The organism is Pseudonocardia thermophila (genome assembly GCF_900142365.1).
Lineage (GTDB): Bacteria > Actinomycetota > Actinomycetes > Mycobacteriales > Pseudonocardiaceae > Pseudonocardia > Pseudonocardia thermophila.
In genome coordinates, this window is sequence record NZ_FRAP01000010.1 from 1 (window position 1) to 208,403 (window position 208,403).

Here is a 208,403-nt window from a genome sequence, read left to right on the forward strand (position 1 = left end):
ACCCCGGCGTGCTCCTCGCCCTCGCGGGCGTGCCGGCGCAGCACGTCGATGACCTGGCCGGGGTGCCGGTCGGGGCCGCCGCCGACCTCGCGGACGGCCTGCTGGAGCCGGATGCGGGTGGCCGGTAGGCGGGTGATGTCGTGCGGGAGCAGGCCGAGCAGGACCTGCGTGACGAGCTGGCGGCGGGTCGCGGCGGTGGCGCGGCGCTCGTCGCGCCACTGCTGCTCGGCGGTGGCGGAGACGGTGTCGGTGAAGCGCACCAGCACCGGCTCGGCCACGACGCGGTAGGGGTTGAGGACGCCGGGCGCGGCGCGCCCGAGGTCGATGTGGCGGGCGAACGGGGCGATCTCGGGCAGGCGGGTGAGGGCGGCGAGCGGTCCGGACGGGTCGAGGACGGTCCAGCGGGCACCGGCGAGCAGGGTCTTGTGCACGATCGTGCCGACGAGGGTGCTCTTGCCGCTGCCCGGTCCGCCGACGATCGCGGTGAGCCCGGAGCGCTGGTGGTGTTCCTGGGCCAGCCAGGGATCCCACGCGACCGGGCGGCGGGTGGCGGTGGTGGTGCGGCCGAGCAGCACTCCGTGGTCGTCGCCGACGCGGGCGGTGGCGGTGGGCACGGCGGCGGCGACCCAGGTGACCGAGCCGCGGCGGCGGTGCCCGGTGGACGCGATCGGTTCGCCGGGCACGAACTCGCGGGCGAGCCGGAACTGGCCGCGGGGTCGGTCGAGGGCGACCTGGGGCCGGTAGAGCTCGATCACCTGCTGGACGCGGGCGGCGGTCTCGGCCTCGTCGGTGCCGGTGACGGCGATGCGCCACCAGCCGGCGACGCGGGTGTGCATGCGGGTCAGGCCGGCGGCGAGCTGGTCCTCGATGGCGAGCACCTGGTCGGCGGCGCGGGCCAGCGAGTCCGGGGGTTGTTCTCCGTGGTCGAGCACGTAGTGGCGCATCTGTGAACGGACCTTGCCCAGCTGGCGGCGCAGTTCCCCGGTCACGTCCTCGGCGCGGCGCACCGTGAACCGGGCCGACCACTCCACGGGGAACGGCAGCCGATCGGTGCGCTGCATCCACGGGTCGTCGATCTCGGGGATGTGCAGCGGCTGCATCGGGCCGACCGTCAGCACCGCCAGCCGGCGACGGTGCAGCACCCCGTCCCCGTCCTGACCGAGCACGGTCAACGTGGCCGCACCCGGCTCCGCGCACACCGCCACCCGCCCGGTCAGCGTCAGCAGCTCCCGCTCTCCGATCTGGGCATCCGCCGGCAGCCCCGGCACCGGCATCGCCGGCAGCCCGAGCCCGAGCGAGCGCGCCACCAACCACACCAGTTCGCCGGCCGTGGCCGGGTGCGCCGCCAGGCCGGGGCCGCTGAGCAGCTCGGTCAGTTCTGCGAGGGACAGCGCGCGACCCCGGCGGCGCAGCCGCGACCGGGTGGGCAGGTCGACGCCGAGGAAGACCTGTTTCTCCACCGGTTCGGTCGCGGCGAGGTGCTGCTGCTCGCCTTCCAGGAACCGCGGCCACGACAACGCACCCGGCGGGGCGGCGGGCCGGTCGACGGCGTTCGCGTGGGTGGTCTCGGCCCAGCCGCGGACCGGGTAGGGGCGGCTGGTCACGCGCAGCCGCAGGCGCCGCCCGGCGAGCGCGCCGAGCTGGCAGGCGACCAGCTCGATCAGCCGCTCCCGCTCGGCGTCCCCGCGGAAGCTCCACGGATGCAGCCCCAGCCGGAACCACGCGGTCGTGCACCGGTCGGTGCGGGTGAGGTTGCCCGAGACGCCGCGCAGCGCCGGCCGCGGCTGCGTGGGCAGGGCCGTCATCGCCGGCCCCGTGGCGTGCGGACATCGGCCCACCAGGAGACCACCAGGTGGACCAGTGGCCGCTCGTCGTCGACGTGCCGGCCGACCAGCCGCACCACGACGACCGTGACGAGCAGAGCCCACAGCGTCGAGAGGACCCCGAACGGGATGCCGAGCTGCCGCTGCACGGCCATGACCAGCACCAGCACCGCGAGCGCCAGCGCGTAGGAGACGTAGCGGGCTCGCCACGGGAACGTCAGCTTCGGCGGGCCGAGCCACACGGCGTCGACCCGGTACACGTCGTCGTCGGTCCGGACCTGCATCTACCGGCCCTCCCGGGGACGGCGGCGCGGGCCCGGCTCCGGGAACGCGGCGGTGACCGCAGCGGCCAGCTCCTCGAACGCCTCGATCGTGGCCGGCTGGCACGCTGCGACGTCGATGCGGCCGCCGGTGCCGAGATGTGGATCGGCCGGGACGTCGACGACGGCCGCGCAGCGGGGTCCGAAGTGCTCGCGGATCACGCGCTCGTCGATCTCGGCGCAGCCGCGGTCCTGGCTCATCACGACGATCGCATCCGCAGCGAGCTGCGGATAGCCGCTGCCGGCCAGCCAGTCGAGGGTCATCGAGGCGCGGCTGGCGGCGTCGACGGTCGGTTCCCCGACGATCACCACGCCGTGGGTGGTGGCGAGGACACCGGCCAGCGCAGCGTGCGACAGGCCGGTGCCGGTGTCGATGACCAGCACGGTGTAGCAGCTGGACAGCGCCTCGATCGCCTCCTCGTACTCGTCGGGGGTGAACGCCGAGCCGTGGCCGGGTTCCTGGCTGCCGGCCAGCACGTGCAGGCGTTCGGTGGTGCTCATGAACGATTCGATGTCGCCGATCGAGAACGCGGGCCGGTCGGACAGGAAGTCGAGCAGGTGCTGCATACCGACCTCGGTGTCACCGGTGAGCCGGTCGGCCAGGGTGCCCAGGTCCGGGTTCGCGTCGATCGCGAGGACGCGGTCGCCGCGCAGCTGCGCGAACGTCAGCCCGAGCATCGCGGTCACCGTCGTCTTGCCGACCCCGCCCTTCACCGACAGCACCGCGATCCGGTGGCAGTCGCGCAGCGGGCGCCGGATCTGCCGCAGCCGCTCGGACCGGGCCGCCGCGATCGCGCCGGGGCCGGGGTTCCAGCGGCCGCCGGTCAGGTCGAACACCACGCGGCGCCAACCGGGTCCGGGCCGGGCCGGGCGCCGCCGCACCACCGCGTCCGACGTGAGGCCCGGGGCGACCGGCCGGCCGCGCCAGTCGACGGCGGGCCGTGGGGCGCGTTCCCTTCTCTGGGGTCGGGTGGGCAGCATCCGGGGGCGCGGCTTCGGCTCCTGATCGGGCCGTACCGGGCGGGACGGCCAGGCCGGCAGCGGGCCCGGGAGCCAGAGCGCCGGTTCCGGATCCTCGTCCTCGCCGCCGCCCTCGTCGTCATCGTCATCGGGATCAGGGCCGGTCGCCCGGCCGAACGCCCAGCCGATGGGGCGCGGGGAGTCGTCCGCGGGGCGGACCCCTGCGGGGAGGAACAGGCTGCCGGACGGCGTGGGACGGACGGTCGGCAGCGGGCGCTCCTGCGGCGTCTGTGGCGGCGGATCGTCGGCGGGGACGAAGAAGTCGCCGCCGCGGTACGGGGCGGTCATCGTGCGGTCCCGCTGGTCAGCGGTACGACGGCGACGACGAGCCCGCACAGGTCGGCGGTGCCGGTCGGGGTCCGGGGAACCGCGGCCGGTCGGGTCTCGGCCTCCGCTTGCTGGGGCGCGAACCCGTGCTCGGCGAGATCGGCGGCGAGCGCCACCGCCTGAGGGTCGGTGTTGCCGGTGAGTGCGGTCGCCAGTGCCTGGGCGATCGGGCGCCAGACCGCGGGCGGCACCACCGCGGCCGCCTGCTGGTTCGACGCGCAGCCGGGCCTCGTGCCGGGGAGCTCGGTGTGCGGCGCGGGGTTGATCGGCTCATCGACGGGCACCGTGGTGCGGGGCGTGGGCATCCTGGTCGAGCTCGGGGTGGGCTCGGCGGTCCGCGCCGGGGCGCGGGTGCTGCTCGGCGGCCGCGTGGTGGGAACGGCCGATCGCGTGCCGGGTGTGGCTGCCCGCTCCCTGGTAACGGTGCCGTCCTCGTCGGTGGTGGTGCACGCGACGCTCGCACGCCCGCCGGTTCCAGCGCGCGCCGAGGCAGACGATCGAGCCGAGGCGGACGGCCGGGCCGAGGCCTCGTCCTCGTCCTCCTCGTCCTCCGCCATGGGCGCGACCGCCGCCACCGGCGGCCGGATCTGCAGCGCGTCGAGGGACCTGGCCAGGGCGCGCGCCTGCGGGTCGGTGGCGCCGCGCAGCGCGTCGAGGAGCTCGGCGAGCAGCGATCGCCACGCATCGGCGGCGGCCGGGGCGACCTCCGGCTCGTCCCCCGCGGGCCCGAACCCGGCACGTTCCAGCTCCGCGCGCAGAGCAGCGACCTCGGCGTCGTCCACGTCGGCGAGCAACCGGGCGAGGTCGCGGGCGTCCTGCTCCCACGACGTGCTCGACCCGGTGCTCGTCGAGCACGCGACTGGCGCGGCGGGCGCCACCGCGAGCGGCGCCGCGCCCAGCACCGCGGCGAGGAGGAGGCCGATCAGGTCGGTCGGTCCGGGCATCACTGGTCCTCCTCGTCGCCGGATCCCGCGCTGCGGCGGCCGGACGTGCTGTCACCGCTGTCGCCGGTGATGGACGCGATCCCGCCGGGGATCGGGCCGGTGGTGTTGCCGCTGATCCCGACACCGTCCGGGCCGCCCTCAGGTGGGCTGTCGCCGTCGCCGAAGACGTTGTCGATGATCGTGATGCCGGAGAAGTCGCCTTCCCAGAGCGTGATGCCGCCGCCGGCGTTGCCCCACACGACGTTGTCGCGGACGGTGATGTCGGAGATGTTCCCGTCGGACCACTGCGACTCGGCGGCGAGCATGATCCCGGGCTTGCTGCTCTCGGTGGTGGCCCACGCCCAGTTGTGGTGGACGTCGACGGCCGAGGCGCCGTCGAGGTAGATGTTGGGGCCGCGGTTGCCCCAGGCGGCGTTGTGGTGCACCGCGCCGTTGGTGCTGCCGTACTTGACGTCGATGCCCTCTTCGCCGTTGTCGTGGACGCGGTTGTTGAGCACCTCGAAGGTGTCGACCTGCTCCAGGGAGAGGGCCTCGCTGTCGGCGGAGGTGCCTTTGGCGTTGGTGCCGTGCACGTCGCAGCCCTCGACGTGGATGTAGCGGGAGCCGTAGATGCGCATGCCGCCGTCCTGGGAGCCGTCGATCTCGCAGTCGGTGATCGCGATGTGGTCGGAGTCGGTGATCTGGATGGCGAAGCGGCCGGCGTCGCGCACCGTCAGCCCGTCGAGGTGGACCCAGGAGGCGCCCTGCAGGTCGAGGATGCCGTCGCCGCCGCCGGTGATGACGACCTCGGCGCCGGGAGCGGCGCGGTAGGTGACGTAGGCGCCGTCGGCCCCGCTGGTCGGGGTGAAGGCGGCGTAGGTACCGGCGGCGATCTCCACGACGTCCCCGGGCTCTGGGTTCGCCGCGCCGATCGACTCACCGGGGCCGACGGTGATCACCTCGCCGGTGCCGGGGCCGGCGAAGATGCCGCGCTCGGGTACGCCCTGCAGCGGATCTTCCCCACCTCGGGTGGTGGTGCAGCGGGCCGGCGGGGACCCGTCCGCGCCGAAGCCGAGCTCCAGCAGCCGGGTCCGGATGCCCGCCCCGGCCTGCGGGTCACCGGCCTGCCGCAGCTTCGTGAGCAGCCGCGACGCCGTCTCGGCCCACGAGCAGTCGGCGGGCTCGGCGTGGGCGGTGCCCGACCAGGCCGTGACGGCCAGAGCCACGGCGGTGCAGACGGCGAGGCGGCGCATCACTCGGCCCCCGCGCACTCGCCGCCGCCGGTGGTGCCGTCCCAGGCGGCGAGAACGCGCAGCCGGTCCCACGGGATGCCGTCGAGCGGCGCGAACCCGCCGACCAGGCCGGCGTCCCGGTAGACCGGGTCGTGCGGGCCGTACTCGAACAGGAACGCGATCCGGGCACCGCCGTTGTCGCCGACGTAAGCGCCGTAGGTCTGCAGGGCGCGGGCGATCACCTCGGCGGCGGGCGAGGCGTCGAGGGCGTCGACGTCGACGGCGGGATCGAGCTGGATGCGGGAGCCCTCGGGGATCGGGTGGTCGACCCCGGCCATGTTGCTGCCGTCGGTCTTGGCGGCGGGGTAGCGGCACTCGCCCTCCGCGGCCATGTCGGTGGAGAAGAACAGCGCGTGCGGGATGACGCCCTGCGCGATCTCGCTGATCCGCACGACGGCGGCGAACCGGGCGATGTTGGAGCCGGTGGAGGTGCCGCCGCTGGTCTCACGGCCGTCCCCGGTGAGATCGGTGGCCGCGCCGCCTGCGGCCGTCCAGCCGTCGCCGTCCGGGCGGGCGATCCAGAAGTTGAAGACCGTGCCGGTGACCGGATCAGCGACGGCGAGGTGGCCGTCGGAGCCCGGGGCGATCTCGGTGCCCTCGGGGATCGGGACGTCGCGCAGGGTGGGCCCGTACTGGCTCGGGTCGACGGTGAAGCGCGGCGTGCGGTCGGTGATCCGTTCCGGGCCGACGAGGGTGACGCCGAAGTCGCCGATGTTCGCGATGTACTCGTCGCCGGACGCGAGATCGGCGACCATGCCCGCGGAGTCGGGATCGAGCACCGGATCGGTGACGATCGGCTCCCACAACCAGTCGGCCCGCTGGAAGTACGGGCGCGGGGCGGGGCAGCGGGCCAGCGCCGTCCGCAGGGCGGGGACGAGCCGGTCCCGGCGGGGATCCGCGCTGGTCAGCAGTCCGTCCAGGACGCGCTGGGCGCGCGGCGACCACGTGCAGTCGGGCGGGGCCGCCGCTGCGGCGGGTGCCCCGCTGACGCTGCCGCCCAGCGCGAGCGCGGTGACCGCCCCGGCGCAGAACGCGCGCCGCGCCCGCCGAGCGGGACGCGATCGGGGAGTGGTCGGGCTGCGCACGAGCCGGGACGCTAGCCCGGGGACCCACTCGTTCGTGGGCGTTCCGGAGAACTCGTCCCGATCACTCGTCCGGCGGCTGCGGGCCCAGCTCGTAGACGTTGTCCGGGGTGACCAGGCGCGTCACGACGTAGGCGATCTGGCCGGCCGAGTGCGGTTCGGGTACGTCGGAGTTGACGAACACGACCAGGGTCGCGTCCTTCTCCGGGAGGTGGACCGCGACCGTCGCGTAGCCCGGGATGTCGCCGTTGTGGCCGAGCCAGCCCTGCGCGTCGAAGATCGCGAATGCGTAGTCGACCCCGGCCACGACCTCCAGCCCGTCCCTGATCCGCGCAGCCTGCGTCTCCGGCTCCAGCAGCGCCCCGGTGCCCAGCGCCCGCGTCCACGTGCGGACGTCGTCGATCGTCGAGACGATCTTGCCGGCGGCGTCGGCCCACGACGGGTTCCAGAACGTCGTGTCGACCACCGTGCCGCCCGGTGCTTCGTTGAAGCCGTGCGCGAACGGCTCGGGCAGCCGACCGTCGCTCGGATAGCTGGTGTCCGTGAGCCCGAGCGGGGCGAACACCTCGGTCTGCAGGAACTGCCCCATCGACGTGCCGGAGACGCGCTCCACCACCATCGCGAGCAGCACGGTGTTGGTGTTGGAGTACTCGTAGCGGCTGCCCGGCGGGAAGTTCAGCGGCAGGGCGAACGCGATGTCGAGCATCTCCCGGTGCGTCATCGGGAACGCGTCGGGTCCCTGCGGCGACTCGCGGTACAGCCGTTCGAGGAACTGCGGGGCCTGGGTGTAGTCGGCCAGCCCGCTGCGCATCCGGCCCAGCATGTCGAGCGTGATCTGGTCGCCGGACGGGACGCCGTCGACGTAGCGGGAGATCGGGTCACTCAGCGCGATCCGGCCCTGGTCGACCAGCCGCAGGACCGCTGTGCCGGTGAAGGTCTTCGTGACGCTCCCGATCCGGTGGTGATCGGCTACCTCCATCGGCGCACCGGTCGCGGGATCAGCCGTGCCGAACGCCTTCACGTAGTCGATCTCACCGGGGATCGACAGGCTCACGATCGCCCCCGGCGCGCCCATCTGCGTCAGGCGCTTCTCGATCACCCGGTCCAGCTCGGCCGCCAGATCGGGCTGCGCGGCGGCGGTCGGGGCCGCCGCGCACGCGGACGTCAGGACCAGGACCGCTGCCAACATCCCTACCGCACGCATGGGCGTCACCTCGGTCGTCGAGAGCACGCCGCCGGCGCGCAGTCGTCGGGCGAGCATAGCGGCGGATCCGCGGGAACCGGACCCTCCCCAGCAGCGGATCGGTGAGCTAGGTCCGTCACCGAGGTGACACGGTGCTGCTCCGTCCGGGTGTAATCGCGGACTGGTTTTCGCCTACGGAGCGCGATATCCTCCGATCGGGGCGCGTGTGGGCCCCGACGTGCCGATTCATCTGGTACGTCGAGTTCTCCGGAACGGCTGACATCCGATGTGGATGGTCGGTATGGTCCCGCGTTCGGATGAAGATTGTGCGCCTGGCGGGGGAGCGCAGCGCGATCCGGTCGACGGGGGACGTCGATCGCCGATGAGCGGAGATCCACGGCGAGGGGGGATCGGGTGGACGAGTCTCTGTGCGCGCTGCCGGGATGCGAAGCGGCGCTCCCGCCGACCACCCCGGGCCGGCCGGCCCGGCGGTACTGCTCCCCGGAGCACCGTGCGAAAGCGCGCACGATCAACCGGCGGCGGCGCCGCGAGCAAGGGCTGCCACCCGTGGCGGCGGCGAGCGTGCTCGCGCCGCTGATGGTCAACGGCCGTGCCGAGATCGTTCCTCCCCCGGTGCGGACGGACCCGCAGCGGGCGCCGCTCGCGCTGCCGCCCGGGATCCGCGAGCAGCCGGCCGAGCCTGCCGAGCGGCGCTCCGTCGCCGACTCGCTGCGGGAACGGCTCGGTCGGGCCGCCCGGCGGCGCAGGCAGCTCGTCGCGATCGTCGGGGTCACCGGGATCGTCGCGTCCGCGGCGGGCTGGATCGGCGTGACCGGCTCGTTCCCGCCGCCGCGACCGGTGGAGGAGCCGTTGGCCTCCAACGTGCAGTGGGTCTCCGAGGCCGAGGTGCGGCTGGCTGCGATCGGCCGCGCGCTGGACGCGATCGCACAGGCGGAGGCCACGTACGAGACGCGGCTGGCGCCCCGGTACGCCGGGCGGACGCCGCCCGAGCCGGTCGTCCGGCTGAAGCAGCGCAAGAAGCTGCTGCTGCAGCAGCAGGCGGTGCTGAAGTCGCAGGTCACGACCGTCACGCAGGTCGACGCGGCGGCGTCCGAGCTCGCCGAGGCCGAGCGTCAGCTCGACGATCTCGACGAGGTCCTGGAGGAGTCCTCGACACCGACCCGGACCCAGGACCAGGCCGAGGCCCTCGCCACGCTGCACCGGCAGCGCGCGCTGCTGGAGCGGCACCGCGACGCCAAGAAGGAGGATCTCGAACGGCTCGAGGAGGGTGCCCGGTCGGCGAAGAGCAGCCCGCTGCCGGAGCCCGACGAGCGCTCCCAGGAACTCGCTGCCGCCGTCCTCCGCCTGGTGGAGGACCCGGAGGCGGACGGCGAGGAGGACCAGTCCGAGGAGGACCGCCCGTTCACGCCGCCGTCGGTGCTCGCGTCGGCCCGGGAGTCCACCGATCGCCGCGGGCCCTCCCACACGACGGGTGCGCCGGGTGACGATCCCGAGTCGCGCCTGCTGCCTCTCGAGCCGCCCGACGAGCCGGCTCCCGGTGGGGTGCTCGAGGAGGCGGCCGACGGCTTGGAGAAGGCGGCCGGCCGGCTCGGGGAGGCGGTGGACACGGTCACCGACGGGCTCGGTCGGGTGCTGACCGGGGAGCCGGCGCCCCCTGCTCCGGCGCAGCCGTCGACCGCGCCGAAGACACCCGGTCCGGGGCCGGTGGGCGATGTGGTGGAGCGGACCGTCGACGTCTTCGTCGACGTCCTCGACGGTCCCGAACCGGAGGAACCCGAACCTGCGGCGGCTGCCGCGTCGTCGCGTCCTCGGGGGAAGGCAGCCCGCATCGCCGAACGGACCGCCGGGGCGGTCCAGGCCGGCCCGGCGCTGCAACCGGTCGCGGGCGCCGCGTCGGCGATCGTCAGCCCGAGCGACGTGGACGACGAGCCCGGGGAGTCGGGGTCGGACGAGCCCGAGGTGTTCGAACCGGAGTCACGGAGCGAGCGCGTCCAGCCGGAGCCGAGCCGGGACCGCGTCACCGGCCCGCGGGCCCTTCAGCCGGCGCCGTCGAACGTGCAGGAGGCGCACCGCGAGGAGTCGAGCCGGGGCTCCGACGACGTGCTGGTCGATCGCGCCGTCGCGGTGATGAAGCACTGGGCCGCGAAGAACCCCGATCTCGCCGGCTCCGTCGGGCTGCGCGAGCACATGGACGACGAGCGGTGGGAAGCGGCCGCGCGGACCGCGCTGGAGAAGTACGCCGGGTACACCGGTGGTGAGCCGCGCGAGCTCGGCTCCGAGGAGAGCCGCGGGAGCGATCACGGTGGCGGGAAGCGCTCCGGTGGTGAGGACCGCTGGGGCGAGCGCGGCCGCGGTGGAGACGGCCACGGCAGCGGCTCCCGCGGTGGCTGGACCGGCGACGGCGGCGAGGACCACCACGACCGCAGCTGGGACCACCACGGCGACGCCGGCCACGACCGCTGGACCGGCGGCGATGACGACGACGGCGACCGCTGGGACCACCACGGCGACGAGGACGACCACGACGGCGGGGACGAGGGCGGCTGGAACCACGGGGGCGGCTGGAACCACGCGGGCGGGGGCGACCGGGCGGGTGGCCGCGACAGCCACGACGGCGACCGGAACGCCAGCCACGACGCGGACGACGGCGGCTGGACCGACGGCGATGACGACCGGGAAGGCGATGACCGCCACTGGGCCGGCGGCGATGGCGACCACGGGCGGGCCGGCGACAGCGACGAAGACGACGGCGGGGACTGGGACGAGCGCGGGGACTGGGACGAGGGCGGGGATTGGGACGAGGGCGGGGACTGGGACGACGACTGAACGGCGGTGCTCGAGGGAGACCGGGTGGTGGCTCCGACGGCGAGTCCCGCGACTCGCCGGGCCGCACGCGCGGCTCGCTGCCGCGTCAGGCCGCGCACTCCCCGGTGTCGATCTTCGCCGGTGAGCTGCCCAGGTTCAGCGCGTACTGCACCGCCGGCAGGACCTGCTCGACGCTGAGGACGAAGCCGGTCTCCGGGTCGTCGACCGCGGCGCCGAAGACCACGCCGGTGACCTTCCCGCTCGGGGCGATCATCGGGCCGCCGGAGTTGCCGCTCTGCACCTTCGCCCGAATGGTGAGCACATCGCGGACGACCTCGCCGGTCTCGTAGATGTCCGGGCCCTTCAGCTTGATCGCCTGCCGCACCCGGGCCGGGGTGACCGTGAACTCGCCGTCGAGCGGGTAGCCGAGGACGATCGCGTCGTCGCCGGCTTTGACCGGGGTCGGCTCGAACTCCAGCGGGTCGGCGCCCAGCGCGCGACCCACCCGCAGTACGGCGAGATCGATCTGCGGGTCGTAGTAGACGACGTCCGCGGCGAGATCGCGCCCGCCGGTCGCCTCGACCAGCGCGGACGACGAGCCCGCGACGACGTGCGCGTTGGTCATGACCAGTCGCGGGCCGATGATGAACCCGGTGCCCTCCATCTGCCGCTGGCACGAGGGCGCCTTCGCCCGCACCTTCATCACGCTCGCGCGCACCTCCCGCACCGCGGAGCTCTTCGCGAGCGCCGGGTTGGGTGGTCCGATCTCGGTGACCGGGGTCTGCGCGAACGGGCTGAGGACGTCCGGGAACCCGGAGTTGTCGAGGAGCCTGCGCAGCTCGTCCGGCAGCTGTTTGGCGCCTTCCGGCATCATCCCGTCGACCGCGCGCAGCACCTGCGAGCCGCGCACCCCCGCGGCGAGCGCGGGGAAGCTGGCCGACGCCAGCGGCAGCGCGACCAGCCACGCCGCCAGCACGACCGTGATGGCCTGCAGGATCGACCCCAGCGAGGAGTCGACGGTCAGGACGTGCTCGCCGGTGATCCGGTCGCGGATGCGCCGGCCGAGGAACACCCCCGTGGTCTCCCCCAGCGCGACGAGCAGCACGACGACGGCGATGCTGACGATGACCCGCATCGTCTCGTTCTCGACGCCGGACGCCAGGACGGGGGCGAGCCGGACCCCGATGATCGCGCCGCCGAGCACACCGATGAACGACAGCGCGGCCACGGCGAGGCCGTGGCGCCACCCGGAGACCGCGGCGATCACCGCCAGGCCGATCACCACCAGGTCGACCCAACTCACCTGCCGTCGACCTCCTGATGCACCCGTCTCGCCCAGGACCACGCTTCGTCGAGCGGGCGGACGACCGCGGCGTCCCACGGGCGCGCCCACCCTCCCAGATCCAACAGGGCGGAGAGCAAACCCCCCGTGAAGCCCCACACGAGCAGCCCGGACACGGCGAACGCGGGTCCGGTGTAGCCGGACGGGTGCGCGACCGAGAACCGGTTCGCCGGGTCGGCGAGCTCCTCCACCGGCACGCGCACCACCGAGGCGGTCTCGCCCGGGTCGACGGCGCGCACCGCGACCGGCCGCGCCCAGTGCCCGACCACCGGTGACACGACGAACCGCGACCGCGGGATGTACAGATCCGGCAGCTGAACCAGCGGCACCACGCCGCTCGGGTCGAGGCCGGTCTCCTCCTCCGCCTCCCGCAGCGCGGTCGCCACCGCGTCGGCGTCCTGCGGGTCGGCGCTGCCGCCGGGGAACGCGACCTGCCCGGCGTGGTCGCGCAGGGTGGCGGCGCGCTCGACGAGCAGCAGGTCCGGGCCGTGCTGCCCCTCCCCGAACGCGATCAGGACGGCGGCTCGCCGGCCGCCCGAGACCGGCGGCGGAATCCGCTGCGTGCCGATCTGCCCGGGGCGCAGCGTGCGCGTGCCGGCCAGCAGCGGGCGCAGCCAGTCGGGCGCCAGGTCGGGTCGCAGCGCGGGGGACGGGCGGCTGTCACGGGCGGTGCTCATGACAGCCTCGCCACGGCAGCGGCCACCTCGTCGGCGCTGGTGAACGGGATCGGCGGGTCCACGAGCGCGGCACTGCCGTCGGGACGGACCAGGTAGGTCAACGGCAGGCCGGGCGGGGAGCGCAGCGCGGCCGGCACCGCGCCGTCGGGATCGGTCACCGCCGGCAGCCGCACCCCGAGATCGGTGAGCAGCTGCAGGGCGGGCTCGTCGGCGTCGCGCACGTCGACCAGGAGCACGGGCACCGCGTCGGGGCGGGCCGCGTACTCGGCGAGCGCGGGCAGCTCCGCGCGGCACGGCCCGCACCACGACGCCCACAGGTTCACCAGCGTCGTCCGGCCGGCCAGCGCGGACCCGAGATCGACGCTGCCGCCGTCACCCAGGCAGGTGGCGGTGACGCCGGCCAGCGGCCCGGCCGGGGTCGCGGTCCCGGCCGGGCACGCCGGGAGATCGGCTGCGGCCCGCAGCGCGGTGACGTCGGGCCCGGGCGCCGGGTCGGCCGAGCGGGGTGGGGAGCTGCGCGGCCACAGCGCGAACACCCCGATCGCGACGAGCACGACGACGACCACGGTGGCGACGATCTCGGACCGGCGCGGACCGGTCCGGGTCTCCGGGTCGGTCACGGCGCATCGGCACCCGGTTCGGCGTCGGTGATCCCGACCATCGCGAGCAGGTGCGGGCGCGAGGGGCCCTTCACGAGCGCGGCCGCCGGCTCCAGCTCGATCGGGCCGAGCCCGAACGACGGGCAGTCCGCGGCCAGCGTGCACGCCCCGCAGGCCGGCTTCTTGGCGTGGCACACCCGGCGGCCGTGGAAGATCACCTGGTGGGACACGATCGTCCAGTCCCGCTTGGGCACGAGCGCGCCCACCGCGTGCTCGACCTTCACCGGGTCCTCCAGATCGGTCCAGCCCCAGCGGCGCACGAGCCGGCCGAAGTGGGTGTCGACGGTGATGCCGGGGACGCCGAACGCGTTGCCCAGGATCACGTTCGCGGTCTTGCGCCCGATGCCGGGCAGCGCGACGAGCTCGTCGAGGGTCGAGGGCACCTCACCGCCGTGCTTGTCCACGAGGGCGGCGCCGAGCCCGATGAGTGCGGCCGCCTTGTTCCGGAAGAAGCCGGTGGAGTGGATCATCTCCTCCAGCTCGACCCGGTCGGCCTGGGCGTAGTCCAGCGCGGTGCGGTAGCGCCGGAACAGCGCCGGCGTGACCTGGTTGACGAGCTTGTCGGTGCTCTGCGCCGACAGGATCGTGGCAACGGCCAGCTCGAGCGGCGTGGTGAAGTCGAGCTCGCAGTGCGCGTCGGGGTGGGTGGCGGCGAGGGTGCGCAGCATCCGGCGGACGCGGCGGGCCTTGCCCAACGGGGACTCGCCCGCGGCGACGCGCCTGGCCAGGCGCGCGGTGGCGCGCGGCAGCCCGTCGCGCACGCTGGTGGTCACCTGTCCAATGTACGGGGCCGGGGTGGCCGACCGGCGCGCCGGGACGGGTGCGTCGGAACGCTCACGGTTCGTGATGCGCCGCAGGTCCGGGTCACGAATCGGCAACGGCTCGCGCCGACCCGGCCCCCCGCTGCAGCACGCGGGGAGCGGGTGCGAGAGCATTCCTCTTGACATGACTGCCTGGTTGTCCGTCCTCGTGCCGCTGCTGGTGATGTTCTTCGCGCTAGGCATGGAGCGCGTGGAGTCCAAGCTGCGGGAGTCGACCGTGCGCCCGGAGGAGCTGGAGGAGCTCCTCGACCGGCCGCGGCCCGACGAGGTCCGTGCGCTGTTCAGGCAGGGCACCGGGCGGGCGTTGGAGCTGTTCCGGCTCCGCAACCGGGCACCACGCGGACGCCGCGCGCCCCGGCGGAACAAGGCCGCCTGACCTGGGCTGACGCGGGCGTACTAGTCTTTGTTGCAAGTATCCCCCGGGTAACCCTTTCCGGGGCGCCGTCGGCGAGTGATGCGTCACAGTTCTAGGTCAACCCCTAGACTGCCGCCGGTGATCCGCCGCGGGGCAGCGGCAGGAACGAGGAGCGAGCAGTGGACGAGGTTCTGATCCGGGCCGGGATCTTCCAGGGTGTCGAGCCGCACGCGGCCGAGGCGCTGGCACAGACTCTCGAGCCGGCGGAGTTCACGCGGGGTCAGGTCATCTTCTCCGAGGGTGAGCCGGGCGACCGCCTCTACATCGTCGCCTCCGGGAAGGTGAAGATCGGCCGCAAGTCCGCCGACGGGCGCGAGAACCTGCTCATGGTCGCCGGCCCCTCCGACATGTTCGGCGAGCTGTCGATCTTCGACCCGGGTCCGCGCACGTCGTCGGCCACGGCCGTCACCGACGTCCGGGCCTACACCATGGACCGGCCCGCCCTGCGCGAGTGGATCGCCAAGCGCCCGGAGATCGCCGAGCAGCTGCTGCGCGTGCTCGCGCGTCGACTGCGCCGCACCAACAACGCGCTGGCCGACCTCATCTTCACCGACGTCCCGGGTCGGGTCGCGAAGGCGCTGCTGCAGCTGGCGCGGCAGTTCGGCTCGCAGGAGTCGGGCCTGCTGCGGGTCACCCACGACCTCACGCAGGAGGAGATCGCCCAGCTCGTCGGCGCTTCCCGCGAGACGGTGAACAAGGCGCTGGCCGACTTCGCGCACCGCGGCTGGCTGCGGCTGGAGGGCAAGAGCGTGCTCATCCTGGAGCCCGAGCGCCTGGCCCGCCGCGCCCGCTGAGCCCGGCGTTCCGCAGCGAAGCCTTCAGCAACGACGCCTTCAGCAACGAACGGCACTCTCGTCCACTCGAGGTGGACGAGAGTGCCGTTCGTTGCGTTCCGGCCTGTGTGACCCGAAACTGACTGGTACGCCCGTACCAGAATGTGCGAGGGTGGACGTCGTGGCCGCCTCGACCTCCGCACTCGCCGACTACCGCGCCGTCCTCACCACGCGCGGGGTGCTGGTGCCGGTCGTCGCCTCCGCGATCGGGCGCCTGCCGATCGCGATGTTCTCCATGGCGACGCTGCTGTACGTGCAGCGCACGACCGGCTCGTTCGCCGCGGCCGGGTTCGTCTCGGCGGGGACGCTGGCCGGGGTGTCGCTCGGCGCGGTGGTCCAGGGCCGGATCCTCGACCGGCTCGGTCCCACGCGCCCGCTGGTCGTCGCCTCGCTCGTGTTCACCGCGGCCGCGGCCGGGCTCATCGCCGCGATCGAGGCGCACCACGCGGTGGTGGTGCTCGCCGGCTTCGCCTTCCTCGTCGGGCTCACCCAGCCGGCGATCCCCGGGGCCTCCCGCGCGCTGTGGACCGCGGTCGTCCCGCCGGGCCCGCGCCGCGACGCCGCCTTCGCCTACGAGGCCATCAGCCTGGAGGTGTTCTTCATCCTCGGGCCGGCGCTGGCCGCGTTCCTCGTGGCCGCCCCGTGGCCGGGCACCGGTCTGGTGGTGGCCGCGCTGTGCCTCGCCCTCGGCACCACCGCGTTCGCGCTGAGCCCGCTCGTGCGGCAGCAGCGCAGCGTCGCCGCGTCCGCGCCTGCTGGGCTGCTCGGCGTCATCGCCCGCCCCGGTGTGCGGACGGTGGCGCTGGCGTCGCTGGGCTTCGGGCTGGTCGTCGGCTCGGTCGAGGTCGGGGTGCCGGCGGTGACGACCGCGGCCGGCAACGTCACGCTGGGTGGCATCCTGCTCTCGGCGTGGTCGGTCGCGTCGGTCGTCGCCGGGCTCGCCTACTCGATGCGGCCGTGGCCGGAGCCGCTGCACCTGCGCCTGCCCGCCCTCATGGCCGGGTTCGCCGTGATGGGTCTGGTGATGGCGGTCGCGGCGCCCGCGGCGTCGCTGTGGCCGCTGGTCGTGGCCATGCTGCTCGCCGGCGCGCTGATCACCCCGCAGGTGACGGCGCACTCGATCGCCGTCGAGATCGTCACCCCGGCCGGCACGACGACGGAGGGCTTCGGCTGGGTGGTCACCGCGGCCACGCTCGGCATCGCGGCCGGCTCGTCCCTCGCGGGGATCGCGGTCGAGCAGGCCGGACCGCCCGCGGCGTTCCTCGCAGGCGGTGCGGCCGGTGCGGTCGTGGCGGTGGTCCTGTGGCTGCGCCGCTCGTCCCTGAGGCACGAGCCGGCGCCGGTCACCGATCAGCTCTCGCGCAGGTAGGCCAGCTGAGCGCGCACCGACATCTCGGCCGCGCCCCACAGCGACCGGTCCACGTCGGCGTAGACGTGCTCGACGACCTGCCGCGGCGTCGCGTCGGCGCCCAGCACGGCGAGCGCCCCGCGCACCTGGTCGAGCCGCTCCTCGCGGTGCGCGAGGTAGGCCCGCGCGGCCTCCACGACGTCCGGCCGCTCCGGCCCGTGCCCGGGCAGCGCCACCGTCCCGGCGGGGAGCTCGGCCAGTCGCCGCAGCGACGTCAGGTACGGGCCGAGCGCCCCGTCGGGATGGGCGATGACCGTGGTGCCCCGCCCGAGCACCGTGTCGCCGGTCAGCACGGCTGGGGGTGCGTCCGGGCCGTCGACCAGCACCGACACCGAGTCCGACGTGTGCCCTGGCGTGGCCATGACCCGCAGGCGGACACCGGCGGCCTCGATCTCCTCGCCGTCGGCGAGCGGATCGGCGTCGATGGTCAGCGCCGGGTCGAGCGCCCGCACCGGCGCCCCGGCGCGCCGCGCCAGCCACGGCGCGCCGCCGACGTGGTCGTGGTGCCGGTGCGTGATCAGCACGAGCGCCACCTCGCCGGCGGCGGCGAGCACCCGCTCCAGGTGCGGCTCGTCCTCCTCACCCGGATCCACCACGACGCACCCGTCCGCCCCCGGGGCCCGCAGCAGCCACGTGTTGGTGCCGTCCAAGGTCATGTGCCCGGGGTTGTCCTCCAGCAGCACCGACGCCAGCGGGGTGACGGGCCGCAGCTCCCCGTACGCGGGATGGGTCGACGACGTCATCGTGGTCACCTCCGTCATCCTGCCTTCCCGCGCACCCGCATCTCGGTGGGTGTGATCGGGACGATGTCGCGCTCGTCGGCCGTGGCGAGCACGGCCGCGGTGTCCGGCAGCTCAGCGAGGTCCAGCAGGGTCCGCTCCGTCGGCGGCATCAGCGCGAGCTCGCCGCGGTCGGCCGCGGCCAGCGCCTCCGCCGGGCTCCACCAGCTCGCCTCCACCGCCTCCGTCGTGCGCGCGTCGGCCTCCTGACCGGGCGGTACGGCCGTCACGAAGAACGCCGTGTCGTAGCGCTTCGGGGACACCTCCGGCGTGATCCAGCGGGCCCACGGGTGCAGCAGCTCGACGTTCAGCACGTGCCCCGCCGCGGCGAGCACCTCGTCGAGGGTGCGCCGTCGGGTCACCAGTGCCTCCCGCTCGTGCGCGGGCACCGGGGCGGTGCCGCCGAGGAGCACGCCGCACTCCTCGAACGTCTCCCGGACCGCGGCTCGGACGAACGCCGTCGCGAGCGCCTCGTCGCAGCACAGCCGCTCGGCGTACCAGGACGCCGGCCGCCCCACCCAGTCGGCAGGTGCGCGGTCCTCCGGCGCCACCCCGCCGCCGGGGAACACGGTCATGCCGCCGGCGAAGGCCATGCCCGCCACGCGGCGCTGCAGGAAGACCTCGAGGTGCGGGGCGTCGCGGACGAGGATCACGGTCGCCGCGGGTTTCGGGACAACGGGCACCCGAGTCACCCTAAGCGCCGCCGGGCAGGATGACGGTGTGACGCGATCGGCACCACTGCGCATCGGGCTGGTCGGCGGCGGGCACTGGGCCCGCGCCGTGCACGCCCCCGCGATCGCCGCGCACGCCGACACCGAGCTGGCCGCGGTCTGGACCCGCCGCCCCGAGGTGGCCGCGGAGATCGCCGCACCGCACGCGGCGGCCGTCGCCGGCTCGTTCTCCGAGCTCGTGGCCGCCGTCGACGCGGTGGCGTTCGCCGTGCCCCCCGCCGTGCAGGCCGGTCTCGCGATCGAGGCCGCCGCGGCCGGGCGGCACCTGATCTGCGAGAAACCGCTGGCCGAGGACGTCGCCGGAGCACGGCGGGTGGTGGACGCGGTCGCCGCGGCCGGAGTGGTGTCGTCGGTGGTGCTGACCCTGCGGCACGACGCCGGGGTGCGGAAGTGGCTCGCCGGGTTCGACGATGAGCCGGCCGGATCCGACACGGTCGGCACGGCGCGATGGTTGTCCGGTTCGCTGCTCGGCGGCCCCTACGCGGCGTCGGGTTGGCGCGCCGAGCCGCGCAACGGCGCCGTGCTCGATCTCGGCCCGCACGTCGTGGACCTGCTGGAGAGCGCGCTCGGCCCGGTCGTGGCCGTCGAGTGGGCGCGCCACGACGAGCGCGATCTGTGGCGCTTCGGCCTGCGCCACGCCGGCGGGGCCCGGTCGACGAGCATGATGTCGCTGCGGCTGCCGATCGATCCTTCGGAGATCGAGATCGCGGCGTTCGGCGGCGTCGGTGCGCAGGTCTTCCGCGGCCGCGTCGCGGACGCCACCGCCTGCTACGCGGCGCTGCTGGACGAGTTCGTGGCCGCGGTGCGCGGCAGCGGCTCGCCGCCGGTCGCGGATGCGGCCCGCGGGCTGCGGCTGCAGGAGATCATCGACGAGGTGCGCCGGGTCGCGGTGTGACTACCGCGCCTCGGGCGGCCGCTCGGGACGGTTCGGTCCGCGCCCGTTCGCCCCGGGCCGTCCGGTGGCCGGGGCGCCGGGGCGGCGCGGCTTGCGGCCCTGCACCAGTTCGGCCTGCAGGCGGGCCAGCAGCTCGCGGTCCGCGTCGCTGAGCCGCGTCGGCTCGCCGCGGCGCGGGGCGGGCGGTTCGGGGCGCGACGCCGGGGGCGGCACCTGGGTGCGCGCCTGCCGGGGCTCCGGCGGAGGAGCGGGCGGGGGAACCTCCTGGGTGAAGCCGTGGCGCTGCGGCTGCGGCGGGGTGACCTGCTCGGTGAGCCCGGGGCGCGAGGGGTCCGCAGGGGGTTCACGATCCGGTTCGGGGCGCAGCTCGTCCAGCGGCATCGCCCACGCGCCGGACTCCCACTCCGCGGCCCAGCTGTCCTCGATCAGGACGTTCTCGGCGGTCTCGACGGGACCGGCGCCCGTCGCCGGGGCCGACTCGGCCGCGGGCTGCTCCGCCGGTGCTTCGTCGGCGGCTGGGCTGCGGCTCACGAGGTGGTCGACGCCCAGCGGATCGTCCTCGCGGATGGTGGGGTCGAGCAGCGGGGCCAGCAGCGGTTCGGAGAGCGGGTCCGACAGGGGGTCGGGTTCGGGGATCGGGTCGGAGAGCGCCGAGAGGGCGGCGCCGGCGGCCGGGGGGCGCGGCGGCGGGGGTGGGAGCGGGACGTCGGCGAAGGGATGCGGCTCCCCGGGATCGAGGATCGGCTCCGGCTCCACCGCCGGTTCGGCAGCCGACGGTTCGCCGGGCGCGGGCTCCGTGGACTCCTCGGTGGGTTCGTCGGGGGCGGCCACCTCGCCCAACGGCTCGGCGGCGGCCACCTCGCCCAACGGCTCGGCGGCGGGCTCCTCGGCGGGCTCGGGCTCGTCGAACGGCCGCACGATCCGCACCGGCTCGGTGACGGCCCCGGGCTCGACCCTCGGACCGCCCGCGCCGGGCCCGTTCGCGCCGTGCAGTACGGGGACGGCCGCCGCCAGCGCCGCCTCGTGGTAGGCGGGAAGCGGCTGACCGGCGGTGATGACCTCGACCGACGCGTGCACGCCGCTGCGCGTCAGCCCGGAGGCCATCAGGTAGGACAGCATCTCCCCGGAGTGCCGGGCCGGGTCGATCTCGACGATCACGACGGGGTGCGGCAGCGGACCGGGTGCGGTGCCGGCCGGGGTGAGCCGCCAGGTGAGGTGCACCGTGGTTCCCTGCAGCTGCCGCGGGGGCAGCGCGCGCACGGCCGACGCGACGTCGGGCGCGCCGGGGACGGAGGCGGTGAACCGGTGGGCGACCGGCAGCTCCGCGGCCGGGGCGAGCTCGGCGGGATCGATCCCGACGCGGGCGGCGTGCCCGGCCTCGATCAGGGCCGCGCGCACCGGTCCGGGCAGCGGGATGCGTCCGGCCGCGATCCCCGCGGTCGCCAGGGAGACGGCACGGGCCTCCTCCCCGACGGCAGCGAGCTCGCGCACCCAGGCCAGCAGGTCGTCGTCGATGTGCCCGGCCAGTCCGAGCAGCAGCTGATGGGTCGACTCGTACGTGGGCCCACCGCTCACGCCGACCCCCTCCGATCTCGCCACGTCACGCGCTCGTCCGCTCTGCAGCGGTGCTGCGCCAGAGCGCCGTGCTACCGATGATGGCTGCCTCGTGGTACGGCGTGGGCTCCCCGTTCGGCGGAAGCACCTCTACGCACGGTGTGCGGTCGCCGTGCGCCCGGAGGATACGTTGCGCCGTTGCGGTGATCTCCCAGGGGTGGTCGCCGCCCCGGATGATGACGACGCGTTGCCGGCCGTGCGGGCCGACCCGCCACGCCTGGCGCAGCTCGGTGACGCCGGGACGGTCGCGGACGATGGCGAGCACGCTCAGCAGCGCCGGGTCGGGCGGCACGTCCTCGCCCGGCTCGAACACCGGGACCGCGGGGACGCCGACGGCAGGCAGGATCGCGTCCAGCAGCCGCGGCGCGGCCCCCCACGCGCCCGCGCAGGCGCCGAGCAGCTCCATCTCGTCGTCCGTCAGCCCGATGCGGTTGCGCAGGAGCTCCTTGGGCAGGGTGCTCGCCAGGGCCGCCCGGCCGCCCGCTGCGAGCCAGTCGCGCAAGCGCCACAGCAGCTCGTCGGGCAACCGGTCGGCCAGGCGGAGCAGGAGCTCGTGACAGGCCGCCTCGGGCGTGGCCGTCATCCCGGAGCTACCTCGACGATCAGCTCCACCTCGACCGGCACGCCGAGCGGCAGCTCCGCGACCCCGACGGCGGACCGGGCGTGCTTGCCCGCCTCGCCGAACACCTCGGCCAGCAGGTCAGACGCGCCGTTGATCACGCCGGGCTGGCCGGTGAAGCCCTCGGCCGAGGCCACGAACCCGACCACCTTGATCACGCCGGTGACCGCGTCGATGCCGACCAGGTCGTCGATCGCGGCGAGGGCGTTCAGCGCGCAGATGCGGGCCAGCCCGTTGGCCTCCTCGGCGGAGACGGTGTCACCGACCTTGCCGGTGGCCGCTGGCTTGCCGTCGACGATCGGGACCTGACCGGCCGTGTAGACCAGGTTGCCGGTGCGGCGGGCGGGCACGTACGACCCGGCGGGCGCCGGCACCTTCGGCAGCGTGATGCCGAGCTCGGCCAGCCGCTCGCTGGGGGTGCTCATGACTGCACCGGCCGCTTGAACCAGGCGACGAGCTGCTCTCCGGTGGCCCCGGTGGTGATCGTCACCAGCTCCCAGCCGTCGCGTCCGAAGTTGTTGAGGATCGCCTGCGTGTTGTGGATCAGCACCGGTGCCGTGAGGTACTCCCACTTCGTCACCGCGGGTCCTGGAGAGCTCATGTCCCGCAACTGTAGTGCGCCTCTCATCACCGAAGGCCAGGCGGTCGAGCCGGGACGCCTAACCTGAACTGGTGACCGATTGGGCGACCGGTGCTGGTTGGACCAGCGAGCTGTCCGCCGCACGTCTGCACGTCGTGTCCGGCAAGGGCGGTACCGGTAAGACGACGGTCGCCGCGGCCCTGGCGCTCGCGCTCGCCGCGGGCGGCCGGCGGACCCTGCTGGTGGAGGTCGAGGGCCGCCAGGGCATCGCGCAGCTGTTCGACACCGCACCGCTGCCCTACGAGGAGCGCAAGATCGCCGTCGCCCCCGGTGGCGGGGAGGTGCGGGCCCTCGCGGTCGACGTCGAGGCCGCGCTGCTGGAGTACTTCGAGCTGTTCTACAAGCTCGGGATGGCCGGGCGGACCCTGCGGCGCATGGGCGCCATCGAGTTCGCCACCACGCTCGCGCCGGGCCTGCGGGACGTCCTGCTCACCGGCAAGGTCAAGGAGTGCGTCACCCGCACCGGCCCGGACGGGCGCCCCGTCTACGACGCCGTCGTGCTCGACGCGCCGCCGACCGGGCGCGTGGTGAAGTTCCTCGACGTCACCACGGCGATGGCGGACCTGGCCCGCAGCGGCCCGATCCACAAGCAGGCCGAGGGCGTGGTCGCGCTGCTGCACTCACCGCAGACCGTCGTGCACCTGGTCACGCTGCTGGAGGAGCTGCCGGTCACCGAGACCCTGGAGACCGTCGAGGAGCTCGCCGCCGCGGGGCTGCGCGCGGGCGCGGTGATCGCCAACCAGGTGCGCCCGCAGTGGCTACCGGACCGGTCGGTCGCGGCCGCGGCCGGGGGCCGGGTCGACGCAGGGCGCATCCGCCAAGCGCTGGCCGGGGCCGGCCTCGACCTGCCCGACGACGTCATCGACGGGCTGGTCGCCGAGACCATCGAGCACGCCCGGCGCGTCGAGTCCGAGGCCGCCGCGCAGCAACGGCTCGACGCGGCCACCGGCGTGGCCCGGCTGCAGCTGCCGCAAGTGCTCGGCGGCATCGACCTGGGGACGCTGTACGACCTGGCAGAGTGCTTGATCGAGCAGGGCGTGGGCGTCGGGAAGGTGAGCGCGTGAGCCCGCAGACGACGATCGAGCCGCTCGACATCGACGCGCTGCTCGACGACCCCACCACCAAGGTGGTCGTCTGCTGCGGGTCCGGCGGTGTCGGCAAGACCACTACGTCAGCCGCGCTCGCCGTGCGCGCCGCCGAACGCGGCCGCCGGGCCGTGGTGCTCACCATCGACCCGGCCAGGCGGCTCGCGCAGGCGCTCGGGCTGGCGCGGCTGGCCAACGAGCCCCGCCGCGTCGAGGGCGTCGGGCCGGGCGAGCTGTGGGCGATGATGCTGGACATGCGCCGCACCTTCGACGAGATGGTGCAGGCCCACGCCACGCCCGAGCGAGCCGCGGCGATCATGGCGAACCCCTTCTACCAGACGATCTCCACGTCGTTCTCCGGCACGCAGGAGTACATGGCGATGGAGAAGCTGGGCCAGCTCGTCGCCGGCGGCGAGTGGGACCTCATCGTCGTCGACACCCCGCCGTCGCGCTCCGCGCTGGACTTCCTCGACGCCCCGCAGCGCATGTCGACCTTTCTCGACGGGCGGATGATCCGGCTGCTCTCCGCGCCCGGCCGCGGGATCATGAAGGTCGTCGGCGTCGGGTTCTCGCTGTTCGCCAAGGCCGTCTCGACGATCATCGGCGGCCAGATGCTCACCGACGCCTCGGCGTTCGTGCAGGCCTTCGAGAGCGTGTTCGGCGGGTTCCGCGAGCGCGCCGAGGCCACCTACCGGCTGCTGCGCTCGCCGGGCACCGCCTTCCTCGTGGTCGCCGCGCCGGAACCGGACGCGCTGCGTGAGGCCGCGTACTTCGTCGATCGCCTCTCCGCGGACGGCATGCCGCTGGCCGGGCTCGTGCTCAACCGCACCCACCCGGTGCTGGCCGACCTCTCCGCCGCGAAGGCGCGGGCGGTGGCCGACGAGCTGCGCGGTTCCCCGCTCGCCGCGGCGGTGCTGCGGCTGCACGCTGACCGGGTCGACCTGGCCGCCCGCGAGGAGCGGCTGCTGGCCCGGTTCACCCACGCCCACCCCGGGGTCGCCGTCGCGCGGGTGCCGGTCGTGGAGGGCGACATCGCGGACCTCGACGGGCTGCGCGAGATCGGGGAGCGCATCGCCGGGCAGGTACCGCACCTCGTCCCGCACGCGAGCAGTCCATGACCCGCGCTACCTGCCGCACGTCGTCGGAACGGGCCTGCGCGGCCAGCGGTCCGACCGCGGCCGGATCACCGGCCGTTCCTCGCCCGTCTCGGCGTAGTGCCGGTCGCGGGCGCTGAACAGCAGGTCCGTCCACGACTCGACGTCGGGCCGGGCGCGCAGCAGCGCGCGCCGCTCCCGCTCGGTCATGCCGCCCCACACCCCGAACTCGACGCGGTGGTCCAGGGCGTGCGCCAGGCACTCCGTGCGGACCGGGCACGGCCGGCAGAACTGCCGGGCCTCACGCTGCGCCGCGCCCGTGACGAACAGCTCCTCCGCGTGCGCGGTGCGGCACCGCGCCGCGCTCCGCCAATGCGCGCCCACCATCCGGTGCTCCCTCCCCCACAGTCCCGCCCAGCAGGGCCCTCACAGCCGGCTCTGACGGATTCTGTGAGCCACCGGTTCCCGCAACCACCGAGTAGAAGTACTCAACTTCGCTCTGTGCACCCCGGCCCGGCGACGTCAACGGGGATCGCACGGCTCGCCGCGTAACCTGACTCCCCGTGAGTGGAGAGCGCCGCATCGCCCGTTCGATCGGACTGCTGGCCGCGTCGGCCCTCGCGTCCGGCACGCTCCTCGCTGGGGTCTCCTTCCCCGTGGTCGGCGGCCTCGGGCTGCTCTCGCAGCGCGCGGGCGACAGCGTCACCAGCACCACCACCGACGTCGCCGACGGCCCGCTGCCGCTCACCACCACCGTCACCGACAACCAGGGCAACCCGATCGCGCGGTTCGCCGAGCCCAACCAGAACCGCACCGAGCTCACCGCCGACGAGATCTCCCCGGCGATGAAGGCCGCGATCGTCGCGATCGAGGACCGGCGCTTCTACCAGCACGAGGGCGTCGACTGGCAGGGCACGATCCGCGCCCTGATCGCCAACACCAGCTCCGGCGACGTCGTGCAGGGTGCGTCCACGCTCACCCAGCAGTACGTCAAGAACTACTTCCTCTACGTCACGGCCCAGACCGAGACCGAGCGGCTCAAGGCAACCGAGCAGACCGCAGCCCGCAAGCTGAAGGAGGCGCAGATCGCGCTGCGCCTGGAGCGGCAGCTGTCCAAGGAGGAGATCCTCACCCGTTACCTCAACATCGTCTCCTTCGGCAACGGAGCGGCCGGGATCGCGTCGGCGGCGCGGACGTACTTCAACACCACGGCCGACAAGCTGACCGTCCCGCAGGCCGCGCTCTTGGCGGGCATGGTGCGCAGCACCAGCCAGTTCGACCCGGTCCAGCACCCGGAGGCGGCGCTGGAGCGGCGCAACGTCGTCATCCAGCAGATGCACGAGCAGGGGATGATCGACGAGAACCAGGCGCGGGAGGCCATGGCCGCGCCGCTGGGCATCGTGGACCCCCTGGTCACCCAGCCGATCGGCTGCATCGGCGCCGGCACGGCCGGCTTCTTCTGCAAGTACGTGGTCGAGTACCTGACGAACGCGGGCTTCACGATGGAGCAGATCAACCGCGGCGGGTACACGGTCAAGACCACGCTCGACCCGAACGTGCTGGAGAAGATGAAGGCCGCCCTCGACAAGGAGGTGCCGCCGACCCAGCCGAACGTGGCCAACGTGATGGCGGTCGTCGAGCCCGGCAAGGACAAGCACCGGGTGCTCGGCATGGCCTCCAGCCGTGTGTTCGGCCTCAACGCCGAGAAGATGGAGACCAGCTACGGCCTGCCGTACGAGCCGGTCAACCTCGGCGCGGGTTCGGTCTACAAGATCTTCACGGCGGCGACGGCGATGGCCAAGGGCATGGGCATCAACCACGTGCTCACCGTGCCGCCGAGCGGGTACACCTCCCCGATCTACGTCGACGGCGGCGGCCGCCCCATACCGGTGCGCAACTCCGGCGACTACGCCGGCCGGATGAGCCTCACCCAGGCGCTGGCCACCTCGCCGAACACGGCGTTCATCAAGCTCGAGGAGTTCACCGGCGTCCCCGACGTCGTCGACATGGCGGTGAAGCTGGGCATGCGCTCGCTCGCCACCACCAAGTTCGTCGACCCGCGGACCGGGCGGCCCACCGACCGCTCCATCGCCGAGGTCACCAAGGCGCAGAAGCAGGCCTCGTTCACCCTCGGCGTCAGCCCGACCAGCGTCCTGGAGCTGGCCAACGTCGGCGCCACGCTCGCGAGCGAGGGCACGTGGTGCCCGCCCAGCCCGATCGAGTCGATCACCGACCGCAACGGCAACCCCGTCCCGCTCACCGAGGCGCCCTGTGAGCAGGTCGTCGAGACCGGTCTGGCCAACGCGCTGCTGAACGCCCTGGGTGAGGACCACACCATCGGCACCGCGGCGAGCGCAGCCCGCCAGGCCGGGTGGAACCGGCCGATGGCCGGCAAGACCGGAACCACCCAGCAGCACAAGTCCGCGGCGTTCCTCGGGGTGGTGCCGCAGATGTCCGGCGCGGTGATCACCTTCGACAACACGAACCGGCCCCGGCCGCTCTGCGACGGTGCCGGTGCCCCCTTCCCGTGCGGCAGCGGCAACATCTTCGGTGGTAAGACCCCCGCCCAGACCTGGTTCGGCGCCGTGAAGCCGCTGCTCGAGGGCCAGCCCGTGATCCCGCTGCCGCCGGTCGACGACCGCTACCTCAACGGCAGCGCCGAGACCCGGGTGCCCGACGTCGTCGGCCGCGGCCAGAACGAGGCCCGCAGCATCCTCGAACGCGCGGGCTGGCAGGTCACCACGCTCACCGTCGACAGCGCGGCCCCGCGCGGCACGGTCGTCAACCAGTCGCCGCGCGGTAACGCCCTGCCCGGCGAGCAGATCCTCCTGTCGATCTCCAGCGGCACCCCTCCGGCGCCGCCCCCCGCCCCCGCCGGCGGCGGTGACGACGGCGACGGAGACGACGGCGGCGGTGGCGGTGGAGACGGGGACGGCGGCGACTGATCCGTGACCCGGACGGGTGTCGCGTTCGGACCGGCTCCGAGCCGCTGACCGGCATACCATCGCGGCATGCCCGGGTCGGACGATGCGCTGCGCACGCCGTGGCCGACGGGTCGGCGACGGCCGGCGCGCACCCGCGCCTCCGCCGACGCCACCGCGGCGCGGATCGTGCTGCGCATCCCGCGCCGGCCGCCCCCGCCGCCGCAGCCGGTCGACCTGACCAAGCCGCGGCCCCCGGTTCGCGACGACGGATCGCTGCTCGGGTTCTCCCGCTTCACGTGGAGCAAGTTCGGTGGGCGCGTCTACCGCGCGGCGATCATCGCTCTGTACTCGTTGATCTTCGTGGAGATGCTGGCGGCCATGCTGGACGGCATCTCGCGGTAGCTCCCGTGCGTCCGTCCGTCCGGGCAGGTGAGTTGCGCCTCCGGGCTCCCCGCGGGACGCGGGTGCGGGCCCCTCGCGGACTACCCTGAATCCGCAGCGGTTCCGACGCGGAGGAGGTGGCAGCGATCGAACACCCGTCGGTGCCGTCGCTGTCGGCGTCCACCGCCCATCGCGTGCGCAGCGTGCTGGCCATCCCGGCGTTTCGCCGCCTGTGGCTGGTCACGTCGGTGGCCGGGGCGTGCGACTGGCTCTCGCTGCTCGCGCTGTCCGCGCTGGCCACCCAGCTGACGGACGGCTACGCGGCGCAGAGCTTCGCCCTCGGCGGCGTGGTGGCCACCAAGCTCCTGCCGTCGCTGGTGCTCGGGCCGCTGGCCGGGGCGCTGGCCGACCGGTTCGATCGGCGCCGGGTGATGGTCGTCTGCGACGTCAGCCGGTTCGTGCTGTACCTGTCCATCCCGATCATCGGCTCGCTGACCTGGCTGTTCGTCGCGACGTTCCTGATCGAGATCTGCGCGATGTTCTGGATCCCGGCCAAGGACGCGTCGGTGCCGAACCTGCTGCGCCGCCCCGACCAGGTGGAGACGGCGAACCAGCTCAACCTCGTCATGACGTACGGGGTCGGGGTGATCAGCGCGGCGGGCGCGTTCACGCTGCTGTCCAGCGCCGAGCAGGTGTTCGGTTGGTCGCGGTTCGACACCGTGCAGATCGCGCTCAGCGGATCCGGCTTGGCGTACCTGACGATCGCGCTGACCGTGCTGCTGGGCATCCCGGAGATCTCCGGGCGGGCCGGGCAGCAGCGCGAGACGGCGCCCGGCGTGCTGCGCATGATCCGCGACGGCGCCGAGTTCGTCACCCGCACCCCGCTCGTGCGCGGCCTGGTCATCGGCATCGTCGGCGCGTTCACCGCGGGCGGCGCCGTCATCGGCACGGCCACGCTGTACGCCAAGAGCCTCGGCGGCGGCAACGCCGCCTACGGGCTGCTGTTCACCTCGCTGTTCGTTGGGCTGGCGTTCGGCATGGGGGTGACCCCGCGGACGGCCGCCAAGATCCCGCACAACCGGCTGTTCGGGGCCGCCATCGTCGCGGCGGGCGGCATGCTCGTCGTGGTCGCGCTGGCCCCGCACCTGTACGTCGCGCTGGTGTCGGTGCTGGTGGTCGGCAGCTGCGCCGGGATCGCGTTCCTCACCGGGCTCACGATCATCGGCGCCCAGGTCGCCGACGCCGTGCGCGGGCGGGTGGTCGCGTTCGTCCAGTCGATCGTGCGGATCACGCTGCTCGGGGCGATGGCGCTGGTCCCGGTGGGCGTCGGCCTGGTCAGCCAGCACCGCATCGACGTGTTCGGCGCGACCTTCGTCATCGACGGCACCCGCGTCGTGCTGCTGGCCGGCGGGTTGGTGGCCGTCGTCGTCGGGGTGATCGCCCATCGGCAGATGGCCGACCGGCCCACCGAGGCGATGCTCTCCGACCTGCTCACGGTGCTGCGCCGCGGCGAACCCCGGGAGGGCACGGGTGTGCTGATCGCGGTCGAGGGCGCGACCACCGGCTCGCACGCGGCCGAGCTGGCGGCCCGGCTGCGCGCCCAGGGGTACCCCGTCGTCGAGCCCGACGACGGCGAGACCGACCGCGCCCGCTGGGCCGCCGCCACCCGCGAGGCGGCGCTCGCCGGGCGGCGGGCGAAGGCGCTGGCCGCCGCCGCGGTGCGGGCCGACCAGGTGGAACGGATGATCCGGCCCGCGCTGGCGGCCGGGGCCGTCGTCGTGGTCGACCGGTTCCTCACCGGCCCGCTCATGCAGGTCCTGGAGGAGCAGTCCGGTGCGCGCCTGTGCCCCGCCGAGCTGGAGCACCTGGCCGACTGGGCGACCGGGCGACTGCGCCCGGACGTGTCGGTGGTCCTGGACTCGCCGCCCGCGCACGGGGCGGCCACGAGTCCCATCGAGCACGCCCGCCTGCAGCGGCTGCTCACCGGCGTCGCCGCTGCTGAGCCGCATCGCTACGTGGTCGTCGACGCCGACGCCGAGGACGCGCTCGACCGCATGCTCGACGGCCTGCGGCCTGCGCTGCCGCCGGCCACGGCCACCGAGACGGAGGTGCCCGCCGAATGAGCGTCTGGGACGAGGTCGTCGGCCAGCCCGCGGCAGTCGCCGAGCTGCGGGCCGCCGCGGAGAACCCGGCCGCGATGACCCACGCGTGGCTGTTCACCGGGCCGCCCGGATCGGGCCGCTCGACCGCCGCGCGGGCGTTCGCCGCCGCGCTGCAGTGCCCCCGACACGGGTGCGGGGAGTGCACCTCGTGCCACACGGTGATGACAGGAACCCACTCCGACGTCCGCGAGATCGTGCCGGAGGGGCTGTCGATCTCGGTGAAGTCGGTGCGCACGCTCGTGCAGCAGGCGGCGCGCAAGCCGGCGACGGGCCGCTACCAGGTCCTGATGATCACCGATGCGGACCGGCTCACCGAGAGCGCGGCGAACGCCCTGCTGAAGTTCGTCGAGGAGCCGCCGGAGCAGACGATCTTCCTGTTGTGCGCACCGTCGGACCATCCCGAGGACGTGCGCATCACCATCCGCTCGCGCTGCCGGGTCATCCCGCTGCGCATCCCGGCCCCGGAGGCGATCGCCGACGTGCTCGTCCGCCGCGACGGCATCGATCCCGAGCAGGCCCGCTGGGCGGCGTCGGTGTGCGGCGGGCACGTCGGCCGGGCCCGCCGGCTCGCCCGCGACGGGGAGGCCCGCAAGCACCGCGAGGCCGTGCTCGGTCTTCCGCTGCGCATCCGCGGCCTCGGCGACGCGTTCGCGTTCGCCGGCGACCTGGTGCGCGAGGCGAAGGCCGAGGCCACCGAGTTGTCGGAGGCCCGGGACGCGGCCGAGCGCGAGGAGCTCGCGATCGCGATGGGTGCGGGCGGCACCGGCAAGGGCGTGGCCGCGGCCGCGCGCGGGGCGAAGGCGGCGGAGAAGGAGCTGGAGCGCCAGCAGAAGTCCCGCCACACCCGCACCCAGCGCGACGCGATCGACCGCGCCCTCACCGATCTCGCCGGTTTCTACCGCGACGCGCTCGTCGCCGGTGCCGGGGCGGATGTACCGCTCACCCACCCGGACCGCGAGGCCGACATCCGCACGGCGGCCGCGCAGTGGTCGCCGGAGTCGATCCTGCGCCGGCTCGAGGCCGTGCTCGCCTGCCGCACCGCGCTCGACGTCAACGTCAAGCCGGAGGTCGCGGTCGAGGCGATGATGGTCGCGCTGCACCGCGGCTGACCTGGGCGCATCCGGTCGGGAGGGTCGCTCGGCGGGCGTCGACAGGCGGTAGATACACTGCTGGTGCCACGCCGCCTTAGCTCAGTCGGTAGAGCAACGCACTCGTAATGCGTAGGTCGTCGGTTCGATTCCGACAGGCGGCTCCACCTCGGATCTGCAGCTCTTTCCCCGGCTGCTCGTCTCCTCGTCTCCTCGTCTCCTCGTTGCGGTTCTGGCAGTCGCTGCCCGTCACCCCTCTCGGCGAAAGGGTTGCCTAACCTAATCTGAGCTCCTAGGGTTCAGCGCAGACCCCTCCGCCAACAGGGAATGCGCGCTGATGACGACGAGTGCCCACTCGCCCCTTCCGCTGGCCGACCGGCCCGACGCCGACCTGCCCGGCCACTGGCTGCTCGCCCGGCTCGGCAAGCGGGTGCTGCGCCCGGGCGGCGTGGAGCTGACCCGGCGGTTGCTCGCGGCCGCCGAGGTGGGCGGCGCCGACGTCGTCGAGCTCGGGCCGGGCCTGGGCCGCACCGCCAGCGACATCGTCGCGGCGAAGCCGCGGTCCTACGTCGGTGTCGACGACACCGCGGCGGCCACCGAGGCGGTGCGTGCGATCGTCGAGCCGGTCGCCGGGAAGGTGGTCGTGGCCGACGCCGCCGAGACCGGGCTGCCCGACGGCAGCGCCGACGTGGTGATCGGCGAAGCGATGCTGACCATGCAGGGCGACCGGAACAAGCGGGCGATCGTCGCCGAGGCGTTCCGGGTGCTGCGGCCCGGCGGACGCTACGCCATCCACGAGCTCGGCCTGCAGCCGGACACGCTGCCGCAGGAGGCGAAGGACCAGATCCGCAAGGACATGGCGCGGGCGATCAAGGTCAACGCGCGGCCGCTGACCACCTCGGAGTGGGTCGAGCTGCTCACCGACGCCGGATTCGAGGTGGTCTCGGTCGACCACGCCGAGATGGCGCTGCTGGATCCGCGCCGGATGATCGCCGACGAGGGCCTGCGCGGCGTGCTGCGGATCGTCGGCAACCTGCTGCGCCGCCCGGCCGCGCGCAAGCGCGTCCTCACCATGCGCAGGACGTTCAACCTGTACCGGGACGCGCTCACCGCCATCGCCGTGGTCGGCGTCGTCCCGCAGGAGTGACGTCCGCGCCGCCACCGGACCGCGCGGCGGGCCAGCAGCGGCAGAAGGTGCTCGAGATCGTCAAGCGCACCGCCGAGCCCGTCGACGCCAGCGGGTGGCCGCGGAGCTTCGGATCCACGTCACGACGGGACCCGGTTCCACCTGGCCACGTCGGCGGACCAGGGCGCGATCCGGCGGGGTCGGCGCCGGCCGGTGGCCGGTGCCGACCCCGGGTCACCTACGAGCCGACGCCCCGGCTCGACGACGCCGACACCGTGGCGCTGTTCGCGGCCCGTCCGGGCGGCACCGCCGAGGAACGCGAGCGGCGGCGCCCGCGCCGGAGCCGATCTGGCCCACCGGCTCCCGGTGGCCCGCCGCCGCACCGAGGACACCACGGTCGCCGACCTGGTCGTCGAGATGTCGGGAGGTGGTCCGCGGCATCCAGCAGGGCCTCATCCGGGAGGTGCTCGAATCCCGACGTCGACGTCGTCGGCCCCAACCGGGTCGCGGCGGCCCCGGGAGCCGAGCAGCTCCTGCGGGATCGGCCTGCTCCTGCGGCCCGGCGACTGATCCATCCGAGAGAGAGGTGCTCCGTGCAACCCGTTTCGCTCACCGGCCTGAGCGACCAGCAGATCACCGAGGCCCGCGCGGCGAGCGCCGGGCGCACCGCGGCCACCCTGCACGGTGGCCGCGACCACCGGCGGAAGCAGGTGCTGCTCACGCTGGCCGCCGGCCGGGAGCTGGCCGATCACGACAACCCCGGAGAGGCGACGCTGCTCGTGCTGCGCGGCCGGGTCCAGCTGGGCACGGCCGGGGGTTCCGCCGAGATCGCGGAGGGGGAGTACCTGGTGATCCCGGCGGAACGCCACCACCTCGTCGCGCTCGAGGACGCGACGGTCCTGCTGACCGTCGTCGCCCGCTGATCTCCGGCCCGGGTCAGGTCTCCCGGGCGCCCGCGGCGAACCGCGTCTCGACGAACGTCGCCGGGTCCATGGGCTCGGAGTACTCCAGCAGCCCGGCATCGAGGTAGGTCTGCTGCATCGCCGACATGTCCTCGGGCGACGGGGCGAGATCGGGCAGCCACTCGTAGAGCGGCAGCGACCGCACCGTCTCGACGTCCTGCTGGGTCGCGGCGGCGAGGATCCGCAGGTTCTCCTCGGACTTCGCCTGGTCGCCCTGCAGATCGCGGGCCCCGCGGGCGAGCGCGGAGAAGAACCGCTGCGCTCGGTCGTCGGTCACGAAGTGCGCGCCGAAGATGACCCCGGTCGACTTGTTCCCGGCGGGCGGCACCGCGAGCGGCACGCCGGTGCCGGCCCGCTCCATGTGGACGTTGAACGGCGCGCTCGTCGTCGCGGCGTCCACCGCACCGCTCTCCACCGCCGCCGGCATGTCCGGGTTGGCCAGGTTGACCGGCTGGATGTCGCGCAGCGTCAGGCCGCCGGTGCGGAGCATGCGGTCGGTGAGGTAGCCGCCCGAGCTGCCCGGCCCGCCGGCGATGGCGATCCTGCGGCCGCGCAGGTCGGCGACCGAGCGGACCTGCCCGCTGTCGACCAGCGCCTTCGAGACCACGAGCGCGGACGGCGGGTCGTCCATCTTGCCGTCGCTGACGGCCATGCTGCCGACCACCTTGATCTGCAGGCCGCTCTGGATCGCGTTGAACAGCCCCGCCGAGAAGCCCGCGACCACGACGTCGAGCTGCCGGTTGGCGGCCAGCGGCACGGCGTCCTGCCCGGACTTCACCGGCTGCAGCTGGATCCGGATACCGGCGTCGGCGAAGTAGCCCTTCGCCTCGGCGATGTACAGCGGAGAGAACAGCGTCGAGACGACGTGGGCGACCCGCACCGGCTCGGTGCTGCCATCACCACTGCCGCCGCTGCTCCCGCCCGTGCCGCACCCAGCGAGCACGAGCGTGGCCGCGGCCAGCAGCGCCGCGACGATCCTGCGTGCGCTCATCGGACTCCCTTCCGCATCCGTCGGCGGCCCGGTGTGCTGCGCCGCCAGGGCAGGAGCAGGCGCTCCAGCCCGAGCAGCAGGCCCGTCAAGGCGGCACCCAGCGCCGACACCACGATCAGCCCGACGTACATGCGTTCGGGCTGGAACAGCTGCCACGAGTTCCAGATCAGGTAGCCGAGCCCGCTCTCCGAGGCGACGAACTCGACGGCCGTGACGACGACGACGGACATGCCCGCGGAGACCCGCAGGCCGGTGAACACCGCGGGCATCGCGGCGGGCAGTACGACGTAGCGGAAGCCCTTCCAGCCGGTCGCGCCGTAGGCCCGCGCGGCCTCCAGCACCCGCGGGTCGATCTGCTTGTAACCCGCCAACGTGTTGATCTGCAGCACGAAGAACACCGCGATCGCCACGGCGAGCACCTTCGGCGTCTCGGTGATGCCGAAGATCAGCAGCAGCAGCGGCAGGATCGCGATCTTCGGCAGGGCGTAGAGCGCGGTGAACGTGAGGTCCAGCGCCGCCCGCACCGGCCGGATCGCGCTCATCAGCAGCCCGACCGCGATGCCGGCCACCGCACCGGCGACGAACCCGACCACGAGCCGGGCCACCGTCGCCAGCAGGTGCAGGATCAGCTCACCGCTGAGCGTCAGCTCGACACCGCGGGCCAGGATCGCCGACGGCGGGGAGAACAGCAGCGGATCGATCGCGCCCGTGCGCGCCCCGATCTCCCACAGCGCCAGCAGCGCCATCGGAGTCGCCGCGGCGAGCACGACGTCCCGGCGCCTGCGGCGCAGCTCGGCGCGCAGCTCGGCGTCGATCGCGACCCCGACCTCGTCCGGGACGACCGGCGCGGCCGCCGGCACCGCGGTCACGGCGCCACCGCCGCCGCGCTGACCTCGTCGCGCAGCGACGCCCAGATCCGCCCGCGCATCTCAGCGAACGCGGCGGTCGCCTCGATCTGCGACGACCGCGGCCGCGGGAACGGGACCTCGATGTCCTCCTTGAGGTGGCCGGGTCGCGCCGTCATGATCAGCACCCGGTCGCCGAGCAGCAGTGCCTCCTCGATCGCGTGCGTCACGAGCACGACGGTCTTGCGCTCGGCCTCCCACAGCGTCAGCAGCAGCTCCTGCATGAGCATCCGGGTCTGGGCGTCGAGCGCGCCGAGCGGCTCGTCCATCAGCAGGGCGGGCCAGCCGGTGGCGAACGCCCGCGCGATCGCGACGCGCTGGCGCATGCCGCCGGAGAGCTGGTGCGGGTAGGCCTGCGCGAAGTCGGCCAGCCCGACCTGGGCGAGCCAGTGGCGGGCCAGCTCACGGCGCTCCGCCCGGCCCATGCCCTCCATGCGGGCGCCGAACGCGACGTTCTCCTCCACCGTGAACCACGGGAAGACCCCGTGCTCCTGGAAGACGAACGCGGCCCCGCCCGCGGCGGTGCGCACGCTCCCCGTCGTCGGGGTCTCCAGGCCGCCGAGGATGCGCAGCAGCGTCGACTTGCCGCAGCCGGACGGCCCGACGATGCAGGTGAACGACCCGGCCGGGACGGTGAAGCTGGTCTCCGCCAGGGCCGTGACCACCTGGTTGTCGGCCAGGAACGTCTTGGTGACCCGCCGGACGTCGAACGCGACGCCCGGCGGCGCCGGTGATGATGTGCTCACGGGTGTTCTCCTCTCGATCTACGGCCCCGGTTCACAGCAGCGCTCCCTGTTCCCGCAGCGTCCGTTGGACGGCCGCGACGTCGACCGCGCCGGTGCGGGCGTGCAGCGCGGCGGCGACCCCGGCGGCGTGGCCGGTGGCGAAGGCGGTGCCCATGACCCGCGTCGACGCGTAGGCCCGCCGGTCGGTGCTGACCAGTCGGCCCGCCGCCCAGACGTTGCGCATCGACGCCGCGGTGACGGCGCCCAGCGGGATGTCGAACCAGCCGCCGTCGCGGACGTCGTCGTGGCGGACGCGGCCCGGCTCGGAGTGGTCCTCGATCGGCCAGCCGCCCCGGGCGACGACCACGTCCGGCCGCTTGCGCCCGGCCAGCACGTCCTCGGCGGTGACGACGTCGCGCCCGCGCAGCCGGCGGGTCTCGCGGACCCCGAGCTCGGGCCCGGTCGCGGCGAGGTAGCTGGTCTCCCAGCCGCGCGCCCCGGCGCGCAGCGCCGCGAAGTAGTGCTGGGCCTGCGCGCGGGACTCGACGGCGGCCCGGGTGGCGTCGGCGACGTCGAGCATGTCCCGGTGCTGGTCGACGACCAGCACCATGACCTCGCCCGAGACGGGGAGGCGCACGAGGTTTCCGTGGTCGCGGGGCAGCGGGACGCCGCGGGCTGCGCGGTAGGCGCGCACGGCGCGCGCCATCCCGGCGGGCGTGAGGTCCGCGTCCGCGGCGACCCCGCCCACGCGCATCACCAGGGTGCTCGCCTGCCGCTCCTCGACCGGCAGCACCACCGTCTCCACGCCGGCGGCGGCGAGCAGCGCGCCGTCGCCGCTGCAGTCGATGAAGGCGGATCCGGACACGGTCAGCGCGCCGCCGGGATGCACCAGCCGCACCGCCGTGATGCGGTCGCCGTCGGTGTCGGCGGCGTGGACGATCGAACGCAGCAGCACCGTCACCCCGGAGTCGAGCAGCAGCGAGTCGAGAACGCGCTTGGTCGTCTCCAGGTCGAGCAGGACGACCTTGTTGCCCGACGCCTGCGAGACGTGCGTGCGGTAGAGGTCCAGCTCGGCGAGCCGGTCGAGGAACAGCTGCCCGACCCCGGCGACCACCTGCCGGTGCGCGCGGTCGAAGAAGCCGCAGTAGGTGAGCACCGAGCTGGCCACCGCCGCGCCGCCCAGGTAGCCGTGCTGCTCGACCAGGCAGGTGCGGGCCCCGGTCACTGCGGCCCCGACGGCCGCGGCGACCCCCGCCGCGCCGCCCCCGACCACGACGACGTCGAACGCCAGGACTTCGTCATCCACTGCGATCCGGGTCCCCTCGTGCACGGTGCGGCGGCAGCGCCGTCGCCGGACGCCGTCATGGTCGCCGGGCACGAGCTCTTCAAACAGATCCGAGTTGGGCTTGGCTGCCATGCCCTGTGGGCATAACCTGCGGGCGTGGTGGAACTGCGGCACCTCGTCTACTTCCGCACGGTCGCGCAGCTCGGGTCGATCGCGAAGGCGGCTGCGGCGCTGCACATGACCCAGCCGACGCTGAGCCGGCAGATCGCCCGGCTCGAACGCACCCTCGGTCACCGGCTGCTGCAGCGCACCAGCCGCGGGACCACCCTGACCCCGGCCGGTGAGGGGCTGCGCCGCCACGTCGAGGCGATCCTGGAGCTGACCGACCGCATCCCGGACGTGCTGCGCGACGCCGAGGCGGGCGGCCGCACCATCCACATCGGCATCCCGCCCGGCCTGCCGCACGACTGGTTCGCCGCCTTCACCGAGGCGCTGCGCGGGATCGCGCCCACCGTGCACGTCGCGGTGCGGGAAGCGACCAGCGAGGCGCAGCGCGGCCTGCTGCACGGCGGCGTGATCGACATCGGGCTGCTGCACACCGAACCGCGGGAGCTGCGGTCGGTCGAGGTGCTCACCCAGCGGTTCGGCTGCGCGGTGCGCGACCCCGACCGGTTCGCCGGCCGCACCTCACTGACCCTCGAGGACCTCGCCGGCCTGCGCGTGCTCGCCCACTCCGACCAGGACAGCCCCGGCCAGGAGGCGCGGCTGCGCGCCACCGCGCAGGCGCTCGACGCGCCGATCGAGTGGGTGTTCCGCCGCTTCTCCGAGCACGGTCAGCTGATCGCGAGCACCGCAGGCGTCGACGTCGCGCTGCTCGCGGCCTCGTCGTCGCGGCGGCACTTCCCGCAGTGGCGCTGGATCCCGCTCGATCTGTCCGACGAGGTCAACTCCGTGGTCCGGACCTGGGCGGCGTGGGCCGACCCGGACCTGCCGGACCTGCAGCCGTGCCTAGCGGCGATGCGCACGGCGTCGGAGCGGACGGCAGCGGCGGACCGGCTACCGGCGTGAGACCCGCGGTCACACCGGTCACGGCAGTTCGCTCAGGACCGCCCGAAGTCCTCGGCGAGCAGGTCCTGGTGGTTCCGGCCGAGATCGGTGCGCCCGCTGGCGACGGGACCGAACCAGGCCGGTCGCCGCTCGGCTACCGGACGTGGTCCGACCGGGGCTGGCGGCGGCCCTCGGCGAGCACGGCGGGTTCGCGGTCGTCGGGTAGTTCCTCGACGAGCCGCGTCGGCTCGTCGCGCTCGGCGCTCACGATCGCCGGAGAGCTCCGGCAGGTCGAGCCCATGGGCCGAATCGCCCGTCCCCGCTGCCGGTACCGTCGCGCCGCACGCGCACCCCGGCTGCGGGTCACCGTGCTCGACGTCGACCCACCGTCGCCGGGGCTGGCGGGCAGGAGGCCCGTCCGCCGGCCAGGACGCCTGGTGCCGCGCGCCGCGGTGCTGGCCGTGCTGCGGGAGACGTAGCCGACCTGACCTCGGCGGTCAGGACACACCCCCCGGTGCGTCCTCGCGCGCCGCGGCGATCAGCGCGTCCCGGGCCCTGGTCAGGTGGGCGTCAGTGGCGGCTGCGGCCCCGTCCGGGTCGGCCGCGGCGAGGCACCGCAGGATCTCGTCGTGCTCGTCGGCGATGGTGTCCGCCGCGATCAGCTGCCGGGCCTGGACCCGCGCCATGCAGACGTGGACCTCGGACAGCAGCGCTGCGTGCATGCGGCGCAGCCGGGGGCTGCCGCAGGCCTCGACCAGGACGCGGTGGAAGCGGATGTCCTCGGTGACGACGCGCAGCGCGTCGCCGAGCGCGACGGCCTGGCGCAGGGCCGCGTTGGCGATCGCGGCCTCGGCCGGGACGGTGCCTGCGGCGGCCAGCCGGACGTGGGCGTGGCGCTCGATGAGCAGCCTGCTGTCGTAGAGGTCCGCGAGATCGTCCGGGCCCATCCGCGCAACGACCGAGCCGCGGCGGCCGTTGCGGATCAGCAGCCCGTCGGCGACGAGCCGGTCGATCGCGGCCTTCGCGGTCGGCCGGCCGACCCCGAACCGCGCGGCGACGCCGACCTCCGTCACGACCGCGCCGGGCGGCTCGTCGCCGACGAGGATCCGGTTCCGCAGGGCCTCCTCGACGGCGTCCACCACCGACCGTGTGTGCAGCGTCACGATCCTCCCTCGACCGATCCAATGTATTACATGAGCTCATGACGGTCGACGAGGACGCCGACGGCCCCCGCGTGCTGGTCGCGCCCGACAAGTTCAAGGGCTCGCTGACCGCGGCCGAAGCGGCGCGGGCGATCGCCGACGGCGTCCGGGCCGCGCTGCCCGGCAGCCGAGTGATCGAGCTCCCGGTCGCCGACGGCGGGGAGGGCACGGTCGACGCGGTCGTCGCGGCAGGCGGGACCCGCCACGTCGTGGCCGTCACCGGCCCCACCGGGGCCCCGGTCGACGCGGCGTGGGCGGCGCTGGGCGAGGTCGCGGTCGTCGAGCTCGCCGCCGCGGACGGGCTGCAGTTGCTCAGGCCGACGCGGACGACCGCGTTGACGGCGGGCTCCAGCGGCACCGGCGAGGTGGTCCGCGCCGCGCTCGACGCCGGGTTCCGGCGGATCGTCATCGGGCTCGGCGGCTCGTCGGGCACCGACGGCGGCACCGGCCTGCTGACCTCACTCGGTGCCCGCTTCCTCGACGCGGACGGGCGGCCCGTGCCACCTGGTGGCGGCAGTCTCCGCCGGATCGCCGAGGTCGATCTCGATGCGCTCGATCCTCGGCTCGCCGAGGCCGACGTCGTCGTGTGCTGCGACGTCGAGGTCCCGCTCACGGGCGAGCGCGGGGCGGCGGCGCTGTTCGGGCCGCAGAAGGGGGCGGCGCGCGAGGACGTCGCCGAGCTCGACGCCGGTCTCGCCCACCTCGCGGAGGTTCTGCACGCGGTGACGGGCCGGGACGCGGCCGCCGTCGCGTGGGGCGGCGCCGCCGGCGGCGTGTCCGGTGGCCTGTACGCGGCGCTCGGGGCCCGCTTCACGCCGGGAGCCGACTACGTGGTCACCCTGCTCGGCCTCGACGACCGACTCGCCGAGGCTGATCTGGTCGTCGTCGGCGAGGGCCGCATGGACCGCACGTCGCTGACCGGGAAGGCGCCCGTCGAGGTCGTCCGCCGGGCCGTCGCCGCCGGGGTAGCCGCAGTGGCGGTGGTGGGTGCGCTCGCGCTCACCGAGGATGAGGTCGCCGCGGCGGGGCTGCGGGCGGTGCGCAGCGCGGTCGACGAGGCGGGCTCTGCGGCCGAGGCCCTCACCCGGCCCGAGCACTGGGTGCGCGCTGCGGCGGAGACCGTGGCGAGGACTGCCGTCGAGAACGAACTCGTGGTGATCGAAGAGCCTCGTTGATCACCACAGCTTCGTTCTCGACGCGACCCCGGCCGGTGACCACCGCCGGCGACCGGCCGCCGCTCGGTCACCCGACCGCCCGCTCGCGTCCGGCCCAGTGCCGCTCGCGCAGCACCCGCCGGAACACCTTGCCGACGGCGGTCTTCGGGATGTCGTCGACGATCTCGAACGACAGCGGCTTCTTGTACGAGCCGAGGCCGCGCTCGACGCAGTGCCGCTGCAGCTCCTCCAGGGTCACCGTGCCGCCCGGGCGGAGCGAGACGCAGGCGTGCACCGCTTCGCCCCACTTCGCGTGCGGCACGCCGATCACCGCGACCTCGTTGACCGCGGGGAGCTCGGCGATGACGTCCTCGACCTCCCGCGGGTACACGTTCAGCCCACCGCTGATGATCATGTCGTTCTTGCGGTCGACGATCGTGATGTACCCGTCGGCGTCCCGGGTGGCCAGGTCGCCCATGCGGAACCAGCCGTCGGTGTGCGCGGCCGCCGTCGCCTCCGGCTGGTTCCAGTACTCCACCGAGACGGCGTCGCCGCGCACCCACACCTCACCGATCTCGCCCACGTCGGCGTCGCTGCCGTCGTCGCGGACCACCCGCACGTCGAAGAACGGGCAGGGCCGCCCGCACGACGCGAGCCGCTCCGGGTGGTGGGCCAGCGTGCTCAACGCGGCGTTCTGGGAGGGCACCGGCATCCCCGCTGGGCTGCGGCTGGAGCGCGAGGTCACCGCCCGCTACTGCCTGACCAGCGAGGACGCCGTGGAGGGGCTGCGGGCCTTCGCCGAGAAGCGCACGCCGAGGTTCACGGGACGGTGAGGATGACCCTCGACCAGGCACCCGCTCCGCCGGTTCCCCAGCCGGACCCGGACAGCGCGCCGTACTGGCAGGCGCTGCGCGAGCACCGCGTCGTCGTGCAGCGGTGCGCGGCCTGCGGGGTGCACCACTTCCCGCCGACGCCGGGCTGCCCGCACTGCGGTCACCCCGACGTGACCTGGGTGGAGGTGCCCGCGACCGGCACCGTCTACTCGTACGTCACGGTGCACCGCGCTTTCGACCCCGCGTTCGCTGATCAGGTCCCGTACGTCATCGCGACCGTGGACCTGGACTGCGGGGCCCGGGTGATCGGCAGGCTCACCGGCCCGGCCGCGATCGACGCCCGCGTCGAGGGCGAGTTCGCCGACCACCCGGAGTGGACGGAGCTGAGGTTCCGCGTCGCGGCGGCGTCGTCCTGACGGGCCGGGCAGGCGCGGTCGGTAGGCTCACGGCCACGATCGTCGAGGGGGTCGAGGTGTCAGTGCCCACGTCCGGGCTGCCGGCTGCCGCCCGGTCGAGCCGGGTGGTCCGTCGCCGGAACCGGAAGGTGGTCGAGATCGTGGCCACGGCGACCGACGTGCTCTCCGAGCGCGGCTACCACGACACGAGCCTGGACGAGATCGCCGAGCGGCTCGACATCGGCAAGGCCACGCTCTACCACTACTTCCCCAACAAGGAAGCCCTGGTCATGGCCTGCATGGAGGCCGTGGGCACGCAGACGAACGAGAAGCTGCGCGTGATCGCGGCCGAGGCCGGCACGGCTCGCGAGCGGCTAGCCGCGCTGATCCGCTCGCAGCTGGACATCGTGGTGGCCCGCCCGCAGATGGCGACGCTGTTCCGCCAGCCGCGCGACCTACCGGAGGCGTTCCGCGAACGCGCCAGGGAGCTGCGCCGCGAGCACTACTCGATCTTCCGCGACGTGGTGCGCGACGGCATCGAGAGCGGCGAGTTCGCCGTCGACGACGAGGACGTCGCGCTGCACAACCTCTACGGTGCCATGAACTACGTGTCTACGGTGCCATGAACTACGTGCCGGTGTGGTTCCGGCCGAAGCGCAAGAAGGACGTCGCCGAGATGGCGACGTCCGTCGTGGACAACCTGCTGCGGTTGTTCCTGCCGGCTGCGCCGTGACGGTCCGGGGTGGCGCTCTCGCCACCCCGGACCGGACGGATCAGGCGCTCGCGCCCGCGGTCTCCGCCGCGCGTTCGAGCGCGAAGCCGCGGTAGCCGCTCGCCGCCTCGTCGGCCAGCTGCTGGCGGTAGGAGGAGATGCCGCCCATGTAGAACATCACCGCGTGCTTCTTGCCGGGGATGTTCGCTCCGAAGATCCACGACTCGGCCTTCGGGAACAATGTGGCGTCGGCGATCTCCTTGCAGGTGTCGGTCCAGCGCCGCTCCGCCTCGAAGGTGGGCTCGACCGAGCGCAGGCCCTCCCGGTCCGCCTTGGCGATCAGGTCGGCGATCCACTCGACCTGCGACTCGATGCTCGGCGGCAGGTTCGTGAACGGCCCGTTCGGGCCGAGGATCATGAACATGTTCGGGAAGCCGGCCTTCGTGATGCCGAGGTAGCTGGTCGGGCCTTCGGTCCAGTGCTCGTTGATGTGCTTGCCGCCGCGGCCGCGCAGGTCCATCGCGCGGTAGTTGCCGTCGACCGCGTCGAACCCGGTGGCGAGCACGAGCACGTCCAGCTCGTGCAGGACCCCGTCGGAGGTGCGCACGCCCTCGGGCACGATCTCCTCGATCGGGGTCTCCCGCAGCGACACCAGCGAGACGTTGGGCCGGTTGAACGTCTCGTAGTAGTCCTCGTTGCACAGCGGCCGCTTGGCGTAGAGATCGGTGGGGGTGAGCTTCCGCGCGGTCTCCGGGTCCTTGACGATCTCCTTGATCTTGTCGCGGATGAACTGCGCGGCCGCCGCGTTCGCCTCCGGGTTGGTGGCGATGTCGCAGAACGTGCCGAACATGAACCGGAAGCCGTTGCCCTTGTCCCAGTTCTCCTGGAAGACGCGGCGGCGCTCCTCCTCGGAGACGCTCATCGCCTCGACGGTGCTCTCCTCGAACCCGAACGCGACGACCGAGTTCTTGACCTGGTCCCAGATCTTGTCGAAGTTCTTCTTGGTCTCGGCGACCTCCGCCGGGTCCACGGGCCCGTTCCCGGACGGGACGCTGTACTGCGGGGTCCGCTGGAACACCGTGAGGTGCTCGACCATCTTCGCGGCGGCGCAGATGAACTGCGTGCCGGTCGAGCCGGTGCCGATCACCCCGACCCGCTTGCCGGTGATGTCGAGGTCCTTCGGCCAGGCGTTGGTGTGCACCAGCGCGCCGGCGAAGCTCTTCAGGCCCGGGATGTCGGGGATGTTGCTCTTCGCGAGCAGGCCGAGCGCGTTGACGAGCCAGCGGCAGGTCAGCTGCTGCCCGTCGGCGGTGCGGATCGTCCACAGCGCGGTGTCGACGTTCCAGTGCGCGCTCTTGACCTCGGTGTTCAGCTTGATGCTGCGGGCCAGGTCGTACCGCTCGACGACGTGTTCGAGGTAGGCCAGGATGTCCGGCTGGTCGAGGTAGCGGGTGTGCCAGTCGTACTCCTGCAGCAGCTGCTTGTCGAAGGAGTAGCGGTAGATGTAGCTCTCGGTGTCGGACTTGGCGCCGGGGTAGCGGTTGAAGTACCAGGTGCCGCCGACACCGCCGCCCTTCTCGAAGCCCTGGACGGTCATGCCGAGCTCGTTGCGCAGCTTGTGCAGCATGTAGATGCCGCCGAATCCGGCGCCGACGACGACCGCGTCGACATCGGGAGTCGTGGTGGTCATGGTGATCTCCTGATGGGTCGATGGGTCAGGTGGTCAGCCGCGGTACCAGGCGGCGATCGCGGCGATCTCGGCGTCGGCCTCGGCCGTGCGGCCCGCCGAGAACGGGAAGACGTGCTGCTGGCCCTCGACGACGTTGAGGGTCACGTCGACCCCGGCCGCGCGGGCCTTGTCGGCCACCCGGGTGGCGTCGCTGAGCAGGGCCTCGTCGCCGCCCGCGTTGACGTAGAGCCGCGGGAAGCCGGTGAAGTCGGCGTAGAGCGGGTTGGCCAGCGGGTTGTTCGGGGCGGTCTTACCGCCGAGGACGCCCGCGATCATGCCCTCCAGCAGCGGCACGGTGATCAGGGCGTCCGACTCGATGTTCGTCACCAGCGTCTCGCCCTTGTTCTCCATGTCCAGCCACGGCGAGAACGCGATCACCCGGCCGGGCAGCGGTTCGCCGGCCTCGCGCAGCGCGAGCGGGATCGCGATCGCGAGGTTGCCGCCGGCCGAGTCCCCGATCGTGGTGATGTCGGCGGGCTTGATGCCGCGCTCGACGAGGGCCTTGAACACCGCGACCCCGTCCTCGATCTGCGCGGGGTGCGGGTGCTCGGGCGCGCGGCGGTAGTCGAGCACGAACGCGGTGATCCCGATGGCCTTCGCCAGGTGGCCGGCGAGCTTGCGGTGGCTCGCGGCGGACCCGACGGCGAAGCCGCCGCCGTGGGTGTAGAGCAGCACCTGCGAGGTGTCCGCGCCGACGGGCAGGGTCCAGATGCCGGGCACCCCGCCGACGACCTCCTCGCGGTACGTCACGTCCTCGGGCTCCTTCGTGGGCTGGTGCCACTCGTCGAAGATCGCGCGGAACAGCCGCATCGTCAGGTCGGGCGTGTTGGCGATGATCTGCGCCCAGTCCGCGTAGAGCGCGTACAGCGGGTCCGCGGACGTCTTCGAGACGGGGCTGGTCGACTGCGTTGTCGTCATCGGCGTCTCCTCCGTTGTGTGACCTAGGACTCAAAATGCGTCGGAGGGTGGCGTCGCGGGTGTTCCGATCGGGAACACCCGCGGGTGTTCCGAAACGGAACACCGCAGAGACGGGAGGGCTCCCCTACCGTCAGAAGCTCCTGACCTTGCGGAGAGATGTGATGTGAGGCACAGTGAAGATCGCTGTGCTCGCAACGACCGACGAGGCGAGGATGCGTCCTGACGAGGGGGAACGGACGCTGCCGGCACTGTCGCCGGATGCTCGGGCGGCAGCGCTGCGCAGCCGCGAGTTGCTCGTGACCGGCGAGCTGCTGGAACACCCACCCGGCCGGCTCGGCGTGCGCACGGAGATCGAGCGCAGCTGGCGCCGCTGTGTGGGTGCCCAGGTGCCCGTCGTCCCGGAGAGGATCGAGTACCACAAGCTCGACGACGTGCCGATGCTGCGGGACGCGGCGCTGCCGGTGCTGCAGCGGGTCAAGGACAGCTTCGCCGACGTACCGGTGGCGCTGGTGCTCTCCGACGTCAACGGCGTGATCGTCGCGCGGCACGTCGACGTCCGCCGGCAGCGGGAGATCATGGACCGGGCCAGCGCCGCCGAGGGGTTCGACTACTCCGAGTCCTCGGTCGGCACGAACGGGCTCGGCACCGTGCTCGTCGAGCGACGGCCGATGCTCGTGCGCGGGCCGGAGCACTACAACGTGCGCCTGGAGACGCTGACCTGCGCCGGCGCCCCGATCGTCGAGCCGTACACCGGGCGGCTGGTCGGCGCGTTCTCGCTGGCTTGTGAGGTGCACGAGGTGCACCCGCTGATGCTGGTGATGGCCGCCGACATCGCCCGGCAGATCGAGGAGCGGCTGCTCGACATGGCGGGCGAACGGCACCGCCGCCTCGTGCACGCCTACCTGGCCGTGGACCGGACCGGCGCGGGCGCGTTCGTCGTCGACGCCGACACCGTGCTGGCCAACCGGCGCGCGCTCGCCCACACCGGTCCGGAGCTGCACCCGCTGCTGTGGCGCTTCCTCTCCGAGCACGGCCCGTCGTCGCCCACCCGCATGCAGGTCCCGCTCCCGGACGGGCCGCACGCCGCGCTCGTCGAACCCATCCGCGACAGCGGTCGCACCGCCTACCTCGTGCAGCTGCTCGGGCGCCGCTCCGCCCGCTGCGATGAGCCGGTCGAGCCGCCCCGCTCGCCCGCTCGTCGCGCCCCGGTGCGGGTGCCCCTGCACGTCGACGAGGACGTCGACCGTGAACTGGAGGCCGCGCTCCACCACGGCGAGCTGATCGCCGTCGTCGGCGCGGGTGGGACCGGGAAGCTGCACACCGCGCTGGCCGTGCTGCGCCGCCTGGGTGCCGAGGACCCGGTGGTCGTGGAGCCGCACCTGGATCCCGACTGGTTCGCCACCGCACGTGAGGCCGCGGGGTCGGGGCGCGGCCTCGTGCTGCGGCGGGTCCACGAGTCGCCGTCGCCGTCGCTCTCGCAGGTGCAGGCGCTGGTCGCGACCGGGGCGCCGATGGTGCTCACCGCCGATCTCGACGCGGCCTCCGACGACGTGCTCGCGACGGTCCGCCGCGTCGCTACCACCGTCACGTTGCCCGGGCTCGCCCAGAAGCCCGAGCACCTGCCGACGCTCGTGCAGGCCATACTGCGCGAGCTGCCCGAACCGGAGTCGGCGACCCGGTTCGCCCCGCAGGTGTGGGATCGGCTCATGGCGTGGCGGTGGCCGGGCAACGTCGCCGAGCTGCGGAACACGGTGGTCCAGCTGGCGCGGCGGGCGCGGGGCGGCACCGTCGAGCTGACCGATCTGCCCGATCTGCTGCGCATCGCCCGCGGTTCGCACGGGCTGCTGGAGTGCGCGGAGCGGGAGGCGGTGGCCGACGCACTGCGCGCCGCGGGCGGCAACCGCAGCCGGGCTGCCGCCGCGCTCGGCATCGGACGCAACACGCTCTACCGCAAGATGCGCGCCTTCGGGCTGACCTGAGCCGTCATCCCGGTCGGTCCGGCGGCGTGACGAGGTGGTGGCGGTAGGCCAGCACCACCAGCTGCGCCCGGTCGCGCGCGCCCAGCTTGAGCATCGCGCGGCTGACGTGCGTCTTCACCGTGGCGTGGCTGATCGTGAGCGCGTCGGCGATCTCGGCGTTGCTCAGCCCGTTCGCGACGAGCGCGACCACCTCCTTCTCCCGCGACGTCAGCTCGTCGAACACGCTCGGGTCGAGCTGCGGCAGCGGGCTGCGCGCGGTGAGCCGGGCGATCAGCCGCCGCGTCACGCCCGGCGAGAGCAGCGCCTCGCCGCCGGCGACGACCCGGATGCCGTGCAGCAGCTGGCGCGGCTCGGTGTTCTTGATCAGGAAACCGGCCGCGCCCGCGTCGAGGGCCTCGATCACGTGCTCGTCGTGGTCGAACGTGGTGAGCACCAACACGTGCACCTCGGCGAGCTCGGGATCGGCGCCGATCTCCCGGGTGGCGCGCAGCCCGTCGGTGCCGGACATGCGGATGTCCATCAGCACCACGTCGGGCCGGGTCTCGCGGGCCAGCGCCACCGCGTCGGCGCCGTCCGCGGCCTCGCCGACGACGACCATCCCGGCCTCGCTCTCGATCAGCACCCGGAACCCGCCGCGGACGAGCGCCTCGTCGTCGGCGATGAGCACGCGGATCGGCGGGTCGCTCATCGTCGCTCCGGGATGGGCAGCTCCGCGCACACCTCGAACCCGCCGCCGGGGCACGGGCCCGCGGTGAGCCGGCCGGACAGGGCGCGGGCGCGTTCGCGCATGCCGTCGATGCCGTGACCGGCGCCCGTGGTGGCGGGCTCGGCCGGTCCGGCGTCGTGGACGCGCAGGAGCAGCCGCTCCGGCTCGTGGGTGACGGTCAGCGTGGCCGTGCGTGCTCTGCTGTGGCGCACGATGTTCGTGAGGGCCTCCTGCACGATCCGGTACGCGGCGAGGTCCACGGCGGCCGGTACCGGTTGCGGGTCCCCGACGACGTCGAGGTGGACCTCGAGGCCGCCCGCGGCGGTGTCGATCAGCTCGCCGATCCGGTCGAGCCCGGGCCGCGGCGCCAGCGGCCCGTCGTCGGTGTCGTCCTCGCGCAGCACCCCGAGGATGAGCTTGACGTCGGTCAGCCCCTCGTCGCAGATCTTCTTGATCGACGCGAGGGCCGCTCGGGCCTGGTCGGGGCGCTGGTCGAGCACGTGCAGGGCGACGCCGGCCTGCACGCTGACCGTCGCCATCGAGTGGCCGAAGACGTCGTGCAGCTCGCGGGCGATGCGCACCCGCTCCTCGGCGGCGATCCGGCGCGCCTGCTCCTCGCGGGCGCGGGTCTCGCGCTCCAGCTGGGCGCGGGTGGCGGCGAGCAGCTTCCGGTAGTAGCCGACGGCGGCCCCGGCGCTGGTCGCGGTCGCGACCGTCAGCACCGCGTACGGGACGATCCCGACGGTCTCGGTGTCGCTGAGGACCACTCGGATCGCCACCACCTCGACGAACGCCGTCGCGACCGCTGCGGTGAGGCCCCATCGCCAGCCGCGCTCGGCCGCGAGCGTGTAGCAGCCGATCAGTGGGAGCAACGCCACCAACCGCCCCGGGTAGGGGGCGAAGAACCAGGCGAGCACGACCGCGTCGAGGACGGTGAGCGTCGTCACGGGACGGCGGCGGCGCACCGCGATCGCCGCCGCGGCCACCGCGGACAGCCCGATCGCTCCGGCGTCCACCGGGCGCGCCGCTGGCGCCGACTCCGGCCCCAGCCCCAGGACGGCACCGGCGAGCAGGACGATCGCCGCGGCCGCGCCGAGCACTCCGTCCGCTGCCCATGGGCGCAGCGGTGGTGCCGCGGTGCTGGCCATCCCACCCCCTCCGATCCGGTCATCGTGCACCGCCTCCCGGCGGCGGCGCGTCCACCGCGGGATGGGTCCATCGGCTACGACCGACGGCTGACGCTACGCCGAGCGCAGCAGCTGGAGAACACCTCCGCGGCCCGACGCGCACCCGCGGCGTCCACCCGCACGATCGGCGGCAGTCTCCACGGAAGGACATCCCATGTCGCTGTTCATCCTCGCCGCCTCCGGCGGATACGTGCTGGGTGCCGGCCGCACCGTGCCGAGCATCGTCGCCCTCCTCGCGCTGGCCGGCGTCGTCGTCGGCGTGCTGGCCCGCTCCGGCCGGTGGGCCGAGCGGCGCCGCACGCTCGCCGGCACCTCCGTCGTCCTCTCCGCGATCGGCCTCGTCGTCGGCGGACTGCACCTGGCGTACTCGGGCGGTGGCCCGGGCACCGGCAACGGCTGGGTCGGCGCGTTCGCCGCCGTCGTGCTGGGCATCATCGGGCTGGTCCTCGGCGGGCTCGCCTGGGCGCGCCGCGCCCCGGTGTCATCGGGCCGCTGACCGCAGCCGCACCAACCGGTACGCCGCGCCGATCGCGTACACCGCAGCGCCCGCTGCCACGACCGGCCACGGCAGCGTGGCCACCAGGAGCAGGCACCCGGCGGCGCCGATCACCTGCAGCCAGCGGGGATACCGCCGCCGGTCCTGGGTGTACGCGGCGAGGTTCGTGACCAGGTAGTACAGCAGCACACCGAACGAGGAGAACGCGATCACCTCGCGCAGATCGACGGCGAGCACCAGCGCCGATACGACGACGGCCAGCACGATCTCCGCGCGGTGCGGCACCCGGAACCGCGGGTGCACCGCGGCGAGCCAGGCCGGGAGGTCGTCGTGGCGGGCCATCGCCAGCGCGGTGCGTCCGACGCCCGCGATGAGCGCCAGCAGCGCGCCGAGGGCCGCGGCCGCCCCGCCGGCTGCGACGACGGGGACCGCCCACGTCCCGATCGCGGCGGCGGCCACGTCCCGCAGCGGAGCCTGCGACACGGCCAGCCGGCCCGGCCCGAGCACCGTGAGCGCGGTGACCGCCACGGCCGCGTAGACCACGACCGTGGTGCCCAGCGCGAGGACGATCGCCCGCGGGATCGTCCGCTCCGGCTCCCGCACCTCCTCCGCCATCGTGGCGATCCGGGCGTACCCGGCGAAGGCGAAGAAGATCAGTCCGGCCGACCGGAGCACCCCGTACGCGTCGGCCGGGTCGCCGAGCGGCAGCGTCTTCGTCCCGGCCGACCCACCCACCACGACGACGCCGAGGACTACGAGCACCACGACGACCAGCACCGTGGCCAGTCGAGCCGTGCGCGTGACCCCGCGGTAGTTGACGGCCGCCAGCCCGAGCACCGCCGCCACCGCGACCGGCCGCTGGAGGGGCTCCGGCACCGCGTACGCAGCGAACGTCAGAGCCATGGCGGCGCAGCTCGCGGTCTTGCCGATCACGAACCCCCAGCCGGCCAGGAACCCGGCCCACGGACCGAGCCGCTCGCGGCCGTACACGTACGTACCGCCGGAGGTCGGGTACTGGGCGGCGAGCTGAGCTGACGCCGTCGCGTTGCAGTACGCCACCACGGCCGCGATCGCCAGGCCGATCAGCAGTCCCGGCCCGGCGACGGCGGCCGCCGGCCCGAACACCGCGAACACCCCGGCCCCGAGCATCGAGCCCAGCCCGATCACCACTGCGTCGGCGGTGCCCAGGCGCCGCGCCAGTCGTTCGGCCATCGACGCAGGCTAGGCCGATCCTCCAAGATGAATCAATTGCGATTGATGCATCGAACCGCTTTGCTGTACCGTGCGGTGATGCGATCCCAGCGGCGGGACGACACCGGCCCGCCGGACGTGCTCCGGCTGGCGGCGCATCCGCTGCGCTGGCAGCTGCTCTGCACGCTCGCCGGAAGTGATCACCGCGTGCGCGAGCTGTGTGAACGGGTCGGCGAGCCGCAGAACCTCGTCTCGTACCACCTGCGGCTCCTGCGCGACGCCGGGCTGGTGACCGCGAACCGCAGCAGCGCCGATGGTCGCGACACCTACTACCACCTGGATCTGGACCGCTGCGGTCGGGTGTTCGCCGACGGCGTGGCCGCCCTGCACCCGGCCCTGCGCCCCGGCCCGCCGGCTGGCGCCGGTGTCCGCCGCCCCGTGGCGGTCCTGTTCGTCTGCACCGGCAACAGCAGCCGGTCCCCGATCGCCGAGGCCCTGCTGCGCCACCGCGCGGGCGCCGCCGTCGACGCCGTCAGCGCAGGCACCAGCCCGAAGCCGGAGCTGCACCCGCACACGGTCCGAGTCCTGCGGGACGCGTACGGGGTCGACGTCACCGGCCGGCGCCCCCGCCGCGTCGACGAGGTCGCCGGTCGTCGGTTCGACCACGTCGTCACCGTGTGCGACCGGGCCCGGGAGCTGTGCCCGGAGTTCCCCGACCATCCCCGGTGGGCCCACTGGAGCATCCCTGATCCCGCGGCCGACGGCAGCTACGCCGCCTTCCGCCGCACCGCAACCGAGATCGACACCCGCGTCCGCCACCTGGTGTCGGTCCTCGCCGCAGAGGAGTCGTCATGACCACGCACGACGAGTACGTCGGGGTCCGCTACATCGTCAGCGATGTGCGGGCCGCGATCGACTTCTACACTTCCCACCTCGGGTTCGAGCTGCTCAGCCATCCTGCGCCCGCGTTCGCCGACGTCGCTCGTGGCCGCCTCCGGCTCCTGTTGTCCGGTCCCGCGAGCTCGGGCGCCCGCGCTACCCCCGCTGACGCTGCGGCGCCGGGCCGTAACCGCATCCACCTCGTCGTCGACGACCTCGACGCGGAGGCCGAGCGCTTGTGCTCGGCCGGCGTGCAGTTCCGCAGCGACGTCGTCCAGGGCCCCGGCGGCCGCCAGGTGCTCGTCGCCGACCCGGACGGCAACCTCGTCGAGCTGTTCGCCCCCGCCGTCCGTTCTTCACCGAGCTGATCCCGGCCCGGCCTGCCTCCGCTCAACGTGCCATCACGGTGATCGCGTCCGTGTCGCCGGGCTGACCCCGATCTCCTCGGCGTAGTCGTGCAGGGCGCAGGAGCCGTTGCCGTTGCCGAGTTCGGTTGGTCCGTCGTCGCTGTGGCGGACCCGGTGTTCAGTGCGGTCCTGGTGCGGGCGAGCCGGGTGGTGACCTGTTCCACCGCGACCTGGTAGTCGCGGTAGCAGGCGGTGGCCTGGCTTGCGTTCATACCTGGACTGCAGAGACCACCACCGACGATGTTCGGGCACACCTTACCCGCAGCCGCGACGAACTCCAGCACCCGAACCGCGACGCAACGCACATGCTGCAGATGCGCGATGAGCGCGCGATCAGCTGACCGAGAGCCGCCCGGCCCGACCGTTGAGAGGCCCGGGGTCCAGGGGCAGCGCCCCGGGTCGAGCCCCGGGATTACCGGCCCCCGAAATCACCGAGGCGAGATCCCCCTCCAGTCGTACTCCTGCAGCAACGTCGTCTCGAACCCCTTCACCGAGGGCTGCATCCCGAACGTCTGCTGCAGACTGCAGATCGGCACCACGTTCGGCCCGGTCCGCGTGACGTTCTCGATCAGTTTCCGCGTCGGTCCCGCGCGCTCCTCGGTCGACGTGCTCGTCAACGACTCGGTGTACAGTTCCGAAACCCCCGGGAACTCGATCTTCCCGTAGTTCATGGTCCCGGTCGGCGTGTAGAACATCTGCAGGAAGACGCTCGGATCCGGTCGTCCCGCGGCGAACTGCCCCAATCCCGCCTGCAGATTCCCCTGTCCGCGCGCCACCAGGTAGGCGTTGGTGTCCATCACGTTGATCTTCACTTGAACGCCGATCTGGGCGAACTGGGCCTGCAGGATCTGTGCGAGCGACCCGAACGCCGGGAAGGCGATGGTGCTCAGCTCGAACGAGAACCCGTTCGGCAGCCCGGCCTCGGTGAGCAGCTGCTTGGCGGCGGCGACGTCGTGGGTGAGTGCGGGATCGGCCTCGAGCCCGTCGACGTGCGCCCAGTAGCCCTTCGGGAACGGCTGCACGCTCGGTGTGCATGCCCCGGTGAAGCCGCTGTTGTCGGCGATGGACTGCCGGTCGATCACGCGCAGGAGGGCCTGGCGCACCTTCGGGTCGGCGAACTCGGGGACGGCGACGGGGTTGAGCAGGAGCCCGATGAAGTTCGTGCTGGGCCCCTGCACGGCGACGACGCCTGCGCTCTCCGCCTCGGCGACCTGGGAGCCGTCCATGCCGATGATGTCGAGCTGGCCGGAGGCGAGGGCGCGGAAGCGGGCGGATGAGTCCTGCTGCTGGACGTAGCGGATGCCGGAGTTGCGGACCGCGTCCTTGGCCCAGTAGCCGTCCCACGCTTTGTAGACGACCTCGCTGTCGGTCTTGCTGACCAGCGTGTACGCGCCGGTACCGACGGGGTTGGTGGCGAGGTCGGGGCGGTCGACGGCGTTCGGGCTGATGATCATCCCGGCTTCCCCGGCGAGGACGTTCGCGATCGCGCCGGGCGGGCCGGACAGGTGCAGTCGCACGTGCGTGTCGTCGAGGGCCTCGATGCTGTCGACCACGGCCAGCTGCGGCGCGACGACGCTCTTCGGCAGCGTCTTGGCGCGCTCCAGCGACTTCTTCACCGCTTCGGCGGTGAGCGGGGCGCCGTCGTGGAAGGTGACGCCCGTGCGCAGGGTCAGGTCGAAGGCCCTGCCGTCGGGCGAGAGCGTCCATTCGGTGGCGAGTCCGGGCTGCAGCTCGCCGTCGGCGTCGCGGGTCAGCAGGCTCTCGTAGAGCGGCGTGAGGAACGACTGCTGGTAGGTGCCCGAGAGGTGGGGGTCCAGGGTGGACGCCACCGTGCCGCCGAACCGCAGTTCGGCCTTCTCGGTGGCGGCGGCCGGGCCGGCGCTGCTGCCGCCACCGCAGGCGGGCAGGACCAGCACGGAGGTGATGGCGAGGGCGGCGAGTACCCGCCGCACTGTCGTGGGTCGGCTGCGCACTGTGCTGGCCTCTCCTCAGATCGCATCGGCAGTGATGATCTCCAGGGCCGCGACGCCTCCCCGATCGGTCGTCGCGCACATCCCGCGTGCGGGGTTCGAGCGCACGTTCGCGATATGAACATTATGTGCGCTCTGTGTGACGCAGAGCGTAAGGGAGGCGGGATCCCTGCACAAGGCTTCTGCGTCTACTTCTGACGTCTCCACTGCGTGCACTCCGGGGATCGCGACGAGATTTGCGAACATGATGCACGCAATGCGAACGAAGCGGTCAGCTCCAGATCGCGAACCCCATCCCGGCCCCCGTCCCCGCCTCGGTCCGGTACACCGGCTCGTAGACGGGCTCGCGCATCTTCAGCCCCGCCCGCGACATCACCGCGGCGAGCGTCACCCAGTTCAGGCACTCCGACGTCGCGGAGTAGAGGCGGTCCCTGGGCAGCGAGGTGAGCGCCTCGGTGTCGTCGGCGGCCAGCGCGGCCAGCAGCATCCGATCCAGCTCCTCGTCCACTACGAAGTGGCTGAGCCCGCCCGACGCGACGACGGCGACCCGCACGTCGTCGTCCCACCGTGCGATGGCCTCGGCGAGCGCACCGCCGAACGCGTGGCAGCGGCGCGGGGTGACCGCGTTCGGCGGGTAGCAGGTGTTCTGCGAGATCGGCAGGATCGGCGGGTGGTCGGTGCCGAGGAGGCGCTGCACGACGAACGAGTAGCCGTGCGGGAGCCCCTGCGGCCGGAACGGGGTCTCGCGGACGAGGTCGAGGCCGGGATACCGGCGGGCGACCCGGCCGCCGTAGGCCTCCTCGACGTAGGTCATCTGGCTGACGTCGAAGTCGTGCTCGATGAGGTGCTCGATGACGTGCCGGCCCAGCTCGTGCGCGACCGGCACGTCGCGGCGGACGGCGCCGTACCCGTCGGCGACGAGCTGGTCCAGGTAGCGCTGCCGCTCGCTCCCGCGGGTCGGCCGGGGCCGCGGGATGATCGGGACGGTCGGCCCCCAGAAGATCGAGAACGCGGGCATGTTGGACTCGAAGAACCACTCGTCCTGGTCGTCGCTGATGATCACGACGACGTCCGGCCGGACCGCGGCCAGCGCGGTGGCCAACTGGTCGAGGGCGGCCTGGCAGCGGTGCGACTGCTGCCGGAAGGTCGCCAGGTCACGGGGCCGCTCGCGGATCCACTGCGGCACCGCCGTGCGCACCGCGTCGTGGTAGCTCATCGCCTTCCCGGGCCCGGGGAACACCAGCTCCGGGTTGTGCTCGTCGCGCTCGGCGTACTCCGCCCACAGCTCGGGCGGGAGGATGAGCAGCGGGGTGTGGGAGGTGGCCAGACCGAGGACGATCGACGCCATCAGCGCGCCGACGCCGGAGCCGCCGCCTCGGCGCGCAGCCGCCGGGCGAGCATGCGGCGGGCGATCAGCGCCGCGGTGTCCAACCGGGTGCTGACCTCGGGCGACGGCCCTTCCTCGTCCTCCAGCTCCTGCAGGATCGCGACCGCCGCCGCGTCCTCCTCGATCAGGCACAGCTGGCCCTCGCGGACGGCCTCGTCCATCGCCGCGTCGCCGAGGGCGTAGTCGCGGCCGATGGCGAAGAAGTAGTGCGTGCGCCGCGCGGAGAGCGGCGTGAGCCCGTAGACCACCTTCCCCAGGTACGGCCGGCGCGGCCCGTCCGCGGGATCGTGGACCGACGCGGCCTTCACGACGCTCACGTCCAGCACGTACAGCGCGGGCACGAAGTAGTGGATGTGCTGCTCGCGGTCGATCGGTGACTGCAGGCCGGTGCGTTCGCGGTAGGTCGGCGGGCACTCGGCGTCCGGCATGATCCGCGACGCCTCCACGAGCCAGCGGGATTCGTCGGAGCGGCTGGTGATGCCGGTCTCGGCCACGTCCCGGGTGCCGATCTTCGTCGCGTGGATGAACGACTCGTGCGACAGGTCGAGCACGTTGTCGGCGATCAGCTGGTGGTTTGCGTCGATCACGACGTGGCCGGGCACGAACGTGAAGGACGGATCGGCGAACCCGGTCTCGGCCGGGATCTCGGCAGGATCGGCGAGCGCCGGATCGCCCATCCAGATCCACACGAAGGGCCCGTTCTCCACGACCGGGTACGTCTGCACGTCCGCGTGCGCCGGCACGGCCTGCTGCCCGGGCACGCTCAGGCAGGTGCCGTCGGGGCCGAAGCGGAAACCGTGGTAGCCGCAGGTGATGACGTCGTCGGGGCCGAGCGTGCCCTCCGAGAGCGGGTAGCCGCGGTGCGGGCAGCGGTTGCGCAGCGCGACCGGTGTGCCGTCGCTCGTGCGGTAGAGGTTGACCGACGTGCCGAGGATCGTGCGGGCGAGCATCGGACCGTCGAGCTCGCTGCGCAGCGCCGCGATGTACCAGGTGTTGCGGACGAACTGCGGGCGCTCGGGCGCCGGGCGTGCCAGAGGTGCTGCCATCGGGTGTCCTCCTGCGGGTCAGATCGCGAGGCGGGTGAAGACCTTGCGCGCGTTGCCCTCCAGCACCAGCTGCTTGTCGCCCTCGCTGAGCCCGGGCATCGCGTCGATCACCGGTTTGATGTCGTCGAACTGCCGGCCGGTGGCCGGGTCGACCACGGATCCGCTGCCCGGGCGTTCGGTGCCGAACAGGCAGCGATCGGGGCCCACGGTCTCCAGCAGGAGCCGCAGCGACGCCGGGTTGTGCAGCACGGTGTCGAACCACAGCCTGCGCAGCGAGACCTCGAACCGCTCGGCGTCCGGCGATCCGCCGAGGCTGGGCATGAGCCGCTCGGCCTGCCAGCGCCCGATCTGGTACGGGACCGAGCCGCCGCCGTGGGCGATGATCAGCTTGAGGTCGGGGAAGTCGGTGAGGGTCCGTGAGCGCAGCACGTTGAGGATCGCGATCGACTCCTCGGTGACGAAGTGCTCGCTGTAGGTCTCCCGCCCGCTGTAGCAGCCCGCCGAGTGCACCAGCGCCGGCAGGTCGTGCGCGACGAGCCGCTCGAACAGCGGGTACCAGTACTCGTCGCCCAGCGGCGGGGTGGTGCCGGTGCCCTCGTGCGGGTCGGGGTTGATGCACACCCCGACGAACTGCGGCAGCGCCGCGATCCGGTCGAGCTCGTCCAGCGCCTCCGTGACGGGCCGGCCCGCGCAGAGCGGTAGCGCGGCCACCCCGGCGAAGCGGGTGGGGTGCAGGTCGACCGTGCGCCGGATGAGGTCGTTGTTCGCCGCCACCCACCAGTGCACGATCCGCTCGGGTTTCGCCGAGGTCATGAGCTGGTAGGGACGCGGGGAGATCAGCTGCATCGTCGTGCCGACCTCGTCGAGCAGCGCCACGTTCCGTGCCGCGGCCGCGGCGAGCTGCTCATCGTCGATCTTGGGGTCGCCGCGGTGCAGCCCACCGGAGGCCTGCAGGCGGGCCTTGTAGGCGTAGAAGACCTCGGGCGCGTTCAGGTGGGCGTGGGCGTCGATGACCATGGGTGTCAGCTCCCGATGTAGGCGGTGACCTCGCACTGCAGGAGCAGGCCCGCAGGGAGGTGGGCGTAGACGGCGACGTGGCGCGCCGGGCGGCGCTGCGGATCGGGGAACGTCGCGCACCAGACCGGGTCGATGTGGGCGCGGGCCGCGCGGTCGGTGACGGTGAACGCGAGCTTCACGACGTCGTCGAGGCCGCCGCCCGCCGCCTCGACGACCGCGCGGACGTTGTCGAACAGGTTCGCCACCTGGTCGGGCAGCTCGGGCGGGACGGTGCCGGTGGCCCGGTCGACGCCGGAGATGCTGCCCGAGATCAGCAGCGGGCCGACCACGGCGGCCGTCGGGATGGGGGAGGTGCCGTGCTCGAGGCCGGGCACGGTGATGCTGCGTCGGGTCACGGGTGGTCCTCGTAGATGGACGCCCCGCGCCCCCAGGCGAGCTACGCGGTCGGGACGGGCAGGGCCCCGCCGAGCCGGGCGGTGAGGTCCTGCGCGGCCTCCTGGAGGCGGGCGAGGCGGAACGGGAAGGCGGAGTTCGACGCCGAGCCGAACGTGTCGACGATGGCGAGCGCCGCGCAGACACCGGTGCTGTCGAAGATGGGGGCCGCCAGACCGCAGGTGCCGTTGACCTCGTTCACGGCGGTGGCGAGCCCGGTGCGGCGGACCTCGGCGACCTTGGCCCGGGTGACGCTCTGCGCCGGCTCGGGCAGCGCCGACAGCGCGGCCTCCTGCTCGTCGTGTTCCCCGCCGAACGCGAGGAACACCGCGGCCTGCGCGGTGTCGATCGGCAGGACCGTGCCGACGCGGAACGTCAGCACCACGCCGCGGCCCTTCGGCTCCTGCACGCGGGCCACGACCGGGCCGGCCGAGGTCCAGAGGCTGAGCGAGATCGTCGTGCCGACCTCGTCGGCGAGCTTGGCCATCCGCTCCGCGGCGACGGTGACGACCGACCGGTTGCCGATCGCCAGGCCGCCCAGGCGCAGGATGAGGCTGCCCAGCCGGTAGCCCGGCGGATCCGTCGACACGCGCAGCAGGTCGTCGGCCGCCATGGAGGTCAGGTAGCGGTGGGCCGTCGTGCGGTTGAGGCCCAGCGCGGCGGCCACGCCGTTCGTCGTCAGCACCGATGTGCTGTGGTTGAACAGGTCGAGGATCTGCCCGACGCGGTCCACGGCCTGGATGTCGGCGCGTCCCGACCCGTTCTCCGACGACGGCACCTGCTTCACCTCGACTTGTGCGCAATGTGAACACGATGTTCGACGACGTGACTCTAACCGGGCGGGGTTGTGCCCGGCAAGCCGGGTGCTCGTCGGAAGGTCGCAGTCAGCGCGCGGTGGCCGCGGCTCCTTGACATTCGCGGACGCAAAGTGAACATACTGTTCGAACTGTGAACGCGAAGAGCGGAGGGCTGCGGTGATCGACAAGATCAGGGGCTCGGTCGCCGAGGCGCTGGCCGACGTTCCGCGGCGCGGTGCGATGATCGCGGTCGGCGGGTTCGGCGACTGCGGCGCACCGCTCGCCCTCGTCGAAGCGCTGTGCGAGCTGGACGTGCGCGACGTGCACGTCGTGTCGAACAACTGCGGGATCGGGGAACGCGGGCTCGCCCGGATGCTGATCGAGGGCCGCATCGCGCGGTTCACCGGCTCGTTCCCGGCGCACGCGGAGTTCCTCGCGCAGTACCGCGCCGGACGCATCCACCTGGACCTCACCCCGCAGGGCACGCTGGCCGAACGCCTGCGCGCGGGCGGGGCGGGCATCCCCGCCTTCTACACGCCGGCCGGGGTCGGCACGATGCTCGCCGACGGCACGTTCCCCGCCGCGTACGGGCCGGACGGCGAAGTGCTCGCCTACTCCGAGCCGAAGGAGACCCGCGAGTTCGACGGGCGCACCTACGTGTTGGAGCGGGCGCTGAAGCCGGACGTCGCGCTGATCCGGGCGCACCGCGCGGACCGGCTGGGCAACCTGGCGTTCCGCCTGACCGCCCGCAACTTCAACCCGCTCTGCGCCATGGCCGCGCGGCTCACGATCGCCGAGGTCGAGGGGGTGGTGCCGGTCGGCGAGCTGCCCCCGGACCAGATCCACCTGCCCGGCGTGTTCGTCGACCACATCGTGGAGGAGGAGCTCATCGGTGACCGTGCAGCCTGAGGCGCCACCGATCGGGCGCACCCGCGCCGAGATCGCCGCCCGCGTGGCCGAGGACCTGAACGACGGCGACTACGTCAACGTCGGCCTGGGCATCCCGCTGCTGGTGCCTGACCACGTCGCGCCGGACAAGCAGGTCCTGTTCCACTCCGAGAACGGGCTGCTCGGCATGGGGCCCGCCCCGGCCGAGCACGAGCGCGACCCGGACCTGACCGAGGCCGGGAAGGGCTTCACCACCGCCGTGGCCGGCGCCGCGATCTTCGACTCGGCGGTGTCGTTCGCGCTGATCCGCGGCGGGCGGCTCACCGCCACGATCATGGGAGCGCTGCAGGTGTCGGCCAGCGGCGATCTCGCCAACTGGTACGTGCCCGGTCGCAGGCCCGGCGTCGGCGGGGCGATGGACCTGGTTCAGGGGGCGCGCACCGTCTGGATCGCCATGGAGCACGTCGACCGCACGGGCGCGCCGAAGATCGTGGAGCGCTGCACGCTCCCGCTCACCGGCCGCGGGGTCGTGGACCGCATCTACACCGATCTCGCCGTCCTCGACGTCACCCCGGCCGGGCTGGTGCTGACCGAGCTCGCCCCCGGCGTCGACGTGGCGACGGTGCGCGCGGCGACCGGGGCGCCGTTCGCGGTGGCGGCGGGCGTCGGGGAGACCGGCCGGTGAGCGGCATCCGAGGCGGCGCGTACATCGTCGGCGCCTACGAACACCCGGAACGGAAGATCACCGGCTCGTCGGTGCCGCAGGTCCTCGCCGAGGTGGTGAGCGGCGCGCTCGCCGACGCGGGCCTGTCCGCTGAGGACGTCGACGGCTGGTTCGGCTCGTCGGAGCAGCCCGGGCTGGGTGGGCTCTCGATGCTGGAGTACCTGGGGCTCACCAACGTCCGCCACGTCGAGGACACCGAGAGCGGCGGCGCGTCCTACCCGACCCACGTGGGGCACGCGACCGCCGCGATCATGGCCGGGCGCTGCGACGTCGCGGTCGTCGCGATGGGCGGGCTGCCCCGGTCGCTGCCACCGCACCGGTCCGTGCCCGGTCCCGAGGACCCGTTCGAGACGCCGTACGGGATCTCCCCGGTCGCGCTCTACGCGCTGGCCGCTGCCCGGCACATGCACGAGTACGGCACCACGTCCGCCCAGCTCGCCGAGGTGAAGGTCGCCGCGTCGCTGCACGCGCAGCACAACCCGGCGGCGCTGCTGCGCACCCCGGTCACCGTCGATGAGGTCCTCGACTCGCCGCTGATCGCCGACCCGCTGCACCGGCTCGACTGCTGCGTCACCACCGACGGCGGCGGAGCGGTCGTCGTGGTCAGCCCGGCGGTCGCGGCGCAGCTGCCCGGCCACAAGGTGAAGGTCCTCGGCCAGGCCGAGGCCGTGAAACCCGCCGGCGCCGCGGTCGACGCGACGTACACCGCGGCGGTCTGGTCCGGCCCGCGGGCGTTCGCCGAGGCCGGGGTGAAACCGGGCGACGTCGACTACGCGTCGATCTACGACTCGTTCACGATCACCGTGCTCATGCTGCTGGAGGACCTCGGCTTCTGCGCCAAGGGCGAGGGCGGCCGGTTCGTCGCCGACGGCGGGCTGCTCGCGCACACCGGGAAGCTCGCGGTGAACACCGACGGCGGGGGGCTGTGCAACAACCACCCCGACTCCCGGGGCGGCATGGTCAAGATCATCGAGGCGGTGCGCCAACTGCGCGGCACGGCCAATCCGCCGGTCCAGCTGCCCGACGTGCAGATCGCCCTGGTCCAGGGCATCGGCAAGGCCATCGGCAGCCGCCACTACAGCAGCACGCTGCTGCTCGGTCAGGAGGACTCGTGAGCCTGCTGGAGGAGGCCACCCTGCCGGTGCCGAAGGCGCCGGTCACCCCGGGACTCGAACCGTTCTGGGCCGCGCTCGCCGAGGGCGAGCTGAAGCTGCCGTTCAGCCGGGTCACCGGCGAGTTGGTGTGGTACCCGCGGGCGGCGGACGCGCGCGGCCCCGCCGACCTGGAGTGGCGCACTGCACCGGGGCGCGGCGTCGTCTACAGCGTCACCGTCGTGCGCCGCCCGGCCGGGGAGTACCGCGACAGCGGCCCGTACGCGCTGGCCTACGTGACCCTCGAGGAGGGCGTCCGCGTGCTGACGCACGTCATCGGCATCCCGCCCGAGGACGTCCGCATCGGCATGCCGGTGCGCGCGGTCGTCGCCGAGGGCGCCGACGGTGCGGTGCTGCTGCGGTTCCGGCCCGTCGAGGAGGGCGCGTGACCCCGGCTGACCTGGGTACGTGCGCGCTCTCCGATGCGCTCGACGCGCTGGGCCTGCCCGGCGTCCTGCCCGGGGTGCGGGCGCTGAGCGGCTCCGCACGCGTCGCCGGCCGGGCGGTCACCGTCACGCTCGGTCCGGCCGGCAGCGCCCCGGCCGGGCGGCACCTGTGCACCGCCGCCGTCGACGCGGCCGGGCCCGGGGACGTCGTGGTCGTCGCCCACCCCGGCGGGGACGCGGCCGGCTGGGGCGGCATCCTCTCGCTGGCGGCGCACCGGCGCGGGATCGAGGGCGTGGTCATCGGCGGCCCGGCCCGCGACGTCGACGAGGCCCGCGCGCTCGGGTTCGCCGTGTTCGGCACCGCCGCCACCCCCGTGACCGCCCGTGGGCGGATCGCCGAGATCGCCTGGAACGAGCCGATCGCGATCGGCCCCGTCCTCGTCGCCCCCGGCGATCTCGTGGTGGGCGACGAGAACGGTGTCGTCGTCGTTCCGGCCACCCGGCGCACCGAGGTGCTGGGGCGGGCCGCGGCGATCGTCGAGCGGGAGGCCGCGATCGCCGCCGCGGTCCGGTCCGGCACCCCCGTCGCCGAGGCGATGGGCGCCTCCTACGAGCGGATGCTGTCGTGACAGCGGTCGCTTCGCTCGCCACCCGCCTGGTCGCGCTGGGCACCAGCACCGTCAGCGACGCGCTCGACCGGCTCGGCATCCCCGGCCAGTGCCGCGGCATCGCCCCGCTGGTGCCCGGCCGCAGCTTCGCCGGGCCCGCCTTCACCGTCCGCTATGGGCCGAACGGGATCTCCGGCGGCACCGTCGGCGACTTCCTCGACGACGTCGAGGCCGGGCACGTCGTCGTGCTCGACAACCGCGGCCGCACCGACGCGACCGTGTGGGGCGACATCATGACCACGGTGGCGGCCCGCCGCGGGCTCGCCGCCACCGTCATCGACGGGGTGTGCCGCGACCTCGACCGCAGCCGGGAGGTCGGCTACCCCGTCTACGCCCGCGGCAACTGGATGCGCACCGGCAAGGACCGGGTCCGCGTCGAGGAGATCGGTGGACCGGTCGACATCGGCGGGGTCCGCGTGCTGCCGGGCGACCTGCTCGTCGGCGACCTCGACGGCGTGGTCGTGCTGCCCGCCGCCCGCATCGAGGAGATCCACGACGTCGCCGTCGGCATCGCGGACGCGGAGGCGGCCGTGCGGGCCCACGTGGCGGCCGGGCTGTCGCTGCGCGAGGCCAGGGCGCGCACGGGCTACCACCACCTGCAGACGCCGGACCCGGCACGAGAGAGGGACCTGTGAGAACACACGCACTGCTCGATCCGACCCGCGCACCCGCCACCGCGGGCACGCACGGGCCGATCCGCGTGCTGCCCGAGCTGGCCGGCCGCCGCATCGCGCTGGTCAAGAACGCCTGGCCCAGCTGGCACGCCATGGTGGACCGGCTCGCCGAGCTGCTCGGCGAACGCCACCCCGGCACGACGTTCACGCAGTACGTGGTGCCGAACGGCTCGGCGGCCGAGCCCGACCTGCTGCGCCGGATCGCCGAGGAGAACGACGCCGCCGTCATCGGGCTCGCCAACTGCGGCTCCTGCACCGCGTGGAGCTTCCACGACGCGATGGAGCTGATCCGGCAGGACCTGCCCACTGTGCTGGTGGTGACGAAGGAGTTCAGCGAGCTCGCCGAGGCGCTGGTGCGGGCCAAGCGGTTCGAGGTGCCGCGGGTGCTCCTGCCGATCAACTCCGAGACCGTGGACCTGGCGGTCGCGCTGGGCATGGTGGACGACGCGGTCGGCGAGATCGAGGAGCGGCTGACCACTGCCGCTCCCGCCGCGGCCGGGCCGGACCCGGCGAGCGGAACGCGGTTCGCGGCCGTCGAGGCGGTCGACGATCCCGACGACGACACCGCACACGAGTACTTCTACCAGCGCGGATGGACCGACGGGCTACCCGTTCGGTTGCCCACCCTGCGGCGCGTGGAGCGGTTGCTCGCCGCGCTGGGCGACGTCGACCCTGGCGAGGTCGTCGCGCACATGCCGCCGACCGGGTACGGCGTCACGTACGAGACGCTGGCCGCCAACGCCGTCATGGCCGGTGCCGCGCCCGAGCTGATGCCGTTGATCGTCACCGCCGTGCGCGCTGCGTGCGAGCCGCAGTTCAACCTCAACGGCATCGCCACCACCACCGGGTCGTCGACCCCGGTCGTGATCGTGAACGGTCCGCTGGGCCGCGAGGTCGGGGTGAACTCCGGGCGCGGCGCACTCGGCCACGGCTGGCGCGCCAACGCGGCGATCGGGCGCACGCTGCGCCTGCTCATCACCAACGTCGGCGGCGCGGTGCCGGGCAGCGTCTCCAAGTCGATCATGGGTCAGCCGGGCCGGTACACGTTCTGCTTCGCGGAGAACGAGGCCGAGTCGCCGTGGGCCCCGCTGCACGTCGACCGGGGGCTCTCCGCAGCCGACGACGCGGTGACCGTCCTCGGCGCCACCGGCAGCGTCAACCTGCTCACGCCCCGCCAGGACCCGGAGGCGATGCTCAGCCTGCTCGGCGACGGGCTGGCGTTCATGGGCAACCCGAACGTCGTGATGGGGCGGGGCACGGTCGCCGTGCTGATCACGCCAGGGCACGCCGCGGTGCTCGCCGGGGCGGGCCTGTCCAAGGCCGACGTCGCGCGGGAGATCTGGCTGCGGGCGGGCGTGCCCGTCGAGCGCTTCCCCGCGTCGGCCAAGCCCGATCCGCCGTACGAGTTCGTGGAGCACGACGGGCTCGTCTACCCCGTGAAGGACCCCGCGCACGTGTTCGTGCTCGTCGTGGGTGGGCCCGAACCGACGCACGCCACGCTGATCCCGAGCCATCCCAGCAGCATCCCGGTCACCCGGGCGGTGCTGCGGTGACCGCGGTCGATCCCGCGCTGCAGGACGCGCTGAACCACCTGCAGCGGATGCTCGGCGAGGACGACTACCGCATCCAGGCGACCGTCGTCGACGACGTGTCGGTAGATCTGCGCGTGATCGCCCGCGACGCGGCGTGCGCGGAGTGCCTGGTGCCGAAGGACATGATGCGCGGCATCGCCGACGAGCACCTCACCGCCACCCGCTACCGCGTCCGGGTGCTGCTCTACCCCGACGATCCCGATCCCGACGACTGAGCGGCGCGATCGCGCCGCGAGGAGACGAGACGTGTCGAACCTGCTGCGGCTGCGCGTGCGCAGCATGTCGTACGAGGCCGAGGGCGTGGTCGGGCTGACGCTGTGCGATCCCGGCGGCGCCGCACTGCCGGAGTGGACGCCCGGGGCGCACATCGACCTGCTCGCCCCCGGTGGCGGACCGCCGCGCCAGTTCTCCCTGTGCGGGGAGCCCGCCGACCGATCCGCCTACCGGCTCGGGGTGCTGCTGGAGGAGCGCAGCCGGGGCTGCACCCGCTGGGTGCACACGCAGCTGCGGCCCGGCGACCTCGTGGACGCCTCCCCGCCGCGCAACCGGTTCCCGCTGGTCGAGAGCCCGCGCTACCTGTTCGTGGCGGGCGGCATCGGCATCACCCCGATCCTGCCGATGATCGCCGCCGTGGACGCGGCCGGTGCCGAGTGGGAGCTGGTCTACGGGGGACGGCGGCGGGCGACGATGGCGTTCCTCGATCGGTTGGCCGGCTACGGCGACCGGGTCGTGATCGTGCCGGAGGACGAGGCGGGCCGCATCGACGTCGCCGCCGCGCTGGCCCGCCACGATCCGGCCACGACCAGCGTGTACTGCTGCGGACCGGAACCGCTGCTGGCCGCCGTCGCCGAACGGGCGGCCGCTGCGGGGTTCGCCGAACCGCACGTCGAGCGCTTCCACCCGGTCGAGCGGGCCCCGGTCACCCCGGACGGGGAGCGGGCCGTCGAGGTCGTGTGCGCGCGCTCGGGCATCACCGTGCACGTCGACTCCGGCACGTCGATCCTCGAGGCGCTCGAGGCCGCCGGGCTGCCGGTGCCGAGCTCGTGCCGCGAGGGGATCTGCGGGACCTGCGAGACGGGCGTCCTGGAGGGGATCCCCGATCACCGCGACTCCCTGCTCACCGACGGCGAGCGCGCGGCGGGCGAGACGATGATGGTCTGCTGCTCGCGGGCGCTGAGCGAGAAGCTGGTGCTGGACGTCTGACGCTGGACGTCTGACGCGGTCCGCGCGGGTGGAGGGGCCGTTCACCGCAGCAGGCACGGCGCGACGTGGTCGTTCGGACCGCTGCTGCGCGGGACTCGCCGGCGCGCAGGACCAGTTCGACCTCACCGGAGCTGCTGTGCAGCGCGATCCGCAGGACTGCGCCGCCCTGCGGCGAGCCGTGGCCGCCGGCGAACCGCTCTCATCGACCCGTCGCCGGGTGGTACGCAGCGCCGAGGGGATACGCGGTCACCGCTGACGGAGCTGGGCGCGACCGTCGACTGGGCCAAGCGGCTCGCCGACGACGTGATCTCCCGCCACACGTGCCACCCGTGGAGCTGCCGGGCGAGCTGGCCGGTGCCACCGCGGAGTGGCTGAGCGCGGCGCTCTCGCAGGACCGGCCCGACCGCCAGAACCGGTGCACTCCCCGCCGCGGAGCGGCCGTCCGGAGCCGTCAGCCCCGTGGGCGCCGTGTCTTCGCCGAGGTGCGCACCGCCTGCTGCGCGCTCAGCCGCGGTCGGCCGGCGTGAGCCGACTACCGCTGGTTGAGGAAGGCAGCTCGGTCGCTGCGCCAGAAGCTCGACTTGTAGAAGACGATGTAGAGGCCGTTCGACGCGGCCTTGTCCTCGAAGCAGACATCGCCGGAGACGGTTCCGCCCGGGGCGAGATCGCCGCTGCCGATGGTGTCGCCGCCGCCGAAGAACGTGGGGTTGACGATGGCGCCCTTGGCGTCCTGCATCTCGAAGTCGAACGTGTTGTAGCTGGCGGTCCGGTTGCTGCCGTTGACGTACGTGACCGTGGTGCAGAGGGTCTTGCCGAAGGTGCTGCTGCCGCGGCGCAGCTCGGTCGACGTGACCTGCAGGCCGTCGAAGGCCACGGTGCCGCCCGCGGCCACGGCGACGTCCTTGGGCTTCTTGCCCGGGAAGTCGGGTCCGGTGTCGGCGGACGCAGGCTTGGAACCGGTGTTCGTGCCGGGGCCCGTCGTGCCGCGATCCGTGAGGGTCTGGCTCGTGCTCCCGCCGCCGGCGGCGGTGCTGTGGTTCTCCGACCCGCGCCCTGCGTTGACCGCAGCCGCGATGAGCATGAGCAGGACCAGGCCGCCCACGAGGCGCAGAACCACCTTGCCCGTGGTGCTCCGGCGCTTCGGCGGCCGGCCGGGCGGTGGGTAGGGGGACTGCGCGTGGTACGTCGGCGGGTAGTTGGGCGGCGGCGGGAACTGCGGACCGTACCCGTACGGTGGTGGTGTCTGCGGCGGTCCGTAGTTCTGGGGGTACGGCGAGTGGGTCGGGTGGTGGGGATGGCCGCTGGTCTGGTCGTGCTCGGACAACGATTCCTCGTCTCGCGGTGATGGTCCCTTGTGGACACCAGGTTCTCGGTGCCGTCAGCGGGACCGTTACGGCGACGGCGAGTCGATGCACCCCGGCTCGGCTGGACGGCCGAGGTCGTCAGACCGTTCCGGTGATCGGCGGTGTCCGCGCCGCGAACTCCCCCGCCCAGCGCCGGTCCGGTTTGCCGACGGGCGTGCGCATGATCTCCGGCACGAACAGCACCCGGCTCGGCTTCTTGTAGCTCGCCAGGCTCTCCCGCACGTGCGCGATCAGCTCCTCCTCGGTCGCGGTGGTGCCGGGACGCAGCGTGACCAGGGCGTTCGGGGTCTGTCCCCAGCGCGGGTCCGGCACCGCGACCACTACGGCGTCGGCGACGGCGGGATGGCGGACGAGCACCTGCTCGACCTCCTCCGCGTCGATCTTCTCCCCGCCGCTGTTGATCACGCCGGAGGAGCGGCCGAGGAGGATCAGCGAGCCGTCCGCGGCGAGGGTGGCGCGGTCGCCGGGGACCACGTAGCGGACGCCGTCGATCATGCGGAAGGTGGTGGCCGAGGCCGTCGGGTCGTCGAGGTAGCCCTGTGACATCCGGCCGGGCGCCGCGAGCAGCCCGATCTCCCCGGAGCCCGGCACGACGTCGCGGCCGTCCTCGGTGAGCACCCGCGCGCCGGGAGCGAGGGTGAACCGGGCGGTGACCGGGTCGTCGCCGCGGACGGTCGTCGCCACCCCGTACGGGCCGCCCTCGCTGGAGGCGATCACGTCGACCAGCGCGATGTCGGCGTGCTCCAGAAGTGCGCGCTTGCTCTCGGCGCTCCAGCGCATCCCGGCGCTGCGGACCATGCGCAGGCTGGAGAGGTCGTACGGGTCGCCGGCCGCGGCCGCCCGGTCCAGCTCGGCGACCATCGGCGCGCAGAAGACGTCGCCGATGATCACGATCTCGGTGACCCGGCGGCGCTGCACGGTCTCCCACAGCTCCGCCGCGGAGAACGACGGGCCGGCCAGCAGCGCGCACTCCCCGCCGACGGCGAGCGCGCCGAGGGCGGCGAACAACCCGGTGCCGTGCATGAGCGGGGAGGCCGGGACGGTGACGGGCCGTTCTGCGGAGCGGCCGATCCGGCGGGCGATGCGCCGGGCGTCGGCGAGCGTCTCCGGCGGGGTCTCCCCGCGGCGGCGGTAGTCGCCCGCGGCGATGCCCATCAGCTCCCCGTGCGGCCACACCGTGCCCTTCGGCCGGCCGGTGGTGCCGCCGGTGTAGAGGATCAGCAGGTCCTCGGCGCTGCGCGGGGTCCGCGGCAGGGGTGCTGCGGCGGCCAGCACGTCGGCGTAGCCGGGCAGGTCGCACCCATCGCCGCTGCCGTCGGGCACGACGACGCCCACCCGCACGGCGGCGGTCCCAGCCGCCGCTTCCAGGGCGACCGGCGCCATCGCCGCGCTGACGACCATCCCCTGCGCTCCGGAGTCCACCAGCAGGTGGCGCATCTCAGCGGCCCGGTAGCGCACGTTGAGGTTGACCGGGGTGAGCCCGGCTTTGACCAGCGCGAACAGTACCTCGACGAACGCGACGCCGTTGCGCAGCCCGACCGCCACCCGGTCGCCGGGCGCCAATCCGCATGCCCGCAGGTGGCCGGCCAGCAGTGCGGCGCGCGCATCCAGCTCGTCCCAGGTACGGACGTCCTCGCCGCACGAGACGGCGACCCGGTCGCCCAACTCGTCGACGAGGGCGTGCCACAGATCGGCCAGCCCGGGCCCGGTCATGCGATCGTGCGCAGGCTCATCAGCCGCGCCTCCAATGTGAACACGATGTTCAATACCCGAACATCCTGATGGCTTCCGAGGTATGGCGTCAAGTGGGGTTGGTAGGTCCTGTTGATCTCGACGAACGGCGCTTTCGTCAGCACAGTTCCTGGCGAAAGCGCCGTTCGCGGCGGGTGCTGATGCTTGTCCTCGCCGCCGCCGAACCCTAGGTTCACGGCATGCGAACGCACTGTGTGCGATCCGGACGCCGATGACCGGGTCGCGTCGCGGGTCTGGCCGGGCGGCTGCGGGCTGGTCGGTAGGCTGCGGGAACGGGTCCCGGGTGCCGGGGCGGTCGGGTCGGGGCGATCACGGGAGCGGTGGACGGCGATGACGACGCCAGCCACGGGAGGTGCACCGGCCGCGGACGGCGACGCGAACGGCAGGTCCGACATCCAGGCCGTCAGCCGGGTCAGCCGCATCCTCGGGCTGTTCAACGTCGACCGCACCGAGCTGGTGACCGCCGACGTCGCGCTCCGGCTGGGCCTCAACCGCACCACCACGCACCGCTACCTGACCTCGATGGTCGCCGTCGGCCTGCTCGAGCCGGGCAGCCGGCACTCCAGCTACGTCGTGGGTCCGCTGGCGACCCGGCTCGGCGCCATGGCCACCGGGTCCTCGCCCGCGCTGGCCGAAGCGCCGCGGCACATGCCGGCGCTGGCCGATGAGCTCGGTGCCACTGTCGCGCTGAGCCTGTGGGCCTCGACCGGCCCGATGGTCGTGCACGTCGCCGAGCCGCGGGTCGCGGACGCGGTGCTGACCGTGCGCGTGGGCACCGTGCTCGGCGTCGACTCCGCCCAGGGCGCGGTCTTCGCCGCCTACTTGCCGCGCGGTGCGAGCCGGATCGAGGTCTTGCGCGCCCGGCTCGACCGAGCGCGGCAGGAGGAGTTCGACCGCACCGTCGCCGCCGCCCGCCGGGACGGGGTGGTGATCGTGCGGCACACCGACGTCGGCGTGGTCGCGGTGGCCGCCCCGATCTTCGACCCGAGCGGCATCTGCGCGTCGATCGCCGCGGTCGGCCTGGCCGGCTCGGCGACCGAGGCCGCCGTCCCCGAGCGCGTCGAGCGCGTGCGCGCGGCGGCCGACCGCATGTCCACGGTGCTCGGCGGGGAGCGGCCGACCTCGGCCGAGTAGCCAACTCCCTGCATCTCCGCGTTCACCAAGTGAACAGCGGGTGCCGGGATGCTGTCCGCCGAACCGTTCTGCTCGCCGAGATTCGTGCGGGACGTGCAGGGAAATCCGTGCCCAGGGCTTGTGTCCCGCGCTGTGCCCGGCATAGTCTGCGACACACGTTTTGAACGTTCCGTTCACTATGCGGACAGCAGACTGGTGGAGGACGTCATCACTCGCCATCCGTTCAGTGCCGCCGGATCGCGATCCGTCATCGACCCGGTGGCGTCGTGAGCCTCACCCTCGTCGTCCGGCGCCTCGCCGCCGGGCTGGTCGTGCTGTGGATCGTCTCGGTCATGACCTTCCTGATGGTTCGGCTCATCCCGGGCGATCCCGCGCGCACGGTCGCCGGTGAGCAGGCCACGCCCGAACTGGTCGAGGCCGTCCGAGCCCAGCTCGGTCTGGACCAGCCGCTGCTGACGCAGTACCTACGCTGGCTCGGCGGGGTCCTGCAGGGCGATCTCGGCATGTCGCTGACCTCGCCCCGGCCGGTCGCGCAGACGATCCTGCAGGCCGCGCCCGCCACGTTGTCGATCACGCTGGTCGCGCTCGTGCTGGCCGTCGTGCTCGGCGTCACCGCCGGCGTGGTCGCCGGGCTGCGCCAGGGCACGTGGATCGACCGGGTGGTGAGCACCCTGGCGACGCTCGGCATCGCGATGCCCGGCTTCTGGGTGGCGATGCTGCTCATCTCGATCTTCGCGATGAAGCTGCACCTGCTCCCGGCGACGGGGTACGCGCCGTTCAGCGAGGACCCGGCCCGCTGGCTGCAGCACGTCCTGCTGCCCGGGGCAGCGCTGGCGCTGGCCACCGCCGCGCAGATCGCCCGGCAGGCCCGCGGCTCGGTCGCTGACGTCCTCGCCGAACCGTACGTGCGCACGGCGCGGGCCCGCGGTGCCTCCGGATCCGTGCTGGTGCGCCGGCACGTCCTGCGCAACGCTTCCATCCCGGTCATCACCGTGATCGGTCTGCAGGCCGGGCACCTGCTCGGCGGTGTGATCATCGTCGAGACGGTGGCCGGCATGAGCGGCATCGGCACGCTCGCGCTGCGAGCCGTGCTCGACCGCGACTACACGATGATCCAGGGCTACGTGCTGTTCGCCGCCGTCGTCATGGTCGGCATCAACCTGGTCGTCGATCTCGCTTACCAGTGGGTCAACCCGAAGGTGCGTGCCGCGTGACCACCCTCTCCCCGGCACCGGTGCCGGTCGATCGGCCCGTCGCCGCGTCCGCGCTGCCCAACCGGTCGCCGATGCGGACGGCCGCCCGCGCGTTCTTCCGCAGCCCGGCCGCTCTCTCCGCGCTCGCGTTCCTCGCGCTGCTGCTGTTCCTGGCCGTCGCTGCCCCGCTCGTCGTGCCCTACGACCCGGCCGCGCAGAACCTCGCCAACCGGTTCTCCGGCCCGAGCGCCGAGCACTGGCTGGGCACCGACGAGTTCGGCCGCGACGTGCTGAGCCGGATGATGACCGCCGCGCAGATCGCGCTGGTCGCACCGCTGATCGCGGTCGGGACGGCCGCCGTGATCGGCGTGCCCACGGCGCTGCTGGCCGGGTTGCGCCGCGGTGCGATCGACGCGGTCGCTGGTCGGCTCGCCGACGCAGTGATGAGCCTGCCCGCGCTCGCGCTCGCCATGGCGATCATCGCGATCCTCGGGCCCGGCCTGGTCAACTCGATGATCGCCGTCGGGATCGCGTTCGCGCCGAGCCTGTTCCGCGTGGTGCGCGGCGCCGCGCTCGCCACGTCCCGCGAGACGTTCATGGAGTCCGCCGAGTCGATCGGCTGCACCACCCGCCGCATGGTGTGGGTGCACCTGCTGCCCAACGTCGCCGCGCCGATGCTGGTGCAGGTCACGATCCTCATGGGCGTCGCGCTGCTGGCGGAGGCCGGGCTGAGCTTCATCGGGCTGGGTGTGCAGCCGCCGGACAGCAGCTGGGGCTCCATGCTCGCCGACGCCTACCAGAACCAGTTCCGCGACCCGTTCGGCGCGGTGGCACCCGGTGCGGCGCTCGCGCTCACCGTGCTGTGCTTCAACGTGCTGGGCGACACCCTGCGCGACGTCATCGCCGCCGGGAGGCGCGCGTGAGCACGTCGAAGACCGCCGGTGCGGCGACGGCGACCGCCGTCGCCCCGGATGTCCGGCCGATCCTCTCGGTGCGTGACCTCACCATCGACTACCTCGGTGAACCCCGCCAGCCCGCGCTCGTGCAGGATGTGAGCTTCGACGTCCTGCCGGGCCGGTCGGTGGCGCTGATCGGGGAGTCCGGCTGCGGCAAGACGATCACGTCGCTCGCCGTGCTCGGTCTGCTGCCCGCGCGGATGCGGGTGGCGGGCGGCTCGATCGTGCTCGACGGCGTCGACGTGCTGCAGGCGTCCGAGCGGACGCTGCGCGACCTGCGCGGCCGCACCGTCGGCGCGATCTTCCAGGAGCCGATGAGCAGCCTGAACCCGACGATGCCGGTCGGTGACCAGATCGGCGAGGCGCGCTGGCTGCACCTGGGCGAGTCCCGTCGCGCCGCCCGCGCGAAGGCCGTGGAGCTGCTCGACCGGGTCGGGATCCCCAACGCCGCCCGCCGGGCCCGGGCGTACCCCCACGAGCTGAGCGGCGGCATGCAGCAGCGGGTGATGATCGCGTCCGCGATCGCCTGCGAGCCGGCGATGCTGCTCGCCGACGAGCCGACGACCGCGCTCGACGTCACCGTCCAGGCCGACATCCTGGCGCTGCTCGCCGACCTGCAGCGCGATCTCGGCCTCGGCATCCTCTTCGTCACCCACGATCTCGGTGTCGTGGCGGAGTTCTGCGCGGACGTCGTCGTCATGTACGCGGGCCACGTCGTGGAGCGGGCCGGGACCCGGGCGCTGTTCGCCGCGCCGCGCCATCCCTACACGGCGGCCCTGCTCGGCGCCGTCCCGCAGGCCGGCCAGGCCCGCACCGTGCTCACGACGATCCCCGGGCGGGTGCCGCCCAGCGGCGCGTTCCCCGCGGGCTGCCGGTTCCGGCCGCGCTGCGCACACGCGGTCGCGACCTGCGCCGAACCGCAGCACGGCGGCGCCGACGGCGACCACTTCACCCTCTGCGACCGGGTCGCGGCGGGAGAGCTCACGCCGAGGAGGCGCACGTGACGAACGCCGACGTCGTCGCCGTCGCGAAGGCCGGGCGGACGGCCGAGCCGGAGCCGGTCCTGTCCGCGAGCGGGCTGGTGAAGTCGTTCCCGCTGCGGCGCAACCTGCTCGGCCGCGTCACCGAGCGGCTGCACGCCGTCGACGGAGTGGATCTCGCCGTCGCACCCGGGCGCACGCTCGGCGTCGTCGGCGAGTCGGGCTCGGGCAAGAGCACCGTCGGCCGGATCGTCGCGCGACTCGTGCGGCCCGACGCCGGCCGGGTCGTCGTCGCCGGCCGCGACCTCACCGAGGTCCGCGGCGAGGAGCTGCGCCGCGCCCGCGCCGACCTGCAGATGATCTTCCAGAACCCGTGGTCCGCGTTGGACCCGACGAAGACGATCGGCCACGCCGTCGCCGAGCCGCTGCTCGTGCACGGCCGGATCGGCCGCGCGGACATGGCCGCGGCGGCGGCCGAGCTGCTGGAGCGGGTCGCGCTGGATCCGGGCCTCGTCGACCGGTACCCGAGCATGCTCTCCGGCGGGCAGCGCCAGCGCGTCTGCATCGCGCGGGCGCTGGCAGTGGGTCCCAGGGTGCTGATCGCGGACGAGCCCACGTCAGCGCTCGACCTGTCCACCCGCTCGGAGATCCTCAACCTGCTGCTGCGCCTGCAGGACGACGGCGGCCAGGCGGTGGTGCTCATCTCGCACGACGTCACCACGATCAAGCACCTCGCCCACCGCGTCGCGGTGATGTACCTGGGGCGGATCGTGGAGGACGGGCCGGTCGACGAGGTGATGGGTGATCCACGCCACCCCTACACGCGGGTGCTGCTCTCCGCCGTGCCGCAGCCGGACCCGGAGGCGGCGGCTCGCCGCGAACGGATCGTCGTCGCGGGCGAGCCGCCGAGCCCGGTCGACCTGCCTTCGGGCTGCCGGTTCCGCACCCGCTGCCCGATCGCGGTGGCCGAGTGCGCGGCCGTGGATCCCGCGCTCACCGCGGTGACCGGGCAGCACCGGGTGGCGTGCCTCCGGGAGGGTTCGGGGTCGCTCGGCTGATCAGAGCTCCGGCTTGCGGTCCGCCCACGGCCGCGCCTGCTCCAGGTTCGCCGCGACCCGCAGCACCAGCGCGTCCTGGAAGTGGCGGGCAGCGATCTGCACGCCGACCGGCCGCCCGTCGGCGGTGAACCCGGCAGGCACCGTGATGGCCGGGTTGCCCAGCATGTTGTACGGGTAGGTCACCAGCCAGCCGAGCAGCTGGTCGCGCAGCGGCTTACCGTCCAGCGACGGGGGAGCGAACCGGCCGTGCGGCTGCGCCGCGCTGCCCACCGTCGGGGAGACGACGACGTCGAAGTCGTTCATCCACGTCGTCCACGAGTCGTACATGGCGCCGCGGTAGACGTCGGCACGGCCCACGTCCACACCGGTGAGCCGCTCGCCCTCGGCCATCAGCTCGATGAGCTGGTCGTCGACCTGGCCGCGCAGCGACTTCCAGTCGAACAGGTCGTGCTCGGAGGCGAAGCCCGGCACCCAGATGCCGTTCCACATGGCCTCCATCGCGTTCTCCCACCCGGGCGGGGTCGCCTCGGTGACCGTGGCACCCAGCTCCTGCAGCGTCGGCAGGACGCGGCGGACGATCTCGAGGACCTCCGGCTCGACGTGCGAACCGATGCCGAGATCGGGCGAGAACGCAACGCGCAGCCCGCGGACGTCGCCCTCGAGCGCGGTCTGGTAGGACTGCTCGACCCGCGGCACGGACAGCGGGTCCGCGTCGTCCTGACCGGCGACGACGTCGAGCATCAGCGCGTTGTCGGCGACCGTGCGGGTGATCGGGCCGTGGTAGGCCCAGTGGTAGTAGCGCCCGGCGAGGATCGTCTGCGGCACGATGCCGGTGGTCGGCTTGAGTCCGACGACGCCGCACAGTGCGGACGGGATGCGGACGGACCCGGCCCCGTCGCTGCCCTCGGCGAGCGGGCCGAGGCCGGCGGCGACGGCGGAGGCCGCCCCACCACTGGAGCCACCGGCGCTGTGGCCGAGTTTCCACGGGTTGTGGGTGGCGCCGAAGAGGTGGTTCTCGGTGCCGCCGTAGTAGCCGCTCTCCGGTGTGTTGGTCTTGCCGAGGTAGAGGCCGCCCGCCGCGCGCAGCCGCTTGACGATCACGGCGTCCTCGGAGGCGACGTTGTCCTTCATCGGGATCAACCCGAAGGTGGTCGGCACACCCGCCACGTTGGTCAGGTCCTTGATGGTGAACGGGACGCCGTGCAGCGGGCCGAGCTCGTCACCGCGGGTGACGGCCTTGGTCAGCTCCTCGGCGTCGCGCAGCACCTGGTCGCGGTCGAGGTGGATGATCGCGTTGAGCTTCGGGTTGACCCGGTCGACGCGGTCCAACACCGCGGTCGCGATCTCGGTCGGAGAGAGTTCGCGAGCCTTGACCTTGGCCGCCAGCTCCGTCGCAGGCATCCAGGCGATCTCGTCGGACATGTGATCCTCCTCGCGTCGGTGGACGATCGCGAAGCTAGGTCGGCGTCGGCGCGGCGGGATCCGTCAGTTGACGGATGCGCGTCACCTGGCCGTAACGTGGGGGCATGTCCGCTGTGACCGCGGCCCGGGAACTGCGGTCCCTGCTGCGGCGACACGGCAGCCGCACACCGGGGTCGGCCGCCGCCGCCCTCGACGCGCTGACCGCCGTCGTGCCTGCGGACTGCGTGTCGCTCTCGGCCTGGGACCCCGTCAAGGGCAAGCACCGGACCCTCGCCTCGTCCTACCCGAGCACCTTCACCGGGTTCTTCGACGAGGAGATGCAGTACGACCCGTTGTTCGTGGAGGTGCGGGCCAACCGCGAGCCGACCCGCATCGAGGACATCGACCCGCCCCGCCGCCACGGCCCGATCTTCGAGCGGGTCATCCACGCGGGCGGCTTCCGCGACGGCCTCACCTACTGCCTGTTCGCGCCCGACGGCCGCTACGTCGGCATGCTCAACGCGAGCGCGGAGCGGGGCGGCACCTTCGACGAGGACGTGGTCGGCCTGCTCGACCTGCTCGGCTCCGACTTCGGCGCAGCACTGGACCCGGTCGAGTCGACCGGCGCCCCCACCAGCCGCTTGCACGACGGTGTCACCCAGGGCTTCCTCGTGCGACCCGATGGCGCCCGCCACCCGCTCACCCCGGGCGCCCGCCCGGACCTCGTCGACGCCGCACCCGCCCTCGCCGCCGCTGTGCGCCGGGTCGGCCGCGGCGAACCGGCTGAGCACCTCCACCTCGTCGAGCGCGACACCGTTCACGCCGTCGAGGTCTACGCCTCCGGCCGCGACGTCGTCGTGCTCCACCGCCGGGTGCCGCCGCCGTCCGGCCTGAGCGTCCGCGAGATGCAGGTGCTGGCCGGGCTCGCCCACGGCCTCACCAACCCCGAGATCGGCGAGCAGTACGGCATCGGCGCCCGCACCGTCGCGACCCACGTCGAACACGTGCTGGCGAAGACGGGGTGCCGCAACCGCGTCGAGGCGGCGTGCCACGGCGCGCGGCTCGGGATCGCGCTCTGCCGGTGATCGCGATCTCCGGTTGCGGAATCGAGATCGATACGGCTGATCTCCCGATCAGGGAGCCGGGTCCGGTGTGCGGGACTTCGTCAGTCGCCACCCGGCGAGGAAGGCGATTCCAGTGATGACCCACCCCGTCCAGCCGAGCAGTCCGACGCTCGCGTTGTCGATCTCCGCCCCGGCGGCGACGAACAGCACCGGCAGCCCCGCCGCGGCATTCACGAACGCGTGCCCGATGGCGGCGGGCCACACGCTCTCCGACCGCAGGCGCATCCACCCGAGCACGACGGAGAGGGCCGTGCAGAAGCACACCATCAGGAGCAGGCCCACCACCGGGTGGTGGTTCGGGTAGTTGTAGCCGAGCAGGATGACCGGCGCGTGCCACAGACCCCACACGACCCCGCTGATGATCAACGCCGGCCACGTCCCGAGCCCGAGCAGCTCCGGCAGCAGCCAGCCGCGCCAGCCCCATTCCTCACCGAGTGCGGGGATCACGTTGAGCCACCCGATGACGAGTGAGCTGACCAGCTGCGCGATGACGATCGTCCAGGGGGAGACGGGCAGCGGCGCGCCGGTCTGCTGCTCGATCAGCTGGCTGAGGCCGGAGAGGGTGAAGTCCGGCTCGTAGCTCCCCACCGCGGTGGCGAGCACGAGCGACAGCACGGTGATCGCGAGGGGCGCGAGCCAGGCGACCAGGGCCCAGCCCCACCAGCGGCGGATACCCGGGGAGCGGAAGCCGGTCGGTGGGTTGGGGCGGTTACGGCGGAGGGTGAGGCGGACGGCCAGGACCCCGAGGGACGGGGTGAACATCATCGCGATCAGCAGGACCGTCGAGCCGGGGGTGGCCAGGCCCTGACCGCTGAGCCAGAGGGGGCTGGCGACCAGCCAGGCGCCGAGGAAGGAGACGAGCAGGAACAGGGCCAGCGCGGGGAGGTCGGGGCGGGTAGGCGTGTGCACCCGGTCATTCTGGTGGTGGGTGGGTTTCCCGGACGTCGGGCTCTGCTCCGCGGCGAGTTGCGGCATCTGTGACGCCGAGTTGCGGTTCTCGGCCCAGGGGATGATCGGGGCAGGAGTGCCGGCTGATCGCGACAGGCTCCTGCGTCGCTGGATCGCGGCGCGCGCCCAGCCGACGACGGCTCTGCATCCGAGCGGGCTCGCGGCCTGGTGAGCCGCTCGCGCGGTGCTCGCGGCCCCGCTTCGTTCCTCCGCGGGCCGCTGCGCGCCTCCCCCGCAGTCGTCGACGCGCGCGATCGGTGGGTCACCTTCGGTAGAGGTCGGTCGAGTGGTGTGGGGCGGTCCGGGGTACCGGGCCCGCAGTTGAAGTGGACCGCATCTACCGGTGTTTCTCTCGTGAAGCTCTCCCGTCGCGCCGTCGCCTCTCGCCGAACCTGATCAGGTTCACGCCGACGACGTGGAACGCCGAGATCCAGGTCGAATCCCTGCTGGATCCCGACTCGCTGATCCCGTCCCGGCCGTCGTCCGATTCCGGTCGCGCTGATCGCCGATGACAAACGGTGAGCAGACGGTGCGCAGGCCATCGGGCGGATCTTCAGCGCACCGATTTCGACGACCATCGAGGCTCGCGGCGGCGGGCGCTGTTCGGCTCCGCGCCGCGGTGTTGCCGATCCAGTGCATAGATCACCGGAACCGGCATCGGGATGGTGGTCGTACCGGTTCCGAGAACGGGAGCGGATGGTGCGCTCTCCACAACGTCGCCCGGGACATCGGATCGATCAGTTCCCTTTTCGGAAAGCGGCGGGAGGAGGTCACGCCGCCGGGCGTATGCCCTGGTCAGGAGGGTGCAGCCGACGAGGTCGGGAACGCGTGCGGCCCCATTCCGGCTGCTCGCGCGCGGTCGGCCGCCTCGGTGCGGTCGGCGACGCCGAGCTTGGCGAGGACCACCGAGACCTGGTTGCGGACGGTCTTCTCGCTCAGGCCGAGGCGGGCGGCGATGCGGGCGTTCGTCAAGCCTGCGGCCAGGCCGGAGAGGATGTCGCGTTCGCGGGCGCTGAGCTGCGGGAACGGTGGCGGTGTCGGTTCGGTGGGGGCGAGGAGGGCGGGCAGGCGGCTGGCGACGGGGGCGCCGAAGATGGCCTCGCCGCTCGCGACGGTGCGGATCGCGCGCAGGATCTCGGCGCGGGCCGCCCCCTTGAGCAGGTAGCCGCGGGCGCCGGCGCGGAGCGCGGCGAGCACGGAGTGGTCGTCGCCGGACATGCTGAGGACGAGCACGCGGGCGTGCGGGCTGGCGGCGACGATCTGCTTGGTCGCCTCGATGCCGCCTGCGCCGGGCATCGTGAGGTCGAGCATGACCACGTCGGGATGGAGGGCGACGACCGCGGCGACGGCCTCTTCGCCGGTCGCGGCCTCGCCGCAGACCTCGATGTCGTCGGCGGTCGCGAGGAGGGTCCGCAGGCCCGCGCGGAACGGGGCGTGATCATCCACGAGCAAGGTCCGGATGCGGTCCACCCGCGACTCCTTCCGTGTCCGTCGCCGGATCGGCCGGTGAGCCGGCGGGCAGCACGGCGTGCACCCGTGTGCCGCCGCCGGGGGCCGGGGTGATCGTGGCACGACCGCCCAGCTCGGCGGCGCGCTCGGCCATCGAGCCCAGGCCGACGCCTGGTCGCGGGTGCTCGGGGAGGCCGATCCCGTCGTCGGTGACCGTGACGTGCAGGTCGTCGCCGTCCATCGCCAGCCGCACCGACACCTGGGAGGCGCGGGCGTGCCGATCCGCGTTCGCGACTGCTTCGGTGACGATGCGCAGCGCGGCGACCTCGGTCGCCGCGGACAGGGGCGGCAGGTCGAGGGGCACGTCGACGTGGATCGCGGCCGCGCCGGGTGGGCGGCGCTGCAGGTGGGCCTGCACGGCACCGGCGAGGCCGAGCGTGTCCAGCGCGGGCGGGCGCAGACCGTCGACGAGGCGGCGGACGTCGCTCAGGGCGATCCGGGCCTGCTCGGCGATCTCCGCGAGCTCGGCCGGGCCGGCGCCCGTCTCCTGCGCGGCGTCGACCCGCATGACCAGACCGGCCAGGGTGGGCCCGAGCCCGTCGTGGAGATCCCGGCGCAGGCGGCGCCGCTCCTCCTCCCTGGCTCGGACCAGGTGCGCGCGGGAGCGCTGCAGGTCCTGCGACAGCAGGCGAGCGCGTTCGGCCTCGCAGACCGCCCGCACCGTGCTCGCGATGGGGCCGGACAGGTCGCGCAGCAGCCGCCGGTCGCGCGCGGAGAGTTCGCGCTCGCCCGTTCGCGGACCCAGCACGAGCCGGCCGACGTACTCGGCGCCCGCGGTCAGCTCCAGCACCTCGGCGCGGGTGTCGTCGACGGTGCCGACCTGCACGTCGGCACCCGGGAGGCCGGCCACCTCGATCCGTACCGACGACAGTCGCAGCGCATCGCGCACCGTGGCGGCGATCGTCGCGAGCGAGGACGGGCCGGCCACCAGTTCCAACCGGCGACCGAGCCCGGCCAGCACCGCGTAGGGATCACCGCGGGAACCGTAGAGCAGCCGGTCGACGTGCCGCTGCAACCAGGTGCGCAGCGGCGCGAACACGACCGCGGCGATCGCGACCGCGGCCAGGCCCGCCGTCGGTTCTCCGCTCGGGCCCAGCAGCGGACGCAGCAGCCACCCGCCCAGCCCCACTGCGGCCAGGTAGATCCCGATGACGGTCGCGGAGAGCACGACGAGGACGACTGTCCGACCGATCACCACCTCGATGTCGAGCAAGCGGTGACGGACCACCGCGATGCCGATCGATGCGGGGAGGATCAGCGCGGCGGTCGTACCCAGAACCTCCCAGAACGGCGACCCGGTCGGCCACGGTCCCGGCTCGCCGTCGGTCAGCCCCGCGGCCAGGCGGGCCAGCACCACCACGGCCGACACGCCGATCGCCCACACCGGCCACGCGAGCCGGCGCCGTGCGTCGCTGCCGGGTTCGGCGCGGAGGAACCGCCGGATCAGCACGATCGTCGAGCCGACCAGCACCGCCCCGCAGATCAGCGTGAACCCGGCTGCGACGAGATCGGCGAAGCCGGCGAGCGCGGGGACACCGAGCGGGTTCGGCCGGGCCGGTACCCCGAGCTGGCCATCGGGGCCGGGGCGCAGCGCGGCCACGGCCGCGCACACCACGCCCAGCGCGGCGAAGACCCGCACGAGCGGCCGAGCCCGCGCGGGCACGCCGCCGGTGGGGAACACCAGCGGGACCAGCGCCAGCAGTGCGTTCCCCGGCACCCACAGCCAGGTCTGGGGCCAGCCCAGCACCGCGGCGGCGAGCGAGCCCTCCGGGAACCGCAGCGCGAGCCTGCCCAGCGCCTCCGGCACGGCGAAGCACATCGCCGAGCCGGTGAGCAACGCGCCGACGGGATGGCCGGGTCGGTGCCACAGCACCAGCCCGCCCGTCACCGCGCACGCGATCACGAACAGCAGCACCCACAGGGCGCCGGGCGACTCCCCGGCATCGACCGCCAGCACCGCGGTGACGGCGCACAGCACCACGACGAGCCCCGGCAGCACGGCGGCCGGGGCCGGACCCAGCTTCACGCCGTCAGTCTGCCGAGCGGGCCCCGCGGCGCAGGGCCCAGATGGCGATCACGGCCAGCCACAGGCCGCCGGGCACGATCGAGATGTACTGTACGGGGAAGACCTGGGTCGCCACGACCACGACGGCGAGGAGGGCGCTCGCCCAGGCGACCGCCCGGCCGACGGTGCCGCGCGCGAACCCGCTGTAGGCCACCGCCGCAGCGGACACCGCGAGGCCTCCCCACAGCCAGCCGATCGTCGAGTACCCGGCGAGCAGCGCGCCCACGGTGTCCGGGTCGCTCGTGCTGCCCGGCTGCACCGCCCACCACAGCTCGGTGTCGAGCCCGGCGCCCAGGAACACCGCCACGGCCGTGAGCAGCACTCCCGCCGCGGCGACGTCCGCCACGAGACCGCCCGCCGGGGCGAGCCGGCGGCGCAGACCGAGCCCGAACACGATGAGCAGCGCGGCGAGGGCGAAGCCGGCGGCCTGGTGGGCCCACACGACGGCGGTGTGATCGGCGATCGAGCCGGCCAGCGCGGTGTTGTCGCCGCTGTCCCACGCCTCCTGCGCGTAGATGCCTGCGGTGCCCAGCAGCACGGCGGGTCCCAGCAAGCCGGCGATCACCCCGGCCCACGCCCAGCCACGGGCTGAGGCGTCGACGGGGACGGCGGGACGGGTCGGAACGGGGTGCACGGCGTCTTCCTCTCGGACCGGTGATTCCACGCCGTCACCGTGTCCCGGGGTGCGTCCCGGCGACCAGGGACGATGTGTCCCGATCGCGCCCGGGGCACCGGGACGCCAGCTCAGTGCTTGATCAGGTAGAGCACCGTGCGGAGCATGATCAGCAGGTCGAGGCCGAGGCTCCAGTTGTCCGCGTACTCGTTGTCGACGGCGGCGCGGTCGGCGATCGAGGTGTCGCCGCGCAGACCCTTCACCACGGCGAGGCCGGTGAGGCCGACCGGGACCCGGTGGCGGGCGGCGTAGCCGGGGATCTCGCGGGAGAACTTCTCGACGAAGTGCGGCCGCTCCGGGCGCGGGCCGACGAGGCTCATGTCGCCCTTGAGGACGTTGACCAGCTGCGGCAGCTCGTCGATCGCGGTGGCGCGGATGAACCGGCCGACCGGGCCGAGGCGGGAGTCACGGTCGATGTTCCACGTGGTATCGGCCTCGCCGGGCTCCGGCGTGAGGCTGCGCAGCTTGTAGAGCGTGAAGTGGCGGCCGTGCTGGCCGACCCGGGTCTGGCGGAAGATGACGCCCGGACCGCCCTCGATCCGGACGGCGAGCGCCGCGACGAGCAGGACCGGCAGCACCAGCACCAGGCCGACCAGCGCGCCCACGATGTCGATGGCGCGCTTGGTGGCGCGGGCCAGGGACGTCGCGTTGGTGGCGGGGATCGCCAGCTCGAAGGTCGGGAGCTGCAGGGTGGCCGTCTCGCTCATGGCCAACAGGATCGCCTCGAGGCCCTGGCCTGCACTCTCCCCGCAGCGGGCACAAGGGCACGACGAGGGGGTAAGACCGTTCTCACCCTTCCGTCACCTCGATCAGTTGAGCACCCAGATCGCCAGGTTCAGCGCCGACGCGAACGTCACCCAGGCGAGGTACGGCACGAGCAGCCACGCGGCGATCTTGTCGATGCGTGCGAACAGCACGATCGTCGCGACGATGGCGATCCACAGCACCACGATCTCGGCGAACGCCGGCCCGATCAGGCCCGCGGCGAAGAACAGCGGCGTCCAGGCCATGTTCAGCAGCAGCTGCACCGCGTAGACGACGTGCGCGGGGCTGGTGAGCCCGGCCCGCCGCCACACCAGCCACCCGGACACCGCGATGAGGACGTAGAGGACGGTCCACACCGGCCCGAACAACCACGGCGGCGGCGCCCACGGCGGCTGCTCGAGCGCTGCGTACTGCTGGTCCGGCGCGGCGACGGCCAGGCCGCCCACCACGGCGACGATCACCACCGCGAGCCCGAAACCCAACAGCGCGATGATCGACGAAGGGCTCCACAGCGGGCGGCGAAGGGACTGGGTCATGTCCACATCGTCCGGTATGCGGGCCTATCCCGCAGGTCGGCGCGAGTCCTGCGGCCGGCCCGGCGAGTCGCGCGCGGCGCGGCGAGTCGCGCGTTCGGTCGCGTGAGTCCTGCGTGCAGCGAGTCCTGCGTGCCGTGCGGCGAGTCCGGCGAACGAGCCGGAGGCCCGCGAGTAGCACCCGGCCGGTGAGTTCAGGGTCCGGGGTCGACGAGTACGGAGAACAGGCCACCGCGCTCACCTCGGCCGGTGGGCGGCCCAGGACTCCGACACACGAACCCGGAACCCGGAACCCGGAACCCGGACGCGTCGTGCGTCAGCCCCGGCCGCGCGGTGCGCCTGGCGCGGCCTCGCGGCCGAATGCCGCATCCACCGGCCCAGTCGCGTGACCCACGGGTGGAGTGCACGACCGGCACGGGCGAACGCGGGACTCGCTGCACCGTGCGCGTGACTCGCCGGGCGGAATGCCGGACTCGCGCGCCGGCCGGGGCTCAGGCTTCGGCCTGGCGGTCGGACGAGCTGCCCGCCATCGCCTCGACGAGGTCCTCCCGGGCCCGTGCGACCCGCGAGCGGATCGTGCCCACCGGGCACCCGCACACCTCGGCGGCCTCCGCGTAGCTCAGGTCGAGCAGCTGGGTGAGGACGAACGCCTCACGCCGGTCCGGGTCGAGCGCGTCCACGAGCGCGCGCAGCACCACCGCCTCGTCGGCGGCCGATCGCACCACGCCGGGGCGGGCGGCTGCGGCGGCGGCCACGGCCTCCCAGTCGTCGACGCCGTCGGTGCGCGGTCGGCGCTGCGCGGTCCGCACCGCGTCGATCGCGACGCGCCGGGCGATCGCGAGCAGCCAGGTGCGGGCCGGGGAGCGAGCCGCGAACCGGGGCAGCGCCCTGAGCGCCCGCAGGTAGGTCTCCTGGGCCAGGTCGTCTGCGTCCGCGGGGCTCGCCAGATGGCTCAGGAACCGGTGCACGTCGCGCTGGGTGGCCCGGACGAACTCGGCCAGCGCTGCCCGGTCACCGGCCCCTGCGGCGACGGCGCAGGCCGTGAGGCGGGCGTCGTCGAACCGGTCGTGCACCCGATGAGACTAACCCGGGAACTCGTTCGGCGGCGGGAACGACCTGTCCGTTGTGGGGTGTCTGGAGTTCCGCAACGCGATCTCGGCCCGGCTCGACGGCGAGGCGTCGCCGGCCGAGGCGGCCGCCGTCGACGCGCACCTGGAGACGTGCGCGGACTGCGCCGAGTTCGCCGACCGGGCTGCCCGGGTCAACCGGCTCCTGCGCACCCGGCCAGCTGAACCAGGACCCGACTTGATCGATACAGTGCTCGCCGCGGCCGGGCCCGCGCCCCGGCGACGGCTGCACCCGGCACCGCTGCGGATCGCCCTCGGCGCCATCGGCTTCGGCCAGTTCGCGCTCGCGGTCAGCGGGATCGTCGCGGCAGGTCACCACGCCGGTGCCGACGAGGACCGGCTGGCCGGGGCCGGGCTCGCCCACCTCACCCACGAGAGCGCGGCCTGGAACCTCGCGCTCGCCATCGGCTTCCTGTGGGTCGCCACCGGGACCGGTCGCCCGTCCGGCCTCGTGCCGCTGCTGTCCGGGTTCGTCGGCGTACTGACCGTGCTCAGCGTCCTCGACGCGGCCCGCGGCGGCGTCGAGCCGGGCCGACTGGTCGCGCACAGCCTCGTCGTCGCCGGTCTCGTGCTGCTGCTCCTGCTCCAGCGCGCCACCCGCGGCGGGGACGGCGACGAACTCGGCTTCCACCGCAGCGGTACCGGCCGGGCGACGGACGCCGGCGGGCGCCGGGACCCGGGCGCCTCACCCGCCGGTGGGTCCTCCCCCGGCGGCCGGGACACCTTGCCCCGGATCACGCCGACGGCTAACGTCATCGCCGTGACTGCCGGGTCGGCCCCATCGGGCCGCGAGCGGAACGGTTGCCCGGCCACGGCGTGACCCGAGGGCGGGCCCGTGGCCCGCCGCCTCTCCTCTTCTCCACGACACCCCGTTCCGAGAAGAGGAGAGAATGCACGACGTCAACGGCCCGGTCATCGCGGAGTTCCGGGCCAACCGCGGCCGGGTCGGCGGCTGGTTCGCCGACGCCCGGCTGCTGCTGCTCACCACCACCGGCGCCCGCACGGGCGCCCGCCGCACCGTCCCCCTGGGCTACCTCCCCGACGGCGACGGCCGCGTGCTCGTCATCGGCTCGGCGGGCGGCGCGCCCCGCGATCCGGCGTGGGCGCACAACCTGCGCGCGAACCCGCGGGCCACCGTCGAGTCGGGCGGGCTGACCTACGAGGTCACCGCCGTCGAGCTCATCGGTGCCGAACGCGACGCCGCGTTCGCCCGGGCCGCCGAGGCCGATCCCGGCTGGGCGGCCTACCAGGAACGCGCGGGCCGCACGCTGCCGGTGTTCGCGCTGGAGATGCTGCCCGGCCCACCGGCCGGTTCGCCCGCCGAGGTCCTGCGCGCGGTGCACGAGGTGTTCCGCCGTGAGCTCGAGCTGATCCGCGGCGAGGCCACCGCGGGCGGCCCGACGATCGGCGCCCAGCTGCGGATCAACTGCCTGACCCTGTGCGCCGGCCTGGGCAACCACCACGCCGGCGAGGACGAGGTGCTCTTCCCGCACCTGGCCGACCGGTTCCCGGAGGCGGAGCCGCTGATCGCGCGGCTGCGCGCGGACCACGAGCGCACCGCCGCACTGGTCGCCGACCTGCGTGCGGCACTCGACGGCGAACCGGCCGACGTCGTCGCGGAGGTGGACCGGCTCAGCGCCGAGCTGCTGCGCCACCTCGCCGATGAGGAAGCGTGGCTGCTGCCGCTGCTGGAGTGAGCGTCAGCGCATCTTCGTCGCGCCCTTGCCGGCGTTCGGGTCCGTGCCCGGCCACCAGTACTCGGGCACGGTGCGCAGGCAGAGGTGGTCGACGCGGTCGCGCACCTCGCCGCCGAACTCGTCGGGGATCTCCCCGTCCAGCACGGGCGAGTCGAGCTGCGCCAACAGCACGCGCACGTCGCCGGGGTGCAGGGCGAGTTCTTCGGCCAGCTCGTCGACGGTCACGCCGGCCAGGATCGCACGGACGTGTCGATCCGAGCGCCGCCCGTTCGTACAGGGGGTGACAGGGATGACCCGAGGAGGCACCGTGCAGTACCTGCTGAGCATCTACCAGCCGGAGGAGACCCCGTCGGAGGAGGAGCTCGCGCCGGTCATGGCCGAGCTGGACCGGCTCACCGCGGACCTGAAGGCGGCCGGGAAGTGGGTGTTCTCCGTCGGCCTGCACGGGCCGTCGACCGCCACCGTGGTCCGCACCCGCGACGGCGAGGTGCTCGTGACCGACGGCCCGTTCGCCGAGGCCAAGGAGCACCTCGGCGGGTTCCTGGTGATCTCGGCCGAGGATCTCGACGAGGCGCTGGCCTGGATCCGACGGCTGACGGCGATCATCACGCCGCTGGCCGTCGAGGTGCGCCCGATCGTGACGACCGGGTGATCACCTGGTGAGCACGGACGCGATCGCGCGGATCTTCCGGGCCGAGCACGGCCGGGCGGTGGCCGTGCTCGCCCGGGTGACCGGGGACCTGGACGTGGCCGAGGACGCGGTGGCGGAGGCGTTCGCGGCCGCGGTGCGCTGCTGGCCGAGGGACGGCATCCCGCCCAGCCCGGCGGGCTGGATCATCACGACCGCCCGCAACCGCGCGATCGACCGGTTGCGGCGCGAGACCACCGGCGCCGAGCGCCGGGCTGCGGCGGCGCGCCTGGTCCCGCAGCCGACGCAGACCCCGGAAGACGCCGTGCTCGCGGCCGAGGAACTGCCCGACGACCAGCTCCGGCTGATCTTCACCTGCTGCCACCCCGCGCTGGCGCTGCCGGCCCGGGTGGCGCTGACGCTGCGCCTGCTGGGCGGGCTGTCGACCGCCGAGGTCGCGCGGGCGTTCCTGGTGCCGGAGCCGACCATGGCGCAGCGGCTGGTGCGGGCGAAGGCGAAGATCCGCAAGGCGCGCATCCCGTACCGGGTACCGCCGCCGAGGAGCTGCCTGACCGGCTGCAGGCCGTGCTCGCCGTCGTCTACCTGGTGTTCAACGAGGGGTACACGGCGTCGGGCGGACCGCGGCTGGTGCGCCCCGAGCTGTGCGCCGAGGCGATCCGGCTCGGCAGGTTGCTGGCCGCGCTGATGCCCGACGAGCCGGAGGTGCTCGGCCTGCTCGCGCTGATGCTGCTGACCGACGCGCGCCGCGCCGCGCGCGTCGACGCCGCCGGTGAGCGGGTGCTGCTCGCCGACCAGGACCGCAGCCGCTGGGACCGCGCGGCGATCGTCGAAGGCCACGAGCTGGTGCGCCGCTGCCTGCGCCGCGGCCGACCGGGCCCGTACCAGGTGCAGGCGGCGATCCAGGCCGTGCACACCGACGCTGCGACCGCGGGCGACACCGATTGGCGGCAGATCCTGGCGCTCTACGACCAGTTGCTCGCGCTCGCCCCGTCACCGGTGGTGGCGCTGAACCGCGCGGTCGCCCTCGCTGAGGTGACCGGCCCGCCGACCGCGCTCGCCGCCGTCTCGGGACTGGCCTGCGACCTGGCCGGGTACGCCCAGTTCCACGCGGTCCGCGCCGACCTGCTGCGGCGGCTCGGCCGGGGTCGGGAGGCGGCCGCGGCGTACGCCGACGCTGCGCGGCGCGCGGGTTCGGAGCCGGAGCGGCGGTTCTTCGAGCGGGCGGCCGCTGCTTCGCGGTCGGAATTGTCGGCGCCGGCCTCTAGGGTGGCCCCGACACGTCCGGAGGGGGCAGCGACGGATGACCGATCTGACGGCTGAGACCACCAGGAGCGACGTCACCTCGATCGAGGAGGCGATCGCCGCCTACCGCACCGAGCTCACCGGCTACTGCTACCGCATGCTCGGCTCGTCGTTCGACGCCGAGGACGCGGTGCAGGAGACGATGGTCCGGGCGTGGAAGTCCTTCGACAAGTTCGAGGGGCGCTCGTCGGTCCGGTCGTGGCTGTACCGCATCGCCACCAACGTCTGCCTCACTGCGCTGGAGGGCCGCAACCGCCGCGCCCGGCCGATGGACCTCGGCGGCCCCGGCGTGCCCGAGGTGTCCCAGCTCGGTGAGCCGCGCGGCGAGGCCACCTGGCTGCAGCCGATGCCCGACGCGCTGGTCGTGCCCGAGGACGGCGACCCGGCCGAACTGGCCGTCGCGCGCGAGTCGATCCGGCTGGCCTTCCTCGCGGCGCTGCAGCACCTGCCGCCCAAGCAGCGGGCCGTGCTGATCCTGCGGGAGGTGCTGCAGTGGAGCGCCGCGGAGGCGGCGGACTTGCTCGGCACCACCGTGGCCGGGGTCAACAGTGCGCTGCAGCGGGCTCGCGCCACCATGGCCGATCTCGACACCGATCGCGGCGATGTGCTGGCCGAGCAGGACCAGGAGCTGCTCGATCGCTACGCCGACGCGTTCCAGCGCTACGACATCGAGGCGATGGTGGCGCTGCTGCACGAGGACGCGGTGCTGTCCATGCCGCCGTACCCGCTGTGGCTCACCGGCGTCGAGCACATCCGCACCTGGTGGGTGGGCCCCGGCGCGGGCTGCGCGGGCTCGCGGCTGGTCCCGGTGCGGGTCAACGGCCTGCCCGGGTACTGCCAGTACCGCCGCTCCGCCGAGGGCGACGGCCACGACGCGTGGGCCGTGCAGGTGCTGGAGCTCCGCGAGGGCAAGATCGTCGGCTTCACGTCGTTCCTCGATGTCGCATCGTGGTTCCCGCTGTTCGGCCTGCCGCTGCGGCTGGAGGAGGGAGAGCCCGACCCGGTTCCCGCGCCGAGGCTGCCTGAGGTCCGCCCGCGGTCACTCCTCGCCGACCCGGCCGACGAGATCGCGGAGTGACCCGAGCACGACGTCGGCCGGGAGCCCGCGCAGGCTCGCCACCACCGCGCCAGCTGCTCGGCCGGCGGCGATGCCGGGCGCCGAGTCCTCCACCACCAGGCACCGCTCCGGCGGCACCCCGAGCCGCTGCGCCCCGAGCAGGAAGCCCTCGGGATCGGGTTTGCCCGCGCTGATCTCCTCCACCGTCACCGCCGACGCCGGTAGCGGGAGCCCGGCCGCGTCCAGCCGCGCCTTCGCCAGCCGCCGGTCCGCGCTGGTCACGATCGTCCACGGCACACCGCGCGCATCCAGGTCCGCGAGCAGCTCGGCCGCGCCGGGCAGGGCCACCACGTCGGACACGTCGGTGTACTGCAGCTCCAGCTGGCGGTCCGCCGCCCTCCGCACACCCGCCTCGTCCAGGTGCGGGAGCATGCGCCGCACCGTGTTCTCGGCCGGGCTGCCGTGCGCGCCCGCGATGGTCTCGCCCGGGTCCGCTCCGTGCTCGTGCGCCCAGGTCGTCCACGCCCGCTCGACGGCGGCGTCGGAGTCGACGAGGGTGCCGTCCATGTCGAACAGGACGGCCGCGATCGCGCTCAGGTCCACCGCCCGACGGTAGCCGCTGGTGCCTCACACTGAGATGCCGACTGGTGCGCTACGTCACACCGGGCAAGAATCGGCGGATGCGCGACATGCGGACCCTGCGGCTGGTGATGCACGCCCGGACACGCCAGCCGATGCTGCTCCTCGGCGAGCGCGAAGGGGACCGCTGCGTCCCGGTGTTCCTGCGGGGGCCGCAAGCCACCGTCATCGCCGAGGGGCAGCGCCACGAGGGTGATCCGATGCTGCCCATGGACGTGCTCGTGCCCGTGGTGACCGGGCTGGGCCACACCCTGGACGCCGTCGAGTTCACCGCGCTCACCGACGGCGTGTTCGTCGCGGTGCTGGTGTTCGACGGCGACACCCGCATCGAAGTGCTGGCCAGTGACGCCCTCGCTGTGGCGGTGCGGGAGGGGCTGCCCATCCGGATGGCTGAGCAGATCCTCGACGAGGTGGGCCAGCCGATCTCGGAGCTGTTCCCCGAGGGTGCGCAGGCACCGCCGGAGAAGCAGATCGACGCCTTCCGCGAGTTCCTCGACGACGTCACTCCGGACGACTTCAGGAAGCCGTAGGGACCTCGGCGCGTGCCCGGCCCCGCCGCAGCACGGCCAGGCCCATCAGCGCGGACACGAGGCAGGCCACCGCACCCATGGCGAGTCCGGCCCGGCCACCCCACGCCTGGCTCACCGCGCCCGCGATCGGGCCGCCGATCGGGGTGGACCCGAGGAACGCCACCGCCCACAGGGCCATCACGCGCCCGCGCATGGTCGGTGCCGCGGTGAGCTGCAGCGTGCTGTTGCCCGTCGACATGAACGCCACGCTCGTCGCGCCCACCAGCGCCATCCCGGCCAGCGCGACCGGCAGCGTCGGGGCCACGGCGACGAGCCCCATCGCGGCACCGAAGCCCAGCGCCGTGACGATCAGCGGCTGCAACCCGGTCCGCCCGCGGGCGGCCACGAACAACCCGCCGACGACGGCACCGGCGCCCATGGCAGCGGTGAGGAACCCGTACGCGCTGGCGTCACCGGCGAACGTCTCCTGGGCGACGACCGGCAGCACGACCTGGAACTCGTAGGTCAGGCAGCCGACCAGCGCCATCATGAGCAGCGGCACGGCGAGCATCGGCTCGCGGGCGACGTAGCGCAGGCCCTCGCGCAGCTGGCCGGGCGCCCGCGGGGCCGGCACCGACGGCATCAGCGCCGAGGTGTCCAGCTTGACCAGCGACACCACGACGGCGACGAACGTGGCCGCGTTGATCAGGAAGCACAGCCCGATGCCGCCGGTGGCGATGACGACGCCGGCGATCGCGGGGCCCACGGCCCGCGCCGCGTTCGCCAGCACCGAGTTGAGGCTGACCGCGTTGCGCAGGTACTGCGGCCCGACCATCTCCAGCACGAACGCCTGCCGCACCGGCTGCTCGAAGCAGTTGTTCAGCCCGAGCAGCAGGGCGAGCGCGAACACGTGCCAGAGCTGGACCAGCCCGGTGACGACGAGCAGGCCCAGCGTCAGGGCGAGCACGCCCATGGCCGACTGCAGTCCGATCATGAACCGGCGCTTGTCGACGCGGTCGGCCACCACGCCCGCGTACGGGCCGAGCAGCAGCGTGGGCAGCGTCTGCAGGGCGACGACCGCGCCGACGGCGGTGGCGGAGCCGGTCAGCTCCAGCACCAGCCACGACTGGGCGATCGTCTGCATCCAGGTGCCGGCCAGCGACACGGCTTGGCCGGAGATGTAGAGGCGGTAGTTCGGGTTCGCCAGCGAGGCGAACATGTCGCGGAAGAGGCTGGTGCGGGTCTCGTGGACGGTCTCGTTCGTGCCGATGGCCTGCGGGGTGTCCGCGGTGGCCGTCATCGATGCTGCTCCTGTGGGGTCGTGGCGAGGGCGGTGGCGAGCGCCTCCAGCGCGGGAAGCGCCGCCATCAGCCGCGTGGTCTCGGTGTCGGGCAGGGTGGCGAGGTGCTCCGCCAGCAGCCGGGTGCGCTCCGCGCGCAGCCGCCGGTGCAGGTCGCCGCCCGCGGGGGTGACCGCGAGGAGGACAGCGCGCGCGTCGGCGGGATCCGGCGTCCGCTCGACCAGGCCGGCCTCGGCGAGCTTGCCGACGATGCGGGAGAGCATCGTCTGGTTGACGCCCTCGATCTCGGCGAGCTCGCCGGCGCGCAGCGGCCCGCGGCACTCGAGCGTCGCGAGCACGGACAGCTCGGTGTGGGTGAGCGTCGCGCGGCGGGTCTGGCGGTCGAGCCGGCGGGCGATGCGGGCGAGCGCGGTGCGCAGACGGTTCACGTCGTCGCTGTCGAAGCGCTCCGGCACGTGCACCACCCCAATTAATTGCCTTACGGCAATCATATACCTCGGGTGCGGGCGCTCGCCGCCGCGCGCGGTGTGAGATGCGCAAATCGCTACTGCCCGCGGGACGGAGATCCGTAGGGTCGGGCCATGCGGGTGTGGTTGCGCAAGGCAGGCCGGCCGAAGATCGACTACCCGGCGGAGCTGATCTCCGACGACGGGGTGCACATCGTGGTCGAGGCGCCGTTCGCCGGCGGGAAGGTACGCGATTTCGGCTTCGTGCGGTTCGAGCCCGGCGACGTGTTCGTCGAGCACTACTGGCGCGACCGCTGGTTCTCCGTCGCCGAGGTCCACGGCCCGGACCGGACGCTCAAGGGCTTCTACTGCGACGTCACCCGCCCCGCCGTCCTCGACGAGAACGGCGATCTCGTCGTCGAGGACCTGGACCTCGATCTCTGGCGCTCCCCCGACGGCACGCAGGTCCTGCGGCTGGACGAGGACGAGTTCGCCGAGAGCGGCCTCGCCGAGACCGACCCGGCCGCCGCGACCCGGGCCGTCGCGGCGCTGGAGGAGCTGGAGCGGCTCGCGCGCTCCGACGGCGGTTTCGAGCGGCTCCTGCGCTCCGCCTCGCTCTCGTAGGTCTCGGGGCTGCCCTAGAACCGGCCGCCCCCGCCGAAGCCGCCGCCTCCGCCACCGCCGCCGAAGCCGCCGCCGCGGCCGAACCCGCCGGAGCCGCCGAACCCGCCACCGCCGCGGTGCCGATGGTGGTGACCGCCGCCGGAGAACCCGCCGGACAAGATCCCGCCGAGCACCAGGCTGCCCAGGTCGATCCCGAGGTTGCCGCCGCCCGGGCCGTTCCACTGCGACACATCGGACTGGGCCAGCCGCAGCGCCTCCTGCGCCATCCGGTCGGCGATCTGCGCGTCCCGCAGCGCGGCGGCCGGGTCGGTGCCCTGCTGCGCCAGCTGCAGGTGCCGCTGCGCCTCGGCGAGCCGGGTGCGGGCCGTGCTGCCGACGGCACCCCGGCGGGTGACGATGAAGTCGTTCGCCGCCGCCACCGACGACCGCGCCGTCAGCAGCGCCTGCTCCAGCGCGGCCGCGGCCCGGCGCAGTCGCTCCTGCTCGGCGCGCGCGTCGGCGATGCCCGCGTCCAGCGCCGTGTTGGCCTCGTCCAGCAGCCGCAGCGCCTCCAGCGGGTCCGGCTGCGGGCCGGTCGCCGCCTGGTCGGCCGCAGCGATCGCCGCCTCTGCCCGCGCCACCAGCGGGCCCACCTGCGCCCCGACCTGGCCCGGCTGCGCGGCGAGGGCACGTGCTTCGGCCAGGTCCTGGGCGATCTCGGCCTTGGCCTGCAGGTAGCGGTGCGCGGCGTCGGCGAGCTCGGCCGCCCGCCGGCCGATGCCGTCGAGCAGCGTCTCCGCCTGCGTCAGCGCGTCCTCGGCGGCCCGACCGGAGATCACGGCCGCGGCCGGGCCCGGCTGCACCAGCTCGGCGCGGGCCTGCTCGATCTCGGTCGCCGCGCCCGCGATCAGCCGGGTCGCCTGCTCGACGTTCTCCGCCACCGGCGCGGTCGCCGTCGGCGCGTAGCGGTTCTTCAGCGCCGTCCACGCGTCGGTCACCGCGGGCACCCGCTGCTGCACCTGGGCCAGTCGCTGCGCCAGCCCGTCGATGAACGCCGGCGCGTTCGCCTCCAGGCTGCGCAGGTGGTCGAACGCCGCTACCTGCGCGTCCAGCCGCTCGTCGGCGGCCTTGCAGGCGCGGATGATCTCGGCGTTCATCGCGCGCTGCTGCGCCTCGGTCTCCGGGATGTCGTCGTCGAGCTGCTGGCGGATCTCGAACGCGCGCAGCATGTCGGCCTTCGACTGCTCCAGCGCGGCCGCGAACGGCGCCGTCGCCTCCTCACCGAAGTGCGCCCGCGCCGCCGAGAGCTCCTGCTCGGAGCGCTGCACCGCGTTGTCCACGTCCAGCAGCGCCTGGCTGGCCTGGAAGGCGAGCTCCTCCCTCGACAGGTCGGAGAACTCGTCCTCCGGCACCGCCGGCTCGCTCGGGCCGCTCTCGCCCTGCGCCTTCTTGCGCCGTCGCGACAGCAGGTACGCGCCGCCGCCGACCACTGCGATCCCGCCGACCGCCGCGATCCCACCGACCACCGACAGCGTGCTCGGCCCGGAACCGCTGGAGTCCGGACCGCCCCGCCGCAGGTCGTCCGCCAGCGCGAGCGCGGCACCCGCCCAGTCGTTCGCGGCCAGCCGCGGCTCGACGTCCTGCGCCAGGATCTTGTCCAGCACGTCCTGATCGAGATCGGTCATCCGCGGCCCGGTCTGGACGTAGTACTCGCGGTCCCGGACCGCCACGGCCATCAGCACGTCGTCGGTGCCCAGACCGGTCAGCTGCCCCGACGCCCGCGCCCACTGCTCGGCCGTCCGCCCGTCGAACGAGTTGACGAACACGACGAACAGATCGATCCGCTTCTCGGCCTGCAGCTGCCGGATCGCCTCCTCGACCCGCCGCTTCGCGGCCGGATCGAGGACCCCCGCCCGGTCGGTGATCCGCTCCTGCGCTCGCAGCGGCGGATCGGCCAGCGCGACCGAGCCGCCGGCCAAGAGCAGGACGACGACGGCGGCCACCACGGCCGCGAGGGAACGGAGCGTGCGCACGGGGGCATTGTGTCGCGCGACGGCCCGGGATGGGCACCGCGGTGCGGATCGGTCGGTTCTGCGATCACCGGCCGGCGACCTCCGCTGCGCGAACCTCGTCCGCGACCCGGGCGATCAGCTCGCCGAAGCGCACCTCGCCCTCGCGCGTCTGGCCGCCGGCCGCCAGGAACGCCCGCATCCGCTCGCGCGCTGCGGACGTGGTGATCTGCCGGCCGAACAGCTCGGCCTCCTCGACGAAGCCGAGGTGACCAGGCAGGACGTGGGCGTCCACGGCGCGCTTCGCCGCCCGCACCGCCTCGCCGGGATGGGACGCGATGCGCAGCGCGAGGTCGCGCACCTCGGCGGCGATGCGATCCGCCGGGAGAGCGCGGTTGAGCAGGCCGTAGCGCTCGGCGGTCGCGGCGTCGAGGTCCCGGCCGCCGAGGACGATCTCCAGCGCCCGGGCCCGACCGACCAGGCGCGGCAGGTTCTGCGTGGCACCACCGCCGGGGATGATGCCCAGCGCGGTCTCCGGCTGTCCGAGCACCGCCCGGCCGAGCGCGCCGAAGCGCAGGTCGAGCGCCATCGCGAACTCCGCGCCGCCGCCGCGGGCGGCCCCTTCGAGCTGGGCGATCGTCAGCTGAGGCAGCGTGCGGTACCGCTCGAGCAGCGCGTGGAACCGCTTGAGGACCCCGGACCGGGCAGGCGGTCGGCGGGAACCGCGCTCCAGGAGGTCGTGGATGTCGTAGTGGGCCAGGAAGAAGTCGGGATCGGCGCTGGTGAACACGACGACGGCGATCTCGTCGTCGCCCTCCACATCCGCCGCCAGCCGCTCCAGCTCGGCGAAGAGGGGCACGTCGAGCAGGTTCAGCGGGGGCGCATCGATCGTGACGAACAGGACGCCGGACTCGCGCGACTGCCGGAGCCGGCGGTACGCGGACCCGCCCATCACGGCACCAGCAGGACCCGGCCGAACGGCTGGTCCTCGACGACCCGCTGCTGCGCCTCCCCGGCCTGCTCCAGCGGGAGGACTTCGGCGACCCGCGGCGTGATCTGCTTGCGCGCGGCGAGATCGAGCAGCCGCTCGTTCGCCTCCCGGATCCGCTCCGGGGTGAACAGCGTGAACATGAACCCCTTGATCTGAGCGCCCCGCCAGATCAGGTACGTCAGCTCCACCGTCGCGGTCGTGCCCGCCGTGTAGCCGACCGAGACGAGGACCCCGCGATCCGCGAGCGACAGCACGAGATCACCGGTCAGCGGACCGCCGATCCCGTCGACCACGACGTCCACACCGTGGCCGGCGGTCAGGCGGAGGACAGCGTCGCGCAGGTCCTCCGCGGTCGGGTCGACGATCTGCGCGAGCCCGGCCTCCCGGGCCGCACGGACCCGCTCCGCGCCCCGGGCCGTCGAGATCACGGTCCCCGCACCGAGGACCCGGGCGATCTCGACGGTCGCCGACCCCACGGCTCCGGCGTACCCGGGCGCGAGCACCCGTGCCCCCGGCGCGAGGGGCGCCAGTTCGGTGAGGGCGAGGTAAGCGGTGAGGTAGCCCGATCCGGCGGCCATCGCAGCGGCCGTGTGGTCGTCGACGCCGTCGGGCAGCGCGACGAGGCTCTCCGCCGGCACCGCGATGCGTTCGCGCCACAGGCCGTCTCGGCTCGTCCCGAAGCCCCACCCGGTGACCAGCACCCGGCTACCCGGCTGCCAGGACGACGTGCCCGGGTCGACGACCTCGCCGACGCCGGTCGCGCCCGGGACCAGCGGCAGCGGCTTGAGCATGCTGTCCGGCAGGACGCCGGCCCGGACCTTGTCGTCGAGCGGACTCACGCCGGCGGCGAGGATCCGGACGACGACCTCGCCCGGCCCGGGCGCGGGCTCCGGGACCTCGTCGACCACGAGGCGGTCGAACCCGCCGTGGGCGTGGAAGCGCACAGCTCTCATGCAGTTCTCCTCGACTGCTAGGGTGTAATCTGTTTAGTTACATCAGGAGGCGAGCATGGCCGCGAACAGCAGACTGACGGTCGCGGCGCACGCACTGGCCTGGATGGCGCTGGTGCGCCGCAACAGCGACGAGTACGTCACCTCCGAGCGGATCGCGGCCAGCGTCAACACCAACCCCGTCGTGATCCGCCGGGCGATCGGCAGGCTGCGCGACGCCGGGATCGTCGAGGTCCAGCGGGGTGCGGGCGCCGGGTGCCGCCTCGCGCGGCCGCCGGAGTCGATCACCCTCCGCGAGGTGTACGACGCGGTCGCCGACGAGCCGCTGTTCGGCTTCCACGCCCGCCGGCCCAACCAGGGCTGCCCCGTCGGGCGCGGCATCCAGCCCGCGCTCGCCAAGGTGTACGACGGCGTCGACGCCGCGGTGCGCGCCGAGCTGGCGCGGACGACGATCGCCGACCTGCTCATCGACGTCCTCGCCTCCGCGTGGCGGAGCACGGTGGCCGAGCCGGCGTCCGATCCCGCCTGACGGTCACCGCTCACCGGGCCACCGCGCGCGGTGCGATCCCGGTGAGTGCGCGGTACTCCGCGTGGCTCGCGATCGGCCGGCCCGTGGCGGACGAGATCGCTCGCGCCACCGACAGGGCCTGCGCGTTCGACTCGAGCCGGTCGTCGCGGTGCGGCCAGAGCCAGTAGGTGTCCTCCATGCCGACCCGGATGTGCAGGCCGAGCGAGGCGGCCAGCGTCGCCAGGAGCATCGACGCGCGGCCCGCCGCGCAGACCAGGATCACCGCGCCCGGGTCGACGTCTCGGATCGTGCCCGTCACCCGCAGCAGGCCCTCGGCCATCTGCCGGGGGTTGTCCATCGGCATGCAGCCCGGCAGCGCGGGCAGGACGAGCCAGACGGCGGGCGTTGCCACCACGCCGCTGCGCAGCAGGAAGCGGTCGGCGTTCGAGACGTCCGCGTCGGTGTAGACCGCGATCTCGGGGGCGAGGCCGTGCTCGACGACCAGGCGGGCCTTCTCCATGAGGACCGCCGCCGGCTTGGCGAACAGCGAGTCCCCGACGTGCGTCGCGGTGGCGTTCAGCGGTGCGGCGTCGAGCAGCCCGGACGCGAGGACCCGCTGCATCTCCCGCCACTCCCCGGACAGCGCGGGGACCAGGCACCCGTCCACGGCGAGCTGCGGGAACTGCGCCCGCAGCGGCCGGACGACCTCGGCGAACCGTTCGTACGAGAGCGCGTTGTACCCGCGGTCGTCGCGGACGTGGACGTGGATCGTGCTCGCTCCGGCTGCCACCTCGGCCGCCGAGGCCCGGATCTCGTCCGGGGTGATCGGCTGGTGCGGGTTCTGCGCCTTGCGGAAGAACGCCCCGGTGACCGCGACCGAGACGATCAGCTTCTCGGAGAGGTCCCAGCGCTCGGACACCGCGGCGTCGTGGAAACTGGTCCGCTCCAGGTCGAGGATGTCCGGCGCCCCGTAGGGCCGCCAGATCATGCGCTCCTGCTCGCGCCGCACGCTCGCCGCGATCCGTGCCCAGTCGACGCGGGTCATCGCACGTCCTCGCGGCCCGCGGCGACCGCCGCACCGCCGATCGGGCGCAGCCGGCCCGCGTGGAAGTCGGCTCGCAGCGCCTTCTTGTCGATCTTCCCCACGCTCGTGCGCGGGAGGTCGGTGACCGCCGTCCACGACTGCGGCACCCACCAGCGGGGCACGGCAGCGGCCAGGTGCGCGCCGAGCGCCTCGACGTCGAGGACCGCGCCGGGGCGCAGGACGACGCACGCGAACGGGCGCTCGTCCCATCGCGGATCGGGGATGCCGATGACCGCCGCCTCCACGACGTCGGGGTGACCGGCCAGCAGTTCCTCCAGCCGCACCGAGGAGATCCACTCGCCGCCGGACTTGATCACGTCCTTCACCCGGTCGGTGATCCGCACGAACCCGCTGGGTTCGATCACCGCGAGATCGCCGGTGCGCAGCCAGCCGTCGTGGAACCTGTCCGCAGCGTCGCGCTCGTAGTACCGCGCGGTGATCCACGGCCCGCGGACCTCGAGCTCACCCACGCTCGTGCCGTCGGCCGGGAGAACGGCCCCGGCCTCGTCCGCGATGCGGACCTCGGTCAGCGGCACCGGCCGCCCCGCCTTCACCGTCCACTCGGTCTCCGAGCCGGGGGCCGCAGACCGGGGCGGGGCGGAGATCAGGACCATCGGGCTGGTCTCGGTCATCCCCCACGCCTGGACGACCCGGACGCCGTGCCGCCGCTGAAGCCGTTCGACGAGCGCCGCGGACGGAGCGGAGCCGCCGAGGAACAGGATCTCGATCGACGAGAGGTCGGCGCCGATGGCCTCGGCGTGGTCGGCGATCGCGGACCAGACCGCCGGCACGCCGCCGCTGACGGTCGGCCGCTCCGCGGTGATGAGCCGGCACACGTCCGCCGGCTGCATCGACCGGCCGGGCAGCACCAGGTCCGCCCCGACCATCCACCCGACGTGCGGCAGGCCCCAACCGTTCACGTGGAACAGCGGGACCACCACGAGGAACCGGTCGTGGTCGGAGAGGAACTTCCCGACCGAGCCCGCGAACGCGAGTGCGTGCAGCACGGTCGAACGGTGGCTGTAGGCGACCCCCTTCGGGTCGCCCGTCGTGCCGGTCGTGTAGCAGAGGGCGGCGGCGCTGCGTTCGTCGACGTCCGGCCAGTCGACGAGCGGGGTCGCGGAAGCCAGGAGGTCCTCGTACCCGACCTGCGGAACGGGCAACCGGTCGTGGGTCGGGGAGTCGCCGATCGTCACGATCCGCTCCACCGAACCCAGCCGTGGCGCCACCGGAGCGAGCACGTCGAGCAGCTCGTCGTCGACGATCAGCACCCGGTCCTGCGCGTGGTCGATGACTTCGGCGAGCTGGTCGAGCTGGAGCTTGGTGTTCACCGTGTGCAGGACGGCGCCCATGCCCGGGATCCCGAGGTAGGCCTCGACGTACTCCTGGACGTTGGCGGCCAGCACGCCGACCCGGTCGCCGGGGCCCACGCCGAGTTCCCGCAGACCGCCGGCGAGGGCTCGGGCGCGGCGGGCCACCTCGGCGAACGGGGTGCGCCGCTGTCCGGTGGGCGTCCACGTGACGACCTCGCTGTCCGGGAAGAGGTCCCGGCCGCGGATCAGGAGTCTGCCCACGGTCAGGGGCATGTCGCTCATGGTGCTGTCGGTCATCGGCTCCCTCGACGCTGTCGCTCGGTGACGCGAATTTGTTGTAACAGTTGCTGTTACGGCAAGTTGCAGCATAGAGCATGTGTCAGCGCTTGACATAGATAGACGTAACAGATTTAGTTTCGACTCCCTGGGTTCCGCGGGTGATCGCGACGCCGTGCGGACCGACTCGCAGGCGCGGTCGCGCGCCTTCGTCATCCCCGAAGACGGGTGCTCCGAGGAGGCTCGACGTGGAATCTCCGCTACCTGATCCGGTCCGGACCCGCGAGATGGCCCTGCCGCGCCGCCGCGGTGTCGTCGCCGTCTGCATCGGCAACGCGATCGAGTGGTTCGACTGGTCGCTCTACGCGGTGCTCGCGCCGGTGTTCGCGACCACGTTCTTCAGCCCCGACGACCCCTACTCGGCACTGCTGTCGACCTTCGGTGTCTTCATGGTCGGTTTCCTCGCCCGTCCGGTGGGCGGGTTCCTCTTCGGCGTGCTCGCCGACCGGCGCGGCCGGCGGGTGTCGCTGGCCGCCACGATGCTCCTGACCGGGCTCGGCAGCTGCGTGATCGCGCTCGCTCCGACGTACGAGCAGGTCGGCCTCGGTGCCTCGATCGCGCTCGTCGCCGGGCGGGTCGTGCAAGGCCTCGGGTTCGGCGGGGAGGCGCCGGCCTCCTACGCCTACATCGCAGAGCTCGCGCCGCGCGCCAGGCGAGGGCTGTGGTCCAGCGGTACCGGCGTGGGCATCGCCGCCGGTTCGCTCGCCGCGACCCTGCTCGGCCTGCTGTTCTCCCTCGCGCTGACCCCTGATCAGGTCGCGACCTGGGGATGGCGGGCTGCGTTCCTGCTCGCCGGCGGCATCGGGCTGTACGCGGTGTACCTGCGGCGACGGCTGGCGGAGAGCGCGCAGTTCCTCGCCGCGCACGCGGACGGCGGTGAGGACCGGCCGGTCGCGGTGCTGCAGGTGCTTCGTGCGCACCGCACGCGTGTACTGCAGGTGCTGGGCATCGCCACCGGCGCCGTCGCCGTCTTCTACTACTGGATCGCCTTCGTCCCGGCGTACGCCGTCTCGGCGATGCACCACCCTGCTGCGCAGGTCCAGCTGGGCGGAGTGGTCGCCCAGCTCACGCTGATCGCGGCTCTGCCCATCGCCGGGATGCTCTCCGACCGGCTCGGGCGCAAGCGGATGGCCTACGTGATGGGGAGCGGGTTCATCCTGCTCGCGTTCCCCCTCGACGCGCTCGTGCGCCAGGGCGGATGGCAGTTCGTGCTCGCCGTGGTCGTCGCGGCCCTGCTGATCAGCTGCACCCTCGGCCCGTTCGGTGCGATGCTCGTCGAGCAGTTCCCCGCAGCGGTCCGCGGCACGGCCATCGCCGTTCCGTACACGATCGCGACGACGGTGGCCGGCGCCGTCCCGTACGTCGGGACGTGGTTGACCGGCGTCGGTGCCCACGACGTGCTCGTCGTGATCGTCACCGGGCTCGTCGCGCTCACGCTCGCCGCGTACGCCGCGCTCCCGGAGACCGCCCGCAGCGAGCTGCAGGTGTGACGCGACGAGAACGACGTCGGCGTGATCGAGTCGGCCCGTTGATCACGGCGACGTCGTTCTCGACGAGGTCTCCGTGCTCATCGTGACCGGCGGATCTCCCGCACCTGCGCCCGCACGGCCGGGACGACCTGGGAGCTGAACACCTCCAGCTGGCTGCGGGTGTGCCCGAGCGGCCAGTAGACGAAGGTGTCGTAGCCGAGATCGGTGGCCCACGAGCTCAGCGTGTCGGCCCACAGCTGCGCGTCGCCGATCAGACCGGTGCCCCGCGCGGCGTTGCCGATGTAGCCGATGACGTTGTAGATCCGGCGCACATCGGACGGATCGCGGCCGACGGAGCGGGCGGCGTCGTCGATGAGCTCCTGCCGCCAGAGCACCTCCTCCGGCGGTACGTAGATGTTCAGCGGCGAGACCCAGCCGTCGCTGGCCCGACCGACGACGCCGAGCATGCGCCGGTGCTGGGCGCCCAGGTAGACGTTGGGCCGTGGGTCGGCCACCGGGCCGGCCTGGTAGCCCTCGATGCGGTGCTCGGTGCTGAGCAACCGCACCTTCCCGCCCTCGAGGGCGTGGCGCAGTACGTGCAGCGACTCCTCGGTGTAGGTGATCGTCTGGCCCGGGGTGCGCCGCTGTCCGCCCATCGACGTGATGCCCTGCGGGAAGCCGCCGCCGCCGACACCGAGATCGATGCGCCGGCCGGTGAGCACGGCGAGGCTCGCCGCGGTCTTGGCGGCCATCGTCGGCGGACGCAGCGCCAGGTCCAGCACGTCGGTGAACAGTCCGATGCGCTCGGTGCGCAGTGCGACGGCCTCGAGCAGGCTCAGCGTGTCGAGGTAATCGGGCTGGTAGGGGTGGTCCTGCACCGCGACGAAGTCGAGGCCCGCGGCCTCGGCGTCCCTGGCGAGCTCGTACGCCTCGGCGAGCCGGGGGACGGAGGGATCGAGGGAGACCCCGAAGCGGAGTTCGTGTCCGTAGTCGGTCATGGGCCTGAGTGTCGACACGGCCGCCGACGTTGCCCAGCGCGCCGTTAGGCGCTTACACTTCGTAAGTGACTTCCAATCCGAAGGCCGCGCACGACACGAGCATCGATGCGGAGGCCTGCCAGGCGTTCCAGCACACCATCGAGCGGGTCGGCAAGCGCTGGAGCGGCGCGATCCTGCTCGCGGCCACTCGCGGCGCGCGCCGGTTCGGCGAGTTCCGCCGGATGGTGCCCGGCATCTCCGACCGCGTCCTCGCGCAGCGCCTGCGCGAGCTGGAGGCGCTCGACCTCATCGAGCGCGAGGTGATCCCGACGATGCCGGTGCAGGTGATCTACCGGCCCACGCCGGAGGGTGCCCAGTTGATGGCCGCCCTGCAGCCGCTCGTCCACTGGGGGCTGCAGCACGGGCCCGCCGACGTGGACGAGGGCGTGGTGGCGTAGCCGGGTCAGGCCGGCTCGGCCGCGGGCACGTGGTCCTCCGCGTCGAGATCGGCCAGCTGCCACGGTCGCACGACGGCCAGCAGCACGACGAGACCGAGCAGCAGGCTCCCGGTCATCGCTGCGGCCATGGCGACCGAGTCGTTCCCGAGCGCGCCGACGAGCGGCGAGATCGCTGCGCCCACGCCGAACTGAGCGGCGCCCAGCAGCGCGGCGGCGGTGCCGGCGGCCCCGCCGTGCCGGCCCATCGCCAGGGCCTGGCCGTTCGGGGTCGCGAGACCGACGAAGAACAGCGTGCCCCACAGCGGCAGGACGATGCCGGCGAAACCGAGACCACTCAGCGCCGAGGTGAGGACGGCGGTCGCGCTGACGGCTCCGCCCACCAGGGCGACCACGACGAGCCTGCGCGGCTCGAACCGCCGCAGCAGCCACGCGTTGAGCTGTGAAGCGCTGATGATGAACACGGCGCACGCGCCGAACAGCAGCCCGTACTGCTGCTCGTCGAGGCCGAACTCCTGCTGGAACACGAACGACGAGCCGGCGATGTAGGCGAACATCGCGGCGAAGTTCAGCCCGGCCATCAGGACCAGCCCGACGTACGCGCGGTCGCGCAGCAGACGGCCGACCGTCTGCACCACCGATCGCGCCCCCGCCGGGCGCCGCCGCTCGACGGGCAGCGTCTCCGGCAGCAGGAACAGAGCAGTGGGCAGCAGCAGGAGCCCGTAGACGGCGAGCGCGACGAACACCCCGCGCCACGACGTCACGGCGAGCAGCCAGCCGCCCAGTGTGGGCGCGAGCACCGGCGCGACGCCCAGCACGAGGACGAGCCGCGACATCAGGGTAGCCGCGGCGCGCCCGCTGTAGAGGTCGCGCACGATCGCCATCGCGACCACGGATCCAGCGGCCGCGCCGACCCCCTCCAGCACGCGCAGCACCCCGAGCACGGCGATGTTCGGGGCGAGCGCGCACAGCACCGACGACGCGACGTGGAGCGTCACCCCGGCCAGCAGCGGCTTGCGCCGCCCCATCGCGTCGGACATCGGCCCGATCGCGAGCTGCCCGAACGCCAGTCCCAGCAGTGTGCCGGTGATGGTCAGCTGCGTGAGGCTCGGTGCGGCCCGCAGATCGTCGACCATGGCCGGCAGCGCCGGCAGGTACATGTCGATCGTGGCCGGGCCGAGCGCCACCAGTGATCCGAGGAGCAGGATGAGGGTCAGGCGGCGGGGTGCGGACGGCGCAGGACTCACCTCAGCGTCAATGCGCCCCGCTTCCGTGCTGTTCCCGACGCGTCCCCCGATGTGATGATCTGCACGCGCGTCAGTTGCTCTGCGCACGCGCCCGGGCCCGCTCCACCCGCCACTTGTTCCAGAACACGAGCGCCACGATCGTGACGACGAACAGCGCCTCGCTGACGCCGACGGCCACGTCGATCGGCAGCAGGAGCACGATCGGGATGCGCAGGACCGCGTCCGCGAGCAGCCCGCAGCCCCACACCGTGGACGACAGTCGGTGGCCGCGCCGCACCTCGGGCATCGTGTCGTAGTCGCGCTGGGCCTGCTCCGCCTCGGCCGGCGAGAAGCTCTGCTGCGCGGCGAGGGTGAGCGGGCGCTTGCCGTGGATCGCCGAGATCAGGAACGCGATGCCGACCGCGCCGGTGACGAACGAGTTGCGCAGCAGCACGGTGCGCGGGTCACCGGTCATCAGGCTCAAGAGGAAGCCGAGCCCGTAGACCAGGAGCATGACGGTGGCGAAGGCGTTGAGCTGCCGGTCGCGCACCGCGGTCCACACGATCCGCAACGCGGCGACCGCGGAGGCGGCGAGCAGCGCCGCCCAGTCGGACGCACCGAGCAGGTGCAGCACGTAGTACGTGACCACCGGGAGCCCGACGTCGAGGGCCAAGCCGCGCAGCATCAAGAGCGGGCCGGGCACCGAGGCGCGGTCACTCGCCGGTGCGGAGTCGGTCATCGCGGTCGTCCCTCCCCGTCGGGGTGGCCGGTTCCGGCCAACCGTGAACCTTCACCTCAGAAGAGAATGATGATCAGCGATGCCGTCCGGAACCATCGTCCCGTCCGGCGACGATCGCGCCTGATAGCTCGCTCCGGAGCTCCCGCGCGTTTCGCGGATCCCCGTCAGCCGTGCTGCGCGCGGCGCCGGGCGCGCGCGACGTACCACACGTTCCAGCCCATGAGCGCCACGATCGTCACGACGGCCAGCGCCTCGGTGGCGCCGACGGCGACGTCGATCGGCAGCAGGTAGACGAGCGGGATGCGCAGGACGGCCTCCGCCAGCAGGCCGCCGCCCCAGATCGCGGAGGAGAGCCGGTAGCCGCGACGGACCTCGGGTTTCGTGTCGTACTCGTGCTGGAGCTGCTGCGACCGGCCCGGGTTGAAGCTCTGCAGGGCGGTGAGGGTCAGCGGGCGCTTGCCCCGGGCTGCCGTCACCAGGAACACGGCGGCGACCCCGGCGGTGATCAGCGACGTGCGCAGCAGCATCGTGCGCGGGTCGCCGGTCGCGAACGCCAGTGCGAAGCCGATCCCGTAGACGAGCAGCATCACGGTGGCGAAGGCGTTCAGCTCCCGGCTGCGCACCGCGGACCACGCGATGCGGACGGCGGCAGCGGCGGAGGCCGCGAGCAGCGCCACCCAGTCGGATGCGCCGAGCAGGCGCAGCACGTAGTACGCGGCCACCGGCAGGCCGACGTCGAGCCCCAGGCCGCGGGCCAGTGCGAGGAGTCGCGGGGGGCTGGTGCGGTCGGTCGTGGTGGACGGGGTGGCGGTCATCGCGGGTCCTTCGTCGGCCGGTCGGTCACGCCACGATGCACCAGGCGGTATTGACATGTCAAATCAGACATGTCGATCTCTCCCGGACTCATGCCGTCGGCGAGCGCCGGGGACCCGGGGCGAGGGTCGGCCTAAGGTGACATCCATGCTCGTGGCGCGGATGCAGCCGTTCACCTCGACCATCTTCGCCGAGATGTCGGCGCTCGCGGTGCGGACGGGAGCGATCAACCTCGGTCAGGGCTTCCCCGACACCGATGGACCGCCGTCGCTGCTCGCCGACGCCGCCGCGAACATCACCAGCGGGATCAACCAGTACCCGCCCGGTCCCGGCATCCCCGAGCTGCGGGCCGCCGTCGCCGAGCACCAGAAGCGGTTCTACGGGCTCGACGTCGATCCCGATCACGTGCTCGTCACGACCGGGGCCACCGAGGCGATCGCGTCGGCCGTGCTGGCGTTGTGCGAGCCCGGTGACGAGGTGGTGACGTTCCAGCCGTACTACGACTCGTACGCGGCGACGATCGCGCTGGCCGGCGCCGTGCTGAAGGCCGTGCCGCTGCGGCCGGCGCACCCGGGTGAGCCGTTCGCGTTCGACCCCGACGAGCTGCGCGCGGCGTTCTCGGCGCGGACCCGGTTGGTGCTGGTCAACACCCCGCACAACCCGACCGGCACCGTGTTCGACCGCGAGCAGCTGACGCTGATCGGACGGCTGGCCGCCGAGCACGAGGCGATCGTCGTCACCGACGAGGTCTACGAGCACATGGTCTACGACGGGCGCCCGCACGTGCCGATGGCGACCCTGCCGGACATGGCCGAGCGCACGCTGACGATCTCCTCGGTCGGCAAGACCTTCTCGGTGACCGGCTGGAAGGTCGGCTGGATCAGCGGCCCGCCGCAGCTGGTGGCAGCGGTGCGGGCGGTCAAGCAGTTCCTCACCTACGTCAGCGGCGCGCCGTTCCAGCCGGCCATCGCCTCAGCGCTCGCGCTGCCCGACTCGTTCTACGCCGAGCTCGCTGATGGCCTGCAGCGCAAGCGCGACCTGCTCTCCGGCGGGCTCGCGGCGGCCGGCTTCACCGTGTACCCGAGCACGGGCACGTACTTCGTCGTCACCGACGTCGCCCCGCTCGGCGTCGCCGACGGGGCCGAGCTGTGCTGGCGGCTGCCCGAGCTGATCGGGGTGGCGGCGGTGCCGGTGTCGGTGTTCTGCGCGGATCCCGATCTGGGGCGGACGCTGGTCCGGTTCGCGTTCTGCAAGCGCGACGAGGTGCTCACCGAGGCCGTGGAGCGGCTGGCGAACCTGAAGGCGGTGCTGTGAGGGCGTACGGATTCACCAGTGAGGGCGAGGCGTTCCTGGACCTGCCGGTGCCCGAGCCAGGGCCGGACGAGCTGCTGGTCCACGTGCGCGCGGCCGGGGTGAACCCCGGCGACTGGAAGGTGCGCGACGGCGCGTACGGCATCGAGCCCCCTGCGGTGCTCGGACGGGAGTGCGCCGGCACGGTCGTCGCGATCGGCGAGGACGTCACCGGGGCGGTGCGCGGGTTCGCCGAGGGCGATGAGGTGTTCGGCGGTACGCCCGGCAACGTCGGCGCCTGGGCGGAGTACGCGCGGGTCTCGGCGTCGTTCGCGGCGCTGCGGCCCGACGGCGTGCAGCCGGAGACGGTGGCCGTGCTGCCCGTCGCGGCCGGCACGGCGTACGACGCGCTGGAGCAGCTGGACCTGCCGGAGGGCGGCACGCTGCTGGTCAACGGTGCCGGTGGCGGCGTCGGGGTGGCGATGGTGCAGCTCGCCGTCGCCCGCGGCCTGCGCGTCGTGGGCACGGCGAGCCCCGGCAAGCACGAGCTGATCACCCGGTTCGGCGGCATCCCGGTCGCCTACGGCGAGGGGGTCGTCGAGCGGATCTGCGAAGTGGCCCCCGGTGGGGTCGACGCGGCGCTGGACACGGTCGGCGGGGATGCCCTGCGCACGATCGCTCCGCTGGTGCGCGACCGGTCCCGGCTGGCGTCGATCGCGGACCGGAACCTGGGGATCGAGCTGGGCGGGCGCGCGGTCGAGCGCAACCGCACCACGCCCGTGCTCACGGAGCTGGCCAAGCTCGTCGTGGCCGGGACGCTCGATCCGCACGTCACCGAGGTCTTCCCGTTCGAGCAGGCGCGGGAGGCGCTGGCCCTGGTCGAGTCGGGGCACGCGACCGGCAAGGTCGCGATCCGCATGCGCTGATCGCTCACGCGGGCTGCCGGCGGCGGCGCAGCGCGGCGACGGCCAGCTGCACCGCGGCCGCCACGGCGACGCCGGCCAGGAACGCGAGCAGGCCGAGCGCGTCGACCAGCACGGCGACCGCGAAGCAGAACCCGGCGAAGCCGAACAGCCCCGACACCATCCCGCGCAGCACCGCCGTCGACGCCGGTGGTCCGCCCTGCGCCAGCGTGAAGGCCGCGATCACGCTGGCCGCGGTGGGGAAGGTGGCCAGCGCTCCGGTCCACAGCGGGCCGAGCAGCTCCGCCGCCGTGGTCAGGGTGATCACCAGCGCCGCGGTGGCCAGCGCCCGGGCCGGCAGGTCCCACGCGGGCGGCGGGGCCGCCGTGCCCGGCGCGGTCGCGGGCGGCATCAGCGCCAGCGCCAGGACGGTCCCGGAGAGCGCCGCGGCCAGGGCCGGCAGCGCCGGCACCGGCCGCAGCGCCACGACGAGATCGATCGCGAGCACGACCACCCAGCTCACGGTGAGCGCCCGGACCCAGCCGAGCCGGCCGAGCCGGGCGAACACCAGCCCGAACGCGGCCAGCGCCACCAGGCCGAGCAGGGCTGCGACGGCGGCGGACCGCGTGAAGCCCGGTCCGCGCTCGACGTGCGTGACGAGCAGGACCGGGCCCGCGGTGATCGGGAACGCGACCAGCGCGCCGGTGACCGCCGGACCCCACCGCCGCCCCGCCAGCGTCGACGCCACCACCAGCGCGGGGGCGAGCACGAGCTTGAGCAGGACGACGGTCACCGCCGAGGAGTCTGCCACCGGCGCGGTGGCCGGGTGGGCGTCAGGCAGGCTGTCGCTGGCCCACCGACGGCTCGACGGGTGTGGGCCGGGACCGGCCCATCACCACGTAGAGCCCGCCGAACACGACGACCCCGAACACGGCCAGCGCCACCGCCAGCGGACCAGACCACGTTGCGTAGGCGCCGGTGAGCAGCAGGAGTGCCGGGATCCACCCGGTCACCCAGCCCTGGATGGCGCAGACCGCCCCGGTGTAGCGGCCGATCGCCTCGCGCTTGAGCCCCAGCAGCAGGAAGAACAGCAGCCACAGGAAGGCCCAGTACAGCCAGATCACGCCGAACGCGGGGTCGTTGAACCGGAAGAAGTTCAGCCCGGCGTAGACCAGCGCGGACAGGAACACGAACAGGCAGAAGTAGCCCAGCCCGGTCCCGTCGAGGTTCAGCGTGAGGTTCAGCGCGACGTAGAGGTAGGTGAACGCGAACATGTAGAGCGCGCCCGCCGACAGGATCGTGTCGGTGTCCCCGTTCGCGGTGAAGATGAGGTACGTCGGGGTCACCAGCTGCAGGCCACCGACGAAGAAGTTCATCGGCACGGCGGACCGCGCGTCCACCCAGCCCAGCAGCATCGCGCCGTTGATGAACAGCACGGCGCCCACGAAGAACAGTCCGACCGCACCCATGAGGTTCGCTCCTCTTCGCCGTGGTCAGGCCTTGGCGACCGGGACACCCTGGCCGGGATCGATCTTGTGCGGTCCCGTGGCGCTGGGCCGGACGTCGAAGTCGAAGATCGCGGTCGGGATGTAGACGGTCGAGCAGGAGTTCGGGATGTCCACGACGCCGGAGAGGCGGCCCTCGATCGGTGCGGCGCCGAGGATCATGTACGCCTGGATGTCGCTGTAGCCGAACTTCTGCAGGTAGTCGATGGCGTGCAGGCAGGCCCGCTGGTACGACAGGTGCGAGTCGAGGTAGCGCTGCTCGCCGTCGAGCGTCACGGAGGTGCCGGAGAACGCCAGCCACTGGTCGTAGCGCGGATCGACGTTGCCCGGCATGAAGATCGCGTTCTCGGAGACGCCGTAGGTCTCCATGCCGCCCTTGATCAGGTCGACGTGCAGGTCCATGAACCCGCCCATCTCGATGGCGCCGCAGAAGGTGATCTCGCCGTCGCCCTGGGAGAAGTGCAGGTCGCCCATCGACAGCTTCGCGCCCTCGACGAACACCGGGTAGAAGACGCGGCTGCCCTTGGTGAGGTTCTTGATGTCCTGGTTGCCGCCGTTCTCGCGAGGCGGAGCGGTGCGCGCGGCCTCGGCGGCGACTCGGTCGAACTCTTCGCCGCGCAGGTTGCCGAGGATGGCGCCGTCCGGGTTGGGCGGCAGCGCCAGCGGCGGCACCCGGTCCGGGTCGGTGGCGATCAGCGCGGCCTCGCGGGCGTTCCACGTGCGCAGCAGCTCGTGCGACGGCGCGGTGCCCATCAGGCCGGGGTGCACGATGCCGGTGAACGACACCCCGGGGATGTGCCGGGAGGTCGCGGTCTGGCCGCGGAAGTCCCAGATCACCTTGTAGGCGTCGGGGAACTGCTCGGTCAGGAAGCCGCCGCCGTTGCGGGTGGCGAACACGCCGGTGTAGCCCCAGCCCTGGCCGGCCAGCGGCCCGGAGTCCTCCTGCGGGATCGGGCCGACGTCGAGGATGTCGACGATGAGCAGGTCGCCGGGTTCGGCGCCCTGGACGGCGATCGGGCCGGAGAGCACGTGGACCTGGTTGAGCGGCGCGTTGAGGATGTCGTCGGCGGAGTCGTCGTTGTGGATCGCGCCGTCGAACCATTCGCGGCAGTGCACCCGGAAGACGTCGCCGGGTTTGACCTGGACGAGCGCCGGGATGTCGGGGTGCCACCGGTTGTGGCCCACGATCCGCTGCTCGGTGAACTTCTTCTGCGAGTCCAGCGGGAAGACGACTTCGGGCATGGCGGATCAGCACTCCTCACACAGATGGGCGGACGTACCGAGGGCCGGACGGGCAGACGCCGGTCCGGAACAGCAGGGGCCGCGCCGGTCAGGAGAGGGGACGGACGCGGTTCAGCGGGGAGGGATCAGGCAGGGATCAGGCAGGGACCGAGACGGAGCGGACGGGTCAGGGACGCGGCAGGCGCGCGGTGCGCGGATCGAGCTTCGGCGCGGGCCGACGCGCCTTCGTCGGCAGTGACGTGACGACCTCGGGCTCGGTGCGCGAGCGCTCGGCGCGGTCGAGCAGGGCCATGGCGCCCTTGTGGGCCAGCCCCAGCATCGGGCTGGTGTAGCGGCGCTGCGCGGGGGCGCCGCAGGCCGGGCAATCGATCACGGACGGGGCCGTGCCGATCGGGAGGCGCACGTCGACCGCGCCGTCCGCGGCGCAGCGGTAGCTGTAGGTGGCCATCGTGGGCACCCCCAAACCGATTCCTAGGAAATTGTTTCCCAGGAAACTAGCCAGGGGGTGCCCCGGTGTCAACGGGTCACAGCTCTTCGAGGACGTCCCAGTTCAGCCCGTCCGCGGCAGCGAGGAAGACGCGCTGGCGCAGGTGTCGGTCGCGCACCTCGACGGTCCCGCGCGGGCTCTCGTAGCTCAGCCCCTCCGAGACCGACATGAGCGACCGGACCGATGTCTCACCCGCGCGGCGCATCAGCGCCGTGAGCAGCCGCACGCCCTCGTAGCAGGACTCACCGAGGCTGTTGAGCACCGGCGCGTCCTCGCCGAAGCGGCGGAAGTAGGCCGCGGCGAAGTCCAGCCCCGCCTGGGTGGCCAGGTCCTCGAAGTAGCCCGCCGACGTCATCAGTCCGCGTGTGCAGTTCGCGCCCGAGGCGAGCAGCACGTTCTCGTCGATCAGCGAGCTGAACCGCAGCAGGTCCCGGTCCATCCCCGAGGCGGCGAACGCCCGGTTGAACTGCACCGCGTCCTCGCCGATCAACAGCATCAGGACGGCCTCGCAGCCGCTCGCCTCGACCCGGCGCAGCACCGCCGAGAAGTCGGTCGTGCCCAGCGGCACGTAGATCTCGTCGTGCACCGTGCCGCCGATCCGGCGCAGGTGGGCCCGTGCCACGGCGGCCGAGCGCCGCGGCCAGATGTAGTCGTCGCCCACGATCGTCCAGCGCCGGACGCCCGCCATGTCGGCGAACCAGTCCAGCGTCGGGGCGAGCTGCAGGTCGGGCGTCTCCCCGGTGAGGAACACCCCCGGCCGGCGCTCGCCCCCTTCGTACAGCGCCGTGTAGGCGTACGGGACCCGTCCGGCGATCGCCGGCGCGACCGCCTCGCGCACCGCGGAGATGTGCCATCCGGTGACGGCGTCGATCGCCCCCACCCGGATCAGCGCATCCACCTCGCGGGCCACCTCCGCGGGCTTCCTGCCCCCGTCCACCGGGAGCAGGCGAAGCTCACGACCGAGTACGCCGCCCTCCGCGTTGATCTCCTCGGCGGCCAGCTGGGCGCAGCTCTCGCAGGACGGCCCGAAGATCCCGGCCGGGCCCTGCAGAGGGACCACCAGCGCCATGGTCAGCACGTCGAGGTCCGGTCGCGGCGGCACGGTGAGTTCGTCTGGCGCCACCGTTGCGGCCATGGCCCGATACGCTAGCCAAAGCGTTCGTGTTCGTGCTGCTCCGATCGAGGGACTACCGAGTGGCTGCCAGTGGTGTCGACGACGACGAGACACTCCGATTGCTCTCGTCGGTGGAACGGACCCTCACCTCTCGGATCGACGACGCCCTACGGGCCCACGGTGCCGGGATCGACCAGTGGCGCATCCTCTCGCTGCTCGCCGATCGCGGCGGCCAGCCGATGAACGTCGTCGCCGAGCACGCGATGATGCTGGCGCCCAAGCTCAGCAAGCTCGTCGACAAGATGGTCGCGGACAACCTGATCCTGCGCCGTCCCGACCTGGAGGACCGTCGCCGTGTGCGCATCGCGGCCACCGAGCGCGGGAGGAAGGCCCTCGCGGAGTGGGACCGCGCGGTCGCTGCGGTGCAGGAGGACCTGCGTGCAGCGCTCGGTGAGGACGTCGAGAAGCTCACCGCGCTGCTGCGCCGGGCGCACGCCGGGCTGGCGCGCGGCGGGGTGCCGGTCGAGGACTGAGTCGGCTGGGTCAGGCCGTGGCGCGCCCGGGCGTCGGCTCGGACGTGGGTTGCGTGGCCGCGACGATCCGGTCCAGCGGCAGATCCAGCTCGACGGCCAGCGCGGCGACGGTGAAGAACGCCGGCGTGGGGATCCGTCCCGTCTCGATCTTGCGCAGCGTCTCGGGGGAGATGCCCGCGGCGAGCGCGACCTCGCCGATGCTGCGGGTGCCGCGGGCCTCGCGCAGGAGTCGGCCGAGCTTCTCCCCGCGTTCCCGGTCTGCCGGACTCAGGGGCACGCGCACCATGTCGTCATACTAATACCGGTATTGTTATCGGCATGTTCGCACTGAAGACGCCGGGCGAGATCGATGCGATCGCTGCGGCCGGCGAGGTGGTCGGGGCCGTGCTGACGGCGATCGGCGAGCACGCCGCGCCGGGGGTGACGCCCGACGAGCTCGACATGCTGGCCGCAGAGCAGATCGCTGCGCACGGCGCCAAGGCGACGTTCCTGCACTACCACCCGCAGTTCGCACCCACCCCGTACCCGGCGGTGACCTGCATCAGCGTCAACGACGCCGTCGTGCACGGCATCCCGACCGCGGTCCCGCTCGAACCCGGCGACATCCTCTCGGTCGATCTCGCCGTGCACCTCGACGGCTGGTGCGCCGACGCGGCGTTCTCCATGATCGTCGGCGAGCCGCGCAGCCCGAAGGACCAGAAGCTGATCGACACCACCGAGGCGGCGCTGGCCGCGGGCATCGCCGCGGCCGTCCCCGGAGCGCGGATGGGTGACATCGGGCACGCCATCTCCTCGGTCGCGCGCAGCGCCCGGTTCGGCATGCTGCGCGACCACGGCGGGCACGGCGTCGGTCGCGCCATGCACGAGGCTCCGCACGTGCCGAACGAGGGCAAGCGGCGCCGCGGCCTGGTGCTGCAGCCCGGGCTCGTCATCGCGATCGAGCCGATGCTGCAGGCCGGCGGCCACGACACCTACCGCCACGACCCCGACGGCTGGACCCTGCGGACCAAGGACGGCAGCCGGGCGGCCCACGCCGAGCACACGATCGCCGTCACCGAGGACGGGCCGCGCATCCTGACGGCGAGCCGCCCGCCGCACTGACCGCCCGCCGCACTGACCGTCCGCGGTCAGCTGAGCGCCGCGGCCACCGCGTCGCGCAGCGAGACCGGCGGTCGCCCGACGAGGTTCTCCAGGTCGTCCGACGGCTCGGCGAAGAAGCCGCTGGCGATCATGTCCCACATGAACGCGGTCTCGCCGAACTCGCTGGACGGGACCGCCCGGTAGGCGACCGGTCGTCCGCTCACCTCGGCGAGGACCTCGGCCAGTTCCGGCAGTGTGAACACCGTGCCGCGCAGCTCGTGCACGGTGTTCTCCAGCCCGTCCTCGGTCAACGCCGCGGCGGCCGCGGCGGCCAGGTCCGGCACGGAGGCGAAGTTCACCGGTCGGCCGCCGTCGGCGGCCTTGAGCTCGCCGGCCTCGACGGCGGCCGCCAGTCCCGGGTTGATCAGGAAGTGTAGGTAGAACGTGTTGCGCAGGGCCGTCCAGGCGACACCGGAGGTGCGCAGCAGTTCCTCGGTGACGGTGTGGTCGGCGAGGAAGCCCGTGGCGTTCTCGGCGCCGATCGCGCTCGTGTAGACGATCCGGCGCACACCGCTCGCCTTCGCCGCGTCGATCGCGTTGCCGTGCTGGCGCGGGCGGACGCCCGGGGTCGTGTCGGGAGAGGAGACGAGCAGCAGGGTGTCGGTGCCGGCGAACGCGGCGCGCAGCGAGTCGGGATCGTCGTAGTCTCCGCGGCGGACGGTGACGCCCTTGGCGGCGAGGTCCGCGGCTTTGGCCGGGTTCCGCACCACGGCGGTCAGCTCACTGGCGGGAACGGTCTCGAGGAGGGCGGCGATCGTCGCGCCGCCGAGGTTCCCGGTTGCTCCGGTCACGGTGATCATGTCTCGACGGTACGAGGACTGCTAACCTATCGAAAGTACGTACCTGGAGGTAAGTGCTGGACGGCGAGGTGAGCATGCAGGTCACACCCGCGTCCCCGCCGCTGCGGGGTGACGTGTTCGACAGCGACTGCCCGAGCCGCGCCGTGCTCGACCACGTCACCAGCAAGTGGGCGGTGCTCGTGCTCGCCGCGCTCACCGAGGGGCCCGCCCGGTTCAGCGCGCTGCGCCGGCGCATCAGCGGGGTGAGCGAGAAGATGCTCTCGCAGACGCTGCGCACCCTGGAGGCCGACGGGTTCGTGCACCGCGAGGTCGCGCCCACCACCCCGCCGCAGGTCACCTACCGGCTCACCCCGCTCGGCGAGGGCATCGCCGAACGCGTCACCGGGCTCGTCGACTGGATCTCCGAACGGCTGCCGGAGATCCAGGCCGTCAGGACGGGCTGAACCGCGCCGCCTACCCTCGGGACCGTGGACGACGGGGTGTACTTCCGGCAGCTGCTCTCCGGGCGGGACTTCGCTGTGGGCGATCCCGTCGCGACGCAGATGGTCAACTTCAGCTACCTGATCGGCGACAAGGCCGAGCGCGAGGCCGTCGTCGTCGATCCGGCGTACGCGCCCGGGGACATCATCGACATCCTCGCCGCCGACGACATGCGCTTGACCGGTGTTCTGGTCACCCACCACCACCCCGACCACGTGGGCGGTTCGATGCTCGGGTTCGACCTCGTCGGGGTCGCCGAGCTGCTGGCCACCAACCCGGTGCCGGTGCACGTCAACCGGGCGGAGGTCGAGTGGGTGCGGCGCACCACCGGCCTGTCGGCGACCGACCTCACCGCGCACGACCACGACGACGAGATCACCGTCGGCGACGTGCCGATCCGGCTCCTGCACACCCCGGGGCACACGCCGGGCAGCCAGTGCTTCCTCGTCGACGGCAAGCTGGTCGCGGGCGACACCCTGTTCCTGCAGGGCTGCGGCCGCACCGACTTCCCCGGCGGCGACCCGGACGCGCTCTTCCGCAGCCTGCAGCAGCTCGCCGCGCTCACCGGTGACCCGATCGTGCACCCCGGGCACCTGTACTCGGCGGAGCCGAAGGCTGCGCTGTCCGAGGTGCGGCGCACCAACCCGGTGTTCCGGGCGCAGTCGGCGGCGCAGTTCCGCGCGATGTTCACCTGACCGCGAGCTGCCCCGTCCAGGAGGGCGAGTTCTCCCGACCGGCCCCGCGAGTTGCCCGGTGCGACCCCGCGAGTTGTCCCGTACGGCCCGGCGAGTTGCCCGGACCGGACCGGCGAGTCGCCCCGCGCGGGTCGGCGAGTTGCCCGGTGCAGGTCGGTGAGTCGCCCCGTGGGGGAGGTGAGTCCGGCTGCGCCGGACGCAGTTCCGCCCCAGTTCGGGCAACTCGGTGGTCCGGTCCGGGCAACTCACCCACCCTTGCGGGGCAATTCGCGGTGCCGGTCGGGGCAACTCGCGGGCGGGTTCCGCGGGCCGTGCGCACCACGGCCCCCACCGTGCGCAGCAGGATCAGCAGATCCAGCTTCAGCGACCACGTGTCCGCGTAGAGGTTGTCGACCCGCGCCCGCTCCTCGATCGACGTGTCCCCGCGCAGGCCCTCCACGACGGCCAGCCCGGTGAGTCCGACCGGCACCCGGTGCCGCTGCGCGTAGCCGGGCACGGTCGCGGAGAACTCCTCCACGAAGTACGGCCGCTCCGGGCGGGGCCCGACCAGGCTCATGTCGCCCTTGAGCACGTTGACCAGCTGCGGCAGCTCGTCGAGGCTGGTCCGGCGGATGAACCGGCCGACGGGACCGAGCCGGGCGTCGTCGTCGATGTTCCAGCGCACGTCGCCCTCGTTCCCGACGGGCTTGAGCGAGCGGAACTTGTACAAGGTGAACACGCGTCCGTGCTGGCCGACCCGCTGCTGGCGGAAGATCACGCCAGGTCCGCCCTCGATGCGCACAGCGACCGCGAGCGCGAGCAGCGTCGGCAGCACGAGGACGAGCCCGACCAGCGCCCCCACGACGTCGAGCCCGCGCTTCACCGCGCGGCGGCACCGGTCACCAGGTGCTCCGCGCATCCCCCTGTCCATGGTGGCAATGATCGTCGCGCGAGCCGATCAAGACAGCGGTGCTGACTCGTGAACCGCGGGGATGCCAGCACCACCGTCGTCCGCCGGGTCCAGCTCACCGGCGAGCATCGGGCACGCGAGCCACCTCTCGGGGATCCCGAACGCGTCGACCAGCTCGCGGGCGTGCGGGCGCAGCTCGGCGCACAGCGCGTTGACCTCCTGCGTGACCGCCTTCGCCCGCGTCGCGCTGAGGTAGGCGTGCCCGGTGAAGAAGCCCGCCTCGGCCTCAATCACCGATAGCGCGTGCAGGTCCAGCACCTTCCCGAGCAGCGCCTTCGTCGCCGGGGCGGCGCACCGGTCGACGGCCCGCGCGAACGCGTCGAACACGATCCGGTCGACGTGGGCCCGCGCGGCCGCCAGCAGGTGGTCCTGCGCTGCGTTGAAGATCGCGAACTGGTCGGCGCCGGGCTTGAGCGCGGCCCGCATCCGCTGTGCGACGGTCGCGATCTGGTGCTCCTCCCGCGCTGCCAAGAGCCGCCGCTGGTGGGCGCGGTCGCGCAGCCCACCCCGGACGAGCAGTGCCCGCGCGCCGGTGCGCTCCAGTGCGAACTCGGCCAGCAGCTCGGCGCCCAGCCGCGCCTTGCCCGCGAGGTCCAGTCCGGCCATCCGCCTGCCGTACTCGTTCAGCAGCGTCTTCGCGACCAGCTGCAGCAGCACCGTGTTGTCGCCCTCGAACGTGGTGAACACGTCGGTGTCGGCCTTGAGCTGCGGCAGCAGGTTCGCCGACAGGTAGCCGGCTCCGCCGCACGCTTCCCGGCAGGTCTGGATCGTGCGGGTGGCGTGCCAGGTGCCGACGGCCTTGATCCCGGCCGCCTCCGTCTCCAGCGCGCGCTGCCGGGCTTCGTCGGGCTCGGCGGCGGCGTGCAGCTCGTGCAGTTCGGCCACCAGCTCGTCCTGGGCGAAGTGCAGGGCGTACGTGGTGGCGAGCGCGGGCAGCAGCTTGCGCTGGTGCACCAGGTAGTCGAGGACGGGGCGCTCCTCGCCGGTGGCGGGATCGGCGAACTGGCGGCGGAGGTCGCCGTAGCGGATCGCCAGCGTCAGCGCCTTCTGCGCGGCGGCCCCGGCCCCGCCCGCGACGGAGATCCGTCCGCGCACCAGCGTGCCGAGCATCGTGAAGAACCGGCGGGTCTCGCTCGCGATCGGGCTGGTGTACGTGCCGTCGGGCGCGACGTCGCCGAAGCGGTTGAGCAGGGCGGTCCGCGGTACCCGCACGTGGTCGAACGTCAGCCGCCCGTTGTCGACGCCGTTCAGCCCGGCCTTGTGGCCGCAGTCGCCGATCGTGACGCCGGGCATCGGTCGCCCCTGCGCGTCGCGGATCGGGACGAGCAGGGCGTGCACCCCGTGCCCGCGACCCTGTGTGACGAGCTGGGCGAACACGACCGCCAGGTGCCCGTCGCGGGCGGCGTTGCCGATGTAGTCCTTGCGCGCCGAGGGGTCCGGCGTGTGGACGACGAACTCCTGCGTCCGCGGGTCGTAGGTGGCGGTCGTGCGCAGGTTCTGCACGTCGGAGCCGTGCCCGGTCTCGGTCATGGCGAAGCAGCCGAGCAGCTCGCCGTCCATGATCCGCGGCAGGTGCTCGGCGTGGTGCCGCTCGGTGCCCAGCGCCTGGATCGCGCCGCCGAACAGCCCCCACTGCACCCCGGCCTTGACCAGCAGCGACAGATCAGCCCAGGCGAGCATCGCGAACGCGGTCACCACTCCGCCGACGTCGCCGGCGAAGCCGCGGTGCGGCCGGCCGGTCGCGGCCAGTCTGCGCAGGTTCGCCAGGGTGAGCGCCCGGTGCTCAGCCAACGAGAGCCCCGGTTCGGCCGTCATGTCCTCCTGCGTCAGCTGCGCCCGCACGTCCGCCCGCACCTCGGCGAACCGCCCGTCGAGCACCTTCTGCAGCTCGGTGGTGGTCATCGTGCCCCCTCGGTGACGCCGGCCAGCCCGTGCCAGGCGAACTCGGTGATCCGGGCGGCCAGCTCTGTCCTGGTGACGCCCGCCGGTGCGGCGAGCCAGTGGTCGGCGGCTCCGCGGACCAGCCCGACCAGGGCGTGTCCCCAGGTCGGCGCGGGGGCCGGGTCGAGCCCGGCGCGCGCGAGCTCCTCCGCGATGACCTCGGCGGCCTGGTCGCCCAGCATCGAGACGAGATCGGCGAGCGGGTCGCCGGGTGTGGAGTCGACGAGCGGGCGGTGCACCACGAACCGGTACAGCTCGCGATCGTGCTCGACCATCTCCAGGTACGCCTCGATCGCCGCGGTGGTGCGGGTGCGCGGATCGCCGTCGCCCTGCATCACCGTGCGGATGCGCTCGGCCAGCACCTGCGCGACCCGCCGGCACACGGCGACGTAGAGCGCGGCGCGATCGGCGAAGTGCCGGTAGACGACGGTCTTGGACGTGCGCGCGCGGGCGGCGACCTCATCCATCCCGACCCCGGCGCCCTGCTCCCGGATGGCCTGGATGGCGGCGTCGACGAGCTGGGCCCGGCGTGTGCGGCGGTGGGCGTCCCAGCGGCTGGTGCGTCGGTCCCGCGGCACGTTCACGGAACCGACGGTACCGTGTACTTTGAGTACCGGCTACCGATGGGTAACCGAGGGTCGGCCATCGCTCTCGGGTAAGGAGCTCCCATGACATCCGTCCGCAGGGCCGCCGTCATCGGCGGCAACCGCATCCCGTTCGCCCGATCGAACGGCGCGTACGCGGAGGCGTCCAACCTGGACATGCTCACCGCGGCGCTGGACGGGCTCGCCGCGCGCTTCGGGCTGGCCGGCGTCGAAGTCGGCGAGGTCGCCGGCGGCGCCGTGCTCAAGCACAGTCGGGACCGGGATCTGACCCGCGAGGCGGTGCTCGGCTCCTCCCTCGCGCCCACCACCCCGGCCTACGACGTCGCGCAGGCCTGCGGTACGGGCCTGGAGACCGTGGTGCTGGTCGCCAACAAGATCGCGCTCGGGCAGATCGAGAGCGGCATCGCGGCGGGCGTCGACTCCGCCAGCGACGCGCCCGTCGCGCTGAACGACGATCTCCGCCGCGTGCTCATGAAGCTCAACGGCGCCAAGAACCTGCAGCAGCGCATCGCCGCGCTGGCCGGGCTGCGGCCGGGCCAGATCGTGCCGGAGCTGCCGCGCAACGCCGAGCCGCGCACCGGCCTGTCGATGGGTGAGCACGCCGCGATCACCGCGCTGGAGTGGGGCATCACCCGGGAGGAGCAGGACGAGCTCGCCGTCGCGAGCCACCGCAACCTCGCCGCCGCCTACGACCGCGGCTTCTTCGACGACCTGGTCACCCCGTTCCTGGGGCTGTCCCGCGACTCCACCCTGCGCGCCGACACGTCGGTGGAGAAGCTGGCCAAGCTCAAGCCGGTGTTCGGCACCCGCGGCAAGAACGCCGCGGCCGCCACGATGACCGCCGGCAACTCCACGCCGCTCACCGACGGTGCGGCGACCGTGCTGCTCGGCTCCGACGAGTGGGCGGCCGAGCGGCGGCTGCCCGTGCTCGCCCACGTCGTGGACGCGCAGACCGCAGCCGTCGACTTCGTGCACGGCGAGGACGGGCTGCTCACCGCCCCGGTCTTCGCGATGCCGAAGCTCTTGGCGCGCAACGGGCTCACGTTCGCCGACATCGACTTCTTCGAGATCCACGAGGCGTTCGCCTCCACCGTGCTCGCCACCCTCAAGGCCTGGGAGGACCCGGCATTCGCCGAGGAGCGGCTCGGCCTGGACGCCCCGCTCGGCCCGATCGACCGGTCGAAGCTCAACGTCACCGGCTCGTCGCTGGCCACGGGGCACCCGTTCGCCGCGACCGGCGGGCGCATCACCGCCACGCTGGCCAAGCTCCTGCACGAGAAGGGCCCCGGGTCGAAGGGCGTCATCTCCATCTGCGCGGCCGGTGGCCAGGGCGTCGTCGCACTCCTGGAGGGGGCGTGATCATGACGGGCGATCTCCTGCGCGACATCACCCAGATCGGACTGGTCCGCAAGCTCGGCGTGCCGCGCATCCCGGTGCTGCGCCGGTACGAGCCCGGTGCCCCGCTGCTCGACGGGCCCGCGCTCGTCGGCGTGATCGGTGCGGGCCGGTTCGCCGAGCCGATCCGGGCGCTGCTCACGGCCGCCGGTGTCGCCGATGCCGGGGACGAGGGCAGGATCGCCGCCGTCGTGCTGGACGCGAGCGCGGTCCGCACGATCGACGAGCTCGCCGGGGTGCAGCAGTTCCTCACGCCGACGATGCGGCGGCTGCAGCCGTGCGGGCGGGTGCTGCTCATCGCGCCCGAGCCGGACCCGGCCGATCCCGAGGCCGCCGCCGTCGCACAGGCCTTCGACGGGCTGGTCCGGTCCATCGGCAAGGAGCTGCGGGCGGGAGCGACGGCGAACCTGCTCGTCACGACTGCCGAGACCGATCCGGCCGCGCTCGATCCGTCGGTGCGGTTCTTCCTGTCCGCCCGCTCCGCTTACGTCGACGGGCAGGTCGTGCACGTCGGCCCGCCGGTGGGCCGTGCGGTCGATCCCGCGGCCGCCGGCGACCCGGCGCCGGCCGACGAGCCGCTCTCCGGGCGGGTCGCGCTGGTCACCGGCGCCGCCCGCGGCATCGGGGCGGCGGTCGCCGAGACGCTGGCCCGCGACGGTGCCACGGTCGTCGCGATCGACGTCCCCGCCGCCGGCGACGCGCTGGCCAAGGTGGCGAACGAGATCGGCGGCACCGCGCTGCAGCTGGACATCACCGCGCCCGACGCGCCCCAGCGGATCGTCGCGCACCTCGAGGAGCGCCACGGCCGGGTCGACGTCGTCGTGCACAACGCCGGCATCACCCGCGACAAGCTCCTGGCCAACATGACCGCCGACCGCTGGAACGCCGTGCTCGCGGTGAACCTGCGCGCCCAGTTGGCGATCAACGCCGCGCTCGGCGAGGTCTTGTCCGACACCGCGCGGATCGTGTGCGTGGCCTCCACCAGCGGCATCGCCGGCAACCGCGGCCAGACCAACTACGCGGCCAGCAAGGCGGGCGTGATCGGGATGGTCCGGGCACTCGCCCCCCAGCTCGCCCCCCGTGGCGTCACGATCAACGCGGTCGCGCCCGGCTTCATCGAGACCGAGATGACCGCGAAGATGCCGGTCGCGACCCGCGAGGCCGGCCGGCGGATCAACTCGCTGCGCCAGGGCGGGCTGCCCGTCGACGTCGCCGAGACCATCGCCTGGCTCGCCCGCGCCGACAACGGCGGGGTCACCGGGCAGGTCGTGCGGGTCTGCGGCCAGAGCTGGCTGGGGGCGTGATGGCGCTCGGGCTGCTCTACGCGAAGGCGGCCGCCACGGCGCTCGGGCCGCGGTCGAGCACGCTGCCCGACACGGTGGTGCGCCGCATCGCGGCGATCGACCGCGCGCACCTGGCCGCCTACGCCCGGCTGTGCGGGTTCCGCTTCGGCGACGCGGTGCCCGTCCCCTACCTGCACGTGCTGGGCTTCCCGCAGCAGATCGAGCTGATGGCGACCCGGGCGTTCCCGTTCGCGCTGCCCGGGCTGGTGCACGTGCGCAACACCGGCACCGCGCACCGGCCGGTCGACGCCGCCGAGCGGCTCTCGATCGCGGTGCACGCCGAGCGCCTGCGCAGCCACCCGAAGGGAGCGCAGGTCGACCTCGTCACCGAGATCGACGTGGCCGGCGAGCGGGTGTACGACGGGCGCAGCACCTATCTCGCGCGCGGGGCCTCCGCGCCGCTCGCCGAGGCCGATCCGCCGGGGCCGCAGCCGTTCGAGGACGGTCCGCCGACCGCGACCTGGCACCTCGACGCCGGGCTCGGGCGGCGCTACGCGCGCATCAGCGGTGACGTGAACCCGATCCACCTGTCGCCGCTGGCGGCGAAGGCGTTCGGGTTCCCGCGGACGATCGCGCACGGCATGTACACGGCTGCCCGCGCCCTCGCGAGCCTCGACGGGCGTCTGTCCGGCGCGCTGACCTGGGACGTCAAGTTCGGCAAGCCGCTGCTGCTGCCGTCGGTGGTGCAGCTGCGCACCGCGCCGACGGGTGACGGCTGGGCGATCGATGTGCGCTCGGAGCAGGCGGTGCACCTGACGGCGACCGTCAGCGAAGCCCGCTCGGGGTAGCAGTGGATCGCCCGTTCGGGCGTGCCACCTAGACTTCCGGCATGTGCGCGCACCAGCGCAGACGGCGGCGGTGGGTCATCGACCTGCGGGCCCGCCTCGAGCTGGGCGTTGTGATCATCGGGGCGAACCTGCTCGGCTCCTTCGGGGTCTTCGTGTTCGCCACCTGGGTGATCCCCGAGGGCCCGCTGGAGGACCCGGCGCTCGTGCGCGGCACGAACATGCTGCTCTTCGCGGCGTACCTGGCCGTCGCCCTGCCGCTCGGCACCTACCTCGGCGCCCGCCGGTTCCAGCTGTGGAACCACGGCACCGAGGAGGAGCAGCGCCGCCGCGAGCGGCGGTTCGTGCTCTACGGGCCGCTGCGGCTGGTCGTCGTGCAGTCGGTGCTGTGGCTGATCTGCGCGGTGCTGTTCACCGCCTTCAACCTGCCGTACTCGCCGCTGCTGGCGCTGCGCATCGGCGAGACCGTGGTGCTCGGCGGGATCGTCACGTCCGCGCTGACCTACCTGCTCGCCGAGCGGGTGCTCCGCCGCCCCGCCGAGCAGGTGCTGCGCGACGTGCCCGTGCGCGGGCGGCGACTGCCCGGCGTCCTCACGCGCTCGCTGGTGTTCTGGGCGCTCGGCTCGGCGGTACCGGTGTTCGGGCTGATCCTCGCTGCGGTGTCGGTCTTCCTGTTCGACGACGTCACGACCACCCAGCTCGCGCTCATCGTGCTGGCCGTCGGGGCGGTGGCGATCCTCGGCGGGTTCGTCGTCACGGTCGGGGCCGCGCGCGCCGTCGCCGACCCGGTGAACGCGGTGATCTCGGCGATGGCCCAGGTCGAGGCCGGCGATCTCACCGTCACCGTGCCCGTCTACGACGGCACCGAGGTCGGGCAGCTCCAGTCGGGCTTCAACACGATGGTGGCCGGCCTGCGTGAGCGCGAGCGCATCCGCGACCTGTTCGGCCGGCACGTCGGCCAGGAGGTCGCCGAGGCCGCGGCCGCTGCCGGCGAGGTGCGCCTGGGCGGCGAGCGCCGCACCGCCGCCGTGCTGTTCGTCGACATCGTCGGCTCCACCGGCCTCTCAGCCTCTCGGGAACCGGAGGAGGTCGTCGCGGTGCTCAACCGGTTCTTCGCCGTGGTGGTGGAGACCGTCGAGGAGCACGGCGGCTGGATCAACAAGTTCGAGGGCGACGCCGCGCTGGCCGTCTTCGGCGTCCCCGCGCCGGTCGCCGACCCGGCGGGGGCCGCGCTCGCCGCCGCGCGGGTACTGGCCGACCGGCTCGCCGCACGCGTCCCGGAGGTCGGCTCGGGCATCGGGGTCTCGGCCGGTGAGGTGGTGGCCGGCAACGTCGGCGACGTGCGCCGCTACGAGTACACGGTGATCGGCGACCCGGTGAACGAGGCCGCCCGGCTCACCGACGTCGCCAAGGCCGTCGCCCGCGGCGTGGTCGCCGCGGCCGCGGCCGTCGAGCTGGCCGGCCCGGCCGAGGCCCGTCGTTGGCGGCTCGGCGACGCCGTCGTGCTGCGCGGGCGCACCGAGCCGACTCGCCTGGCCACGCCGGTCGCGGCTTACCCGGCCGCCGTCGAAGCGCGGCCGAACGTCGCCCGGTAGGTCGTCGGGCTGACCCCGACGGCGGCGCGGAAGTGCCGGCGCAGCGTGGCCGCGGTGCCGAGCCCGCAGCGGGCGGCGACCTGCTCGATGCTCGCGTCGCTGGTCTCCAGCAGCTCCTGGGCCAGCGCGACCCGCTGGCGGTGCAGCCACTCCAGCGGGCGGGCCCCGGTCTCGGCCTGCATGCGTCGGGCGAGCTGGCGGGTGGACAGGCCGGCGCGCCGGGCGAGATCGGTGACGGTGATCGGCCGGTCCAGGTGCGCGCGGGCCCAGTCCAGCGCCGCGGCCAGCGCGTCGGCCGCCCGGGGCGTGCTCGGCGGCGCGATGAACTGCGCCTGCCCGCCCGGCCGGTAGCCGGGCCCGACGAGCATGCGGACCAGCCCGTTCGCCGCCGCCGCACCGAAGTCGCGCCGCACGAGGTGCACGCACAGGTCCAGGGCCGCCGTCTTGCCCGCTGAGGTCAGCACCTGCCCGTCGTCGACGTAGAGGACGTCCGGGCGCACGTCGATCCGCGGATAGCGCCGGGCGAGCTCCTCCGCGTGCATCCAGTGGGTGGCCGCGGGGCGCCCGTCGAGCAACCCGGCTGCGGCCAGCACGAACGCGCCGGTGCACAGCGCGACGATGCGCGCTCCCCGCTCGTGCGCTGCCCGCAGCGCGGCGACCAGTTCGGGATCCACCGGGCCGACGAGGTCGTCGGTGGAGGGTACGACCACGGTGTCCGCGGCCGGCAGGTCGGCGAGTGCGCACGGCGGCACACCGGGCAGCCACCGCTCCGGCGTGCCCACGGCGGCCCAGGCCGCGAGCGCGTACCACTCGCCGTTCGGGGCGAGCTCGGCGCGGTCCACCCCGAACACCTCGGCGGCGATGGCCAGCTCGAGCAGCATCGTGTGCTCGTGGACGGCGATCACCACGCGGTGCATGTCCGAAACTGTACGCACAGCGTCGGATCGGACGCTCGTGACGGCGGGGGAGCCCGAACACGATGGCGGGCCTGCACAAGGTCGTCGTCTACGGCGCGTACGGACACACGGGGCGGTTCGTCACCGCGGAGCTGGTCCGGCGCGGCCTGCTGCCCGTCCTGTCCGGCCGCGACCCGGTCAAGCTCGCCGCGCTGGGCGCGCGGTACCCCGATCTCGCGCAGCGGCCGGTCGCGCTGGACGACCCGGTCGCGCTCGCGGCCGTCCTGGCCGGGGCCGACGCGGTGATCAACACCGCCGGGCCGTTCCTCGACACGGCCACTCCGCTCGCGACTGCCGCCGTCCGTGCGGGCGTCCCCTACCTGGACGTCTCCGCCGAGCAGGCGTCCACCGCGGCCCTGCACCGCGGACTCGCTGCGGCGGCGGAGGCAGCCGGGATCGCGGTCGTGCCCGCGACCGCGTTCTACGGCGGGCTGGCCGATCTCCTCGCCACCGCTGCGCTCGCCGGGGAACCGGCCGAGGAGATCACGATCGCGATCGCGCTCGATCGGTGGTGGCCCACCGAGGGCACCCGGGTGACCGGGCGGCGCAACACCGCACCTCGGCTCGTCGTCGACGGCGGCCGGCTCGTGCCGCTGGAATCCCCGCCGCCCACCCGGACCTGGGTGTTCCCCGCGCCGTTCGGCGCGCAGGACGTCGTGGCGCTGCCGTTCTCCGAGATCGTCACGATCGCCGCGCACCTGGAGGTCGAGGCGGTGCGCTCCTACCTCGCGACCCGGGCGCTGCAGGACCTTCGCGACCCGGCCACGCCGGCCCCGGTGGCCGTCGACGACACCGGTCGCTCCGGCCAGCGGTTCGCCGTCGACGTGCGCGTGCGCACCGCGACGGGTGAGCGGCGGATCACCGCCTCGGGGCAGGACATCTACGCGGTGACCGCGCCGATCGTCGTCGAGGCGGTCACCCGGATCCTCGACGGGCGGGCGCCGCGGACCGGCGTGCTCGCGCCGGGCGCACTGCTCGACGCGGCCGACGTGCTCGCCGCGCTCTCCCCGGTGCCGCTGCAGGTGGCGGGATCTGGTGACGTGATGGCCGAAAACTGTGCGCGTGCGGCGGGACCGGCCGCATAACGTCGACCGGTGACCGCTCCTCCTGCACCCGCTCGAGCTGTCCGTCGCGTCGGTTGGGCGACCGTCGCCGCCATCGCCTTCACCGTCCTCGCCTGGTCGTCGGCCTTCGTCGGGATCCGCGCCGTGACCAGCACCTACGCGCCCGGCCCGATGGCGCTGGGGCGCCTGCTGGTCGGCGTGGTGGTGCTGGGCGTGCTGATGCTGCTGAGCCGGCAGCGCTGGGTGGCGCCGACCCGGCGCGAGTGGGGTTTCCTCGTGCTCTGCGGGCTGTCCTGGTTCGCCGTCTACAACGTCGTGCTCGCCGCCGCCGAGACCCGCATCGACGCGGGTACGACGTCGATCCTGGTCAACGTCGGTCCGGTGCTGATCGCGCTGATGGCCGGGGTGCTGCTGGGCGAGGGTCTCCCGCGGTGGCTGATCGTCGGGGCGCTCGTCGCGTTCGCGGGCGCGGTGCTCGTCGGGCTGGCCACCAGCGAGGGCAGCGCGGACCTGCTCGGCGTGCTGTTCGGTCTCGCCTCGGCCGTCACGTACGCGATCGGGGTGCTCGCGCAGAAGCCCGCGCTGCGCCGCCTGCCGTTCCTGCAGGTGACGTTCATCGTGTGCGCGATCGGGGCGGTGGCCTGCCTGCCGTTCGCGCCCTCGCTCGTCGAGACCGCGGCGGCGGCACCGGCCTCCGCCACCGGGTGGCTGATCTACCTGGGGGTGGTGCCGACCGCGCTCGCCTACAGCACATGGGCGTACGCGCTGGCGCGCGTCGACGCCGGCCGGCTCGGCATGAGCACCTACCTCGTGCCGCCCGTGACGGTCGCGATGTCGGCCGTCCTGCTGGCCGAGCTGCCGCCGCTGCTGGCGATCGTCGGCGGCGTGGTCTGCCTGTCCGGGGTCGCCCTCTCCCGGCGCAGGTAGGGGCCGGGCCGAGCGGTGGCCCGAGGGCTGCTCGATCCGGTCCGATGCTCGGCCCCCGGATCTCCACGAACGGCCCTCTCGTGAGCACCACTGCTCGCGAGAGGGCCGTTCGCGGAGGAACCGGGATCTGGGCGCGGGGCGGCTCAGGTCCCGGCCAGCACGGCCAGCAGTTCGTCGTGCACCGCCCCGTTGCTCGCCGCCACGTCAGTGACGTCGGCGCTGGTGATCCGCCGCCCGGACAGGTCCGTGACCCGCCCACCGGCCTCCTCGATCAACAGCTGACCGGCGCTGATGTCCCACGGCGCCATCTCCCGCTCGACGTAGGCGCCGAAGTGCCCGGCCGCGATGTGCGCCATGATCAGCGCAGGCGCGCCGGGGGAGCGCACGCTGCGGGCGGCGTTCAGCAGCCGCTCCACGGTCCCGGCGTACCGGTGGATGCGGGCCGGGTCGGCCGACTGGATCTGCGTGGCCACGACGACCGAGCGCAGCGGCGCGGTCGCCGAGCCGGGGAGCGGCTCGCCGTTCATCGTCGCGCCGAGCCCGCGGGCCGCGCAGAACAGCTGGTCGTGCACCGGGTCGCACACCGCGCCCACGACCACCTCGTCGCCGCCGTGCTCCTGGCAGCGCAGCGCCACCGACACCGCGTACCAGGGGATCCCGTGCGCGTAGTTGCTGGTGCCATCGAGTCCGTCGACGTACCAGACGTGCCGGTCGTCGGTGCCGGCCACCGTGCCCTCCTCGCCGACGACGACGTGGTCGGGGAACGCGGTCCGCAGCTCAGCGACGACGGCGGCCTGTGAGGCGCGGTCGGCCGAGGTCGTCAGGTCGACGGCCGCGTCCTTGAGCGTCACGTCGAGTTCGGCGCGGTCCGTGCCGGCGAGCACGCAGCCGCCGGCGCGGGCCGCGGCGGCGCACACCGCGAGTGCGTCGTCGATCAGTCCGCAGCGCATGGCCGCGAACCTACGCGGCGTGCAGCGCCGCCAGTGCCATCCGCTTGAGCACCTCGGCGGCCGCGGCCGTGCGCCCGGCGTGCGGGGTCGAGTTGAGCAGGCCGAACGCTCCGTGCGCGGCGACGCGGCGCTGCGCGTCGTCGAGTTCGGGTCGGATGCTGCGCAGCACGTCCACCCAGATCTCGACGTAGGTGCGCTGCAGCTTGCGGACCTTGGCCCGCGCCGTGGGGTTGAGGTTGGCCAGGTCGCGGTCCTGCACGATGATCAGCTCCGGCTTGCGGGTGGCGAACCGGGCGTGGAAGTCGATCAGCTCGCGCAGGCGCTCAGCCGGGTCGGCGACCTCGGCGGCGATCTTCTCCCCGCCGGCGAGCAGGTACTCGCTGATGCCGACGAGCATCTCCTCCAGCAGGGCGTCCTTGCCCGGGAAGTGCCGGTAGAGCGCGGGTCCGCTGATCCCGACCGCGGCGCCCAGATCGGCGATGCTCACGCCGTGGAAGCCGTGCTTGGCGAACAGCTGCGCGGCGACGGTCAGGATCTGCTCGCGTCGACCGGACATCCTGGCATGTTAACGAATGCTCACCCGGTCGTACCAGATGGGGGCTGGATCGCGGCGTTAACAACTATTAACCTGTCGACATGCTCGCCACCACGGCCGCACCACCGCTCGCCGTCTCCGCGGCGCCCAACCCCGAGTACGAAGAGGCTCACCGCGCACTCGTCGCGGACCTGCGCGACAAGCTGGCCGAGGCAGCGCTCGGCGGCCCCGAGCGCGCCCGCGTCCGCCACGTCGAGCGCGGCAAGCTGCTCCCGCGCGAGCGGGTCGACACCCTGCTCGACCCCTCCTCGCCGTTCCTGGAGCTCTCCCCGCTCGCCGCGCACGACATGTACGGCGGCGACGCTCCCGGCGCCGGGATGATCACCGGCGTCGGTCGGGTCAGCGGGCGCGAGTGCGTGATCGTCGCGAACGACGCCACCGTCAAGGGCGGCACCTACTACCCGATGACGGTCAAGAAGCACCTGCGCGCCCAGGAGGTGGCGCTGCAGAACCGGCTGCCGTGCATCTACCTGGTCGACTCCGGTGGCGCGTTCCTGCCCGAGCAGGACAACGTGTTCCCGGACCGGGAGCACTTCGGCCGGATCTTCTACAACCAGGCCACGATGTCCGGCCTGGGCATCCCGCAGATCGCCGCCGTGCTCGGCTCGTGCACCGCCGGCGGCGCGTACGTGCCGGCGATGAGCGACGAGGCGGTCATCGTCCGCGACCAGGGCACGATCTTCCTGGGCGGCCCGCCGCTGGTGAAAGCCGCTACCGGCGAGGTCGTCACCGCCGAGGAGCTGGGCGGCGGGGAGCTGCACTCCAAGGTCTCCGGCGTCACCGACCACCTCGCCGAGGACGATGCGCACGCGCTCGCCATCGTCCGCTCGATCGTGGCGACGCTGGGCCCGCGCCCGCCGCGGCCGTGGGACGTCGCGCCCACCGAGGAGCCCCTCGTCGATCCCGACGAGCTGTACGGCGTGGTGCCCACCGACCCGCGCATCCCCTACGACGTGCGCGAGGTGATCGCCCGGATCGTCGACGGCTCGCGGCTGCACGAGTTCAAGGCCGAGTACGGCACCACGCTCGTCACCGGGTTCGCGCGCATCCACGGCCACCCGGTCGGGGTCGTGGCCAACAACGGGATCCTGTTCTCCGAGTCGGCCGTCAAGGGTGCGCACTTCATCGAGCTGTGCGATCAGCGCGGTATCCCGCTGGTGTTCCTGCAGAACATCACCGGGTTCATGGTCGGGCGCGAGTACGAGGCAGGCGGCATCGCGAAGAACGGCGCGAAGATGGTCACCGCCGTCGCGTCGACCCGGGTCCCGAAGTTCACCGTGATCATCGGGGGCTCCTTCGGCGCCGGGAACTACGCCATGTGCGGCCGGGCCTACTCGCCGCGCTTCCTGTTCATGTGGCCCAACGCGCGCATCTCCGTCATGGGCGGGGAGCAGGCCGCCACCGTGCTCGGCACCGTCGGCAGCGGGGTCGATCCCGATGCGGTCCGCGCCCAGTACGAGCGGCAGGGCCATCCCTACTACTCCACGGCCCGGCTGTGGGACGACGGCGTGATCGACCCGAAGGACACCCGCACCGTCCTCGGCCTCGCCCTGTCCGCGGCCGCCAACGCGCCGCTTCCCGATCCGGCGTTCGGCGTCTTCCGGATGTGATCTCGATGCCGGCTGCCCACACTGCTCGTCACCTGCCCCGGGGAGGGTGCTGATGTTCGCCACCGTGCTCGTCGCCAACCGCGGGGAGATCGCCGTGCGCGTGCTGCGCACGCTGCGCCGGCTCGGTGTCCGCGGCGTCGCCGTCCACACCGACGCCGACGCGGGCGCGCCGCACGTCGTCGCCGCCGACGTCGCCGTCCGCATCGGCAGCTACCTCTCGATCGACGACGTGCTCGACGCTGCCCGCGCCACCGGCGCCGAGGCGATCCACCCCGGATACGGCTTCCTCGCCGAGAACACCGCGTTCGCCGCAGCGTGCACCGCCGCGGGGATCGCGTTCGTCGGTCCGCCCGCCTCGGCCATCGAGGCCATGGGCGACAAGATCCGCGCCAAGCAGACCGTCGCCAAGGCCGGCGTGCCGGTCGTCCCCGGCTCCGACGGCGCCGGGCTCTCCGACGCCGAGCTGGTCGCGGCCGTCGCTGAGATCGGCTACCCGGTGCTGCTCAAGCCCAGCGCGGGCGGCGGCGGCAAGGGCATGCACGAGGTGCACCGGCCCGAGGACCTCGAGGCTGCCATCGCCACCGCTCGCCGCGAGGCGAGGAGCTCGTTCGGCGATGACACGCTGCTCGTCGAGCGGCTGGTCACCAGCCCGCGGCACATCGAGATCCAGGTGCTGGCCGACGCCCACGGCAACGCCGTGCACCTCGGCGAGCGCGAGTGCTCGCTGCAGCGGCGCCACCAGAAGATCGTCGAGGAGGCGCCGTCGCCGCTGCTCACCCCTGAGCAGCGGGCGGCCATGGGCGCGGCCGCGGTCGAGGCGGCGAAGTCCGTCGGCTACACCGGCGCCGGCACGGTCGAGTTCATCGTCGGCGCCGATCGCCCCGACGAGTTCTTCTTCATGGAGATGAACACCCGGCTGCAGGTCGAGCACCCGGTCACCGAGGAGGTCTACGGGGTCGACCTCGTCGAGCTGCAGCTGCGCGTCGCGGCCGGCGAGGTGGCGCCGTGGCCCGCCGAGCTCGAACCGCGCGGCCACGCGATCGAGGCCCGCGTCTACGCCGAGGACCCGGCCGCCGGGTTCCTGCCCACCGGCGGCCGAATCCTCGCCCTCGACCTGCCCACAGGGGTGCGCGTCGACGCGGGCGTCGCAGCGGGCGGCACCGTCGGCAGCGACTACGACCCCATGCTCGCCAAGGTCATCGCGCACGGCCGCGACCGCGCCGAGGCGCTGCGCCGCCTGGACGTCGCCCTGTCGCAGACCGTGCTGCTCGGGCTCGGCACCAACATCGGCTTCCTGCGTGCGATGCTCGCTGATCCCGACGTCGTCGCAGGCCGGCTCGACACCGGGCTCGTCGGCCGCAAGGTCGACGACTGGGTCTCCGCCTCCGTCCCCGACGACGTGCTCGCCGCGGCCGCCGCGCACCGCCTGCTGGCCCTCGAACCGGCCGGTCCGGTCGTCGACCCGTTCGAGATCCCGGGCGCCTGGCGGATCGGCGGACCCGCCTGGACCACGTTCCGGTTCACCGTCGACGAGCCCGTCGCGGTCAAGGTCCGCGGCCGGGCGGTCGCCGCCGAGGTCGTCGTCGGCGACGGGAAGCCGGCCACGCTGTCCGCGCGCCGCGCAGGCGATCGGATCGCGGTCACCCTCGCCGGCCGTACCCGCACCTACGCCGTCGCCGAGGACGGCCCCACCCTGTGGATCGGGCGCGACGGGGGCGCCTGGGCCGTCCGCGAGCAGGAGACCGCCGACGTCGCCGCGGCCGCGCACGCCGCCCACGGCGGCCCGGTCACCTCGCCCATGCCGGGCACCGTCACGATCGTCGACGTCACCGACGGCCAGCGCGTCACCGCAGGTCAGCGCGTTGCCGTCGTTGAGGCCATGAAGATGGAGCACGCCCTCGTCGCCCCCGTCGACGGAGTCGTGCGGGACCTGCGCGCCCGCGCCGGGGCGACCGTCGCCCGCGGCGCCACCCTGATGATCGTCGAACCCGAGGAGGGCTGACCCATGGACTTCGAGCTGAGCGAGGAACACGCGGCGCTGCGCGCGACCGTGGAGGACTTCGCCCGCAAGGAGGTCGCCCCCGTCATCGGGGACTACTACGAGCGCTGCGAGTTCCCGTACGAGATCGTCGCGAAGATGGGCGAGATGGGCCTGTTCGGCCTGCCCATCCCCGAGGAGTACGGGGGCATGGGCGGCGACTACTTCGCGCTCTGCCTCGCGCTGGAGGAGCTGGCCCGGGTCGACTCGTCCGTCGCGATCACCCTCGAGGCCGGGGTGTCGCTCGGCGAGATGCCGATCTACCGCTTCGGCACCGAGGAGCAGAAGCAGCAGTGGCTGCCCGATCTCGCGGCCGGCCGCAAGCTCGGCGCGTTCGGGCTCACCGAGCCGGGCGGCGGATCCGACGCCGGCGCCACCCGCACCACTGCTCGCCTCGAGGACGGCGACTGGGTGATCAACGGCAGCAAGGCGTTCATCACCAACTCCGGCACCGACATCACCGCGCTCGTCACCGTCACCGCCGTCACCGGCGAGCACGACGGGCGCAAGGAGATCTCGGCGATCATCGTCCCGTCCGGCACCGCCGGCTTCACGGTCTCGGAGAAGTACTCGAAGGTGGGCTGGTCGGCGTCCGACACCCACGAGCTGTTCTTCGACGACTGCCGCGTGCCCGAGGCCAACCTCGTCGGCGAGCGCGGCCGCGGCTACGCCCAGTTCCTGTCGATCCTGGACGAGGGCCGCATCGCCATCGCGGCGCTGTCGGTCGGGCTGGCCCAGGGCTGCGTCGACGAGTCGATCCGCTACGCCCGCGAGCGGGAGGCGTTCGGCCAGGCCATCGGTCGCTACCAGGCCATCCAGTTCAAGATCGCCGACATGGAGGTGCGCGCGCACACCGCCCGCCTGGCCTACTACGCGGCCGCCGCGAAGATGCTGCGCGGTGAGCCGTTCAAGAAGGAGGCCGCGATCGCCAAGCTCGTCGCCTCCAACGCGGCCATGGACAACGCCCGCGACGCCACGCAGATCTTCGGCGGCTACGGGTTCATGAACGAGTACCCGGTCGCCCGCTTCTACCGCGACGCCAAGATCCTCGAGATCGGAGAGGGCACCTCCGAGGTGCAGCGCATGCTCATCGCGCGGCAGCTCGGGGTCGCGTAGCGACACCCGAGCCGGAGACCGGACCCGTCGGGCCGAGCGGTACGGTCCGGTCTCCGGGATCACGAACATCGGGAGGCGGCGTGGCCAGCTGGGACGACCTGGTGTCCTTCGTGCGTCTGCGCTACGAGATCATGCGGCAGGCCGACGGTGAGCTGTGGTTCAACCTGCCCACCCCCGGCGACCGCACCCAGATCGTCAAGGTCCTCGCGGTGACCGGGGAGGACAGGCACCCGTGGGCCCAGATCACCTCACCCGTCGGGTACCTGGCGGAGCTCGACCTCGCGACCCTCCTGCGGCGGGCCGGCGAGTCCGTCGTCGGCGGGGTGATCGCGGACGGCGACCTCGTCCTCTTCCGGCACTCCATCCCGCTCGACGACACCGCCTTGGACGGGTTCGAGAAGCCGTTCCGGCTGGTGGTGGACTTCGCCGACCGGATGGAGGCCGAGCTGACGGGCAAGGATGTCCACTAGAGACTGGTGAACAGGCCCGGCACCGCGGTGATCGCCGTCAGGCTGGTCACCGTGGGGTGCCCGGCCGCCAGGAGCGCGACGTCGGTGTCCTCCGCGACCGGTCCCGAGCCCGCGTACTCGGTGCGCAGCAGGCCGTCGCCCTCGGTGACCCGTACCTGCACGGCCCCCGCCGGGGCGAGAGCGGCCTCGCGCAGCGGGCCGAGCTCGTCGGCCGGCAGGTCCGGCACGTTCAGCGACAGCACCGTGCCCTCGGGGGCCGCGAGCAACGAGTCGAGCACGCCCGGCACCACCGACGCGGCGGTGTCCCACCGCGGGTTCGGGGAGGGTGGCCAGCCGGTGGCCTGCGAGACCGCCAGCGCGCGGATCCCCGCGAGCCCGGCCGTCAGCGCGGCTCCGACAGTGCCCGAGTGCAGCACCGCGCGCCCGGTGTTCGTGCCCAGGTTGATGCCGGACAGCAGCACGTCCGGCGGGCCGAGCCAGCCGCGCGCCACCGACAGCGCGATGAACGCCGGGTGCCCCTCGACCGCGTAGCCGGTGATGCCGTCCCGGTCGCGCCGGTGCACCCGCACGTGCCCGTCGTCGTCGCGGACGGCGAGCACGGATGCCCCCGCGCCGCTGGTGTCGACGTGCGGGGCGGCGACGGTCACCTCGAACCCGGCATCGCGGGCGGCGGCCGCGAGCACCCACAGTCCGGGTGAGTCGATTCCGTCGTCGTTGGTGATCACGGCGCGCAGCCGGCGAGAGGAGGACACCTCTTCACGGTAGGTGAGAACGGCGGACCCATCGCCGCCGCGCGACCACGATCACGGGTTTCCGCCGTACGCTCCGACTGTGCGCATCCCGATGCCCGCGACGGGCGAGCAGTTCGAGATCGTCTCCGGGGGCACGAGGGCCGTCGTCACCGAGGTGGGGGCGGGGTTGCGCGCCCTCAGCGCGGCCGGGCGGCCGCTCGTGGAGACCTTCGGCGAGCAGGACCGGCCGCCGAAGGGCGCCGGGACGGTGCTGGTGCCGTGGCCGAACCGGGTGGCAGGCGGCCGCTGGACGTGGCGGGGCGAGCCCCAGCAGCTGGCGCTGTCCGAACCCGACGCCGGCAACGCCATCCACGGGCTGCTCCGCTTCACCTTCTACGAGGTGGGTGAGCGGTCGGCGGACGCGATCACGCTGCACGCCACCGTCGCGCCGCAGCCGGGCTGGCCGGTGCCCCTGCGCACGAGCGTCCGCTACGCCGTCGACGAGCGCGGACTCACGGTCACCCACACCGTCACCAACGCCGGCACGGCTGAGGTCCCGTTCGGCGTCGGGGCGCACCCGTACGTGCGGGCCGGCGACAGCGCGACCGTCGACTGCACGATCACGATCGCGGCGACCACCGTGCTCCCGCTGGAGGGCGGCATCCCCACCGGGCCCGCACTGCCGCTCGACGAGGTGCCGGAGGTGGACCTGCGCGGCCGGCCCATGGCCGGGATCGTCGTCGACCACGCCTTCGGCGGCTGCGCGCCCGCCGACGGCGACGACCTGGTGCGCCACCGCCTCGACGGGCCGGACGGGTCCGTCGAGGTGTGGGCCGAGCCGGTGTTCGGCTACGTGCAGGTCTACACGCCGCCCGAGTACCCCGGCCGCGGCCGGGCCGTGGCGATCGAGCCGATGACCTGCCCACCCGATGCGCTCAACTCCGGCGACGGGCTGATCACCCTCGAACCCGGCGAGACCTGGACCGGGAGCTGGGGGATCAGCGGATGACGAACGCGGTGCCGAGGATCACCCCCGGCCGAGGGGGGCTTCTGTGTGAGAGTGTCAGGCGACCCGTACAGCTTCAGGAGCGAGGAACATGCAGGTCTTCAACGGAGCGGACGAGCTGAAGGCGGCGGCGAACACCAAGGTGGGCGCCGGTGAGTGGATCACCGTCGAGCAGAGCCAGATCGATCTGTTCGCCGACGCCACCGACGACCACCAGTGGATCCACGTCGACAAGGAGAAGGCGGCCGCGGGGCCGTTCGGCACCACGATCGCGCACGGCTTCCTGACCCTCTCCCTGCTCCCCTCCCTGATCAAGCAGGTCTACCGGGTCGAGGGGGTGAAGATGGGCATCAACTACGGCCTGAACAAGGTCCGTTTCACCTCGCCCGTCCCGGTGGGCAGCAAGATCCGCGCGGTCGTCGAGTTCGGTGACATCACCGAGGCCGGCGGCGGCCTGCAGATCGTCAACAAGGTGACCGTCGAGCTGGAGGGGTCGGAGCGGCCCGCGCTGGTCGCCGAGTGGCTGACCCGCCAGTACTTCTGACGCCCGGAACTACTCCGATCGGGTGCACGTCGGTCACCATCGTTCGACATCCGCTTGTCTGGTTCCGAAACATCTCGTGCCTCAGGTACGAGTTGACTATCGGGACGCGAATGTGACCTGAGGAGTGCGGTCGAACGATGGCAGCAACCGACGCCTACAGGATGACCGGCCGGGACCGCGCACTGCTGCGCGCGGTCGCCGACGGGCGGTGCCAGCTCAGCACCGGTCCGGAACCGGTACTCCTGGTGGACGGCCTGCTGTGCGCCGATCCCGGCGCAGGACACCGCCTCGTCGCGGCCGGCTTGCTGGTCGCGCCCGACCCGTCGTTCGATCTCGTCCCGGCGGTGCTGACCCCGGCCGGGCGGAAGCTGCTCGACGACGGCACGGCCAAGGCGAGCTGAGCCGTCCGTGTGACGAGGAACGCACGATCGCCGTTCGGGTGATCACCCCGAACGGCGATCATGCTTGTCGGGCCGCTCCTCGCCGTGCATGCTTGCGGCTCGCAAGTCGATGCATGCCGCACGCAAACCAGTCGAGGGGACGACCGCCGTGCCGGACCCGGCCGCGCTCGCCGTCGCCGACCAGGTGGGCGCCCAGCTGACCAGGCTGGTGCGCCTGGTCGAACGCGTCCACGGCCGTGCCCAGGGCCCCGACGCGATCGAACGCGCCACCTACCTCCTGCTCGTCCACCTCGTGCAGGACGGGCCGCAGCGCGCCAGCACGCTCGCCGAGGCCGTGCACTCCGATCCGTCCACGGTCAGCCGCCAGGTCGGCCATCTGGTCCGGCTCGGCTACGTGGAGCGGGTCGCCGATCCCGATGACGGCCGCGCCACCCTGCTCGTCCCCACCGAGGAGGGCCGGCGTGTCCTGGAGGCCAACCGGGCCCGCCGCACGGCGACCATCGCGCAGTTGCTCGACGCCTGGCCCGCCGCCGATCGCGAGGCGCTGGCCGAGCTGCTCACCCGCTTCGTGAGCGACCTGGAAGAGCTCAAGGGCCGCACCGCCCCGGCTGTCGCAGCCCGGGGGAGCGGCGCATGACGACCCCCGGAGCGCCACCGGCGCTCTCGCTCACCCATCGGCAGATCCTCACGATCTTCGCCGGGCTGATGATCGGCATGTTCCTCGCCGCGCTGGACCAGACCATCGTGGCGACGGCCATCCGCACCATCGCCGACGACCTGCACGGGCTCCCGATGCAGGCGTGGGCCACGACCGCCTACCTGATCACCGCGACGGTCACGACCCCGCTCTACGGCAAACTGTCCGATCTCTTCGGCCGCAAGCCGCTGTTCCTCACCGCGATCACGCTGTTCGTGCTCGGCTCGGCGGCGTGCGCGTTCGCGCGCGACATGTACGAGCTTGCGGCGTTCCGCGGTCTGCAGGGGCTGGGCGCCGGCGGGCTGTTCGCGCTCGCCATGACGATCGTGGGCGATCTCGTGGCACCTCGCGAACGCGCCCGCTACCAGGGCTACTTCCTCGCCGTCTTCGGCACGTCCAGCGTCGCCGGGCCGCTGCTCGGCGGCTTGTTCGCCGGAACTCCGGAGATCCTGGGCATCACCGGGTGGCGCTGGGTCTTCCTGATCAACGTGCCGCTCGGGGTGCTCGCCCTCGCCGTCGTGGTGAAGGTCCTGGACGTCCCGCACGCCCGCCGTTCGCCGCGCATCGACTGGTTCGGCGCGCTCACCCTCGTCGTCGGCCTCGTGCCGCTGCTCATCGTCGCCGAGCTGGGCCGCGACTGGGGCTGGACCTCGCCCGAGGCGCTCGGCTGCTTCGGGATCGGCGCGGCCGGGATCCTCGCGTTCCTGCTGGCCGAGCACCTGATGAAGGACGACGCGCTGCTGCCCCTGCGGTTCTTCCGCCGCGGCGTGTTCGCCTGGGGCTCGATCGCCGCGTTCGTCACCGGCGCGGGCATGTTCGGCGCGATCGCCCTGCTGCCGCTGTACCTGCAGATCGTCAAGGGGGCGACGCCCACCGAGGCCGGCCTGCAGTCGTTGCCGCTCGTGCTCGGCATCATGAGCATGTCGATCACGTCCGGGCGGATGATCTCCCGAACCGGTCGCTACAAGGTCTGGCCGGTCCTCGGCGGCACCTTGATGATCATCGGGATCGCGCTGCTGTCGCGGATCGGCGTCGACACCCCGTACTGGCAGGTCGCGCTGATCATGGTGCTGGTCGGCTGGGGACTGGGCGGCATCATGCAGCCGCTCGTGCTCGCCGTGCAGAACGCCCTGCCCGCCCGCGACATGGGCGTGGCCACCGCGTCGGCCACGTTCTTCCGGCAGATGGGCGGCACCGCCGGCACCGCCGTGTTCCTCACCCTGCTGTTCTCGATCGTCGGTGAGCGCATCGCCGACGCGTTCCGCACGGCCGCCGCCGACCCGGCGTTCCAGGCCCGCCTCGCCGATCCCGCGGTGCGCGCCGATCCGGCCAACGCGCCGATCCTCGCCGCCGCCGGGAGCGCCCCGGACCTCGACGACTCATCGTTCCTCGCGCACGCCGACCCGGTGCTCGCCCGGCCGATCCTGGAGGGGTTCGCCCAGTCGCTGTCCGCGGTGTTCCTCGCTGCCGCCGGCGTGCTGGTGCTCGCGCTCGTCGCCGTCCTCGCGATGGAGGAGGTCCCCCTGCGCGCCGCCTCGGGGATCGACGCCCGGGCCGCCGACGAGGCCGCGGCCGGGCGGTCCCCGCAGCGGCCGGCCGGCGCGCTCGACGCCACCGCGGCCCAGGTCGCAGTGCCCGCCGAGGCCGTCCAACCGGCGAACCCGGGCGGGCCGGAGGCGGCCGAACCGGCCCGGGTGGCGGTGCTGGACCGGACCGGGCCGGATCGGGCAGCGGTTGCCGAGCGGGTGCCCGACGTCCGCGACCGGCTGCTCGCCATGCTGCTGCCGGACGCCGAGCGCGCGCTGGCCGTCGTCGAGACCGCGGAACAGGCGCGCGACGCGGTGCGGGCGGCCCGCCGCGAGCTGGCCGGCAAGGAGGCCGCGCTCGCCGCCGCCGTGGAGGAGCTGATCGCGCAGGGGCTCACCCCGGCACAGGTGCGTCAGCTGCTCGGCCTCACCGACGACGAGAGCCCTGCCGGCTGATCAGTGCTGGGTGCCCTCGTCGGCTTCCCGGGCCTTGGCTGCCTTGGCCCGCTCCCAGGACGCGCGGATCTCCCGCTCGGCGTCCGCCCGGCCCACCCACGTGGCGCCCTCGACGCTCTTGCCCGGCTCCAGCGTCTTGTAGATCTCGAAGAAGTGCTGGATCTCGGCGCGGTCGAACTCCGGCAGGTGGTGGATGTCGCGCAGGTGCTCCAGGCGCGGGTCGTCGGCGGGGACGCAGAGGACCTTGTCGTCGCCGCCCTTCTCGTCCTTCATGCGGAACATGCCGATCGCGCGCGAGCGGATCAGGCAGCCCGGGAAGGTCGGCTCCTGCACCAGCACGAGCGCGTCCAGCGGGTCTCCGTCCTCACCGAGGGTGTCCTCGATGAACCCGTAGTCGGCGGGGTACTGGGTGGCGGTGAACAGGGTCCGGTCGAGCCGGATCCGCCCCGTCTTGTGGTCCACCTCGTACTTGTTGCGACCCCCCTTGGGGATCTCGATCAAGACGTCGAAGTCCACGGCTACGGCTCTCCTGACTCGTCGGTGTGGCGTACATCCGGCGGACCACCGGTCGCCAGTGACCGGATCCGGGGCTGCCCTATTCTGGGCCACCGGGCCGCTGCGGGAGGCATCGGCTGCGAGGCGGAGGCGACGCGTGGGGCTGGGCCGGACCATCGGTGACACGGCACGAGTGCCTGGTCGCGGGCTTCGCCGGCTGGCCATCGTGCTGGTCGTGCTCATCGGAGCCGCCGCGCTGGGCGGCACCGTCGCCCTGGGCGCGCCCACCGTCGTGGCGAAGCTCACCGGCTCGTCGACGATCGAGGCCCCGCCGCCGCCGAAGCTCACGCTCGTCGGGCTGCCCGAGACCGCGCCCATGCCGTCGGCGGCGGCACTGGCGAAACAGCTGGAGAAGCCGCTCGACGCGATCCCGGGCAAGGTGACCGGAATCGTGCGCGACGCCGTCACCGGCGAGGTCTTGTGGGACCACACCTCCGACCGGGCCCTGGTCCCCGGCTCGACCGGCAAACTGCTCACCGCCGCGGCCGCGCTGCTCACGCTCGACTCGACCCGCGGGCTCGTCACCAAGGTCGTCGCCGGCAAGCAACCCGGCACCGTCGTGCTCGTCGGCGGCGGCGACCCGACCCTCACCGCGCTGCCCGAGGGCAAGGAGACCGTCTACCCGCAGCCCACCCGACTCGTCGAGCTCGCCCGCAAGGTCAAAGCCACCGTCAAGGAGCCCATCACGCGGGTGCAGATCGACGTCAGCCGCTACCAGGGCGACCGCATGGCACCCGGCTGGGACCCCGCCGACATCCAGGGCGGCTACATCGCCCCCATCCAGCCGCTCATGCTCGACGGCGGCCGCCTCGACCCGACCGAGCAGGACGGCGCCCGCACCCCCGCCCCCGCCCGCGCCGCCGGCCAGGCGTTCGCCGAGCTGCTCGGCGTGGACGGGCGCCAGATCACCGAGACCGTCGCCGAACCCGGCGCGAAGGTGCTGGCCGCCGTCACCTCCGCGCCGATCAGCGAGCTGGTCGAGCACACCCTGCGGGTGTCCGACAACGTGCTCGCGGAGGTCCTCGCCCACGAGGTCGCCAGGGCCCGCGGCGCCACCCCCGACTTCCCCAGCGCATCCCGCGAGATCCTCGCCGCGCTCAACCAGGCCGGCATCGACACCACCGGCACCCAGCTCTACGACGGCAGCGGCCTGTCCACCAAGGACCGGGTCTCCTCGCGGGTGCTCGGCGCCGTCCTCGCCGCCGCGGCCGCGCCCACCGAGAACCCGAACGATCCCCAGTTCCTCCGGCCGCTCATCACCGGCCTCCCCGTCGCGGGCGGCGACGGCACCCTGGCCACCCGGTTCGGCCCCGGCGAGCGCTCGGCGGACGGCCGCGGCGTGGTGCGGGCCAAGACCGGCACGCTGACCGACGTCAGCTCCCTCGCCGGCGTCGTCACGGACGCGGACGGGCGGCTGCTCGTCTTCGCGCTGATGTCGAACGGGGGCTCACCCGCCGCGGTGCGGCCGAGGCTGGACGACCTGGCGGCGGCGCTGGCGGAGTGCGGCTGCCGGGCCTGAGCGGCAGGAAGCCGCGGTGTTGATCGCGCTCTGCTCCTTCGTCGCCGAGCGCGGCTCGCGCGCCTCGGTGTCGACGACGGCTCTGCGCCGGGATCGGTGCTCGCGGCCTGGTGAGTCGTCGCTCGCGCGGTGCTCGCGGCCCCCGGGTCGTTCCTCCGAGGGGCCGCTGCGCGCCTCCCCCGCCGTCGTCGACGCGCGCGAGCCTCGTGGTCGCCGTCCGATGGTGCTCGGCCGCAGCGGTGGACGGTCGGGGTACGAGGGCGGGCGCTGTTGAGGGGGGGCTGCGTCCACCGAGCTTCTTTCCTGCCGCTTCTCGCCCGGGAGCCGGTGGCCGCCGTCGGCGCGATCATCCCGGCCGACCTCGGCAGGAGAAGCGGGTCTCCTCCCGAGGTCGGTACTGCTCGCTTCAACGCGGATCGTGCCCGCTGCACGTACGTTGGTAGTCGTGACGGTCGACAACACGATCGCCGGGCCGCCGCCCGGCACCACCCGGGGCCTGCCGATCGACTGGGACCTGGCCCGCCGGACCGCGGGCAGGCTCGTGGGGCAGGGACCCGACGCCTCCCGGGACGAGGCGATCGAGCTGGTGCACCGGCTGCGCGCGGACGCGGCGGTGGCCGAGCGGCACGTGCGCGAGGTCACCGGCCTCGGCGAGGGGCTGCCGCTGCTGCCGGCGGACGTGGTCGACCGGAAGGACTGGTCCGCGGCCGCGATCGACGGCATGGCGACGCTGACCGCGGGCGCGACGATCCCCGAGGTGCCCGCGATCGCCCGCGCGGTCACCAGCCGCACCGCGGGCCTGCAGATCGGCGGGCTCGTCGCGTACCTGGGCGGACGGGTGCTGGGCCAGTACGACCCGTTCGGCGGCCCGGACGGCAACGGGCGGCTGCTGCTCGTCGCCCCCAACGTGCACGCCGCGCGCACCGCGCTGGACGTGCCGGCCGCCGACTTCGGCCTCTGGGTGTGCCTGCACGAGGCCACGCACCGGCTGCAGTTCACCGCCGTCCCGTGGCTGCGCGACCACTTCGCGGGCGAGGTGGCGAAGCTGCTGTCGCTGGCCGACGCCCAGCGCGGCCTGACCGTCGAGAAGCTCCCGGAGCTGATCAAGGCGCTGCGCGAGGCGAAGGGTGACTCGCTCGCCGTCGTGGAGGCCCTGCAGGGGCCCGAGCAGCGAGCGGTCCTCGACCGGCTGCTCGCCGTGACGACGCTGCTGGAGGGCCACGCCGACCACGTGATGGACGCTGTGGGCCCCGAGGTGGTGCCCGCGGTCGCGACGATCCGGGCCCGGTTCACCCAGCGCCGCCGCGGCGGTGGGCTCGTCGACCGGCTGTTGCGCGCCCTGCTCGGGGTGGAGGCGAAGGTGCGCCAGTACGCGGTCGGCAAGGCGTTCACCGACCACGTCGTCCTGGCCGCCGGCATGGCCGGGTTCAACCGGGTGTGGGAGAGCCCGGAGACGCTGCCCACGCGCGCCGAGCTGCTCGATCCGGGCGCCTGGCTGCGCCGCGTGCTCGACTTGAGGTGACATGACGCTCCGGGTCGTCACGCGCGCCGTGCGGGACGCGCTGGCCGCACTGCCGCCCGCCGTGCGGGCGGCCCCACCGCTGGTGGCCTGCTCCGGCGGGCCCGACTCGCTCGCGCTCGCGGCGGCCACGCGGGAGGTGCGCTCCGACGTCCGCGCGGCCGTCGTCGACCACGGCCTGCAGGACGGCTCCGCGGCCCAGGCCGACGCCACCGTCGAGCTGCTGGCCGGGTTGGGGGTGCCCGCGACCGTGCACCCGGTCCGCGTGGAGGGCTCGGGCGGGCTGGAGGCGGCCGCCCGGCGGGCTCGCTACGCCGCGCTCACCGCCGCCCGCCCGCACCCGGACTCGCCGGTGCTGCTCGGCCACACCCTCGACGACCAGGCCGAGACCGTGCTGCTCGGGCTCGGCCGCGGCTCCGGGGCCCGCTCCCTCGCCGGGATGCGGCCATGGCGGCCCCCGTGGCTGCGGCCGCTGCTCGGGGTGCGCCGGACGGCCACCGCGGCCGCGTGCGCCGAGCTGGGCGTCACGCCGTGGAGCGATCCGCACAACGCCGACCCCCGCTTCACCCGGGTCCGGCTGCGCCGCGAGGTGCTGCCGCTGCTGGAGGAGGTCCTGGCGGGCGGGGTCGCGGAGGCGCTGGCCCGCACCGCCGCTCAGCTGCAGGAGGACGCCGACGTCCTCGATGAGCTGGCCGCCGAGCTGCTCGCCGAGGCCCGCGACGGCGACCTGCTCGACTGCGCGGTGCTGGCGGCCCGGCCGCCCGCGCTGCGCCGCCGTGCGCTGCGCGCCTGGCTGGGCGATCGCGGGGTGTCCGGGCTCACCGCCGAGCACCTCGCCGCGGCCGATCGGCTGGTCACCGCTCGCCGGGACGGCTCCGGCGCGGCCCTGCCGGGTGGCTGCGAGCTCGCGCGGACGCATGGCAGGCTCGACGTGCTCCCCATCGGCTGGCCGGCCGGTGGCCAAGTCCTACGACGACCCCGGGAGGTCCGCCACCGTGTACGACGGTGACATCGCCACGACGCTCGTCACCGAGGAGGCGATCCGCGCCAAGACCGCTGAGCTCGCGAAGCAGGTCGGGGCCGACTACGCCGATCGCTGCGCCACCAGCGACCTGCTGCTCGTGGGGGTGCTCAAGGGCGCGGTCATGTTCATGACCGACTTCGCGAGGGCACTGCCGCTGCCGGTGCAGCTGGAGTTCATGGCGGTCAGTTCGTACGGCTCGTCGACCTCGTCGTCCGGCGTGGTGCGGATCCTGAAGGACCTCGACCGGGACATCGCTGACCGGCACGTCCTCATCGTGGAGGACATCATCGACTCGGGCCTGACCCTGTCGTGGCTGCTGAAGAACCTGGAGACCCGGCGTCCGGCGTCGCTGGAGGTGTGCACGCTGCTGCGCAAGCCCGACGCGGTCAAGGTCGACGTGCCCGTGAAGTACGTCGGCTTCGACATCCCCAACGAGTTCGTCGTCGGCTACGGCCTCGACTACGCCGAGCGCTACCGGGACCTGCCGTTCATCGGCACCCTGGATCCCTCGGTGTACCGCTGAGCACGGCCTGTCGCCCGACGAGGGCCCCGGTCCGCATCCGGACCGGGGCCCTCTCCTCGGGGTGGGGTCAGGCAGGGTCAGGCGTCGCCGAGCGCGGGGCCGGCCGGGGTGGCCAGCGCCATGGGCGACACGCCCTCCGGCGAGGTGGTGAACGGACCACCCGGCACGAGCGAGATCGTGCCGACGCCCCCGTAGGCGTTGGCGTAGGCGAGCGCCTTCGCGAGGTCGGTCAGCCCGTTGCTGGCCGGCAGCGGCGCCAGGTTGAGCGTGGACAGCACGCCGAACGCGCGGCCGTCGCCGTCCAGGAAGGCGCTGCCGGAGTCGCCGGGCACGCCGGGGGAGAGCGTGTAGACGGTGTGCGAGAAGCCACCGCCCTCGTCGCCCGCCGCGACACCGACCTTCGGGCTGAGCAGCTCGATGCCCAGCCGCAGCGGCGAGTTGCCGTACGTGTAGACCTGCTCGCCGAGGGTCAGCCCGGTGGTGCGCAGCCCGGTCGGGCCACCGAAGAACGGCACCGTCGGGCTGACGTCGGCCGCGTCCGTGTCGGCGATCTTCACCAGCGCGAAGTCGTTGTAGGCGCAGGCGGCCGGATCGGTCTCCCCGCGGTCCTGCATCGTGACCCACGAGCTGTAGGCCAGGGTGCCGCTGCGCTTGCTGCCGTCGGCGGCCGCGATGATCACCTCGGTGCCCAGCGGGAGGGTTCCGGAGTCGCAGCCGTCGGTCTCGGTGGCGTCACCCGTGCCGGCGCAGTGCGCGGCCTGGCCGATGAACAGGTCGGAGCCGTTGGTGAAGACGAAGTTGCTGGTGCAGGTGCCCGCGCCCGCAGTGTCGAGCGTCACGCCGGGGCGGATCGGCGCCTCCTCCGCCGGCGCCGCGGGCGCTGCGGGGGCGGCTGGGGTGGCTGGAGCGGCCGTCGCGGCCGGGGTGGCCAGCGCGGTGAGGGCGATCACCCCGATCGCCGCCGCAGCCGCCGCCAGCCCGCGCGAGCCGATCGCCATCAGGTACATCCCCCCTCGTCAACGGCGCCGGCCCGCTGCCGGCTCGACTCGCGGTGCCCAACGAGCACCGGCGGCCCCGGATATGGGCCATTGTGGGCCGTCCCCCGTGGGGAACACCGGCCGTCCCCCGATCGTTGCCCAGTTACGCACGGTGGGCTGCAGGAACGTCCGCACCGGAGCGGCAGCGCGGCGGGACTGATGGACCGCTATCCTGACGAACTCAGGGCCGGTCCGTTTGCGCCGTTCCGCGCCGTATGAGAGATCAGCCAGGGAGGGTGAAGGCCTCACGGCCGCTGCCGCATGGACCGCAAGCGCATTCTCCGCAACCCACTGGTCTGGATCCTGGCCGCGATCCTCGTCTACTTCACGTTCAGCGTGCTGTTCGACGACACCCGCGGCTACACGCCGGTGCCCACCTCCGTGGCGCTCACCGAGATCGAGCAGGGCCATGTCGCCAAGGCGCTCGTCGAGGACCGCGAGCAGCGGCTGCGGCTCGACCTGACCACGCCGCTGAACGGCTCCGAAAAGATCATCACCCAGTACCCGGCCCAGACCGGCGGCGAGATCGTCCAGCTCCTGCAGGACGCCCCGAACAGGCCGGAGTTCAACACGGCCGTGCGCCAGGACTCGTTCCTGGTCACGATGCTGATCTACCTGATCCCGCTGGGCGTGGTGCTGCTCATCCTGTTCTGGATGATGAACAACGCCCAGGGCGGCAACCGGGTGATGTCGTTCGGCAAGTCCCGGGCGAAGCAGCTCAACAAGGACATGCCGAAGACGACGTTCGCCGACGTCGCGGGCGCCGACGAGGCCGTCGAGGAGCTGCGGGAGATCAAGGACTTCCTGCAGAACCCCGGCCGCTACCAGGCGCTGGGCGCGAAGATCCCGAAGGGTGTGCTGCTCTACGGCCCGCCCGGCACCGGTAAGACCCTGCTGGCCCGGGCGGTCGCCGGTGAGGCGGGCGTGCCGTTCTACACGATCTCCGGCTCCGACTTCGTCGAGATGTTCGTCGGTGTCGGTGCCAGCCGGGTGCGCGACCTGTTCGAGCAGGCCAAGCAGAACAGCCCCTGCATCATCTTCGTCGATGAGATCGACGCGGTCGGCCGCCAGCGCGGCGCCGGCCTGGGCGGCGGCCACGACGAGCGCGAGCAGACGCTGAACCAGCTGCTCGTGGAGATGGACGGGTTCGACCCGCGCGGCGGCATCATCCTGATCGCGGCCACCAACCGGCCCGACATCCTGGACCCGGCGCTGCTGCGCCCCGGCCGCTTCGACCGCCAGATCCCGGTGAGCGCGCCGGACCTGGCCGGGCGGCGCGCGGTGCTGGCGGTCCACGCCAAGGGCAAGCCGTTCGCCCCGGACGTCGACTTCGACGCGCTCGCCAAGCGCACCGTCGGGATGTCGGGCGCCGACCTGGCGAACGTCATCAACGAGGCGGCGCTGCTCACCGCCCGCGAGAACGGCACCGTGATCACGGCGGCCGCGCTGGAGGAGTCGGTCGACCGGGTCATCGGCGGCCCGCGGCGCAAAGGCAAGATCATCTCCGAGCTGGAGAAGAAGATCACCGCCTACCACGAGGGCGGGCACGCGCTCGCCGCGTGGGCGATGCCCGATCTGGAGCCGGTCTACAAGCTGACGATCCTGCCGCGCGGGCGCACCGGCGGGCACGCCCTCGTCGTCCCCGAGGACGACAAGGGCCTGATGACCCGGTCGGAGATGATCGCCCGCCTGGTGTTCGCGATGGGCGGCCGATCGGCCGAGGAGCTGGTCTTCCACGAGCCCACCACCGGCGCGTCCTCCGACATCGACCAGGCCACCAAGATCGCCAGGGCGATGGTCACCGAGTACGGCATGAGCGCGCGGCTGGGTGCCGTCCGCTACGGCCGCGAGCAGGGCGACCCGTTCCTGGGCCGCTCGATGGGCAACCAGCCCGACTACTCGCTCGAGGTCGCCCACGAGATCGACGAGGAGGTGCGCGCGCTCATCGAGGCCGCGCACACCGAGGCGTGGGAGATCCTCAACACCTACCGCGACGTGCTCGACGACCTGGTGTTCGAGCTCCTGGAGAAGGAGACGCTCAACCGCAAGGACCTCGAGCGCATCTTCGGCTCGGTGAAGAAGCGGCCGCGCATCACCGCGTTCAACGACTTCGGCGGGCGCACCCCGTCGGACAAGCCGCCGATCCTCACCCCGGCGGAGCGGGCGAAGGAGCGCGGCGAGCCGTGGCCGCCGCCGAAGAAGATCGAGCCGAAGCCCGAGCCCACACCGGTCGGCTCCTACCCGGGTGGGAACGGCTCGGTCCCGCCTCCCGGCCCCAACGGGCACGGTCCCGTGCCGGGCCCGGTGGTGGATCCGCGGCCCAGCGCGGTCCCGCACAACTACGGCGCGCCGCCGGACTGGCGGCCCGCGACCACCCCGGCGGGCCAGACCTGGCCGCCCGCCGAGGGGCCGTGGAGCCCTGCCTCGGCTCCCGCGGGTTCCCCGCAGCAGCCGCAGCAGACCCAGCAGTCGAGCACGCAGCCGCTGACCGGCCCGGGCTCGCCGTGGGCTGCTCCGGCACAATCCGGGCAGCAGGAGCACCGTGACGGCAACGGTGCCGGTGACAACTCCGACGAGGGTGGCGCGCGCTGAGCGAGAGCACGTACGCCGACGTGGACGGCGAGCTGAACGGTGACGTACCCGGCCTGCGCCCGGGGGCCCGCGGGGTCGACCGCGCCCGGGCGGAGGCCGCGGTCCGCGAGCTGCTGATCGCGATCGGCGAGGACCCGGACCGCGAGGGGCTGCGCGACACCCCGGCGCGGGTCGCCCGGGCCTACGAGGAGATCTTCGCCGGGCTCTACGTGGAGCCCGACGAGGTGCTGGAGCGCACCTTCGACGAGCACCACCAGGAGCTGATCCTGGTGCGGGACATCCCGCTGTTCTCGACCTGCGAGCACCACCTGGTGCCGTTCCACGGGTTCGCGCACGTCGGGTACATCCCCAACGCCGAGGGCAAGGTCACGGGGCTGTCGAAGATCGCCCGCGTGGTGGACCTGTACGCCCGCAGGCCGCAGGTGCAGGAGCGGCTGACCGCGCAGGTCGCCGACGCGCTGGTGCGCAAGCTCGATCCGCGCGGCGTGATCGTCGTGATGGAGGCCGAGCACCTCTGCATGGGCATGCGCGGCATCCGCAAGCCCGGGTCCACCACCACGACGTCGGCGGTGCGGGGCCTCTTCCAGAGCTCCCCCTCGTCGCGTGCCGAGGCGCTGGCGCTGATCAGGCGGGGGTGATCGTGGAGCTGCCCCGGCCCGGACGGTGCGTCGTGATGGGGATCCTCAACGTCACTCCCGACTCGTTCTCCGACGGCGGCCGCTACTTCGACCACGACGCCGCGGTGGCCCACGGGCTCGCCATGCACCGCGCCGGCGCCGACTACGTCGACGTCGGCGGGGAGTCGACGCGGCCGGGTGCGCAGCGCGTCGATCTCGAGGAGGAGGCGGCCCGGGTGCTGCCGGTCGTCACCGACCTCGCGGCGGAGGGGGTGGCGGTCAGCATCGACACGATGCGGGCCTCGGTCGCCGAGGCCGCCGTCCGCGCGGGTGCGGTGCTGGTCAACGACGTCTCGGCCGGGCAGGCCGACCCGGACATGGCCCGCTGCGTGGCCGACCTGGGCGTGCCGTGGGTGCTCATGCACGGCCGCGGGCCCAGCGCGACCATGAACGAGCGGGCCGTCTACCAGGACGTCGTGGCGGAGGTGCGCGCCGAGCTGCAGCAGCGCGTGGACGCGGCCCTCGCCGCCGGGGTCGACCCGAGCCGGATCGTGGTCGATCCGGGGCTCGGGTTCGCCAAGCACGGCGAGCACAACTGGGCGCTGCTGCGCAACCTGGACCGGTTCACCGAGCTGGGCTTCCCGGTTCTGATCGGCGCCTCCCGCAAGCGGTTCCTCGGCGAGCTGCTCGCGGACGCCGAGGGCAACCACCGCCCGACGGAGGGCCGGGGCCTGGCCACCGCGGTGATCAGCGGGTTGGCCGCCCTCGCCGGTGCGTGGGGCGTGCGGGTGCACGACGTCGGCCAGTCCCTCGACGCCGTCGCCGTCGCAGCCGCGTGGAGCGGGCAGCGGTGACCGGCGACCGCATCGAGCTGCGCGGGCTGACCGTGCGCGGCCACCACGGCGTGTTCGACTTCGAGAAGCGCGACGGGCAGGACTTCGTCGTCGACGTCGTCGCCTGGCTGGACCTCGCCCCGGCGGCGGCGAGCGACGACCTGACCGAGACCCTGCACTACGGCGAGCTGGCCGAGCGGGTGGCCGCGATCGTCGCGGGTGAGCCGCGCGACCTCATCGAGACGGTGGCGAGCGAGATCGCCGACGAGGTGCTGCGCGATCCGCGCGTGACCGCCACCGAGGTCACCGTGCACAAGCCGCACGCGCCGATCCCGCTGCAGTTCTCCGACGTCGCCGTCGTGGTGCACCGGAGCCGGACGTGAGCCGCGCGGTGCTCTCGCTGGGTTCCAACCTCGGCGACCGGGAGGCGCACCTGCGCTCGGCCGTCCGGGGGTTCGCCGCCGCGCTCGTGGCCGTGTCGCCGGTGTACGAGACCGCGCCGTGGGGCGGGGTCGAGCAGCCGGACTTCCTCAACGCCGTGCTGATCGTCGACGACCCGGACACCGACGCGTGGGGATGGCTGCGCCGCGGCCAGGCGCTGGAGAACGCCGCTGGCCGGGTGCGGGAGATCCGGTGGGGCCCGCGCACACTGGACGTGGACGTGGTGCACGTCGAGGGCGTGACCAGCGACGATCCCGAGCTGCTGCTGCCGCACCCGGGCACCCCGGAGCGGGCGACCGTGCTGCGGCCGTGGCTCGACATCGACCCGGACGCCGTGCTGCCCGGGCACGGTCGGGTGGCCGACCTGCTCGCCGCGCTGGGCCCGGACGCCGAGGCGGGCATGCGCCGCACGGCGGTGACGCTGAAGTGACCGCGACCCGACCGCGCGACCTGCTCGCGATCGGGCTCGTCGCCGTGCTGGTCGCGAACCTGATCGTGCGGCTGTCCTACGGCTCGCTGCCGGGGTTCCCCCTGTTCGCGGGCGCCACGCTGGGCGTGCTCGCGATCGCTGAGGCGATCGCCGGGTTCAACTTCCGCAGCCGCATCCGCCGTGAGCCCGGCACCCGGCCCGTCCAGCCGCTCGTGGCGGCCCGGGCGGTGATGCTGGCGAAGGCGTCCTCGGTGGCGGGGGCCGTCGTGGCGGGCTGGTGGGCCGGCCTGCTCGCCTACACGGTGCCCCGGGCCGGCGAGGTCACCGCCGCGGCGAGCGACACCGCGTCGGGCGCGGTGGGCCTGATCTGCGCCCTCGGGCTGATCGGTGCGGCCCTGTGGCTGGAGCACGGCCTACGCACACCGGATGATCCTGACGACGCCGAGGAGACCGCCCCGTAGGCTCCCCCACATGTCGCAGGTCATGACCGGCATCACTCGGCTGACGCAGCAGATGCCGACGCAGACCCGGCAGCGGCGGTTCGTGCTCGGGCCGGTCGTCGTGCTGGTCGTGCTCGCGTTCTTCGTCCTGATCGCGATCGGCATCGTGCAGAGCGAGGTCGGAGCGGGCGGTGTGCTGCTCGGTGCCCTGCTCGCACTGCTGCCCGTCGGACCGGTGGTGGCGGCGTTCCTGTGGATCGACCGGTGGGAGCCCGAGCCGCCGCACCTGCTGCTGGCGGCGTTCGTCTGGGGCGCGGGCGTGGCGGCCTGCATCGCGATCGTGCTCAACTCGGTCGCCGGGATCCTGCTCGACGCCGAGCTGGGCGCCGAGGAGGGTGGGCTGATCACGGTCGCGGTCGTCGCCCCGATCGTCGAGGAGGCGGTCAAGGGCCTGTTCGTCGTCGGGATGCTGGTGTTCAAGCGCCGCGAGTTCGACGGCATCACCGACGGCATCGTCTACGCCGGCATCACCGCGGCCGGCTTCGCGTTCACCGAGAACATCCTCTACATCGGCCGCACCTTCGACGAGGACGGTTCGGGCGCCGCCACGCTCACCGTGGTCATCCTGCGGTGCGTGTTCTCCCCGTTCGCCCACCCGCTGTTCACCGCCATGACCGGCATCGGCGCCGGCATCGCGGCGGCGAGCAGGCGCGGCTCCGGCGCGTGGCTGGCCATCCCGGCCGGCTACGTGGTCGCGGTCCTGCTGCACGGGCTGTGGAACGCCTCCGGCACGCTCGGCGGCGGCACGGGGTTCGTCGGCGTCTACGCCGTGGTCATGGTGCCGGTGTTCATCTCGCTGATCGTGCTCTCGGTCTGGCAGCGCAAGCGCGAGCAGCGGATCGTCGTCGAGCAGCTGCCCGGGTTCGCGCGGGCCGGCTGGATCGCGCCGAGCGAGATCACGCTGCTGTCCAGCCTCGCGGGCCGGCGCAACTGGCGGGCCGCGGTGCGCCGGCAGTCCGGCCGGCAGGTGGAGCAGGCGGTGGCGCGCTACCAGGCCGCGGTCACCGAGATGGCGTTCCTGCGGGCCCGCATGGCCCGCGGGTCGGTCGGCAGGCTGGCGCAGAAGTGGCACCAGGAGGCGCTGGCCGAGCTGCTGTCGGCGCGGCTGGCCGCCGTCGGGCACCCGCAGGCGCTGACGGTCGCGCTGCGCCACGGTGGCCCGCGCGGCGGGCGCCCGCCCCAGAACTGGACTCCGCCGCCGCCCGGCCCGGCGCCCGGCCAGCGCCAGCAGTACGGGCCCCTGCCGCCCGGTCTCCCGCCCCAGAGCTGGCCGTACGGCTGAGCCGTCCCGGCCCGGGTGAAGCCTGTCACCCGACGTCGCAAGAGCCCGACATGCGCGTCTAGCCTGGGCTCGCCGCTCCGATGGCGGTGCGGCATCGTCCGGTACCCGGATCGCGGGACTGGAACGAAGGAGTACGCGCATGGCTGCAGACCGACCTGCCCGGCTCGGGGTGGGTGTCGTGTCGGCCGGCCGGGTCGGGGCTGTGCTGGGGGCGGCCTGGGCGGCCGCCGGCCACCACGTGATCGGCGCGTCCGGGGTGTCCCGGGATTCGGTGCGCCGCGCCGAGCTGCTGCTGCCGAGTGTGCCGCTGCTGCCGCCCGACGAGGTCGCGGCCAAAGCGGATCTGGTGCTGCTGGCCGTCCCCGACGACGTCCTGCCGGGCCTGGTGAAGGGGCTCGCGGCCGCCGGTTGCTTCCGGCCCGGTCAGATCGTCGTGCACACGTCGGGGGCGAGCGGGGTGGCCCCGCTGGCTCCGGCGACCGAGCACGGGGTCCTGCCGCTCGCACTGCACCCGGCGATGACGTTCACCGGCCGCACCGAGGACGTGGCCCGGTTGACGGGCTGCTGCGTCGCCGTCACGGCGGCACCGGGCGACGAGGCCGCCTGGCACGTCGGTGAGGCGCTGGCGGTGGAGCTGGGCGCCGAGCCGGTGCGCGTCCCCGAGGACGTGCGGCCGCTCTACCACGCCGCGCTGGCGCACGGCGCCAACCACCTCGTCACGCTCGTGCGCGACGCCGTCGGCCTGCTGGAGCGGGCCGGGGTGACCCCGGCGGAACGGGTGGTCGCCCCGCTGCTGTCTGCGGCGCTGGACAACGCGCTGCGCCACGGCGACCGGGCGCTGACCGGCCCGGTGGCGCGCGGCGACGTCGAGACGGTGCGGACCCACCTGCGCGTGCTGTCCGACGCCGATGCCGATCTCGCCCGGACCTACCGGGCGCTGGCCACGCGCACGGTGCACCTCGCGGAGCGGGGCGGGCTGCTGCCCGGCCACGCTGCCGCCGACGTGCGGACCATCCTGGAGGAGGGGTCGTGACCACTGCACGGACCGGCTACAGCGCCGGAGAGCTGACCGTGCACCGCTCACCCGCCGAGCTGAACAAGATCACCAAGGCGCTGCGCAACGCGGGCCGCAGGATCGTGTTCGTGCCGACGATGGGCGCGCTGCACGAGGGGCACCGCGAGCTGATCCGGCACGCGCGGCGCGCGCCGGGTTCCGTCGTCCCGGTCGTGTCGATTTTCGTGAACCCGCTGCAGTTCGGCCCGAACGAAGACCTGGACCGCTATCCCCGCCCGCTGGAGGCCGATCTCACCGCCTGCCGCGAGGAGGGCGTCGAACTGGCGTTCGTCCCCGGCGTCGAGGACATGTACCCGCAGGGCGCGCAGGTCACGGTGCAGCCGGGGGAGCTGGGCTCGAAGCTGGAGGGCGCGGTCCGCGAGGGGCACTTCGGCGGGGTGCTGACGGTCGTCGCGAAGCTGTTCCACATCGTCGCGCCGGATGTGGCGTTCTTCGGCGAGAAGGACTACCAGCAGCTCGTGCTGATCAAGCGGATGGTGCGCGACCTGGACTTCCCGGTGCACGTCGTCGGCGTGCCGACCGTCCGCGAGCCCGACGGGCTGGCGCTCTCCTCGCGCAACGCCTACCTGTCACCCGAGCAGCGGGCGAAGGCGCCCGTGCTGTACCGGGCGCTGCAGGCCGGTGCCTCCGTGTCGGCGCAGGGCCCGGAGGCCGTCCTCGCCGCGGCCCGCGCCGTGCTCGACCAGGAGCCCGCGCTCGAGGTCGAGTACCTCGAGCTGACCGACAGCGATCTCGGCCCGCCGCGCGTCGGCGAACCCGGCCGGCTGCTCGTCGCCGCCCGGCTGGGCACCACCCGGCTGATCGACAACGTCCCCGTCGCACTGTAGAAGCAGTAGGGAGTACCGAATGCTCCGCACGATGATGACCTCCAAGATCCACCGCGCGACGGTGACGCAGGCCGACCTGCACTACGTCGGTTCGGTCACCATCGACCGCGACCTGATGGACGCGGCCGGGTTGTTGGAGGGCGAGCAGGTCGCGATCGTCGACATCACCAACGGCAACCGCCTGGAGACCTACGTCATCGAGGGGCCGCGCGGCTCCGGCGTCATCGGCATCAACGGCGCCGCCGCGCACCTCGTGCAACCGGGCGACCTGGTGATCATCATCGCTTATGGTCAGTTCGACGAGAAGGAGCTGGAGAACTACCGGCCGCGCGTCGTGTTCGTCGACGAGGCCAACCGGATCGTCGAGCAGGGTTCCGACCCGGCGCACGCCCCCGAGGGATCCGGGCTGCGCTCCGGCGCGCTCGTGTAGTCAGCCGTGCTGCTCTGCGTCGACGTCGGCAACACCCAGATCGCGCTGGGGGTCTACGACGACCACGCCGACGGTCCGCGCCCGCCCGTCGTGCGGGACTGGCGGATGCGCACCGACCCGCGGATGACCTCCGACGAGCTGGACGTCGCGTTCACCGCCCTGCTCGGCCCGTACGCCCCGCGCATCACGGGCATCGCGGCCCTCTCGACCGTGCCGAGCCTGCTGCGCGAGCTGCGCATGATGCTGGCCCGGCGCGGCGACCCGCACGTCATCGTGGGCCCCGGCGTGCGCACCGGCGTGCCGCTGCTGGTCGACAACCCGCGGGAGGTCGGCGCCGACCGCGTGATGAACACCCTCGCCGCGCACGCCATCCACAACACGGCCTGCGTGGTCGTCGACTTCGGCACGTCGACCAACATCGACGTCGTCTCCGCCAAGGGCGAGTTCCTCGGTGGCGTGATCGCTCCCGGCATCGAGATCTCGATGGAGGCGCTCGCCACCAGGGCGGCAGCGCTGCGCACCGTCGAGCTGGTGCAGCCGCGGTCGGTGATCGGCAAGAACACCGTGGAGGCCCTCCAGTCCGGGGTGCTCTACGGCTTCGCCGGGCAGGTCGACGGGCTGGTGCGGCGGATCGTCGCCGAGCTGGGGCGCAGAGCCGGGCCGGTCACCGTCATCGGCACCGGTGGGCTCGCGCCGCTCATGCAGGGCATCTCCGAGACCATCACCGAGTACGTGCCCGACCTCACGCTGGCCGGCCTCCGGCTGACCTACCTCCGCAACTGTTGACCGGGGGGCGGCACCACGTGCGAGCCGCCCGCCGGGGCATTACTACCCTGCGGACGTGGACAGCAACGCGCCAGCACCGACCGAATCCGAACTGCCGGAGCAGATGCGGATCCGGCGGCAGAAGCGCGCGGCCCTGCTCGAGTCGGGCATCGAGGCCTACCCCGTCGAGGTGCCCCGCAGCCACACCCTGCGCCAGATCCGCGAGGCCTACCCGGACCTGCCGCCCGACACCACCACCGGTGACGTCGTCGATGTCGTCGGCCGGGTGATCTTCCTGCGCAACACCGGCAAGCTCTGCTTCGCCACCCTCCGCGAGGGCGACGGCACCGAGCTGCAGGCGATGCTCAGCCTCGCGAACGTGGGCGCCGACGAGCTGGCGCGGTGGAAGTCCATGGTCGACATCGGCGACTTCGTGGCGGTCCACGGTGAGGTGATCACCTCCCGGCGCGGTGAGCTGTCGGTGCTCGCTGACCGCTGGACGATGGCGGCCAAGGCGCTGCGGCCCCTACCCACCGCGCACAACGAGCTGTCCGAGGAGAACCGCACCCGCCAGCGCTACGTCGACCTCATCGTGCGGCCGGCGGCCCGCGACATGGTCCGGGCTCGCTCGGCCGTCGTGCGCACCCTGCGCCGGGTGCTCGACTCGAAGTCCTACATCGAGATCGAGACCCCGATCCTGCAGCTGCTGCACGGCGGTGCGGCCGCTCGTCCGTTCGTGACACATGCGAATGCGCTCGGCCAGGATCTGTACCTGCGGATCGCGCTCGAGCTTTTCCTGAAGCGCGCGGTCGTCGGCGGGATCGAACGCGTCTACGAGATCAATCGCGTGTTCCGCAACGAGGGTATCGACTCCACGCACTCGCCGGAGTTCACGATGCTCGAGGCCTACCAGGCGTACGCGACGTACGACACGATGGCCGAGCTCACCCGTGAGCTGGTCCAGGAGAGCGCCCGGGCCGTGTTCGGTTCGACACAGGTCGAGCACGCCGACGGATCCGTTCACGAGCTCGGCGGCGAGTGGCGTTCGGTCACGTTCTTCCAGGCACTGTCGGAAGTGGTCGGGAAGGAGGTCGGCCCGGACACGTCGGTGGTGGACCTCAAGGCGCTCGCGGCGGCGCACGACGTCGCGCTCAAGCCCGACTGGGGCGCCGACGAGATCGCGCTGGAGCTGTTCGAGAAGCTCGTCGAGCACACCCTCGTCGAGCCCACGTTCGTGCGTGACTACCCCATCGGGGTGCGTCCGCTCAGCCGGCGCCACCGCGATGACCCGCGCCTGGCCGAGGCCTGGGACCTGTTCATCTTCGGCGCCGAGGTCGCCACCGCGTACTCCGAGCTGGTCGACCCCGTCGACCAGCGGGAACGCCTCGAAGCCCAGTCCCTGCGCGCCGCCGCGGGCGATCCCGATGCCATGCAGCTCGACGAGGACTTCCTCCGCGCGCTCGAGTACGGAATGCCGCCGACCGGTGGGATGGGAATGGGTGTGGACCGGCTCCTGATGACGCTGACCGGAGTCGGGATCCGGGAAACGATTCTCTATCCGCTGGTGCGATCCGAGTAACCGCTTGTCGGGTGGTGTGGATCAGGCCGGATCCAACTCGACACTATCCGCGTAATAGCACTATCTTGGTTGCAGGACCCCGAACGGGGGGGGTCGGGATTCGAACGAAGAAGTGTTGGAGGCTGCTGTGGCGGAGATCCGCGAGGTCCGGTTGATCGACGACATCGACGGAGAACCGGCCGACGAGACCGTCACCTTCGGGATCGACGGGCGCACGTACGAGATCGACCTCTCCGCTGCCAACGCCCAGAAGCTGCGCAACGGCCTCGCCGAATTCATCGCATCCGCCCGCCGTTTGGGCGGCCGCCGCGGATCCGCGCCGAACGCGCGCAAGCCGGTCGTCGACCGTGAGCAGAACCAGGCCATCCGCGAGTGGGCGCGCAAGCGCGGGGAGAAGATCTCCGACCGCGGCCGCATCCCCGCCCGTCTGGTCGAGGCTTACCACCGCGAGAATTAGGGAACAGCGCGAGTCGCGCGTTTCGCCCGGCGAGTCCCGTGTTTGGTCGCGCGAGTCCTGCCTTCCATCGGCTGAGTCGTGCGTCCGGTGGGGTGTGGTGTCGCCCCCGTCGAACGCACGACTCGCCTGGACCCGGTGCGCGACTCGCCGCGCCGGACGCGCGACTCGCGAGCCCGAACGCGCCGGACCGGTCGGACGGAACGGCCTTCAGCGCCGGCCTTCAGCGCCGACCTTCAGGGGTTGACCCCGCCCGCTCCGGGCACTGGGCTCGCCCTCCAGCTAGGCTGGATCTCGCCCTCGCCGCTGTTCCTCCGGTGCAGTGCCCTGGCCACGCGATGAGCCCGCGGGCCGGCGCGGCGCGCATGAGCGCGTCGCCGCTGACCGCATCGCTGCCGACCGCGCTGCCACCTGACCGTCGCAGCGCCGTCGCGGAGCGCCCCGTGACCGAGGTGCGGACACCGTCCGGTCGGGGTACGCGTTCCGCGCACAGCGAACACCGACGGGGGAACAACCGGCGCCGTGCAGCGTGTTCTTGCAATGTAATCGGCAAGTCGCGGTCGCCGACGAGGGCGGCCGAGCCGCCTGTGCCGATAGAGTGGTATCGGGCGTTCGCGGCGCAGCGTGCGCCGCTCGACAAGACGGCACGGGTCGCGGACGTTCCAGCGGCGCGATACGGCGCAGTAGGCGAGGAGTAACGATGTTCGAGAGGTTCACCGACCGAGCGCGGCGGGTTGTCGTCCTGGCCCAGGAAGAGGCCCGGATGCTCAACCACAACTACATCGGCACCGAGCACATCCTCCTCGGCCTCATCCACGAGGGGGAAGGAGTGGCCGCCAAGGCCCTCGAGTCCCTGGGTATCGCCCTGGAAGGCGTCCGCCAGCAGGTCGAAGAGATCATCGGCCAGGGGCAGCAGGCCCCGAGCGGGCACATCCCGTTCACGCCGAGGGCGAAGAAGGTCCTCGAGCTGTCACTGCGCGAAGCGCTGCAGTTGGGGCACAACTACATCGGCACCGAGCACATCCTCCTCGGCCTCATCCGCGAGGGCGAGGGTGTGGCTGCCCAGGTGCTGGTGAAGCTGGGGGCCGACCTGAACCGGGTCCGCCAGCAGGTCCTGCAGCTCCTGTCGGGCTACCAGGGCAAGGAACCCGCGGAGTCCGGCTCGAGCGGACGCGGTGAGGGCACGCCCTCCTCGTCGCTGGTGCTCGACCAGTTCGGTCGGAACCTGACCAGTGCGGCCCGTGAAGGCAAGCTCGACCCGGTCATCGGTCGCGAGAAGGAGATCGAGCGGGTCATGCAGGTCCTCTCCCGGAGGACCAAGAACAACCCCGTGCTGATCGGCGAGCCGGGTGTGGGTAAGACCGCCGTCGTCGAGGGGCTCGCGCAGGCCATCGTCAAGGGCGAGGTGCCCGAGACGCTGAAGGACAAGCAGCTCTACACGCTCGACCTGGGCTCTCTGGTCGCCGGCTCGCGCTACCGCGGTGACTTCGAAGAGCGCCTGAAGAAGGTGCTCAAGGAGATCTCGACCCGCGGCGACATCATCCTGTTCATCGACGAGCTGCACACGCTGGTCGGTGCGGGTGCCGCCGAGGGCGCGATCGACGCCGCGAGCATCCTGAAGCCGAAGCTGGCCCGCGGTGAGCTGCAGACGATCGGCGCCACCACGCTCGACGAGTACCGCAAGTACGTCGAGAAGGACCCGGCCCTGGAGCGCCGCTTCCAGCCGATCCAGGTGGGCGAGCCGAGCGTCAGCCACACGATCGAGATCCTGAAGGGGCTGCGCGACCGCTACGAGGCGCACCACCGCGTCACGATCACCGACGCGGCGCTGGTGTCCGCCGCGACCCTGGCTGACCGCTACATCTCCGACCGGTTCCTGCCGGACAAGGCGATCGACCTGATCGACGAGGCCGGCGCCCGCATGCGCATCCGCCGCATGACCGCGCCGCCGGACCTGCGCGAGTTCGACGAGAAGATCGCCAAGGTCCGCCGCGAGAAGGAGTCCGCGATCGACGCGCAGGACTTCGAGCGCGCCGCGGCCCTGCGCGACCAGGAGAAGCAGCTGCTCAACCAGAAGAGCGAGCGCGAGAAGAAGTGGAAGTCGGGCGATCTCGACCAGGTGGCCGAGGTCGACGAGGAGCAGATCGCCGAGGTGCTGGCGAACTGGACCGGGATCCCGGTGTTCAAGCTCACCGAGGAGGAGACCACGCGTCTGCTCCGCATGGAGGAGGAGCTGCACAAGCGGATCATCGGTCAGGAGGAGGCCGTCAAGGCCGTCTCGAAGGCGATCCGCCGCACCCGTGCCGGTCTGAAGGACCCGAAGCGCCCGTCCGGCTCGTTCATCTTCGCCGGCCCGTCCGGTGTCGGTAAGACCGAGCTGTCCAAGGCGCTGGCGAACTTCCTGTTCGGCGACGACGACGCGCTCATCCAGATCGACATGGGTGAGTTCCACGACCGCTACACCGCCTCGCGGCTCTTCGGTGCCCCGCCCGGGTACGTGGGCTACGAGGAGGGCGGTCAGCTCACCGAGAAGGTGCGGCGCAAGCCGTTCTCGGTCGTGCTGTTCGACGAGATCGAGAAGGCCCACCAGGAGGTCTACAACACCCTCCTGCAGGTGCTCGAGGACGGCCGCCTGACCGACGGTCAGGGCCGCACGGTGGACTTCAAGAACACCGTGATCATCTTCACCTCGAACCTGGGTACGCAGGACATCTCGAAGGCGGTCGGCCTCGGCTTCAGCCCGTCGAACGACGAGGGCTCGAACTACGAGCGGATGAAGGCGAAGGTCAACGACGAGCTGAAGAAGCACTTCCGCCCGGAGTTCCTGAACCGCATCGACGACATCGTCGTGTTCCACCAGCTGACCGAGCCGCAGATCATCGAGATGGTCGATCTGATGATCACGCGGGTCGAGGCTGCGCTGGCGAACAAGGACATGGCGATCGAGCTCACCCCGGCGGCCAAGTCGCTGCTGGCCAAGCGGGGCTTCGACCCCGTGCTGGGTGCTCGGCCGCTGCGCCGCACCATCCAGCGCGAGATCGAGGACCAGCTGTCGGAGAAGATCCTCTTCGGCGAGGTCGAGCCCGGCCAGATCGTCATCGTCGATGTCGAGGAGGACCCGGACGCGACCGGCGAGGACAAGCAGCGGTTCGTCTTCCGCGGCGAACCCAAGCCGGTGACCGTCCCCGACTCCCCGCCGGTGGACCTGGCGAAGTCCGGCGAGGAGTGATCTGCCGGACCTGACCGACACTGCGCCGACGGCCCGTCCCGCTGATGCGGGACGGGCCGTCGGCGTTTCAGGGTCCGTCCGTGCCAGGTCGTCAGACCACCGTGGGCGGCTGGGTGACCACTGCCGGACTGGTGAAGCCCGGTTGTCCGACAGCCTCGGCGTTGTTCGGCCGGAGGGCGCCGGTGCCGAGGACCACCAGGGCGATGAGCACCGCCAGGAGGACGACCAGCACCACGCGCCAGTTGACCAGGAGGATCGCTGCTACGAGGGTCAGCAGCAGGAACGTGCCGCTCATGTCCCACCTCCGGTCCCGTGTGCTGGTTGATGAGGAATATTGAAGACGGATATCAGTTGTCAGTCAACTGAGAAGTGTCATCAGACGACTGACGTCAGAATCCGTGTTGACTGATGTCCGGGGCTGGGCTACGGTCGCGGAGGATGTTTGCCGTGGGCCGGACCACCGGCCGGAGGACGCAGCGCACCCGGCCGGGTGCGCGAGGGAGTCATGAGTGTCGACCGAGACCGCAGGTTCGAACTGACCCTCGACGCCGGTCGGCCCCTGCCCGAGGTGATCGCGGACAAGATCCGCGAGCTCATCGAGAGCGGCCACTACCGGCCCGGCGGCCGGCTCGACAACGAGACCGAGCTGGCTCGCAACATGCGCGTCGCGCGCAGCTCCATCCGCACCGCCCTGCAGCGGCTGGAGACCCTCGGCGTGCTCGAGGTGAAGCGCGGCATCGGCTGGTACGTCCGCCGCTCGGCGCCGACCAGCCGGACCGGTGCCCTGTTCGAGGTCGACGGCTACAGCGCCGCCGAGCTGTTCGAGCTGCGCATCGGACTGGAGGGCCTCGCGGCCAGCCTGGCCGCGGTGCGGGCGACCGACGGTGAGCTCGACGAGATCCGCAAGTGGAACACCCGCTTCCGGGAGGCGGGCGACGACCGCGACCTGCTGCTGGAGGCCGACGAGGGCTTCCACATGGAGATCGTGCGGGCCAGCCACAACCGCCTGCTCGCCGAGGCGTACGGTCCGATCGTGGCCAGCATCCGCGACTGGCGCTACGAGAGCTACGCCGGGCGCGGGGTCCCGCTGCGGGCCGCGCGCGAGCACGACAAGGTCGTCCGCTACCTCGCCAACAACGATCCGGGGGGCGCTCGCGCCGCGATGAACGGGCACCTGCAGCGGCTCTACGACGAGCTGCCCGACATCGCCGACGAGCCGCTCGACACCACCGGCAGCTGGACCGACGCCGAGCCGCGCTGGCGCGACCGCCCTGACGACTGACCCCGCCGCGCCCCGACTGGCGCATCACCCGGTGGAGTGGTGATGATGCTGCCGGCGGTAGTCGGCGCGATGAGGTGGGGGCATGGCGGTCGGACTCGCGGTGGCGGCCGCTGTGTGCTTCGGGGTCGCCGCCGTGATGGGGCCGGACGGGCCCTCGTTCTGGCTGCGGCTCGGCTACCTCGTCGCGGCGTGCGCAGGCGTGGTCCTCCTGATCGCGGCGGTGGCCTGGGCCGCGAGGCGTCCGTTGGAGCGCCTCCTCGTCGATCGCCTCACCGAGCTGGCCGGCCCCTCGTTGATCCAGGCGATGCCGCCGCGGACGGTGCTCGCCTCCCTCCTGCCCTGGATCTACGGCGAGACCGATCACGAGGACGTGCTCACCGGCGTGCTCGGCGGTGCCGGGCGCGACCTCGACGGCAGCGACACCGCGGTCAGCCGCAGCACCACCGCGCACTTCCGCATCTGGACGGTCGAGGACGGGGTGTGCGCGAGCGAGGCGGAGTGGACCCACGAGCTGTCCGGGGTGCGGAAGAGCCACAAGTTCGTCGTGTTCGCCACCCACGACGAGCAGATCGGCGCGCTCGTGGCCCAGCAGCGGCGGTTCCCGCTGTTCGAGTACTTCAGGGTGCTCGACGAGGACGATCTCGGCGACTTCATCCGCCGGGTGCGCGACCAGATCGAGCTCGGCATCACCTACACCGACACCTCGGGCCGGGTGCACGTGGTCCCACCCCGCCCGTTCGCCGGTGAGGTGGTGCCGCTGCGCCGGTTCAGGGACTACGTGACGTTGTCCGACGACGTCTCCCCCGACGACCTGTGCATCCTGCAGTTCGATCTGTGGGAGCTCGCCGACGACGACCACGTCGTGCAGACGATCGACAGCCTCACGATCCGCGCCACCGGTACGCCGGGCGCCGACCTGGGCTTCTACACCTGGTCGGCGCCCCATCCCTGCTTCGTCCGGACGATCACCTTCGACGTGCGGGACCTGTTCCCGCCGCAGGGCGCCTACGAGTTCCTCGTCGTGCCGTTCACGCTCACCCAGCAGGCGCTCAACTCCGGGGACTGGACCCCGGTGCACGAGCCGATCGTCCTCCAGCTGGACTCCTGGCTGCTGCCGGGGCACGGCGTGACACTCTTGTGGCGCTCCGCCGCCTGAGCTCGCGCGAGAGGAGGGCCCGATGTCGCCGACCGCGGCCGGGCTGCGCGCTGCGCACGCTCGGTTCGGCAGCCCCGAGGACGTGCTGCGCGATCGCCGGGTGCTCTACCGGGCACTCGCCGCACACCTGGGCTCCGCCGTGCCCGACGCCGACGCCGCCGCGCTCGACGATCCCCTGCTGAGGGGCCGGCTGGGGGAGGCGTTCGCATCGGGCCGCGGCGGCCTCGCCGCGGCGCCCGCCGGAGGGTTGGGTGCCCTCGTCGATCCCCGCTGCACCGCGGACGTCGCCGGCTGGCCCGTGCGGGTCGCGTCGACCCCGGCGGCCCCGCAGCTGCTCCGGCCGGCCCTCGCCCGGGTCCACGGGGTCCTGCGCGCACAGGGGGACCACTGCGCCGATCCGCTGGTGCTCTGCGGCACCGCGGCGCAGGACGCCTTCGCCACCGTCCTCGCCGGTGTCCGGCTGGCCGTCGAGCGGGTACCGGAGCTCGCCACCGACCTGCTGCCGCACGTGGCTCTGTTCGTGGTCTTGGACCGCGACCGGGCCGGCCGGCTGGGCTCGGCCTCCGACCGGGACCATCCCGGCATGGTCGTGCTGCCGGCCCCGGCGAGTGCCGTGGAGGCGGCTGAGGCCTTCGTGCACGAGGGCGCTCACCAGAAGTTCTTCGACCTCGCGCTGACCCACGAGGTGCTCGGTGACGGGCATTGGACGGCCCCGGCCTTCCGGGCCCCGTGGGCGGCGCCGGACGCCCCGGAGTGGCCCCTGGAGCAGCTGTTCGCGGCCTGGCACGCCTACACCTGTCTGACCGTCCTGGCGGCCGCACTGACCGCCGAGGAGACCGCGCCGGGCTCGCTCCTGCCGCACGCCGCTGAGCGGGCCGCCGTGCTCGCGGGCGCGTTGGCCGACCGCAGCCGCCATCTCGGTCGCGACGGCGCCGCCCTGCTGGCGGAGTTCACCGGCTGCGCCACAGCGCCGTGCGGGCCGGTGCCGGAGCCCGTCGGGGGGCCCGTGCTCGCGGTGCACCGCTCCGGCGATCGCGCGCTCGTCCTGCGCGCCGGCAGCCCGCCCGAGCTGGTGTGGCGGCGGTTGGACGAGGACGGGTGAACACGCGGGGAGTCCTGTGCTCCCGCCGGCGTCGCCGGTTGTAAGGTGCGCCAATCCGTCAACCGGTGCACACCCGGAGAGGCCCCATGTCGACCGATCAGCAGCTCGTCCGTCCCGCTCCGGAGTCGGAGCGGCGCGTCGTCTGGTTCCGCGGTGGCGACCGCCCGGTGGGCGGTGGTGGGAACACGGTCTTCGTCCGGCCGGCTCACGACGACCCCGCCCGCGCGTCCGGCGCCGATCCCCGACCTGCCCGATCGCAGGGGTGAGTCACCCCTCCGTCGAGACGCCCCTGCCGACCGCACCGACCGGTTCTGGCGTCCAATCCCTGGCCCTGTGTGACGCGGCGCTCATAGCGTCCGGCGCGACCGATCCGATCGCGCTGAAAGGGCATGACCAATGCAGGTCGAAGAACTGCTCCCACAGTTCCCCATCAAGGAGTTCCACCCCTTCCCCCGCGCCCTCCTCGGTCCGGGTTCGCACGAGCTGATCGGTCCGGAGGCGCTCAAGCTGGGGTTCAAGCGGACCCTGGTCATGACGTCGGGTCTGCGCGGCTCGAACATCGTGCACAAGATCGTTGAGTCCATGAAGTACCACGGGCTCGAGGTCGTCGTGTACGACAAGGTCGAGTCCAACCCCAAGGACTACAACGTCATGGAAGCCGTGGCGATGTACCAGGAGAACGAGTGCGACTCGTTCGTCTCCATCGGCGGCGGTAGCTCCCACGACGCCTGCAAGGGCGCGCGCATCTCCGTGGCCCACGACGGCCGCAACGTGAACGAGTTCGAGGGCTTCAACAAGTCCGAGAACCCGAAGAACCCGCCGCACATCGCGGTCTCCACCACGGCCGGTACCGGTTCGGAGACCTCGTGGGCGTACGTCATCACCGACACCACGACCGACCCGGACAACCCGCACAAGTACGTCGCGTTCGACGACGCCTCGGTCACCACCCTGGCGATCGACGATCCGGTGCTCTACTACAGCTGCCCGGTCGACTACACCGCGCAGTGCGGGTTCGACGTGCTCGCGCACGCCTCGGAGCCCTACGTCTCCCGGATCGACTTCCAGCCGTCGCTGGGCAACGCACTGCACGCGATCAAGCTCACCGCGGAGAACCTGCGCGAGGCCACGTGGAACCCGCAGAGCCTCGCCGGCCGCCAGGGCATGATGTACGCCCAGTACATCGCCGCCCAGGCGTTCAACTCCGGCGGCTTGGGGATCATCCACTCGATCTCGCACGCGGTGTCGGCGTTCTACGACACCCACCACGGCCTGAACAACGCCATCGCGCTGCCGCGCGTGTGGGCGTTCAACATGCCGGTGCACTACAAGCGGTTCGCCGACATCGCGCGGGCCATGGGTGTGGACACCCACGGCATGAACGACGTCAAGGCGGCCGAGGCGGCGCTCGCCGCTGCGATCCGGCTGCTGCGCGACGTGGGCATCCCGGAGCGGTTCGTCGACGTCAAGCAGGACACCTACTCGAAGAACCGGCTGGGCCAGGGCCCGACCAAGTTCTACGAGAACGCCAAGACGATCGTCGGTGACGCGGCGGACGTCGACCGCATCACCAACCACGTCCTCGGTGACGCCTGCACCCCGGGCAACCCGAAGGAGTGCACGTTCGAGACCGTCCGGCCCGTCGTCGAGCACTGCATGACCGGCGACCTGGACGACCTGCTCTCCTGAGCGATCCCGTTTCGCCCCGTGGGGTGCCGGCCGCGGGCCGGCACCCCACGGGGGCGTCTTCCTCCCCGATCGGAGCACATGCCTTGCCGCAGTTCGAATCAGTGGACCAGGTCATCGACGAGCTGGCCGCGGTGGGCTACATCGCCGACACCCGCCTGGCCACCACCGTCTTCCTCGTGACGCGGCTGGACAAGCCGCTGCTCATCGAGGGCCCCGCCGGTGTCGGGAAGACCGAGCTGGCGAAGGCGCTGGCCGCCGTCTCCGGGCGGCAGCTGCTGCGCTTGCAGTGCTACGAGGGCCAGGACGAGACCAAGGCCCTCTACGAGTGGGACTACGGCAAGCAGCTGCTCTACACCCAGATCCTGCGGGAGAAGATCGGCCAGGTCGTCGCGGACGCCCCCGACCTGGCGACCGCCGTCGACCGGATCGGCGCGCAGGAGAGCGTGTTCTTCTCCGAGCGGTTCCTCGCGCCGCGCCCGCTGCTCGAGGCGATCCGCTCCGAGGAGCCGGTCGTCCTGCTCATCGACGAGGTCGACCGGGCCGACGAGGCACTGGAGGCGGTGCTGCTGGAGACGCTCGCCGAGTACCAGGTCTCGGTGCCGGAGGTGGGCACGTTCACCGCGAAGCAGCCGCCGTGGGTGATCCTCACCAGCAACAACACCCGCGATCTCTCCGCGGCGCTCAAGCGGCGCTGCCTGCACCTGTTCCTCGACTACCCCTCGGCCGAGCGTGAGCTGGAGATCGTCCGCAGCAAGCAGACCGGGCTGCCGGACGCGCTCGCCGAGCAGCTGGTCGGCATCGTGCGCGGGCTGCGGGAGCTGGACCTGCGCAAGTCCCCGTCGATCTCGGAGACGATCGACTGGGCCCGCACGCTGGCCGTGCTCGGCGTGCAGGAGCTGTCGTCGGCGATCCTGTCCGACACCGCGTCCGTCGTCGTCAAGTACGACAAGGACGTCCGCAAGGCGCTCGGTGCGCTGCCACGGCTGGTCGATCCGAACGCCGTCGTGCCGGAGCCGGGGCACGGTCACGGGCACGGCCACGGTCATGGGCACGGTCATGGGCACGACCACGACCACGGCGAGCCCGACGGACGCGCGATCCGCGCGGCCAAGGACACCCCCGGCCGGCACGGCAACACCTACGGCAGCGACCCGCTGAACGGGGGTCCGAAGCCGGTCACGCCGGCGAAGGTGTCGGCCGACCGCGGCTCGCGCAGCTTCACCGCCGGCCTGGGACGTAAGCGGGCCCTGTAGTGGAAGCCGCGCTGCACCGCTTCGTCCGGCTCCTGCGCCTGCGCGGCGTGCGCATCTCGACGCCCGAGGCGCTCGACGCGATGATCTGCGCGCGGGAGCCGGGCATGCTGCGCGACAAGGAGACGCTGCGCGCTGCCCTGCGCGTCGCGCTGGTGAAGGACCGGCGCGACGAGGAGGCCTTCGACGAGGTCTTCGACCAGTTCTTCGCGCTGGTGAGGGTGGGCCCCGCCGAGGTCGGGCACGGTCACGGCCACGGCCACGAGGACCTCACCGACGAGGGCGCGCTGCAGGACTTCACGCTCTCGGAGGACCCGGGCGAGACCCCGCAGCAGGGGCACAGCCACGGCAAGCCCGTCGACATCCGCGAGTTCTTCAACCCCGAGGACCTCGCTCAGCAGTACAACCTGCACCAGGAGGCCAACAAGATCGATCTCGCGTCGATGACGGACGAGATCGTGCTGTCCAAGGACAACCAGGGCCTGCTCGGCGAGGGCAACCGCGTGCAGATCGAGACCGACTCGCTGCACGACGCCGGCGTCCCCGGCCAGATCAGCCAGCAGCAGGGCACGAAGGTCGACGCCGATCTGTCGGTGTCGCAGCAGGAGGCGCTGCTGGCGTGGCTGAACCAGGTCGACCCGGACCCCGCCGACCAGGAGGGCACCGAGGAGGACGCCGCGGCGCTGCGCCGGCGGCTCGACGGCCTGCTCGCCGGCTTGCCGGAGGCCATCAAGCACCACCTCGAGAAGTTGATGGCACTGGAGAACCTGGTCATCGAGGGGCACGAGAAGTCCGTCGCCGAGGTCGACCGGGTCGCGGAACAGGAGCGCATGCAGCTGGAGGAGTCGATCCGCAGGTTGGCGCGGACGCTGCGCGGCGGGCTCACCCACAAGCGGAAGGTGGCCGCGCGCGGGCGCATCGACCCCGGCCGCACGATGCGCCGCAACATGCGCTTCGACGGGGTGCCGTTCGCGCCGATCACCGTCCAGCGGGCGGAGGACAAGCCGCGGCTGGTCGTGCTCACCGATGTGTCGCTGTCGGTGCGCGCCACCGCCCGGTTCACCCTGCACCTCGTCCACGGGCTGCAGAACCTGTTCGGCCAGGTGCGCACGTTCGCGTTCGTGAAGGACGTCGTCGAGGTCACCGACCTGTTCGAGGACCACCCGATCGAGCAGGCGCTGATGCGGATCTTCGGCGGCGAGCTGCTCGACGTCGACGCGAACTCTGACTACGGCGCCGTCTTCGGCTCGTTCATCGAGGACTTCGGGTCGGCGGTCACCCGCCGCTCGACCGTGATCGTGCTCGGCGACGGGCGCGGCAACGGGAACGACCCGAACCTGGAGGCGTTCGCCGAGATCACCCGTCGGGCCCGGGAGACGATCTGGCTGACCCCCGAACCGCGCTACTCGTGGGGGCTGGGCCGCTGCGACCTGCCGCTCTACGCGGAGCACTGCTCGCGGGTGCGGGTCGTGCGGGACCTGACGGGGCTGGAGAGCGCGGCGAACGAGATGGCCGTGGACCGGGTGGGCCGATGAGCCCCGCCGGGTCCGCGACCGCTGCCGCGATCGGTGACGAACGGCCCTTTCGTCCACTCCAGGTGGACGAAAGGGCCGTTCGTCGCCCATCGGAGGGGGCCGGGAACCGGGGCAACGAGCCCACCCGCACGGGGGGTGGTGGGCTCGCCCGTCCCGGCGGCCCGATCCCGCTGGACCGGCTCGACAACGACCTCGCCGGCTGGCTGGAGCGCACGCTGGTCCGACCAGGGCTGCTGGCGCCGGAGGCGTTCGAGCGGGTGTTCGTGGCGCTCGTGGAGTCCGCGGCGGCCGATCCCGACGCCGCGTGGGAGGCGTTCTACCGCAACACCCTCGACCGCCTCGCCGCCGGTGGCGGCGTCCCCGGCGGCACGATCGCCGAGTTCGCGCCGGTGCACGACACAGCGGCGGCGCTGGTCCGCGGCCGGCGCGTGGTCGAGCTGGGCAGCTGCTTCGGGTTCCTGTCGCTGCGACTGGCCCGCGCCCGGCACGAGGTCATCGCCGTCGACCTCGTGCCCGGCACCGCGGCCCTGCTGCGGCGGATCGCCACCCGGCTCGGCCTCGCCGTGACGGCGGTGGCGGGGGACGCCGTGCACCCCCCGCTCGCCGCGTCGAGCGCCGACACCGTGCTGGCCGTGCACTTGCTGGAGCACCTGCCGCCCGAAGCTGGGGACCGGGTGATCGCGCAGATGCAGCGGATCGCGCGGCGGCGGGCCGTCGTCGCGGTGCCGTTCGAGGACGAGCCGAACCCCGCGTGGGGCCACGTCCGCACCTTCGACCTGGCGGCGCTGCAGGAGCTGGGGGCGCGCACCGGCTGGCCGTTCCGGGTGTTCGAGCACCACGGTGGCTGGCTGGTGCTCGACAAGCCCTGACCCAGCGGGGTCGCGTCGACACCGGCGTTCTCGCGGTCACCTCAGCGGAGCGGTCGACCCGGATGCGATGTCGAGGTGTTCCTCGTCGAGGAAGGCCCGGACCACGATCTCGGGTGTGAGTGAGTCGCCCGGCTGGTGCCCGGCCGGCCCTGACCCCACCGACCGGGACGACCCGGAGCGAGCCCGCGGGGCCGCAACAGCGGCGTCGGACGACCTGCAGATCAGGACGCGTCCGGTCTGCGGGCCGCCCCCCCGCAAGGCGCGGACCGTGGATCGTCGACGCGATCACGAACGCTTCAGAGCAGGCCCAGCTTGCTCGCCGCGTACACCGCCTCCGCCCGCCGGCCCACCAGCAGCTTGCGCATCACGTTCGAGACGTGGAACTTCACCGTCGTCTCGGAGATGAACAGCTCCTTGCCGATCGCGCGGTTGGACAGGCCGCGGGCGAGCAGGCGAAGCACCTCGAGCTCGCGGTCGGTGAGCCGTTCCCGGTCCGGCGACGGGCTGTTGAGGCTGCGCACCATCGCGGATGCGCTGCGGGCGTCGAACGCGCTCTCACCGCGCGAGACCGCGCGGATCGCGCGCACCAGCTCGGTGGTGTCGACGTCCTTCACGACGTAGCCGCGGGCGCCGGCCTGCACCGCCTCGACGACGAGCCGGTCCTCCGCGAACGTGGTCAGCACCAGCACGCCGAGGCCCGGGTGCTCCTGGGTGAGGCGCTTGCACAGATCGAGCCCGTCGGCCTGCGGCCCCGTGGTGAGCTTCAGGTCGAGCAGCACGACGTTCGGGCGGGTCTTCGCCACGGCGGCCGCGGCGGCCTCAGCGGACCCGGCCTCGCCCACGACGGCCAGGTCCTCCTCGCGGTCGAGCACGGCCCGCAACCCCTGGCGCATGATCGCGTGGTCGTCGACGAGCACGATCCGGGTGGGCGCCTGCCGGGGGCGGGCGGCGACGGGAGCGGTCATGAGGGGTCCTCCACGGGCAGCGGCACGCTGACCTGCACCTGCAGGCCACCCAACCGCGACTTCGACAGCGTCAAGGTGCCGCCCAGTTCACGGGCGCGCGCCTGGATGTTGGCCATGCCGCGGTGCTCGCCGGACGGGGCGCGGGCGGCGGCCCGCATCGACCGCCGCACGTCCTCGGGGCGGCCGCGGCCGTCGTCGGCGATGGTGAGCACCACGCGGTCGCGCCGGTAGACCAGCCGGACCTCCGCGCGCGTGGCCTCCGCGTGCACGGCCGTGTTGAACAGCGCCTCCCCGGCGACGCGGAACAGCGACTGCTCGGCCTGCGCGGGTAGCGGGACGGGATTGCCGCCGATCCGCACGTCGACGCGCAGGTCCTCGGGCATGTGGACGTCCGGCAACCGCTCCAGCATGGCCGGGAGGGTCTTCTCGCCGTGCTCGTCGTCGGACAGCGCGTAGATCGCCGACCGCAGCTGCTCGACGGCCCGGCGGGTCAGTTCCTTGGCGGTGTCCAGCCGCTCGATCAGCGCGGGATCGGTGAGCTCGGTGCGGCACAGCTCGATCTGCATGCCGGCGGACAGCACGAACTGGGTGACCGAGTCGTGCAGCTCCCGTGCGATGCGGTGCCGCTCGTCGACGAGCACCTGGTGCTGGCGCGCCGCGAACAGCTCCTCTTGGGCCGCCTGCAGCTGGCTGTTGCGTTCGGCCAAGTCCTCCGCCTGCTTGCGAGCTTGTTCACGCAGCCGCTCCGAGCGTCGCAGCAGTGCCTCCCCGCGCTGGTAGAGCGCGCAGTTCTGCAGCGCGGCCGCGGTCTGGCCGGCGAGGATGCGCAGCACCGACTCGTCGGTCGCGTCGATCTCCCGCTCGGTGCCGGTCCACACCGCGAAGCTGCCGACGACCGTGCACCCGGACGTGATCGGGACGTGCACGTGCTGGTCCCGCGAGCCGTGCACGTGGTCGGCGGCGGTGAACTCGGCCGCCCGGATCCGCTCGACGTGCGACCAGACCTCCTCGGGGATGCGGTCGCGGTCAGTGATCTCCACCCCGCCGGGGCCGAGCACGAGGTGGCGCGGGTGGGCGTCCGGCATCTGCCCGTCGACCAGCGCGAACACCACCCAGCGGGCGGTCAGGTGGTCCGCGGCGGCGGCCACGACGGCGCGCACCAGCGCTTCGGAGCCCTCGTGGGTGCGCACGAGCGCCGCCGAGATCCGGTCCAGCGCGTGGATGACCCGCCGCAGACCCTCCGCTGAGTGCCGGTACTCGGGGTAGAACGACGGCTTGCCGGACCGGATGCCGGTCAGCGCGTGCAGGTCCGGCGTGACCCGGGCGACCTCGGTCACGGCACGGCCCCTTCCCGGCCGGTCACAGCGCCGCCCGCAGCATCGTCTCGATGTCGGCCACCGACGCCGGGCGCGGGTTCGTGGTGAGGCAGGCGTCCTGCAGCGTCAGCTCCGCCAGCCGCGGCACGTCCGCCTCGGACACCCCCAGCTCGGCCAGCCCCCGCGGCACGCCGACGTCGTCGGCGAGCTTGCGCACCCGCTCGGCCACCAGCTCCGCCGCGTCCGCCCCGGGTGTGTCGGGGTGCAGGCCGAGGTCCATGGCCTGCGCGATCGCGCGGAACCGCTCCGGCTCCGCCTCCCCGTTGAACCGGATGACGTGCGGCAGCAGCACCCCGTTGACGACCCCGTGCGGGAGGTCGAGCAGGCCGCCGACCTGGTGGCTCATGGCGTGCGTGGCGCCGAGGATCGCGTTGGTGAACGCGAGCCCGGCCTCCAGCGCCGCGTGCGCCATGCACTGGCGGGCCGCGGCGTCGTCGGGCTCCTCCATCGTGTGCGCGAGGTTGCCGACGACCAGCGACACCGCCTGCAGCGCGTGCGTGTCGGTGAGCGGGTTGTGCGCCAGCGACACGTACGCCTCGATCGCGTGGGTGAGCGCGTCGAGCCCGGTGGCGGCGTTGAGGTCGTCGGGCATCGTGGTGAGCAGCCGCGGATCGATCACCGACACGTCCGGGACGAGCGCCCGCCCCATGATGGTGATCTTGTTGCGGCGCTTCGTGTCGGTGACGATGCAGAACTGCGAGACGTCCGCCCCCGTCCCCGACGTCGACGGGATCATCACCATCGGCGGGATCGGGAAGACGATCTTGTCGATGCCTTCGTAGTCGAGGATCCGCCCGCCGTTGGACGACAGCAGCGCGATGCCCTTCGCCGCGTCCATCACCGAGCCGCCGCCGATGCCGAGCACCACGTCGCAGCCTGCGGCGACGTACTGCTCGTAGCCGGCCTCGATCTCGTGGTCCTTCGGGTTGGGCGTGACGTCGTACCAGACGTGCGGGGTCAGGCCGGCCTCGTGCAGGTGGCCGAGCAGCTCATCCGGCCAGCCCGCGGCGAGCAGCCCCGGGTCGGTGGCCAGGAACGGCCGGCGCGCGCCGAGCCGCAGCGCTGCGTGCGCCGCCTCGGACAGCGAACCGGGGCCGAACACGACCTCCGGGGCGTGGAACTTCGCCAGCTGAGGCCGTGGCCGGTCGCCTGGATCGTCGCCGGGAGCACTGCGCCGGGCGAGCAGGACGGAGTCCCCTGCTCGGATTGCGGTGGCGACGAGGGTCACGGCTGCCCTCCTCACTGAAGACGGTGGCCGGTGTTCGAGGCTACAAGCCAATTGCGCATGGTGGCCCTGTACGTACGGAGGGTTGGCCCTCCGAACGGTTAGGGACGCGAACCCTACGGCGTCACCCGTCGTCCGCCGGCCGAGCTGCGAGGATCGCCCGGCGCGGGTCGGGATCGGGCAGCCTGGCGCGCAGCCGGTGCAGCAGCTCGGGATCGGTGTCGCCGCCCGCGCGCAGCAGCGCCCACATCGCGTCGACGTCGCCGCTGCGCAGCACCGCCGCTCGGACGGCGCCGGTGAGCAACTCCCGTTCCTCGCGGATCGCGGGCGCATCCGAGCAGGGCAGGAGCGGGCCCCGGTAGGCCAGCGCGGCGTCGCGCACCCGCCCGCTCATCAGCGCCTCGCGGACCTCGCGGAAGTCGGCGTCGACGCGGGCGGTGAGCCGGTACGGCTGAGTGCGCAGGATCGCTGGGCCGAGCACCCCGCGCAGCCGGTGCACCTCCGCGCGGATCGTGACGGTCTTGCCGTGGTCGCCGTGCAGCATCGTGGCCAGCGCGTCCGCGGTGAGGCCCTCCGGGTGCAGGACGAGCAGCGCCAGTAGCTCGGCGTGCCGGCGGGACAGCTGCACCGGGCGGCCGTCGACGTGCACGACGGGCCGGTGCGCGCCCAGGAACGAGACGGTGAGCACGGGCAGCGTCCGGGCGCCGCGGTCGACCGGGCGGGCGAGCCAGCCCTCGGCCAGCGGTTCGAGCACCGCCTCGCCGCCCTCGAACCGCACTCGGTCGCCGCTGTGCGGCAGGTGGACCCGCGCCGGCAGCCAACCGGCCGGCTGCGCGGCGAGCACCCGCCCGCTCGGGGCGAGCAGCGCACCCGGGCCGCCGCGCAGGGCGGTCAGGTGCGGCAGGCCCTTGGCGAGCAGGCGTTCGTCGCGCACGGCGATCTGCGCGGCGAGGTGGCTCTCGGCGAGCTTGGCGGCGGCGACCACCAGCGCGAGCGTCGTCGGGTGGAAGGTGCGCGCTGCCCCGGTGACGTCGACGGCGCCGATGAGCTCACCGGTGTCCGGGTCGTGGATCGGTGCGGCCGCGCAGGTCCACGAGTGGTAGGTGCGCACCAGGTGCTCGGCGGAGTGGATGGTGACCGGCTCGTCGGCGGCCAGCGCGGTGCCCATCGCGTTGGTGCCGATCGCGTCCTCCGACCAGCGCGTGCCCTCGACGAGGCCGACCGGCTCGGCCCGGCGCAGCACGTCGCGATCGCCCTCGCGCCACATGATCAGGCCGCGCTCGTCGGTCACGATCATCATGTGCTTGGCCTGGTCGGCGATCTCCACCAGCGTCTGGCGCAGCAGCGGCAGCACCGGCGCGAGCGGGTGCGACCGGCGGATCCGCTCCAGCTCGGCCGGTTCGTGCTCGTAGGGCGGGGTGTCGTGCTCGGGATCGACGTGTGCGGCGAGCGATCGCTCCCACGACCGTGAGACGACCTCCCGCGGCGGCAGCGCAGGCGTGCCGCCGGACAGGACGGCCTCACGGGTGCGCTCGAGCGCGTCCCGCACGGGATCGGTGGCGCTCATCACAGGCCAGCATTCGCGCGGTCGGGCACCGGGGCAAGGGGTACCTGACCCGAAGGCGCGGCCGCCTCTGTCCGGAAGGTGAGCTACCTCCCACGAGCTGCAACCCGGCTGCAACCCCGGTCTTCCTAGCGTTCGCGGCGCTTCGTCCGCGAGCCGAGGAAGGACCGCAGATGACCGTCTACGCCGCCCCGAACAGCGAGGGCAGCATCGTCTCCTTCAAGTCCCGGTACGACAACTTCATCGGTGGCGAGTACCTCAAGCCGGTCAAGGGGCAGTACTTCGAGAACCCCACCCCGCAGACCGGGGAGATCTTCACCGAGGTCGCGCGCAGCACCGCCGAGGACGTCGAGCTCGCCCTCGACGCCGCGCACGCCGCCGCACCCGCGTGGGGCAAGACCTCCCCGGCCGAGCGCGCTGAGGTCCTGAACAAGATGGCCGACCGCATCGAGGAGCACCTCGAGCCGATCGCCATCGCGGAGAGCTGGGAGAACGGCAAGGCCTGCCGGGAGACCCTGGCCGCCGACATCCCGCTCGCGATTGACCACCTGCGCTACTTCGCCGGCGCGATCCGCGCGCAGGAGGGCGGCATCTCGCAGATCGACGACGACACCGTCGCCTACCACTTCCACGAGCCGCTGGGCGTCGTCGGCCAGATCATCCCGTGGAACTTCCCGATCCTGATGGCGATCTGGAAGCTCGCGCCCGCGCTCGCGGCGGGCAACGCGGTCGTGCTGAAGCCTGCCGAGCAGACCCCGGCGTCCATCCACGTGCTGATGGAGCTGGTGGCCGATCTGCTCCCGCCGGGCGTGGTGAACATCGTCAACGGCTTCGGGCTGGAGGCGGGCAAGCCGCTCGCGTCGAGCAACCGCATCCGCAAGATCGCCTTCACCGGTGAGACCACCACCGGCCGGCTGATCATGCAGTACGCGTCCGAGAACATCATCCCGGTCACGCTGGAGCTGGGCGGCAAGAGCCCGAACATCTTCTTCAACGACGTCGCGGCGGCGGACGACGCCTTCTACGACAAGGCGCTCGAGGGCTTCACGATGTTCGCGCTCAACCAGGGCGAGGTGTGCACCTGCCCGTCCCGCGCGCTGATCCAGCAGGACATCTACCACGACTTCCTCGCGGCGGCGGTCAAGCGGACCGAGCAGATCAAGCAGGGCAACCCGCTCGACACCGAGACGATGATCGGCGCCCAGGCGTCGAACGACCAGCTCGAGAAGATCCTCTCCTACATCGAGATCGGCCGGCAGGAGGGCGCGAAGATCCTCACCGGCGGGGAGCGCGTCGAGCTCGGCGGCAACCTGTCCGGCGGCTACTTCGTCCAGCCGACGATCTTCGAGGGCACCAACTCGATGCGGATCTTCCAGGAGGAGATCTTCGGCCCGGTCGTGTCGGTCACCCGGTTCACCGACTACGCCGACGCCATCGCGATCGCCAACGACACCCTCTACGGGCTCGGCGCCGGCGTGTGGTCGCGCGACGGCAACACCGCCTACCGCGTGGGCCGCGACATCCAGGCCGGCCGGGTGTGGGTGAACAACTACCACGCCTACCCTGCGCACGCGGCGTTCGGCGGCTACAAGCAGTCGGGCATCGGGCGGGAGACCCACAAGATGATGCTGGAGCACTACCAGCAGACCAAGAACCTGCTGGTCAGCTACTCGCAGAACGCCCTGGGCTTCTTCTGATGCCCCGGGTCGCGCTCACGCAGGCGGCCGCTGACCTGCTGGTGCAGCTCACGGAGGTCCACGGGCCGCTGATGTTCCACCAGTCCGGCGGATGCTGCGACGGGAGCGCGCCGATGTGCTACCCCGAGGGGGAGTTCGAGCTCGGTGGATCAGATGTCCACCTCGGTGATCTCGTCGTCGAGGGGCTGGTGAAGCCGATCGGGTTCTCCATGTCGGCGGCGCAGTACGAGTACTGGAAGCACACCCACCTCACCGTCGACGTGGTGCCCGGGCGGGGCAGCGGGTTCTCCGTCGAGGCGCCGGAGGGGGTACGGTTCGTCGTCCGCTCGCGGCTGCTGACCGACGAGGAACGGGCGGAGGGTCCGGCGTCGAGCACGACGATGTGGTGATCAACAAGGCTCTTCGATCACCGCAGGTTCGTTCTCGACGCGGCGAAGATCCCCGGGCGGGACCCGGACCGGCGTACCGTCCGGGTCCCGTTCCCTTCTCCCGGGAGGACCAGACGTGCCGTCGACGACGCTACGGACGCTGTCCGGGCTGCCTGCCGAGCCGCCCCGGCTCGCGGAGTCCACGCTGATCATGATCGACTGCCAGAACACCTACACCCGCGGCACGATGCAGCTGGAGGGCGTCGAGACGGCGCTCGACCACGCCGCGGAGCTGCTCGACCGCGCCCGCTCCACCGGCATCCCCATCGTCCACATCCAGCACGACGCAGGTCCCGGCTCGCCCTACGACGTCCGCGACGAGATCGGGGCGATCGTCGACCGCGTCGCCCCGCGCGGCGACGAGCCGGTGATCGTGAAGAACTTCCCGAACGCGTTCGTGCGGACCGATCTGGCGGAACGGCTCGGGCCGGGGCCGCGGAACCTGGTGCTGGCCGGGTTCATGACGCACATGTGCGTCAACTCGACGGCGCGCGGGGCGTTCAACCTCGGGTACTCGCCCACCGTGGTCGCCGCGGCGACCGCGACCCGTGCGCTCCCGGGCCCGGACGGTTCGGCCGTCGACGCAGCCGCGCTGCAGACCGCGAGCCTCGCCGCGGTCGCCGACCTGTTCGCCGTGGTCGTGCCGGACGTACGGGCGATCCCGGACTGACCCTCGCAACCGCACCTTCACAGGGCCAGCAGCACCTTTCCCCGCGCCTGCCGCCGGGCGAGGATCTGCAACCCCTCCGCACACCGCTCGAGCGGCAGCACCGCGTGCACGTGCGGGACGAGCCGGCCGTTACCGGCCCAGTCGAGGACGTCGGCGACGTTCGCCCGGTGCGCCTCCGGCTCGCGCCGGGTGAACTCGCCGAGGAACACCCCGAGCACGGCGGCCCCCTTCACCAGCGGCAGGTTCAGCGGGAGCCGGGGGATCGTGCCCGAGGCGAACCCGACGACGAGGTGCCGCCCGCGCCAGGCCAGCGCGCGGAAGGCCGCCTCCGCGTGCGCCCCGCCCACCGGGTCCAGCACGACGTCCACGCCGTGCCCGTCGGTGAGCCGGCGCAGTTCAGCCTTGAGGTCCTGCACGGAGTAGTCGATCACGGCGTGGGCCCGCGGGCGCAGGAACTCCGTCCGCTCCGCCGACGACGCGCACGCGATCACCCGCGCCCCGAGCGCCCGCCCGACGTCGACGGCGGCCAGTCCCACCCCGCCCGACGCGCCGAGCACGGCCAGCGTCTCCCCGGGAACGAGACCCGCGCGCTGCCGCAGCCCGTGCACCGCGGTCGCGGCCCCCACCAGCACGGCTGCGGCCGTCGCGTCGGGCACCGACGGTGGCAGGACGGTGACCCGGTCGGCCCGTACGACGATCCGTTCCCGGGCCACGCCGTACTCCTCGTTGCCCGCCACCCGGTCACCGACGTGGACGCCGGCCACCCCGGGCCCGACCGCGCTCACCGTGCCCGCGTACTCACTGCCCGGCGAGAACGGCGGCTCGGGTCGCACGACGTGCCGCCCGGCGACCAGCAGCGTCTCGTGGAAGTTCAGCCCGATGCAGGAGACGTCGACCGCGACCTCGCCCGGCCCGGGCACCGGCGGCGGCAGCTCGACGATCTCCAGCACGTCGGGGAGCGCGTCGGCCTCGCCGAACTCCCGGCACACCACCGCCCTCACGCGACCGCTCCGGCCGCGAACCACGCATCGATGCGTTCGGCGTCGACCCCGGACTCCGCGAGCACCTCCCGCGTGTGCTCGCCCAGCTCGGGCGGCATCCGGCGCACCGGCGGCAGCTCGCCGTCGTAGCGGACGGGATGGCGCACCAGCGTCACGGGCTCGTCGCGGAGGCGCACCTCGGTGAGCAGCCCTTCCGCCTGAACTTGCGGGTCGGCGGGCAGATCGGCGTAGTCGGCGACCCGCTCGTACCAGAACCCGCGCGGGCCCAGTGCCGCATCCAGCCGCTCCCACGTCCAGCCGGCCAGCTCCGCCGCGAGCGCGGCGGTGAACGCATCCCGGTCGGTCAGCCGGCCCTCGTCCCCCAACGCGACGAGCGCAGGCGCGCCGATCGCGGAGACGAACCCCGCCATGTCTCCGCTCAGCGCGATCACCGCGACCGCGTCGGCCAGCCGGTACACCCCGTACGGGGCATCGATGAACCAGGCCGCGAGATGCCGGTCCCGCCGCAGGTCAGCGCGGGTGCGCCGGCCGCCGTGGAACAGTGCGATCGCCTCGGCCTGCAGGTCCAGCCCGGCCCCGAGCAGGCTCGCCTCCACCCGGGCGCCCTCCCCGGTGCGCGCTCGCCGGACGAGCGCGGCCAGCACCCCGAGCGCGAGCAGCGCGGCCCCGTGGTGGTCGACGACGGGCGATCCCGCCGCCGTCGTCCCGTCCCCGGTCGCCGCGATCAGCCCGCTGCGCGCCTGCACGAGCACGTCGACCCCGGGCCGCTCGCCCATCGGGCCGCGCCCGCCCCAGCCGGTCGCCGAGGCGTACACGATGTCCGGCCGGATCGCCCGCACGGCCTCGTAGCCGAATCCGAGCTTGTCCAGCGCGCCCGGCCGGTAGTTCTCCAGCACGACGTCGGCCCCGGCGATCAGCGGTGCGAGCACCTCGGCCGCCATCGGGTGCTTGAGGTCGACGGCGATCGCCCGGCAGTTCCGGTTGACCGCGAGGAACGTGACGCTGGTGCCGGCGACGCGGATGCCGCCGCTGCCCGTGCGCCGCTCCCACGCACCGCCCGGCGGTTCGATCTTCACCACGTCCGCGCCGAGGTCGGCGAGGTGCTGCGCGGCCGCGGGGCCCTGCACGAAGTGGGTGAAGCTCAGCACCCTGATCCGGTCCAGCATGGCGCCGGATTCTTCGGGCGCCGCCGAAACTGCGGCAAGATCGCGTTTCCGGCTGTCGGAAGGCGGTCGTTGTCCGCGGCCCGACGCGCGGGTGAGCATCGTGGCCCGCAGAAGGGAGCAGCGATGATCCGAGTCCGGGCGGGCGAGCTGGTCTTCGCCGTCACCACGGCCGGGGCCGGCGAGCCGGTCCTGCTGCTGCACGGCTGGCCGCAGACGGCGTACGCCTGGCGGCACGTGGTTCCGCTGCTCGCCGACGGGTTCGCGCTGGTCGCGCCGGACCTGCCCGGGTTCGGTGACAGCTCGATCCCAGCGGACGGCTACGACAAGCGCACTGTCGCGCGCCGCGTGCGGGCGCTGATGCACGAGCTGGGGCACGATCGCTACGCCGTCGTCGGCCACGATCTCGGCGGGCAGGTCGGCTACGCGCTGGCTGCGCAGTGGCCGGACGAGGTGACCCGGCTGGTGTTCGTCGAGGCGGGGATACCCGGGCTGGGCCGCTCGATCGACGCGGCGAACCCGCTGCGCGGTGGGTCGTGGCACTTCGGCTTCAACATGGTCCCCGACCTGCCGGAAGCACTCGTCTCCGGCCGCGAGCGCACATACCTGCGGTTCCTGTTCCTGCGCGATGAGATCGGGCTGGTCGAGACCGCCGCGATCGGGCCCGCCGATCTCGGTGTCTACGCCGACGCGCTCGCCCGTCCCGGGGCCCTGCGCGGCAGCTTCGGCCACTACCGCGCACTGCCGCAGGACATCGCCGACAACCGTCGGCTGGCCGCCACCGCGCAGCTGCCGATGCCGGTGCTCGTCGTCGGGGCCGCGGGCGGGGTGGGTCTGTCCTGGCTCGACACGGTCACCGAGGCCGCCCAGCACGTCACGCCGGTGCTCGTCGACGGCAGCGGCCACTACCTGCCCGAGGAACGGCCGGCCGAGCTCGCCGGGCTGATCCGCGAGTTCCTGTCGAAGGAGAACACATGACCGAACTGAAGATCTCGATGCCGATCGTCGATCTCGACGGCATCGCGCACGAGCTGGGTGAGGCCGGCCGGCGCGTCCGCGTGCTGTGGCAGGAGGGGGAGTCGCTCGCGTTCGTCGCCCGCGGCCGGGAGTACCGCAGCGAGTTCCACATCAACCCCAGCGACGAGGTCATGTTCATGATCCGGGGGCAGATGAATCTGCACTACCGCAACCCGGACGGCACCGAGGACGTCGCGGTCATCCCACAGGGCTCGTCGATCTACACCCGATCCGGCATCCCGCACTCCCCCCGCTTCCCTCCGGACGCGTTCGTTCTGGTCATCGAGCGGCTGCGGCGCCCAGGCGAGCTCGACCGGTTCCACTGGTTCTGCCGGAAGTGCGACAACTTCCTGCACGAGGAGGCCGTGCACGTCGACGACTACCGCACCGACCCGGTCGGCAAGGCGTACCAGCGCTTCTTCGCCGACGTCGACGCCCGGACCTGTGGCGAGTGCGGCGACGTGATGCCCGCCGGATGACCGGACCGTTCAACGGGCCCGGGCTCGGCGAACTCGTCGTGCGGGCGCTGCGCCGCCATCCCGGCCGTCTCGCGTTCGTGGCGGGTGACCGGTGCGTGACCTACGCCGAGACCGCGGGCCTGATCGGGCGCGCGCTCGCCGCGTTCGACGCCCGCGGGCTGCGGCCGGGGGACCTGGTGCTGCAGGTGGTCGGCAACCGGCCCGAGCAGTGGGCTGTACAAGCGGCGTGCGCGCTCGCCGGCCTGCGCTCGGCCGGGCTGCCGCCCGGGGCGGACACCGCTGCGGCCGCGGCGTGGTGCGGGGCCCGGCTGGTGATCACCGAGGCCGGGCTGGCCGGGTTCTGGGCGAGCACGCCGTCGGCCGCGCCCCTGGTCGCCCGCGCCGATGCCGCCGACGTCGCGCGCGTGGCGTTCACCCGCGGCACCACCGGCCCGCGCAAGCGGGTGCTGCTGTCCGGGCGCGCCCTGGCCGCCGCCGGTCTGTTCCAGCTCACGGCGGCCGAGTGGCCCGCCGAGGTGCGGCTGCTGTGCGCGGAGCCGGTGTCCGGCGGCTTCGGCACGATGGTGCTACCCGCCCTGCTGCGCGGCGGCACCGTCGTGCTCACCGACGACACCGCCCCCGAGACGGTCGCGGAAGCGATCGACCGGCACCGCCCGACCGTGGCCTACCTGCTCACCGTGAACCTGGCCCGCCTCGCCCACGAGCTGCCCGTCCCGTCGACGTTCGAGACCCTCGTCTACAGCGGCGGTCCGCTCGCCCCCGGCGATCTCGACGCGGCGCTGGCCCGGTTCGGCCCGATCCTCGTGCAGGCCACGGGGCAGACCGAGGCGCCGAAGTCGTTCGCCGTGCTCGGCAAGGCCGATCACCACCCGGGCCTGGCCGCTACCGACATCGGGATGCCGCTGCCGGGCATGCGCGTGGCGGTGCTGGGCCCGGACGGCGCCCCCGTCCCGGACGGCGAACCGGGCGAGCTGTGCCTGCGCGGGCCCGCGGTCATGAGCGGCTACGCCGACGATCCCGCCGCGACGGCGCACGCCTTCCGCGGCGGCTGGCACCACACCGGAGACCTGGCCCGCCTCGATGAGCGCGGCCACCTCCACCTGATCGGCCGGCTGGGCTGATCAGGCACCTGATCAAGCGCCGATGTCCAGATCAGGTGTCTGCGCGAGCATGCGCGAGATGCCGTGCGCGGCTGTGCGGACCGCGGGCCCCATCCGGTCCGGCGCGTTCGGCGACGAGCGCACCACCAGCGACAGCGCCGCGATCGTGCGGCCCTCTCCGTCGACGATCGGGGCGGCGATGGAGAACGCGCCCATCGTGAGCTCCTCGACGGCGGTGGCGATGCCGGTGCGGCGCACCTCCGTGAGGATCTGCCCGAGCGTGCCGGGCCGGGTGATCGTGCGCGGCGTGAACCGCTGCAGCCGCGACCGCAGCACCTGGTCCTGCACCGCCGGCGGGGAGAACGCGAGCAGCACCTTGCCCGCGCTCGTCGGGTGCAGCGGCAGCCGCTCCCCGATGTGCGTGGGGATGCGGATCGAGCGGCGCCCGAAGAACTTCTCGACGTAGAGGACCTGTGAATCGCGCAGGACCGCGAGGTGCACGTTCTCCCGCGTGGCCTCGTAGAGGTCCTGCATGAACGGCCGGGCGATCTCGCGCAGCGTCCGCGAGCGGGGCGACAGCGAACCGATCTCCCACAGCCGCAGCCCGATCCGGTACTGCCCGTCGGCGAGCTTCTCCAGCGCGCCCCACTCCACCAGCTCGCCCAGCAGCCGGTGCGCGGTGGGCGCCTTCAGGCCGGTGGCCCGGCAGATCTCCATGAGCCGCAGCTTCGGCTTCTGCGGCGTGAACGCGCCCAGGATGGCCAACGCCTTGCTGGTCACCGACGGCCCCGGCCCGCCCTCGCGCACGACCGTACGTTCGCAGGGCGGCGCGGCAGGTGTCAACGGTCGACCTCGGCGAGCACCGCGGCCAGCTCGGCGGGCCGCGACGCGAACGGCGAGTGGCCGGTGGGCAGGGTGACCTGCCGGAAGCGGTTCGCGGGCGTCAGCTCGTCAGCGTCGCGGATCAGCACGTCCTGCAGCGCGATCGGCAGCGCGCGGTCCTCGGTGCACCGCACGTACGTCCGCGGCACCGAGCCCCACCGCTCGGCGGTCGCGCCCACCTCTGTCGCCAGGAACGACACCGGCTGGTCCGGGGTCAGCGCGAGCGCGAACGGCAGGAACGCCTCGGTCGTCACATCGGTGTAGTAGGCGGCGCGCAGCTCCTCCAGGTACGTCGGATCGGTCGAGCGCGGGTTGATCCGCACCGCGCCGATCGCTGCGGGATCACCCAGGTAGAGCCCTCCGCCGAGGGCGGTCTTCGCCTCCGGCAGCGACAGGTAGGCGAACGCCGAACCGAGCTTCGTCGGGACGAACGCCGTCACGTACACGAGGTGGTCGACCAGCTCGGGGGCGCGCTCGACGGCGGCCGTCGCCACCGCGCCGCCCATGCTGTGCGCGACCAGCACGATCCGCCGCCCTTCGCGCAGGCCACGCAGCGCCTCGACCACGGCGTCCGCGGCGACGTCGAGGGTGACGTCCGCGATCGGCGACGGCTCGGTCGAGAGGCCCGCAGCGTCGCCGGTGAGGTACGCCCGTGGGAAGCGGGCGACGACCCCGTGCCCGGGCAGGTCCACGGCGAGCGCCCGGTGCCCGCGGGCGACGAGCTCGGCAGCGACCGGGGCCCAGTGCGCACTACCGTGCCACGCGCCGTGGACCAGCACGAAGTCGGTCGGCGCGGCATCAGTGGGGGCAGCGGTGCTCGCGGTGCCGGGCACGCGGTCTCCTTCCTGGACGGGGCTCGCGGCGCAGGCCGCGGCCAGCGGCAGCGCACCGAACGCGGCCAGCACGGTGCGTCGGGGAACGGTACGGGACACGGGGGACCTCCTGGGCCCGGCGTTCAGGGTGCGGAGCATGCTGCGGCGCGCCCGTCCCGAGCTCCAAGACCGGTCTTCCGGCTGCCGGAAAGTCGTTCTTCCGCGCCCGTCCGCGGGCCGGTTACCGTCCGCCGCACAGCCACGACCGGAGGTGCAGGATGTCAGAACGCGCAGCAGTGGAGACGGCCGCGGCGCCGTTGGTGGGGTTCTCCGCGGGAACGGCGGCACCGCTGTCCCAGGCGGTGGTGCACGGCGATCTCGTGTACTGCTCCGGGACCGGGCCGCTCGACCCGAAGACGCACACGATCGTCTCCGCGGAGTTCGTGCCTCAGGTTCGTCAGACCCTCGCGAACCTGCTGGCGGTCGTCGAGGCCGCGGGCGGCACGAAGGACTCGATCCTCAAGGTCAACTGCTACCTGCGCAACATCGAGGACTTCCCCGAGTTCAACCGGGAGTACCGGGCGTTCTTCGCCGACTGCCCGACGTTCCCCGCGCGCACGACCATCCACGCCGCTCCTCCCCGGGCGGGCGTGGACGTCGAGATCGAGTGCACTGCGGCGCTGGTGCGGGACCCGCAGGCGTGAGAGCGGACCTGTTGCTGCGCGGCGGCCGGGTCCGCGTGCTCGACGAGGCGGGCACGGTCGGGCAGTCAGTGGCGATCCGGGCCGGCCGGATCGTCGCCGTCGGTGCCGACGCCGAGATCGAAGAGCTGGCCGGTCCGGGGACGCGGGTGATCGACCTGGCCGGGCGCACGGTGCTGCCCGGGTTCGTCGACACGCACTGCCACATCGAGGACATCGGCACCGTCGAGGACACGGTGTCGTTCGCGGGAGCGCGCACGATCGCCGAGGTCGTCGAGCGGGTGCGGGAGGCCGCGGCGCGGACCCCGGCCGGCGAGTGGATCCGCGGCCGGATCTTCCATCCCGTGTCGCAGCTGGTCGAGGCCCGCAGGCCCACCCGTGCCGAGCTGGACGCCGCGACCCGCGACCATCCGGTCCATCTGCCCTTCGGGCACTCCTGCGCGGTCAACTCGGCCGCGCTCGCGCGGGCCGGGATCGACCGGCACACCCCCGATCCACCCGGCGGGGTGATCGAGCGCGACCCCGACGGCGAGCCGACCGGCATCCTGGAGGAGGGTGCCGAACGGCTCGTCACCGACGTCGTGCCGCCGTGGCCCGCCGAGCAGCGCGCCCGCCAGTTCGAGCGCGCGATGCAGCGGCTGACTGAGCTGGGCATCACCGGCGTCGTCGGCGGGGCTACCGCGCCGTCCGACGTCGCGGCGTTGCGGGCGCTGCGCGACGCGGGCCGCGCCACCGTCCGCTACGGCGCCGTCGTCGCCCCGACCGGCGAGTTGAACCCGAGCGTCGATCTGGCCGAGTGGGCGGCCTGGTTCGCCGGTCACCCGGCGCCCGACGAGACCGACCCGTGGGTCCGGGAGGTCGGGATCAAGCTGCAGGCCGACGGCGGGATGACCCTCGGCACCGCCGCCCTGCGCGAGCCCTACCCCGGCACGGACCACCGCGGTGAACAGGCCGTGGACGCCGATCGGCTCGCCGCCCTCGCGGGCGTCGCGGCCCGGGCGGGCTGGCGGGTGGCGGTGCACGCCGTCGGGGACGCGGGCATCGATCTCGTCCTCGACGCGTACGACGCGGTGCACCGCAGCGCGCCGATCGACCACCGGCGGTTCGTGCTCGTGCACGCCAGCCTGATGACCCGCGACCAGGCCGCCCGCGCCCGTGCGCTCGGGCTGCACGTGGCCGTGCAGGTCGGGTTCCTGTGGGACAAGGCGGCCGTTATCCGGCGGAACCTGGGCGCGGACCGCGCGGCGCGCGCCGTCCCGATCCGGATGCTGATCGACGAGATGGGGTTGCAGAACGTGAGTGCCGGCACCGACCACCCGATCAACCCGCTCGAACCGCTGATCAACCTGCAGCTGATGACGACGCGGCGGGACGCGCACGGCACCGACGTCGGGGCGGGCGAGGCCGTGACCCGCGAGGAGGCGCTGCGGCTGCTCACGTCGTCGGCTGCCTGGTACACGTTCGACGAGCACGATCGCGGCACGCTCGAACCCGGCCGCCTGGCCGATCTCGTGGTGTTCTCCGGCGACCCCCTCACCGTGCCCGCCGACGAGCTGACCGCGCTGCGCACCGATCTCACCGTCGTCGACGGCCGGGTCGTCTTCGAGCGGGCGGGGGTGGCTGCGTGACCGGCCGCCTGGCGGGCCGCACCGCGATCGTCACCGGAGCGGCGTCGGGGATCGGCCGGGAGACCGCGCTCGTGTTCGCCCGCGAGGGCGCCGCCGTGCTCGCCGTGGACCGCGACGCCGACGGGCTCGCGGAGACCGTCGCGCAGGGCGAGGAGCTCGCGGTGTTCGCGATCGACCTCACCGAGCGCGGGGCGGCGGCCGCGGTGTTCGCGGCGTGCGCCGCCGAGCTGGGCCCGCCCGACACCGTCGCCAACATCGCGGGCGCGGCGGGCGACCGCGGCATCGAGCACAGCACCGACGAGGACCTCGATCGCTACGTCGAGCTGAACCTCGGCATCACGTTCCGCATGTGCCGGGAGGCGGTCGCCGTGCTCGGCGAGGGCGGCTCGATCGTCAACACGTCCTCGGCCGTCGCGCTCACCGGCATGCGCGGCACCGCCCCGTACAGCGCGGCGAAGGCAGCGATCTCCGGGCTGGCCCGCCAGCTCGCGGCCGACCACGGGCGGCGCGGCATCCGGGTCAACGCGGTCGCGCCCGGCCTGATCCGCACCCCGGCCACGGCGGAGCGGATCGACGCGGGTGTGTTCGACGAGACCGTGACCCGGTCCCGTCCGCTGGCGCGGGTCGGCACGCCGCGCGACGTCGCCAACGCGTTCGCGTTCCTCGCCTCCGACGACGCCGCGTTCATCACCGGCGTGACCCTCCCGGTGTGCGGCGGCTGGACCACCACCCGGTTCCGCGGGTAGCGCCCGCTCCCCGCGACGGCGGTGCACGAGGTCGTGCACCGCCGTTCCGTCGTGCTCACCGCACGGTGGCGCCGAGCAGCCGGATCGCGGTCGCCCCGAGCACGGCCGCGCGATCGGCGGGGGAGAGGCCGAGCGCGTCGACGGTGCCGACGGGATCGCGATCGGCCAGGTCGAACGGGAAGTCGGTGCCCAGCAGCACCCGATCCGCTCCGGCGTCGGCGACGAGCCTGTGCAGCGCCACCGCGTCGAACACGGCGGTGTCGAGGAAGAACCGGCGCAGGTAGCGCGACGGCGGTGCGGCCGAGGTGCGCGCGACGGGCTTGCGCTCCCAGCCCAGATCGAGCCGGGGCAGCGCGGCGGGCAGGCAGCCGCCGCCGTGCACGAGGCACAGGACGAGATCGTGCCGGTCCAGCACCCCGCCCAGCACGAGCCGGGTCGCCGCCAGCGCGGTCTCGGCGGGGTAGCCGAGCAGCTGCACGAGGTGGAAGCCGGCGAGCCGCTCGGGCGCCGACGCCCGGCTGGGGTGCAGCAGCGTGAAGCAGCGGCGGGCCGCGAGCGTCGCCCACAGCTCCTCGTTGACCGGGTCGTCGAGCTCCCGCCCACCGCCGAACGTGCCGATGGCGGCTCCGGCGAGCCGCAGCTCGTCGAGGCAGCGGGTCAGCTCGTCGGCCGCGCCGGGCAGCCCGACGGGGACCGTACCCAGCCCGAGCAGCGCCCCACCGGAGCCGGCGACGTGCGCGGCGAGCGCGTCGTTGCTGCGCCGCGTCACCTCCAGGACGAGGGCATCGTCAGGGCAGAGGGAGCCGAACACGAACGGTGGGGCCGACACGAGCTGGCGGGTCACGCCGGTGGCTGCCATCGCCGCGCGCCGTGCGCTCACCTCGTACTGCTCCGGCGGGAGCGGGATCGGCGCACCTGCGGCGAGGCCGGACAGCTGCGGTGCGAGGCGCAGCACGCCGCGCGGTAGGTCGGACAGATCGGCGAGCCCGTCGCGCTCCAACCCCTCCAGCAGGGGCAGCGGGAGCGCATGGGCGTGCACGTCGACGACGGGATCCACGGTGCAGCAGGGTCGCCCGTGCCGGCGCCGGGCGGAACGGTCCGCTTCCGGTGACCGGAAGATCAGGCCGACAGCAGCGCGTCCAGCTCCAGCAGCGTGGCCTCAGCGGGGCTCGCCAGCTCGACGCCGCGGCCGTGGCGGACCTGCGGCTCCCGCACGTTGATCCGGATCAGTGCCCCGGACGTGGCCGAGGCCAGCTCGGACTCCCGGCGCACGGTGGGCACCGCGGTGCCCGCGCCCAGCTCGACGACGACCAGCCGGGATCGATCGAGCGAGCGCAGGAACTGCCGGTGGCGCGCCAGCTGCTCGGTCGTGCGGTCGGGGAGCCAGTCGTAGTCGCCGAACATGAGGATGTTCGGCCTGGCCAGCGCGCCGCAGGTCGGGCAGGAGGGCAGCGGCCCGACGGCGCGCATCGTCGACTCGTCGATCTCGATCTCGACGCCGTCGGCGGGCCACACCGGCTGCCCGCAGTGCTTCGTGCACTGCAGGTGATGGATGGAACCGTGGCACTCGGTCACGGTGTCCTCGGCGAACCCGGCCCGCTGGAACTGGCCGTCGACGTTCGAGGTGAACACCCGCGTCGGCACCCGCTGCGCCCAGCGCAGCAGCACGCCGAACCCGGCGTGCGGGACCGTGCGGCGGTACAGGTGCAGGCGGTGCCCGTAGAAACCCCAGGCGAGCTCGGGATCGTCCGCGAAGTGGACCGGGTCGGCCAGTTCCTCGAAGCGCAGGCCCAGCCGCCGGTACGGCGGGTAGGCGCGCCAGAACCCCTCCGGGCCGCGGAAGTCGGGCAGCCCGGAGTCGACGCCCATCCCGGCGCCGGCGCAGATCAGCAGCGAGCCGGCACCGCCGATCAGCTCGGCGGCGCGGTCGAGCTCACTAGGCCTCACTCAGCGGCGGCCTCGGCCTTCTTCGCCACCGACCGCTGGACCACCTCGAACTCCAGCAGCTCGGCCGTCATGCCCGGGGCGGCGGGCCGCGAGCGCTCGCCCGCGTGCGCCTCCATCGCCGGCCCGTTCCGCCACGCCTGGAACGACTCCTCGTCCTCCCAGTGCGTCACCACGAAGTAGCGGTCGTCGCCCTTCACCGGGCGCAGCAGCTCGAAGGAGATGAACCCCGGCTGGTCGTCCACGGCGTGCAGCCGGGCGGCGAACCGCTTCTCCAGCTCCGGCCCGGCTTCCTTCGGCACGGAGATGGCATTGATCTTCACGACGGCCATGGGACCTAGGCTAACCAACGTGCAGCGCCGGACCGTGCGGACCGACGACGACGTGCAGCTGCAGATCGTCGAGTTCGGCGGGAGCGGCGCGCCGATCCTGCTGCTGCACGGGCTGATGGGGCGCGCCACCACGTGGTGGCCGGTCGCGCGGTGGCTCGTCGCGCACGGCCGGGTGCTGGCTCCGGACGCCCGCGGGCACGGGCGCTCGCAGGCCCGTGGGCCGTGGACGACCGACCGGCTCGTCGCCGACGTCGAGACCGTCCTGGAACCGCTGGGTCCGGCCACCGTGATCGGGCACTCGATGGGCGGACTGCACGCGCTGGTGCTCGCCGCGCGCCGCCCCGACCTGGTGCGGGCCCTGATCGTGGAGGACATCGCCGTCGACTTCACCGACCGCAGCGCCGCCGACGCCCGGGCCTGGTTCACCGCGCTGCCGCAGCCGTTCGCCTCCCTCGCGCATGTGCGCGAGGTGTTCGGCGTGCCGCGCCGGGAGTTCGGCGACTACATGTCCGAATGCGTGGAGGAACGCGCCGACGGCTACCACCTGCTGGCTGAGGTCGAGCACGCTGTCGCGATCGCCGCGGAGTGGGCGCAGATCACGCACTGGGCCGTGCTGCCGCAGGTCCGTTGCCCGGCACTGCTCGTGGAGGCGGAGGAGAGCGTCGCCCCGCCGGGGCACATGGCCGAGATGGCCCGGCGGATGCCGGACGCCCGGCACGTGCGGGTGCTGGGGACCGGACACCTCGTGCACGCAGCGGCCCCGGAAACCTACCGGCGGCACGTCGAAGCGTTCCTCAGCGCGGTCAGCCGGACACCTCCACCCCGATGACCTCCGCCCGGATCGGCGTGACCGGGTGCAGCTCGGCGAACGCCGCCGCCGGCTCGTGCGCGGCCAGCACGCAGTGCGGTAGCCAGCTGCCCGGCAGGTAGGCCGCGACCGGGCCCTTCACCCGCCCGGCCAGCGCGTCGTGCACGGCCTGGTGCACGGCGAGCAGCTCGGCGTCGACGACCGCGGCCAGCACCAGCTCGTCGGGCCGGCCGGCCACCGTGCCGAGCGTGGCCAGCCACAGCGACGGCAGCGCGAGCACCCGCAGCTCGTCGGTCAGCGCGGCGCGCGCGGCGGGCGGGATGGACGTGGCCGCGGCCGCGATCACGCTCGGTTCCCCCGCCGGCCCGCCCACCCGGGCGCGCAGCTCGCGGATCGCCTCCGCCGCGGCCGGGTCGAGCCGGAAGCTCACGACGTCCACGCCGGCTCCGGGTCACGCGGGCAGGGTGAACAGGCCGTCGTCGGTCTGCTCGGCCAGCCCGTCCTCCAGCAGGGCGAGCAGGCAGCGATCGCGCTGCGCGGCGTCGTCCCACACGGCGTCCAGCGCCTCCCGCGGCACCGGTGCGTCGGCGGCCCGCAGCACGTCCAGCAGCCGGCCGCGGACCTGGCGATCGGTCCCGGCGAACGTCTGCACCGGCCGGCGCGGGCCCTGGTACTCGGGCTTGCCGTTCGCCAGCCACGCGCACTCGGCCTGGATCGGGCACACCCCGCAGCGCGGCGACCGCGCCGTGCACACCAGCGCGCCCAGCTCCATGAGGCCCGCCGACACCACGGCCGCCGTGGCGTCGTCCTGCGGCAGCAGCGCGTCGACGTCGGCCAGGTCGGCCTTCACCCTGGCCGGTCCGGCGTCCCCGGCCCCGTGAACGGCCCGCGCCACGACGCGGCGCACGTTGGTGTCGACGACCGGGCAGCGGCGGCCGTAGGCGAACGCGGCGACCGCCCGCGCGGTGTAGGTGCCGACGCCGGGCAGCGCCTCCAGCTCCGCCACGTCGCTGGGCACGACGTCACCGTGCCGGGTCGCGATCGCGGCGGCCGCCTCGTGCAGGCGCAGCGCGCGGCGCGGATAGCCGAGCTTGCCCCAGGCGCGCAGCACGTCGGCCCGGGACGTCGCGGCCAGCGCCGACGGTCGGGGCCATTCGGCGATCCACTGCTCCCAGACGGGCGCGACCCGCGCCACCGGGGTCTGCTGCAGCATGAACTCGCTGACCAACACGCCCCAGGGTGTGGTCCCCGGGCGGCGCCACGGCAGGTCGCGGGCGTTCGCGACGAACCAGTCGTGGACGAGCGCGGCCGAGATCACGGCGTAGATGGTGCACGACGGGCGTGCCCCGCCCGGCCACGGGTCCGCCCCGTTCGGCCGGTAGCCCTGCCGCACCATGCGTCGCCGCGGGATCTCGAACAGAGCAGCCGCGACGCGCCGACGACCCAAATGTCGCAACGTCGAGTGGTCGATCAGATACCTTGAGTCACATGTGGGAACCGGTCGGGCCGTTGCCCGCCTCGGTCTACTGGCGCAGGAGGTTGACCGCCGTGGCCGCCGCCGCACTGCTGTTCGGCGCCGGCGTCTGGGGTGTGTCCGGCCTGCTGTCCCCGAATGACGTCCGCAGCCCCGAATCCCACGGCACCACCACCCTCTCCCCGTCCAACGTCGCCCACTCGGCCCCCGACCCGACCACGGATCCGACCTCTGGTCCGACCAGCACCACCCCGTCGCTCACCTTCACGGACTCTTCCGCTCCCCAGCGGGATCCGTCGTCCCCGGCAACCCCCGCGCCGGGGACGACGGACCCGGTCCCGACATCGGACGACCAGCCCCCGCCGACGTCGGAACAGCTTCGCCCGGACGTCACCACCAGCCGGGACGTCCCGGTGCCCACGCCGGTGCCCGTGCCCGAGACCGGGCCGGTGCCCTGCACCAACGACATGCTCGATGTGTCCGCCGAGGTCGACCGGCCGTCGTACCAGGTCGGTGAGCGCCCGGTGTTCCGGTTGGTGATCGTGAACGCCACCGACCAGCCCTGCGTGCGCGATCTCGACCCGATCCGCCAGGAGATCGTCGTGTGGAGCGGCGACGGCGCGACCCGGCTCTGGTCGAGCAACGACTGCTTTCCGGCGTCCGGGGTCGACCTGCGCACTCTCGTGCCCGCCCAGCCCGTCGTGTCCGCGGTGACCTGGGCCGGCAGGACTTCGGCCCCCGGCTGCGCCGGCCCGCGCACCGAGGTGGGCCCCGGCGCTTACCGGGTGATGACCCGGCTCGACGACGACATCAGCGCGCCGGTGCCGTTCCTGCTCAACCCCTAACGCGGTTTCAGCGCCCGCAGCACGGCGCCGACGTTGTCCACTTCGGTCAGCCGCATCCCCGGCGGGGCGGTGGCGCCACCCGGGGGCACCAGCGCGTCGGTGAACCCGAGCCGGGCCGCCTCGGCGAGCCGCCGGTCCAGGCCCGCGACCCGGCGCACCTCGCCCGCCAGGCCGATCTCGCCGAGCACGACCAGATCACGGGGCAGGGCCACATCGGCGCGCGACGACGCCACGGCCAGCGCGATCGCCAGGTCCGCCGCGGGTTCGACGATCCGCATCCCGCCCACGGTGGCCGCGTACACCTCGGCGTCGTAGAGCCTGATGCCGCCGCGCTTCTCCAGCACGGCGAGCAGCATCGCGACGCGCGCGCTGTCGAGGCCGCTGACGGCCCGCCGGGGGCTCGGGATGTCCCGGCCGGTCACCAGCGCCTGCACCTCGGCCGGCAGCGGCCGGCGCCCGTCGAGGACGACGGTGACGGCCGTGCCGGCGACCGGTGGGCCGTCGAAGCGGGCCAGGAACAGCCCGGACGGGTCGGGCATGCCGACGATGCCGGAATCGCGCAGCTCGAAGCAGCCCACCTCGTCGGCCGGGCCGAAGCGGTTCTTCACCCCGCGCACCATCCGCAGGGTGGAGTGCTTGTCGCCCTCGAACGCGAGCACGACGTCCACCAGGTGCTCCAGCACCCGCGGACCGGCGATGTTGCCGTCCTTCGTGACGTGCCCGACGAGGACCACGGGCAGCCCGCGTTCCTTCGCCACTGCGGTCAGCCCCACGGTGACCGCGCGGGTCTGGGTCACCCCGCCGGGCGCACCGTCGACCGCAGCGGTGGACATCGTCTGCACCGAGTCGACGATCACCAGATCGGGGCGGAGATCGTCGAGGTGGGCGATGACCGCGCCGAGATCGGACTCGGCGGCGAGGTAGAGCTCGTCGCGGACCGCGCCGGTGCGCTCGGCGCGCAGCCGCACCTGACCGGCCGACTCCTCGCCGGTCACGTAGAGGACGCGGCCCGGGTGGCGGGCCGCGACCTCCAGCAGCAGCGTGGACTTGCCGACGCCGGGCTCCCCGGCCAGGAGCACGACCGAGCCGGGGACGAGGCCGCCGCCGAGCACGCGGTCGAGCTCGGACACGCCGGTCGGGCGGGCCCGCGCCGAGTCGAGGGCGACGTCGCCGATGCGCCGGGCGGGCGCGGACGGGGCACCGGCGGCGACCCGGGCGCGCGCGGCCGGGGTGGCGGTGGGTGCGTCGATCTCCTCGAGCGTGCCCCACTCCTGGCAGGAGGGGCAGCGCCCCACCCACTGCGTGACCCGGTGTCCGCACGCCGTGCACCGGTAGCCCGCGCTGCGGGCGGTGCGCGCGCGAGGGGTCATGCGGAGATCATGCCCGACTCGGGGTTCGAGGCGGTGCTGAACGCTGTGCTCGGCTCAGTGCTCGACCGTGCGCGGAGCCTGCGAGCTGGCGACCGGCACCAGCACCCGCACCGGGCCCGCGTTGCGGAAGGTGAACACGACCTCGTAGGTCAGCCCGGGCTTGATGTCCTCGCGCAACCCGCTCAGCACGATCTTGGCGGTGCCGGCTGCGTCGGGCGCGTCGGTCGGCAGCACCTCGGCGCTCGGGCTCGCCGCCACCGGGGCCGAGGTCGGCGCGGCCGGAGTGGCGCTCGCCTCGGGGGCAGCGGAGGTGCCGGCCTCGGGGGCGCTGGTCGGCGCCGCGGCGGGCGTGGCGCTCGTAGCCGACGGGATCGGCTCACCCTCGACGACCAGCGCGCGGCCGGCGGGCACGGCCCGCGGCCCGGTGATCTCGACGGAGGCGGCGATCGGGCTGGTGACCGAGAGGAGCTCGTCGTTCGTGCTGCCGGAGTTCGCGATCACCAGCGCCAGTGGGGCGCTGCCGCCGCGGGGGTACGCGACGGCGGAGGCGGCGTTCTCGGGCAGCAGGAAGAACGCGTTGCGCACGCCGATCGGGCCGGCGTCCGCGTTGGCCCCGTCGATTGCCGCGACCTGGTCGGAGGTCTGCGTGATCTGGCCCGCGCCGCATCCGGCGAGCACGACGGCACCGATGAGTGCGCCGGCGACGGCGGCGATCGAGCGGGTACGCGGTGTGCGCCTCACAGGGTGTGCGTCCTTCCAACCGGGTCACGCCGCACGGCGGCGTGCAGCTCCTGGGTCGCGCGCGGTACTCGACCGCGCGCACGGATCAGCGTAGACGGGGCGATCCGGACCTCCGGACGCGCCTCCCGAGGCACGTTTCGCTGCGCTTGTCAACCCCCTGACCTGCGACGATCGGCTGGCCCGGGCTGCGGGGCGGTTGTCGGCCGTGTTAATCTGGTGGCACCGAAAGGGGCTAAGGACACATGGTTTTCAAGGTCGGAGAGACCGTTGTCTACCCGCACCACGGTGCCGCGCTCATCGAGGCCATCGAAACCCGGACGATCAAGGGCGAGGAGCGCAAGTACCTCGTCCTCAAGGTCGCCCAGGGTGATCTCACGGTGCGTGTACCCGCTGAGAACGCCGAGGTCGTCGGCGTTCGCGACGTAGTGGGCCAGGAGGGGCTGGACAAGGTCTTCGAGGTGTTGCGCGCGCCGCACACCGAGGAACCCACGAACTGGTCTCGCCGGTACAAGGCGAACCTGGAGAAGCTCGCCTCCGGCGACGTCAACAAGGTGGCCGAGGTCGTCCGCGACCTGTGGCGCCGGGAGAAGGACCGCGGGCTGTCCGCCGGCGAGAAGCGCATGCTGGCCAAGGCCCGGCAGATCCTCGTGAGCGAGCTGGCGCTCGCCGAAGGCACCGACGAGGAGCGTGCCGAGGTTCTGCTCGACGAGGTCCTCGCCACCGCCAACGCCTGAATAACGGATCCGCCGACCGACCGTCCGCCCGTAGTCCCCGATGGACGTCGTCGCAGCGGTCGTGTGCAACGAGTCCGATGTCGACCCGTTGACACCGGTCGGTGGGATCCCCCTACTCGTCCGCGCCGTGGAGACACTCCTCGGCGCGGACGAGTTGTCTGCGGTGCACGTGCTGACGGCAGCGGACCACGATCCGGCGCGCGTCCTCGACGCCTGTGCCGACCTGCCGGTCGTGATCCGATCACACCCGCTACAACGTCCCAGCCGTGCGCGAGGTGACGGTGTGCTCGCCGAGCGTTGGGAGCGGGGTGCGGCGGATGTCGTCGTCGTGCACGAGCTGACCTGGGCGCTGGTGACCCGCGACGTGCTGCCCCGGGTGCTCGCCGGTGTGGCGGCGGGGCAGGATGCCGTCGTGCCCGTGGTGCCGCTGACCGACACGGTCAAGGACGTGACCCCGTCCGGCCTGGTCGTGGGCACCCCGGACCGGGCGAGCCTGCGCGTGGTGCAGAGCCCGCAGGCCTTCCGCGCCGCGGTGCTCGACCCGGCGGATCCGCTGCCGTCCTTCGGTGTGCTCGCGGCGGCGGGAGTCATCGTGCACAGCGTGCCCGGCGACCCGGCGGCGCTGCCGCTGCGCACCGCCGACGACGTCGCGCTCGCAGGAGCCGTGATCCGGGGAGGACCGCCGTGAGGGTCGGGATCGGCACCGACGTGCACCCGATCGAGCCCGGGCGACCCTGCTGGGTGGCGGGCCTGCTGTGGGAGGACGTCGACGGCTGCGCCGGTCACTCCGACGGGGACGTCGCCGCGCACGCGCTCTGCGACGCCCTGTTGTCCGCCGCCGGCCTGGGGGACGTCGGCGCCGTCTTCGGCACCGACCGGCCCGAGTGGGCGGCGGCGAGCGGGGTGACGCTGCTGACCGAGGTCCGCAGGCTGATCACCGGGGCGGGTTGGCGGGTCGGCAACGCCGCCGTGCAGGTCATCGGTAACCAGCCGCGGATCGGCAAGCGCCGGGCCGAGGCCGAGAAGACCCTGTCCGACGCCGTCGGCGGCCCGGTGTCGGTCTCCGGCACGACCACCGACGGGCTCGGCCTCACCGGCCGCGGGGAGGGCATCGCCGCGGTGGCCACGGCGCTGCTGCTGGCGCGCTGACCGTCAGTCGCGCGGCTCGATCAGCATCCACTGGTGCCCGAACGGGTCGCCGATGCGTCCGCCTCGGTCGCGGTAGCCGTCCCCGTAGTCGTGATCGGCCACGGGGTAGATGACGTGCGCGCCCGCCGCGAGCGCCTGCGCGCAGACCGCGTCGGCGTCGTCCACGACCAGCGACATGATCACCGGGATCCCGCCGCCGGTGGGGGCCGGGTCGCCGTCGCCGGCGTCCTTGAGCGTGAAGCGGGCGCCACCGGCGACGAGCTGGGCGTGCACCACCCGGTCGCCGTGCGCCACCCGGTCGCTCACGACCGCGCCGAACGCGGCGGTGTAGAAGGCGATGGCCTTGTCGGCGCCCTCGACGACGAGCTTGGGCTGCAGGCTCTGGATGTGGCTCATGCACCGAGCGTGGCGTGGGCGGCACCACTTGTCTTGGACGTAAGGGAAGTCGCCTACCCTTGACAGGTGACCCTCAGACTGTTCGACACCGCGACCAGGAAGCAGCGGGACTTCGTTCCGCTGCGGGCCGGAGCTGCGTCGATCTACGTCTGTGGGGCGACCGTGCAGGGTCACCCGCACATCGGGCACGTCCGCTCGGGGCTGAACTTCGACGTGCTGCGCCGCTGGCTCGCCCACGGCGGGCTCGACGTCACCCTGGTGCGGAACGTGACCGACATCGACGACAAGATCCTCGCCAAGGCGGCCGAGGCGGGCAGGCCGTGGTGGGAGTGGGCCGCCACGCACGAGCGGGCGTTCCAGGCCGCTTACCGCGCGCTGGGCTGCTTGCCCCCGTCGATCGAACCCCGCGCCACCGGGCACGTGCCGCAGATGATCGATCTGATGCAGCGGCTCATCGACCGCGGCCACGCCTACGCCGCCGAGGGCAACGTCTACTTCTCCGTGGCGTCCGATCCCGAGTACGGCGCGCTGTCCGGGCAGAAGCCCGACCAGGTGGAGCAGGGCGAGCCGGACGGCGCCGGGAAGCGCGATCCGCGCGACTTCGCCCTGTGGAAGGCGGCGAAGCCGGGCGAGCCGACGTGGAACACCCCGTGGGGCCCCGGGCGGCCGGGTTGGCACCTGGAGTGCTCGGCCATGGCCACCTACTACCTCGGCTCCGAGTTCGACATCCACGGCGGCGGAATCGACCTGGTCTTCCCGCACCACGAGAACGAGCGGGCCCAGTCGCACTGCGCCGACGACAGGTTCGCCCGGTACTGGCTGCACAACAGCTGGGTGACGATGTCCGGCGAGAAGATGTCGAAGTCGCTGGGCAACACGATGTCGGTCGAGGCCGTGCTGCGCCGGGTGCGCGGGGCGGAGCTGCGCTACTACCTGGTCGGCCCCCACTACCGGTCGACGATCGAGTACTCCGAGGGCGCACTGCAGGAAGCCGTCTCGGCCTACCGGCGGATCGAGGCGTTCGTGCACCGGGTGCGCGAACGGCTCGGCACCCCCGAGGTCGGCGCGGTGACGCCGGAGTTCGCCGCCGCGCTCGACGACGACCTCGGCACGCCGGGCGCGCTCGCCGCCGTGCACACCGCGGTGCGCGAGGGCAACGCGGCGCTGGACGGGGCCGACAAGGAGACTGCGCTGCAGGCCGCCGGCGCGGTGCGGGCGATGACCGGGGTGCTCGGGCTCGACCCGCTCGACCCGCAGTGGATGGCGGCCGACCGGGGAGCCGATGCCGTCAGCGCCGCGCTCACCGCGCTGGTCGAGGACCTGCTCGAACAGCGGGCGGCAGCCCGGTCGCGGCGTGACTTCGCCACGGCCGACGAGCTGCGCAACCGCCTCGCCGCGGCCGGTGTGGTCGTCGAGGACGGCCCCGACGGGCCCACCTGGTCGCTCAAGGACGTCTGAGAGAGAAGCTGATGCCAGGCAACTCCAAGCGTCGCGGTGCGACGCGCAAGGAGGGCACGAAGAAGGGCATGGTCGTCGGGTCCGGCGGCCAGCGCCGCAGGGCACTGCGTGGAAAGGGCCCGACCCCGCCCGCGGAGATGCGCCCGGGCCACCCGGCCCAGAAGCGGGCGGCCGCCCGAGCGAAGGCCGAGGCCGCCAAGGTCGCCGGGCGCCGCCGCGCCGAGGGCGAGACCACCGAGACCGTGCTGGGCCGCAACCCGGTCGTGGAGTGCCTGCGGGCCAAGGTGCCCGCCACCGCGCTGCACGTCGCGATCGGGGCCACCGTCGACGACCGGGTCACCGAGGCCGTCGCGCTGGCGGCCGAGCGCGGCATCTCGATCCTCGAGGTGCCCCGCACCGATCTCGACCGGATCGCCGGCGGTGCGCTGCACCAGGGCGTCGCGCTGCACGTGCCGCCGTACAGCTACGCGCACCCCGACGAACTGCTCGAACAGGCCGCTGAGGCGCCCGAGCCCGGTCTGATCGTCGCGCTCGACGGGGTGACCGATCCGCGCAACCTCGGCGCGGTCGTGCGTTCCGTCGGCGCCTTCGGCGGGCACGGGGTGCTGGTGCCGCAGCGGCGCGCCGCGGGCATGACCGCGGTCGCCTGGCGCACGTCGGCGGGGGTGGCGGCGCGGCTGCCGGTCGCGCGGGCCACGAACCTCACCCGCACGCTGCGCGAATACGCTTCGGCCGGGTTCATGATCGCCGGCCTGGACAGCGACGGCGACGTCTCCCTCGACGAGTTCGAGCTCGCCACCAGTCCGCTCGTGCTCGTCGTCGGGTCGGAGGGCAAGGGCCTGTCCCGGCTGGTCCGCCAGACCTGCGACGTCACCGTGTCGATCCCGATGGCCGGCCCCGTCGAGTCGCTGAACGCGTCGGTCGCGGCGGGCGTGGTGCTGGCCGAGGTGGCGCGGCAGCGGCGGCTCAACGGTCGCTGAACGGGCGCTGAGCCGTCAGGCCGGGACGAGCGCCCGATCACGGCTGCGCACCCGACCGATGAGCCGACAGGCGAGGTAGCACAGGAACGACAGCGCGGCGACGTACCCGGACACCGGCAGCCCCGGCGCCAGTGACAGGAACACCCCGCCGAGCAGCGAGAACTCGGCGATCGCCACGGCGAGCAAGGACGCGCGCACCGGGCTGGCGGTCACGCGCGCTGCGGCCGCCCCGGGCACGATCATCACCGACAGCACGAGGATCGCGCCGACGATCGGCACGGCCAGCGCGGTGGTGAGGCCGATCAGCATCGCGAACACCACCGACAACGCGCGCACCGGCACGCCCCGCGCGACGGCGACGTCGGGATCGGTGCTGGCGAACAGCATCGGCCGGTAGACCGCGGCGAGTGTCCCGATGACGACGGCGGCGACGACGGCGAGCGTGGTCAGGTCGGTGGAGTCGACCGAGACGATCGAGCCGGTGAGCAGGCCGAACTTGTTCGAGCTGCGGCCTCTGTAGAGGCTGAGCATCAGCACGCCGAGGCCCAGCCCGAACGCGAGCACGACCCCGATCACCGAGTCGCGCTCGCGCTGGCGCAACCCGAGCAGGCCGAACACGAGCCCGGCGAGCAGCGCCCCGCCGACCGCGCCGAGGCCCACGCTCACCCCGGCCAGAAGCGCCGCCGCGCCACCGGTGAACGCCAGCTCCGCGGTGCCGTGCACGGCGAACGACATCCCGCGCGCCACGATCAGCGGTGCCAGCAGCCCGGCGGCCAGGCCGAGCACGGCACAGGCCAGGAACGCGCTCTGCACGAAGTCCAGGGCGAGCAGGCGGCCCAGCCCCTCGAAGGTGAACAGGCGGCCGAGCAGCTCGCTCACGGCACGTCCTCCGGTTCGGGATGGCAGTGCGCCTCCGCACCCACCACCACGATCCGGTCGCGCACGCGCAGCACGTCGACCTCGGTGCGGTAGAGCTCGGAGAGCACCTCGGACGTCATGACCTCCTCCGGCGGGCCGACGCGGAACCGCCCGCCGACGAGGTAGAGCACGCGGTCCACCAGCGGCAGCACCGGGTTGATCTCGTGGGTGACGAACAGGACGGCCGTGCCGGCGCTGCGGCGGCGGGCGTCGATGAGATCGGTGACGGTGCGCTGGTGGGCCAGGTCGAGCGAGAGCAGCGGCTCGTCGCACAGCAGCACCGCCGGGTCCCCGACGAGCGCTTGCGCCACCCGCAGCCGCTGCTGCTCCCCGCCGGAGAGCCGGCCGATCGGGGCGTCGGCGTACGCGGTGCCGCCGACCGCGGCCAGCGCGGCGTCGACCCGCGCCCGCCGCTCGGCCCGCCCGCGCAGGCCGAGGCCGAACCGGTGCCCGTCCAGGCCGAGCCCGACGAGGTCGCGGCCGCGCAGCGGCAGGTCCCGGTCGATCTGCTTCTGCTGCGGGATGTAGCCGATCGTGGGGTTCCCGTGGCGCGGCGGCTCGCCGGCGATGCGCACCTCGCCCGCGGAGAGCGGCTGCAAGCCGAGCAGCACCCGGACGAGCGTGGTCTTCCCGGACCCGTTCGGACCGAGGACGGCGACGAACTCCCCGGGCTCGACCTCCAGATCGAGCTCGTCCCACAGCACCCGGTGGCCGAACCGCACCTGCGCGCCGCGCAGCGCGATCGCGGGCGCCCCCGCCGGTCGGTCGGGTGCCCGGGAGTTCGTGCGCGACGCGATCGTCATCGGTGGGTCCTAGCGGTCGAGTGCGGCGCCCAGAGCGTCGATCTGGCCGCCCATCCAGCTGATGTAGTCAGTCTGCCCCTCCGGCAGCGTCTCGCTGACGCCGACGACGGGTACCCCAGCAGTCTGCGCCGCCCGCTCGACCTGGTCGGTGGTGGGGGTCGTGGTCTGGGTGTTGACGATCAGCACGCGGACCGGCGTGCCGCTGAACAGGTCGAGCGTCTCCTGCAGCACGGCGACCGGCGGATCGGTGTCCTCCTCGATCGCCTCGGCGAACTCCGCGGGGGTGGCGTCGACCAGCCCGGCGGCCTCCACCAGGTACCCGGGGACGGGTTCGGTGACGGCGACCCGCTGCCCGGCCGCCCGGGCCTTGATCGCGTCGAGGCGCTGCTGCAGGCCGGCCACCTGTTCGGTGAACCGGGCGGCGTTCGCGCGGTAGGCGTCGGCACCCGCGGGGTCGATCGCGGCGAGGTCGGCGGCGAGCCGTTCGGCCAGCTTGGCGACGGTCGGCAGCGAGTACCAGACGTGCTCGTTGAACTCCTCGTCCCCGCCGGCCTTGAGCCCGGACAGCTCGACGACGTCGATGACGGTGCGGTCCCCGCTGGTCTCGACGAGCTTGGTGGCGAAGTCGTCGTAGCCGCCGCCGTTGAGCACGACGACGCGGGCCTCGGCGACGTCGGCCGCGTCGGCCGGGGTGGCCTCGAACGAGTGCGGATCGGCGGCCGCGTCGTTCATGAGCGAGGTGACGCGGACCCGGTCACCGCCGACGGCCTCCGCGATCGCGCCGTAGACGTTCGTGGTGGTGACGACCGGGACCGTCGCGGCGGACTCCGCCGGCGCGCTCTGCGTGCCTGATCCGCAGGCGGAGAGCAGCAGGGCGGCGGTCGCGCCGACGGCGGCGAGGACGGCCGCCGGGCGGGATCTGGTCGGCATCGGTCACTCCTGTGCGTCGATCGGGTGATGCGAACTCACTCTACAGTGATAATCGTTTTCGATAGCGTGGGTGATGGGCCGATAGTGATCTGCGCAACTTTCCCCGACGCCTACTGAACCGTTACGGTCAGGATGTGTCCGGGCCGTCACCAACGCGTCGACCAGCCACCTTGGCGTCGCTCGCCGCTGAACTCGGCGTCTCCAGGACGACCGTGTCGAACGCCTACAACCGCCCTGATCAGCTCTCCGCGCCGCTGCGTGCGCGCGTGCTCGAAGCAGCGAGGCGCCTCGGCTACCCGGGTCCCGACCCGGTGGCCCGCTCGCTGCGCACCCGCAAGGCCGGCGCGGTCGGGCTGCTGCTCACCGAGGCGCTCTCCTACGCCTTCCGGGACCCGGCCGCGACCGGGTTCCTCGAGGGTCTCGCGCTGGCGTGCGAACAGGCGGGGCAGGGACTGCTGCTGGTCCCGGTGAGCCCGGACCACGTCGACGTCACCGCGGTGCACCAGGCGGGCGTCGACGGGTTCGTCGTCTACTCGGTCCGCGAAGACGATCCGCACTTCCTCGCGGTGCTGGAGCGGCCGGTGCCGACCGTGGTCTGCGACCAGCCGATGAACGTCGAGGGCGTCGACCGCGTCGGCGTGGACGACCGGGCCGGCATGCTGGCGCTCGCGCGGCACCTGACCGGGTTGGGCCACCGCCGGGTCGGCGTGCTCTGCATGCGGCTGGCCGCCGGTCACAACGACGGCCCCGCCGACGCCGAGCGGCTCGCCTCGATCACCTACCCGGTGCAGCGCGAGCGGCTCGCCGGGCTGCGCGACGGGCTCGCCGAGGTCGGTGTCGACTGGGAGACCGTGCCGATCATCGAGCGCTTCGAGCACAGCCCGGAAGCCGGCCAGGACGCCGCCGCCGAGCTGCTCGGCGCGCACCCGGACATCACCGCCGTCGTCTGCACGTCGGACGTGCTCGCGCTCGGCGCGCTGAAGCACGCCGCCGACCGCGGGCTCAAGGTCCCCGACGACATCACGATCACCGGCTTCGACGGCACGCCCGAGGGGGAGCGGGTCGGGCTCACGACCGTGGAGCAGCCGCTGCGCGAGAAGGGGCGCGTGGCCGGGGAGATGCTGCTGGAGCGCGGCGACCGCAACAAGCCGCGCCACGTGCTGCTGCCGACCGAGCTGGCCGTGCGCACCTCGAGCGGCCCGCCGCGGCGGGAGGAGCGCTTCTTCAGCGGTTGGTGACGGGTGCCGGTCCGAGCCGTCCCGCCACGGCGCGGGCCAGCGTCTCGACGTCGGGCTCCGGTGCGATCGAGCCCTCGACGATCAGCGCGGCCAGGCCGTGGACCAGCGCCCAGCCGGCGACGGCGGTGAGCGGGTCCTCGGCCGCCCGCGGGTCGGGGTGGCGGGCCGCGCCAGAGCGCAGGTGATCGGCGGCGCGCTTCTGCGCTGCCACCAGCTCGGGATCGTCCGACCGCACGAGTCCCGGCGCGCGCATCACGGCGAAGTGGGCCGGGTGGCTCGTCGCGAACACCACGTAGGTCACCCCGAGCTCGCTGAACCGCGGATCGCGCTGGGCCGTGGCGGCCAGCGCGTCCGCGAGCATGGTCCATCCCTCGGCGGCCAGTGCGGTGAGCAGGCCGGTCTTGTCCCCGAAGTGGTGCGTGGGCGCGGCGTGGGAGACGCCTGCCCGGCGGGCGACGTCACGCAGGCTGAGCGCGACCGGTCCGTGTTCCTCGATCGCGGTCAGCGCCGTGTCCAGCAGCGCCCGGCGCAGATCGCCGTGGTGGTAGGGCACTCGACGACGATACCGCGCAACTTTACGTTGACAAGATAGGGTCGAGCAGGAAATCTTGGCGCTGACAAGATTGGAGGTGGGACATGCCGACCCTGCCGTGGACCGCCGGTCCTGCCACATCGTCCGCTGCCGCCGAATCGATCGTCATGGCGTCGCGGTTCCACGTGCGCCGCTACCGCGACGTGCTGCCGTTCTTCATCGACGCCATGCGCGTCTTCCGGGCGGCGCGCCGCAGCCCGGGGATCATCGGCGTCACGCTGAAGGCGCGCCCGCTGCGCAAGGAGTTCTGGACGCTCTCCCAGTGGGCGGACCGCGAGTCGCTCGACCGCATGGTGCGCAGCGAGCCCCATCTGAGCGTCATGACCCGCGGTCGCGCGGTCATGGCCGACTCGGTCTTCCGGTTCTGGCCTGCACCGGCCGACACGCCACCGACGTGGGCGCAGGCCGTGGACCGGATCGATCAGGGATGACCTCCGCTGCGGGCCGCCAGCAGGTCCCGCAGCAGACCGGCGACGGCGGGCGGATCGGGTACCCGGAACCGGGCCGCGGTCTCGCCGTCGCCGACCTTCACGCCCACGTCCTGGCTCCGCAGTCGGGCGAACGCGGTCTCGTCGGTCACGTCGTCGCCGACGAACAGGACGGCGTCGGCGTGCACCTGGGCGCGCAGCCGGTCGATCGCCGAACCCTTCGACACCGACACAACAGCCAGGTCGAGCACCGCCTTGCCCGGGGTCACGGTCACCCCGTCCGCAGCGGCGGGCCCGCGGCGCACCGCGTCGAGGACGCGCTCGGCCACATCCGGGTCGGCTCCGCGCACGTGCACGGCCACGCCGGTCGGCTTGTGCTCCAGCCGCACGCCGGGCTCACCGCCCACCAGGTCGGTGACCTCGGTGACGAGCCGCTCCAGCCGGGCGCGGGCAGCGGCGTCCACGACGTGGGCGCCGTCGTCGAACTCGGCCCCGTGACTGCCGACGAGCCGGATCGGTGCCCCGAACCCGGAGACCGCGGCGAGATCGGCCAGCCCGCGGCCCGACACGAGCGCCACCGTCGTGTCCGGCAGGGTCGCCAGCATCCCCAGTGCGGAGGCGGACTCGGGCAGCGGCCGCGCGGCCGAGGGCACGTCGACGATCGGGGCGAGCACCCCGTCGAAGTCCATGGCGACGAGCAGGCGCCGCACCGCGGCCAGCCGGGTCAGCGCCTCCTTCAGCTCAGTCATCGGTCTCCGGGGACGTTGCGGGCGGCAGGCCCAGCGCGTCGAGGAAGGACCGGGCCCAGCGGTCGACGTCGTGGGTGAGGACCTGCCGGCGCAGGTTGCGCATCCGCTTCTGCGCCTCGGCGGGCGGCATCTCCAGCGCGGTGTGCAGGGCGAGCTTCACGCCGTCGGTGTCGTGCGGGTTGACCAGCAGCGCGTCCTGCAGCTCGATCGCGGCGCCGGCGAACTCGGACAGCACCAGCACGCCCGTCTCGCCGGTGCGGCAGGCGACGTACTCCTTGGCGACCAGGTTCATGCCGTCGCGCAGCGGCGTCACCAGCATGACGTCGGCGGCGACGAAGAACGCGGCCAGCTCGTTGCGGGGCAGCGACTGGTGCAGGTAGTGCAGCACGGGGTGCCCGACCCGCGAGTACGTGCCGTTGATGCGCCCCACCGCCTGCTCGATGTCCTGGCGCATCTTCTGGTAGTGCTCGACCCGCTCCCGGCTGGGCGTGGCGAGCTGGATCATGACCGTGTCGCCGGCCTTGTCCTCGGCGAGCAGCTCCTCGAACGCGCGCAGCCGCACGTCGATGCCCTTGGTGTAGTCGAGCCGGTCGACGCCGAGGATGACCCGGCGCGGATTGCCGAGGTCCGCGCGGATCTGCTTGGCCTGCTCCTGCACCTCGGGGGTCCGGGCGAGCGCGTCGAGCGCCTTGGAGTCGATGGAGATGGGGAAGGCGCCGAGCCGGACCGTGCGGCCGTGGTAGTACAGCTCGTCCTCGCCGCGGCCCTCCTTCGCGGAGGCGAGGTTCTGGGCGAGCCAGTGGAAGTTGCGAGCGCCGCCCGGGGTGTGGAAGCCGACGAGGTCGGCGCCGAGCAGCCCTTCCACGATCCGCGAGCGCCACGGCAGCTGCATGAACAGCTCAGTGGGTGGGAACGGGATGTGCAGGAAGAAGCCGATGCGCAGGTCCGGCCGCAGCGCGCGCAGTGCTGCCGGCATGAGCTGCAGCTGGTAGTCCTGCACCCACACCGTCGCGCCCTCGGCCGCGATCTCGGCGGTGGCCTCGGCGAACCGCTGGTTCACCCGGACGTAGGCCTGCCACCAGTGCCGATGGAACGCCGGCGGCTGCACGACGTCGTGGTAGAGGGGCCAGAGCGTGCCGTTGGAGAAGCCTTCGTAGTACTCCTCGACGTCCTTCGCCGAGAGATCGACCGGGTAGAGGGTGAGACCGTCTTCGACGAAGGGTTTCGCCTTCGCGTCCGCGACGCCCGGCCAGCCGACCCACGCCCCCTCCCGGCTGCGCAGCATCGGCTCGAGCGCGGTGACCAGGCCGCCGGGGCTGCGCTTCCAGCGCTCCGTCCCGTCGGGGAGGCGCTCGAGATCGACGGGCAAGCGGTTGGCGACGACGACGAACTCGGCTTCGGTCTCGGCATCGGTCACTGCTGTGACATTACTGCGGTGCAGCCTCTTGTGCGGTGCGCGTGAGCCGCCGCAGCGGGGATGTGAGGAACTCCCCGAAGCTCACCCCGGCGGCGAGTGCGAGCCCGATGGCCAGCGCCAGCGTGACCGTCACCAGCCCGTCGGCCACTCCTTCGACGGCGAGCTGGTAGAAGCCGCGGTAGGCGGTGAACCCGGGCAGCAGCGGCGTGATGCCGGCGAGCACGACGACCAGGGGCGGCACCGTCTGGCTGCGGCGCAGCAGCCCGGCCGCGCCTCCGACGACGATCGCCGCGACCCCGGTCGCTGCCACCGGCCCGACGTCGGCGAACTGCGTCAGTGCGCCGTACGTGCCGTAGCCGGCGGCCCCGGCGCCCGCGGCGAAGAGCAGTGGTCGCCACTGCGAGTAGCCGGCCAGGGCGAACGACGCGGCGGCGACGGCGGCCGCGCCGATGGCCCGCCCGTACAGATCGCCGCCGCTGGGCAGCTCCCCCGCGACCTCGAGCACCAGCCCGAACGTCAGCCCGATCTTCAGCGCCAGCACCACGCCGGTCAACAGCCCGGCCGACAGCAGCGCGATCTCCGCGGCTCGCCCTGCCGCCGTCACGTAGTAGCCGTCGATCGCGTCCTGCACCGTGCCGACCACCGACAGCCCGGACAGCAGCACCGTGATCCCGGCCGCGACGACCAGCGACGGTCGCGTCCCCGGCGGGAAGAACCCGGTCGCGAACAGCGCGATCGCCGCGCTCGTCGCCAGCAGCCCGCCGACGACCTGCTGGAAGAACGCGGGCAGCCCCCACCGGTTGAGGATCCGCCCGGTCCGGTCGACCGCCGCCGTCACGACGAACGCGGCGGCCGCCGTGATCGGCGCAGCACCCAGCATCAGCGCGATCGCCCCGGCCAACCCGGCCCACCCGGCCGTCGCGACCCAGCGGGGATACGGGTGCAGCGCGGTGACCGCGGCATCGAGCTCGGCCGCCGCCCCGCGCACGTCCAGCTCGCCCCGGTCCACCCGCGCCATGATCTGCCGGACCGCGGCCAGCCGCGTCAGGTCCAAGGACCGCCGCCGCACCAGCCGCATCGACGTCACCGGCGGCGCCGCCATCCCGCGGTGGCAGCACATCGTGATCGACGTGAACGTGATGTCGACGTCCACCGTCGGCAACCCGCACGCGTTCGCGAGCCCGATCATGGCCCGCGTCGTCTCCTCGGCGTCCTCGCCGCTGGACAGCAGCACCTCGCCCGCGCGCATGCACAGATCCAGCACCTGCTGCACCCGCGCGTCGTCGGGCACCTGGGGACCGACCGGAGTCAGCAGGGGCAGTGTCGGCGGGCTCGCCGCCAGCAGCTCCCGGGCCTCCCGCCCGAGCTTCGAGCGGACCCGGCGCGTCAGCCGAGCCCGCGGCCGCTCGGTCCCCTCTGCCATGAAGTCAGGGTAGGTGCGAACTACTATGGCCTTGTGCCGGTGTAGCTCAGTGGTAGAGCAACCGCCTTGTAAGCGGTAGGTCGTCGGTTCGATCCCGACCCCCGGCTCTGTGCTTGACCAGCGGGAGCACTCCGCTGGGCTTGCGACAAGCGCGCATCGTGACGCGTCGCGTGACACGAGCGCGCGCTACGCTTCGGCGATGGACAGGCCGCGAGGTTTCGGCGCGCGGCGTCCGAAGGGCACCATCGACGTGCTGCCCAACGGCGCGTTCCGGGTGCGCGTGTACGCCGGCATCGATCCGGTGACGAAGCGTCGGCACAACCTCGGCGAGGTCGTCCCGGCGAGCCCGAGCGCCAGGCGTGAGGCCGAGCTGATCCGCGCCCGGCTCGTCGCCGAGGTGGCGGAGCGGCGGCATCCGCGGACGAGCGCCACGATCGACCAGCTGCTGGAGCGATACCTTGGGCAGTTCTATGGTTCGCCGAACACGTTGACGCTGTACCGCGGGTACGTGCGCAACCACATCTCCCCGCTGCTCGGCTCGGTGCGGGTGGGTGCGCTGGATGCGGAGATGCTGGACTCGTTCTACGCCGAGCTGCGTCGTTGTCGGCGGCACTGCTCGAAGCGGCGGGGCCTGATCGATCACCGCACCAGTGGGGCGCACGCGTGTGATGAGCGGTGTTGTCCGCACGAGTGCCGGCCGTTAGGTGAATCGCCCTGGGTGGTGGAGAGGCTCTGATCTAGCAAGGAGACTGGAGCCGTGCCTGCACCTCGGAAGTTCGATGAGGAGACCCGCGCCCGCGCGGTGCGCCTGTACGCTGACCGGCTGCGTGATCACGG

At 73.2% G+C, this 208,403-nt stretch carries 210 protein-coding genes, 2 tRNA genes and 2 pseudogenes; 115 read left to right on the forward strand and 99 right to left on the reverse strand.

All coding sequences use genetic code 11. The features are described from left to right. The 7 genes and pseudogenes from BUE41_RS13925 to BUE41_RS13955 form a co-directional block, all read right to left on the reverse strand. A pseudogene (locus tag BUE41_RS13925) lies at positions 1–1,805 on the reverse strand (ATP-binding protein); the annotation flags it as partial. Next, positions 1,802–2,107, reverse strand: coding sequence for a hypothetical protein (locus tag BUE41_RS13930; RefSeq protein ID WP_073457528.1), 306 nt, complete (start codon positions 2,105–2,107; stop codon positions 1,802–1,804). The gene BUE41_RS13930 and the pseudogene BUE41_RS13925, both read right to left, overlap by 4 nt. Then, on the reverse strand, positions 2,108–3,451 hold the full coding sequence (locus BUE41_RS13935; protein ID WP_073457529.1) for a MinD/ParA family ATP-binding protein: 1,344 nt from the start codon (positions 3,449–3,451) through the stop codon (positions 2,108–2,110). Then, a complete protein-coding gene (locus BUE41_RS13940; protein ID WP_143172150.1) occupies positions 3,448–4,434 on the reverse strand; it encodes a hypothetical protein in 987 nt (328 codons plus the stop codon). The genes BUE41_RS13935 and BUE41_RS13940 overlap by 4 nt, the downstream gene beginning before the upstream one ends. Next, positions 4,434–5,666, reverse strand: coding sequence for a right-handed parallel beta-helix repeat-containing protein (locus BUE41_RS13945; RefSeq protein WP_073457531.1), 1,233 nt, complete (start codon positions 5,664–5,666; stop codon positions 4,434–4,436). The genes BUE41_RS13940 and BUE41_RS13945 overlap by 1 nt, the downstream gene beginning before the upstream one ends. Then, positions 5,666–6,790 carry a hypothetical protein gene (locus tag BUE41_RS30770; protein WP_073457532.1) on the reverse strand — a complete coding sequence of 375 codons (1,125 nt, stop codon included), beginning with the start codon at positions 6,788–6,790 and terminating at the stop codon, positions 5,666–5,668. The genes BUE41_RS13945 and BUE41_RS30770 overlap by 1 nt, the downstream gene beginning before the upstream one ends. A gap of 61 nt (positions 6,791–6,851) precedes the next feature. Further along, complete coding sequence (locus tag BUE41_RS13955; protein ID WP_073457695.1) at positions 6,852–7,991, reverse strand: serine hydrolase domain-containing protein; 1,140 nt, start codon at positions 7,989–7,991, stop codon at positions 6,852–6,854. A 393-nt stretch (positions 7,992–8,384) separates the two neighbouring features. Here BUE41_RS13955 and BUE41_RS13960 point away from each other — a divergent pair, with 393 nt between their 5' ends. Then, positions 8,385–10,817, forward strand: a complete 2,433-nt coding sequence (locus BUE41_RS13960; protein ID WP_073457533.1) for a hypothetical protein — start codon at positions 8,385–8,387, stop codon at positions 10,815–10,817. Between the two features lie 85 nt (positions 10,818–10,902). Here the strand turns inward: BUE41_RS13960 and BUE41_RS13965 are convergent, their stop codons facing one another. The 4 genes from BUE41_RS13965 to nth are packed head-to-tail and all read right to left on the reverse strand — an operon-like array spanning position 10,903 to position 14,247. Then, complete coding sequence (locus BUE41_RS13965; RefSeq protein ID WP_073457534.1) at positions 10,903–12,099, reverse strand: MarP family serine protease; 1,197 nt, start codon at positions 12,097–12,099, stop codon at positions 10,903–10,905. Then, a complete protein-coding gene (locus tag BUE41_RS13970) occupies positions 12,096–12,815 on the reverse strand; it encodes an NUDIX hydrolase (protein WP_073457535.1) in 720 nt (239 codons plus the stop codon). Before BUE41_RS13970 ends, BUE41_RS13965 begins: the two co-directional genes overlap by 4 nt. After that, entirely contained in the window at positions 12,812–13,435 is a 624-nt protein-coding gene (locus BUE41_RS13975) for a TlpA family protein disulfide reductase (protein WP_234997251.1), read from the reverse strand. The genes BUE41_RS13970 and BUE41_RS13975 overlap by 4 nt, the downstream gene beginning before the upstream one ends. Then, positions 13,432–14,247 (reverse strand): endonuclease III, encoded by an 816-nt coding sequence (gene nth, locus BUE41_RS13980; RefSeq protein WP_407691666.1) that lies wholly within the window; start codon positions 14,245–14,247, stop codon positions 13,432–13,434. The genes BUE41_RS13975 and nth overlap by 4 nt, the downstream gene beginning before the upstream one ends. A 172-nt stretch (positions 14,248–14,419) precedes the next feature. Between nth and BUE41_RS13985 the strand changes: the two genes are divergently transcribed. The 3 genes from BUE41_RS13985 to BUE41_RS13995 all read left to right on the forward strand — a co-directional run bounded on the left by BUE41_RS13985 (position 14,420) and on the right by BUE41_RS13995 (position 16,912). After that, positions 14,420–14,671, forward strand: coding sequence for a hypothetical protein (locus tag BUE41_RS13985; RefSeq protein WP_073457536.1), 252 nt, complete (start codon positions 14,420–14,422; stop codon positions 14,669–14,671). A 158-nt stretch (positions 14,672–14,829) separates the two neighbouring features. Continuing rightward, the gene (locus BUE41_RS13990; RefSeq protein WP_073457537.1) at positions 14,830–15,504 is read left to right on the forward strand and encodes a Crp/Fnr family transcriptional regulator; all 675 of its coding nucleotides are present in this window, start codon (positions 14,830–14,832) and stop codon (positions 15,502–15,504) included. 160 nt (positions 15,505–15,664) lie between these two features. Next, a complete protein-coding gene (locus tag BUE41_RS13995; protein ID WP_073457698.1) occupies positions 15,665–16,912 on the forward strand; it encodes an MFS transporter in 1,248 nt (415 codons plus the stop codon). On the opposite strand, the gene BUE41_RS14000 is transcribed toward BUE41_RS13995, so the two are convergent. Together BUE41_RS14000 and BUE41_RS14005 are read right to left on the reverse strand one after the other, a co-directional pair. After that, entirely contained in the window at positions 16,894–17,694 is an 801-nt protein-coding gene (locus tag BUE41_RS14000) for an MBL fold metallo-hydrolase (RefSeq protein WP_073457699.1), read from the reverse strand. The genes BUE41_RS13995 and BUE41_RS14000 overlap by 19 nt on opposite strands. A 14-nt stretch (positions 17,695–17,708) precedes the next feature. Next, positions 17,709–18,413 (reverse strand): NUDIX hydrolase, encoded by a 705-nt coding sequence (locus tag BUE41_RS14005; RefSeq protein ID WP_200803917.1) that lies wholly within the window; start codon positions 18,411–18,413, stop codon positions 17,709–17,711. Positions 18,414–18,450: 37 nt separating this feature from the next. On the opposite strand from BUE41_RS14005, the gene BUE41_RS14010 reads away from it, so the two are divergent. Next, on the forward strand, positions 18,451–19,356 hold the full coding sequence (locus BUE41_RS14010) for a Gfo/Idh/MocA family oxidoreductase (protein ID WP_073457539.1): 906 nt from the start codon (positions 18,451–18,453) through the stop codon (positions 19,354–19,356). On the opposite strand, the gene BUE41_RS14015 is transcribed toward BUE41_RS14010, so the two are convergent. Genes BUE41_RS14015 through BUE41_RS14030 form a run of 4 tightly spaced genes read right to left on the reverse strand, consistent with a single transcriptional unit; the run spans position 19,357 to position 22,190 of the window. Continuing rightward, positions 19,357–20,931, reverse strand: a complete 1,575-nt coding sequence (locus BUE41_RS14015) for a hypothetical protein (protein WP_143172151.1) — start codon at positions 20,929–20,931, stop codon at positions 19,357–19,359. It lies immediately after the preceding gene. A gap of 25 nt (positions 20,932–20,956) precedes the next feature. Next, entirely contained in the window at positions 20,957–21,553 is a 597-nt protein-coding gene (locus tag BUE41_RS14020; RefSeq protein ID WP_073457541.1) for a hypothetical protein, read from the reverse strand. Continuing rightward, positions 21,550–22,014 carry a RidA family protein gene (locus BUE41_RS14025; protein ID WP_073457542.1) on the reverse strand — a complete coding sequence of 155 codons (465 nt, stop codon included), beginning with the start codon at positions 22,012–22,014 and terminating at the stop codon, positions 21,550–21,552. The genes BUE41_RS14020 and BUE41_RS14025 overlap by 4 nt, the downstream gene beginning before the upstream one ends. Further along, positions 22,011–22,190 (reverse strand): Sp36 family protein, encoded by a 180-nt coding sequence (locus tag BUE41_RS14030; protein ID WP_073457543.1) that lies wholly within the window; start codon positions 22,188–22,190, stop codon positions 22,011–22,013. The genes BUE41_RS14025 and BUE41_RS14030 overlap by 4 nt, the downstream gene beginning before the upstream one ends. A 71-nt stretch (positions 22,191–22,261) precedes the next feature. Here BUE41_RS14030 and BUE41_RS14035 point away from each other — a divergent pair, with 71 nt between their 5' ends. After that, positions 22,262–23,293, forward strand: coding sequence for an ATPase BagA (locus tag BUE41_RS14035; RefSeq protein ID WP_073457544.1), 1,032 nt, complete (start codon positions 22,262–22,264; stop codon positions 23,291–23,293). A 14-nt stretch (positions 23,294–23,307) separates the two neighbouring features. Then, complete coding sequence (locus BUE41_RS14040; protein ID WP_073457700.1) at positions 23,308–24,432, forward strand: ATPase BagB; 1,125 nt, start codon at positions 23,308–23,310, stop codon at positions 24,430–24,432. 6 nt (positions 24,433–24,438) lie between these two features. Here the strand turns inward: BUE41_RS14040 and BUE41_RS14045 are convergent, their stop codons facing one another. Then, the gene (locus BUE41_RS14045; protein WP_073457545.1) at positions 24,439–24,795 is read right to left on the reverse strand and encodes a WhiB family transcriptional regulator; all 357 of its coding nucleotides are present in this window, start codon (positions 24,793–24,795) and stop codon (positions 24,439–24,441) included. A 176-nt stretch (positions 24,796–24,971) separates the two neighbouring features. Here BUE41_RS14045 and BUE41_RS14050 point away from each other — a divergent pair, with 176 nt between their 5' ends. The 7 genes from BUE41_RS14050 (at position 24,972) to BUE41_RS14085 (ending at position 33,012) form a co-directional block, all read left to right on the forward strand. Continuing rightward, positions 24,972–27,353, forward strand: coding sequence for a transglycosylase domain-containing protein (locus BUE41_RS14050; protein ID WP_234997253.1), 2,382 nt, complete (start codon positions 24,972–24,974; stop codon positions 27,351–27,353). A gap of 66 nt (positions 27,354–27,419) precedes the next feature. Next, positions 27,420–27,734, forward strand: a complete 315-nt coding sequence (locus BUE41_RS14055; RefSeq protein WP_073457546.1) for a hypothetical protein — start codon at positions 27,420–27,422, stop codon at positions 27,732–27,734. A 116-nt stretch (positions 27,735–27,850) separates the two neighbouring features. Then, a complete protein-coding gene (locus BUE41_RS14060) occupies positions 27,851–29,836 on the forward strand; it encodes an MFS transporter (RefSeq protein ID WP_234997254.1) in 1,986 nt (661 codons plus the stop codon). Then, positions 29,833–30,984, forward strand: coding sequence for a DNA polymerase III subunit delta' (locus BUE41_RS14065; protein ID WP_073457547.1), 1,152 nt, complete (start codon positions 29,833–29,835; stop codon positions 30,982–30,984). The genes BUE41_RS14060 and BUE41_RS14065 overlap by 4 nt, the downstream gene beginning before the upstream one ends. A 70-nt stretch (positions 30,985–31,054) precedes the next feature. Then, positions 31,055–31,130, forward strand: a tRNA-Thr gene (locus BUE41_RS14070). A 170-nt stretch (positions 31,131–31,300) separates the two neighbouring features. Continuing rightward, positions 31,301–32,110: a class I SAM-dependent methyltransferase gene (locus BUE41_RS14075; RefSeq protein WP_073457548.1), complete on the forward strand. Its 810-nt coding sequence runs from the start codon at positions 31,301–31,303 to the stop codon at positions 32,108–32,110. Between the two features lie 572 nt (positions 32,111–32,682). Beyond that, the gene (locus tag BUE41_RS14085) at positions 32,683–33,012 is read left to right on the forward strand and encodes a cupin domain-containing protein (protein ID WP_073457549.1); all 330 of its coding nucleotides are present in this window, start codon (positions 32,683–32,685) and stop codon (positions 33,010–33,012) included. A 13-nt stretch (positions 33,013–33,025) separates the two neighbouring features. On the opposite strand, the gene BUE41_RS14090 is transcribed toward BUE41_RS14085, so the two are convergent. The 4 genes from BUE41_RS14090 to BUE41_RS14105 are packed head-to-tail and all read right to left on the reverse strand — an operon-like array spanning position 33,026 to position 36,978. Beyond that, the gene (locus BUE41_RS14090) at positions 33,026–34,042 is read right to left on the reverse strand and encodes an ABC transporter substrate-binding protein (RefSeq protein WP_073457550.1); all 1,017 of its coding nucleotides are present in this window, start codon (positions 34,040–34,042) and stop codon (positions 33,026–33,028) included. Beyond that, the gene (locus BUE41_RS14095; protein ID WP_234997256.1) at positions 34,039–34,911 is read right to left on the reverse strand and encodes an ABC transporter permease; all 873 of its coding nucleotides are present in this window, start codon (positions 34,909–34,911) and stop codon (positions 34,039–34,041) included. Before BUE41_RS14095 ends, BUE41_RS14090 begins: the two co-directional genes overlap by 4 nt. Further along, a complete protein-coding gene (locus tag BUE41_RS14100) occupies positions 34,908–35,693 on the reverse strand; it encodes an ABC transporter ATP-binding protein (protein ID WP_073457551.1) in 786 nt (261 codons plus the stop codon). The genes BUE41_RS14095 and BUE41_RS14100 overlap by 4 nt, the downstream gene beginning before the upstream one ends. 31 nt (positions 35,694–35,724) lie before the next feature. Beyond that, positions 35,725–36,978: an FAD-dependent oxidoreductase gene (locus BUE41_RS14105; protein WP_234997258.1), complete on the reverse strand. Its 1,254-nt coding sequence runs from the start codon at positions 36,976–36,978 to the stop codon at positions 35,725–35,727. A gap of 135 nt (positions 36,979–37,113) precedes the next feature. Between BUE41_RS14105 and BUE41_RS14110 the strand changes: the two genes are divergently transcribed. Both BUE41_RS14110 and BUE41_RS30240 read left to right on the forward strand, forming a co-directional pair. Beyond that, positions 37,114–38,025: a LysR family transcriptional regulator gene (locus tag BUE41_RS14110; RefSeq protein WP_084754993.1), complete on the forward strand. Its 912-nt coding sequence runs from the start codon at positions 37,114–37,116 to the stop codon at positions 38,023–38,025. A gap of 278 nt (positions 38,026–38,303) precedes the next feature. Next, entirely contained in the window at positions 38,304–38,483 is a 180-nt protein-coding gene (locus tag BUE41_RS30240; RefSeq protein WP_143172152.1) for a hypothetical protein, read from the forward strand. Between the two features lie 18 nt (positions 38,484–38,501). Here the strand turns inward: BUE41_RS30240 and BUE41_RS14115 are convergent, their stop codons facing one another. After that, a complete protein-coding gene (locus tag BUE41_RS14115) occupies positions 38,502–39,167 on the reverse strand; it encodes a GntR family transcriptional regulator (protein WP_084754995.1) in 666 nt (221 codons plus the stop codon). A 38-nt stretch (positions 39,168–39,205) separates the two neighbouring features. Here BUE41_RS14115 and BUE41_RS14120 point away from each other — a divergent pair, with 38 nt between their 5' ends. Next, the gene (locus BUE41_RS14120) at positions 39,206–40,381 is read left to right on the forward strand and encodes a glycerate kinase (RefSeq protein ID WP_073457553.1); all 1,176 of its coding nucleotides are present in this window, start codon (positions 39,206–39,208) and stop codon (positions 40,379–40,381) included. Between the two features lie 67 nt (positions 40,382–40,448). Here BUE41_RS14120 and BUE41_RS14125 read toward each other — a convergent pair whose 3' ends face one another. Then, positions 40,449–41,045, reverse strand: a complete 597-nt coding sequence (locus BUE41_RS14125) for a class I adenylate-forming enzyme family protein (protein WP_073457554.1) — start codon at positions 41,043–41,045, stop codon at positions 40,449–40,451. On the opposite strand from BUE41_RS14125, the gene BUE41_RS30775 reads away from it, so the two are divergent. From BUE41_RS30775 to BUE41_RS30245, 3 genes are all read left to right on the forward strand, one after another. Beyond that, positions 41,038–41,193, forward strand: a complete 156-nt coding sequence (locus tag BUE41_RS30775; RefSeq protein WP_159444909.1) for a hypothetical protein — start codon at positions 41,038–41,040, stop codon at positions 41,191–41,193. The two genes, BUE41_RS14125 and BUE41_RS30775, sit on opposite strands and share 8 nt — an antisense overlap. Before the next feature lie 2 nt (positions 41,194–41,195). Then, a complete protein-coding gene (locus BUE41_RS14130) occupies positions 41,196–41,609 on the forward strand; it encodes a Zn-ribbon domain-containing OB-fold protein (RefSeq protein ID WP_073457555.1) in 414 nt (137 codons plus the stop codon). 140 nt (positions 41,610–41,749) lie between these two features. Next, a complete protein-coding gene (locus BUE41_RS30245) occupies positions 41,750–42,214 on the forward strand; it encodes a TetR/AcrR family transcriptional regulator (RefSeq protein ID WP_143172153.1) in 465 nt (154 codons plus the stop codon). Between the two features lie 147 nt (positions 42,215–42,361). Here BUE41_RS30245 and BUE41_RS14140 read toward each other — a convergent pair whose 3' ends face one another. Further along, entirely contained in the window at positions 42,362–43,990 is a 1,629-nt protein-coding gene (locus BUE41_RS14140) for a flavin-containing monooxygenase (RefSeq protein ID WP_073457557.1), read from the reverse strand. Between the two features lie 33 nt (positions 43,991–44,023). Next, on the reverse strand, positions 44,024–44,947 hold the full coding sequence (locus BUE41_RS14145) for an alpha/beta hydrolase (protein ID WP_073457558.1): 924 nt from the start codon (positions 44,945–44,947) through the stop codon (positions 44,024–44,026). Positions 44,948–45,159: 212 nt separating this feature from the next. On the opposite strand from BUE41_RS14145, the gene BUE41_RS14150 reads away from it, so the two are divergent. Beyond that, positions 45,160–46,926: a sigma-54-dependent Fis family transcriptional regulator gene (locus tag BUE41_RS14150; RefSeq protein ID WP_073457706.1), complete on the forward strand. Its 1,767-nt coding sequence runs from the start codon at positions 45,160–45,162 to the stop codon at positions 46,924–46,926. 4 nt (positions 46,927–46,930) lie between these two features. On the opposite strand, the gene BUE41_RS14155 is transcribed toward BUE41_RS14150, so the two are convergent. Beyond that, the gene (locus tag BUE41_RS14155) at positions 46,931–47,614 is read right to left on the reverse strand and encodes a response regulator (protein WP_073457559.1); all 684 of its coding nucleotides are present in this window, start codon (positions 47,612–47,614) and stop codon (positions 46,931–46,933) included. Next, complete coding sequence (locus tag BUE41_RS14160; RefSeq protein WP_073457560.1) at positions 47,611–48,780, reverse strand: sensor histidine kinase; 1,170 nt, start codon at positions 48,778–48,780, stop codon at positions 47,611–47,613. The genes BUE41_RS14155 and BUE41_RS14160 overlap by 4 nt, the downstream gene beginning before the upstream one ends. Positions 48,781–48,973: 193 nt before the next feature. Between BUE41_RS14160 and BUE41_RS14165 the strand changes: the two genes are divergently transcribed. Then, positions 48,974–49,315: a DUF6223 family protein gene (locus tag BUE41_RS14165; protein WP_073457561.1), complete on the forward strand. Its 342-nt coding sequence runs from the start codon at positions 48,974–48,976 to the stop codon at positions 49,313–49,315. On the opposite strand, the gene BUE41_RS14170 is transcribed toward BUE41_RS14165, so the two are convergent. Then, entirely contained in the window at positions 49,301–50,527 is a 1,227-nt protein-coding gene (locus tag BUE41_RS14170) for an APC family permease (protein WP_073457562.1), read from the reverse strand. The two genes, BUE41_RS14165 and BUE41_RS14170, sit on opposite strands and share 15 nt — an antisense overlap. A gap of 78 nt (positions 50,528–50,605) precedes the next feature. Here BUE41_RS14170 and BUE41_RS14175 point away from each other — a divergent pair, with 78 nt between their 5' ends. Both BUE41_RS14175 and BUE41_RS14180 read left to right on the forward strand, forming a co-directional pair. Further along, entirely contained in the window at positions 50,606–51,361 is a 756-nt protein-coding gene (locus BUE41_RS14175; RefSeq protein ID WP_073457707.1) for a metalloregulator ArsR/SmtB family transcription factor, read from the forward strand. Next, positions 51,358–51,753: a VOC family protein gene (locus tag BUE41_RS14180; RefSeq protein ID WP_073457563.1), complete on the forward strand. Its 396-nt coding sequence runs from the start codon at positions 51,358–51,360 to the stop codon at positions 51,751–51,753. The genes BUE41_RS14175 and BUE41_RS14180 overlap by 4 nt, the downstream gene beginning before the upstream one ends. A gap of 467 nt (positions 51,754–52,220) precedes the next feature. On the opposite strand, the gene BUE41_RS14185 is transcribed toward BUE41_RS14180, so the two are convergent. From BUE41_RS14185 to BUE41_RS14210, 6 genes are all read right to left on the reverse strand, one after another. Next, positions 52,221–53,765, reverse strand: coding sequence for an ABC transporter substrate-binding protein (locus tag BUE41_RS14185; RefSeq protein ID WP_084755002.1), 1,545 nt, complete (start codon positions 53,763–53,765; stop codon positions 52,221–52,223). Positions 53,766–54,033: 268 nt separating this feature from the next. Next, positions 54,034–55,110: a DODA-type extradiol aromatic ring-opening family dioxygenase gene (locus BUE41_RS14190; RefSeq protein WP_073457565.1), complete on the reverse strand. Its 1,077-nt coding sequence runs from the start codon at positions 55,108–55,110 to the stop codon at positions 54,034–54,036. Continuing rightward, positions 55,110–56,195: an aromatic ring-hydroxylating dioxygenase subunit alpha gene (locus BUE41_RS14195; protein ID WP_073457566.1), complete on the reverse strand. Its 1,086-nt coding sequence runs from the start codon at positions 56,193–56,195 to the stop codon at positions 55,110–55,112. The genes BUE41_RS14190 and BUE41_RS14195 overlap by 1 nt, the downstream gene beginning before the upstream one ends. 18 nt (positions 56,196–56,213) lie before the next feature. Next, the gene (locus tag BUE41_RS14200) at positions 56,214–57,212 is read right to left on the reverse strand and encodes an amidohydrolase family protein (RefSeq protein ID WP_073457567.1); all 999 of its coding nucleotides are present in this window, start codon (positions 57,210–57,212) and stop codon (positions 56,214–56,216) included. 5 nt (positions 57,213–57,217) lie between these two features. Beyond that, positions 57,218–57,607: a RidA family protein gene (locus BUE41_RS14205; RefSeq protein WP_073457568.1), complete on the reverse strand. Its 390-nt coding sequence runs from the start codon at positions 57,605–57,607 to the stop codon at positions 57,218–57,220. Positions 57,608–57,648: 41 nt separating this feature from the next. Then, entirely contained in the window at positions 57,649–58,422 is a 774-nt protein-coding gene (locus BUE41_RS14210; RefSeq protein ID WP_159444910.1) for an IclR family transcriptional regulator, read from the reverse strand. Positions 58,423–58,618: 196 nt separating this feature from the next. On the opposite strand from BUE41_RS14210, the gene BUE41_RS14215 reads away from it, so the two are divergent. From BUE41_RS14215 to BUE41_RS14255, 9 genes are read left to right on the forward strand one after another with little or no spacing between them, the layout of a single operon-like run. Continuing rightward, entirely contained in the window at positions 58,619–59,350 is a 732-nt protein-coding gene (locus BUE41_RS14215) for a CoA transferase subunit A (protein ID WP_234997260.1), read from the forward strand. Then, positions 59,334–60,014: a 3-oxoacid CoA-transferase subunit B gene (locus BUE41_RS14220; RefSeq protein ID WP_281688839.1), complete on the forward strand. Its 681-nt coding sequence runs from the start codon at positions 59,334–59,336 to the stop codon at positions 60,012–60,014. The genes BUE41_RS14215 and BUE41_RS14220 overlap by 17 nt, the downstream gene beginning before the upstream one ends. Then, on the forward strand, positions 60,011–61,168 hold the full coding sequence (locus BUE41_RS14225) for a thiolase domain-containing protein (protein ID WP_200803896.1): 1,158 nt from the start codon (positions 60,011–60,013) through the stop codon (positions 61,166–61,168). Before BUE41_RS14220 ends, BUE41_RS14225 begins: the two co-directional genes overlap by 4 nt. After that, positions 61,165–61,593 carry a Zn-ribbon domain-containing OB-fold protein gene (locus BUE41_RS14230; protein WP_084755004.1) on the forward strand — a complete coding sequence of 143 codons (429 nt, stop codon included), beginning with the start codon at positions 61,165–61,167 and terminating at the stop codon, positions 61,591–61,593. Before BUE41_RS14225 ends, BUE41_RS14230 begins: the two co-directional genes overlap by 4 nt. Next, positions 61,590–62,219 (forward strand): RraA family protein, encoded by a 630-nt coding sequence (locus BUE41_RS14235; protein WP_073457570.1) that lies wholly within the window; start codon positions 61,590–61,592, stop codon positions 62,217–62,219. The genes BUE41_RS14230 and BUE41_RS14235 overlap by 4 nt, the downstream gene beginning before the upstream one ends. Next, a complete protein-coding gene (locus BUE41_RS14240; protein WP_073457571.1) occupies positions 62,216–62,893 on the forward strand; it encodes an RraA family protein in 678 nt (225 codons plus the stop codon). The genes BUE41_RS14235 and BUE41_RS14240 overlap by 4 nt, the downstream gene beginning before the upstream one ends. Next, positions 62,890–64,485: a UGSC family (seleno)protein gene (locus BUE41_RS14245; protein ID WP_073457572.1), complete on the forward strand. Its 1,596-nt coding sequence runs from the start codon at positions 62,890–62,892 to the stop codon at positions 64,483–64,485. The genes BUE41_RS14240 and BUE41_RS14245 overlap by 4 nt, the downstream gene beginning before the upstream one ends. After that, a complete protein-coding gene (locus tag BUE41_RS14250; protein ID WP_073457573.1) occupies positions 64,482–64,739 on the forward strand; it encodes a hypothetical protein in 258 nt (85 codons plus the stop codon). Before BUE41_RS14245 ends, BUE41_RS14250 begins: the two co-directional genes overlap by 4 nt. Positions 64,740–64,770: 31 nt before the next feature. Next, on the forward strand, positions 64,771–65,727 hold the full coding sequence (locus tag BUE41_RS14255; protein WP_456107112.1) for a PDR/VanB family oxidoreductase: 957 nt from the start codon (positions 64,771–64,773) through the stop codon (positions 65,725–65,727). Positions 65,728–66,259: 532 nt separating this feature from the next. Here BUE41_RS14255 and BUE41_RS14265 read toward each other — a convergent pair. From BUE41_RS14265 to BUE41_RS30250, 3 genes are all read right to left on the reverse strand, one after another. After that, positions 66,260–67,051 carry a DUF4352 domain-containing protein gene (locus BUE41_RS14265; RefSeq protein ID WP_073457575.1) on the reverse strand — a complete coding sequence of 264 codons (792 nt, stop codon included), beginning with the start codon at positions 67,049–67,051 and terminating at the stop codon, positions 66,260–66,262. Positions 67,052–67,169: 118 nt separating this feature from the next. Next, positions 67,170–68,804: an AMP-binding protein gene (locus BUE41_RS14270; protein ID WP_073457576.1), complete on the reverse strand. Its 1,635-nt coding sequence runs from the start codon at positions 68,802–68,804 to the stop codon at positions 67,170–67,172. Continuing rightward, complete coding sequence (locus tag BUE41_RS30250) at positions 68,801–69,019, reverse strand: hypothetical protein (protein WP_143172155.1); 219 nt, start codon at positions 69,017–69,019, stop codon at positions 68,801–68,803. Before BUE41_RS30250 ends, BUE41_RS14270 begins: the two co-directional genes overlap by 4 nt. A 154-nt stretch (positions 69,020–69,173) precedes the next feature. On the opposite strand from BUE41_RS30250, the gene BUE41_RS14275 reads away from it, so the two are divergent. The 5 genes from BUE41_RS14275 (at position 69,174) to BUE41_RS14295 (ending at position 74,164) form a co-directional block, all read left to right on the forward strand. Continuing rightward, the gene (locus BUE41_RS14275; protein ID WP_073457577.1) at positions 69,174–69,977 is read left to right on the forward strand and encodes an IclR family transcriptional regulator; all 804 of its coding nucleotides are present in this window, start codon (positions 69,174–69,176) and stop codon (positions 69,975–69,977) included. Between the two features lie 266 nt (positions 69,978–70,243). Continuing rightward, the gene (locus BUE41_RS14280) at positions 70,244–71,191 is read left to right on the forward strand and encodes an ABC transporter permease (protein ID WP_073457578.1); all 948 of its coding nucleotides are present in this window, start codon (positions 70,244–70,246) and stop codon (positions 71,189–71,191) included. Continuing rightward, a complete protein-coding gene (locus BUE41_RS14285) occupies positions 71,188–72,093 on the forward strand; it encodes an ABC transporter permease (RefSeq protein ID WP_143172156.1) in 906 nt (301 codons plus the stop codon). The genes BUE41_RS14280 and BUE41_RS14285 overlap by 4 nt, the downstream gene beginning before the upstream one ends. Continuing rightward, positions 72,090–73,130 carry an ABC transporter ATP-binding protein gene (locus tag BUE41_RS14290; RefSeq protein ID WP_073457579.1) on the forward strand — a complete coding sequence of 347 codons (1,041 nt, stop codon included), beginning with the start codon at positions 72,090–72,092 and terminating at the stop codon, positions 73,128–73,130. The genes BUE41_RS14285 and BUE41_RS14290 overlap by 4 nt, the downstream gene beginning before the upstream one ends. Continuing rightward, positions 73,127–74,164, forward strand: coding sequence for an ABC transporter ATP-binding protein (locus BUE41_RS14295; protein ID WP_073457580.1), 1,038 nt, complete (start codon positions 73,127–73,129; stop codon positions 74,162–74,164). Before BUE41_RS14290 ends, BUE41_RS14295 begins: the two co-directional genes overlap by 4 nt. On the opposite strand, the gene BUE41_RS14300 is transcribed toward BUE41_RS14295, so the two are convergent. Beyond that, positions 74,165–75,586, reverse strand: a complete 1,422-nt coding sequence (locus BUE41_RS14300) for an amidase (protein WP_073457581.1) — start codon at positions 75,584–75,586, stop codon at positions 74,165–74,167. A 104-nt stretch (positions 75,587–75,690) separates the two neighbouring features. Between BUE41_RS14300 and BUE41_RS14305 the strand changes: the two genes are divergently transcribed. Then, the gene (locus BUE41_RS14305) at positions 75,691–76,650 is read left to right on the forward strand and encodes a LuxR C-terminal-related transcriptional regulator (RefSeq protein WP_073457582.1); all 960 of its coding nucleotides are present in this window, start codon (positions 75,691–75,693) and stop codon (positions 76,648–76,650) included. A 48-nt stretch (positions 76,651–76,698) separates the two neighbouring features. Here the strand turns inward: BUE41_RS14305 and BUE41_RS14310 are convergent, their stop codons facing one another. From BUE41_RS14310 to BUE41_RS14345, 7 genes are all read right to left on the reverse strand, one after another. Beyond that, positions 76,699–77,598 (reverse strand): CPBP family intramembrane glutamic endopeptidase, encoded by a 900-nt coding sequence (locus BUE41_RS14310; protein ID WP_073457583.1) that lies wholly within the window; start codon positions 77,596–77,598, stop codon positions 76,699–76,701. 834 nt (positions 77,599–78,432) lie between these two features. Beyond that, positions 78,433–79,107 carry a response regulator gene (locus tag BUE41_RS14320; RefSeq protein ID WP_200803897.1) on the reverse strand — a complete coding sequence of 225 codons (675 nt, stop codon included), beginning with the start codon at positions 79,105–79,107 and terminating at the stop codon, positions 78,433–78,435. Continuing rightward, positions 79,076–81,172: a sensor histidine kinase gene (locus BUE41_RS14325; RefSeq protein ID WP_073457585.1), complete on the reverse strand. Its 2,097-nt coding sequence runs from the start codon at positions 81,170–81,172 to the stop codon at positions 79,076–79,078. Before BUE41_RS14325 ends, BUE41_RS14320 begins: the two co-directional genes overlap by 32 nt. 4 nt (positions 81,173–81,176) lie before the next feature. Next, on the reverse strand, positions 81,177–81,845 hold the full coding sequence (locus tag BUE41_RS14330; RefSeq protein ID WP_143172157.1) for a hypothetical protein: 669 nt from the start codon (positions 81,843–81,845) through the stop codon (positions 81,177–81,179). A 110-nt stretch (positions 81,846–81,955) separates the two neighbouring features. After that, complete coding sequence (locus BUE41_RS14335; protein WP_073457587.1) at positions 81,956–82,591, reverse strand: sugar transferase; 636 nt, start codon at positions 82,589–82,591, stop codon at positions 81,956–81,958. A gap of 102 nt (positions 82,592–82,693) precedes the next feature. Beyond that, positions 82,694–83,185, reverse strand: coding sequence for a TspO/MBR family protein (locus BUE41_RS14340; RefSeq protein WP_073457588.1), 492 nt, complete (start codon positions 83,183–83,185; stop codon positions 82,694–82,696). Positions 83,186–83,673: 488 nt separating this feature from the next. Further along, positions 83,674–84,255 (reverse strand): sigma-70 family RNA polymerase sigma factor, encoded by a 582-nt coding sequence (locus tag BUE41_RS14345; protein ID WP_073457589.1) that lies wholly within the window; start codon positions 84,253–84,255, stop codon positions 83,674–83,676. Between the two features lie 52 nt (positions 84,256–84,307). Here BUE41_RS14345 and BUE41_RS14350 point away from each other — a divergent pair, with 52 nt between their 5' ends. Together BUE41_RS14350 and BUE41_RS14355 are read left to right on the forward strand one after the other, a co-directional pair. Next, positions 84,308–85,129, forward strand: a complete 822-nt coding sequence (locus tag BUE41_RS14350) for a zf-HC2 domain-containing protein (RefSeq protein WP_073457590.1) — start codon at positions 84,308–84,310, stop codon at positions 85,127–85,129. Positions 85,130–85,199: 70 nt separating this feature from the next. Continuing rightward, positions 85,200–86,006, forward strand: a complete 807-nt coding sequence (locus BUE41_RS14355; RefSeq protein ID WP_073457591.1) for a nitroreductase/quinone reductase family protein — start codon at positions 85,200–85,202, stop codon at positions 86,004–86,006. Positions 86,007–86,009: 3 nt separating this feature from the next. Here the strand turns inward: BUE41_RS14355 and BUE41_RS14360 are convergent, their stop codons facing one another. Next, positions 86,010–86,231 carry a hypothetical protein gene (locus BUE41_RS14360; RefSeq protein ID WP_073457592.1) on the reverse strand — a complete coding sequence of 74 codons (222 nt, stop codon included), beginning with the start codon at positions 86,229–86,231 and terminating at the stop codon, positions 86,010–86,012. Between the two features lie 64 nt (positions 86,232–86,295). Between BUE41_RS14360 and BUE41_RS14365 the strand changes: the two genes are divergently transcribed. The 3 genes and pseudogenes from BUE41_RS14365 (at position 86,296) to BUE41_RS14375 (ending at position 89,035) form a co-directional block, all read left to right on the forward strand. Further along, complete coding sequence (locus BUE41_RS14365) at positions 86,296–86,658, forward strand: YciI family protein (RefSeq protein ID WP_073457593.1); 363 nt, start codon at positions 86,296–86,298, stop codon at positions 86,656–86,658. Between the two features lie 4 nt (positions 86,659–86,662). Next, a pseudogene (locus tag BUE41_RS14370) lies at positions 86,663–87,975 on the forward strand (RNA polymerase sigma factor). Further along, positions 87,956–89,035 (forward strand): sigma-70 family RNA polymerase sigma factor, encoded by a 1,080-nt coding sequence (locus BUE41_RS14375; RefSeq protein ID WP_073457594.1) that lies wholly within the window; start codon positions 87,956–87,958, stop codon positions 89,033–89,035. The pseudogene BUE41_RS14370 and the gene BUE41_RS14375 overlap by 20 nt, the downstream one beginning before the upstream one ends. Here the strand turns inward: BUE41_RS14375 and BUE41_RS14380 are convergent. Next, positions 88,997–89,617 (reverse strand): HAD-IA family hydrolase, encoded by a 621-nt coding sequence (locus tag BUE41_RS14380; protein WP_073457595.1) that lies wholly within the window; start codon positions 89,615–89,617, stop codon positions 88,997–88,999. The two genes, BUE41_RS14375 and BUE41_RS14380, sit on opposite strands and share 39 nt — an antisense overlap. A 77-nt stretch (positions 89,618–89,694) precedes the next feature. Between BUE41_RS14380 and BUE41_RS14385 the strand changes: the two genes are divergently transcribed. Further along, on the forward strand, positions 89,695–90,183 hold the full coding sequence (locus tag BUE41_RS14385) for a bifunctional nuclease family protein (RefSeq protein WP_073457717.1): 489 nt from the start codon (positions 89,695–89,697) through the stop codon (positions 90,181–90,183). Here BUE41_RS14385 and BUE41_RS14390 read toward each other — a convergent pair. After that, complete coding sequence (locus BUE41_RS14390; protein ID WP_084755010.1) at positions 90,170–91,462, reverse strand: MFS transporter; 1,293 nt, start codon at positions 91,460–91,462, stop codon at positions 90,170–90,172. The two genes, BUE41_RS14385 and BUE41_RS14390, sit on opposite strands and share 14 nt — an antisense overlap. After that, entirely contained in the window at positions 91,459–91,917 is a 459-nt protein-coding gene (locus BUE41_RS14395; protein WP_200803901.1) for a MarR family winged helix-turn-helix transcriptional regulator, read from the reverse strand. Before BUE41_RS14395 ends, BUE41_RS14390 begins: the two co-directional genes overlap by 4 nt. Positions 91,918–92,043: 126 nt before the next feature. On the opposite strand from BUE41_RS14395, the gene BUE41_RS14400 reads away from it, so the two are divergent. Continuing rightward, positions 92,044–92,532 carry a ribonuclease FAU-1 family protein gene (locus tag BUE41_RS14400; protein WP_073457596.1) on the forward strand — a complete coding sequence of 163 codons (489 nt, stop codon included), beginning with the start codon at positions 92,044–92,046 and terminating at the stop codon, positions 92,530–92,532. 14 nt (positions 92,533–92,546) lie between these two features. Here the strand turns inward: BUE41_RS14400 and BUE41_RS32430 are convergent, their stop codons facing one another. The 3 genes from BUE41_RS32430 to BUE41_RS14415 form a co-directional block, all read right to left on the reverse strand. Further along, positions 92,547–94,544: a TPM domain-containing protein gene (locus BUE41_RS32430; RefSeq protein ID WP_073457597.1), complete on the reverse strand. Its 1,998-nt coding sequence runs from the start codon at positions 94,542–94,544 to the stop codon at positions 92,547–92,549. Positions 94,545–94,608: 64 nt separating this feature from the next. Beyond that, a complete protein-coding gene (locus BUE41_RS14410; RefSeq protein ID WP_073457598.1) occupies positions 94,609–95,472 on the reverse strand; it encodes an enoyl-CoA hydratase/isomerase family protein in 864 nt (287 codons plus the stop codon). Next, positions 95,472–96,464: a quinone oxidoreductase family protein gene (locus BUE41_RS14415; RefSeq protein WP_073457599.1), complete on the reverse strand. Its 993-nt coding sequence runs from the start codon at positions 96,462–96,464 to the stop codon at positions 95,472–95,474. The genes BUE41_RS14410 and BUE41_RS14415 overlap by 1 nt, the downstream gene beginning before the upstream one ends. Positions 96,465–96,519: 55 nt before the next feature. Here BUE41_RS14415 and BUE41_RS14420 point away from each other — a divergent pair, with 55 nt between their 5' ends. Next, entirely contained in the window at positions 96,520–96,990 is a 471-nt protein-coding gene (locus BUE41_RS14420) for an Rrf2 family transcriptional regulator (protein WP_073457600.1), read from the forward strand. A 10-nt stretch (positions 96,991–97,000) separates the two neighbouring features. Here BUE41_RS14420 and BUE41_RS14425 read toward each other — a convergent pair whose 3' ends face one another. Both BUE41_RS14425 and BUE41_RS14430 read right to left on the reverse strand, forming a co-directional pair. Then, entirely contained in the window at positions 97,001–98,014 is a 1,014-nt protein-coding gene (locus BUE41_RS14425) for a 3-keto-5-aminohexanoate cleavage protein (RefSeq protein ID WP_073457601.1), read from the reverse strand. Next, on the reverse strand, positions 98,011–99,663 hold the full coding sequence (locus tag BUE41_RS14430; RefSeq protein WP_073457602.1) for a long-chain fatty acid--CoA ligase: 1,653 nt from the start codon (positions 99,661–99,663) through the stop codon (positions 98,011–98,013). The genes BUE41_RS14425 and BUE41_RS14430 overlap by 4 nt, the downstream gene beginning before the upstream one ends. 227 nt (positions 99,664–99,890) lie before the next feature. On the opposite strand from BUE41_RS14430, the gene BUE41_RS14435 reads away from it, so the two are divergent. Then, on the forward strand, positions 99,891–101,192 hold the full coding sequence (locus BUE41_RS14435) for an MFS transporter (RefSeq protein WP_143172158.1): 1,302 nt from the start codon (positions 99,891–99,893) through the stop codon (positions 101,190–101,192). Between the two features lie 77 nt (positions 101,193–101,269). Here the strand turns inward: BUE41_RS14435 and BUE41_RS14440 are convergent, their stop codons facing one another. Continuing rightward, complete coding sequence (locus BUE41_RS14440; RefSeq protein ID WP_073457604.1) at positions 101,270–102,169, reverse strand: LLM class flavin-dependent oxidoreductase; 900 nt, start codon at positions 102,167–102,169, stop codon at positions 101,270–101,272. 65 nt (positions 102,170–102,234) lie between these two features. On the opposite strand from BUE41_RS14440, the gene BUE41_RS14445 reads away from it, so the two are divergent. Further along, complete coding sequence (locus tag BUE41_RS14445; RefSeq protein WP_073457605.1) at positions 102,235–102,606, forward strand: winged helix-turn-helix transcriptional regulator; 372 nt, start codon at positions 102,235–102,237, stop codon at positions 102,604–102,606. Positions 102,607–102,611: 5 nt separating this feature from the next. Here BUE41_RS14445 and BUE41_RS14450 read toward each other — a convergent pair whose 3' ends face one another. The 3 genes from BUE41_RS14450 to BUE41_RS14460 form a co-directional block, all read right to left on the reverse strand. Then, positions 102,612–103,850 carry a multidrug effflux MFS transporter gene (locus tag BUE41_RS14450; RefSeq protein WP_073457606.1) on the reverse strand — a complete coding sequence of 413 codons (1,239 nt, stop codon included), beginning with the start codon at positions 103,848–103,850 and terminating at the stop codon, positions 102,612–102,614. 70 nt (positions 103,851–103,920) lie between these two features. Next, positions 103,921–104,568: a VC0807 family protein gene (locus BUE41_RS14455; RefSeq protein WP_084755015.1), complete on the reverse strand. Its 648-nt coding sequence runs from the start codon at positions 104,566–104,568 to the stop codon at positions 103,921–103,923. 164 nt (positions 104,569–104,732) lie between these two features. After that, the gene (locus BUE41_RS14460; RefSeq protein ID WP_084755018.1) at positions 104,733–105,383 is read right to left on the reverse strand and encodes a VC0807 family protein; all 651 of its coding nucleotides are present in this window, start codon (positions 105,381–105,383) and stop codon (positions 104,733–104,735) included. A 145-nt stretch (positions 105,384–105,528) separates the two neighbouring features. On the opposite strand from BUE41_RS14460, the gene BUE41_RS14465 reads away from it, so the two are divergent. Continuing rightward, the gene (locus BUE41_RS14465) at positions 105,529–106,695 is read left to right on the forward strand and encodes a pyridoxal phosphate-dependent aminotransferase (RefSeq protein ID WP_073457607.1); all 1,167 of its coding nucleotides are present in this window, start codon (positions 105,529–105,531) and stop codon (positions 106,693–106,695) included. Further along, a complete protein-coding gene (locus tag BUE41_RS14470; protein ID WP_073457608.1) occupies positions 106,692–107,597 on the forward strand; it encodes an NADP-dependent oxidoreductase in 906 nt (301 codons plus the stop codon). The genes BUE41_RS14465 and BUE41_RS14470 overlap by 4 nt, the downstream gene beginning before the upstream one ends. A 4-nt stretch (positions 107,598–107,601) precedes the next feature. Here the strand turns inward: BUE41_RS14470 and BUE41_RS14475 are convergent, their stop codons facing one another. The 5 genes from BUE41_RS14475 to BUE41_RS14495 all read right to left on the reverse strand — a co-directional run bounded on the left by BUE41_RS14475 (position 107,602) and on the right by BUE41_RS14495 (position 111,876). Continuing rightward, complete coding sequence (locus tag BUE41_RS14475; RefSeq protein ID WP_073457609.1) at positions 107,602–108,366, reverse strand: hypothetical protein; 765 nt, start codon at positions 108,364–108,366, stop codon at positions 107,602–107,604. Positions 108,367–108,406: 40 nt separating this feature from the next. Then, positions 108,407–109,042: an AmiS/UreI family transporter gene (locus BUE41_RS14480; RefSeq protein WP_073457610.1), complete on the reverse strand. Its 636-nt coding sequence runs from the start codon at positions 109,040–109,042 to the stop codon at positions 108,407–108,409. A gap of 24 nt (positions 109,043–109,066) precedes the next feature. Continuing rightward, a complete protein-coding gene (fmdA, locus tag BUE41_RS14485) occupies positions 109,067–110,320 on the reverse strand; it encodes a formamidase (protein WP_073457611.1) in 1,254 nt (417 codons plus the stop codon). A 166-nt stretch (positions 110,321–110,486) separates the two neighbouring features. Next, positions 110,487–110,768: an FmdB family zinc ribbon protein gene (locus BUE41_RS14490; RefSeq protein ID WP_073457612.1), complete on the reverse strand. Its 282-nt coding sequence runs from the start codon at positions 110,766–110,768 to the stop codon at positions 110,487–110,489. Between the two features lie 76 nt (positions 110,769–110,844). Then, on the reverse strand, positions 110,845–111,876 hold the full coding sequence (locus BUE41_RS14495) for a substrate-binding domain-containing protein (protein WP_143172167.1): 1,032 nt from the start codon (positions 111,874–111,876) through the stop codon (positions 110,845–110,847). A gap of 125 nt (positions 111,877–112,001) precedes the next feature. Between BUE41_RS14495 and BUE41_RS14500 the strand changes: the two genes are divergently transcribed. After that, on the forward strand, positions 112,002–112,454 hold the full coding sequence (locus BUE41_RS14500; RefSeq protein WP_073457720.1) for a MarR family winged helix-turn-helix transcriptional regulator: 453 nt from the start codon (positions 112,002–112,004) through the stop codon (positions 112,452–112,454). Between the two features lie 10 nt (positions 112,455–112,464). Here the strand turns inward: BUE41_RS14500 and BUE41_RS14505 are convergent, their stop codons facing one another. Next, the gene (locus tag BUE41_RS14505; protein WP_073457614.1) at positions 112,465–112,740 is read right to left on the reverse strand and encodes a helix-turn-helix domain-containing protein; all 276 of its coding nucleotides are present in this window, start codon (positions 112,738–112,740) and stop codon (positions 112,465–112,467) included. Positions 112,741–112,772: 32 nt separating this feature from the next. On the opposite strand from BUE41_RS14505, the gene map reads away from it, so the two are divergent. Continuing rightward, entirely contained in the window at positions 112,773–113,555 is a 783-nt protein-coding gene (gene map / locus BUE41_RS14510) for a type I methionyl aminopeptidase (protein WP_073457615.1), read from the forward strand. A gap of 26 nt (positions 113,556–113,581) precedes the next feature. Here map and BUE41_RS14515 read toward each other — a convergent pair whose 3' ends face one another. Then, positions 113,582–114,394: an NAD(P)H-binding protein gene (locus BUE41_RS14515; protein ID WP_073457616.1), complete on the reverse strand. Its 813-nt coding sequence runs from the start codon at positions 114,392–114,394 to the stop codon at positions 113,582–113,584. A 74-nt stretch (positions 114,395–114,468) separates the two neighbouring features. Here BUE41_RS14515 and BUE41_RS14520 point away from each other — a divergent pair, with 74 nt between their 5' ends. Together BUE41_RS14520 and BUE41_RS14525 are read left to right on the forward strand one after the other, a co-directional pair. Further along, positions 114,469–114,837 carry a winged helix-turn-helix transcriptional regulator gene (locus BUE41_RS14520; RefSeq protein WP_073457721.1) on the forward strand — a complete coding sequence of 123 codons (369 nt, stop codon included), beginning with the start codon at positions 114,469–114,471 and terminating at the stop codon, positions 114,835–114,837. Between the two features lie 24 nt (positions 114,838–114,861). Further along, the gene (locus BUE41_RS14525) at positions 114,862–115,569 is read left to right on the forward strand and encodes an MBL fold metallo-hydrolase (RefSeq protein ID WP_073457617.1); all 708 of its coding nucleotides are present in this window, start codon (positions 114,862–114,864) and stop codon (positions 115,567–115,569) included. Here BUE41_RS14525 and BUE41_RS14530 read toward each other — a convergent pair. From BUE41_RS14530 to BUE41_RS14540, 3 genes are read right to left on the reverse strand one after another with little or no spacing between them, the layout of a single operon-like run. Beyond that, positions 115,562–116,479, reverse strand: a complete 918-nt coding sequence (locus tag BUE41_RS14530; protein WP_084755021.1) for a sugar transferase — start codon at positions 116,477–116,479, stop codon at positions 115,562–115,564. The genes BUE41_RS14525 and BUE41_RS14530 overlap by 8 nt on opposite strands. A 27-nt stretch (positions 116,480–116,506) precedes the next feature. Further along, positions 116,507–118,420, reverse strand: coding sequence for an acyl-CoA dehydrogenase family protein (locus tag BUE41_RS14535; RefSeq protein WP_073457619.1), 1,914 nt, complete (start codon positions 118,418–118,420; stop codon positions 116,507–116,509). Further along, entirely contained in the window at positions 118,417–119,043 is a 627-nt protein-coding gene (locus BUE41_RS14540; RefSeq protein ID WP_073457620.1) for a TetR/AcrR family transcriptional regulator, read from the reverse strand. Before BUE41_RS14540 ends, BUE41_RS14535 begins: the two co-directional genes overlap by 4 nt. 84 nt (positions 119,044–119,127) lie before the next feature. On the opposite strand from BUE41_RS14540, the gene BUE41_RS14545 reads away from it, so the two are divergent. Genes BUE41_RS14545 through BUE41_RS14560 form a run of 4 tightly spaced genes read left to right on the forward strand, consistent with a single transcriptional unit; the run spans position 119,128 to position 124,182 of the window. Then, complete coding sequence (locus tag BUE41_RS14545; protein ID WP_073457621.1) at positions 119,128–120,423, forward strand: acetyl-CoA C-acetyltransferase; 1,296 nt, start codon at positions 119,128–119,130, stop codon at positions 120,421–120,423. Positions 120,424–120,425: 2 nt separating this feature from the next. Beyond that, entirely contained in the window at positions 120,426–121,763 is a 1,338-nt protein-coding gene (locus tag BUE41_RS14550) for a 3-oxoacyl-ACP reductase (RefSeq protein WP_073457722.1), read from the forward strand. Continuing rightward, the gene (locus tag BUE41_RS14555) at positions 121,763–122,590 is read left to right on the forward strand and encodes a MaoC/PaaZ C-terminal domain-containing protein (protein ID WP_073457622.1); all 828 of its coding nucleotides are present in this window, start codon (positions 121,763–121,765) and stop codon (positions 122,588–122,590) included. Before BUE41_RS14550 ends, BUE41_RS14555 begins: the two co-directional genes overlap by 1 nt. Positions 122,591–122,631: 41 nt before the next feature. Next, positions 122,632–124,182 carry an adenylate/guanylate cyclase domain-containing protein gene (locus tag BUE41_RS14560; protein ID WP_073457623.1) on the forward strand — a complete coding sequence of 517 codons (1,551 nt, stop codon included), beginning with the start codon at positions 122,632–122,634 and terminating at the stop codon, positions 124,180–124,182. Here the strand turns inward: BUE41_RS14560 and BUE41_RS14565 are convergent. Next, on the reverse strand, positions 124,140–125,099 hold the full coding sequence (locus tag BUE41_RS14565) for a GlxA family transcriptional regulator (RefSeq protein ID WP_073457624.1): 960 nt from the start codon (positions 125,097–125,099) through the stop codon (positions 124,140–124,142). The genes BUE41_RS14560 and BUE41_RS14565 overlap by 43 nt on opposite strands. Positions 125,100–125,161: 62 nt before the next feature. On the opposite strand from BUE41_RS14565, the gene BUE41_RS14570 reads away from it, so the two are divergent. Next, entirely contained in the window at positions 125,162–126,223 is a 1,062-nt protein-coding gene (locus BUE41_RS14570) for a saccharopine dehydrogenase NADP-binding domain-containing protein (protein WP_073457625.1), read from the forward strand. Positions 126,224–126,232: 9 nt separating this feature from the next. Continuing rightward, on the forward strand, positions 126,233–127,129 hold the full coding sequence (locus BUE41_RS14575) for a DMT family transporter (protein ID WP_073457626.1): 897 nt from the start codon (positions 126,233–126,235) through the stop codon (positions 127,127–127,129). A 143-nt stretch (positions 127,130–127,272) separates the two neighbouring features. Here the strand turns inward: BUE41_RS14575 and BUE41_RS14580 are convergent, their stop codons facing one another. Both BUE41_RS14580 and BUE41_RS14585 read right to left on the reverse strand, forming a co-directional pair. Further along, on the reverse strand, positions 127,273–128,079 hold the full coding sequence (locus tag BUE41_RS14580) for an inositol monophosphatase family protein (protein ID WP_073457627.1): 807 nt from the start codon (positions 128,077–128,079) through the stop codon (positions 127,273–127,275). A 10-nt stretch (positions 128,080–128,089) separates the two neighbouring features. Beyond that, positions 128,090–128,635 carry an SACE_7040 family transcriptional regulator gene (locus BUE41_RS14585; RefSeq protein ID WP_073457628.1) on the reverse strand — a complete coding sequence of 182 codons (546 nt, stop codon included), beginning with the start codon at positions 128,633–128,635 and terminating at the stop codon, positions 128,090–128,092. A gap of 80 nt (positions 128,636–128,715) precedes the next feature. Between BUE41_RS14585 and BUE41_RS14590 the strand changes: the two genes are divergently transcribed. The 4 genes from BUE41_RS14590 (at position 128,716) to BUE41_RS14605 (ending at position 133,908) form a co-directional block, all read left to right on the forward strand. Further along, complete coding sequence (locus BUE41_RS14590; protein WP_073457629.1) at positions 128,716–130,284, forward strand: carboxyl transferase domain-containing protein; 1,569 nt, start codon at positions 128,716–128,718, stop codon at positions 130,282–130,284. Positions 130,285–130,336: 52 nt separating this feature from the next. Further along, the gene (locus BUE41_RS14595) at positions 130,337–132,286 is read left to right on the forward strand and encodes an ATP-binding protein (protein WP_073457723.1); all 1,950 of its coding nucleotides are present in this window, start codon (positions 130,337–130,339) and stop codon (positions 132,284–132,286) included. 3 nt (positions 132,287–132,289) lie between these two features. Further along, entirely contained in the window at positions 132,290–133,438 is a 1,149-nt protein-coding gene (locus BUE41_RS14600) for an acyl-CoA dehydrogenase family protein (protein WP_073457630.1), read from the forward strand. Between the two features lie 80 nt (positions 133,439–133,518). Next, positions 133,519–133,908 carry a hypothetical protein gene (locus BUE41_RS14605; protein WP_073457631.1) on the forward strand — a complete coding sequence of 130 codons (390 nt, stop codon included), beginning with the start codon at positions 133,519–133,521 and terminating at the stop codon, positions 133,906–133,908. Here BUE41_RS14605 and surE read toward each other — a convergent pair. After that, positions 133,905–134,660, reverse strand: a complete 756-nt coding sequence (gene surE, locus BUE41_RS14610) for a 5'/3'-nucleotidase SurE (RefSeq protein WP_234997262.1) — start codon at positions 134,658–134,660, stop codon at positions 133,905–133,907. The two genes, BUE41_RS14605 and surE, sit on opposite strands and share 4 nt — an antisense overlap. 79 nt (positions 134,661–134,739) lie before the next feature. Here surE and BUE41_RS14615 point away from each other — a divergent pair, with 79 nt between their 5' ends. The 5 genes from BUE41_RS14615 to BUE41_RS14635 all read left to right on the forward strand — a co-directional run bounded on the left by BUE41_RS14615 (position 134,740) and on the right by BUE41_RS14635 (position 139,269). Further along, entirely contained in the window at positions 134,740–135,648 is a 909-nt protein-coding gene (locus tag BUE41_RS14615; protein ID WP_143172159.1) for an aldose 1-epimerase family protein, read from the forward strand. Positions 135,649–135,736: 88 nt separating this feature from the next. Then, positions 135,737–136,189 carry a MaoC family dehydratase gene (locus BUE41_RS14620; protein ID WP_073457632.1) on the forward strand — a complete coding sequence of 151 codons (453 nt, stop codon included), beginning with the start codon at positions 135,737–135,739 and terminating at the stop codon, positions 136,187–136,189. A gap of 137 nt (positions 136,190–136,326) precedes the next feature. Then, a complete protein-coding gene (locus BUE41_RS14625; protein WP_073457633.1) occupies positions 136,327–136,590 on the forward strand; it encodes a hypothetical protein in 264 nt (87 codons plus the stop codon). A 148-nt stretch (positions 136,591–136,738) separates the two neighbouring features. Beyond that, positions 136,739–137,227, forward strand: a complete 489-nt coding sequence (locus BUE41_RS14630) for a MarR family winged helix-turn-helix transcriptional regulator (RefSeq protein ID WP_234997263.1) — start codon at positions 136,739–136,741, stop codon at positions 137,225–137,227. Next, entirely contained in the window at positions 137,224–139,269 is a 2,046-nt protein-coding gene (locus tag BUE41_RS14635) for an MDR family MFS transporter (RefSeq protein ID WP_073457635.1), read from the forward strand. Before BUE41_RS14630 ends, BUE41_RS14635 begins: the two co-directional genes overlap by 4 nt. Here the strand turns inward: BUE41_RS14635 and BUE41_RS14640 are convergent, their stop codons facing one another. Then, positions 139,270–139,785: an inorganic diphosphatase gene (locus tag BUE41_RS14640; protein WP_073457636.1), complete on the reverse strand. Its 516-nt coding sequence runs from the start codon at positions 139,783–139,785 to the stop codon at positions 139,270–139,272. A 214-nt stretch (positions 139,786–139,999) separates the two neighbouring features. On the opposite strand from BUE41_RS14640, the gene dacB reads away from it, so the two are divergent. From dacB to hpt, 4 genes are all read left to right on the forward strand, one after another. Then, the gene (gene dacB / locus BUE41_RS14645) at positions 140,000–141,343 is read left to right on the forward strand and encodes a D-alanyl-D-alanine carboxypeptidase/D-alanyl-D-alanine endopeptidase (RefSeq protein ID WP_143172160.1); all 1,344 of its coding nucleotides are present in this window, start codon (positions 140,000–140,002) and stop codon (positions 141,341–141,343) included. 445 nt (positions 141,344–141,788) lie between these two features. Then, a complete protein-coding gene (locus BUE41_RS14650; protein WP_234997264.1) occupies positions 141,789–142,865 on the forward strand; it encodes a zinc-dependent metalloprotease in 1,077 nt (358 codons plus the stop codon). 1 nt (position 142,866) lies between these two features. Next, positions 142,867–143,871 carry a tRNA lysidine(34) synthetase TilS gene (gene tilS, locus BUE41_RS14655; RefSeq protein ID WP_073457638.1) on the forward strand — a complete coding sequence of 335 codons (1,005 nt, stop codon included), beginning with the start codon at positions 142,867–142,869 and terminating at the stop codon, positions 143,869–143,871. Next, positions 143,858–144,409 carry a hypoxanthine phosphoribosyltransferase gene (gene hpt / locus BUE41_RS14660; RefSeq protein ID WP_073457639.1) on the forward strand — a complete coding sequence of 184 codons (552 nt, stop codon included), beginning with the start codon at positions 143,858–143,860 and terminating at the stop codon, positions 144,407–144,409. The genes tilS and hpt overlap by 14 nt, the downstream gene beginning before the upstream one ends. Before the next feature lie 77 nt (positions 144,410–144,486). Here the strand turns inward: hpt and BUE41_RS14665 are convergent, their stop codons facing one another. After that, positions 144,487–145,416, reverse strand: a complete 930-nt coding sequence (locus BUE41_RS14665; RefSeq protein ID WP_073457640.1) for a serine protease — start codon at positions 145,414–145,416, stop codon at positions 144,487–144,489. A 291-nt stretch (positions 145,417–145,707) separates the two neighbouring features. Between BUE41_RS14665 and ftsH the strand changes: the two genes are divergently transcribed. The 14 genes from ftsH to BUE41_RS14735 all read left to right on the forward strand — a co-directional run bounded on the left by ftsH (position 145,708) and on the right by BUE41_RS14735 (position 160,500). Next, positions 145,708–148,038, forward strand: coding sequence for an ATP-dependent zinc metalloprotease FtsH (ftsH, locus tag BUE41_RS14670; protein ID WP_073457641.1), 2,331 nt, complete (start codon positions 145,708–145,710; stop codon positions 148,036–148,038). Between the two features lie 20 nt (positions 148,039–148,058). Next, complete coding sequence (gene folE, locus BUE41_RS14675) at positions 148,059–148,676, forward strand: GTP cyclohydrolase I FolE (RefSeq protein WP_073457642.1); 618 nt, start codon at positions 148,059–148,061, stop codon at positions 148,674–148,676. Between the two features lie 35 nt (positions 148,677–148,711). Next, on the forward strand, positions 148,712–149,509 hold the full coding sequence (folP, locus tag BUE41_RS14680; RefSeq protein WP_073457727.1) for a dihydropteroate synthase: 798 nt from the start codon (positions 148,712–148,714) through the stop codon (positions 149,507–149,509). Further along, positions 149,506–149,871: a dihydroneopterin aldolase gene (folB, locus tag BUE41_RS14685; protein ID WP_073457728.1), complete on the forward strand. Its 366-nt coding sequence runs from the start codon at positions 149,506–149,508 to the stop codon at positions 149,869–149,871. The genes folP and folB overlap by 4 nt, the downstream gene beginning before the upstream one ends. Further along, entirely contained in the window at positions 149,868–150,359 is a 492-nt protein-coding gene (gene folK, locus BUE41_RS14690) for a 2-amino-4-hydroxy-6-hydroxymethyldihydropteridine diphosphokinase (protein WP_073457643.1), read from the forward strand. Before folB ends, folK begins: the two co-directional genes overlap by 4 nt. Beyond that, positions 150,356–150,820, forward strand: coding sequence for a DUF3180 domain-containing protein (locus BUE41_RS14695; RefSeq protein WP_073457644.1), 465 nt, complete (start codon positions 150,356–150,358; stop codon positions 150,818–150,820). The genes folK and BUE41_RS14695 overlap by 4 nt, the downstream gene beginning before the upstream one ends. A gap of 10 nt (positions 150,821–150,830) precedes the next feature. Then, positions 150,831–152,141, forward strand: a complete 1,311-nt coding sequence (locus BUE41_RS14700; protein ID WP_234997265.1) for a PrsW family intramembrane metalloprotease — start codon at positions 150,831–150,833, stop codon at positions 152,139–152,141. Positions 152,142–152,280: 139 nt separating this feature from the next. Further along, positions 152,281–153,174: a Rossmann-like and DUF2520 domain-containing protein gene (locus BUE41_RS14705; RefSeq protein ID WP_073457645.1), complete on the forward strand. Its 894-nt coding sequence runs from the start codon at positions 152,281–152,283 to the stop codon at positions 153,172–153,174. Beyond that, positions 153,171–154,043: a pantoate--beta-alanine ligase gene (gene panC / locus BUE41_RS14710; protein ID WP_073457646.1), complete on the forward strand. Its 873-nt coding sequence runs from the start codon at positions 153,171–153,173 to the stop codon at positions 154,041–154,043. The genes BUE41_RS14705 and panC overlap by 4 nt, the downstream gene beginning before the upstream one ends. Positions 154,044–154,062: 19 nt before the next feature. Then, on the forward strand, positions 154,063–154,473 hold the full coding sequence (panD, locus tag BUE41_RS14715; protein ID WP_073457647.1) for an aspartate 1-decarboxylase: 411 nt from the start codon (positions 154,063–154,065) through the stop codon (positions 154,471–154,473). Positions 154,474–154,479: 6 nt separating this feature from the next. Continuing rightward, entirely contained in the window at positions 154,480–155,259 is a 780-nt protein-coding gene (locus tag BUE41_RS14720) for a type III pantothenate kinase (protein ID WP_073457648.1), read from the forward strand. A gap of 103 nt (positions 155,260–155,362) precedes the next feature. After that, a complete protein-coding gene (gene lysS, locus BUE41_RS14725) occupies positions 155,363–156,817 on the forward strand; it encodes a lysine--tRNA ligase (protein ID WP_073457730.1) in 1,455 nt (484 codons plus the stop codon). Positions 156,818–156,944: 127 nt separating this feature from the next. Then, complete coding sequence (locus tag BUE41_RS14730) at positions 156,945–157,274, forward strand: histone-like nucleoid-structuring protein Lsr2 (RefSeq protein WP_073457649.1); 330 nt, start codon at positions 156,945–156,947, stop codon at positions 157,272–157,274. Positions 157,275–157,971: 697 nt separating this feature from the next. Beyond that, entirely contained in the window at positions 157,972–160,500 is a 2,529-nt protein-coding gene (locus tag BUE41_RS14735) for an ATP-dependent Clp protease ATP-binding subunit (RefSeq protein WP_073457650.1), read from the forward strand. A 91-nt stretch (positions 160,501–160,591) separates the two neighbouring features. Here BUE41_RS14735 and BUE41_RS14740 read toward each other — a convergent pair whose 3' ends face one another. Beyond that, a complete protein-coding gene (locus BUE41_RS14740) occupies positions 160,592–160,795 on the reverse strand; it encodes a hypothetical protein (RefSeq protein WP_073457651.1) in 204 nt (67 codons plus the stop codon). A gap of 210 nt (positions 160,796–161,005) precedes the next feature. Here BUE41_RS14740 and BUE41_RS14745 point away from each other — a divergent pair, with 210 nt between their 5' ends. From BUE41_RS14745 to mftM, 7 genes are all read left to right on the forward strand, one after another. Next, positions 161,006–161,782, forward strand: a complete 777-nt coding sequence (locus BUE41_RS14745; protein ID WP_073457652.1) for a FadR/GntR family transcriptional regulator — start codon at positions 161,006–161,008, stop codon at positions 161,780–161,782. Positions 161,783–161,864: 82 nt separating this feature from the next. Next, the gene (locus BUE41_RS14750) at positions 161,865–162,938 is read left to right on the forward strand and encodes a hypothetical protein (RefSeq protein WP_073457653.1); all 1,074 of its coding nucleotides are present in this window, start codon (positions 161,865–161,867) and stop codon (positions 162,936–162,938) included. A gap of 22 nt (positions 162,939–162,960) precedes the next feature. Continuing rightward, on the forward strand, positions 162,961–164,040 hold the full coding sequence (locus BUE41_RS14755; RefSeq protein ID WP_073457654.1) for an aKG-HExxH-type peptide beta-hydroxylase: 1,080 nt from the start codon (positions 162,961–162,963) through the stop codon (positions 164,038–164,040). A 396-nt stretch (positions 164,041–164,436) separates the two neighbouring features. Beyond that, complete coding sequence (gene mdo, locus BUE41_RS14765) at positions 164,437–165,729, forward strand: NDMA-dependent methanol dehydrogenase (RefSeq protein ID WP_073457656.1); 1,293 nt, start codon at positions 164,437–164,439, stop codon at positions 165,727–165,729. An 83-nt stretch (positions 165,730–165,812) separates the two neighbouring features. Next, positions 165,813–166,982: an AAA family ATPase gene (locus BUE41_RS14770; protein ID WP_200803902.1), complete on the forward strand. Its 1,170-nt coding sequence runs from the start codon at positions 165,813–165,815 to the stop codon at positions 166,980–166,982. Further along, positions 166,982–168,514, forward strand: a complete 1,533-nt coding sequence (locus BUE41_RS14775; RefSeq protein ID WP_073457657.1) for a VWA domain-containing protein — start codon at positions 166,982–166,984, stop codon at positions 168,512–168,514. Before BUE41_RS14770 ends, BUE41_RS14775 begins: the two co-directional genes overlap by 1 nt. A gap of 62 nt (positions 168,515–168,576) precedes the next feature. Next, positions 168,577–169,383 carry a mycofactocin oligosaccharide methyltransferase MftM gene (gene mftM, locus BUE41_RS14780; RefSeq protein ID WP_073457658.1) on the forward strand — a complete coding sequence of 269 codons (807 nt, stop codon included), beginning with the start codon at positions 168,577–168,579 and terminating at the stop codon, positions 169,381–169,383. Positions 169,384–169,679: 296 nt separating this feature from the next. On the opposite strand, the gene BUE41_RS14785 is transcribed toward mftM, so the two are convergent. From BUE41_RS14785 to BUE41_RS14800, 4 genes are all read right to left on the reverse strand, one after another. Further along, entirely contained in the window at positions 169,680–170,348 is a 669-nt protein-coding gene (locus BUE41_RS14785; RefSeq protein ID WP_073457659.1) for a MadR family response regulator transcription factor, read from the reverse strand. Then, a complete protein-coding gene (locus BUE41_RS14790) occupies positions 170,345–171,685 on the reverse strand; it encodes a MadS family sensor histidine kinase (protein ID WP_073457660.1) in 1,341 nt (446 codons plus the stop codon). The genes BUE41_RS14785 and BUE41_RS14790 overlap by 4 nt, the downstream gene beginning before the upstream one ends. 22 nt (positions 171,686–171,707) lie before the next feature. Further along, positions 171,708–172,952 carry an iron-containing alcohol dehydrogenase gene (locus BUE41_RS14795; protein ID WP_084755031.1) on the reverse strand — a complete coding sequence of 415 codons (1,245 nt, stop codon included), beginning with the start codon at positions 172,950–172,952 and terminating at the stop codon, positions 171,708–171,710. 121 nt (positions 172,953–173,073) lie between these two features. Continuing rightward, positions 173,074–174,516: a GAF domain-containing protein gene (locus tag BUE41_RS14800; protein ID WP_073457661.1), complete on the reverse strand. Its 1,443-nt coding sequence runs from the start codon at positions 174,514–174,516 to the stop codon at positions 173,074–173,076. Between the two features lie 170 nt (positions 174,517–174,686). On the opposite strand from BUE41_RS14800, the gene adh reads away from it, so the two are divergent. The 3 genes from adh to BUE41_RS14815 all read left to right on the forward strand — a co-directional run bounded on the left by adh (position 174,687) and on the right by BUE41_RS14815 (position 177,308). Then, on the forward strand, positions 174,687–176,210 hold the full coding sequence (adh, locus tag BUE41_RS14805; protein ID WP_073457662.1) for an aldehyde dehydrogenase: 1,524 nt from the start codon (positions 174,687–174,689) through the stop codon (positions 176,208–176,210). Next, the gene (locus tag BUE41_RS14810) at positions 176,210–176,599 is read left to right on the forward strand and encodes a DUF779 domain-containing protein (protein WP_073457663.1); all 390 of its coding nucleotides are present in this window, start codon (positions 176,210–176,212) and stop codon (positions 176,597–176,599) included. Before adh ends, BUE41_RS14810 begins: the two co-directional genes overlap by 1 nt. 115 nt (positions 176,600–176,714) lie before the next feature. Further along, a complete protein-coding gene (locus tag BUE41_RS14815; protein WP_073457664.1) occupies positions 176,715–177,308 on the forward strand; it encodes a cysteine hydrolase family protein in 594 nt (197 codons plus the stop codon). A 17-nt stretch (positions 177,309–177,325) separates the two neighbouring features. Here the strand turns inward: BUE41_RS14815 and BUE41_RS14820 are convergent, their stop codons facing one another. Together BUE41_RS14820 and BUE41_RS14825 are read right to left on the reverse strand one after the other, a co-directional pair. Further along, the gene (locus BUE41_RS14820) at positions 177,326–178,309 is read right to left on the reverse strand and encodes an NADPH:quinone oxidoreductase family protein (protein ID WP_073457665.1); all 984 of its coding nucleotides are present in this window, start codon (positions 178,307–178,309) and stop codon (positions 177,326–177,328) included. Continuing rightward, positions 178,306–179,475 (reverse strand): CaiB/BaiF CoA transferase family protein, encoded by a 1,170-nt coding sequence (locus tag BUE41_RS14825; protein WP_073457666.1) that lies wholly within the window; start codon positions 179,473–179,475, stop codon positions 178,306–178,308. Before BUE41_RS14825 ends, BUE41_RS14820 begins: the two co-directional genes overlap by 4 nt. Positions 179,476–179,598: 123 nt before the next feature. On the opposite strand from BUE41_RS14825, the gene BUE41_RS14830 reads away from it, so the two are divergent. From BUE41_RS14830 to BUE41_RS14840, 3 genes are read left to right on the forward strand one after another with little or no spacing between them, the layout of a single operon-like run. Continuing rightward, complete coding sequence (locus tag BUE41_RS14830; protein ID WP_073457667.1) at positions 179,599–180,450, forward strand: alpha/beta fold hydrolase; 852 nt, start codon at positions 179,599–179,601, stop codon at positions 180,448–180,450. Then, positions 180,447–180,968 (forward strand): 3-hydroxyanthranilate 3,4-dioxygenase, encoded by a 522-nt coding sequence (locus BUE41_RS14835; protein ID WP_073457668.1) that lies wholly within the window; start codon positions 180,447–180,449, stop codon positions 180,966–180,968. The genes BUE41_RS14830 and BUE41_RS14835 overlap by 4 nt, the downstream gene beginning before the upstream one ends. Next, positions 180,965–182,089, forward strand: a complete 1,125-nt coding sequence (locus BUE41_RS14840; protein WP_073457669.1) for an AMP-binding protein — start codon at positions 180,965–180,967, stop codon at positions 182,087–182,089. The genes BUE41_RS14835 and BUE41_RS14840 overlap by 4 nt, the downstream gene beginning before the upstream one ends. Positions 182,090–182,101: 12 nt before the next feature. On the opposite strand, the gene BUE41_RS14845 is transcribed toward BUE41_RS14840, so the two are convergent. Both BUE41_RS14845 and BUE41_RS14850 read right to left on the reverse strand, forming a co-directional pair. Continuing rightward, positions 182,102–182,875 (reverse strand): IclR family transcriptional regulator, encoded by a 774-nt coding sequence (locus BUE41_RS14845; protein ID WP_073457670.1) that lies wholly within the window; start codon positions 182,873–182,875, stop codon positions 182,102–182,104. A 32-nt stretch (positions 182,876–182,907) separates the two neighbouring features. Continuing rightward, positions 182,908–183,882 carry an alpha/beta hydrolase gene (locus BUE41_RS14850; RefSeq protein ID WP_234997267.1) on the reverse strand — a complete coding sequence of 325 codons (975 nt, stop codon included), beginning with the start codon at positions 183,880–183,882 and terminating at the stop codon, positions 182,908–182,910. Positions 183,883–184,040: 158 nt separating this feature from the next. On the opposite strand from BUE41_RS14850, the gene BUE41_RS30255 reads away from it, so the two are divergent. From BUE41_RS30255 to BUE41_RS30785, 3 genes are read left to right on the forward strand one after another with little or no spacing between them, the layout of a single operon-like run. Further along, on the forward strand, positions 184,041–184,466 hold the full coding sequence (locus BUE41_RS30255; protein WP_073457671.1) for a RidA family protein: 426 nt from the start codon (positions 184,041–184,043) through the stop codon (positions 184,464–184,466). Continuing rightward, positions 184,463–186,091 (forward strand): amidohydrolase, encoded by a 1,629-nt coding sequence (locus tag BUE41_RS30780; protein ID WP_073457672.1) that lies wholly within the window; start codon positions 184,463–184,465, stop codon positions 186,089–186,091. The genes BUE41_RS30255 and BUE41_RS30780 overlap by 4 nt, the downstream gene beginning before the upstream one ends. After that, on the forward strand, positions 186,088–186,837 hold the full coding sequence (locus BUE41_RS30785) for an SDR family NAD(P)-dependent oxidoreductase (RefSeq protein WP_084755042.1): 750 nt from the start codon (positions 186,088–186,090) through the stop codon (positions 186,835–186,837). Before BUE41_RS30780 ends, BUE41_RS30785 begins: the two co-directional genes overlap by 4 nt. A 55-nt stretch (positions 186,838–186,892) precedes the next feature. On the opposite strand, the gene BUE41_RS14870 is transcribed toward BUE41_RS30785, so the two are convergent. The 3 genes from BUE41_RS14870 to BUE41_RS14880 all read right to left on the reverse strand — a co-directional run bounded on the left by BUE41_RS14870 (position 186,893) and on the right by BUE41_RS14880 (position 189,113). Beyond that, complete coding sequence (locus tag BUE41_RS14870) at positions 186,893–187,894, reverse strand: amidohydrolase family protein (RefSeq protein WP_073457673.1); 1,002 nt, start codon at positions 187,892–187,894, stop codon at positions 186,893–186,895. Positions 187,895–187,956: 62 nt separating this feature from the next. Further along, complete coding sequence (locus BUE41_RS14875) at positions 187,957–188,706, reverse strand: SIR2 family NAD-dependent protein deacylase (RefSeq protein WP_084755070.1); 750 nt, start codon at positions 188,704–188,706, stop codon at positions 187,957–187,959. Between the two features lie 74 nt (positions 188,707–188,780). Further along, a complete protein-coding gene (locus BUE41_RS14880; RefSeq protein WP_073457675.1) occupies positions 188,781–189,113 on the reverse strand; it encodes an antibiotic biosynthesis monooxygenase family protein in 333 nt (110 codons plus the stop codon). A gap of 19 nt (positions 189,114–189,132) precedes the next feature. Here BUE41_RS14880 and BUE41_RS14885 point away from each other — a divergent pair, with 19 nt between their 5' ends. Next, on the forward strand, positions 189,133–189,942 hold the full coding sequence (locus BUE41_RS14885; RefSeq protein ID WP_234997269.1) for an alpha/beta fold hydrolase: 810 nt from the start codon (positions 189,133–189,135) through the stop codon (positions 189,940–189,942). Here the strand turns inward: BUE41_RS14885 and BUE41_RS14890 are convergent. Both BUE41_RS14890 and BUE41_RS14895 read right to left on the reverse strand, forming a co-directional pair. Beyond that, positions 189,917–190,360 (reverse strand): hypothetical protein, encoded by a 444-nt coding sequence (locus BUE41_RS14890; protein ID WP_073457677.1) that lies wholly within the window; start codon positions 190,358–190,360, stop codon positions 189,917–189,919. The two genes, BUE41_RS14885 and BUE41_RS14890, sit on opposite strands and share 26 nt — an antisense overlap. A 12-nt stretch (positions 190,361–190,372) precedes the next feature. Then, positions 190,373–191,239: an HhH-GPD family protein gene (locus BUE41_RS14895; protein WP_407691667.1), complete on the reverse strand. Its 867-nt coding sequence runs from the start codon at positions 191,237–191,239 to the stop codon at positions 190,373–190,375. Between the two features lie 170 nt (positions 191,240–191,409). On the opposite strand from BUE41_RS14895, the gene BUE41_RS14900 reads away from it, so the two are divergent. Continuing rightward, positions 191,410–192,240, forward strand: a complete 831-nt coding sequence (locus BUE41_RS14900; protein WP_073457678.1) for a hypothetical protein — start codon at positions 191,410–191,412, stop codon at positions 192,238–192,240. Here the strand turns inward: BUE41_RS14900 and radA are convergent. After that, positions 192,237–193,610, reverse strand: coding sequence for a DNA repair protein RadA (gene radA / locus BUE41_RS14905; RefSeq protein ID WP_073457679.1), 1,374 nt, complete (start codon positions 193,608–193,610; stop codon positions 192,237–192,239). The genes BUE41_RS14900 and radA overlap by 4 nt on opposite strands. 54 nt (positions 193,611–193,664) lie before the next feature. Next, positions 193,665–194,351 carry a copper chaperone PCu(A)C domain-containing protein gene (locus BUE41_RS14910; protein WP_234997270.1) on the reverse strand — a complete coding sequence of 229 codons (687 nt, stop codon included), beginning with the start codon at positions 194,349–194,351 and terminating at the stop codon, positions 193,665–193,667. Between the two features lie 242 nt (positions 194,352–194,593). Here BUE41_RS14910 and BUE41_RS14915 point away from each other — a divergent pair, with 242 nt between their 5' ends. From BUE41_RS14915 to ispF, 3 genes are read left to right on the forward strand one after another with little or no spacing between them, the layout of a single operon-like run. Next, entirely contained in the window at positions 194,594–195,085 is a 492-nt protein-coding gene (locus BUE41_RS14915) for a CarD family transcriptional regulator (RefSeq protein ID WP_073457680.1), read from the forward strand. Positions 195,086–195,125: 40 nt separating this feature from the next. Next, entirely contained in the window at positions 195,126–195,773 is a 648-nt protein-coding gene (locus BUE41_RS14920) for an IspD/TarI family cytidylyltransferase (RefSeq protein WP_073457681.1), read from the forward strand. Next, positions 195,770–196,234: a 2-C-methyl-D-erythritol 2,4-cyclodiphosphate synthase gene (gene ispF / locus BUE41_RS14925; protein WP_073457682.1), complete on the forward strand. Its 465-nt coding sequence runs from the start codon at positions 195,770–195,772 to the stop codon at positions 196,232–196,234. The genes BUE41_RS14920 and ispF overlap by 4 nt, the downstream gene beginning before the upstream one ends. Positions 196,235–196,237: 3 nt before the next feature. Here ispF and BUE41_RS14930 read toward each other — a convergent pair whose 3' ends face one another. Beyond that, a complete protein-coding gene (locus BUE41_RS14930; RefSeq protein WP_073457683.1) occupies positions 196,238–196,630 on the reverse strand; it encodes a VOC family protein in 393 nt (130 codons plus the stop codon). Positions 196,631–196,696: 66 nt separating this feature from the next. Here BUE41_RS14930 and cysS point away from each other — a divergent pair, with 66 nt between their 5' ends. Together cysS and rlmB are read left to right on the forward strand one after the other, a co-directional pair. Continuing rightward, complete coding sequence (gene cysS / locus BUE41_RS14935) at positions 196,697–198,088, forward strand: cysteine--tRNA ligase (RefSeq protein ID WP_073457684.1); 1,392 nt, start codon at positions 196,697–196,699, stop codon at positions 198,086–198,088. 11 nt (positions 198,089–198,099) lie between these two features. After that, the gene (rlmB, locus tag BUE41_RS14940) at positions 198,100–199,068 is read left to right on the forward strand and encodes a 23S rRNA (guanosine(2251)-2'-O)-methyltransferase RlmB (protein ID WP_073457685.1); all 969 of its coding nucleotides are present in this window, start codon (positions 198,100–198,102) and stop codon (positions 199,066–199,068) included. 15 nt (positions 199,069–199,083) lie between these two features. On the opposite strand, the gene BUE41_RS14945 is transcribed toward rlmB, so the two are convergent. From BUE41_RS14945 to BUE41_RS14955, 3 genes are read right to left on the reverse strand one after another with little or no spacing between them, the layout of a single operon-like run. Then, positions 199,084–199,947, reverse strand: a complete 864-nt coding sequence (locus BUE41_RS14945; RefSeq protein WP_073457686.1) for a metal ABC transporter permease — start codon at positions 199,945–199,947, stop codon at positions 199,084–199,086. Then, positions 199,944–200,789, reverse strand: coding sequence for a metal ABC transporter ATP-binding protein (locus BUE41_RS14950; protein WP_073457687.1), 846 nt, complete (start codon positions 200,787–200,789; stop codon positions 199,944–199,946). Before BUE41_RS14950 ends, BUE41_RS14945 begins: the two co-directional genes overlap by 4 nt. Positions 200,790–200,798: 9 nt before the next feature. Further along, positions 200,799–201,719 (reverse strand): metal ABC transporter solute-binding protein, Zn/Mn family, encoded by a 921-nt coding sequence (locus BUE41_RS14955; protein WP_073457688.1) that lies wholly within the window; start codon positions 201,717–201,719, stop codon positions 200,799–200,801. Positions 201,720–201,853: 134 nt separating this feature from the next. On the opposite strand from BUE41_RS14955, the gene BUE41_RS14960 reads away from it, so the two are divergent. Further along, entirely contained in the window at positions 201,854–202,957 is a 1,104-nt protein-coding gene (locus BUE41_RS14960) for a LacI family DNA-binding transcriptional regulator (RefSeq protein ID WP_073457689.1), read from the forward strand. Here the strand turns inward: BUE41_RS14960 and BUE41_RS14965 are convergent. Further along, on the reverse strand, positions 202,944–203,510 hold the full coding sequence (locus BUE41_RS14965; RefSeq protein WP_073457690.1) for a TetR/AcrR family transcriptional regulator: 567 nt from the start codon (positions 203,508–203,510) through the stop codon (positions 202,944–202,946). The two genes, BUE41_RS14960 and BUE41_RS14965, sit on opposite strands and share 14 nt — an antisense overlap. Positions 203,511–203,593: 83 nt before the next feature. Between BUE41_RS14965 and BUE41_RS14970 the strand changes: the two genes are divergently transcribed. After that, complete coding sequence (locus BUE41_RS14970) at positions 203,594–203,980, forward strand: DUF3291 domain-containing protein (RefSeq protein WP_073457691.1); 387 nt, start codon at positions 203,594–203,596, stop codon at positions 203,978–203,980. Here BUE41_RS14970 and otsB read toward each other — a convergent pair. From otsB to BUE41_RS14985, 3 genes are read right to left on the reverse strand one after another with little or no spacing between them, the layout of a single operon-like run. Next, positions 203,971–204,726: a trehalose-phosphatase gene (gene otsB / locus BUE41_RS14975; RefSeq protein ID WP_073457692.1), complete on the reverse strand. Its 756-nt coding sequence runs from the start codon at positions 204,724–204,726 to the stop codon at positions 203,971–203,973. The two genes, BUE41_RS14970 and otsB, sit on opposite strands and share 10 nt — an antisense overlap. Then, the gene (locus tag BUE41_RS14980; RefSeq protein WP_073457693.1) at positions 204,719–206,143 is read right to left on the reverse strand and encodes an alpha,alpha-trehalose-phosphate synthase (UDP-forming); all 1,425 of its coding nucleotides are present in this window, start codon (positions 206,141–206,143) and stop codon (positions 204,719–204,721) included. The genes otsB and BUE41_RS14980 overlap by 8 nt, the downstream gene beginning before the upstream one ends. 10 nt (positions 206,144–206,153) lie before the next feature. Then, positions 206,154–207,566 carry a threonine/serine exporter family protein gene (locus BUE41_RS14985; RefSeq protein WP_084755050.1) on the reverse strand — a complete coding sequence of 471 codons (1,413 nt, stop codon included), beginning with the start codon at positions 207,564–207,566 and terminating at the stop codon, positions 206,154–206,156. Positions 207,567–207,601: 35 nt separating this feature from the next. Between BUE41_RS14985 and BUE41_RS14990 the strand changes: the two genes are divergently transcribed. Continuing rightward, positions 207,602–207,673 (forward strand) — tRNA-Thr (locus BUE41_RS14990). 2 nt (positions 207,674–207,675) lie between these two features. Further along, positions 207,676–208,302, forward strand: a complete 627-nt coding sequence (locus tag BUE41_RS14995; RefSeq protein WP_200803906.1) for a hypothetical protein — start codon at positions 207,676–207,678, stop codon at positions 208,300–208,302. Positions 208,303–208,403 lie beyond the last annotated feature (101 nt).

Coding starts and splice junctions, on each gene's coding strand:
- BUE41_RS13930 (WP_073457528.1), bottom strand. CDS start 2,107: ATGCAGGTCCGGACCGACGACGACGTGTACCGGGTCGACGCCGTGTGG.
- BUE41_RS13935 (WP_073457529.1), bottom strand. CDS start 3,451: ATGACCGCCCCGTACCGCGGCGGCGACTTCTTCGTCCCCGCCGACGAT.
- BUE41_RS13940 (WP_143172150.1), bottom strand. CDS start 4,434: ATGCCCGGACCGACCGACCTGATCGGCCTCCTCCTCGCCGCGGTGCTG.
- BUE41_RS13945 (WP_073457531.1), bottom strand. CDS start 5,666: ATGCGCCGCCTCGCCGTCTGCACCGCCGTGGCTCTGGCCGTCACGGCC.
- BUE41_RS13955 (WP_073457695.1), bottom strand. CDS start 7,991: ATGCGTGCGGTAGGGATGTTGGCAGCGGTCCTGGTCCTGACGTCCGCG.
- BUE41_RS13970 (WP_073457535.1), bottom strand. CDS start 12,815: ATGAGCACCGCCCGTGACAGCCGCCCGTCCCCCGCGCTGCGACCCGAC.
- BUE41_RS13985 (WP_073457536.1), top strand. CDS start 14,420: ATGACTGCCTGGTTGTCCGTCCTCGTGCCGCTGCTGGTGATGTTCTTC.
- BUE41_RS14000 (WP_073457699.1), bottom strand. CDS start 17,694: ATGACGTCGTCGACCCATCCCGCGTACGGGGAGCTGCGGCCCGTCACC.
- BUE41_RS14020 (WP_073457541.1), bottom strand. CDS start 21,553: ATGACGGCCACGCCCGAGGCGGCCTGTCACGAGCTCCTGCTCCGCCTG.
- BUE41_RS14025 (WP_073457542.1), bottom strand. CDS start 22,014: ATGAGCACCCCCAGCGAGCGGCTGGCCGAGCTCGGCATCACGCTGCCG.
- BUE41_RS14030 (WP_073457543.1), bottom strand. CDS start 22,190: ATGAGCTCTCCAGGACCCGCGGTGACGAAGTGGGAGTACCTCACGGCA.
- BUE41_RS14045 (WP_073457545.1), bottom strand. CDS start 24,795: ATGGTGGGCGCGCATTGGCGGAGCGCGGCGCGGTGCCGCACCGCGCAC.
- BUE41_RS14055 (WP_073457546.1), top strand. CDS start 27,420: ATGCCCGGGTCGGACGATGCGCTGCGCACGCCGTGGCCGACGGGTCGG.
- BUE41_RS14065 (WP_073457547.1), top strand. CDS start 29,833: ATGAGCGTCTGGGACGAGGTCGTCGGCCAGCCCGCGGCAGTCGCCGAG.
- BUE41_RS14075 (WP_073457548.1), top strand. CDS start 31,301: ATGACGACGAGTGCCCACTCGCCCCTTCCGCTGGCCGACCGGCCCGAC.
- BUE41_RS14090 (WP_073457550.1), bottom strand. CDS start 34,042: ATGAGCGCACGCAGGATCGTCGCGGCGCTGCTGGCCGCGGCCACGCTC.
- BUE41_RS30240 (WP_143172152.1), top strand. CDS start 38,304: ATGGGCCGAATCGCCCGTCCCCGCTGCCGGTACCGTCGCGCCGCACGC.
- BUE41_RS14120 (WP_073457553.1), top strand. CDS start 39,206: ATGACGGTCGACGAGGACGCCGACGGCCCCCGCGTGCTGGTCGCGCCC.
- BUE41_RS14130 (WP_073457555.1), top strand. CDS start 41,196: ATGACCCTCGACCAGGCACCCGCTCCGCCGGTTCCCCAGCCGGACCCG.
- BUE41_RS14140 (WP_073457557.1), bottom strand. CDS start 43,990: ATGACCACCACGACTCCCGATGTCGACGCGGTCGTCGTCGGCGCCGGA.
- BUE41_RS14145 (WP_073457558.1), bottom strand. CDS start 44,947: ATGACGACAACGCAGTCGACCAGCCCCGTCTCGAAGACGTCCGCGGAC.
- BUE41_RS14150 (WP_073457706.1), top strand. CDS start 45,160: ATGCGTCCTGACGAGGGGGAACGGACGCTGCCGGCACTGTCGCCGGAT.
- BUE41_RS14155 (WP_073457559.1), bottom strand. CDS start 47,614: ATGAGCGACCCGCCGATCCGCGTGCTCATCGCCGACGACGAGGCGCTC.
- BUE41_RS14160 (WP_073457560.1), bottom strand. CDS start 48,780: ATGGCCAGCACCGCGGCACCACCGCTGCGCCCATGGGCAGCGGACGGA.
- BUE41_RS14165 (WP_073457561.1), top strand. CDS start 48,974: ATGTCGCTGTTCATCCTCGCCGCCTCCGGCGGATACGTGCTGGGTGCC.
- BUE41_RS14170 (WP_073457562.1), bottom strand. CDS start 50,527: ATGGCCGAACGACTGGCGCGGCGCCTGGGCACCGCCGACGCAGTGGTG.
- BUE41_RS14175 (WP_073457707.1), top strand. CDS start 50,606: ATGCGATCCCAGCGGCGGGACGACACCGGCCCGCCGGACGTGCTCCGG.
- BUE41_RS14180 (WP_073457563.1), top strand. CDS start 51,358: ATGACCACGCACGACGAGTACGTCGGGGTCCGCTACATCGTCAGCGAT.
- BUE41_RS14190 (WP_073457565.1), bottom strand. CDS start 55,110: ATGGCGTCGATCGTCCTCGGTCTGGCCACCTCCCACACCCCGCTGCTC.
- BUE41_RS14195 (WP_073457566.1), bottom strand. CDS start 56,195: ATGGCAGCACCTCTGGCACGCCCGGCGCCCGAGCGCCCGCAGTTCGTC.
- BUE41_RS14200 (WP_073457567.1), bottom strand. CDS start 57,212: ATGGTCATCGACGCCCACGCCCACCTGAACGCGCCCGAGGTCTTCTAC.
- BUE41_RS14270 (WP_073457576.1), bottom strand. CDS start 68,804: ATGACCGGGCCCGGGCTGGCCGATCTGTGGCACGCCCTCGTCGACGAG.
- BUE41_RS14275 (WP_073457577.1), top strand. CDS start 69,174: ATGACGACGCCAGCCACGGGAGGTGCACCGGCCGCGGACGGCGACGCG.
- BUE41_RS14300 (WP_073457581.1), bottom strand. CDS start 75,586: ATGTCCGACGAGATCGCCTGGATGCCTGCGACGGAGCTGGCGGCCAAG.
- BUE41_RS14305 (WP_073457582.1), top strand. CDS start 75,691: ATGTCCGCTGTGACCGCGGCCCGGGAACTGCGGTCCCTGCTGCGGCGA.
- BUE41_RS14335 (WP_073457587.1), bottom strand. CDS start 82,591: ATGAGCGAGACGGCCACCCTGCAGCTCCCGACCTTCGAGCTGGCGATC.
- BUE41_RS14340 (WP_073457588.1), bottom strand. CDS start 83,185: ATGACCCAGTCCCTTCGCCGCCCGCTGTGGAGCCCTTCGTCGATCATC.
- BUE41_RS14355 (WP_073457591.1), top strand. CDS start 85,200: ATGCACGACGTCAACGGCCCGGTCATCGCGGAGTTCCGGGCCAACCGC.
- BUE41_RS14365 (WP_073457593.1), top strand. CDS start 86,296: ATGACCCGAGGAGGCACCGTGCAGTACCTGCTGAGCATCTACCAGCCG.
- BUE41_RS14375 (WP_073457594.1), top strand. CDS start 87,956: ATGACCGATCTGACGGCTGAGACCACCAGGAGCGACGTCACCTCGATC.
- BUE41_RS14385 (WP_073457717.1), top strand. CDS start 89,695: ATGCGCGACATGCGGACCCTGCGGCTGGTGATGCACGCCCGGACACGC.
- BUE41_RS14390 (WP_084755010.1), bottom strand. CDS start 91,462: ATGACGGCCACCGCGGACACCCCGCAGGCCATCGGCACGAACGAGACC.
- BUE41_RS14400 (WP_073457596.1), top strand. CDS start 92,044: ATGCGGGTGTGGTTGCGCAAGGCAGGCCGGCCGAAGATCGACTACCCG.
- BUE41_RS14410 (WP_073457598.1), bottom strand. CDS start 95,472: ATGGGCGGGTCCGCGTACCGCCGGCTCCGGCAGTCGCGCGAGTCCGGC.
- BUE41_RS14415 (WP_073457599.1), bottom strand. CDS start 96,464: ATGAGAGCTGTGCGCTTCCACGCCCACGGCGGGTTCGACCGCCTCGTG.
- BUE41_RS14420 (WP_073457600.1), top strand. CDS start 96,520: ATGGCCGCGAACAGCAGACTGACGGTCGCGGCGCACGCACTGGCCTGG.
- BUE41_RS14425 (WP_073457601.1), bottom strand. CDS start 98,014: ATGACCCGCGTCGACTGGGCACGGATCGCGGCGAGCGTGCGGCGCGAG.
- BUE41_RS14430 (WP_073457602.1), bottom strand. CDS start 99,663: ATGACCGACAGCACCATGAGCGACATGCCCCTGACCGTGGGCAGACTC.
- BUE41_RS14440 (WP_073457604.1), bottom strand. CDS start 102,169: ATGACCGACTACGGACACGAACTCCGCTTCGGGGTCTCCCTCGATCCC.
- BUE41_RS14455 (WP_084755015.1), bottom strand. CDS start 104,568: ATGACCGACTCCGCACCGGCGAGTGACCGCGCCTCGGTGCCCGGCCCG.
- BUE41_RS14460 (WP_084755018.1), bottom strand. CDS start 105,383: ATGACCGCCACCCCGTCCACCACGACCGACCGCACCAGCCCCCCGCGA.
- BUE41_RS14465 (WP_073457607.1), top strand. CDS start 105,529: ATGCTCGTGGCGCGGATGCAGCCGTTCACCTCGACCATCTTCGCCGAG.
- BUE41_RS14480 (WP_073457610.1), bottom strand. CDS start 109,042: ATGGGTGCGGTCGGACTGTTCTTCGTGGGCGCCGTGCTGTTCATCAAC.
- fmdA (WP_073457611.1), bottom strand. CDS start 110,320: ATGCCCGAAGTCGTCTTCCCGCTGGACTCGCAGAAGAAGTTCACCGAG.
- BUE41_RS14490 (WP_073457612.1), bottom strand. CDS start 110,768: ATGGCCACCTACAGCTACCGCTGCGCCGCGGACGGCGCGGTCGACGTG.
- BUE41_RS14495 (WP_143172167.1), bottom strand. CDS start 111,876: ATGGCGCTGGTGGTCCCTCTGCAGGGCCCGGCCGGGATCTTCGGGCCG.
- BUE41_RS14505 (WP_073457614.1), bottom strand. CDS start 112,740: ATGGTGCGCGTGCCCCTGAGTCCGGCAGACCGGGAACGCGGGGAGAAG.
- map (WP_073457615.1), top strand. CDS start 112,773: ATGTTCGCACTGAAGACGCCGGGCGAGATCGATGCGATCGCTGCGGCC.
- BUE41_RS14515 (WP_073457616.1), bottom strand. CDS start 114,394: ATGATCACCGTGACCGGAGCAACCGGGAACCTCGGCGGCGCGACGATC.
- BUE41_RS14520 (WP_073457721.1), top strand. CDS start 114,469: ATGCAGGTCACACCCGCGTCCCCGCCGCTGCGGGGTGACGTGTTCGAC.
- BUE41_RS14530 (WP_084755021.1), bottom strand. CDS start 116,479: ATGGACAGGGGGATGCGCGGAGCACCTGGTGACCGGTGCCGCCGCGCG.
- BUE41_RS14535 (WP_073457619.1), bottom strand. CDS start 118,420: ATGACCACCACCGAGCTGCAGAAGGTGCTCGACGGGCGGTTCGCCGAG.
- BUE41_RS14545 (WP_073457621.1), top strand. CDS start 119,128: ATGACATCCGTCCGCAGGGCCGCCGTCATCGGCGGCAACCGCATCCCG.
- BUE41_RS14550 (WP_073457722.1), top strand. CDS start 120,426: ATGACGGGCGATCTCCTGCGCGACATCACCCAGATCGGACTGGTCCGC.
- BUE41_RS14555 (WP_073457622.1), top strand. CDS start 121,763: ATGGCGCTCGGGCTGCTCTACGCGAAGGCGGCCGCCACGGCGCTCGGG.
- BUE41_RS14560 (WP_073457623.1), top strand. CDS start 122,632: ATGTGCGCGCACCAGCGCAGACGGCGGCGGTGGGTCATCGACCTGCGG.
- BUE41_RS14565 (WP_073457624.1), bottom strand. CDS start 125,099: ATGCACCGCGTGGTGATCGCCGTCCACGAGCACACGATGCTGCTCGAG.
- BUE41_RS14570 (WP_073457625.1), top strand. CDS start 125,162: ATGGCGGGCCTGCACAAGGTCGTCGTCTACGGCGCGTACGGACACACG.
- BUE41_RS14580 (WP_073457627.1), bottom strand. CDS start 128,079: ATGCGCTGCGGACTGATCGACGACGCACTCGCGGTGTGCGCCGCCGCG.
- BUE41_RS14585 (WP_073457628.1), bottom strand. CDS start 128,635: ATGTCCGGTCGACGCGAGCAGATCCTGACCGTCGCCGCGCAGCTGTTC.
- BUE41_RS14590 (WP_073457629.1), top strand. CDS start 128,716: ATGCTCGCCACCACGGCCGCACCACCGCTCGCCGTCTCCGCGGCGCCC.
- BUE41_RS14595 (WP_073457723.1), top strand. CDS start 130,337: ATGTTCGCCACCGTGCTCGTCGCCAACCGCGGGGAGATCGCCGTGCGC.
- BUE41_RS14600 (WP_073457630.1), top strand. CDS start 132,290: ATGGACTTCGAGCTGAGCGAGGAACACGCGGCGCTGCGCGCGACCGTG.
- BUE41_RS14620 (WP_073457632.1), top strand. CDS start 135,737: ATGCAGGTCTTCAACGGAGCGGACGAGCTGAAGGCGGCGGCGAACACC.
- BUE41_RS14625 (WP_073457633.1), top strand. CDS start 136,327: ATGGCAGCAACCGACGCCTACAGGATGACCGGCCGGGACCGCGCACTG.
- BUE41_RS14635 (WP_073457635.1), top strand. CDS start 137,224: ATGACGACCCCCGGAGCGCCACCGGCGCTCTCGCTCACCCATCGGCAG.
- tilS (WP_073457638.1), top strand. CDS start 142,867: ATGACGCTCCGGGTCGTCACGCGCGCCGTGCGGGACGCGCTGGCCGCA.
- BUE41_RS14665 (WP_073457640.1), bottom strand. CDS start 145,416: ATGTACCTGATGGCGATCGGCTCGCGCGGGCTGGCGGCGGCTGCGGCG.
- ftsH (WP_073457641.1), top strand. CDS start 145,708: ATGGACCGCAAGCGCATTCTCCGCAACCCACTGGTCTGGATCCTGGCC.
- folP (WP_073457727.1), top strand. CDS start 148,712: ATGGGGATCCTCAACGTCACTCCCGACTCGTTCTCCGACGGCGGCCGC.
- BUE41_RS14700 (WP_234997265.1), top strand. CDS start 150,831: ATGTCGCAGGTCATGACCGGCATCACTCGGCTGACGCAGCAGATGCCG.
- BUE41_RS14705 (WP_073457645.1), top strand. CDS start 152,281: ATGGCTGCAGACCGACCTGCCCGGCTCGGGGTGGGTGTCGTGTCGGCC.
- panD (WP_073457647.1), top strand. CDS start 154,063: ATGCTCCGCACGATGATGACCTCCAAGATCCACCGCGCGACGGTGACG.
- lysS (WP_073457730.1), top strand. CDS start 155,363: ATGCGGATCCGGCGGCAGAAGCGCGCGGCCCTGCTCGAGTCGGGCATC.
- BUE41_RS14735 (WP_073457650.1), top strand. CDS start 157,972: ATGTTCGAGAGGTTCACCGACCGAGCGCGGCGGGTTGTCGTCCTGGCC.
- BUE41_RS14740 (WP_073457651.1), bottom strand. CDS start 160,795: ATGAGCGGCACGTTCCTGCTGCTGACCCTCGTAGCAGCGATCCTCCTG.
- BUE41_RS14745 (WP_073457652.1), top strand. CDS start 161,006: ATGAGTGTCGACCGAGACCGCAGGTTCGAACTGACCCTCGACGCCGGT.
- BUE41_RS14750 (WP_073457653.1), top strand. CDS start 161,865: ATGGCGGTCGGACTCGCGGTGGCGGCCGCTGTGTGCTTCGGGGTCGCC.
- BUE41_RS14755 (WP_073457654.1), top strand. CDS start 162,961: ATGTCGCCGACCGCGGCCGGGCTGCGCGCTGCGCACGCTCGGTTCGGC.
- mdo (WP_073457656.1), top strand. CDS start 164,437: ATGCAGGTCGAAGAACTGCTCCCACAGTTCCCCATCAAGGAGTTCCAC.
- BUE41_RS14785 (WP_073457659.1), bottom strand. CDS start 170,348: ATGACCGCTCCCGTCGCCGCCCGCCCCCGGCAGGCGCCCACCCGGATC.
- BUE41_RS14800 (WP_073457661.1), bottom strand. CDS start 174,516: ATGAGCGCCACCGATCCCGTGCGGGACGCGCTCGAGCGCACCCGTGAG.
- adh (WP_073457662.1), top strand. CDS start 174,687: ATGACCGTCTACGCCGCCCCGAACAGCGAGGGCAGCATCGTCTCCTTC.
- BUE41_RS14810 (WP_073457663.1), top strand. CDS start 176,210: ATGCCCCGGGTCGCGCTCACGCAGGCGGCCGCTGACCTGCTGGTGCAG.
- BUE41_RS14825 (WP_073457666.1), bottom strand. CDS start 179,475: ATGCTGGACCGGATCAGGGTGCTGAGCTTCACCCACTTCGTGCAGGGC.
- BUE41_RS14830 (WP_073457667.1), top strand. CDS start 179,599: ATGATCCGAGTCCGGGCGGGCGAGCTGGTCTTCGCCGTCACCACGGCC.
- BUE41_RS14835 (WP_073457668.1), top strand. CDS start 180,447: ATGACCGAACTGAAGATCTCGATGCCGATCGTCGATCTCGACGGCATC.
- BUE41_RS14840 (WP_073457669.1), top strand. CDS start 180,965: ATGACCGGACCGTTCAACGGGCCCGGGCTCGGCGAACTCGTCGTGCGG.
- BUE41_RS30255 (WP_073457671.1), top strand. CDS start 184,041: ATGTCAGAACGCGCAGCAGTGGAGACGGCCGCGGCGCCGTTGGTGGGG.
- BUE41_RS14875 (WP_084755070.1), bottom strand. CDS start 188,706: ATGGGCGTCGACTCCGGGCTGCCCGACTTCCGCGGCCCGGAGGGGTTC.
- BUE41_RS14880 (WP_073457675.1), bottom strand. CDS start 189,113: ATGGCCGTCGTGAAGATCAATGCCATCTCCGTGCCGAAGGAAGCCGGG.
- BUE41_RS14900 (WP_073457678.1), top strand. CDS start 191,410: ATGTGGGAACCGGTCGGGCCGTTGCCCGCCTCGGTCTACTGGCGCAGG.
- radA (WP_073457679.1), bottom strand. CDS start 193,610: ATGACCCCTCGCGCGCGCACCGCCCGCAGCGCGGGCTACCGGTGCACG.
- BUE41_RS14915 (WP_073457680.1), top strand. CDS start 194,594: ATGGTTTTCAAGGTCGGAGAGACCGTTGTCTACCCGCACCACGGTGCC.
- BUE41_RS14920 (WP_073457681.1), top strand. CDS start 195,126: ATGGACGTCGTCGCAGCGGTCGTGTGCAACGAGTCCGATGTCGACCCG.
- BUE41_RS14930 (WP_073457683.1), bottom strand. CDS start 196,630: ATGAGCCACATCCAGAGCCTGCAGCCCAAGCTCGTCGTCGAGGGCGCC.
- rlmB (WP_073457685.1), top strand. CDS start 198,100: ATGCCAGGCAACTCCAAGCGTCGCGGTGCGACGCGCAAGGAGGGCACG.
- BUE41_RS14950 (WP_073457687.1), bottom strand. CDS start 200,789: ATGACGATCGCGTCGCGCACGAACTCCCGGGCACCCGACCGACCGGCG.
- BUE41_RS14955 (WP_073457688.1), bottom strand. CDS start 201,719: ATGCCGACCAGATCCCGCCCGGCGGCCGTCCTCGCCGCCGTCGGCGCG.
- BUE41_RS14970 (WP_073457691.1), top strand. CDS start 203,594: ATGCCGACCCTGCCGTGGACCGCCGGTCCTGCCACATCGTCCGCTGCC.
- otsB (WP_073457692.1), bottom strand. CDS start 204,726: ATGACTGAGCTGAAGGAGGCGCTGACCCGGCTGGCCGCGGTGCGGCGC.
- BUE41_RS14985 (WP_084755050.1), bottom strand. CDS start 207,566: ATGGCAGAGGGGACCGAGCGGCCGCGGGCTCGGCTGACGCGCCGGGTC.